General features: G+C 62.7%; 199 protein-coding genes, 5 tRNA genes, 2 pseudogenes and 1 riboswitch (1 of these 207 cut by a window edge). Of the genes and pseudogenes, 110 read left to right on the top strand and 96 right to left on the bottom strand.

The window, feature by feature from the left end; all coding sequences use genetic code 11:
- The 11 genes from era to S4A8_RS09570 form a co-directional block, all read left to right on the top strand.
- Positions 1–243, top strand: the end of a protein-coding gene (era, locus tag S4A8_RS09620) for a GTPase Era (RefSeq protein WP_353179968.1). The gene continues 651 nt to the left of window position 1, outside the view; only the last 243 of its 894 coding nucleotides appear in the window; its start codon lies off the left edge, out of view; the stop codon is at positions 241–243.
- Positions 244–1,027: 784 nt separating this feature from the next.
- Positions 1,028–1,795: a DNA repair protein RecO gene (gene recO, locus S4A8_RS09615; RefSeq protein ID WP_353219973.1), complete on the top strand. Its 768-nt coding sequence runs from the start codon at positions 1,028–1,030 to the stop codon at positions 1,793–1,795.
- Positions 1,792–2,553: a pyridoxine 5'-phosphate synthase gene (gene pdxJ / locus S4A8_RS09610; protein WP_353219972.1), complete on the top strand. Its 762-nt coding sequence runs from the start codon at positions 1,792–1,794 to the stop codon at positions 2,551–2,553. Before recO ends, pdxJ begins: the two co-directional genes overlap by 4 nt.
- Before the next feature lie 109 nt (positions 2,554–2,662).
- The gene (gene cysM, locus S4A8_RS09605) at positions 2,663–3,580 is read left to right on the top strand and encodes a cysteine synthase CysM (RefSeq protein ID WP_353219971.1); all 918 of its coding nucleotides are present in this window, start codon (positions 2,663–2,665) and stop codon (positions 3,578–3,580) included.
- A 58-nt stretch (positions 3,581–3,638) separates the two neighbouring features.
- Positions 3,639–4,979 (top strand): 23S rRNA (uracil(1939)-C(5))-methyltransferase RlmD, encoded by a 1,341-nt coding sequence (rlmD, locus tag S4A8_RS09600; protein WP_353219970.1) that lies wholly within the window; start codon positions 3,639–3,641, stop codon positions 4,977–4,979.
- 41 nt (positions 4,980–5,020) lie between these two features.
- A complete protein-coding gene (locus tag S4A8_RS09595) occupies positions 5,021–5,494 on the top strand; it encodes a CYTH domain-containing protein (RefSeq protein ID WP_353219969.1) in 474 nt (157 codons plus the stop codon).
- Entirely contained in the window at positions 5,494–5,991 is a 498-nt protein-coding gene (locus S4A8_RS09590) for a L,D-transpeptidase family protein (protein ID WP_353219968.1), read from the top strand. Before S4A8_RS09595 ends, S4A8_RS09590 begins: the two co-directional genes overlap by 1 nt.
- Positions 5,984–7,039: a beta-N-acetylhexosaminidase gene (gene nagZ / locus S4A8_RS09585; protein ID WP_353219967.1), complete on the top strand. Its 1,056-nt coding sequence runs from the start codon at positions 5,984–5,986 to the stop codon at positions 7,037–7,039. The genes S4A8_RS09590 and nagZ overlap by 8 nt, the downstream gene beginning before the upstream one ends.
- A gap of 3 nt (positions 7,040–7,042) precedes the next feature.
- Entirely contained in the window at positions 7,043–8,296 is a 1,254-nt protein-coding gene (locus tag S4A8_RS09580; RefSeq protein ID WP_353219966.1) for a mechanosensitive ion channel family protein, read from the top strand.
- Positions 8,293–8,880 (top strand): hypoxanthine-guanine phosphoribosyltransferase, encoded by a 588-nt coding sequence (locus tag S4A8_RS09575; RefSeq protein ID WP_293625218.1) that lies wholly within the window; start codon positions 8,293–8,295, stop codon positions 8,878–8,880. The genes S4A8_RS09580 and S4A8_RS09575 overlap by 4 nt, the downstream gene beginning before the upstream one ends.
- A 72-nt stretch (positions 8,881–8,952) precedes the next feature.
- A complete protein-coding gene (locus S4A8_RS09570) occupies positions 8,953–9,708 on the top strand; it encodes an S-methyl-5'-thioinosine phosphorylase (protein ID WP_502950729.1) in 756 nt (251 codons plus the stop codon).
- A 376-nt stretch (positions 9,709–10,084) separates the two neighbouring features.
- Here the strand turns inward: S4A8_RS09570 and S4A8_RS09565 are convergent, their stop codons facing one another.
- A complete protein-coding gene (locus S4A8_RS09565; protein ID WP_353219964.1) occupies positions 10,085–10,819 on the bottom strand; it encodes an SDR family NAD(P)-dependent oxidoreductase in 735 nt (244 codons plus the stop codon).
- Between the two features lie 153 nt (positions 10,820–10,972).
- Positions 10,973–12,547 carry a BCCT family transporter gene (locus tag S4A8_RS09560; protein WP_353219963.1) on the bottom strand — a complete coding sequence of 525 codons (1,575 nt, stop codon included), beginning with the start codon at positions 12,545–12,547 and terminating at the stop codon, positions 10,973–10,975.
- A gap of 384 nt (positions 12,548–12,931) precedes the next feature.
- On the opposite strand from S4A8_RS09560, the gene S4A8_RS09555 reads away from it, so the two are divergent.
- The gene (locus S4A8_RS09555) at positions 12,932–13,807 is read left to right on the top strand and encodes a LysR substrate-binding domain-containing protein (RefSeq protein ID WP_353219962.1); all 876 of its coding nucleotides are present in this window, start codon (positions 12,932–12,934) and stop codon (positions 13,805–13,807) included.
- 179 nt (positions 13,808–13,986) lie between these two features.
- Here S4A8_RS09555 and mfd read toward each other — a convergent pair whose 3' ends face one another.
- The 4 genes from mfd to S4A8_RS09535 all read right to left on the bottom strand — a co-directional run bounded on the left by mfd (position 13,987) and on the right by S4A8_RS09535 (position 20,222).
- Positions 13,987–17,481 carry a transcription-repair coupling factor gene (mfd, locus tag S4A8_RS09550; protein ID WP_353219961.1) on the bottom strand — a complete coding sequence of 1,165 codons (3,495 nt, stop codon included), beginning with the start codon at positions 17,479–17,481 and terminating at the stop codon, positions 13,987–13,989.
- 415 nt (positions 17,482–17,896) lie between these two features.
- Positions 17,897–18,781 (bottom strand): carbon-nitrogen hydrolase, encoded by an 885-nt coding sequence (locus tag S4A8_RS09545; RefSeq protein WP_353219960.1) that lies wholly within the window; start codon positions 18,779–18,781, stop codon positions 17,897–17,899.
- Positions 18,778–19,812: an agmatine deiminase family protein gene (locus S4A8_RS09540; protein ID WP_353219959.1), complete on the bottom strand. Its 1,035-nt coding sequence runs from the start codon at positions 19,810–19,812 to the stop codon at positions 18,778–18,780. Before S4A8_RS09540 ends, S4A8_RS09545 begins: the two co-directional genes overlap by 4 nt.
- A complete protein-coding gene (locus tag S4A8_RS09535; protein WP_353219958.1) occupies positions 19,812–20,222 on the bottom strand; it encodes a hypothetical protein in 411 nt (136 codons plus the stop codon). Before S4A8_RS09535 ends, S4A8_RS09540 begins: the two co-directional genes overlap by 1 nt.
- 83 nt (positions 20,223–20,305) lie before the next feature.
- Here S4A8_RS09535 and S4A8_RS09530 point away from each other — a divergent pair, with 83 nt between their 5' ends.
- The 9 genes from S4A8_RS09530 to S4A8_RS09490 all read left to right on the top strand — a co-directional run bounded on the left by S4A8_RS09530 (position 20,306) and on the right by S4A8_RS09490 (position 29,948).
- Positions 20,306–21,556 carry a lipoprotein-releasing ABC transporter permease subunit gene (locus S4A8_RS09530; protein WP_353219957.1) on the top strand — a complete coding sequence of 417 codons (1,251 nt, stop codon included), beginning with the start codon at positions 20,306–20,308 and terminating at the stop codon, positions 21,554–21,556.
- On the top strand, positions 21,549–22,265 hold the full coding sequence (lolD, locus tag S4A8_RS09525) for a lipoprotein-releasing ABC transporter ATP-binding protein LolD (RefSeq protein WP_353180018.1): 717 nt from the start codon (positions 21,549–21,551) through the stop codon (positions 22,263–22,265). The genes S4A8_RS09530 and lolD overlap by 8 nt, the downstream gene beginning before the upstream one ends.
- Before the next feature lie 273 nt (positions 22,266–22,538).
- Positions 22,539–24,698, top strand: a complete 2,160-nt coding sequence (locus S4A8_RS09520; protein WP_353219956.1) for a DNA internalization-related competence protein ComEC/Rec2 — start codon at positions 22,539–22,541, stop codon at positions 24,696–24,698.
- Between the two features lie 85 nt (positions 24,699–24,783).
- Positions 24,784–25,395: a MotA/TolQ/ExbB proton channel family protein gene (locus S4A8_RS09515; protein WP_353219955.1), complete on the top strand. Its 612-nt coding sequence runs from the start codon at positions 24,784–24,786 to the stop codon at positions 25,393–25,395.
- Positions 25,392–25,802 carry an ExbD/TolR family protein gene (locus S4A8_RS09510; protein WP_353219954.1) on the top strand — a complete coding sequence of 137 codons (411 nt, stop codon included), beginning with the start codon at positions 25,392–25,394 and terminating at the stop codon, positions 25,800–25,802. The genes S4A8_RS09515 and S4A8_RS09510 overlap by 4 nt, the downstream gene beginning before the upstream one ends.
- A 59-nt stretch (positions 25,803–25,861) precedes the next feature.
- Positions 25,862–27,625, top strand: coding sequence for a lipid A export permease/ATP-binding protein MsbA (gene msbA, locus S4A8_RS09505; protein ID WP_353219953.1), 1,764 nt, complete (start codon positions 25,862–25,864; stop codon positions 27,623–27,625).
- A 57-nt stretch (positions 27,626–27,682) separates the two neighbouring features.
- On the top strand, positions 27,683–28,675 hold the full coding sequence (gene lpxK / locus S4A8_RS09500) for a tetraacyldisaccharide 4'-kinase (protein ID WP_353219952.1): 993 nt from the start codon (positions 27,683–27,685) through the stop codon (positions 28,673–28,675).
- An 8-nt stretch (positions 28,676–28,683) separates the two neighbouring features.
- Positions 28,684–29,451, top strand: a complete 768-nt coding sequence (gene kdsB, locus S4A8_RS09495; RefSeq protein WP_353219951.1) for a 3-deoxy-manno-octulosonate cytidylyltransferase — start codon at positions 28,684–28,686, stop codon at positions 29,449–29,451.
- A complete protein-coding gene (locus tag S4A8_RS09490; RefSeq protein ID WP_353219950.1) occupies positions 29,448–29,948 on the top strand; it encodes a low molecular weight protein-tyrosine-phosphatase in 501 nt (166 codons plus the stop codon). Before kdsB ends, S4A8_RS09490 begins: the two co-directional genes overlap by 4 nt.
- A gap of 159 nt (positions 29,949–30,107) precedes the next feature.
- Here the strand turns inward: S4A8_RS09490 and S4A8_RS09485 are convergent, their stop codons facing one another.
- Positions 30,108–33,662: an Rne/Rng family ribonuclease gene (locus S4A8_RS09485; protein WP_353219949.1), complete on the bottom strand. Its 3,555-nt coding sequence runs from the start codon at positions 33,660–33,662 to the stop codon at positions 30,108–30,110.
- Positions 33,663–34,035: 373 nt separating this feature from the next.
- Here S4A8_RS09485 and S4A8_RS09480 point away from each other — a divergent pair, with 373 nt between their 5' ends.
- Positions 34,036–34,920: an RluA family pseudouridine synthase gene (locus S4A8_RS09480; protein WP_353219948.1), complete on the top strand. Its 885-nt coding sequence runs from the start codon at positions 34,036–34,038 to the stop codon at positions 34,918–34,920.
- Positions 34,920–35,582: an HAD-IA family hydrolase gene (locus S4A8_RS09475; protein ID WP_353219947.1), complete on the top strand. Its 663-nt coding sequence runs from the start codon at positions 34,920–34,922 to the stop codon at positions 35,580–35,582. The genes S4A8_RS09480 and S4A8_RS09475 overlap by 1 nt, the downstream gene beginning before the upstream one ends.
- Before the next feature lie 273 nt (positions 35,583–35,855).
- Here the strand turns inward: S4A8_RS09475 and S4A8_RS09470 are convergent, their stop codons facing one another.
- Positions 35,856–36,449 (bottom strand): Maf family protein, encoded by a 594-nt coding sequence (locus S4A8_RS09470; RefSeq protein ID WP_353180034.1) that lies wholly within the window; start codon positions 36,447–36,449, stop codon positions 35,856–35,858.
- A gap of 136 nt (positions 36,450–36,585) precedes the next feature.
- Between S4A8_RS09470 and S4A8_RS09465 the strand changes: the two genes are divergently transcribed.
- The 5 genes from S4A8_RS09465 (at position 36,586) to clpA (ending at position 41,231) form a co-directional block, all read left to right on the top strand.
- Complete coding sequence (locus S4A8_RS09465; protein ID WP_353219946.1) at positions 36,586–37,119, top strand: YceD family protein; 534 nt, start codon at positions 36,586–36,588, stop codon at positions 37,117–37,119.
- Between the two features lie 34 nt (positions 37,120–37,153).
- Positions 37,154–37,339: a 50S ribosomal protein L32 gene (gene rpmF / locus S4A8_RS09460; RefSeq protein ID WP_353180036.1), complete on the top strand. Its 186-nt coding sequence runs from the start codon at positions 37,154–37,156 to the stop codon at positions 37,337–37,339.
- A 44-nt stretch (positions 37,340–37,383) separates the two neighbouring features.
- Positions 37,384–38,394 (top strand): phosphate acyltransferase PlsX, encoded by a 1,011-nt coding sequence (plsX, locus tag S4A8_RS09455; RefSeq protein ID WP_353180037.1) that lies wholly within the window; start codon positions 37,384–37,386, stop codon positions 38,392–38,394.
- Between the two features lie 181 nt (positions 38,395–38,575).
- Positions 38,576–38,908, top strand: coding sequence for an ATP-dependent Clp protease adapter ClpS (clpS, locus tag S4A8_RS09450; RefSeq protein ID WP_353219945.1), 333 nt, complete (start codon positions 38,576–38,578; stop codon positions 38,906–38,908).
- A gap of 61 nt (positions 38,909–38,969) precedes the next feature.
- Positions 38,970–41,231 (top strand): ATP-dependent Clp protease ATP-binding subunit ClpA, encoded by a 2,262-nt coding sequence (gene clpA / locus S4A8_RS09445; RefSeq protein WP_353219944.1) that lies wholly within the window; start codon positions 38,970–38,972, stop codon positions 41,229–41,231.
- Positions 41,232–41,705: 474 nt separating this feature from the next.
- On the opposite strand, the gene S4A8_RS09440 is transcribed toward clpA, so the two are convergent.
- The 4 genes from S4A8_RS09440 to S4A8_RS09425 form a co-directional block, all read right to left on the bottom strand.
- Positions 41,706–44,804 carry an error-prone DNA polymerase gene (locus tag S4A8_RS09440; RefSeq protein WP_353219943.1) on the bottom strand — a complete coding sequence of 1,033 codons (3,099 nt, stop codon included), beginning with the start codon at positions 44,802–44,804 and terminating at the stop codon, positions 41,706–41,708.
- Complete coding sequence (locus S4A8_RS09435; protein WP_353219942.1) at positions 44,801–46,231, bottom strand: Y-family DNA polymerase; 1,431 nt, start codon at positions 46,229–46,231, stop codon at positions 44,801–44,803. Before S4A8_RS09435 ends, S4A8_RS09440 begins: the two co-directional genes overlap by 4 nt.
- A complete protein-coding gene (imuA, locus tag S4A8_RS09430) occupies positions 46,191–46,982 on the bottom strand; it encodes a translesion DNA synthesis-associated protein ImuA (RefSeq protein WP_353219941.1) in 792 nt (263 codons plus the stop codon). The genes S4A8_RS09435 and imuA overlap by 41 nt, the downstream gene beginning before the upstream one ends.
- A 585-nt stretch (positions 46,983–47,567) precedes the next feature.
- Positions 47,568–47,993 (bottom strand): META domain-containing protein, encoded by a 426-nt coding sequence (locus S4A8_RS09425; protein WP_353219940.1) that lies wholly within the window; start codon positions 47,991–47,993, stop codon positions 47,568–47,570.
- A gap of 121 nt (positions 47,994–48,114) precedes the next feature.
- Here S4A8_RS09425 and S4A8_RS09420 point away from each other — a divergent pair, with 121 nt between their 5' ends.
- From S4A8_RS09420 to S4A8_RS09375, 10 genes are all read left to right on the top strand, one after another.
- Positions 48,115–49,488 carry an MATE family efflux transporter gene (locus S4A8_RS09420; protein ID WP_353219939.1) on the top strand — a complete coding sequence of 458 codons (1,374 nt, stop codon included), beginning with the start codon at positions 48,115–48,117 and terminating at the stop codon, positions 49,486–49,488.
- A gap of 196 nt (positions 49,489–49,684) precedes the next feature.
- A complete protein-coding gene (locus S4A8_RS09415; RefSeq protein WP_353219938.1) occupies positions 49,685–49,975 on the top strand; it encodes a hypothetical protein in 291 nt (96 codons plus the stop codon).
- 152 nt (positions 49,976–50,127) lie between these two features.
- Positions 50,128–50,469, top strand: coding sequence for a hypothetical protein (locus S4A8_RS09410; RefSeq protein ID WP_353219937.1), 342 nt, complete (start codon positions 50,128–50,130; stop codon positions 50,467–50,469).
- 84 nt (positions 50,470–50,553) lie between these two features.
- A complete protein-coding gene (locus S4A8_RS09405) occupies positions 50,554–51,282 on the top strand; it encodes a hypothetical protein (protein WP_353219936.1) in 729 nt (242 codons plus the stop codon).
- Between the two features lie 57 nt (positions 51,283–51,339).
- Positions 51,340–51,924: a YqaA family protein gene (locus S4A8_RS09400; RefSeq protein WP_353219935.1), complete on the top strand. Its 585-nt coding sequence runs from the start codon at positions 51,340–51,342 to the stop codon at positions 51,922–51,924.
- A gap of 151 nt (positions 51,925–52,075) precedes the next feature.
- Positions 52,076–52,675: a LemA family protein gene (locus S4A8_RS09395; protein ID WP_502950728.1), complete on the top strand. Its 600-nt coding sequence runs from the start codon at positions 52,076–52,078 to the stop codon at positions 52,673–52,675.
- Complete coding sequence (locus tag S4A8_RS09390) at positions 52,675–53,448, top strand: TPM domain-containing protein (RefSeq protein ID WP_353219934.1); 774 nt, start codon at positions 52,675–52,677, stop codon at positions 53,446–53,448. The genes S4A8_RS09395 and S4A8_RS09390 overlap by 1 nt, the downstream gene beginning before the upstream one ends.
- A gap of 9 nt (positions 53,449–53,457) precedes the next feature.
- The gene (locus S4A8_RS09385; protein WP_353219933.1) at positions 53,458–54,075 is read left to right on the top strand and encodes a TPM domain-containing protein; all 618 of its coding nucleotides are present in this window, start codon (positions 53,458–53,460) and stop codon (positions 54,073–54,075) included.
- Between the two features lie 81 nt (positions 54,076–54,156).
- A complete protein-coding gene (gene purE / locus S4A8_RS09380; protein ID WP_353219932.1) occupies positions 54,157–54,651 on the top strand; it encodes a 5-(carboxyamino)imidazole ribonucleotide mutase in 495 nt (164 codons plus the stop codon).
- The gene (locus tag S4A8_RS09375) at positions 54,648–55,790 is read left to right on the top strand and encodes a 5-(carboxyamino)imidazole ribonucleotide synthase (protein WP_353219931.1); all 1,143 of its coding nucleotides are present in this window, start codon (positions 54,648–54,650) and stop codon (positions 55,788–55,790) included. The genes purE and S4A8_RS09375 overlap by 4 nt, the downstream gene beginning before the upstream one ends.
- 107 nt (positions 55,791–55,897) lie before the next feature.
- Here S4A8_RS09375 and S4A8_RS09370 read toward each other — a convergent pair whose 3' ends face one another.
- The 4 genes from S4A8_RS09370 to S4A8_RS09355 all read right to left on the bottom strand — a co-directional run bounded on the left by S4A8_RS09370 (position 55,898) and on the right by S4A8_RS09355 (position 61,490).
- Positions 55,898–58,813 carry a parallel beta-helix domain-containing protein gene (locus tag S4A8_RS09370; protein WP_353219930.1) on the bottom strand — a complete coding sequence of 972 codons (2,916 nt, stop codon included), beginning with the start codon at positions 58,811–58,813 and terminating at the stop codon, positions 55,898–55,900.
- 150 nt (positions 58,814–58,963) lie between these two features.
- Positions 58,964–59,917, bottom strand: coding sequence for a helix-turn-helix transcriptional regulator (locus S4A8_RS09365; RefSeq protein ID WP_353219929.1), 954 nt, complete (start codon positions 59,915–59,917; stop codon positions 58,964–58,966).
- A gap of 311 nt (positions 59,918–60,228) precedes the next feature.
- Complete coding sequence (locus tag S4A8_RS09360) at positions 60,229–61,086, bottom strand: N-acetylmuramoyl-L-alanine amidase (RefSeq protein WP_353219928.1); 858 nt, start codon at positions 61,084–61,086, stop codon at positions 60,229–60,231.
- Positions 61,083–61,490 carry an acyl-CoA thioesterase gene (locus S4A8_RS09355; protein ID WP_353180066.1) on the bottom strand — a complete coding sequence of 136 codons (408 nt, stop codon included), beginning with the start codon at positions 61,488–61,490 and terminating at the stop codon, positions 61,083–61,085. The genes S4A8_RS09360 and S4A8_RS09355 overlap by 4 nt, the downstream gene beginning before the upstream one ends.
- A gap of 98 nt (positions 61,491–61,588) precedes the next feature.
- On the opposite strand from S4A8_RS09355, the gene hrpA reads away from it, so the two are divergent.
- Positions 61,589–65,509 (top strand): ATP-dependent RNA helicase HrpA, encoded by a 3,921-nt coding sequence (gene hrpA / locus S4A8_RS09350; protein ID WP_353219927.1) that lies wholly within the window; start codon positions 61,589–61,591, stop codon positions 65,507–65,509.
- A 28-nt stretch (positions 65,510–65,537) separates the two neighbouring features.
- Here hrpA and S4A8_RS09345 read toward each other — a convergent pair whose 3' ends face one another.
- On the bottom strand, positions 65,538–66,083 hold the full coding sequence (locus S4A8_RS09345) for a YdcF family protein (protein ID WP_353219926.1): 546 nt from the start codon (positions 66,081–66,083) through the stop codon (positions 65,538–65,540).
- 148 nt (positions 66,084–66,231) lie between these two features.
- On the opposite strand from S4A8_RS09345, the gene S4A8_RS09340 reads away from it, so the two are divergent.
- Both S4A8_RS09340 and S4A8_RS09335 read left to right on the top strand, forming a co-directional pair.
- A complete protein-coding gene (locus S4A8_RS09340) occupies positions 66,232–66,738 on the top strand; it encodes an invasion associated locus B family protein (protein WP_353178440.1) in 507 nt (168 codons plus the stop codon).
- Positions 66,739–66,784: 46 nt separating this feature from the next.
- On the top strand, positions 66,785–67,387 hold the full coding sequence (locus tag S4A8_RS09335) for an ATP-binding protein (RefSeq protein ID WP_353219925.1): 603 nt from the start codon (positions 66,785–66,787) through the stop codon (positions 67,385–67,387).
- 10 nt (positions 67,388–67,397) lie between these two features.
- Here S4A8_RS09335 and S4A8_RS09330 read toward each other — a convergent pair whose 3' ends face one another.
- A complete protein-coding gene (locus S4A8_RS09330; RefSeq protein ID WP_353219924.1) occupies positions 67,398–67,988 on the bottom strand; it encodes an acyl carrier protein phosphodiesterase in 591 nt (196 codons plus the stop codon).
- A 138-nt stretch (positions 67,989–68,126) separates the two neighbouring features.
- Here S4A8_RS09330 and S4A8_RS09325 point away from each other — a divergent pair, with 138 nt between their 5' ends.
- The gene (locus S4A8_RS09325) at positions 68,127–69,257 is read left to right on the top strand and encodes an aminotransferase class V-fold PLP-dependent enzyme (RefSeq protein ID WP_353219923.1); all 1,131 of its coding nucleotides are present in this window, start codon (positions 68,127–68,129) and stop codon (positions 69,255–69,257) included.
- A 58-nt stretch (positions 69,258–69,315) separates the two neighbouring features.
- On the opposite strand, the gene S4A8_RS09320 is transcribed toward S4A8_RS09325, so the two are convergent.
- On the bottom strand, positions 69,316–69,942 hold the full coding sequence (locus S4A8_RS09320) for a carbonic anhydrase (RefSeq protein ID WP_353178434.1): 627 nt from the start codon (positions 69,940–69,942) through the stop codon (positions 69,316–69,318).
- Positions 69,943–70,435: 493 nt separating this feature from the next.
- Between S4A8_RS09320 and S4A8_RS09315 the strand changes: the two genes are divergently transcribed.
- The gene (locus S4A8_RS09315; protein ID WP_353178433.1) at positions 70,436–71,467 is read left to right on the top strand and encodes a GGDEF domain-containing protein; all 1,032 of its coding nucleotides are present in this window, start codon (positions 70,436–70,438) and stop codon (positions 71,465–71,467) included.
- Between the two features lie 21 nt (positions 71,468–71,488).
- Here S4A8_RS09315 and S4A8_RS09310 read toward each other — a convergent pair whose 3' ends face one another.
- The gene (locus S4A8_RS09310; protein WP_353219922.1) at positions 71,489–71,857 is read right to left on the bottom strand and encodes a cupin domain-containing protein; all 369 of its coding nucleotides are present in this window, start codon (positions 71,855–71,857) and stop codon (positions 71,489–71,491) included.
- 101 nt (positions 71,858–71,958) lie between these two features.
- A riboswitch (glycine riboswitch) is annotated at positions 71,959–72,048 on the top strand.
- 160 nt (positions 72,049–72,208) lie between these two features.
- Here S4A8_RS09310 and S4A8_RS09305 point away from each other — a divergent pair.
- The 6 genes from S4A8_RS09305 to eat all read left to right on the top strand — a co-directional run bounded on the left by S4A8_RS09305 (position 72,209) and on the right by eat (position 79,936).
- Positions 72,209–73,471 (top strand): D-amino acid dehydrogenase, encoded by a 1,263-nt coding sequence (locus tag S4A8_RS09305; protein WP_353219921.1) that lies wholly within the window; start codon positions 72,209–72,211, stop codon positions 73,469–73,471.
- Between the two features lie 73 nt (positions 73,472–73,544).
- Entirely contained in the window at positions 73,545–75,356 is a 1,812-nt protein-coding gene (locus S4A8_RS09300) for a DEAD/DEAH box helicase (protein WP_353219920.1), read from the top strand.
- A 76-nt stretch (positions 75,357–75,432) separates the two neighbouring features.
- Complete coding sequence (locus tag S4A8_RS09295) at positions 75,433–75,720, top strand: hypothetical protein (protein ID WP_353178426.1); 288 nt, start codon at positions 75,433–75,435, stop codon at positions 75,718–75,720.
- A 503-nt stretch (positions 75,721–76,223) separates the two neighbouring features.
- Positions 76,224–77,630, top strand: coding sequence for an ethanolamine ammonia-lyase subunit EutB (locus tag S4A8_RS09290; protein WP_353219919.1), 1,407 nt, complete (start codon positions 76,224–76,226; stop codon positions 77,628–77,630).
- The gene (gene eutC / locus S4A8_RS09285; RefSeq protein WP_353219918.1) at positions 77,627–78,490 is read left to right on the top strand and encodes an ethanolamine ammonia-lyase subunit EutC; all 864 of its coding nucleotides are present in this window, start codon (positions 77,627–77,629) and stop codon (positions 78,488–78,490) included. Before S4A8_RS09290 ends, eutC begins: the two co-directional genes overlap by 4 nt.
- A gap of 27 nt (positions 78,491–78,517) precedes the next feature.
- Complete coding sequence (gene eat / locus S4A8_RS09280; protein ID WP_353219917.1) at positions 78,518–79,936, top strand: ethanolamine permease; 1,419 nt, start codon at positions 78,518–78,520, stop codon at positions 79,934–79,936.
- Between the two features lie 15 nt (positions 79,937–79,951).
- Here the strand turns inward: eat and S4A8_RS09275 are convergent, their stop codons facing one another.
- Positions 79,952–80,407: a YaiI/YqxD family protein gene (locus S4A8_RS09275; RefSeq protein WP_353219916.1), complete on the bottom strand. Its 456-nt coding sequence runs from the start codon at positions 80,405–80,407 to the stop codon at positions 79,952–79,954.
- A 259-nt stretch (positions 80,408–80,666) separates the two neighbouring features.
- The gene (locus S4A8_RS09270) at positions 80,667–80,873 is read right to left on the bottom strand and encodes a cold-shock protein (RefSeq protein WP_006912776.1); all 207 of its coding nucleotides are present in this window, start codon (positions 80,871–80,873) and stop codon (positions 80,667–80,669) included.
- Positions 80,874–81,280: 407 nt separating this feature from the next.
- Here S4A8_RS09270 and S4A8_RS09265 point away from each other — a divergent pair, with 407 nt between their 5' ends.
- Positions 81,281–82,063, top strand: a complete 783-nt coding sequence (locus tag S4A8_RS09265; RefSeq protein WP_353219915.1) for a flagellar brake protein — start codon at positions 81,281–81,283, stop codon at positions 82,061–82,063.
- Between the two features lie 275 nt (positions 82,064–82,338).
- Here S4A8_RS09265 and acnA read toward each other — a convergent pair whose 3' ends face one another.
- The 4 genes from acnA to S4A8_RS09245 form a co-directional block, all read right to left on the bottom strand.
- Positions 82,339–85,086, bottom strand: coding sequence for an aconitate hydratase AcnA (gene acnA / locus S4A8_RS09260; RefSeq protein ID WP_353219914.1), 2,748 nt, complete (start codon positions 85,084–85,086; stop codon positions 82,339–82,341).
- A 164-nt stretch (positions 85,087–85,250) separates the two neighbouring features.
- Positions 85,251–85,880: a DUF489 family protein gene (locus tag S4A8_RS09255; protein WP_353219913.1), complete on the bottom strand. Its 630-nt coding sequence runs from the start codon at positions 85,878–85,880 to the stop codon at positions 85,251–85,253.
- A complete protein-coding gene (mnmA, locus tag S4A8_RS09250; RefSeq protein WP_353219912.1) occupies positions 85,877–87,025 on the bottom strand; it encodes a tRNA 2-thiouridine(34) synthase MnmA in 1,149 nt (382 codons plus the stop codon). Before mnmA ends, S4A8_RS09255 begins: the two co-directional genes overlap by 4 nt.
- A gap of 1 nt (position 87,026) precedes the next feature.
- A complete protein-coding gene (locus S4A8_RS09245; protein ID WP_353219911.1) occupies positions 87,027–87,470 on the bottom strand; it encodes an NUDIX hydrolase in 444 nt (147 codons plus the stop codon).
- A gap of 120 nt (positions 87,471–87,590) precedes the next feature.
- Between S4A8_RS09245 and fabD the strand changes: the two genes are divergently transcribed.
- From fabD to S4A8_RS09195, 10 genes are all read left to right on the top strand, one after another.
- Entirely contained in the window at positions 87,591–88,547 is a 957-nt protein-coding gene (gene fabD, locus S4A8_RS09240; RefSeq protein WP_353219910.1) for an ACP S-malonyltransferase, read from the top strand.
- A 28-nt stretch (positions 88,548–88,575) separates the two neighbouring features.
- Positions 88,576–89,331, top strand: a complete 756-nt coding sequence (fabG, locus tag S4A8_RS09235) for a 3-oxoacyl-ACP reductase FabG (protein ID WP_353178406.1) — start codon at positions 88,576–88,578, stop codon at positions 89,329–89,331.
- Between the two features lie 126 nt (positions 89,332–89,457).
- Positions 89,458–89,697, top strand: coding sequence for an acyl carrier protein (gene acpP, locus S4A8_RS09230; protein WP_006912784.1), 240 nt, complete (start codon positions 89,458–89,460; stop codon positions 89,695–89,697).
- 98 nt (positions 89,698–89,795) lie between these two features.
- Positions 89,796–91,037 carry a beta-ketoacyl-ACP synthase II gene (gene fabF / locus S4A8_RS09225; protein ID WP_353219909.1) on the top strand — a complete coding sequence of 414 codons (1,242 nt, stop codon included), beginning with the start codon at positions 89,796–89,798 and terminating at the stop codon, positions 91,035–91,037.
- Between the two features lie 64 nt (positions 91,038–91,101).
- Entirely contained in the window at positions 91,102–92,466 is a 1,365-nt protein-coding gene (locus S4A8_RS09220) for an aminodeoxychorismate synthase component I (protein ID WP_353219908.1), read from the top strand.
- Positions 92,459–93,310, top strand: coding sequence for an aminodeoxychorismate lyase (pabC, locus tag S4A8_RS09215; protein ID WP_353219907.1), 852 nt, complete (start codon positions 92,459–92,461; stop codon positions 93,308–93,310). Before S4A8_RS09220 ends, pabC begins: the two co-directional genes overlap by 8 nt.
- Positions 93,311–93,323: 13 nt before the next feature.
- Complete coding sequence (gene mltG / locus S4A8_RS09210; protein ID WP_353178399.1) at positions 93,324–94,325, top strand: endolytic transglycosylase MltG; 1,002 nt, start codon at positions 93,324–93,326, stop codon at positions 94,323–94,325.
- The gene (tmk, locus tag S4A8_RS09205; protein WP_353219906.1) at positions 94,322–94,957 is read left to right on the top strand and encodes a dTMP kinase; all 636 of its coding nucleotides are present in this window, start codon (positions 94,322–94,324) and stop codon (positions 94,955–94,957) included. The genes mltG and tmk overlap by 4 nt, the downstream gene beginning before the upstream one ends.
- Entirely contained in the window at positions 94,957–95,967 is a 1,011-nt protein-coding gene (holB, locus tag S4A8_RS09200) for a DNA polymerase III subunit delta' (RefSeq protein ID WP_353219905.1), read from the top strand. Before tmk ends, holB begins: the two co-directional genes overlap by 1 nt.
- A 4-nt stretch (positions 95,968–95,971) precedes the next feature.
- Positions 95,972–96,340 carry a PilZ domain-containing protein gene (locus S4A8_RS09195; protein ID WP_353178394.1) on the top strand — a complete coding sequence of 123 codons (369 nt, stop codon included), beginning with the start codon at positions 95,972–95,974 and terminating at the stop codon, positions 96,338–96,340.
- A 41-nt stretch (positions 96,341–96,381) separates the two neighbouring features.
- Here S4A8_RS09195 and S4A8_RS09190 read toward each other — a convergent pair whose 3' ends face one another.
- The gene (locus tag S4A8_RS09190) at positions 96,382–97,083 is read right to left on the bottom strand and encodes a TetR/AcrR family transcriptional regulator (RefSeq protein WP_353219904.1); all 702 of its coding nucleotides are present in this window, start codon (positions 97,081–97,083) and stop codon (positions 96,382–96,384) included.
- 273 nt (positions 97,084–97,356) lie between these two features.
- On the opposite strand from S4A8_RS09190, the gene S4A8_RS09185 reads away from it, so the two are divergent.
- The 3 genes from S4A8_RS09185 to recQ all read left to right on the top strand — a co-directional run bounded on the left by S4A8_RS09185 (position 97,357) and on the right by recQ (position 102,339).
- Positions 97,357–99,609 carry an acyl-CoA dehydrogenase gene (locus S4A8_RS09185; RefSeq protein WP_353219903.1) on the top strand — a complete coding sequence of 751 codons (2,253 nt, stop codon included), beginning with the start codon at positions 97,357–97,359 and terminating at the stop codon, positions 99,607–99,609.
- Positions 99,610–99,673: 64 nt separating this feature from the next.
- Positions 99,674–100,522: a PAQR family membrane homeostasis protein TrhA gene (gene trhA, locus S4A8_RS09180; protein WP_353219902.1), complete on the top strand. Its 849-nt coding sequence runs from the start codon at positions 99,674–99,676 to the stop codon at positions 100,520–100,522.
- A gap of 2 nt (positions 100,523–100,524) precedes the next feature.
- The gene (recQ, locus tag S4A8_RS09175; protein WP_353219901.1) at positions 100,525–102,339 is read left to right on the top strand and encodes a DNA helicase RecQ; all 1,815 of its coding nucleotides are present in this window, start codon (positions 100,525–100,527) and stop codon (positions 102,337–102,339) included.
- Between the two features lie 34 nt (positions 102,340–102,373).
- On the opposite strand, the gene S4A8_RS09170 is transcribed toward recQ, so the two are convergent.
- The 3 genes from S4A8_RS09170 to S4A8_RS09160 form a co-directional block, all read right to left on the bottom strand.
- On the bottom strand, positions 102,374–103,084 hold the full coding sequence (locus S4A8_RS09170; protein ID WP_353219900.1) for a M15 family metallopeptidase: 711 nt from the start codon (positions 103,082–103,084) through the stop codon (positions 102,374–102,376).
- The gene (locus S4A8_RS09165) at positions 103,081–104,517 is read right to left on the bottom strand and encodes an APC family permease (RefSeq protein WP_353219899.1); all 1,437 of its coding nucleotides are present in this window, start codon (positions 104,515–104,517) and stop codon (positions 103,081–103,083) included. The genes S4A8_RS09170 and S4A8_RS09165 overlap by 4 nt, the downstream gene beginning before the upstream one ends.
- A gap of 212 nt (positions 104,518–104,729) precedes the next feature.
- Entirely contained in the window at positions 104,730–106,748 is a 2,019-nt protein-coding gene (locus tag S4A8_RS09160) for an oxidoreductase (RefSeq protein WP_353220070.1), read from the bottom strand.
- A 158-nt stretch (positions 106,749–106,906) separates the two neighbouring features.
- Here S4A8_RS09160 and S4A8_RS09155 point away from each other — a divergent pair, with 158 nt between their 5' ends.
- The 9 genes from S4A8_RS09155 (at position 106,907) to S4A8_RS09115 (ending at position 118,282) form a co-directional block, all read left to right on the top strand.
- Positions 106,907–108,772 carry a sigma-54-dependent Fis family transcriptional regulator gene (locus S4A8_RS09155; RefSeq protein ID WP_353219898.1) on the top strand — a complete coding sequence of 622 codons (1,866 nt, stop codon included), beginning with the start codon at positions 106,907–106,909 and terminating at the stop codon, positions 108,770–108,772.
- A gap of 209 nt (positions 108,773–108,981) precedes the next feature.
- A complete protein-coding gene (locus tag S4A8_RS09150) occupies positions 108,982–109,758 on the top strand; it encodes an SDR family NAD(P)-dependent oxidoreductase (RefSeq protein WP_353219897.1) in 777 nt (258 codons plus the stop codon).
- A 67-nt stretch (positions 109,759–109,825) separates the two neighbouring features.
- Positions 109,826–111,631 (top strand): NAD(P)/FAD-dependent oxidoreductase, encoded by a 1,806-nt coding sequence (locus tag S4A8_RS09145; RefSeq protein WP_353219896.1) that lies wholly within the window; start codon positions 109,826–109,828, stop codon positions 111,629–111,631.
- 214 nt (positions 111,632–111,845) lie between these two features.
- On the top strand, positions 111,846–112,514 hold the full coding sequence (locus S4A8_RS09140; RefSeq protein ID WP_353178378.1) for a DNA-3-methyladenine glycosylase I: 669 nt from the start codon (positions 111,846–111,848) through the stop codon (positions 112,512–112,514).
- A 12-nt stretch (positions 112,515–112,526) separates the two neighbouring features.
- Entirely contained in the window at positions 112,527–113,318 is a 792-nt protein-coding gene (locus tag S4A8_RS09135; RefSeq protein WP_353219895.1) for a YbaY family lipoprotein, read from the top strand.
- A gap of 261 nt (positions 113,319–113,579) precedes the next feature.
- Positions 113,580–114,707 carry an efflux RND transporter periplasmic adaptor subunit gene (locus tag S4A8_RS09130; RefSeq protein ID WP_353219894.1) on the top strand — a complete coding sequence of 376 codons (1,128 nt, stop codon included), beginning with the start codon at positions 113,580–113,582 and terminating at the stop codon, positions 114,705–114,707.
- Positions 114,708–114,764: 57 nt separating this feature from the next.
- Positions 114,765–115,163, top strand: coding sequence for an efflux RND transporter permease subunit (locus tag S4A8_RS09125; RefSeq protein ID WP_353220069.1), 399 nt, complete (start codon positions 114,765–114,767; stop codon positions 115,161–115,163).
- 10 nt (positions 115,164–115,173) lie between these two features.
- The gene (locus tag S4A8_RS09120) at positions 115,174–117,849 is read left to right on the top strand and encodes an efflux RND transporter permease subunit (protein ID WP_353219893.1); all 2,676 of its coding nucleotides are present in this window, start codon (positions 115,174–115,176) and stop codon (positions 117,847–117,849) included.
- Positions 117,850–117,979: 130 nt separating this feature from the next.
- Positions 117,980–118,282: a metal-sensing transcriptional repressor gene (locus S4A8_RS09115; RefSeq protein WP_353219892.1), complete on the top strand. Its 303-nt coding sequence runs from the start codon at positions 117,980–117,982 to the stop codon at positions 118,280–118,282.
- Between the two features lie 19 nt (positions 118,283–118,301).
- On the opposite strand, the gene S4A8_RS09110 is transcribed toward S4A8_RS09115, so the two are convergent.
- Both S4A8_RS09110 and S4A8_RS09105 read right to left on the bottom strand, forming a co-directional pair.
- Entirely contained in the window at positions 118,302–118,709 is a 408-nt protein-coding gene (locus tag S4A8_RS09110) for a DUF6691 family protein (protein WP_353219891.1), read from the bottom strand.
- 4 nt (positions 118,710–118,713) lie between these two features.
- Entirely contained in the window at positions 118,714–119,151 is a 438-nt protein-coding gene (locus S4A8_RS09105) for a YeeE/YedE family protein (protein ID WP_502950727.1), read from the bottom strand.
- Between the two features lie 215 nt (positions 119,152–119,366).
- Between S4A8_RS09105 and S4A8_RS09100 the strand changes: the two genes are divergently transcribed.
- From S4A8_RS09100 to S4A8_RS09090, 3 genes are all read left to right on the top strand, one after another.
- Positions 119,367–120,233, top strand: coding sequence for an MBL fold metallo-hydrolase (locus S4A8_RS09100; RefSeq protein WP_353178370.1), 867 nt, complete (start codon positions 119,367–119,369; stop codon positions 120,231–120,233).
- Between the two features lie 228 nt (positions 120,234–120,461).
- Positions 120,462–120,869, top strand: a complete 408-nt coding sequence (locus tag S4A8_RS09095; protein WP_353178368.1) for a hypothetical protein — start codon at positions 120,462–120,464, stop codon at positions 120,867–120,869.
- Positions 120,870–121,555: 686 nt separating this feature from the next.
- On the top strand, positions 121,556–121,750 hold the full coding sequence (locus S4A8_RS09090; RefSeq protein ID WP_021031954.1) for a hypothetical protein: 195 nt from the start codon (positions 121,556–121,558) through the stop codon (positions 121,748–121,750).
- Positions 121,751–121,849: 99 nt separating this feature from the next.
- On the opposite strand, the gene S4A8_RS09085 is transcribed toward S4A8_RS09090, so the two are convergent.
- From S4A8_RS09085 to S4A8_RS09035, 11 genes and pseudogenes are all read right to left on the bottom strand, one after another.
- A complete protein-coding gene (locus S4A8_RS09085) occupies positions 121,850–122,110 on the bottom strand; it encodes a hypothetical protein (RefSeq protein WP_006912605.1) in 261 nt (86 codons plus the stop codon).
- 172 nt (positions 122,111–122,282) lie between these two features.
- Positions 122,283–122,879, bottom strand: a pseudogene (locus tag S4A8_RS09080) (efflux RND transporter permease subunit); the annotation flags it as partial.
- 56 nt (positions 122,880–122,935) lie between these two features.
- On the bottom strand, positions 122,936–123,652 hold the full coding sequence (locus S4A8_RS09075; protein ID WP_353219890.1) for a tetratricopeptide repeat protein: 717 nt from the start codon (positions 123,650–123,652) through the stop codon (positions 122,936–122,938).
- 41 nt (positions 123,653–123,693) lie between these two features.
- Positions 123,694–123,837 (bottom strand): annotated as a pseudogene (locus S4A8_RS09070) (hypothetical protein); the annotation flags it as partial.
- A gap of 103 nt (positions 123,838–123,940) precedes the next feature.
- A complete protein-coding gene (locus S4A8_RS09065; RefSeq protein ID WP_353219889.1) occupies positions 123,941–124,867 on the bottom strand; it encodes a cation diffusion facilitator family transporter in 927 nt (308 codons plus the stop codon).
- On the bottom strand, positions 124,860–125,213 hold the full coding sequence (locus S4A8_RS09060) for a P-II family nitrogen regulator (RefSeq protein ID WP_209059978.1): 354 nt from the start codon (positions 125,211–125,213) through the stop codon (positions 124,860–124,862). Before S4A8_RS09060 ends, S4A8_RS09065 begins: the two co-directional genes overlap by 8 nt.
- A 96-nt stretch (positions 125,214–125,309) precedes the next feature.
- Positions 125,310–126,662, bottom strand: a complete 1,353-nt coding sequence (gene nhaA / locus S4A8_RS09055; RefSeq protein ID WP_353219888.1) for a Na+/H+ antiporter NhaA — start codon at positions 126,660–126,662, stop codon at positions 125,310–125,312.
- Between the two features lie 21 nt (positions 126,663–126,683).
- Positions 126,684–128,348: a phosphoethanolamine transferase gene (locus S4A8_RS09050; RefSeq protein ID WP_353178364.1), complete on the bottom strand. Its 1,665-nt coding sequence runs from the start codon at positions 128,346–128,348 to the stop codon at positions 126,684–126,686.
- Between the two features lie 321 nt (positions 128,349–128,669).
- The gene (locus tag S4A8_RS09045; RefSeq protein WP_353178362.1) at positions 128,670–131,774 is read right to left on the bottom strand and encodes an efflux RND transporter permease subunit; all 3,105 of its coding nucleotides are present in this window, start codon (positions 131,772–131,774) and stop codon (positions 128,670–128,672) included.
- A gap of 9 nt (positions 131,775–131,783) precedes the next feature.
- A complete protein-coding gene (locus S4A8_RS09040; protein WP_353219887.1) occupies positions 131,784–133,136 on the bottom strand; it encodes an efflux RND transporter periplasmic adaptor subunit in 1,353 nt (450 codons plus the stop codon).
- The gene (locus S4A8_RS09035; protein WP_353163095.1) at positions 133,133–134,431 is read right to left on the bottom strand and encodes a TolC family protein; all 1,299 of its coding nucleotides are present in this window, start codon (positions 134,429–134,431) and stop codon (positions 133,133–133,135) included. The genes S4A8_RS09040 and S4A8_RS09035 overlap by 4 nt, the downstream gene beginning before the upstream one ends.
- A 583-nt stretch (positions 134,432–135,014) precedes the next feature.
- On the opposite strand from S4A8_RS09035, the gene S4A8_RS09030 reads away from it, so the two are divergent.
- Positions 135,015–135,686: a class I SAM-dependent methyltransferase gene (locus S4A8_RS09030; RefSeq protein WP_006914630.1), complete on the top strand. Its 672-nt coding sequence runs from the start codon at positions 135,015–135,017 to the stop codon at positions 135,684–135,686.
- A gap of 105 nt (positions 135,687–135,791) precedes the next feature.
- Here S4A8_RS09030 and S4A8_RS09025 read toward each other — a convergent pair whose 3' ends face one another.
- Positions 135,792–136,118: a hypothetical protein gene (locus S4A8_RS09025; RefSeq protein WP_006914631.1), complete on the bottom strand. Its 327-nt coding sequence runs from the start codon at positions 136,116–136,118 to the stop codon at positions 135,792–135,794.
- Between the two features lie 149 nt (positions 136,119–136,267).
- Here S4A8_RS09025 and tkt point away from each other — a divergent pair, with 149 nt between their 5' ends.
- The 3 genes from tkt (at position 136,268) to S4A8_RS09010 (ending at position 140,343) form a co-directional block, all read left to right on the top strand.
- Positions 136,268–138,337 (top strand): transketolase, encoded by a 2,070-nt coding sequence (gene tkt / locus S4A8_RS09020; RefSeq protein WP_006914632.1) that lies wholly within the window; start codon positions 136,268–136,270, stop codon positions 138,335–138,337.
- Between the two features lie 30 nt (positions 138,338–138,367).
- Positions 138,368–139,396, top strand: coding sequence for a class I fructose-bisphosphate aldolase (locus tag S4A8_RS09015; RefSeq protein ID WP_006914633.1), 1,029 nt, complete (start codon positions 138,368–138,370; stop codon positions 139,394–139,396).
- Positions 139,397–139,461: 65 nt separating this feature from the next.
- Positions 139,462–140,343 (top strand): phosphoribulokinase, encoded by an 882-nt coding sequence (locus S4A8_RS09010; RefSeq protein WP_006914634.1) that lies wholly within the window; start codon positions 139,462–139,464, stop codon positions 140,341–140,343.
- A gap of 3 nt (positions 140,344–140,346) precedes the next feature.
- Here the strand turns inward: S4A8_RS09010 and S4A8_RS09005 are convergent, their stop codons facing one another.
- The gene (locus S4A8_RS09005; protein WP_040608095.1) at positions 140,347–141,288 is read right to left on the bottom strand and encodes a LysR family transcriptional regulator; all 942 of its coding nucleotides are present in this window, start codon (positions 141,286–141,288) and stop codon (positions 140,347–140,349) included.
- A 166-nt stretch (positions 141,289–141,454) separates the two neighbouring features.
- Between S4A8_RS09005 and S4A8_RS09000 the strand changes: the two genes are divergently transcribed.
- From S4A8_RS09000 to S4A8_RS08920, 17 genes are all read left to right on the top strand, one after another.
- Positions 141,455–142,906 (top strand): ribulose-bisphosphate carboxylase large subunit, encoded by a 1,452-nt coding sequence (locus S4A8_RS09000; RefSeq protein ID WP_502950722.1) that lies wholly within the window; start codon positions 141,455–141,457, stop codon positions 142,904–142,906.
- 63 nt (positions 142,907–142,969) lie between these two features.
- Entirely contained in the window at positions 142,970–143,392 is a 423-nt protein-coding gene (locus S4A8_RS08995; RefSeq protein ID WP_006914637.1) for a ribulose bisphosphate carboxylase small subunit, read from the top strand.
- Positions 143,393–143,472: 80 nt separating this feature from the next.
- Positions 143,473–144,414: a CbbX protein gene (gene cbbX / locus S4A8_RS08990; RefSeq protein ID WP_006914638.1), complete on the top strand. Its 942-nt coding sequence runs from the start codon at positions 143,473–143,475 to the stop codon at positions 144,412–144,414.
- 150 nt (positions 144,415–144,564) lie between these two features.
- Positions 144,565–145,593 carry an XdhC family protein gene (locus tag S4A8_RS08985; RefSeq protein WP_152522808.1) on the top strand — a complete coding sequence of 343 codons (1,029 nt, stop codon included), beginning with the start codon at positions 144,565–144,567 and terminating at the stop codon, positions 145,591–145,593.
- Positions 145,590–146,243: a nucleotidyltransferase family protein gene (locus tag S4A8_RS08980; RefSeq protein WP_006914640.1), complete on the top strand. Its 654-nt coding sequence runs from the start codon at positions 145,590–145,592 to the stop codon at positions 146,241–146,243. Before S4A8_RS08985 ends, S4A8_RS08980 begins: the two co-directional genes overlap by 4 nt.
- Positions 146,244–146,334: 91 nt before the next feature.
- Complete coding sequence (locus S4A8_RS08975) at positions 146,335–146,994, top strand: (2Fe-2S)-binding protein (protein ID WP_006914641.1); 660 nt, start codon at positions 146,335–146,337, stop codon at positions 146,992–146,994.
- Between the two features lie 11 nt (positions 146,995–147,005).
- Positions 147,006–147,989 carry an FAD binding domain-containing protein gene (locus S4A8_RS08970; protein WP_353178357.1) on the top strand — a complete coding sequence of 328 codons (984 nt, stop codon included), beginning with the start codon at positions 147,006–147,008 and terminating at the stop codon, positions 147,987–147,989.
- 31 nt (positions 147,990–148,020) lie between these two features.
- A complete protein-coding gene (locus S4A8_RS08965) occupies positions 148,021–150,231 on the top strand; it encodes a xanthine dehydrogenase family protein molybdopterin-binding subunit (RefSeq protein WP_353220068.1) in 2,211 nt (736 codons plus the stop codon).
- A 164-nt stretch (positions 150,232–150,395) separates the two neighbouring features.
- Positions 150,396–151,064, top strand: a complete 669-nt coding sequence (locus tag S4A8_RS08960) for a response regulator transcription factor (protein WP_353178355.1) — start codon at positions 150,396–150,398, stop codon at positions 151,062–151,064.
- Between the two features lie 299 nt (positions 151,065–151,363).
- On the top strand, positions 151,364–151,735 hold the full coding sequence (locus S4A8_RS08955; protein WP_353178353.1) for a hypothetical protein: 372 nt from the start codon (positions 151,364–151,366) through the stop codon (positions 151,733–151,735).
- A gap of 508 nt (positions 151,736–152,243) precedes the next feature.
- Entirely contained in the window at positions 152,244–154,103 is a 1,860-nt protein-coding gene (locus S4A8_RS08950) for a methanol/ethanol family PQQ-dependent dehydrogenase (RefSeq protein WP_353178444.1), read from the top strand.
- A gap of 125 nt (positions 154,104–154,228) precedes the next feature.
- The gene (locus tag S4A8_RS08945; protein WP_353178351.1) at positions 154,229–154,831 is read left to right on the top strand and encodes a c-type cytochrome; all 603 of its coding nucleotides are present in this window, start codon (positions 154,229–154,231) and stop codon (positions 154,829–154,831) included.
- Positions 154,832–154,879: 48 nt separating this feature from the next.
- The gene (locus S4A8_RS08940; protein ID WP_353219886.1) at positions 154,880–155,779 is read left to right on the top strand and encodes a quinoprotein relay system zinc metallohydrolase 2; all 900 of its coding nucleotides are present in this window, start codon (positions 154,880–154,882) and stop codon (positions 155,777–155,779) included.
- Positions 155,780–155,859: 80 nt separating this feature from the next.
- Positions 155,860–156,657, top strand: coding sequence for a quinoprotein dehydrogenase-associated SoxYZ-like carrier (locus tag S4A8_RS08935; RefSeq protein ID WP_353219885.1), 798 nt, complete (start codon positions 155,860–155,862; stop codon positions 156,655–156,657).
- The gene (locus tag S4A8_RS08930) at positions 156,654–157,565 is read left to right on the top strand and encodes a quinoprotein dehydrogenase-associated putative ABC transporter substrate-binding protein (protein WP_353219884.1); all 912 of its coding nucleotides are present in this window, start codon (positions 156,654–156,656) and stop codon (positions 157,563–157,565) included. Before S4A8_RS08935 ends, S4A8_RS08930 begins: the two co-directional genes overlap by 4 nt.
- Entirely contained in the window at positions 157,558–158,298 is a 741-nt protein-coding gene (locus S4A8_RS08925) for a hypothetical protein (RefSeq protein WP_353219883.1), read from the top strand. The genes S4A8_RS08930 and S4A8_RS08925 overlap by 8 nt, the downstream gene beginning before the upstream one ends.
- A complete protein-coding gene (locus S4A8_RS08920; protein WP_353219882.1) occupies positions 158,295–158,894 on the top strand; it encodes a DUF3280 domain-containing protein in 600 nt (199 codons plus the stop codon). Before S4A8_RS08925 ends, S4A8_RS08920 begins: the two co-directional genes overlap by 4 nt.
- A 5-nt stretch (positions 158,895–158,899) precedes the next feature.
- Here the strand turns inward: S4A8_RS08920 and S4A8_RS08915 are convergent, their stop codons facing one another.
- The 5 genes from S4A8_RS08915 to S4A8_RS08895 all read right to left on the bottom strand — a co-directional run bounded on the left by S4A8_RS08915 (position 158,900) and on the right by S4A8_RS08895 (position 164,374).
- Positions 158,900–159,394: a DUF302 domain-containing protein gene (locus tag S4A8_RS08915; protein WP_353178339.1), complete on the bottom strand. Its 495-nt coding sequence runs from the start codon at positions 159,392–159,394 to the stop codon at positions 158,900–158,902.
- A 26-nt stretch (positions 159,395–159,420) separates the two neighbouring features.
- Positions 159,421–159,507 (bottom strand) — tRNA-Leu (locus S4A8_RS08910).
- 41 nt (positions 159,508–159,548) lie between these two features.
- Positions 159,549–162,116, bottom strand: a complete 2,568-nt coding sequence (locus S4A8_RS08905) for a sensor domain-containing phosphodiesterase (RefSeq protein WP_353219881.1) — start codon at positions 162,114–162,116, stop codon at positions 159,549–159,551.
- A gap of 29 nt (positions 162,117–162,145) precedes the next feature.
- Complete coding sequence (locus S4A8_RS08900) at positions 162,146–163,792, bottom strand: acetolactate synthase large subunit (RefSeq protein ID WP_353219880.1); 1,647 nt, start codon at positions 163,790–163,792, stop codon at positions 162,146–162,148.
- 147 nt (positions 163,793–163,939) lie between these two features.
- Positions 163,940–164,374, bottom strand: a complete 435-nt coding sequence (locus S4A8_RS08895) for a hotdog fold thioesterase (protein ID WP_353219879.1) — start codon at positions 164,372–164,374, stop codon at positions 163,940–163,942.
- A gap of 81 nt (positions 164,375–164,455) precedes the next feature.
- Here S4A8_RS08895 and gloA point away from each other — a divergent pair, with 81 nt between their 5' ends.
- On the top strand, positions 164,456–164,968 hold the full coding sequence (gene gloA, locus S4A8_RS08890) for a lactoylglutathione lyase (RefSeq protein WP_353219878.1): 513 nt from the start codon (positions 164,456–164,458) through the stop codon (positions 164,966–164,968).
- Positions 164,969–165,129: 161 nt separating this feature from the next.
- Here the strand turns inward: gloA and S4A8_RS08885 are convergent.
- The 29 genes from S4A8_RS08885 to S4A8_RS08745 all read right to left on the bottom strand — a co-directional run bounded on the left by S4A8_RS08885 (position 165,130) and on the right by S4A8_RS08745 (position 191,195).
- Positions 165,130–165,205, bottom strand: a tRNA-Lys gene (locus S4A8_RS08885).
- 25 nt (positions 165,206–165,230) lie between these two features.
- Positions 165,231–165,941, bottom strand: coding sequence for a 7-cyano-7-deazaguanine synthase QueC (gene queC / locus S4A8_RS08880; protein WP_353219877.1), 711 nt, complete (start codon positions 165,939–165,941; stop codon positions 165,231–165,233).
- Between the two features lie 175 nt (positions 165,942–166,116).
- Entirely contained in the window at positions 166,117–166,893 is a 777-nt protein-coding gene (gene ybgF, locus S4A8_RS08875; protein ID WP_353178328.1) for a tol-pal system protein YbgF, read from the bottom strand.
- Positions 166,894–166,902: 9 nt separating this feature from the next.
- Positions 166,903–167,487, bottom strand: coding sequence for a peptidoglycan-associated lipoprotein Pal (gene pal, locus S4A8_RS08870; RefSeq protein WP_353219876.1), 585 nt, complete (start codon positions 167,485–167,487; stop codon positions 166,903–166,905).
- 74 nt (positions 167,488–167,561) lie between these two features.
- Positions 167,562–168,872, bottom strand: a complete 1,311-nt coding sequence (gene tolB / locus S4A8_RS08865) for a Tol-Pal system beta propeller repeat protein TolB (protein ID WP_353219875.1) — start codon at positions 168,870–168,872, stop codon at positions 167,562–167,564.
- Positions 168,869–169,984, bottom strand: coding sequence for a cell envelope integrity protein TolA (tolA, locus tag S4A8_RS08860; RefSeq protein WP_353178322.1), 1,116 nt, complete (start codon positions 169,982–169,984; stop codon positions 168,869–168,871). Before tolA ends, tolB begins: the two co-directional genes overlap by 4 nt.
- Before the next feature lie 2 nt (positions 169,985–169,986).
- Positions 169,987–170,424 (bottom strand): protein TolR, encoded by a 438-nt coding sequence (tolR, locus tag S4A8_RS08855; protein ID WP_353178320.1) that lies wholly within the window; start codon positions 170,422–170,424, stop codon positions 169,987–169,989.
- A 31-nt stretch (positions 170,425–170,455) separates the two neighbouring features.
- Positions 170,456–171,211, bottom strand: coding sequence for a protein TolQ (gene tolQ / locus S4A8_RS08850; RefSeq protein WP_353178319.1), 756 nt, complete (start codon positions 171,209–171,211; stop codon positions 170,456–170,458).
- On the bottom strand, positions 171,208–171,624 hold the full coding sequence (gene ybgC / locus S4A8_RS08845) for a tol-pal system-associated acyl-CoA thioesterase (RefSeq protein WP_353178317.1): 417 nt from the start codon (positions 171,622–171,624) through the stop codon (positions 171,208–171,210). Before ybgC ends, tolQ begins: the two co-directional genes overlap by 4 nt.
- Positions 171,617–172,672, bottom strand: coding sequence for a Holliday junction branch migration DNA helicase RuvB (ruvB, locus tag S4A8_RS08840; protein ID WP_353178315.1), 1,056 nt, complete (start codon positions 172,670–172,672; stop codon positions 171,617–171,619). The genes ybgC and ruvB overlap by 8 nt, the downstream gene beginning before the upstream one ends.
- 1 nt (position 172,673) lies before the next feature.
- On the bottom strand, positions 172,674–173,297 hold the full coding sequence (ruvA, locus tag S4A8_RS08835; protein WP_353178313.1) for a Holliday junction branch migration protein RuvA: 624 nt from the start codon (positions 173,295–173,297) through the stop codon (positions 172,674–172,676).
- Positions 173,294–173,806: a crossover junction endodeoxyribonuclease RuvC gene (gene ruvC / locus S4A8_RS08830; RefSeq protein ID WP_353178312.1), complete on the bottom strand. Its 513-nt coding sequence runs from the start codon at positions 173,804–173,806 to the stop codon at positions 173,294–173,296. The genes ruvA and ruvC overlap by 4 nt, the downstream gene beginning before the upstream one ends.
- An 8-nt stretch (positions 173,807–173,814) precedes the next feature.
- Positions 173,815–174,564 carry a YebC/PmpR family DNA-binding transcriptional regulator gene (locus S4A8_RS08825; protein WP_353178310.1) on the bottom strand — a complete coding sequence of 250 codons (750 nt, stop codon included), beginning with the start codon at positions 174,562–174,564 and terminating at the stop codon, positions 173,815–173,817.
- Positions 174,565–174,662: 98 nt separating this feature from the next.
- Positions 174,663–176,660 (bottom strand): potassium transporter Kup, encoded by a 1,998-nt coding sequence (locus S4A8_RS08820; RefSeq protein ID WP_353219874.1) that lies wholly within the window; start codon positions 176,658–176,660, stop codon positions 174,663–174,665.
- Between the two features lie 7 nt (positions 176,661–176,667).
- A complete protein-coding gene (gene lpdA / locus S4A8_RS08815; RefSeq protein WP_353178307.1) occupies positions 176,668–178,104 on the bottom strand; it encodes a dihydrolipoyl dehydrogenase in 1,437 nt (478 codons plus the stop codon).
- Between the two features lie 41 nt (positions 178,105–178,145).
- The gene (odhB, locus tag S4A8_RS08810; protein ID WP_353219873.1) at positions 178,146–179,477 is read right to left on the bottom strand and encodes a 2-oxoglutarate dehydrogenase complex dihydrolipoyllysine-residue succinyltransferase; all 1,332 of its coding nucleotides are present in this window, start codon (positions 179,475–179,477) and stop codon (positions 178,146–178,148) included.
- Between the two features lie 64 nt (positions 179,478–179,541).
- Complete coding sequence (locus S4A8_RS08805; RefSeq protein WP_353178303.1) at positions 179,542–182,439, bottom strand: 2-oxoglutarate dehydrogenase E1 component; 2,898 nt, start codon at positions 182,437–182,439, stop codon at positions 179,542–179,544.
- A gap of 137 nt (positions 182,440–182,576) precedes the next feature.
- The gene (galU, locus tag S4A8_RS08800; protein WP_353219872.1) at positions 182,577–183,482 is read right to left on the bottom strand and encodes a UTP--glucose-1-phosphate uridylyltransferase GalU; all 906 of its coding nucleotides are present in this window, start codon (positions 183,480–183,482) and stop codon (positions 182,577–182,579) included.
- Between the two features lie 18 nt (positions 183,483–183,500).
- Positions 183,501–184,397, bottom strand: coding sequence for a MaoC/PaaZ C-terminal domain-containing protein (locus tag S4A8_RS08795; RefSeq protein ID WP_353219871.1), 897 nt, complete (start codon positions 184,395–184,397; stop codon positions 183,501–183,503).
- 64 nt (positions 184,398–184,461) lie between these two features.
- Positions 184,462–185,289 carry a c-type cytochrome biogenesis protein CcmI gene (ccmI, locus tag S4A8_RS08790; RefSeq protein WP_353219870.1) on the bottom strand — a complete coding sequence of 276 codons (828 nt, stop codon included), beginning with the start codon at positions 185,287–185,289 and terminating at the stop codon, positions 184,462–184,464.
- Positions 185,286–185,759 (bottom strand): cytochrome c-type biogenesis protein, encoded by a 474-nt coding sequence (locus S4A8_RS08785; protein ID WP_353220067.1) that lies wholly within the window; start codon positions 185,757–185,759, stop codon positions 185,286–185,288. Before S4A8_RS08785 ends, ccmI begins: the two co-directional genes overlap by 4 nt.
- On the bottom strand, positions 185,759–186,298 hold the full coding sequence (locus S4A8_RS08780; protein ID WP_353219869.1) for a DsbE family thiol:disulfide interchange protein: 540 nt from the start codon (positions 186,296–186,298) through the stop codon (positions 185,759–185,761). The genes S4A8_RS08785 and S4A8_RS08780 overlap by 1 nt, the downstream gene beginning before the upstream one ends.
- A complete protein-coding gene (locus tag S4A8_RS08775) occupies positions 186,295–188,265 on the bottom strand; it encodes a heme lyase CcmF/NrfE family subunit (protein ID WP_353178294.1) in 1,971 nt (656 codons plus the stop codon). The genes S4A8_RS08780 and S4A8_RS08775 overlap by 4 nt, the downstream gene beginning before the upstream one ends.
- Positions 188,262–188,726: a cytochrome c maturation protein CcmE gene (ccmE, locus tag S4A8_RS08770; protein WP_353178292.1), complete on the bottom strand. Its 465-nt coding sequence runs from the start codon at positions 188,724–188,726 to the stop codon at positions 188,262–188,264. Before ccmE ends, S4A8_RS08775 begins: the two co-directional genes overlap by 4 nt.
- The gene (ccmD, locus tag S4A8_RS08765; RefSeq protein ID WP_353178291.1) at positions 188,719–188,883 is read right to left on the bottom strand and encodes a heme exporter protein CcmD; all 165 of its coding nucleotides are present in this window, start codon (positions 188,881–188,883) and stop codon (positions 188,719–188,721) included. The genes ccmE and ccmD overlap by 8 nt, the downstream gene beginning before the upstream one ends.
- Positions 188,876–189,610 (bottom strand): heme ABC transporter permease, encoded by a 735-nt coding sequence (locus tag S4A8_RS08760; RefSeq protein ID WP_353178290.1) that lies wholly within the window; start codon positions 189,608–189,610, stop codon positions 188,876–188,878. The genes ccmD and S4A8_RS08760 overlap by 8 nt, the downstream gene beginning before the upstream one ends.
- A gap of 156 nt (positions 189,611–189,766) precedes the next feature.
- Entirely contained in the window at positions 189,767–190,432 is a 666-nt protein-coding gene (gene ccmB / locus S4A8_RS08755; protein WP_502950726.1) for a heme exporter protein CcmB, read from the bottom strand.
- The gene (gene ccmA / locus S4A8_RS08750; protein WP_353178287.1) at positions 190,429–191,067 is read right to left on the bottom strand and encodes a cytochrome c biogenesis heme-transporting ATPase CcmA; all 639 of its coding nucleotides are present in this window, start codon (positions 191,065–191,067) and stop codon (positions 190,429–190,431) included. Before ccmA ends, ccmB begins: the two co-directional genes overlap by 4 nt.
- 41 nt (positions 191,068–191,108) lie before the next feature.
- Positions 191,109–191,195 (bottom strand) — tRNA-Leu (locus S4A8_RS08745).
- Positions 191,196–191,640: 445 nt separating this feature from the next.
- Here S4A8_RS08745 and S4A8_RS08740 point away from each other — a divergent pair.
- From S4A8_RS08740 to S4A8_RS08695, 10 genes are read left to right on the top strand one after another with little or no spacing between them, the layout of a single operon-like run.
- On the top strand, positions 191,641–192,405 hold the full coding sequence (locus S4A8_RS08740) for an SLBB domain-containing protein (protein ID WP_353219867.1): 765 nt from the start codon (positions 191,641–191,643) through the stop codon (positions 192,403–192,405).
- Positions 192,402–193,817, top strand: coding sequence for a GumC family protein (locus tag S4A8_RS08735; protein WP_353178283.1), 1,416 nt, complete (start codon positions 192,402–192,404; stop codon positions 193,815–193,817). Before S4A8_RS08740 ends, S4A8_RS08735 begins: the two co-directional genes overlap by 4 nt.
- Positions 193,814–194,431, top strand: coding sequence for a P-loop NTPase family protein (locus S4A8_RS08730; RefSeq protein ID WP_353178282.1), 618 nt, complete (start codon positions 193,814–193,816; stop codon positions 194,429–194,431). The genes S4A8_RS08735 and S4A8_RS08730 overlap by 4 nt, the downstream gene beginning before the upstream one ends.
- A 7-nt stretch (positions 194,432–194,438) precedes the next feature.
- The gene (locus tag S4A8_RS08725) at positions 194,439–195,728 is read left to right on the top strand and encodes an O-antigen ligase family protein (protein WP_353219866.1); all 1,290 of its coding nucleotides are present in this window, start codon (positions 194,439–194,441) and stop codon (positions 195,726–195,728) included.
- 35 nt (positions 195,729–195,763) lie between these two features.
- Positions 195,764–197,170, top strand: coding sequence for a BNR-4 repeat-containing protein (locus tag S4A8_RS08720; protein WP_353219865.1), 1,407 nt, complete (start codon positions 195,764–195,766; stop codon positions 197,168–197,170).
- Positions 197,171–197,177: 7 nt separating this feature from the next.
- Entirely contained in the window at positions 197,178–198,284 is a 1,107-nt protein-coding gene (locus tag S4A8_RS08715) for a glycosyltransferase family 4 protein (RefSeq protein ID WP_353219864.1), read from the top strand.
- A 55-nt stretch (positions 198,285–198,339) separates the two neighbouring features.
- The gene (locus tag S4A8_RS08710) at positions 198,340–199,554 is read left to right on the top strand and encodes a glycosyltransferase family 4 protein (protein ID WP_353219863.1); all 1,215 of its coding nucleotides are present in this window, start codon (positions 198,340–198,342) and stop codon (positions 199,552–199,554) included.
- Positions 199,551–200,510, top strand: a complete 960-nt coding sequence (locus tag S4A8_RS08705) for a glycosyltransferase family 2 protein (RefSeq protein ID WP_353219862.1) — start codon at positions 199,551–199,553, stop codon at positions 200,508–200,510. The genes S4A8_RS08710 and S4A8_RS08705 overlap by 4 nt, the downstream gene beginning before the upstream one ends.
- On the top strand, positions 200,507–201,898 hold the full coding sequence (locus S4A8_RS08700; protein WP_353219861.1) for an undecaprenyl-phosphate glucose phosphotransferase: 1,392 nt from the start codon (positions 200,507–200,509) through the stop codon (positions 201,896–201,898). The genes S4A8_RS08705 and S4A8_RS08700 overlap by 4 nt, the downstream gene beginning before the upstream one ends.
- On the top strand, positions 201,885–203,060 hold the full coding sequence (locus S4A8_RS08695) for an outer membrane beta-barrel protein (RefSeq protein ID WP_353219860.1): 1,176 nt from the start codon (positions 201,885–201,887) through the stop codon (positions 203,058–203,060). Before S4A8_RS08700 ends, S4A8_RS08695 begins: the two co-directional genes overlap by 14 nt.
- Positions 203,061–203,106: 46 nt before the next feature.
- Here the strand turns inward: S4A8_RS08695 and S4A8_RS08690 are convergent, their stop codons facing one another.
- Positions 203,107–204,555, bottom strand: coding sequence for an oligosaccharide flippase family protein (locus S4A8_RS08690; RefSeq protein ID WP_353219859.1), 1,449 nt, complete (start codon positions 204,553–204,555; stop codon positions 203,107–203,109).
- A 17-nt stretch (positions 204,556–204,572) separates the two neighbouring features.
- On the opposite strand from S4A8_RS08690, the gene S4A8_RS08685 reads away from it, so the two are divergent.
- Positions 204,573–205,259 (top strand): 4'-phosphopantetheinyl transferase superfamily protein, encoded by a 687-nt coding sequence (locus S4A8_RS08685; protein ID WP_353219858.1) that lies wholly within the window; start codon positions 204,573–204,575, stop codon positions 205,257–205,259.
- Here the strand turns inward: S4A8_RS08685 and S4A8_RS08680 are convergent.
- The 10 genes from S4A8_RS08680 to S4A8_RS08635 all read right to left on the bottom strand — a co-directional run bounded on the left by S4A8_RS08680 (position 205,232) and on the right by S4A8_RS08635 (position 223,675).
- A complete protein-coding gene (locus S4A8_RS08680) occupies positions 205,232–206,065 on the bottom strand; it encodes an alpha/beta hydrolase family protein (protein WP_353219857.1) in 834 nt (277 codons plus the stop codon). The two genes, S4A8_RS08685 and S4A8_RS08680, sit on opposite strands and share 28 nt — an antisense overlap.
- Before the next feature lies 1 nt (position 206,066).
- The gene (locus S4A8_RS08675; protein ID WP_353219856.1) at positions 206,067–206,852 is read right to left on the bottom strand and encodes a serine aminopeptidase domain-containing protein; all 786 of its coding nucleotides are present in this window, start codon (positions 206,850–206,852) and stop codon (positions 206,067–206,069) included.
- Between the two features lie 7 nt (positions 206,853–206,859).
- On the bottom strand, positions 206,860–218,181 hold the full coding sequence (locus tag S4A8_RS08670; RefSeq protein ID WP_353219855.1) for a non-ribosomal peptide synthetase/type I polyketide synthase: 11,322 nt from the start codon (positions 218,179–218,181) through the stop codon (positions 206,860–206,862).
- A gap of 606 nt (positions 218,182–218,787) precedes the next feature.
- A tRNA-Cys gene (locus S4A8_RS08665) sits at positions 218,788–218,861 on the bottom strand.
- 78 nt (positions 218,862–218,939) lie between these two features.
- Positions 218,940–219,014, bottom strand: a tRNA-Gly gene (locus tag S4A8_RS08660).
- 187 nt (positions 219,015–219,201) lie between these two features.
- Positions 219,202–219,753, bottom strand: a complete 552-nt coding sequence (pgsA, locus tag S4A8_RS08655) for a CDP-diacylglycerol--glycerol-3-phosphate 3-phosphatidyltransferase (RefSeq protein WP_353219854.1) — start codon at positions 219,751–219,753, stop codon at positions 219,202–219,204.
- Between the two features lie 42 nt (positions 219,754–219,795).
- Positions 219,796–221,655, bottom strand: a complete 1,860-nt coding sequence (gene uvrC / locus S4A8_RS08650) for an excinuclease ABC subunit UvrC (protein WP_353219853.1) — start codon at positions 221,653–221,655, stop codon at positions 219,796–219,798.
- 25 nt (positions 221,656–221,680) lie between these two features.
- Positions 221,681–222,316 carry a uracil-DNA glycosylase gene (locus S4A8_RS08645; RefSeq protein ID WP_353219852.1) on the bottom strand — a complete coding sequence of 212 codons (636 nt, stop codon included), beginning with the start codon at positions 222,314–222,316 and terminating at the stop codon, positions 221,681–221,683.
- Between the two features lie 121 nt (positions 222,317–222,437).
- Positions 222,438–222,920 (bottom strand): ribonuclease E activity regulator RraA, encoded by a 483-nt coding sequence (gene rraA / locus S4A8_RS08640; RefSeq protein WP_353178257.1) that lies wholly within the window; start codon positions 222,918–222,920, stop codon positions 222,438–222,440.
- A gap of 251 nt (positions 222,921–223,171) precedes the next feature.
- Positions 223,172–223,675: a disulfide bond formation protein B gene (locus tag S4A8_RS08635; RefSeq protein WP_353219851.1), complete on the bottom strand. Its 504-nt coding sequence runs from the start codon at positions 223,673–223,675 to the stop codon at positions 223,172–223,174.
- 162 nt (positions 223,676–223,837) lie between these two features.
- Here S4A8_RS08635 and S4A8_RS08630 point away from each other — a divergent pair, with 162 nt between their 5' ends.
- The gene (locus S4A8_RS08630) at positions 223,838–225,499 is read left to right on the top strand and encodes a methyl-accepting chemotaxis protein (protein WP_353219850.1); all 1,662 of its coding nucleotides are present in this window, start codon (positions 223,838–223,840) and stop codon (positions 225,497–225,499) included.
- Positions 225,500–225,618: 119 nt separating this feature from the next.
- On the opposite strand, the gene S4A8_RS08625 is transcribed toward S4A8_RS08630, so the two are convergent.
- Positions 225,619–226,641, bottom strand: a complete 1,023-nt coding sequence (locus S4A8_RS08625) for a DNA topoisomerase IB (protein WP_353178252.1) — start codon at positions 226,639–226,641, stop codon at positions 225,619–225,621.
- 204 nt (positions 226,642–226,845) lie between these two features.
- On the opposite strand from S4A8_RS08625, the gene mltF reads away from it, so the two are divergent.
- Complete coding sequence (gene mltF, locus S4A8_RS08620) at positions 226,846–228,213, top strand: membrane-bound lytic murein transglycosylase MltF (protein ID WP_353178250.1); 1,368 nt, start codon at positions 226,846–226,848, stop codon at positions 228,211–228,213.
- A gap of 38 nt (positions 228,214–228,251) precedes the next feature.
- On the opposite strand, the gene S4A8_RS08615 is transcribed toward mltF, so the two are convergent.
- The 5 genes from S4A8_RS08615 to S4A8_RS08595 form a co-directional block, all read right to left on the bottom strand.
- Positions 228,252–228,554 carry a hypothetical protein gene (locus S4A8_RS08615; protein ID WP_353219849.1) on the bottom strand — a complete coding sequence of 101 codons (303 nt, stop codon included), beginning with the start codon at positions 228,552–228,554 and terminating at the stop codon, positions 228,252–228,254.
- A 9-nt stretch (positions 228,555–228,563) separates the two neighbouring features.
- Entirely contained in the window at positions 228,564–228,896 is a 333-nt protein-coding gene (locus S4A8_RS08610; protein ID WP_353178247.1) for an AzlD domain-containing protein, read from the bottom strand.
- Positions 228,889–229,617, bottom strand: a complete 729-nt coding sequence (locus tag S4A8_RS08605; RefSeq protein WP_353178245.1) for an AzlC family ABC transporter permease — start codon at positions 229,615–229,617, stop codon at positions 228,889–228,891. The genes S4A8_RS08610 and S4A8_RS08605 overlap by 8 nt, the downstream gene beginning before the upstream one ends.
- A gap of 91 nt (positions 229,618–229,708) precedes the next feature.
- The gene (locus tag S4A8_RS08600) at positions 229,709–230,095 is read right to left on the bottom strand and encodes a DoxX-like family protein (RefSeq protein ID WP_353178244.1); all 387 of its coding nucleotides are present in this window, start codon (positions 230,093–230,095) and stop codon (positions 229,709–229,711) included.
- Positions 230,088–230,531 carry a thiol-disulfide oxidoreductase DCC family protein gene (locus S4A8_RS08595; protein ID WP_353178242.1) on the bottom strand — a complete coding sequence of 148 codons (444 nt, stop codon included), beginning with the start codon at positions 230,529–230,531 and terminating at the stop codon, positions 230,088–230,090. Before S4A8_RS08595 ends, S4A8_RS08600 begins: the two co-directional genes overlap by 8 nt.
- Between the last annotated feature and the right edge of the window lie 155 nt (positions 230,532–230,686).

Here is a 230,686-nt window from a genome sequence, read left to right as displayed (position 1 = left end):
GAAATCGAGCGCTTCGAGCAGGGCGGCGAACAGATCGAAATCCATGCCTGTATCTGGGTATCGCGCGAAAACCACAAGGCCATGGTGATCGGCAAGGGCGGGGCCATGCTCAAAAAAATCGGCCGTGCCGCCCGCCTGGATCTGGTCGATCGCCTGCAGCACCGCGTGGATCTGCGCCTGTGGGTCAAGGTGCGCGAAAACTGGATCGACAGCGAAGCCAGCGTACGCGATCTGGGCCACTGACCATCGCCTCATCGGTGGTCCGCGAATGAACGCCAATACACGCGAATAAGCCAAGCGCCGTGCGAGCGTGCCACTGGTCAGTTGGGCGGGCAGGATGACCCGCGGTGGTCACGCGTGGCCGTCCATAATCTGAATTCTGTTTGCGTTTACCCGCGGAATGACGCCAAGTGGTAATTATCGCGACAAGCGAGATGAGGCGGCACGGTATTTTGGTTTTTTGACGAAGTATTGGTCCGCAAATAAACGCGAATGAACGCGAATAAGACAAGGGCAATACGAGCGCGTCATTGGCGAGCCCGGCGGGTAGGGTAGGCGCGATGGTTACCCGCGGCGTTGTGCCTATCCGGATTCGATTTGCGCTTATTCTCGTTCATTTGCAAAAAAGCTGTTTGAGTCGCACCCGAAGCGGCGATTACCGCCGCAAGTCCGTTCCGCGGCACGGTGTGTTTCGGGTTCGAAAGAAGTTGTGGTCCGCAAATGAACGCCAATGAACGCGAATAAGCCAAGAGCAATACGAAGGCGTCATTGTCGAGCCCGGCGGGTAGCGGAGGCGCGACGGTTACCTGCGGCGTTCCACTAATCCGAATTCGATTTGCGTTTATTCGCGTTCATTCGCGGACAAAATTTCTTTAGCGTAATCGGCTGATCCGCTCATATATCAGTGAAGTTAATTTGCGGCTAATGGGCGGGTACTCGCCGATAAAGCAGCGGTATACGACTCGACGGATTGATCTGGCTTATATTGGCGGCGATTCGCCGGCAGCGGTGCGTTCTGTGTTCGATTATGCGTATTGAGTTAACCCCTGCGATCGTGCTGCATCGTCGTGCATGGCGTGACACGAGTTTCATCGTCGAGGCGTTCTCGCGTGAGCATGGGCGTATTGGCGTGGTGGCCAAGGGCGCGCGGCGGCCCAAGTCGCGTTGGCGCGGACTGCTGGAACCCCTGGCCGCGTTGCAGTTGTCCTGGTCCGGGCGCGGCGAGCTGTATACGTTGACCGATGTGGAAACCACGCGCCGGCATACGCTGGCCGGCAACGCGTTGATGGCAGGATTCTATGCCAGTGAACTGGTCATGCGCCTGACCGCCCGCGACGATCCGCATGCCGCGATTCACGACAGCCTGGCCGCACTGCTGGTCGCGCTCGACGACGGGGCGCCGGCGGTGGTGGCGCTGCGGTTTTTCGAGCGTGACCTGCTCGACGAACTGGGTTACGGCGTGCCTCTGGATATCACCAGCGATACCGGCGAACCGGTCGACGCCACACTCGAATACGTCTACGCGCCTGAACTGGGCCTGCGGCGGCGGGTCGGCCGTGTCGATGACGATGAAGTCGCCATCGCGGGCAGTGCGCTGCAGGGACTGGTCAGCGGACGCTTTGGCGGGCGGGCCGACGTGCACGCTGCGCGCGTGCTCATGCAACGGGCGATCGCACCGCATCTTGGACCGCAACCCTTGAAATCCGTGGAAACGCTCAAAGCAATGCAGGCATTCAAGGCGTCGCAGGTGACGCCGACCAAGCCCGATCATCCGTCTTCCGGAGAGCAACAATGACCGAAACCCGTACCGGCCATGCACCCCTGCGTCTGGGTGTGAATGTGGATCACGTGGCCACACTGCGCCAGGCGCGTGGCACCCACTATCCGGACGTGGCCGAAGCCGCGCGCGCGGCCATGGCGGCCGGGGCCGACAGTATTACCGTGCACCTGCGTGAAGACCGGCGGCATATTCAGGATGCCGATGTCGAAGCGCTCACCGCCGCCGGTGACGTGCCCGTGAACCTGGAGATGGCGCTCACTGATGAGATGCTGACGATCGCTGAGCGGCTCAAGCCGCGCGATGCCTGCCTCGTTCCTGAAAAGCGCGAGGAACTCACGACCGAAGGCGGCCTCGATGTCGCTGGCCAGATCGAGGCGGTACGCAGTGCGCTGCAACGGCTCCAGGGCGCCGGGATTCAGGCGTCGTTGTTTATCGACCCCGAGCACGATCAGATCGCGGCGGCGGCCGAGGCCGGCGCGGGTTTCATCGAACTGCACACCGGTGCCTATGCCGATGCCACCGACGACGGCGAGCGTGATCGCCAGCTCGAACGGATCGTGACGGCCGCCGCGCAGGCGCGACAACTGGGCATTCAGGTCCATGCCGGCCATGGGCTGACCCGCGACAACGTGGGCGCCATTGCGGCGATCGAGGCGATCGAGGAGCTCAATATCGGCCATGCCCTGATTGCCGATGCGGTGTTCGTCGGCCTGGCCGAAGCGGTGCGCGAGATGCGTGCAGCCATGGATGCCGGGCGGCGCGCGTTGCGCTAGCCGGGCGCGCCGCGTTCTCTTTTTTCTCGGTCATTCCCGCGCCGTGGCCGGCATTGCCAGCGCTTGGCACGGGGTCGCATGAAACGGCAACAAGCCCTAAACTTCGCCAATGAATAGCAAGAACAGTTATCCGACGCTCGATCATTTTGTCGGCCAGAGCGCGCTGACCCGACTGCAACGCCTGCCGGAAAGCTACGCCGCGCATGCGTCCAATACGCTGCTGGCCAAGCTCGAAGGCGACAACCCGGCCGGCTCGGTCAAGGATCGCCCGGCCTACAGCATGATCCGGCGCGCCGCCGAACGTGGCGATATCAAGCCGGGCGATACGCTCATCGAGGCAACCTCCGGCAATACCGGCATCGCCCTGGCCATGGTTGCGGCCATGCAGGGCTATCGCATGGTGCTGATCATGCCGGAGAACATGAGCGAGGAACGGCGTGCCTCGATGCGCGCGTATGGCGCCGAGATCATATCCGTGTCCGAGGCCGATGGCATGGAAGGCGCACGCGATCTGGCCGCCGAAATGCAGCGCGAGGGCAAGGGCCTGGTGCTCGACCAGTTCGCCAACCCGGACAACCCGCGGGCCCACTACGAAACCACCGGCCCCGAACTGTGGCAGGCCACGAATGGTCAGATCACCCATTTCGTGGCGACCATGGGCACGACCGGCACCATCATGGGCTGCTCGCGCTACCTCAAGGAACAGAATCCCGATATCCAGATCATTGGCGTGCAGCCGGCGGGCGAATCCAAGATTCCGGGTATCCGCCGTTGGCCCGAGGAATATCTGCCCAAGATATTCGAACCCGAACGCGTGGATCGCGTCATCGACGTGGAACAGGCCGACGCGGAAACCGCCATGAAACGCCTGGCCCGCGAAGAGGGCATCTTCGCCGGCCCGTCGTCGGGCGGCAGCGTGTTCGCCGCACTGAGCATCGCCCGCGAGGTGGAAAACGCCACCATCGCCATGATCATCTGCGATCGCGGCGATCGCTATCTGTCGACCGGCGTCTACGACAAACCGTGAGTGGGGTGTCGTATCGATTGCTGGGCGCCGCGTCGCGCTGCGTCAGGCATGTAACCCGATGAGTCGTCGCCAACGCCGGCGCAAGCCGGCCGATCGGGGCCTCGTGGATATCGTGGACCTGGCCAGTAACGCCCGCGGCGTCGGTCATGTCGACGGCAAGGCGATATTCGTCGCGGACACCTTGCCGGGTGAACAGGCGCTCTACCGGCCCACCAAGCAGAAGAAGCAGTACGAGGAAGCGGCGCTGGAAACCCTGTTTTCCGCATCGGACAAACGGGTCACTCCGCGTTGTGCGCATTTCGGCCTGTGTGGCGGTTGCGCGCTTCAGCACGCAGGCGAGGACGCCCAGCTCGAATTCAAGCAGGGCCAGCTCCTGGCTGCGCTCGAGCGTGTCGGCAAGGTGGCGCCCGATACCGTGCTCGCACCGCTGGTGGACACTCGCTGGGGCTATCGCCGGCGCGCCCGCCTGGGCGTGAAATACGTGGAAAAGAAAGGCGGCACGCTGGTGGGCTTTCGTGAGCGCGGTGCGCCGTTCATTGCACTACTCAAGCGTTGTGAAGTGCTGGTCGCGCCGGTCGGCAATCGCCTGACCGATCTGGCCGCGCTTATCGACGGTCTGTCGATACGCGAGCGCCTGCCGCAGATCGAGGTCGCCGCGGGCGATAACGCCATTGCACTCGTGTTTCGGGTGCTCGATGAGCCGACCGAGGCCGATCGGGCGCGCATGCGCGAATTCGGCGAGCGCTTCGATTTTTCTATCTATCTGCAGCCGGGCAACGAAGACACCATCGCGCCGCTCGACGGCCATGCGCCGGCGCTGTATTACGAGTTGCCGGCCTGGGATGCGCGGCTGTATTTCAAACCCAACGATTTCGTGCAGATTCATGCCGGCATCAATGCCCGCATGATCGACCAGGCGCTGGAACTGCTGGATGTCGACGCGTCGCACGACGTACTCGAACTGTTCTCGGGCCTGGGCAATTTCTCCGTGCCGCTGGCGCGCAAGGCCCGACGCGTGATCACCGTGGAAGGCGAGGCCGGCCTGGTTGAGCGTGCGCGCGACAATGCACGCCGCAATGGCGCGGATAACATCGAAACGCATGTCGCCAATCTGTTCGAACCACCGGAAGACGCCGCCTGGCGTCAACAGAAGGTCGATCGCGTGCTCATCGACCCGCCGCGTTCGGGGGCAGCTGAAATGCTGGAATCGATTGCTGCGACCGGCGCCGAGCGTATCGTCTACTGTTCCTGTCATCCGGCCACGCTCGCGCGGGATGCCGGCGAGCTCGTGCATCGGTATGGCTACCGATTGACCCATGCGGGCGTAATGGACATGTTTCCGCATACCGCCCATGTCGAGTCGATGGCGGTTTTCGTCAAGCAGGGTACGCACGGGTGACGTAGCGGCCCACGCTGCGTTTTTTCGTGACAGGAACAGCCATGGCCACAGAAATCGAACACAAGTTTGTTGTTCGCAACAACGACTGGCGCGCGCATGCCCATGCCAGTCGGGATTTTGAGCAGGGCTATCTCTGCGGTGACGGCCCGGCGTCGGTTCGTGTGCGTATCGAGGGCGAGCAGGCCAATCTCAATATCAAGGCCGCGCGCGTGGGTACGACCCGTGCGGAATACGAATACGAAATCCCGCTGGTCGACGCGCGCGAAATGCTGGCCACGCTGTGTGTGGCGCCACCCGTGGTCAAGACACGCTACTGGGTCGCCCACGGCGCGCATACCTGGGAAGTCGATGTGTTCGGCGGCGAAAACGCGCCGCTGGTGGTGGCCGAAATCGAACTCACGCGCGCCGACGAAGACTTCGAGTGCCCGGACTGGGTGGGCGCAGAAGTCACCCACGACAAGCGCTATTACAACCACGCGCTGGCGTTCGCGCCGTATTCGCAATGGGGGGCGTGATGGAAACGCCTGCAAACGTGCATATCGATATCGACCTGAATGCGCAAACGCTGACCCTGCTCGACGAACGCGACCACGAAATCAAGCAATACGACGTGTCCACGGCCACGAAGGGCGGCGGCGAGTTCGAAGGCAGCCATCAGACGCCACGCGGCAAGCATCGTATTCGCGCCAAGATTGGTGCGGGCGCGCCGCCGGGCACCGTCTTCAAGGCGCGCCGGCCGACCGGCGAAATCTATTCGCTGGAACTGGCACAGTCCGCCCCGCGTGAAGACTGGATTCTGTCGCGCATTCTCTGGCTGTGTGGCGAAGAGATCGGACGCAACCGTCTGGGCGCGATGGACAGTATGCGCCGTTTCATCTATATCCACGGTGCGGCGGATACGGCCGTGATGGGCAAGCCCGGCTCGATGGGCTGTATTCGCATGTCCAACAGCGATGTAATCGATCTGTTCGAGCGTGTCGATGTCGGCACAAAGGTTCTGATACATGAGTGAAACGCTTCAACGGCCCGGGCCGTTGATGGTCGATGTGGCGGGTACCGCGCTCAGCCACGAGGATGAACAGCTGCTGGCCCATCCGGCCGTGGGCAGCGCAATCATTTTCACCCGCAACTACGAAGATCCGGCCCAGCTTGCCGAGCTGACCGCCGCCATGCGCCGCGCGCGCCCGAACCTGCTCATAGTGGCCGATCAGGAGGGCGGGCGCGTACAGCGCTTTCGCGATCATTTCACCCGCGTGGTGCCCATGCGGGCGATCGGCGCGCTGGCCGCGCGCGACCAGGCGGCGGGCCTGGACGCCGCCCGCGAAATCGGCTGGCTGCTGGCCACGGAGCTTGCGCAGGTCGGCGTGGACATGCCGCTCGCGCCGGTGGTCGATCTCGACTATGGCGCGTCAACGGTCATTGGCGATCGTGCCTTCTCTGGCGACGCGGCAACGGTGGGCGCGCTGGCGCAGGCGCTGGGGGAAGGGCTGCGCGATGCCGGTAGTGCCAGTACCGCCAAGCATTTCCCCGGCCACGGTTATGTGGTCGCCGACTCGCATGCCGAGCTGCCGGTGGACGAACGCGACCGCACCGGTCTGGCCGAAGACATGGCGCCCTACGGTGCGCTCATCAAGCAGGGGCTGGATTCGGTGATGATGGCGCATGTGCGTTATCCGGCGGTCGACGATCTGCCGGCGAGTCTTTCGCCGCGCTGGATCAACGAGATTCTGCGCGGCGAGTACGGCTTTGATGGCTGCGTGTTCTGCGACGATCTGACTATGGGCGGTGCGGCGGCGATCGGCGATTTCGCCGAACGTGCCCGCCGTGCCCAGCAGGCCGGCTGCGATTACCTGCCGATCTGTAACGATCGGTCGGCCGCGCTGGACTTGCTCGATGTCGTGCGTATCGATGACGATACCTCGGCTGCGCGCCGCCAGGCCCTGCATACGCGTTGTGGCAGGCTGGAGCAGCCGGCCCGGCCGCTAGCGGAAAACGCGCGCTGGCAGAACGCGGTGGCGCTGAACGCGCAGCTGGCAGAAGAATACAACGACGGACGCTGACCTATGCCGGATTGGGGATGGCTACAGACGCTGATTAGCGAGTACCAGCGTCTGCACGAACAATGGGGCGTGGCGCTCGATGTGTTCGGCATCGTGCTGATCACGGGCCTGGCCGATCTACTCACGCGCTGGTTGCTGGGTTGTTTGCGCCGGCGTGTGGAAAAAAGCCCCAATATCTGGGACGACGCGATCTACTACAGCGTCAACGGCCCGGTTCAGGGGCTGATCTGGGTCATCGGGCTGTCGATGGCGATCCGCATCTCACGCCCCGAAGACGGGCTGGCCTGGCTGGAATATGTGCCGGAAGGGCGCGGCGTAATTCTGGTCGCGCTGTTCACCTGGTTCGTGTTCCGCATGATCCGCTCGGTCGGCGCCAATGCGCTGGCGCGCGCGGCCGGGCGCGAGAATGCCATCGATGCCACCACCGCGGATGCCATCGGTAAGCTGCTGCGTATCGCGACCCTGATCACCGCCGCGTTGATGATCATGCAGGTCTTCGGCGTATCGCCCTCGGCGTTACTCGCTTTTTCCGGCATCGGCGGTATCGCCCTGGGTTTTGCCGCCCGCGACGTGCTGGCCAATATCTTTGGTGGCTTGACCATCTATCTCAACCGACCGTTTTCGGTGGGCGACTGGATACGCTCGCCGGATCGGGATATCGAAGGTACGGTCGAGGCGATCGGCTGGCGCGCGACCACCGTGCGGCGTTTCGATATGCGCCCGTTGTATGTGCCCAATGCGGTGTTCTCCAACGTAGCGCTGGAAAACCCGTCGCGCATGAGTCATCGGCGCATCATGGAAACGGTGGCCGTGCGCTACGACGACGCCGCGGCGATACCCGATATCGTCGAAGCGGTGCGCAAGATGCTCGATGAAGACGAGGCGATCGACAGCGATCAGGTGATTCTCACCTATCTCGACAGCCTCGGCGAAAGTGCGCTCAACCTGCTGGTGTATTGCTATACCTACACCACGGACTGGGCCGAATTCCTGGCCATCAAGCAAAGCGTATTGCAGCGTGTGCAGGATGTCGTACGTGATCATGGGGCGGCGATTGCCTATCCGACGACCACCATGCACGTGCCTGAGGCCGTACACTTCGCACGCGCCGAGCGCGATGAAGATGACGATCGGGAAGAAGAGATCGACACCGAGAAGGTACAATCCGAGCGCGATCGAGCGATCACGCGTGAAAAGACACGTGGCTATACCTCCACCCAGGGCCCGGATAGCCCGACCGAAGAAGGCGAAGCATGAGCGGTTTTGATTCAGAACGTTACGACGAGGCCCGCGCGGTACGCGCAAATGCCGACTGTTTGATCGACGCAGCCGAGCTGGATGCCTGCTACGACCGCATGGCCGAGCAGATCACCGCACAGCTGGCCGACAAGGCGCCGATCATGATGTGCGTGATGTTCGGCGGCATGCACCCGACGGCCGAAATCACCAAGCGGCTGGACTTCGCCTTCGAGCTGGATTACCTGCACGCCACGCGTTATCGCGGCGAAACCAGCGGCGGCGAACTGGTGTGGAAGGTCAGCCCCGGGCTGCGCCTGGACGGCCGCCATGTCTGCATCATCGACGACATCCTCGACGAAGGGCATACGCTGGAAGCCATCATCAACGCCATCGAAGCCCAGGGCGCGGCCTCGGTGACCACGGCCATGCTGCTACGCAAGAACCACGACCGCTGCACGCCCGGCGTGCATGCCGATATCGTCGGAGCCGAGATCGAGGACCGCTACGTCTTCGGTGCCGGCATGGACTACAAGGGCTATTTCCGCCAGCTACCGGCCGTCTATGCCGTCGAGGGCGACACCCATCCCAAGCACGGCGGCTGAAGCCGTCGATCGCGCCCGGCGCGGTGTGCGCCGGGCGGCCTGCTGGTATCGAACGAGTCGTATATGAGCGAAATCGACACCGCGCCCATCGGCATCATCGGCGGCACCGCGCTGGCTGATCTGGCCGCACTGGAGGCCGGGGAAACACACACCGATATCGACACGCCCTGGGGTGTACCCTCCGGCCCGCTGGTATGCGGCCATCTCGCGGGCCGTTCGGTGTGTTTCGTCATGCGCCACGGCCCGGGCCATAAGCTCGCCCCGCACCGTATCAACTACCGCGCCAATATCCAGGCGCTTGCCGATGCCGGCTGCAAGCAGGTGATCGCCATCGCCGCGGTCGGCGGCATCACCGAGCCCATGCGCTCCGGGCGCATCGTCATTCCCGATCAGATTATCGATTACAGCTGGGGCAGGGCGCACAGCTTCTACGACGCCCCCGAAGGCGGGCTGCTCGACCATATCGACTTCACCGAGCCCTACGACGCCACGCTGTCGAAAGCGCTGGTGAGCGCCGCCACCGAACTGAATCTCGATCCGGCCGCGGGCGGCGTACACGGCGTCACCCAGGGCCCACGTCTCGAAACCGCGGCCGAAATCGACCGCATGGCCCGCGACGGCTGCGACGTCGTCGGCATGACCGGCATGCCCGAAGCCGCGCTCGCCCGCGAAGCCGGCCTCGACTATGCCTGCTGCGCAGTCGTGGTCAATAAAGCGGCCGGCCGAAGCGGTGGCACCGCCATTCATGCCGAAATCGAGGCCACGCTCGCCCAGGGGATGGCGGATATCGAGCGGCTTCTGGTCGCGGTTCTGCTGCAGCTCGGTTGACCGGCTCGCTGGACTTGGTTGCGCTTGGCTAAATGGCGTAACACGCCGCCTGAACGGCTTTCAGACGACCATCCGTACCGGTTAGGCGCGCGGCCTGCGCCGTCGGCGGCGTGGCATTATTGGCAACACGTGGCGCGACCCTGAAAGCCGTCAAGGCAAAAGCGACCAATGGGCGGCGTAAACATAGATCGTCGAGTCTTGAGGCCGCGTTTACGGTTTGCGAGAGAACGATCGCCTCTTGCTACTCCACTTGATGAACAGCAAGCATCGCCGGATTCGAGCGCTTTCGGTAGGAATCCGGTAGTGAGCCCTAAAGTGTGTCCGATGAGCAAGGGCGCTGCTTCGCCGGGTTCCCTGCGCGCCGATGCAGTGTTGCTTACGGCGCGCTGAGCTGGGCGCTACGACCGCCGTCCACGCGATATATTTCACCGCTGACGAACGCCGCGTCGTCCGAGGCCAGAAAGGCCACGAGCGCGGCCACTTCTTCCGGGCGACCGGCACGCCGTAGCGGGTGAATTCGGGCCAGATCCCGCTGGAACGCATCGGCGTCCACGGCATTGGCTACCAATTGGGCGTTCAGGTCGGTGTCGATCCAGCCGGGGGCGACTGCATTGCAGCGAATATTCTCGTGCCCGTGATCCACGGCGACCGCCCGGGTAAGCCCGTGCAGTCCGGCCTTGGTTGCGCAGTAGGCAGCGTGATTGGGGTTGGCGGCCAGGCCTTCCAGCGAACCCACGTTCACGATGTTGCCGTGGGTGCTGCGCAGGTAAGGCAGGGCAGCACGGATAAGCAGGAACGGCGCACTCAGGTTGAGCGCGATATTGCGCTGCCAGGCCTCGAACGTCGTCTGCTCGATGGGCGCCTCCTGCATCATGCCGGCACTGTTCACCAGTACGTCCAACTGCCCGTATCGTGCGATCACCTCGTCGATGATTCGAGCGGGCGCGTTCGAATCGCAGAAGTCCGCACTGATGGAATCGAACGCCGTGTCCGTGCCGCGTTGTGCCGTGATGACAGTTGCACCTTCGCTTTGCAGGCGACGAGCGATTGCATGTCCGATACCGGCACGGCCGCCCGTGACCAAGGCTACTTTCGTTTCGAAGCGATTCATTGAAGTCGGTCTCCCCAGCAGGGCAAATGGTCGTGCAGAGGCTATAGGCCTCGCTGACAGCACCGGAAAACCTCTCCGCGCCGAAGCTGCATGCCGTTTCGGCTCGCCGACAGCCTTGCCGGCTGTCGGCGATAGACCGACTGCACGCGGCTGTCAGGCTGCGTTGCTTAATTTACGTGCAAACGACGCCGTTCCCTGTTCGAGCTCTTGCGACATTGCGCGAAACAGGGTGTAACACATGGTGAGCAGCACAAAGCAGAAAGGCAGCCCGGAGGTGACCGACGCCGTCTGAATTGCGCTCAGCGGATCGCCGCCCCCAAGCGTGCCGGCGACCAGCAGAACCGCCGCGATAACGCCTTCAAGAATCGCCCAGAACAGACGCTGTTCCCAGATCGGATGCGGATCGCCGCCATTGGTGAGAATGTCGACGACCAGCGAACCGGAATCCGACGAGGTCGCGAAGAAAAGGGTGACCACGACGATTTGCAGCATGGCCGCGACAGCGGCCAGCGTACCCGCCACCGGCAGGGCATCGAGGACCACGAAGATCATGTGCGATGCGTCCGCATCCAGCAGGGCCTGATTACCACCGCCTTCGAGCAGGCCGTGGAGCGCGGTACGCCCGAAAATAACGAACCATGCAATGGATGCACCACTGGGCACCAGCAGTGTGCCCAGAATGAACTGGCGAATGGTGTAGCCATGCGATATGCGTGCGATGAACATGCCGACGAACGGCGACCAGGAAATGAACCAGCCCCAGTCGAAGATCGTCCACGCGGTCTGGAATGCTTCGCCCTGTTCGTCGGTGAACAGGCGCAGACTCGTCAGCGGCAGATTCTGAATGTAGTAGCCGAGATCGGTGCCCAGATAACTGAGGATATACAGCGTTGGTCCGGCAATGAACACGAACAGGGCCAGTAACCCTGCCAGCGCCGCGTTGAATAGCGATAGCCGACGAATACCGGCACTGATGCCCATCATCACGCTGCCGATGGCGATCAGTTCGACCACCAGAATGATTGCCAGCTGTGTGCCGAGCCCGCTGCTGACCGGCAGCATGCCGCTCAATCCCGCGGCGATCTGGCTCGCACCCAGGCCAATCGAGGTGGCCAGGCCGAACAGGGTGCCGAACACCGCGAGAATATCGATCGTGTGCCCGATCGGGCCATAGATGCGATCGCCTATGAGCGGATAGAACGCGGAGGCCGGTTTGAGTGGCAGTCCTCGCCGATAGGAGAAATAGCCCAGCGCCAGGCCGAGCACAATATAGGCACCCCAGGGGTGCAGCCCCCAGTGGTAGAAGGTGTAGTTCATGGCGGTCTGGGCAGCGGCCGCGGTCTGACCCTCGCCGAACGGCGGGTTCTGGTAAAGCATGACCGGTTCGGCGACGCCGTAATAAACGAGCCCGACACCCATCCCGCAGGTGAACATCATCGACAGCCATGAAAAGGTGCTGAACTCGGGCCGCGAATCATCCGGGCCGAGCCGCAAGCGGCCGGCACGACTGAATGCCACGCCGACCACGAACACCAGAAACGCGGCCATGCTGAACACGTACAGCCAGTCGAAATAGGTGCTGATGAAGTCGTTTACCTGATTGGCGACACGCGAGAACGGCGCCGGCGCGAGCGACGCCCACGCGACCATGACCAGCATAATCCCGCCGGATATGAGAAACACCGGCGGGTTGGTGTGGGTTTGAATGTAATTTTTCAGTCGAGACAAAACGTTATTCCTGTTGAAGCTGAACGGGTCACGGTGCGCAGGCCGCCGCCGCGCTGGCAGAGCGGTGCTTCGTACCGCTGCGATGGTGTGCGTGGCGTTCGCTGCCGCAGCGCCCGCCGCGGAGCGCCAAGCACCAGATTGAGGCGCGGCCTATCGCCTTAGTTCAGGCGCGCGGCAGGTCGTTGCCAACAACGTTCATGCCGGCCCGAAGTGGCCATGTCTGCGCGGGCGTCACACATGGGCGCCGGGCAAGCGCCGGCAAACGTGTTTACTCGCCACCCACTAATAGGATGGCCGCCTCCCAGAGACGCGCGAATATGGACCCGGCAGCCCTATCTGTGAAACGCTAATTATTGAAAGAAGCATCAATAAAGTTGATAGGTAATGCGTACGCCCGTGGTCGACCTGAAAGCCATGCAGAGTTTTGTTGCCATCGTCGAGAGCGGCAGCTTTACCGCGGCGGCCGAGCAGATGAACTACTCGCAGTCGGCGATCAGCATGCAGCTGCAACGCCTGGAAGCGTCGCTTGGCGTGGCGCTGGTCGCGCGCACATCGCGTCAGCTCAAGCCCACGCGTGCCGGGCGTGAAGCGCTCGGTTATGCACGCGAGATGCTGCGGCTCAGTTCCGAGTTGCGAGAACGTGTTGCGGGCGACGAAGTTGCCGGCGAGGTCCGTTTGGGCCTGCCTGCCGACTTTGCCCTGTACATGCCGGAGACGCTGGCGCTGTTCGCAGAGCGCCATCCGCAGGTCGAGATGGAAGTGCGTTCGGAACTTAGTGTCACCCTCGTCGAACAAGTCGAGGCGGGCGATATCGACATGGCGATCGTCACCCGCCAAGCTGGCCTGGCGGGCGGCCAGCAGCTGCGCAGGGAACCGCTGGTGTGGGCCGTCGCGCCAGGCGCTGCTGCACACCTGTGCCGGCCGCTACCGCTGGCGCTGTGGCCGCAAGGCATCTGTGCGTTTCGTGCCGCGGCCACCGAGGCGCTCGATCGTGCCGGACTGCCGTGGCGCTCGGCCTACGAAAGCCAGGCCTTCGGCGCGCTGCGCGTGGCCGTGGTTGCCGGCCTGGCCGTCACCGTTGCCATTCCGAGCATGGTCGATTCCGAACTGGAGATTCTCGACCCTCGCCAGGCGGGCCTGCCCGAACTCCCTTCGATCGACATACGGCTATTTCGCCGCGAAGGCCGCGCCAACCGTGCCGCGTCGTCGCTTGCCGAGCTGATCGTAGACCGCGTTAGAAAGCAGCGTCACTTCCGCTAGAGCACTGAACGCCAGGAGTCAGAACACATCGGTGAGCATGCCCAACGCTGCGATCGCCATGATGACGGCCGCGGTTTTGAAGATCGCCTTTTTGCGATGCCGCCGTCGATGTCGATATCGGACGGCCGACGCGCGCTTGCAGGCGGCATGATTAGTTGCTTGTCGAGCGGTTGGCCTGGCTAGCTTTTCTCGACGGCGGCCTCGGCTTCATTCGGTGCCGGGGCGCCGAGTTTTTCCAGCAACGTTTGGATATGTTCGACTCGGGTTTCGACGTCCGGCATGTCGCGGAAAAACACTAGGCGGGCATCGCCTTCCAGGCGGTAGCGTTTTGCATCCGACTGCACCAGCGCTATCAGGCGGGCCGGGTCGATACGGCTGTTGCGGGCGAAGTTGAGTCGGCCCACGTCGGGGCCGGCCTCGATCTTGGCGATGGCCAGCGGGCTGGCCATGAGCTTGAGCGCGGTGGCGGCGAACAGGGTTTCCGTGGCTTCGGGCAGCAGGCCGAAGCGGTCGATCAGCTCGACCTTGAGCGCGCGCAGGGCGGCTTCGTCCTTGGCCGAACTGATGCGTTTATAGAGCACCAGCCGGATATGCACGTCCGGGATGTATTCCTCGGGCAGAAGCGCCGGCGCGCCCAGTTCGACTTCGGTGGCCGACATCAGTTCGTCGGCATCGGCCTCGGGCACTTCGCCGCGCTTGAACGCACCCACGGCGCGGTCGAGCATCTGCCGGTATAAATCGAAGCCGATTTCCTGAATCTGGCCGGACTGGCCTTCGCCAAGCAGCTCGCCCGCGCCACGGATTTCCAGATCGTGGGTGGCCAGGGCAAAACCGGCCCCCAGATCGCCGAGCGAGGCGAGGGCGTCGAGGCGCTTTTCCGCGTCCGGCGTCATCGATTCCCGGGGCGGGGTGAGCAGATAAGCATAGGCACGATGGTGCGACCGGCCCACGCGCCCACGCAGCTGGTGCAGCTGGGCGAGGCCGAAGGTATCGGCCCGGTCGATGATGATGGTGTTCGCACTCGGCACGTCGATGCCGGATTCAACAATCGTGGTGCAGAGCAGGATATCGAAGCGCCGATGATAGAAATCGAGCATGGCGGCTTCGAGTTCGCGCTCGTGCATCTGGCCGTGGGCCACCCGAATACGGGCTTCCGGCAGGATCGCGCCCAGATCGCGGGCGACGCGCTCGATGTCCTTGACCTTGTTATGCAGGTAGTAGACCTGCCCGCCGCGACGCATTTCACGGCGCACGGCTTCCTGAATGAGCGCGGTGTCCTGGCGCGACACGAACGTCTGAATGGCCAGGCGCGATTCCGGCGGCGTGGCGATGATCGATAGATCGCGCAGGCCGGACAGGCTCATGTTGAGCGTGCGCGGAATCGGCGTGGCGGTGAGCGTGAGCAGATCGACCTGGGCACGCAGGCTCTTGATGCGTTCCTTGTGACGCACGCCGAAGCGGTGTTCTTCGTCGACGATGAGCACGCCGAGCTTCTTGAAGCGAATATCTTTTTGCAGCAGCCGATGGGTGCCGATAACGATATCCAGCTTGCCGTTTTGCATATCGTCCAGCAGTTCGTCGCGCTGCTTGCCGGTGCGCAGCCGCGACAGGGCCGCGACCTTGACCGGCCAGTCGGCAAAGCGGTCGGCGAAGTTCTGATAATGCTGCTGGGCGAGCAGGGTGGTGGGCACCAGCACACAGACCTGATAGCCGGCCGATATGGCGGCAAAGGCTGCACGCAGGGCGACCTCGGTCTTGCCGAAGCCCACGTCGCCACAGACCACGCGATCCATGGGCGTGGCCTTGGCCAGATCGGCCAGCACTTCGTCGATGGCGCGCTGCTGGTCCGGCGTTTCCTCGAAGGCGAAGCCGGCGGCAAAACGGGCATAGTCGTCGGCGTCGGGCACCATCGCCACGCCTTCGCGAGCGGCGCGTCGAGCCTGGATTTCGAGCAGCTCGGCGGCGACGTCGCGGGCACGTTTGGCTGCCTTCTTGCGGGCCTTGGCCCAGCGGTCGTTGCCCAGCCGGTGCAAGGGCGCGGTTTCGGCGTCCGCGCCGGTGAAGCGATGCACCAGATGCAGCGAGGCGACCGGCACATAGAGCAGATCGCCGCCGGCGTATTCGATGGTGACGAATTCGTTTTCCACCCCGCCGGCGGAGAGCTTTTGCAGGCCCTTGTAGCGGCCCACGCCATTATCCTGATGCACGACCGGCGCGCCGGGGGCCAGGTCGGTGAGCTCGCGAATCGCCGTTTCCGGGTCGCGGGTGACACGGCGGCGCTTCTTGGCGGGCGGGCGACTGCCGGTGAGCTGGCTTTCGGCAATGATGGCGATGCCATCGCCGGCGAGCACCGCACCGGCTTCCAGCGGCGCGCTGGTCACGGCGATATGCTTGTTGTGGTCGATGAAGTCGGACCAGCCCTCGGCACGGGCCGGGGCCAGGCCCAGCGAGGTGAGCCAGTCGCGCATCGCTTCGCGGCGGCCGGCCGAGTCGCCGGTAATGAGGATTCGACCCTCGAACTCGTCGAAGAAGCTGCGCAGCGCGCGCCCGGTGGCCGCGATATCGGCGCCGGACATTGGCGGCACCGGCGCCACGTCGAATACCGCGTCGGCCGAGATCGCCTCGTCGACGATACGGGCGGCGGTGAGCCCGTCCAGTCCGCTGCGCAGGCGATCGGGCGTGACGAAGGCCTCTGCCGGGGCGAGCAGCGGGCGCTCCGGGTCGACACTGCGCTGTTCGTGGCGGGATTCGATCGAGCGCCAGGCGGTGGCCAGCGCCTCGTCGACATCGCCGAGTTCCACGATCGCCGTGTCGGCGGGCAGATAATCGAACAGGGCCGCGGTCTCGTCGAAGAACAGGCTCAGATACGACTCGATGCCGCCCGGCGGAATGCCGCGCGAGACATCGCGATAGATCACGCTCGCGCCCGGATCGCCCTCGAAGCGCTGGCGATAGCGCGAGCGAAATGCCTTGATGGCGTCGTCGTCGAGCGGAAACTCGCGCGCCGGCAGCAGTCGGATCGACTCCAGCTTGTCCGTGGAGCGTTGGGAGTCGGCATCGAAGGCGCGGATGGTGTCGATTTCATCGTCGAACAGATCCAGCCGATAGGGCGTGTTCGAGCCCATCGGGTAGAGATCCATCACCGCGCCGCGAATGGCATATTCGCCGTGGGTGCGCACCTCGGAAACGGCCGCATAGCCGGCGGCTTCCAGGCGTTCACGCAGGGCATGGAAATCGAGCGTGTCGCCGACCTTGAAGACCATTGCCCGTGCGTCCACGAAGGTGGTCGGCGGCAGCGGCTGGACCAGCGTATCGGCAGCGATAATGAGAATACCGCGCCCCATGCCCGGCAGGCTGTGCAACAGGGCCAGCCGCTCGGAGATGATATCCGCATGCGGCGAAAATACGTCGTAGGGCAGGGTTTCCCAGTCCGGGAAATGACGCACGGCGAGGTTTTCGTCGGAAAAGAAGCGTAGTTCCTCTTCCAGACGATAGGCGCGGTGCTCGTCGGCCACCACGGCCACGGTCAGCCCATCGCGGGCCTGGGCGGCACGCGCCAGCGCGATCGACGTGGCACAGCCGTGCAGACCCTGCCAGGCATCGTGTGCACCCGCGCGCAGCGCCGGCGGCGCCAGGGCACGGGTGTTTGCGTTGTTTTCGGTTACGACAGCCATGAGAAGCGGCGGATTATTGCATAGTCGAGGCCCGAGGCGGGCATGGAATGGCCGAGCTCAGTTGCGGTAGGGCTTTGCCTATCGACGCCTTATTCTTCGCCCATTCGTGGCGGCCCCTAAAAACGGAAGGAGCCGAAGCACCCAGGGCGGCACGAAGCCTCGCAGGGCGACGTATGACGACCAGATTGCCATGACCAACGCGCCGAAAAGAAATGACCAGCCTTCAACGGGTGCGACCGCGTAACGGTAGGTTTCGTAAGCCAGCGATAGCACGACCAACCAGCTGATAAGCGCTAAGCCGAACGCCAAAACCCGCATAACGGGTCTGGCTTCATTCGCGGCGAGTTTAGGCTTTTCAAAATCCATAGCGGCTGCCGCCCCAATAGCCGATGTCGAAAACGCGCTCGTGTCGTGATCAGTCGCGATAACGCCGGGTGATATCGTCGAAGGCATCGATACGGCGATCGCGAAGGAACGGCCAGATACGGCGTACCGACTCGGTGCGATGCAGATCGACGTCGGCAACCAGCAGTTCGCTGCTTTCGCCGGCTTCGGCGAGTGTTTCGCCCTGCGGGCCGAATACGAAGCTGTGCCCCCAGAAACGGATTTCGGTGGTGTTGTCGCCCTCGATGCCCACCCGGTTGGAGGTGACCACGGCGAGGCCGTTGGCGATGGCATGGCCGCGTTGAACGCCTTGCCAGGCGTCGAGTTGGCGCTGCTGTTCGGGCGCGTCGTCGGTGGCATCGTCCCAGCCGATCGCCGAGGGATAGACCAGCAGTTCGGCGCCGGCCAGGGCCATGAGGCGGGCAGCTTCCGGATACCACTGATCCCAGCACACGAGCACACCGAGCCGGCCGATGGAGGTATCGATCGGCGTGAAGCCGAGATCGCCCGGGGTGAAATAGTATTTTTCGTAGTATTCCGGATCGTCCGGAATATGCATCTTGCGATAGCGCCCGGCCAGCGTTCCGTCGGCATCCAGTACCACTGCGGTGTTGTGATACAGCCCGGCCGCACGGCGTTCGAACAGCGAGGCGACCACCACCACGCCGGCATCACGGGCGGCCGCGGCCAGGCGTTCGGTGGACGGACCGGGGATCGGTTCGGCCAGATCGAACAGCGCCGGGTCTTCGCGCTGGCAGAAGTAGGGCGTGTTGTGCAGCTCGGGCAGCAGCACGAGCTTTGCGCCGGCGGCGCCGGCCTGTTCGATATGCGCGACCGCGGTATCCAGATTGGTGGCGGGGTCGGGCGTGCAGGCATATTGCGCCACGGCAACGCGCAGCGGGGCGGAATCGTTCATCGAGGCAACTCGGCAGGAATTTGCATGGCCGCACAATGGAGGCCGCCGTGCTGGCGAATCAAGGCACGGCTGTCGACGCGGCGAATATCGCGATCCGGGAACAGCCCGGCGATGATCTCGTGGGCGTCGTCGTCGGCCGGATCGTCGAAGGCGGGGATGACCACACAGCCGTTGGCGATAAGAAAGTTGGCATAGCCGGCCGGCAGGCGATGACCGTCTTCCGGATCGTGCACCGGCGCGGGCAGCGGCAGTTCGACCAGTCGATAGGGCTGGCCCTGGGCATCGCGCAGGGCGGCCAGTTCTTCGGCCATGGCGTCAAGCGCGTCGTGGTGCGCGTCCTGTGGGTCGCGACAGCCCTGGTAGGCGATGGTATCGGTGGCGACGAAACGGGCCAAGGTGTCGATATGGCCATCGGTATCGTCGCCGATGAGATCGCCCCGGGTGAGCCAGTGGACGGTGTCGGCACCCAGGGCGTCGGCCAGCGCGGCGACGGCGCGATCCCGATCGAAGCCGGCGTTGCGCCGGCCCTGCAGCAGGCAGCGCTCGGTGGTGAGCACCGCGCCCGCGCCGTTGGATTCGATGCTGCCGCCTTCAAGCGTGATCTCGTGGCGCTCGATCGGGCTGTCGCCCAATACGCCGGTGGCATGCAGGGCGGCGGTGAAGGCATCGTCGCGGCTGGCTTCGAACTGGCCGCCCCAGCCGTCGAAACGAAAATCCAGAAAACGTCGTGCGCCGTCGTCGAATACCGTGATCGGGCCGGTATCCCGGGCCCAGATATCATCGTTGGCCACGTCAACCACGGTCAGTGATGCAAGATCGGCAAGCAGCCGATGCGCGGCGATGCTGGCGCGACATTCGGCGTCGGCGGCGGCCAGAATCACGGGTTGATAGTCGCAGAGCACGGCGGCGAACTCGGCGATGGCATCGCGGGCGGCGTCGAGGCCATCGCCCCAGTCGCCGCCGCTGCGCGGCCAGACGAGAACGGTGGCTTGTTGGGCCGCCCATTCCGGCGGCAATACACGTTCGGTCATCAATTGGCAGGCTGAAGTTCGTCGCTATGGGTGACGGGTTCGAAATGATCGGGCACGACCGCGTGCAGCACATGGTCATACTCGAAATACAGCCGATACTCGGGATAGTCCCAGCGGGTGATCGGCGGCTGGCCCACCGGCTGGCTCTTGCTCAGCGGCGCACCGTATCGCGCCTCCACGCGCGCCTTGGTCATGCCACGCGGCGGGGTGTCCGGGCGCGGCGTGGCCGCACCCTGTACCGTGTTTTCGCCGGCGGGCATATCGAGTACCGTGCCGCGCGTTTGTGTCTGGCTAGTGCCGGAATCGGAAGTACTGTCGTCAGCGTAACCGCTGTTCGACTGAGCGCAGGCCGCGCCACTGATCAAAAACAGTCCCGAAATCTGAACTAAAACAAGCAGAGACGTTCTCATGCGCATGACTCAAATCCCCGACGATGGTTTTCGGCGTCAGACCCCCTGCGCCGATCGCAACCATTATGCTTTAATGCGCGCCAATGTTTAGACCCCTCGAACTCTACGCCGGCCTGAAATACACGCGGGCCAAGCGGCGCAACCATTTCATCTCGTTCATTTCGTCCATCTCGATGGGCGGAATTGCGCTCGCGGTGATGCTGCTGATTACCGTGCTGTCGGTCATGAACGGTTTCGAGGCGGAACTGCGCGACCGCATTCTCGGCATGGCCTCGCATGTGGAGATCTCGGCCGGGCGCGGGGCATTGCAGAACTGGCAGAACGTGGAAAACCAGGTCGATACGCGGCTGGCCGATGTGACCGGATCGGCGCCCTATATCAGCGGCGAAGGCATGGTCCGCAGCGGGCGCAACATGGCCGGCACGATGATTCGCGGCGTGTTGCCCGACAAGGAACGCAAGGTGTCGGATGTGGCCGACCACATGGTCGCCGGCCAGTTCGACTCGCTCGAGAAAGGCAAGTACCGCATCGTCATCGGCGCGGAACTGGCGGCGATTCTGGGCGTGGGCGTAGGCGACAAGGTCGACCTGATGATTCCCGAGGCCAATATCACCCCGGCCGGCATCGTGCCGCGGTTCCGGCGCTTTACCGTCGGCGGGATATTCCAGGTCGGCATGTACGAATACGACCGCGGTATGGTCATGATCCATATGGGCGATGCCGCCACGCTTTACAACATGGGCGACGGCGTGACCGGTGTACGGCTGCATCTCAAGGACATGTTCGATGCGCCCGATGTCAGCCGACAGCTGGAGGTCATGCTCGACCCCGGCAAGCGCATGTCCGACTGGACCCGCCAGCACGCCAACTTCTTTCACGCCATCGCCACCGAAAAGACGGTGATGTTCATCATCCTGAGCCTGATTATCGCGGTGGCGGCATTCAATATCGTGTCGATGCTGGTGATGGTGGTCACCGACAAGCAGGGCGATATCGCCATTTTGCGCACGCTGGGCATGTCGCCGAAGTCGGTGATGGCGATCTTCATGGTCCAGGGCTCGCTGATCGGCGTGATCGGCACGGTCGTGGGCGTGGTGCTGGGTGTGTTGCTGTCGATCAATATCGAACACATCGTGCCCATGCTCGAAAGTCTGTTGAACACCGATCTGCTGTCGGCCGACGTGTACTACATCAGCCAGCTCAAGGCCGAGCTGCACGAAACCGACGTGGTGCGCATTGCGCTGCTGTCGCTGGTGCTGTCGTTCCTGTCGACGCTCTATCCCGCGTGGCGAGCCGCCCGCGTGCAACCGGCCGAGGCGCTGCGTTATGAGTAATTCCAGCGACGCGACCACGAGCGTGCTTGGCTGCACGCATCTGTCCAAGACGTTCACGGAAGTCCGCGAGCCGATCACCGTGCTCGACGATATCAACCTGAATGTCGCGCCCGGGGCCAAGATCGCGGTGATCGGCGCCTCCGGGTCGGGCAAGTCGACACTGCTGCATCTGCTGGGCGGGCTCGATGTGCCCACCCAGGGCGAGATTCATATCGCCGGTCGCAACATGACCACGCTGTCGAACGCCGCCCGCGGCAAGCTGCGTAACGAAAAGCTGGGTTTCATCTACCAGTTTCATCATCTGCTGCCGGAGTTCACCACGGTCGAGAACGTGGCCATGCCGCTTTTGATTCGGCGTGGACCGCCGAAAAAGGCACTGGACGCGGCCCGCGATCTATTGCGCCAGGTGGGCCTGGGCGCGCGCCTGGATCACAAGCCCACGGAACTGTCCGGCGGCGAACGCCAGCGCGCAGCGGTGGCACGGGCACTGGTTACGCGCCCGGCCTGTATTCTGGCGGATGAGCCGACCGGCAACCTCGATCATCGCACCGCGTCGAGCGTGTTCGACATGATGCTCGAGCTCAATGCGTCGATGAATACCAGCCTGGTGATGGTCACCCACGACCGCGAACTGGCCCAGCGCATGGATCAGGTCTGGAGCCTGGCCGATGGGCGCCTGTCGGCGGCCCAGGACAGCGCCTTCGCCTGATCTGTCCGCGTCGCGGCGCTGCAAGTGAAGTCCGGCAGCGCCGTTTTACCGCCGGTGAATAAGCGCTAGGCTGACCCCCACAACCCAAAAGCGTGTTCATAAAACGCCGGGACGGGGATGACGGGGCAGTGGGGTGCGATCGCTGGCAGGCAGGCGGGATGGCTACGCGCGTGTGCCTGGGCCCTGCGTGTGGCCGAGCGTGATCCGCGCTGGCTGGCTGTTTGTCTTGTGGCGGCGGTCGGTACCACCTATCTTCAGCCGACGCCGGTTCCCTTGTGGTTGCCGGTTGTCGCGTTACTGCTGTGTTTATGGCGCTGGCCCGGTCGTGGGCTGTTGGTCGTGGCGGCGTGTGCGACCGCCTGGACGAGTTTCGGCATACAACAGCAACTCGCCGCACGCTGGCCGCTGGAACGCAGCGGCGAAACGGTGACCATGACCGGGCATGTCGCCGGCGTCGTCGCCCATGAAGCGTATCGCACGCGCTTCGTGCTCGTGCGCGATACAGCGCCTTATCGTCTGCGCCTGTCCTGGTACGACCATGGCGACGATCTGTTGCCCGGCGATTGTTTGACCGGCGCGTTCAAACTGGAGACGCCGCACGGCTCGGCCAACCCTGGCACGTTCGACTATGAAGCCTGGCTCTGGCGCGAGCGCATCGATGCCACCGGCTATATCCGCCACGCCACCCACTGCGACGGCCGCGCGACGTGGTCTATCGACCGCCTGCGCGCGTTGGCCGTGCAGCGGATCGCGCCGTATCTCGAGGCCAGCGCCATGCGCGGCATTATCGAGGCGCTCACGCTGGGGATTCGCGATCGCATCAGCGATGCGCAATGGGAGGTACTGCGGGCGACCGGCACATCGCATCTTGTGGCCATCTCCGGACTGCATATCGGCCTCATCGCGTTCTGGCTGTTCGCATTTGCGCGCTGGCTGGTACTGCGTATCGCACCGCGCGCGCCGGCGTCGCTACTGGCCGGCGGCGTGGCGTTTGCGGGCGCGCTGAGCTATGCCTTGCTGGCTGGTTTCGCACTGCCCACCCAGCGCGCACTGGTGATGGTCGCCGGTGGCTTGTTCGCCGTGGTGACGATGCGCCGTATCGCGGTGTCGCGCATTCTGGCGATTGCCGCGATCGTCGTGGTGGTCTGGGCGCCGGTATCGGTGATCACGCCGGGTTTCTGGCTATCGTTTGGCGCAGTCGCGTGGCTGGTTTATCTGGCGCGCATGGCAACGCGCCGGCGCGTGCTCGGCTTCATTGGGTTACAGCTGGGACTGGTGGCCGGGCTCGCACCGCTTGGCGCCTGGTTTTTCGGGCAGACCTCCTTGATCGCGCCGCTGGTCAATGCGGTGTTGATTCCCACGGCTGTCGGGTTGGTGCCGCTGTTGCTGCTGGTGACCATTGCCGCGTTGGTCGTGCCGACCCTGGGCGGGCCGGTGCTGGCGTTGGTCGCCACCGTGCTGGGCGCAGCGTGGCCCGGCCTGGCCGCGCTGGCAGCCTGGCCGTGGTCCACGGTGCAACCAGTGGTGCCCGGGGCCATCGCGCTGGTGCTGGCGGTGACGGGTATCGCGTTGCTGGCAATGCCGCGCGGTCTGCCGGGGCGCTGGTTGGCGCCGGTGTTTTTGTTGCCGACGTTGCTGGGCTGGCGCCCCGCGATCGATGACATTCCGGCGGGCGGGCTGCGCGTGACTGTGCTGGATGTCGGGCAGGGGTTGGCTGTGGTGGTGCGCACGCGTGCGCATACGCTGGTGTATGACGCGGGACCGGCCTATCGCACCGGTTTCAATGCGGGAAGCGCGTTCGTGGTGCCGTATCTGCGCCATGTCGGCCGTGCAAGCGTCGATCGCCTGATGATCAGCCATAGCGATATCGACCATATGGGCGGCGCGCAGGCGATCGTGGATCAACTAAAGGTCGTGCGTCGTCTGGGGGCCGGTAGCGCACAGCCCTGCCGCAGCGGTCAGCACTGGCGTTGGGACGGCGTGGATTTTTCCGTGATCTATCCGCGCGACAGCGATATCGCCTCTGGCATGACCGATAACGCGCGTTCCTGCCTGCTGCGTATCGACGCGCCGGCCGGACACATACTATTGCCGGGCGATATCGAGGCCGCGACAGAGGCCCAGCTCGTAGAGCGCGATGCGAATGCGCTGGCCGCGGATGTACTCGTCGTGGCCCACCACGGCAGTGCCAGTTCCAGCTCGAACGCATTTGTCGAGGCGGTATCGCCCAGCCTGGCTCTCATCTCGGCCGGCTGGCACAACCGCTGGGGTTTTCCCAATGCCGCGGTGGTGGGCCGGCTCGGGGCAGCGGGGGCAGATGTCATCAATACGGCCACGTCGGGCGCGATCGAACTCGATATGGCGCCCGATGCACCGGCGATCAGCGTGACACGCTGGCGCGAGCGCGCGCCGCGGGTGTGGCATACGCCCTGAGGGCGTGGGCCTGCCGGCAGTATGGGTGGCCGGCAACGATTCAGGCGCTTATCATGCCGTCTTGCCTGACATTCAAGGAAAAGGCATGGCAGAAATGCTGGCGGCCGGTGGCTGGCTGATGCTACCGATCGCGATCTGTTCCGTGCTCGGCCTCGCCATCGTGATCGAGCGCGCCTGGGCATTGCATATCCAGCGTGTTGCGCCCCCGCGGCTGCTCGAACAGCGTGCCCAGTTGGCACGCTCGCCCGCGCTGTCGAACGCGGATCGACAATCGCTGGAGGCGCACAGTCCGCTCGGCCGTGTCTGGGCCGCGGTGATGGCGACGCGCGGTGAAGGCACGGACATTCGCCGCGAACGGATCGAGGAGGCCGGCCGTCAGGCCGCCCACGACATGTCGCGCTATCTGAATACGCTGGGCACCATCGCCGCGATTACGCCGTTGCTGGGTCTGCTCGGCACGGTGGCGGGCATGATCCAGATCTTCGCGACGATGACCGAAGCCGGGCTGGGCGATGCCCAGGCGCTGGCGGGTGGTATCGGCCAGGCGCTGGTGACCACGGCGGCCGGGTTGTGCGTGGCGATCCCGGCGCTGGTGGCCTATCGCTATTTCAACGGCCTGGTGGAAAAACGCGGCCTGCTGCTCGAGCAATGGGCGGTGCGTCTGATTGAAGACCAGCGCGACGCGCCAAGCACATGAAATTCGTACGCCGCGTCGCCGATCAGGAGCCATCGGTCAATCTCACCCCGTTGATCGACGTGGTGTTTCTGCTGCTGATCTTTTTCATGGTTTCGAGCCGCTTCATCGACGAAAAGCAGCTCGAACTGGAGTTGCCCGGCGCGGCCAGTGCCCAGGCGGTGGCCAGCGAACAGGCGGTGATCGTGGAGATTAATGCCGATGGCGGCTATCGCGTCGACGGCCGTGGGCTCGCCGCGAATGCGTTGGTCGCATCGCTGCTATCACTACGGGCACAATATCCGGATCGGCCGCTGCGTTTACGCGCAGATGGTGCGGCCAGCCATGCGGCCGTGGTGCGGGCCATGGACGCGGCCGCACAGGCCGAATTCGACCGTGTGGAGATCGCAACCGGTGGCGATGCCCGCTGACCGTCGGGCCCGGCGCACGACGCGTCGGGTTGTTCACTTTTACGTATAGGCCTTTCATTTTGGCGCGAGAGAAATTCGAAACGAACATGCCGATCGGCGAGATCTATCCTCGCCTGCTGCGTTATACCTGGCGCCACAAGAAATGGCTGGGTATCGCCGCGATCGGCATGGCGGGTTACGCGGCGGCCGATACGGCTCTCATCTATATCCTCAAGCCGTTGCTCGACGGCAGCATCGTCGACCGCGACCCGTGGATGATCCGCTGGATCCCGGCGTTCATGCTGGTGCTGTTCCTGTTTCGTGGCGCTTTTGGGTTTTGTTCGAGCTACGGCATGTCGTGGGTCGCCAATCGCGTGATCTACAACGTGCGCAGCGATATCTTTTCCCAGTTCCTGCGTCTGCCGTCCAGCTTTTTCGATGCCAATTCGACCGGCAAGACCACGGCCAAGCTGACCTATTACACCGGCCAGATCTCGGGCGCTGCCACCAGCGCGATCACGATCATGATCCAGGACTCGCTGCGGGTCGTGGGTTTTACCTTTCTGATGTTCTGGATCAACTGGTCGCTGGCGCTGATTACGCTGGTGGTCGGGCCGATTATCGCGGTCATCGTCAGCCATGTCTCGAAGCGCTTTCGGCGTTACAGCATGAGCATTCAGCAGTCGATGAGCGATATCACCCACGTCAGCGAGGAAGTTCTCACCGGTCAGCGGGTGGTCAAGGTCTTCGGCGGTGAAGAACGCGAGCGCCGCAGTTTCGACAAGATCAACGAGCGCAACCGTCGCATGTCGATGCGCAAGGCCACCACCAGTGCGGCGAGTGTGCCCGTGATTCAGCTGATCGCCGCATTCGCCGTGGCCTTCGTGGTGTCGGTTGCGGTACGCGATACCGGCGGCGGGGTAATGTCACCGGGCGATCTGGCCGCCTTCTTCGGCGCCATGATGGCCATGATGGGCCCGATCAAGCGCCTGACCAGCGTGAACGCGACCATTCAGGCGGGCATGGCCGCGGCCGGCGCGATTTTCGAGTTGATCGACGAGCCGACCGAGAACGACCACGGCACCCTGGCCATCGATCGCGCCGAAGGCCATATCGAAGTGCGCGATCTGTGGTTTCGTTACCCCCGAACCGAAACCGATGTCCTGCGCGATATCGGCTTCGAAGTGAAACCGGGCCAGACGGTCGCGTTTGTGGGCCGCTCGGGCAGCGGTAAATCCACGCTGCTGTCATTGTTGCCGCGGTTCTACGATTATGATCGCGGCAGCATACTGCTCGACGGTCATGACCTGGCCGAGTATCGGCTCACCGATCTGCGCCGCCAGATCAGCCTGGTCGACCAGAACGTGATTCTGTTCAACGATACCGTCGCCGGCAATATCGCGTACGGGGTGCTGGGCAATGCCGATCGCGAGACGGTAATCGATGCCGCCAAACGGGCATATGCGGATGAATTCATCCAGTCGCTGCCCAAGGGCTATGACACCCTGGTAGGCCAGAACGGCATCATGCTGTCGGGTGGCCAGCGTCAGCGTATCGCCATTGCCCGCGCGCTGCTCAAGGATTCGCCGATTCTGATTCTGGACGAGGCGACCTCGGCACTCGATACCGAATCCGAAAAAGCGATCCAGAAAGGTCTGGATGTGCTCATGCAGAATCGCACCACGCTGGTGATCGCTCATCGGTTGTCGACCATTCAGGATGCCGATCTGATCGTGGTCATGCACGACGGCGAACTGGTGGAAAAAGGCACGCACAGCGAGCTGATGCAGATCGGTGGTCATTATCGCGGTCTGCACGATATCCAGTTCGCGCGCCCGGACTGAACGCATAGGCATGGACGCTGTGTCGGTACAGCCCATGCCGTATTGTCGGACTGATTGATGCGTGAAGCGCTCGAACGCAGCTGGTACGACCCGAACGGGGCCTGGTCGCTGCTCAAACCGCTGGCCTGGGTATTCGGGGGCGTGGTGGCGCTACGCCGTGGCGGTTATCGGCGCGGCTGGCTCGCCAGCGAACGCGTCGATGTCCCCGTGCTGGTGGTCGGCAATATTACTGTGGGCGGCAGCGGCAAGACGCCGCTCACGCTCGCCCTGATCGACAAGCTGCGCGCACGCGGTCTACGCGTCGGCGTGGTATCGCGTGGCTATGGCGGCAAATCGGATCGCTATCCGCTCGATGTCGACGCCGATACGCCGGCCGCGCTTGCCGGCGACGAGCCAGCGATGATCGCACGCCAATCCGGTGCGCTCGTAGTGGTGGATCCGCGCCGGCCGCGCGGCGCGCGCCGGCTGGTCGCGCAGGGCGCGGATATCGTGATCGCCGACGACGGTCTGCAGCACTATGCACTGGCCCGAGACGCCGAGATCGCGGTCACCGATGCGCGCCGCGGGCTGGGCAATGCGCGGCTGTTGCCGGCCGGGCCGCTGCGCGAAGCGCCGGCACGCCTGGATACGGTGGATCTATCGCTGGTGCACGGGCAGGGCGCAGACTTCTGGCTCGCGCCGGGCGCGGCCTATCCGGTCGCCGGGGCCGGCGCGACGCGCGAACTCACGGCCTTTAAAGGCGCGCCGGTGCATGCAATTGCCGGTATCGGCGATCCGCGCCGTTTTTTCGACATGCTGCGCGGACAGGGCCTCGAGGTGATCGAACACCCCATGCCGGATCATCATCGTTATGAGCCGGCCGATCTCGACTTCGCGGACGATTACCCGGTGCTCATGACCTGCAAGGACGCGGTCAAGTGTGGCGCATTCGATAACGCCGGCCGCTGCTGGCAGGTGCCGGTTCGCGTATCGTTCAGTCAGGCATGCGAGGCGCGTATCGAGGCGCTGCTCGATCGCTTGACCGAGCGCGTGCACATGCATCGAGGATAGAAGAACGTATGGATTTCGTTGTCATCATTCCGGCCCGGCTGGCGAGCACACGTCTGCCCAACAAGGTGCTGCGTACGATTGCCGGCGAGCCGATGCTCGCCCATGTCTGCCGTGCCGCCCGGGCCAGCGGCGCGGCCGAAGTGATCGTGGCCACCGATAGCGAGGCGGTGGCCGAGGCCGCGCGGGTGGCCGGCGTGAGCGCGTGCATGACCCGTGCCGATCACAGCTGCGGTACCGATCGTATCGCCGAAGTAGCGGCGCAAAATAGCTGGCCCGATGAGGCGATCGTGGTCAATGTTCAGGCCGACGAACCGTTGATGCCGCCGGCGTTGATCGATCAGGTCGCCGCGGCGCTGGCAAACGACACCGACGCCGCGATCGCCACCGCTTATACGCCGATTGGCGATGCCGAGACGTTTCATAACCCCAATGTGGTCAAGGTGGTCGCCTCGGCCGCCGGGCGTGCCGTGTATTTCAGCCGCGCGCCGATTCCGTTTCATCGCGATAGCGGCAATACCGATTTTGCCCGGTCGGCACGCCGTCATCTGGGTATCTATGCCTATCGCGCAGGTGCGCTCAAACGCTTTTCGGCAGCGGCACCCGGCGCGCTGGAGCGTATCGAATCGCTCGAGCAACTGCGGGCTTATGAACTGAATATGCCAATCGCGCTGGTCGAGGCGGTCGAAGTGCCTGGCCCGGGCGTGGATACCGTCGAGGATATCGCCCTGGTGGAAGCGCTGATGGCCTCCCGGCCGGCCTCGGAGTCCGCATCATGAATCGATCGCCCACCCGTGTCATGTTTGTCTGCCTGGGCAATATCTGCCGCTCGCCGACCGCGCATGGCGTTTTCCGCCAGAAGGTCGCGCAGGCGGGTCTGGCCGACCGGATCGAAATTGCGTCCTCGGGCACGGGCGACTGGCATATCGGCAAGCCGCCGGATGCACGCGCGGCCCGCGCGGCGCGGGCGCGTCGTGTCGATATCGACGATCTGCGTGCCCAGCAGGTCACGGCGCAGGATCTAGCGGATTTCGATTACGTGCTGGCGATGGATGCCGACAATCTGGCGTCGTTACAGACCCTGTATCGGGCTACGCCGCAAGCGCGGGCTGAAGTCGACCTGTTCATGCGTTTCAGCAACGACTATCGCAATCAGAGCGTGCCGGACCCGTATTTCGGCGGCGACCGTGGTTTCGAGCTCGTCCTCGACATGATCGAGGATGCCTCGGCCGGGCTGTTGGCCGATATCCGCAAACGCTGGGCCGGTATCGATTAAACGCTGGCGGCGGCGGTTTGGCGGGCTTGCCGGCTATCGTCCTGATGTCGTGCGAGCGATACGCCCGGCGTCACCGGTAATCTGACGCAGACATAAAGCAGACATAAGAAAGGCCCGGCCCATCGTGGGCCGAGCCTTTACACAGCGGTGCGCCTCAGGCTACTGGCCGCCGGTATTGGCCGGCTTTTGCTTAGATTCCGCGTCGTCCGCCTGCGCATCGGCATCGACCTGCGTTTCCACCTGCTCGAGCCGGCTTTCCTCGCTATCGGCTGGCGTGTCGGCTTTGCCGACAACCTCATCGAGGCTGGCCCGCGGTTGTGCCTGGGGCACATCCGCCGCTGCCGGTGCTGTGTCGTCGCTGCTCTCCGCCGCTTCGGTTTCGGGTGGAGCTTCGGCATCCGCCTTGGCGCTGTCGTCGATATCGGCCTGCTGGGTCGGCTCACCGGCTTGGGTTTCGACCTGTTGCAGCGTGCTGGACTCGTCGCCCGCTGTGGCGGCCTTGGCCGGCGTGGCCTTTTTCTTGGCCGGGCGCTTGCGCTTGGGTTTGGGCGCCGGCTCGTCGCCCTCGGCCGATCCGGTATCGGATTTTTCGGCAGCGGCTGTCGGGCGCGCCGGATTGTCCGTCGCTTCGGCCGCGTCTTCAGCGCCGGTGCTGGCCGCGGCGTCGTCTGCCGGTTCGGCCGGTTTCGCGGGTTCTTCCTGCTCGGTTTCGGTCGGGGTCTCGTCGACCGCGGGCGCGCTTGCGGGTTTGGGCTCGGGCTTCGGCTTGGCGGTATCACCGCTTTCGCCTTCGTCGGCACGGGCGCTGGCCGCCTGCTCACTGGTTTCGACCGTACCGAGTTCGGATTCGGCCTGGGCCGGCTTGTGCCCGGACGCTGCCTTGGCGTTCTCGCTGGCGGTCACCGCCGACCAGGGCTGATCGTCCTCGGGCGCGGGCGCCTGTAACGGTTTGGAGGCCTCGGCCTGTTTTTCCGCGCTCGGCTCGGCAGCCGGGGCGTTCTCGTGGCTGCTCGTCTGCGTTTGGCCCTGAGTCTCCGCCTCGTTACTTTGCGCTTCGGCCTTCGCGTTATCGGCTGGCTTGTCCGCGTTCAGCGAGGCGTCGTCGGCCGGTGTGGGCGTCGCCGATGCGTTGTCGCTGTCGCCCGGTCTGGCCTGCGCCGCGGCCTGGCTGTCATCAGCTGTGCTCGTGGCGCCATCCGATTGCCCCTGTGCGCTACCGGCCTGGTTGGCCTCATCTTCGCCATCGGCGTTCTGGGACTCGCCGTTCTGCGAATCGCTGGCGCTCTTGTTGCGATTGCGCCCACCACGACGCCCGCGTCCGCCGCGCCGACGACGGCGACGGCCGCCGCCTTCGTTATTGCTGTCGGTGCTCGTGTTGTCGGCGTTGTCGCTGGTGTTTTCGGCCGCGCTCTCGGTGGCCGCTTCGGCCGTCGTATCGTTGGTCGCCGCCTGCTGGGTGGCGTCCTCCGGCTTCGGCTCGTTATTGGCCGCCGCCTTGGGCTTCGACTGCTTGGCGTCGTCTGCGTTTTTCGTCGGCGCGGACTTTTCTTTCTTTTGTTCGTCCTTCGGGGTGTCGTCGCCCTTGGCGTCGTTCGCCTTGTTCTGCGCGGGCTTTTTATCCTTGGGCTTATTGTTGCCGCCGTCGCTGCGCTTGTTGGCGTTATCCTCGTTCTTGCGCGTGTTGTTCGACTTGTTCTGGTTGTTCTGGTTGTTCTGGGCGTTTTCGTTGTCGCTATTGTCGTTATCGCCTCGGTTGTTACGCCGATTGCGTCCGCCGCGGCGCGAACGCTTGTTGGCGTTGTTGCCGCTATTGTTGTCGCTGTTGCTCTGGTTGTCGTTCGAGCGATTGCCGCGCCGTGGCTTGGTCTTGCGCGCGCCCTCGTTGCGATCGCCGCTATCGTCGCGCTTGTCGGCGCTGCTATCGCGCGCCTGTGACTGGCTGCTGTCGGTGCTGGCCGCGGTCGTCGTGGTGGCGGGGCGGGCGTCGCCGGCGAAGATACGCCGCAGTGCATCCCAGAGTTGTTGCCAGGGCGTCATGACGGCCGTAGGCGGCGCAGCCGGTGCCTCGGCGGCGGGCGCCTTGCGTTCGATGACCGGGGCGTCGGGACGGGCGACCCGCTTGACCGCCGGTTCTTCGCGGGCGGTCGCGGCGGCGCTGTGATCCGGCTCGACCGGTTTTTCGATCTCGACGTGGGTGTCCAGACGATAGCTGGTGGCGTCGTTGGCGTCTTCGGAAAGCTGGTCGCCGCGCACACGCTTGATTTCGTAGTGCGGGGTTTCCAGGGTGTGGTTCGGCACCAGGGTGACCTGGGTGCCGGAGCGTTTTTCCACGCCGGCGATATCGTCGCGTTTTTCGTTGAGCAGAAAGCTGGCGACCGCGATCGGCAACTGTACGATCACGCGGCCCGTGGCCGGCTTCATTGCTTCTTCCTCGAGCAGGCGCAGAATCGACAGCGACAGCGACTCCACGCTGCGAATCGAACCGCGGCCCAGGCAGCGCGGGCAGGCCTGCGAGGAATATTCCGACAGCGACGGCTTGAGGCGCTGGCGCGACATCTCGAGCAGGCCGAAGCGCGAGATACGCCCGATCTGAACCCGCGCGCGGTCGGCCTTGGCCGCCTGCTTGAGGCGGTTTTCCACCTCGCGCTGGTTCTTGTTGTTCTCCATGTCGATGAAGTCGATGACCACCAGTCCGCCGAGATCGCGGATACGCAGCTGGCGGGCGACCTCATCAGCCGCTTCGAGATTGGTGTTGAAGGCGGTTTCCTCGATGCCGCCGCCCTTGGTGGCGCGCGCCGAGTTGATATCCACCGAGGTCATCGCCTCCGTGTGGTCGATGACGATCGAGCCGCCGGAGGGCAGGGTGACCTCCCGTTCGAAGGCGCTCTCGATCTGGGATTCGACCTGGAAACGCGAGAACAGCGGCGTTTCGTCGGTGTAGTGCTTGAGCTTGTTGAGGGCATGCGGCATGACCTGCTGCATGAACTCGCGCCCGGTTTCGTAGATATCGGCCTGGTCGATGAGCACTTCGCCGATATCGTCGCGCAGGTAGTCACGCAGCGCGCGGATGATGACGTTGGATTCCTGGTAGACCAGAAACGGCGCCTTGCGCGCTTCGGCCGCGTCGTTGATCGCTTTCCAGACCTGGACCAGATAATCCAGATCCCATTGCAGCTCTTCGGCGCAGCGGCCGACGCCCGCGGTGCGCACGATCACGCCCATGCCGTTGGGGACCTGAACTTCGTTGAGCGCTTCGCGCAGCTCGTTGCGATCCTCGCCCTCGATACGCCGTGACACGCCGCCGGCACGCGGGTTGTTGGGCATGAGCACCAGATAGCGCCCGGCGAGGCTCACGAAGGTGGTGAGGGCGGCACCCTTGTTGCCACGCTCCTCTTTTTCCACCTGGACGATGATCTCCTGACCTTCGGACAGCGCATGCTTGATGCTGTCCTTGCCGTTACCACCGTTGTTGTTCTTGTTGAAGTAGTCCTTGGCCACTTCCTTGAGCGGCAGAAAACCGTGCCGATTGCCGCCGTAATCGATGAAGGCGGCTTCGAGGCTCGGCTCGACACGCGTCACGCGGCCCTTGTAGACGTTGGCCTTGCGCTGTTCGCGGCTGCCGACTTCGATATCTAGATCATGGAGTTTCTGGCCATCGACGATCGCCACGCGCAGCTCTTCGGGCTGCGTGGCGTTGATCAAAATGCGTTTCATTCGAATGGATCTCGACTGGCGCTCGACTGCCCGAGAGTGTGAGCGGCGCGCGCAAACAGGCGCCGGCCGCCGGCGTACCCGTGTTGTCGCAGCCGGTTATGGCGTTAGCGATCACGTGGTGCACAGCAGCAATCAGACAGGAGCACATGGATAAATAAATGACTCTTAGCGGAAACACGCTGGTCGCCGGGGCGCATGCTAGGCTTGCCCTGCTTTATTTTCAGCGTGTGACAAATGACTGTCAGTCGGTGATTGCGTACCCGCGCGGGAAAGGCGTCGGCGGACAGGTCAATCAACCCGACCTTGGGAGTGTAATCTGACTACGGCACCCGCTCAAGTTCGCTATGTCCGTGTCGATCATAACGACGCCGACATGCGACTCGACAATTTTCTGTTGCGTACCTTTCGCAACGTTCCGAAATCGAAGGTCTATCGCATCATTCGCAGCGGCGAGGTGCGGGTCAACCGCGGCCGAGCGAAACCGGGGACGCGCCTGAACGAAGGCGACGAGATCCGGCTGCCGCCCGTGCGTCAAAAAGAAAAGCCGGGCCCCGGGCGCCCGCCCGACGCACTCATCGCCAAAACACGTGCGGCGTTGATGCTCGAACGCGACGATCTGCTGGCGTTCAACAAGCCGGCGGGCCTGGCGGTGCATGCCGGCAGCGGCCTGCGCTTCGGTCTGATCGAGGTACTGCGCGTGGCGCGCCCCGGCGAGTATGTAGAACTCGTACACCGGCTCGATCGCGCCACCAGCGGTTGTCTGCTGGTGGCCCGCTCGCGCGTGGCCCTGGATGCGCTGCGTGCCGGCCTCAACGATGCCAGCGCGACCAAACGCTATCTGGCGCTGGTCGACGGCCACTGGAAAGCCGGCGCGGTGGAAGTGGATGCGCCGCTGTCGCGCGATGTGGAGCGGGGCGGCGAACGCATGGTCACGGTGGACCCGAGTGGCGGCAAGGTGAGCGTGTCGCGTTTCGAACCGATCGCCTTTTATGAGGATGCCACTTTAATGTCTGTGCGCATCAAGACCGGACGCACCCATCAGATTCGCGTGCACGCCGCGCATTGCGGGCATCCAGTGGCCGCCGATGACAAGTATGGGTCCAATCAGCGCGCGCGGCTGTGGCAGGAGCGCGGGTTAAAGCGCATGTTCTTGCATGCCGAACATATCGACATGCCATACGACAACGACACACTGCAGCTCGACGCGCCGCTGGCGAATGACTTGCAACAGATACTGGATCGGCTGGATAAGGCGTAATGAAGCGATACGAACTGCTGGTATTCGATTGGGACGGCACGCTCATGGACTCGGCCGGCGAGATCGTGGCCGCGATGCAGAACGCGATTCAGGAGATCGGCCTGCCGGAGCGCTCGCCGGACCGCATGCGTGAACTCATTGGCCTGGGTCTGGACGATGTGCTGGCCCGGCTGTTTCCCGAACTCGACACCCAACGCGTACGCGCGCGCCTGCACGCCTATCGCGTGCGCTATGGCATGAAGCGCAGCGCCGCCGAGCTGTTTCCGCCCGTGCGTGGGGCGCTGGATACACTCAAGGCCCGCGGTTTCACCATGGCGGTGGCGACGGGCAAGAGCCGGCGCGGGCTCGATTCGGCCCTGCGTTCGACCGGTACCGAAGGGTATTTCCGCTGGACCCGCTGTGCGGACGAATCCACGCCCAAACCGGCACCGGACATGCTCGAAGAAATTCTGCTGTGGTCGGCGACCGTGCCCGAAAATGCGCTGATGATCGGCGATACCGAATACGATGTCGCCATGGCTCGCGCCGCGGGCGTGGATGCGATCGGTGTCGGCTGTGGCGTGCACGATGCCCAGCGCCTGCGCCGCGCCGGGGCGATCGAGGTGCTGGACAGTGTCGAGACGCTACCCGAGTGGCTGGCGTGCGAACGGCGTAGCGCGTAGGGAAGCACTGCACAACCTGTCGTGGTCGCGCCGGCGTGCTTTGCGCGCGATTGACAAGGAAGTGAGAGCGTAGCGTGCTCGTTGCGCGGTAGCGAACACTGACGCCGATCAAGCGCGCGCAAAGCCCCGGCCCGCAAGGGGTTCGGCCTCAAATGCGCCGCGACGGCGTTGCCGAGCTTGACCTGCCAATGAGGCAGGCGCTGCGCTCGGACGCCTTGTCGCAACGCATTTGAGGACTCGAACGCGAGCCGCGAGACGTTATGCAGAGCTTCCCTAGGGAATCTCGACGCCGGCCTGTTCGAGCATTCGGCACAGCGCGATCAGCGGCAGGCCGACCAGGGTCGACGGGTCTTTCGTTTCGATCGACTCGACCAGACTGATGCCCAGGCCCTCGGACTTGATACTGCCGGCGGTGGCGGTCACGTCTTCGGCGGCTACATAGCGCGCGATCTGGGCATCGCTGAGTTCGCGAAAGCGTGTGGTGACCGTTTCTACCTGGGCGCGCGGCGTCTCGAAGTTGGGAGCGCATACGCACAGCCCGGTATGGAAATAAACGGTCTTGCCGGATTGTCGGCGCAGTTGCGCGCGCGCTTTTTCCGGGGTGCCCGGCTTGCCGAGAATGTCACCCTCGACATCGGCGACCTGATCGGAGCCGATCACGATGGCCTCCGGCCAGTCGTCGAAAATGGTGCGCGCCTTGGCGATGGCCAGGCGCTCGGCCAGCGCGGCCGGGGCCTCGCCAGCGCGCGGGGTTTCGTCGATATCCGGCGACGTGGCTTCGAAGCGAATACCCAGTTGTCTGAGCAGCTGGCGGCGCCAGGGCGAGCTGGAGGCGAGGATGATCGGTGCAGGGCGGTGCGAGGCCATGACATATCCTTGGTCGGCGAAGCGCGAAGGATAAACGATCGACACGGCTTCACGCTTTACTCTGACGAGCGCCAACGGGCGTGCGGGCGCCGAAATGCTTTGACTTGGCGGCCCTTCGCCCCTATTATCGCGCGCCATGAACACGCCCCGAGCGCTGGTATCACGCGTCGATTACCGTCGACTTGCCACACAGCAGGGGCGTATCGAAGGTTGTCTCGATCTGGTTCGTCTGGATCGGGTCGCGGCCGAGACGATCGATGCCGGCAGCGAGCCGGTGGTGGTCGAGCTCGTGTTTCGGGAGGATGCGCAAAGACGTGTCCATGTCGAGGGCGATATCAGCACGACGCTGCGGCTGGAATGCCAGCGTTGTCTGAATGCTTTCGATCAGCCGATGAACGTGGACGTGGCCGGCGTGGTGGTCGGCGACGATAGCGCTGCTGCAAACGTGCCGCGCGAATACGAACCGGTGCTGGCCGATGGCGATATGCTGGATGTGCATGCGCTGGTGGCCGACGAGCTGCTGTTGGCGCTGCCGAGCGTAGCCCGCTGTAGCCGGCCGGAATGCACGGCGCAGTATGTCGATCACGACATGCCGCGCAGTGACGAACAAGACGATGAACGACGCAACAATCCGTTCGCGGTGCTGAGTCAGCTCAAACGCGACGATTGACGATTTTCGACAACGCTGGAAGACATAGAACGCCATGGCCGTCCAAAAGAACCGCAAATCCCGTTCGAAGCGCGATAAACGTCGCAACACGCACGCCAGCATGAACCCGCCGACGCTGTCGATCGACCAGACGACGGGCGAGACGCATCTGCGTCATCACGTCACGCGCGATGGTTTCTATCGTGGTCGCCGGGTCGTCAATACCGGCGACGACATTTAAAGATCGAATGATGTCCGGGGCTTGATCGCCCCGGATTTCGACTGATGACGCGTATCGCAGTCGACGCCATGAGCGGCGACCACGGCGCCCCTGTGGCCGTGGACGCTGCCGTGGCGAGCTTGCATGCCCACCCCGATCTGGAAATCGTTCTGGTCGGGGATACCGAGATGCTCAATCGCCAGATTGCGCGTCAGAAGAATGCCGACTTCGGCAGTCGTCTGGCCGTGCGTCATGCCGGCGAAGTGGTGGGCATGTCGGAGTCGCCTGCGCGCTCTCTGCGCCAGAAAAAAGACTCCTCCATGCGCGTGGCCATCAATCTGGTCCAGGCCGGCGACGCGCAGGCCTGCGTATCTGCCGGCAATACCGGCGCGTTGATGGCGACCGCCCGTTTCGTGCTCAAGACACTGGCTGGCATCGACCGGCCGGCGATCGTGTCGCCGATTCCTTCGCGGCGCGGGCATACATTGATGCTCGATCTGGGCGCGAACGCCGAATCCACGCCCGAACAGCTTTTTCAGTTCGCGGTAATGGGCGCGGTGCTTGCCGAGGCGGTGCACGGCGTGGAAGAACCGCGCGTGGGGCTGCTCAATATCGGTGCCGAGGAAATCAAGGGTAATACCCAGATTCAGCAGGCCGGCAAGCTACTCGGCGACAGCGAGCTCAACTATATCGGCTTCGTCGAAGGCGACGATATCTATATCGGCGATGTCGACGTGGTGGTCTGCGACGGCTTCGTGGGTAATGTCGCCCTCAAGACCAGCGAAGGGCTGGGCAAGCTCATCGCCCAGTTCCTGCGCGAGGAATTCTCGCGCAATGCACTCACCCGCAGCGCGGCATTCTTTGCCATGCCGGTGCTCAAGGCGTTTCGGCGCCGCGTCGATCCGCGCCAGTACAACGGCGCCACCTTCATCGGCCTGCAGGGGACGGTCATCAAGTCGCACGGCGATGCCGATGCGGTGGCCTTTGCCAGCGCGATTAATGTCGCACGCGTGGAAGTCGAACAGCAGGTTCCGGAGCGTATCCGCACGCTGCTCGCCCACAACCTCGGCGAATAAGTCCTGAATTTATCGACCGTCGCTGGCGCGCAGGCCGCGCCGGCATGGTCCGTGTGCGAATCGATTGCGTGTGATCGATTGATTTGCTGCCCCCGTATCCTTATATCCTGCGTATAGAAAATGGATCCGATGCCGATCAAGTCTCTAGAGGGACGCGCCGGCAAGCCGAGGTAGGGGCCCAATGAGTCAGTCCGACAAACCCAAGCCGACGGTGGAAGACGAAGGCGAGGCCGTTGTCGAAACCAGTCGGCCCAAAACCAAGCAGCCGCCGCTGTACAAGGTGGTCATGCACAACGACGATTTCACGCCGATGGAATTCGTCGTTGAAGTCTTGATGACGTTTTTCAGTCTCAACCGCGAGCAATCGGTACAGATCATGCTGACCGTTCATACGCGGGGCAAGGCGGTGGCTGGTACGTTTACGGCTCAGATAGCCGAGACCAAGGTGGCGATGGTCAACGATCACGCACGCGCCCACCAGCACCCGCTGTTGTGTACTATGGAAAAAGCCTGATTTTCGAACCACTCACAGGACACGATCAGGCCTCAATCGAACCAAGGTTCGGGGACGCAAAATGCTGAGCCAGGAACTTCAAACCGCTCTGGACGCTGCCTTCATGGTGGCGCGACGCCAGCACCACGAAATGCTGACCGTCGAACATCTGCTGATGTCGCTGCTGGACAACCCGGCGGTGGCCGAGGTGCTGGAAGCGGTCAGCGCGGATATTTCGCGCCTGGAACGCGAACTGAAAAGCTATATCGATACCCACGTGCCGGTCGTGCCCGCCGGCGAAGATCACGAAGTCCAGCCCACGCTGGGTTTTCAGCGCGTGCTTCAGCGTGCGGTCTATCACGTGCAGTCGTCGGGCAAGAAAGAGGTGACCGCGGTCAATGTGCTGATCGCGATCTTCTCCGAACAGGAATCCCATGCCGTCTATTTGCTCAATGAGCAGGATGTGACCCGGCTGGACGTGGTCAATTACGTCTCCCATGGCGTGTCGAAATCCGGTAGCGAAGGCGAGCAGGCCGGCCCGAGCACGGAAAAGGCCGCCGAAGAAGGCGGCGAAGCCGGCAAATCCCCGCTCGAACAGTATGCGACCAATCTCAATCGCAAGGCGGCCGAAGGCGATGTCGACCCGCTGATCGGTCGCGATCACGAAATCGAACGCGTGGTCCAGACGCTGTGCCGGCGGCGCAAGAACAATCCGTTGCTGGTCGGCGAAGCCGGCGTGGGCAAGACCGCGATTGCGGAAGGCCTGGCGCGCATGATCGTCGATGGCGAAGTGCCCGACGTACTGGGCAAGAGCGTGATCTATGCGCTCGATCTGGGCGCATTGATCGCCGGCACCAAATACCGCGGCGATTTCGAAAAGCGCCTCAAGGGCGTGCTCGCCGAACTGGAAAAACAGGATGGCGCGGTACTGTTCATCGACGAGATTCACACCATCATCGGGGCGGGCGCGGCCTCGGGCGGCGTGATGGACGCCTCGAATCTGCTCAAGCCGAAACTGGCATCCGGCGAGTTGCGCTGCATGGGCGCGACCACCTACCAGGAATTCCGCGGCGTGTTCGAAAAGGATCGTGCGCTTGCGCGCCGCTTCCAGAAGATCGACGTGCCCGAGCCGAGCGTGGCCGATACCGTGCAGATTCTGCGTGGACTCAAGAATCGCTTCGAGGAACACCATCAGGTGCGCTATACCCAGCCGGCGCTGGAAGCTGCGGCCGAACTGTCGGCACGCCATATCAATGATCGGCATCTGCCGGACAAGGCCATCGACGTAATCGACGAAGCCGGTGCCCGGCTACGCCTGCGGCCCTCGGGCAAGAAGCGCAAGACCGTCCAGGTGCGCGATATCGAGGATATGGTCTCGCGGATCGCCCGGATTCCGTCCAAGACCGTGTCGCGCGATGATCGCGATGTGCTCAAGACGCTCGAACGCGATCTCAAGCTCGTGATCTTCGGCCAGGACGAAGCGGTCACCTCGCTTGCCAGTGCGATCAAGATGTCGCGCTCGGGGCTGGATAACCGCGACAAGCCGATCGGTTCGTTCCTGTTTGCCGGCCCGACCGGCGTGGGCAAGACCGAGGTCACCCGTCAGCTGGCCCTGCATCTGGGCGTGGAGCTGGTGCGCTTCGACATGTCCGAATACATGGAACGCCATACCGTGTCGCGTCTGATCGGCGCGCCGCCGGGCTATGTCGGCTATGACCAGGGCGGTCTGCTCACCGAGGCGGTCAACAAGCAGCCGCATTCAGTGGTGCTGCTCGACGAAATCGAGAAAGCCCATCCGGATATCTTCAACCTGTTGCTGCAGGTGATGGATCACGGCAAGCTTACCGACAACAACGGACGCGAGGCGGATTTCCGCAACGTGATTCTGGTAATGACGACCAACGCGGGCGCCGAGGCCATGGCCAGCCGCGGCATCGGGTTCAATCCGAGCGACAGCAGCTCGGACGGCATGGAAGCGATCCGCCGTGGCTTTACACCCGAGTTTCGCAACCGGCTGGACTCGATCATCCAGTTCCAGCCGTTACAGGGCGAAGTCATCGAGCGGGTGGTCGACAAGTTCATCCTCCAGCTCGAGGCCCAGCTCGAAGCACGCGGCGTCGGCCTGACGGTCGAAGCCGAGGCACGGAGCTGGCTGGCCGAGCGCGGCTACGATGTGAAAATGGGCGCACGGCCAATGGCCCGCGTCATCCAGGATCACATCAAGAAGCCGTTGGCCGAAGAGCTGCTGTTCGGCCGGTTGGCCAACGGCGGCCAGGTCGTGGTTCGCGTCAACGACGATGCGATCGAACTCGATATCTCGTCGCGGGAAACGGCCGAGGCCTGATTCCAGCGCGCGAACGAACCTTAATAAAGTGTTGTAAGGCCCGGTTCTACCGGGCCTTTTTTGTTTTTATAGTATGGGCGATCGCTCGGGAAGAGCATACTTGTCCGCGAATGAACGCGAATTAACGCAGATAAGTTGGTTAAGAGGGCATTGACTTGACTGTTTCGGCGCGCTTCTCAAGGCGATACTTATCGCCGTATGTAGCGGTTCATCTTTCCAAATTCGCGTTTATTGGCGTTCATTTGAGGACTGATTCGACTTGATATGCGCTCGCGACCCGCTGCCAGAACCAATGATGGTAATCCGGTTGTTCGGCTTAGGATAAATAGATATTACAGTCGCTTAGGATCCGATCATGATGTGTCGCTTCATGTAGAAGCGTTTTCCCATTCCATGAATGACCGTGATCCATAAAGACAATGCTTGCGTTTTAAGCTATAAAAATTGCCAAATACATTCAATAAGGCAATGGTTTCAATGGAAATCGCGGGATCGCGTGGTGAGTTTTCCGAGCCGGGCGCTGTCGTCGACGATATGCCGGGCCACGCAATGGGTCACCGGGCCCTGGCGCTGCATGATGCCGTTGACGCGTAGCAACCGGGCACTGGTGACGGCCACGCGATAGCGGGCCAGCAGATCGCGATGTACGACCACGTTCACGCAGCCGGTTTCGTCTTCGAGGGTGACGAAAGTCGTGCCCTTGGCGCTGCCGGGACGCTGGCGAATGGTGACCAGACCGGCGACATGGGCGGGTCGGCTGTCGGCCAGGTCGTTGAAATCGCGGGCCGTCAGCACGCCCTGACGGGTCAGCGCGGCACGCAACAACGCCAGTGGATGACGACGCAGGGTCAGGGCCGTACTGGCATAGTCGGCCACGATTTCGTGGCCTTCTTGGGGTTCGGGCAGTACGACGTCGGGTTCGCTGGGTTCGATGCCGGCAAACAGATCGCCATGGGCACGGGTGCCTGCGATTTGCCATTGCGCCTGATGACGATGGCCGGCCAGCGCGCGTAGCGCATCGGCACGGGCCAGGGCGTCGCGCGCGCGACGATCCAGGTTGGCGCGCTCCACCAGATCCGGAACCTGGCTGAACGCGCGTGCCTGACGTGCGGCCACGATTCGTGCGCCGGCCTCGGGGGACAAACCCTTGACCAGGCGTAGGCCGAGCCGTAGTGCAATACGGCCCGTGGGCTCGTTTTCGAGCGTGCAATCCCAGTTCGAGTGACAGACATCGACCGCACGTACGTCCACACCGTGGCGTTTGAGGTCGGCCACGATCTGGGCCGGGGCATAGAAGCCCATGGGCTGGCTGTTGATCAACGCGGCCGCAAAGGCCGCGGGATAGTGGCATTTGATATACGACGATACGTAGACCAGCAGGGCAAAACTCACGGCATGGGATTCGGGAAAACCATAGCTGCCGAAGCCTTTGATCTGTTCGAAGATGCGATCGGCGAATTCCTCGGCATAGCCGTTGGCGCGCATGCCGCTTTTCAAGCGTTCGCGCCAGGGTTCGAGCCCGCCTTTTCTCTTCCAGGCAGCCATCGAGCGCCGCAGGCCGTCGGCTTCGCCGGCACTGAAATCGGCCGCGACCATGGCGATCTTCATCACCTGTTCCTGGAAGATCGGTACGCCGTGGGTGCGTTCGAGCACGCTGCGCAAGGCTTCGCTGGGGTAGTGAATCTCGTCGGGTTTTTTCTCGCGATTGAGCAGATAGGGATGAACCATGCCGCCCTGGATGGGGCCCGGGCGTACGATCGCGACCTCGACCACGAGATCGAAAAACCGTTGCGGACGCAGCCGCGGCAGCATGGTCATCTGCGCACGGGATTCGATCTGGAATACGCCGATGGTGTCGGCCGCCGAGATCATGTCGTAGGTGGGCTTGTCCTTGCCGGGGATGGTGGCCATGGTCAACCGGCGGCCGTAATGGCGTTCGATGAAGGCGAAGCAACGGCGCAGACAACTGAGCATACCGAGCGCGAGCACGTCGATTTTCATCAGTCCGACCGCTTCCAGATCGTCCTTGTCCCACTGGATGATGGTGCGATCGGGCATGGCCGCTTTTTCGACCGGTACCAGTTGTTCCAGCGGTACGTCGGAGAGCACGAAACCGCCAACATGCTGAGATAGATGACGCGGAAAGCCGATGAGCGTATCCACCAGTATCAGGATGCGTTCCAGATCGTGGTTGTCGATATCCATACCGCGTTCGTCGAGCTGGGCGGCCAGGCTGCCGTCGTCGCTGCGCCGTGACAGCGCGCCGGCGAGGGTATCGATTTGGTCGACGCTCAGACCCATGGCGCGGCCGACATCGCGCATGGCGCTGCGCGGCCGGTAATGGATGACGGTGGCCGCAAGCGCGGCCCGCTGGCGGCCGTATTTGCGATAGATGTACTGGATGATCTCTTCGCGGCGTTCGTGCTCGAAGTCGACATCGATATCCGGTGGTTCGTTGCGTTCGTGCGAGATGAAGCGCTCGAAGAGCATGTCGTGGCGCAGCGGGTCCACTTCGGTGATGCCCAGACAGAAACACACCACCGAATTGGCGGCTGAACCGCGCCCCTGGCAGAGAATGCCGCGTCGGTTGGCCTCTTCGACGATGTCGTGCACGGTCAGAAAATAATGCGGATAGTTCTTTTGCTCGATCAGCGCGAGTTCGTGCGCGATCTGTTTGCGTATGGCGGTATTCGGGCCTTCGGGCCAGCGTCTGCGACAGCCTTTATCCACGAGCGCGCGCAGATGATCGAGTGCGGTCCGGCCCTGGGGCACCACTTCGGATGGATAGTCGTAGCGGATCTCGCGCAGGGAAAAACGGCAATCGGCGGCGATACGCAATGTCGCAGCCAGCGTGTGTTCGGGATAGAGCGCGGCCAGCGTCGAGCGCGGGCGCAGATAGCGTTCGCCGTTGGCGAACAGGGCCTGGCCGGCGTTGTGTACGGTTGTGCCCAGGCGCAGGGCGGTAAATACATCCTGTAGCGCCCGCCGGGCACGCCGGTGCATATGCACATCGCCGACCGCGACCAGCGCCAGTCCGTAGTGAGCCCGCAATTCATCGAGACGCCGGTAGTGGGAGCGATCGCCGGCGCGCCGGTGCAGGGCCAGGGCAATATGCGTTTTGCGCGGGTAGGTGGTAGCCAGCCAGCCCAGCAGCGCATGCAGCGCAGGTGTGGGCGAACAGTCGTAATCGGGCAATACGAGTATCCGGCAGTCGGAGAGCGTAGCCGCCTGCAGATCGGCCAGACCGATACGGTAATGGCCCTTGGCCACGCGCTGGCGGGCATCGGTGATCAGGCGACACAGGCGTGTATAACCGTTGCGATTGCGTACCAGCAGGATCACGGTCACGCCCTCGTCGAGGGTGAAACGGCTGCCCAGAATCAGATCGATGCCACAGGCTTCGGCGCTTTGCAGGGCGCGTACCGCGCCGGCCAGGCTGCATTCATCGGTGAGCGCAATCGCCTGGTAACCGAGTTCGGCGGCATGGACGACCAGTTCCTCGGGCGTGGAGGCGCCGCGCTGGAACGAAAACGCACTCACGCAACACAGCTCGGCATAGCCGAGCGCGCTCATCCGAACAGCCCGTGCAGGTAATAAACGGGGGCATCGCCGTGCTGGGCATGGGCGAGATCGCGATAAACCCAGAGCAGGCGCCCCTGGCCATCGCGGGCGCGAAAATAATCGCGCCGGATACTGTGCTGCCACCAGCCGGTTTCGATACGTTCCGGGCCGGCGATCAGGGTTAGATCGGCCGGGGCGCGTTCGGGCGCGTCGAGCAGCCACATCGGGCGTGGGGCCGTGGTCGGCGTATGGGCCGGCGCCGGTCGGTCGTGGCGCGCGCTGGCCTGTTCGGGGCGATGATCGTCTAGCGCATGCAGCCAGCCGACCGCGTCGTGACCCAGCCGCGCCCGCAACCGATCGAGCACAGCCGGCCATTGTTCGATGCCGGCGGCGTCGGTATCGCGCCAGAGGCTGTTCTGGTCGTATTCGAAACGCCGCAGCCGGTCGCTGGCGACCGCGATTTCGAGCACCGGCGCGGCCAACGTGACCCGAGCCAGGCGTTCGTTGGCCACGCGCTCGAGATGGGCGGCGTCACGCGCGGGGGCGGCCAGACGTAGCAGCAGGCGCGTGGGCGGCAGATCGTCGTGAATGAGCTTGAGTTGCAGGGTCTGGATCGTGGCATCCGCGCCCTGCAGAAAGGCAGCCAGTTCGGCGAATACACGCCGCAGCACGAAGACCAGCCCCTGGGTGGTTTCGACCGCGCCGGTGAGTTCGTGGCGCGTACCGTAACGCTGCGGCAGGGTATAGAAATCCAGACCATGCGGGCGGCGCCCGCGTAGACATTCCAGCGCTTCCAGCGTGGGCTTGCCATAGCGACGCACCAGTGTGGATGGCGGCAGGGCCAGCAGTTCGCCGGCCTGGCGCAGCCCGCTGGCCTTGAGCGATAGCGTGGTCTGGCCATCAAGATCCAGACAGGCCAGCGGCAGCCCGGCCAGACCTTGTTTGCGATGTTCCTGTGATGGCGCCCGCGCGAAGGCCAGGGCGGCATGCGGGCTGTCGCCCACGCCCAGGGTATAGCGATAGCCCATGCGATCGAGATCGGCACGCACGCGTTCGAGCAGGCATCGGCGCCCGCCGAACAGACGCAGGCTGGCGCCAATTTCGAATACCACCCGCGCGCATTCGATCCGCTCGCTGGCCCGGGCAATATGCACCTGACTGCTGTAATGCCAGGCCCAGCCGCCCAGGCGTTCGAGCGCGGCGACTTCGCCGGCGATATGGCGTGTCAGCACACGCGCATCGGGCAGGCGCATACGTGCATCGGCCAGCAGCATGCCGCGCTGAATGCCCTGTTCGAGCGCTGCCGTGCCGGCGGCCACGACATGGCGTTTGCCGCGCTGTTCAGCCACCACCAGCGTCGGGCTTGTGCCCGGCTGGCCATCGGTGGCCTCGGCGCGGCTATCGAGCGCCCAGTGGGGGAAACGAAGCGCGAGCCACATGGCGTCCATGCTCGGGGTCGGGAATATCGTTGTCGGCCGCGGCACGCAGCGCTGCCAGATCGGCGTGCGTGTCGGCGAATCGCCATACGGTTTCGCTATCGGGTTGCAGGCCGGTCAGACGCGCGCCCGCCGGGCCACGGCATTTGAGTATCTCGATACGCTGGCCGTCGCGCCCGGCAGTAATTGCCAGACGCAGGGCCGCCGGCGAGCGTTCGGCCGCTGCCCGGATCGGGCGATAGACAAAAACCGGGCAGACTGCTTTTTCGGCGGCCAGCTGCAGACGGCGCAGGGCCGTGGTATCGAAACGATCGCCCCAGACGACGAAGCCGGTAAAAGCATGGGCATGGGCCATCTGTTCCACACACCAGACTTTTTCGCTCTCATCGCGACAGCGCACGAGGGGCAGGCGTGCACAGTCGATACCGGCCTGGGCCAGTGCGGGGGCATGCAGCGTGGCCGGCGGGGCGATGAAGGCGAGCTGACGTTTGGGTTGTTCGGCCATGCGGCGGGCCAGGGCCTGTAACAGCAGACTCAGTTCACCCAGCCCGGCGTTCTGACATAGCAGTTCGGTGACCGCGCCGATCGGGTAACCGCTGCCAGGCAGTTGCGCATCGAGTGCCGGCCAGCCGGTCGACAGCGCTGGCAGTTCGGCCTGGCGTGTGGCGCGGTGAACGCCAAAACGCTGCCAGTAGGCTTCATGTTCGGCCAGGCGCTGGGCGCGTGGGTCGGTCGAGGTGTGTTGTGTGTTCATAACTGTATTTATATACAGTTAATGCCGTGATGACTACCCCTGCCGAATGCCCGGATCGGCAATCCCGCCTACACACAGGCATTTCGCCGTGGCACAAGAAATCGGTATGTCGCCCAATGCCCACGTGGATGCGCCCACCCGGCGATGCCGAGGGTGGCTGTACAGCGAGCAGGTTGTCCGTAAATAAACGCGAAGACACGCGAACAGGGCGAAAGACAGATTGCTCGAAGGCGGGGTAGCCTGCTTTTTAAGCCGCCTACTCAACGGTTTATATAACCAAGCACTGCCTTGTATTCGCGGCTATTGGTATGGGGTCGCGGACCGTTTTCCTTGTTTTGAAGACACAAACCGCAGATGGCGCAGTGTGTGGAACAGGCGACGCCGCGCCGGGTCGACGACCCAAAGACCCACGCTGATTCGTCATGCAATCGAGCAGGCAGCCCGGTCTGCCAATGAATGCGAACAAGCGTCCACAAGGCTGAAGGCCACGCGCTCGAAACGCGCGTGGGCTGCTGTTCACGCCGTATGCGGCACTGCGTGCCTAACAACAGATCCGTTAGGCAGCCCTTGCCCTGGCAGCCTGCGCTATCGTGTGCCGTCGCGGGTCAGCGTGGCCAGGGTATGGCCCTGGGCATCGATCAGCACCAGGGTATCGCCGTGGATTTCGGCGTGCTGGGTGCGTTCGAGGGCGTGCGTGAAGGCGTTTTCCATATCCATGCGCTGGTCGCAGTAGCGTCGGGTGCTGGCCAGCGAATCGAAGCGCAGGGTGTCGTCGCTGCCGCTGTAGCGGCCATTGACCCGATTGCAGCCGGTAAAACCCTCGAGCCGCTGGTTGGCGTGCATCAACAGATAGGGCGTACGCGCCATGTCCTGGGTATCAACGGGTTGCCCGTCGAGTTGGGCAAGCTGCCACTTCGTATCGGCCAGTTGCACGAAGGTCGGTGTGCCCGCGCAGCCGGTGAGCACGGTGACGATGAGCAAACCCAGAACATGAAAACGGATAGCGCGCATAGAACCTCGTGATGCAGTGGTAGTGCACCTGGGTATTGTACGTTCGCCCGGACGCGCCCGCATCGCGACATTGTGGCATGGCGTAGAATTGCGCGGCATTCTCGCACCCGCGGATTCTTTGGTGAGCGATCTTTCTTCTACTCGCGCCAGCAGTGGCGCGCTGCGCCGCCAGCTGTTCGCCCAGACCTGGCCGATGGCGATCGGCGTGATGTCGCTGCTGGGCTTTCAGCTGGTCGACTCGGCTTTCGTCGCGCGTCTGGGCACGGTGGCGCTGGCGGCGCAGTCGTTTACGTTTCCGATCACGTTTTTGATGATTGGTGTTCAGGTCGGTCTGGGCATCGCTATCGCTGCGCTCATTTCACGGGCGATCGGGGCCGGCGAGCACGAGCGCGCCCGCCGTCTGGGCAGCCTGGTGGTGCTGGGCGGGGCGACGGTCATCGGTATTCTGGCGATCGCGCTCTGGCTGTTTCATGTACCGATTTTCCGGCAGCTCGGCGCTGAAGGCGAAGCGCTCGAACACATCGGTCATTACTGGCCGGTGCAGCTACTGGCCAACTGGTTCTCCGCGCTGCTGTATTTCGGCTATACGCTGTTTCGCGCGCATAACAATACCCGCCTGCCGGGGCTGTTGATGGTGACCACCAGCGGGCTGAACCTGGTGTTCGATCCATTGCTGATCTTCGGTATCGGTGGCTGGGGCGGGCTGGGCCTGCCGGGCGCGGCCTGGGCTACGGCCGCTGCGTTTGCGATCGGGCTGTTGTTGCTGGGCTGGCGTTTGTCACGACAGAACTGGCTCAGCGCCACCGATCTGGCGGGTGAGACACGCCGCTCCATTGGCCCGTTTTCGGTCATCGCGGGCCCGGCCATGCTCAGCCAGCTCATGCCGGCGCTATCGGCGATGGCGGCGACCGCGCTGATCGCCTCACTGGGTGAGCAGGCGGTGGCCGCCTGGGGGCTGGCCAGTCGGCTGGAAACCGTATCGCTGATGCTGGTGCTGGGCCTGACCATGTCGCTGCCGCCCTGGCTGGGGCATTGCTACGGCGCTGGCAACTGGCCGCGTATTCGGGCGTTGATGTCGATCGCTTTCCAGACGGTGATCGTCTGGCAACTGGTGCTGGGCAGCGTCATGGCCCTGGCCGCGCCCTGGGTCGCCGGCGCCTTGTCCAGCGACGCGGTGGTGCGCGATGCGCTGACCTGGCTGATTCGCCTCATGCTGCCCAGTTATGCCCTGCTGGGGCTGTGCATGCTGGTGGTTTCCGCATCCAACGCGCTCGGCTGGCCGCTGCGCGCGATGATGATTTCGTTCGCCCGCCTGTTCGTGTGCTATCTGCCCTGTATTGCGCTGGGGGTGTGGCTCGGCGGGCAAATGCCCTATGTCGGGCTGGGTGCGGCGCTGGGTAACGCCTTGGCTGGCAGCATGGCCTGGCTGGTGTTCAGACAAAGCATGCAGGGCATGCCCCAGCAAGTACGCACAATCCCGGCACAACCCTCATAGACAGTGGCGATGGGCCTATAGGCCGCTGCGATTGAAATGCCCAAAAATGCCGTGAAAAGCGCTTGGAAAGCGCCGAAATATCGACAATCGGGTGCGATCGGAAAAATGTTGCACTGCAGCGATTGAAAACGGGGCAAGTGCGTCAATCGTCTTTCTCAACAGATTTCGTTTTGTCATTCATCCTTGAGGAAGACCCATGTCCAAGAACCGTCGTAACCAACGTCGTAACGCCTTCGTTGCCGGTTTGCTCACGCTGGCCGGTTTCGCCGTGCCCGCGGCAGCCGCCGAGCAGCCACGCCCGCCTCAGGACAACATCACGCCGATGTCGGCCTCGCAAAATGCGATTTTGCGTCACGGCGAAGCCGATAACGAGTCCCAGGCAAGCGCTACGGCCTCGCAGCAAAGTGTGCCGGCCAGTCGCAGCCAGATCGAAGTGCTTGATCTCAACCATGTCCACCACCCGCGCGTGACGCTGGCAAGTCAGTAGTCACTAGGTTGTGTAGAGATGCCCTGGCCATGCGCCAGCGATACGATTCAAGCCCGGCCACGGCCGGGCTTTTTCGTGCGGGTATAAAACGCTTGAAGCCGTCGATTGATTGCGCGACATTTGCTAGGGCATTAAAAAATCAAGGAGGAGAGATGTCGAACTCGATTCATGGGCTGGCCCGTGCCAGCGTAGGCCTGGCTCTGATGAGCGCTGCCCTGGTGCTGCCGGCGTTCGCTGCCGAGCAGGGCACGGCCGACGACACAACCATGCCGGCCACCGAACATCAGGCCGATAGCGTACGCAGCCTGCCAAAGGACGCCGCGGGAACGCGTACCGGCGAGCAGGTGCCGCAGGCGGGTGGCATGCCGGCTACCAAGGCGCAAAAGGAAGAGCTCAAGGAAAACGACGCTATGTCGCACGACAAGGCCATGCAAGCGGATACGCAAGACGGTGCGACCGATAGCGATACGTCCGAAGGCGCGACCGATCAGTAGTCGCTGTCTATAATCGGCGTTTTCATGCCCGGCTTTCGGCCGGGCTTTTTGTTGAACATTCGCACAATCCCGTTTTATCGCCCGATGAGCGCGCCTGCCAGACACAATCCCGAACCGCACGATCGCCCGGGCGTGCTGGCGCGGCGCCATGCCACGCGCCTGCGTCACTACTGGCGCAGTCACGGCTGGGCCTGCCACGACAATATCGATCTCGATCTGCTGCGCTGGGGGCTGATCGAAGAAGCCGCCTACAGCACGCAGGCGAGCTGTTTTCTGGTCACCGATGCCGGGCGTGCGGCACTGGGCGATACGGTCGTGCGCAACCGCAGGGCACGCAGCCACCATGCACAGGTCGTCGACGGCGTCGCCCGCCATCTGGCCGGGCTCGGGCGGCTCGTATTCACGGAATTGTCGGTCCATACCGCCGAGACGGATACCGACAGCACGCGCTGGGCACCCTGCAAGCCGGACGTATTTTCGCTCACCCGTAGCCTGCGCCCCGATCATCTCGCGCCGCAGGTGCATGAAATCAAGGTTCACCGCAGCGATCTGCTCGGCGAACTGCGTTCGGCCAAGATCGCGCGCTATCGCGAACTGGCTGCCGAGGTGTATTTCGTCATCGCCGAAGGCATTGCCACGGCCGCAGAAATACCCTGTGAATACGGCGTGGTGGTCTGGCGCGAGGCGGGCGGTTTTACGCTCGAGCGTGCCGCGCATCGCCACGACTACCGGCTGGAAACCCGCCACTGGATGGCCATGGCGAGAGCGCGCCCCTTCATCGCCGATGACGACACAGTCCAGCTGTCGTTCTGATCAGCCGATGATTCGATCGATGACGATAGAACCCGTCGCAACACGGCTTGCGTGGACATGAACCGGGCCTCGGCCTGGACCCAACGGCTGCTGGATTCACCCTATGGGCTGGTCTGGCTCGGGCTGCTGTCCGCGGCCGAAACCACGGTCCTGCCGATTCCGATCGAACTGATCATGGTGCCGTATATGCTCGCCCGTCCGCGGCGGCTATGGTGGATCGCCGCGGTGACGCTGGGCGGTTGTATTGCAGGTTCGCTGATCGGTTATGCCGTAGGCTTTTTCCTGTTCGATACGATCGGCCAGACGGTGCTTGGCTGGCTCGACGCCGAGCAGGCCTATGCCAGTTTCGAGCAGAGCTTTTCCAACAACGGTTTTCTGGCCATTCTCACCATCGGCGTCACCCCGGTGCCGTTTCAGGTCGCCTTGCTGGCTGCCGGTATTGCCGGATATTCGTTGCCGTTGTTCGTCGTCGCGGTAGGGCTGGCGCGCGGCCTGCGTTATTTCGGCCTGGCCGTGCTGGTCTGGTGGTTGGGCGAGCGCGCACTGCGGCTATGGCGGCGCCATGCGCTGGCAACCGGCATGTTCGCGTTTGTCGTGATTGCCGCGATTTTCCTTGCCATGCGGTGGCTGGGCGGTCGATAGCGCCTGCATGGCGCGCTAGCTCGTGCGCAATCAGATGGCCCGCCAGCTTTATGACCGGCAGGTCATCGTGTCGTACGCCCGCGGTTTGTCGTACAGTGCGTTTTTTAGCTGTACTGCGTTCACGGAGTTCGTATTCATGCTGGCCCTGCCCATGATTTCCTACAAGCGTTTGCCCGGTGTCTTGCTGCTCATCGTGCTGCTGGCATCGTTGACCGGCTGTGGCATCAACAACATTCCGACCTACGACGAACAGGTCAAGGCGGCCTGGGCACAGGTAGAAAACCAGTATCAGCGGCGTGCCGATCTGGTGCCGAATCTGGTCGAAACGGTGAAAGGGTTCGCCCGCCAGGAGCGCGAAACGTTGACGGCCGTCACCGAGGCCAGGGCGAAGGCGACCTCGATCCAGGTCGACGAGGATATTCTCAACAATCCGCAGAAGCTCGAACAGTTCCAACAGGCCCAGGGCGAACTCAGCAGTGCGTTGAGCCGGCTGATGGCCGTTTCCGAACGCTATCCCGATCTGAAATCCAACCAGAACTTCCTGGCCCTGCAATCGCAGCTGGAAGGCACGGAAAACCGGATTGCCGTGGCGCGGCGTGATTTCATTCAGGCAGTACAGCGCTACAACACCGAATTGCGGACCTTCCCGGGCCGTATCTGGCATTCGCTGTTGTATAGCGACATGCAGCCGCATGCCAACTTCGAGGCCACGGCCGAAAACGCAGACCAGGCGCCCCAGGTCCAGTTCTGATGCGCACCGTGCTGGTCGAGCCGCGCCGTGCGTTATTGCTGGCTGTCGTGCTCTGGTTATGGGCGAGCCTGGCCTGGGCCGCGCCGTCGTTTCCCGAGTTGACCGGGCGGGTCGTCGATAACGCGGACATGATCGACGCGGGCGACCAGCAACAACTCACCGACATGCTCGCTGCCCACGAACAGGCCACCGGCGAACAGCTGGTGGTGGTGACGCTGCCGGATCTCGGCGGCGAGACCATCGACGACTACGGTTACCAGCTCGGTCGGCACTGGGGCATTGGTCAGGCGGGTGAGGATAACGGCGCGCTGCTGCTTGTCGCCAAGGCCGAGCGCCGGATTCGTATTGATGTCGGTTACGGCCTCGAAGGCCGACTCACTGACGCGCAGTCGTCGGTGATCATCAACAACATCATCACCCCGGCCTTTAAACAGGGGAATTTCAGCCAGGGCATCGTCGCCGGTGCCCAGGGCATCATCCGCGTGCTGGGCGGCGACCCGTTTGCCGAGCCCGAGCAGCGTTCGCGCAGCGAACAGGGGCGTCCGTCGTTGCTACGCAGCCTTGGGTTTTTCGTGTTGCTGGTGGTCATCATCGTGCTGTTCGGCAGTGGCGGCGGTGGTGGGCGCGGTGGTCGTCGCCGACGCGGCGGCCTGGGCGTGCCGATTCTCATGGGCGGCGGCTTTGGGGGTGGCAGCAGCGGCGGTTTCGGCGGTGGTGGATTTTCCGGCGGGGGCGGCAGCTTCGGTGGCGGCGGCGCCTCGGGCGGCTGGTAAGGGATTGTCATGACGTTGCTCAATGATCAAGAACGCAATCAGGTCGCCGAGGCCATCACGGCGGTCGAACGCAATACCGATGCCGAACTCGTGACCGTGCTCGCCGAGCGCGCCGACGACTACGCCTATATCCCGTTGCTGTGGGCCGGATTGCTGGCGCTGATTCTGCCGGGCGCACTGTTGTTCTTTACTGTGGCGATCGATGCCAGCCTTTTGCTATTGCTGCAATGGGGTGTATTCGTGGTGCTGGCGCTGCTGTTTCGTCTTCCCGGGGTGACGACGCGCCTGATTCCGCGCCATATCCGCCATTGGCGGGCAGCCAATCTGGCCCGGCGCCAGTTCCTGGAGCAGAATCTGCACCACACCGACGATGCCACGGGCATGCTCATTTTCGTATCCGAAGCCGAGCGTTATGTGGAAATCATCGTCGATCGCGGCATCTCGGCGCATGTGCCGGACGAGCAATGGCAGGCCATTGTCGAGGCTTTTACCGCGCGTGTTCGTATCGGCGAAACGCTGACCGGTTTCACCGAGTGCATTGCCGCCTGCGGCGAAAAACTGGCGCTGGCCGTGCCCGCCACGCACGAGCGCAACGAGTTGCCCAATCATCTGATCGTGCTCGAATGACGTCCGACGCATTCATGCGAGCCGTTGTCGGACTTAGTTGGTAGACTAGAGCGCTTTTCTGCGACTCGGGCAGGGGGCGACATGACGAACGACAAGCCGTGCGTCGGCGTGATCATGGGCAGTACGTCGGATTGGGAGACCATGAAGGCGGCCCATGCGGTACTCGACGACTTCGGCGTAGCCCATGAATGCAAGGTGGTTTCGGCGCATCGTACGCCGGACGTGATGCGCGACTATGCGCATTCGGCCGAACAGCGCGGGCTGGAAATCATCATCGCTGGTGCGGGCGGTGCTGCCCATCTGCCGGGCATGGTCGCCGCCCAGACGCTGTTGCCCGTACTCGGCGTGCCGGTGAAAAGCCGCGCGCTCAACGGCCTGGATTCGTTGCTTTCGATCGTGCAGATGCCCGGCGGCGTGCCCACCGCGACCTTTGCCATCGGCACATCAGGCGCGCGCAACGCCGGCCTGTTCGCAGTGGCGATGCTGGCCAATACGCGGCCCGAATTGCGTACCGCGCTCGCAGAATTTCGCCAGCAACAGGCCGACAAGGTCGCAAACGACGAGCTGCCCCTATGAGCCGACCGATTCTTCCCGGTGCCACGGTGGGTGTTCTGGGCAGTGGTCAGCTCGGGCGCATGTTCGCGCTGGCCGCGCGCCGTATGGGCTATCGCGTGCATACCTTTTCGCCCGGTGACGATACGCCCATGGGCCAGGTGGCCGATCGGGAAGCGGTTGGCGACTATGCCGATCTCGACGCCGTGGCCGAGTTCGCCAGCCGGGTCGATGTCGTGACCTTCGAGTTCGAGAACGTGCCGTTCGAGGCGGCGCGGACGGCCAGCGAACATGTGCCGGTGCGCCCGCGCGGCGAAGTGCTGCATACCGCCCAGCATCGCCAGCGCGAGAAGGATTTTCTCCATGGCGCGGGCTTTCCAACCGCACCGTTCGAGCATGTGCCCGATCGCGCCACGCTCGACGCTGCCCTCGAACGTCTGGGTACGCCGGCCGTGCTCAAGACCGCCGGCTTTGGCTACGACGGCAAGGGCCAGGCCGTGATTCATGCGCCGGAACAGGCCGAAGAGGCCTGGCAGAGTATCGGCGCGGGTGAGGCGGTGCTGGAAGGCTTCGTCGAGTTCGAGCGCGAGATCTCGGTGGTCGCCGCACGGGGTTGCGACGGCGAATTCGCCCATTACGGGGTGACCGAAAATCGCCATCGCGATCATATTCTCGATGTCTCGATTCCGGATCCGGATATCGATCCGAAGATTACGGCCAACGCGGTCGAGATTGCCCGTGGCGTGCTCGAAGCCCTCGATGTGGTGGGCGTGCTCTGTGTGGAGTTTTTCCTGACCCACGACGGCGAGCTGGTGGTCAACGAACTGGCGCCCAGGCCGCATAACTCCGGCCATTTCAGCTTCGATGCCTGTGTGACCAGTCAGTTCGAACAGCAGCTGCGTGCCGTGTGTGCACTGCCGCTGGGCGATACGCGCCGCCTGCGCCCCTCGGCAATGGTCAACCTGCTGGGCGATCTGTGGGAGAATGGCATGCCGGACTGGCGTGCCGCGCTGGCCGATCCGTCGCTCAAGCTGCATCTCTATGGCAAGGCCGACGCCCGGCCCGGCCGCAAGATGGGCCATATGACGGCCTTTGGCGATGACGGCGAGGATGCCGCGCGCCGGGTGATCGCGGCGCGCGAGGCGCTTACTCGCCGGCCATAGCCCCCGCCAAGCTTAACGAGCAGCTTGAATCGCCAGCCGGGAGATTACCCGGCTGGCTTTTACGCGGCCGTTGATGCCGTGGTGTGGTGGCGTCGAGCTCGGGCCTGCTATCGCATCGCGGTCGGACTATTCACGGCGGTCGCGCAGCTGCCGTCCTCGTAATCGCTGTCGACCACGTTTTCGATCCATTCGTCGAGTAGTTCGAGCGCTTCTTCGTGGACAACGCTGCGTGCGATCGGCGGCATCCGGGCTTCGACATCGTTCGATCCGACCCTGAACGGCATGATCGACTCATCCGTGCTGCCCGGCTGGATATCGTGCGGGCGCCCGTCCGAGCCCGCGCCGGCGGCCGTCGGCGTCTTGCAGATGCCGTAGGACGAATTTACCGGCCGGAAGTAGTCGAGATACAGACCCGTATTCGAGGCCGCGCCGCCTTCGTTATGGCAGTGGGCACAGTTGACCTCGAGATAGCCGCGAATGCGTTGCTCGATATCGGCATCGGAATTGGCCGTTTCACCGCCGTCGCCGGGCACATTGAAGTAGGGAATACGCTCGATCTGGGTCGCGATCATCGTATTCACATCCACGCCCAGATCGGACGGCGCACCGGTGAGCAGATTGTGGTCCACCCAGTAGGCGATCTGGTTGACGTTGCCGGCTCCCTCGTAGGCATAAGGCTTGTTGAGGTTGCGGGGTTTCGGCCCGATCGGTGCGGCGCCGGCGTCGTTATAGGTGTTGGCGTGGCAGGTCACGCACTGGGACGCATTGGGAATACGATAGCTGTCGGTACTGCCCTGAAGCAGCTCGCCGCTGTGCGCGTCGTTGTAGTTCCAGGACACCGCGGCCGTGCCGCCGCCCTTGGAAAGCCGGGCGATGCGCTTGCCGCTGCCATCGGTTTCCCAGATATAGGGCAGGCCGACCCAGGCAACGCCCTTGTCGTCCTCGCGCTTGATCAGCAGCCGGGTTTCGACGTGACGGGTATTGCCGCCGTCGATGAAGGAAAACGTTTTGGAAATGACCGTGCCGACCGGGAAGTCGTAGGTGGCGTTCACGTCTTCGCTGCCGTTGTGATAGACCGCGGCCGTGCCCTCGGGCATGAACACGAACCGGTATTTGACCGCGTAATCCGAAAACAGGCGTGTATTCAAATCATAGGGCGTGCCGCCGTTACTGTCGGTGCTCGGATCCTGGGGATCGTTGAACAGGTGGTAGCTGGCCAGATCCGGGCAATCGACTTCGGCCAGGGCCTGCCAGTTAATGGCGCCATCGGTTTCACGCCCGCATAGCGCGGCGATCTGTTCCTCGCTCGGCCGGCCGCTGCCACCCTCGGGCAACGTATAGGTAGCCAGTTGCACGGCCGGCATGCCGGGCAGGGTTTCGCCGAATTCACTCTGGCACTGATGCGGTGTGGCATCGTTATCGGCCAGAAAGTCGGGAATACCGGCGATGACGCCGGGCAGATAATTCGGATCGCCGAGTTGCTCCGGGTCGAGCACGGCATTGAGCGCCTCCAGCCCGGCCAAACCGTGGATATTGGCGAATTCCGGCGCGAGGGGACTGCCGGTATAGCTATTGTTTTCGATACAGATCCACATCGACGGCTTTTTACGCGCATCGCTGTCGTCGAATTTGTAGGCGTTGTAACGGTCGGCGATGCCGTTTTCGTCCGCGTCGCCGCAGTTGGCCGGTTTCACGTCGGTACCCTCGAACTGCGGTTTGCCGCGGTCGTTGGTGGGCACGTCAGGCTTTGGGCATTCGTTGGGTCCGTCGTAGACGCCGTCCCAGATGATGTCCGCGCCCTGGCCGCCGTTCTTCAGGGCAATGATGGTCGGCAGCGCACTGGAGAGATCGCCCTCGGCCAGGGCCGCCAGATCCGGCGGCGGCATGGCATAGCCCGAATTGTCGAAGCTATTGTCGTGGATCGATAGCGCTTCGGTATAGATATCCTGGCGCAGGTCGCCGTCGTCGCCGATCAGTTCGTAGCTGGTAATAAGGATGGCGCCGGTCTGGTGATCGGAGAATTCGTTGTGGTCGACTTCGACCTGATCGTAGGCCAGCGTGATCAGGCCGCTGCCCTTGGGCACCTGCGACACGATCCCGCCGGCGGCGAAGTTCTCGAAATTGTTGTTGCGCGCCACGTTGTGATGCATGCGCGCCTGATAGCCGTATTGGGTGAGATACGGCAGGTCGTAGATGATATAGCCGACCGTGTTGCACTCGGCGATATTGTCGAACATCTCGGCGCGCTGGGTGTTTTCGAATTCGTAACCGGCGACGTTGTACAGCGCGCGGCTGTTCTTGATGATCACATCGTCGCTCTGGCCGACATAAATGCCGGCATCCGAGGCGCCGAGCGACTCCACGTTGTCGAGCAGTACGTTGCTGGCCTGTACCGGATAGATGCCATAGCGGCCATTGCCCGAGTCCGGCTGATAGGGCGCGGGGTTGGCCACACCGATCGGCTCGGCCGGGCATTCGTAATGGATCGCACTCTGATAATTGTCGGCGCCCACCGGCGTATCGGCGCTCGACCACATGGTACGTACATTGCGATAGGTCACGATATCGGAGCTTTTGATCTTGATACCGTCGCCCGGCGTGTCAGTTACGGTGAGATCGGATACCACCACACCCCGTACGTTGCTGATCAGAAAGCCCTCGGCGGTATCGCTGTTTTCAAACGACAGCACGGTCTCGTCCATGCCTGCGCCCTTGACCGTTACGCCTTCGGTGTTCTGCATCACCAGGCCGGTATTGAATTCGAAAAAGCCGGGCTCGAATTCGATGGTGTCGCCAGGGGCCGCCTCGAAGAAGGCCGCCACGGCATCGGCGGTGGCGTTATCGCCCGGGGCGATGCTGAACAGTCTCGGCGGCGCGGTTTGTCCGCCATTACCCGTATCGGGCGTGTTGCCCGTGGGCGTGAACGAGACGTTCTCGTCATCGTCGTTGCACGCACTCAGTAGCGCGCTCGCGACCAGTAGCAAGGTCGCGATCCGGCAAAGACGGGCTCGAGTGTTCATCATCGCGGTTCCCCCAAGAACGGCTGCCGCGGCACAAACGCCGCCGCTGTATACATTGATAGCCGAGCATGGCTGGCAGGTACAGCCGAAGGGGCAGGTAAATTTATACCGGCTGGCCGCCAGCGATGCCGAAGGGCCGTGCGCGTGTGCGCGTCAGTAGCGCGACGAACGATGGATCAGGCGAACCAGTGAGCTGCGACTGGTGACCCCGAGTTTTCGGTACACGCGATACAGGCGATTGGACACGGTCGAAGGCGCCAGATGCAGCTCCCGGCCGATATCCTTGAAGGTCATGCCGCGGCAGATGGCCGCCACGATCTCGCGGTCACGGCTTTGCAGGGCGTCGAGCGGGTTCGCGCGACGGACGACGATACAGAACAGATCGCCCAGCGGTTCGTTTTCGATATGCAGATCGTTACATAGGCAGGATTCGCCGGGCGGCGGCAGCGCGAATGGCAAATGGGGCTGCTGCCAGGGGCCGAATGCTTCTTCCACCAGATCGATAAAGCCCGGTTGGGCCTGGTATAGCAGGCCGTGATCGTCGCATACGGCGGCCTGGACCCGGGTATGGGGCAGACGATCGCGCAGTGCGACATGAAAGAAGAACGCGTGGCTTTCTGCTGCGATCAGATGATAGGCGATACGCTCGAATATCTGACGTTCGTCTTCGCTGAACGCGCGCTCGGCATCGAAGCGATACAGGCTCAGCAATGTATAGACATGGCTGCGCGCGTCGTAGGCGATGTAACTGAGAATGCGCTCGACCCCGTAACCCGAGAAGCACTCGCGATAGATACGGCTGTCGCGAAACGCGGCGTCGTCGATGACCGAGCGCATATCGACGGCATGGCCGACGTTGTTCATCAGCGCCGGCAGGATCGGATTAATGCCCTGGGTCTGTTCCAGCGCGCGTGGGTAGTCTGGCTCGAGGCCGATGGTCACCACGCTATGAAATACGCTCGATGTGTAGTTGCCGGAACCCCATAGTGCGGCATCGAAATCGAGCACATTCGCCAGCAGCTGAAGTGCGGTTTCGCGAAAGCTGTCAGTGCGACAGTGTTCGATCGATTGGTAGAGGTTGGCGATGAAAACGTCGACTCGATCCATTCGTGCCCCTTCGTTGGCGACGCAGATGCGTCAACTCGGGTTTTTGTTCTTGATCGATGGAGCGAGTATTAGCGGCTCGAACGCAGCCTGTAAAATCGTGATGCGATACGGAATACGACACATCTGCGTAGAAAACCGAAATTTTCGCAATCTGTCAGCGGCTTAGCTGACAAGCGCTGCTGCGGGCGAGTGATACGAAACGCCTGACTCGGCTTGCAGCCAACCGCTGACTGCGCAGGGTGCGCGATGTGCCTTACCGCGTTGCCAAACCGACCAGCCGCCGTTGGCCAGCAACGCCGGGCGCCAGGCGCCTAGCGATATTTGTCGTTGAGCGCCCAGAGCCGCGCCACCGTTTCCAGATCCGGGATGCCATCGTAGCGCTGCGGGCGAAAATGCATCTGAAACGATACGATCACCGCGTGGGTCGGCTGGTCGAGCACGCCGGTCACGTCGAGTTCGTAGCCATAGCGTGACAAGGCCGATTGAATCGCCGCGATACCGGGCATGTCGTAGCGAAAGCGATCACGATAGGCGTTCACCGTGGCGGCATCCGGCCAGGCGCCGATACCCTGACGATAGAGTTGCTCCCAGGGAAAAGCCGGGCCCGGATCGATCTTGCGCCCGGGCGAAACATCGGCGTGGCCGAGCACGTTTTCCGGCGCGATGTCGTAGCGGGCGATGATATCGCGGGCCAGCGCGATGACCGCCGCAAGCTGTTCGCCCGAAAAACCGCGCCAGACCTTGCCGCTGGGCGTGTCGACCGGACCGGGATTGACGATTTCGATACCGGTCGAACTGTCGTTGAGATGCCGGCGCCCGGCCCAGGCGCTTCTGCCGGCATGCCAGGCGCGCGCGTTTTCGTCGACGAGTTGATAGACCACGGGCGCGCCGCCACGGCGAGGCGGCGCATCGGACACCACGTAATGCGAACTCACGTTGGGTCCGGTCAGTACCTGGATCGCCCGGGCCTCATTGCCGCCGGTATAGTGCAGCACGAGAAAGCGCACACGATGATTGTAGGCCTGTGCCTGCTGGGCCTGATCGGCCCAGTAGCCGTTGCGTTGCTTGAGCGTGGCCGGGGTGCAGCCGGCAATCGCGACCACGAGGGCGAGCAACAGCACAAGGCGCGGGCCGCGGACACCGCGCAGCGTGAAGATGGGCCCTGTCATTCGTTGTCTTCTTCGCCCTCGGCGAAACGATCCTTGATATAGGTCACCTCGGTCTTGCCATGCGGTTTCGGGCGCCCGTCATCGCCCATGCTCACGAACACGATTTCGTCGATGCGCAGGATGCTGCGCCGCGTGATCTTGTTGCGTACCTCGCAACGCATGGTCAGCGAGGTGGTGCCAAAACGCGTGGCCGCGATGCCCAGTTCGATGATGTCGCCCTGGCGCGCACTGGACACGAAATTGATTTCGGACATGTACTTGGTGACGATATGGTGATGATCGAGTTGAATGATCGCGTAGATCGCGGCTTCTTCATCGATCCAGCGCAGCAGGCTGCCGCCGAACAGGGTGCCGTTGGGGTTGAGGTCTTCGGGCTTGATCCACTTGCGCGTATGGAAATTCATGTCTTGCCGGCCAGTGCGTTGATACGCGCAGGCTAACCGATGCATCAGTGCGCGGCTATCCATGGTTCGCGTCATGACCGTCGCTTCGAGGAACAACATTGACCGCAAACGCTTACACCGACGCCGTGCTGGCCGACGTGCAAACACGCGATCGCCATCGGCTCACCCGGGGCTGGCGGCAGGCGCGCGACGCCGAGGCCAAGGCGCGTATGGCCGAGCGGATCGAAACGAGCGCAGCCGTGACGCACACGCGGGCCCAGGAGCGCGGCGAGGTGGCGTTGGTCGAGGGGCTGCCAGTGACCGCCCGCGCCGACGAGATCCGCGCCGCGCTCGAACGCCACCAGGTGGTGGTGGTCTGCGGTGAAACCGGCTCCGGCAAGACCACCCAGCTGCCCAAGATCCTCATGCAGGCCGGTTTCGGCGCGCGCGGGCTGATCGGCCATACCCAGCCCCGGCGTCTTGCTGCACGCAGCGTGGGCCAGCGGATTGCCGAAGAGCTGACGACGCCGTTCGGCGAGCTGGTGGGCTTTCAGACGCGCTTCGAGAAGAAGCTCTCGGAATCGACCCAGATCAAGCTGATGACCGACGGCATCCTGTTGGCCGAAACCGCACGCGATCGCTTTCTCAATGCCTATGAAGCCATCGTCATCGACGAGGCCCACGAGCGCACCCTCAACGTCGATTTTCTGCTCGGCTATCTCAAACAGCTGCTGCCCAAACGTCCCGATCTGAAGGTGGTGGTCACCTCGGCCACGATCGACCCGGACCGTTTCGCCCGGTTTTTCGACGACGCGCCGGTCATTAACGTGGAAGGGCGTGGCTACCCGGTGACGGTGCGTTATCGCCCGCCCGAGGAAAACGACGACGATCTGCCACAGGCGGTGGAGGCCGGCATACGCGAGCTCTGGCGGCCGGGCGAGGGCACAGGGGCGGGCGATATTCTGGTGTTTCTACCCGGCGAGCGCGATATCCGCGACTGCGAGCGTCATCTGTCCAAAGCGCTGGCGGGTGACAAGTTCAGCGCCGAAATCGTGCCGTTGTATGCGCGGCTCACGCGCAGTGCGCAGAACCGAATCTTTTCGGCCAGCAACGGCCGCCGCGTGGTGTTGTCGACCAACGTGGCTGAAACCTCGCTGACGGTGCCCGGTATTCGTTACGTGATCGACAGCGGGCTGGCCCGTATCAGCCGTTATTCCACCTCGGCCAAGGTCCAACGCCTGCCTATCGAGCCGGTCTCCCAGGCCAGCTGCAACCAGCGCGCGGGGCGTTGTGGTCGTGTCGCGCCGGGTATCTGTATCCGCCTTTTCGACGAAGACGACTACGAAAACCGGCCAGCCTTCACCGACCCGGAAATCCGGCGTACCAATCTGGCCAGCGTGCTGCTGACCATGGCCGATCTCAAGCTCGGCGAGATCGAGAACTTTCCTTTCATCGATCCGCCCGAGCGACGCTACATCAACGATGGCCGCAACCTGCTCACCCAGCTGCAGGCCATGGACAACAAGCGCATCACCGCCCTCGGGCGCCAGCTTGCGCGCCTGCCGCTGGACCCGCGTATCGGGCGCATGCTCATCGCCGGCCAGGCCATGGGCGTGGCCACCGCCATGCGCGTGCTCGCTGCCGGGCTGACCATTCAGGACCCGCGCGAACGCCCGCCGGCCATGCGCGAGGCCGCCGATCAGGCCCAGCGCGAGTTCGCCGACGTACGCTCGGATTTCGTCAGTCTGTTGAAGCTCTGGGACGCGTTTGCCCAGGCGCGGCGCGAACACAGCGGCAATCAGCTGCGCAAATGGTGTCGCGAGCGTTTCATCAACTTCATGCGCATGCGCGAATGGGAGGATCTGGCCCGCCAGCTGCGGCGTATCGGCGCGGATCTGGGCATCAGCAACGATCCCGCTCAGGGGCGCCTAGCCGAGGTGGATTTCGTCGGGCTGCACCAGGCGCTGTTGCCGGGGCTGCTCGACCATGTCGGCCAGCTCGAAGAGAAGGGCGAATACCAGGGCACCCGCGGGCGCAAGTTCCGCATATTTCCCGGCTCCGGGCTGGCCAAGAAGAACCCCAAATGGATGGTCGCCGGCGAGCTGATCGAAACCAGTCGTTTGTTCGCGCATACCGTGGCGGGCGTCGATCCGAAATGGATCGAAAAAGCCGCCGACCATCTGGTGACGCGGGAACACTACGAGCCGCACTGGGAAAAACGCCGTGGCCAGGTGGCCGCCCGCGAGCGGGTGAAGCTGTTCGGACTCACGCTGGCGGACGGGCGCAAGGTCGATTTCGGCCGCATGGACCCGGTGGTGGCCCGCGAGATTTTCATCCGCGATGGCCTGGTGGCGTTCGCGGTGACCGATTCGCGCGGGCGTATGCCCGAATTTCTGCAGTACAACCAGCTGATTGTCGACGATATCGCCGCCCAGGAAGCGCGTTTTCGCCGGCGCGATCTGCTCGTGGACGAAACCACCCAGGAACGCTTCTATGACGAACGCCTGCCGGCGGACGTTCGTGATCGCAAGAGCCTGCAGAAATGGCTCAAACAGAACGACGACAGCGTCCTGCGCTTCGACGAAGACCAGCTGCTACGCCATGCCGGGGTGGACCTGCCCGCCGATGCCTACCCGCAAAGCATGCGCCTGGGCGATCTGCCGGTTGCCCTCGACTATGCCTTCGAACCGGGCACGGACAAGGACGGCGTGACCGCGCGCGTGCCGCTGGCCGCGCTCAAGCAGATGCCGCCCGAGCGGGCAGAATGGCTGGTGCCGGGCCTGCTGGAAGAAAAATATCGCGAATATCTCAAGGCCTTGCCCAAACGCCTGCGTCGTGCGGTCGTGCCGGTGCCGGATTTCGCCCGTGCTGCCGCCGAGCGTGCCGAATTTGGCAAGGGCGACCCGCTGGATGCGCTGCGTGAGGCCATTCATGCCATGACCGGGCTGCAGATACCCGCCGATGCCTGGGACGACTTCACCCCGAGTCCGCACCTCAAGCTGCGCTTCGAAGTCGTCGACGACGACGGCGAGGTCGTGGCCACCGGCCGGGATCTGGAAAAACTCAGCCGTGATCTGGGCGACCGGGCCCGCGCTGCGGTGGCCCAGGCCAGCGACGACGCGCTGCGCGAAACCGGCCTTACCGCGTGGCCGGAACAGGATCTGGCCGATAGCGTCGAGCTCAAGCATGCCGGCGTGCGTGTTCAGGCCACGCCCACGCTGGTCGATCGTGGCGATTCGGTGGACCTCGAATTGCTCGACGACCCGCAGGCGGCGGGCGTTGCGCATCGTTACGGTGTGATTCGACTCGCCCGGCTGGCCACGGCCAAACAAGGTCGGCTGATCAAACGGGATCTGGATCAGTTCAAGCGTTTCGCGGTCATGGATCTGCCCGCAGCGCCGGTCACCGCGCTCGCCGATCGCGAACGCCAGCGCGTGATCGAACAGGATAACGAACCGGCCTTGCTCGCCGATCTGCTGACTGCGCTCATCGAGGCGCATATCGACACGCCGGTGCGCGACGCGGCTGGCTTCGACGCACTCGTATCCACACTGCGCGGCCAGTTGATGGCGGATGCGGTCGCGCTCTGGAACGATCTGAAACCCGCGCTAACGCGGCTGGGTCACGTCAATAAGCGGCTCTCCAAGAATATCGGTCTCGACTGGATGGCAGCGATCGAGGATATCCGCGATCAGCTGGCGCATCTGGTCTATGCCGGGTTTGTCGGCGAGCATGCCTATTCGCCCACGCTGGCACGCAATCTGGACCGTTACCTGACGGCCATTGAACAACGCCTGGACAAGCTGGCCCGCGACGGCGCGGCGGCCGATAAACAGCGCATGCGTGAAATCTTGCCGTACTGGCAGGCTTACAAGCAGCGCGCCGAGCGTGCGGTGAATAAAGCGCAGCGCCCGGACGGCCTGCACGAACTACGCTGGATGGTCGAAGAATATCGGGTGCAGGTTTATGCCCAGCCGCTGGGCACGGCCATGAAAGTTTCGGCCAAGCGCCTCGATGCCGTGCTTGCCGAGCTGCGCTAGGCCCGCCTAACGCGGTCGTCGCTGGCTGTCACCACCAGGCGGCGCGGCCGAGCAGCTGATAGGCGAACAGTTTCATCGCTTCGCTGCGCCGGCGTTGCGCAGTCAGCGGCACGGGTGCGGCGGCCGAGCAGATCTCGGGCTGGGCGCATTGGGCGCGGGCGGTCAGATAGGCGCGATAACTATGGTGCTGGTCGGTCACGATCGCCAGCCGCCGGGCATCGCGCACAGCCGCCAGGGCACAGCTGTTGGCCAGGTTTTCATAGGTCGAACGCGCCGCGCGCTCCACGAGGATGCGGTTTTGCGGCACGCCAAGTCGCGCCGCTTCGCGGGCCAGACGGACCGCCGAATCACCCCCGTGCCCAGCGCCCGAGAACACGATGCGATCCACCTGTCCGGCCTTGAACAGGCCCACCGCGCGGCGAGTGCGGCGATAGTCCGGCCCGCCGCTAAGCACAATCGCCGTGGTCGCGGGCGTTTTCACGCGCTCGCAGGGCGCCGGCACGCTGCCGATCCAGACATAGTCCAGTGTCGCGCGGGTAAGCAGCACGATAACGAGCGCCAGCGCGAGTGCCATGCCCAGGTGTCGAGGTCGCAGAATGCCGATTGCTCTGTCTCTTTAGCCAGCTAAATGAAAGCGCTTGTGCCACCGAATCACGGTGGCATGTCACGGTCGCTGTATTGTCTAGTAAAGTACCGATAAATACATGCCCCGGGGCCTATCTATGTCGTCACGTTTGCTTATGCCCATGCGCGCCGTTGTGTTGGCGCTCGTGCTGTCGTTCATCGCCACCGCGGCTTTCGCCCAGGATTCGGGCAAGGTGGAGACCTTCCAGGATTGGGAAGTGCGCTGTCCGGAGCAGGGCGACGGGGCCTGTGAAATGACCCAGCTGGTGAACAGCCCGGACAATGGCAAACCGATTCTGCGGGTCGTGATGGGCTATCCGCCGGAAGTCGATACGGCGGCGATGGTGTTCATTCTGCCGCTGGGTACGCGTCTGGCGCCCGGCGTACAGTTCCAGGTCGATGGCGATCAGCCCCGGCGTTTTCCGTTCCAGATCTGTCTGGAGCAGGGCTGCCGGGCCGACTTTCCTGTAGACGACGCGCTACGCAACAAACTGCGTAGCGGCAGCAAGGCCACCGTGAGCCTGATCGGCCCGCGCGGCGACCGGATCGATCTGAAGGTGTCACTACAGGGCTTTACCAACGCGGACAACCGTATTCGCAAGTAGTCTGACCCGTTTCGCGCCTAACCAAAAACAACAAGAAGGTCTCGATATGGCGGAGCATTCGAATTCCAGCGCGCAAACACGCGAGGACTATTCCTACGAAGCCTTCGGGCGAGACTTCTTTGAACATGCGGTCACGGTCGAACGCGTCGAACAGGCGTTGTCGAATCTGACCGGCAACGCCGTGGATTTCGGCCCGCGCAGCGTGGGCCCGGGCGGGCTGGCGCGTATCCAGGCTGAGGGGAATATCGGCGAACCGTCGGTGATGCGACGCGAGGGCGAACTCATCGAGTTCACCTTGATGATTCCGATCGATCTCGATCTGACGGTACGCCTGGCCGGCCACGATCACCGCTTCGAAACCGAGCTGCGCGCGCATCTCAAGCTTACGGCCCGTGCCCAGGCGCCGCTGCATATCTTCATCGATATCCCCGCGCCCGGCGAGAAGGATATCGATGTCGAACTCAACGCCCGTGGCCTGCGGGCATCCGTGCTGGATGTGGTGGCCGACGTCGAAGGTGAGCTCAAGCGTTATGTGGCGCGCTATGTGGCCAAGCAGATCGACAAACCCGAAATCCGGCGTATGCGCGAGATCGACGTACGTCGGCGCCTGGAAAAGAACGCGCCGGAAAAACAGATCGAAGACGTTTAAGCGGCGCCTGTTACGCGTCGGCCCGCGGCGTGCGGTCGATACAGCTGATCACATCGTAAAGATCGCGCATGATTAGCGCGATTTCCTGGTCAAAGGCTGCCTTCTGAGCTTCTAATGCCGGCAGTGCCGCAGCCACGGGATTGTCACGACGCAGCCGGTGGGCGACCGAGTCGAGCGCGCGTTGAATGCCCTGCGGTGCGCGATAGCCCACCAGGATCGTCTCCAGGCCCTGGAGACGAGTCGCCGCGAATGGCGCCTGGCTCGGCCATTCATCGATCACGCGGCGCTGCGCATAGCGGGCGAATGCCTCGAGGGGACGGTCGTGGAATTGCGGCCAGGCACGGGCGAGTGCGTGATCGAGGCCGATATCCACCAGAATACCGGCATAGCGGCGCAGGGGCGCATCGAAGCGATTGCGTAGCCGTCGATGCGCGCTGTGCGCATCGCTGTGGCCGTCGATCGCGCGATGCAGCCGAATGCCATGGCGGATGGTCGGGGCAAAGCGATCGTCCAGTCGGCCCTTGATCTCGTCGCCGAGAATCTGGCCGGCAAAAGAGGTATCCGTATGTTCGGCGATCAGCAGATGAGCCAGCAGGTTCACAAAGATATCCAGCGCGCATGCCGCAGCACATGCGTTCGGCAAATGAGTGTGCCTAGAATACCCTTCGATCGGCCGGTTTTTGCGCTTCGTTTTATGCGACAGTAGCGGCCACAAGGCAGTAAAAACAGGATATTCGCCATGACGCAGGCGCGCTCAACCGTCGACCCCGATGGCTTGCTGGAATATTCGGTCGTGTATACCGATCGTGCCCTCAATCATATGTCGGCGCGCTTCAAGCAGGTGCTCACCGGCGTGTCCGGGGTGCTCAAGCAGGTGTACAACGCCCATTCGGCGGTGATCGTGCCTGGCAGCGGTACTTTCGGTATGGAGGCCGTTGCACGCCAGTTCGCCCAGGGCGCGCACTGTCTGGTCATCCGCAACGGCTGGTTCAGCTATCGCTGGAGCCAGATCCTGGATATGGGCGCGATTCCCGAATCCACGACCGTGCTCACCGCGGTACGGGAATACGACGCGCCGCAGGCGCCGTTTGCCCCCGCGGCGATCGCCGACGTGGTGGCGACCATCGAGGCCGAGCGTCCGGCCGTGGTCTTCGCGCCCCATGTCGAAACCTCGGCGGGCATGCTGTTGCCCGACGATTATCTGCAGGCCGTAGCCGAGGCCGTGCATGCCTACGGCGGGCTGTTCGTGCTCGATTGTATTGCCTCGGGTACGCACTGGGTCGATATGCAGGCCTGCGGCATCGATATTCTCATCAGCGCACCGCAAAAAGGCTGGAGCGCCTCGCCATGCTGCGCCATGGTCATGCTCAGTGAACATGCCCGCGAACGGATCGAAAACACGACCAGCAGCAGCTATGCCTGCGATTTGCGCAAGTGGCTGCAGATCATGGAAACCTACGAGGGCGGCGGTCATGCTTATCATGCAACCATGCCAACGGACGGTCTCACGCGTTTGTTAGCGATGATGGAAGAAACGCGGGCGCTGGGTTTCGAAACCGCGCGCGAGCGCCAGTTCGCGCTCGGCCGTGGCATACGCGATGCCTTGCAGACACATGGCTTCGACAGCGTCGCCGCGCCGGGTTTTCAGGCCTCCGGCGTCGTGGTGAGCTATACCCGCGATGCCCGGATCCAGTCCGGGGCGCGCTTCGCCGAAGCGGGCGTACAGATCGCGGCTGGGGTGCCGTTGATGTGCGGCGAGGGCGAGGATTTCCAGTCGTTTCGGATCGGCCTGTTCGGCCTCGACAAGCTCTACGACGTCGATGCCTGTGTTTCGCGCTTCGTAGCCGCGCTGGAAACGTTGAACGACTGATCGCTTGAGTGGCCCGCTCGTGGTCAGGCGCATCGCCGGCGCGGCGCCGTATGCCGCGCTAGGGCGACTCGACATCCTCCAGGAATCGAACTTCGCCGGTTTCGACGGCATATTCGGCGCCGACGATTTCCAGGCGCCTGTCCGCAATGAGTTGTTCGAGAATGTCCGAGCCATGCGACAGACGCTTAACCGAGCGCGCGACATTGGCCCGCACAGCCGCATGAATGAGCGCATGTCGGTCCTCGGCGAGCTCGCTGTCGAGCAGTTTTGCCACCGATGGCCGCACGCGATCGACGATCGAACGCAGGTTGCGCGACTGGTTTTCGGTGGGCCGCTGCAGTTCGTCGAGCGTGGCGGTGATCGCGCCGCACTGGGTGTGGCCGAGCACCACCACGAGCGGCGTGCCGAACTTTCCGGCCGCGAATTCGATACTGCCGATCTGTGAGGGCGCCACGATATTGCCGGCCACGCGAATCACGAACAGATCGCCCAGGCCCTGGTTGAACACGATCTCGGCCGGCACACGCGCATCCGAACAGCCGAGCACGATCGCAAACGGGCTTTGCCTGAGCACGAGTTCGGCCGGCCGGGCGTGTCGGCTCAAGGTGTCCGAATTCTGGATGTTGTCGACGAATTGCCGGTTACCCAGTTTCAGTCGTTCACGGGCTTCGGCGGCGCTAATCATTAAGAGGACGAGGTCGTGCCTGGGCCGCTCACTGTACACCGTGCGGCGGGCGCCGGTGCCGCTACGCGCGCCTGGGCCGTGTCGATACCGTCGTTGGGCGGCCCGCCATCGGTGAGCGCGTATTCGGTCTTGGGGCCCGGGCATGGCGAATATGACGCGCTATGCGTGTTCGGGATTGGCACTAGGCGATTGCAGATATATTTGCGTGCGCCGATAGCCACCCCGAAAGGCCGTTCGAGACTTGCGCCGGGTCATCGACACGCGCCGGTTTTCAATTTATAACGAGAGCGGGCGGTTGATACGAAACGCGCACGATCGCGAAAGATCAAACACCGGAAATTTCCAAGCGAAGGGGCGTGCGCACATGCGGTGCGCGTAATTTCGTAGCGCCGCACGGCGGCTGGGTACACGACAAGCGTATGAATAACGGGTTCTCGGGGGAAGGCGCGCTGGCGGATGTCGGGTTGGCCATAGCGGGGCCGCGGCACATTCCATGAAAAGTCTTTTTCCCAAGCGCGATCATTTTCCCGATGTTCGCCCGTATCAGCAGACGGTGTTGACGGCGCTGCTGTGGTTTACCTGCACGGCGGTATTCGGCTATGCCTTGCTGCACTTCTATCTGGATGCGCGCTGGTTGGCCGTGGCCGAACTGTGCCTGGTGGCCTATGCCGCGTTGCTGCTTTATGTGATCCACGAAACCGGCCGCGCACCGATCAACAACCTGATCTTCGTGGTGCCGTTTTTCTTTGTCATGATGCTTTCGCTGCTGGCCAAGCAGAACGGCATCGCGGTTTTCGTATGGGTTTTTCTGGTACCGCTGCTGTCGCATCTGCTGTTGGGCCGATGGCAGGGGCTCTGGGTGGCGTTGCTGTTTATCAGCTGCGCCGGGGGAATCTTTGTCTATCGTTACGGCTTGTGGGATGGCTGGCCGGGTTATCTGAGCGTCGTCAATATCGTGCTGTGTACCGCCTCCACGCTCGGGTTTTCGTATATCTACGAGGCCAGTCGCGAAAAGACGGAGTCCGAACTGCGTGCATTGGCGCTGGCCGATCCTTTGACCGGGCTGGCTAACCGCTCGCGGTTCCGGGATGTGTTCGCGCGCGAGCGCCAGCGCTATCTGCGCCAGAAAATACCGCTGGCGATGCTCGTCGTCGATCTCGACCATTTCAAGCGCGTCAACGACGACTACGGCCACGACGCGGGTGATATGGCGCTATGTTTCGTGGCCGAGCTGCTTGCCAGCCGTATTCGCCAGACCGATATCGCGGGCCGTCTTGGCGGCGAGGAATTCGGCATCCTGTTATCGGGGGCGGATATCGCGCACGCCCGACAGATCGCCCAGGACCTGTGCGATCTGGTTCATGACCGGCCGTTTCGCTATCGCGGCAAGGATATTCCGTTATCAGCCAGTATCGGCATTGCCGAACTCGGGCGCGATGGCATGGACTTCAGAAGCCTGTTCGCAAAGGCCGATCGGCGCCTCTATCAAGCCAAGGCCGAAGGCCGCAATCGGGTGGTCGGCTGAATCAATACTTACGCGGCAGCGCTAGAGTGCTTCGTAGCAGTCTGGCGTAAAACGCGGCGTACAGATGGCATAGAAGATCAGATCGCAATCGCCGTTGTTGTGAATCCGCTGGGCGGTGTCCGGCGCGATAGACACCACGTCGCCGGCCGCCACGGTTTCGCGCAGGCCCTCGCCGACTTCCACCACGCCCTGGCCGGAAACGATCAGATAGCGTTCGGCGGTGTCTCGCAGGCGATGCCAGGCCGTGGTCACGCCGGGTGCCACCCGGGCCCGGGCGATGGAGACGGCCGGATCGTCCGGCGTATTGGAGATCTCGCGTATCGCGCAGCGCTCGGCGGTTTCGAATTCGACCGTATCGCGGGCGCGGCGCAGGGTCGACGGTATTGGCATGGCGATTGCTCATGGTATCTTGGACAAAACATCGGCATCGATCACGCACAGAGGCTGGGCGTTGGCGTGCCGATACCGGATTCGACACCTATTCATACATTCACGCAATAGCGGGAGAGACCGGCGTAAAGCCGGCGCCGAAGGAGCAACCGCCCCGGAAACTCTCAGGCATCAGGGACCGTTATCGCGCCCATATCCGAAGAGTCGCGCAGCCGTAACCGGCCGGCGTGCACCGAAGGAGCAAGCCCGCGGGCCATCGACGCGCGGGTGAATCTCTCAGGTTCAGTGACGGAAGGGGCGGCGCCTGCCACGCGGCAGGTTTTCACGCACGACGCTATCGGATAGACGCTCATGAATCATATTGCAATTATCGGCGGGGGCATCACCGGGGTCACCACGGCCTACGCACTCGTTCAGCGCGGTTACGAGGTCACGCTGTTCGACCGCAATCGCTATGCGGCGATGGAGACCTCCTTCGCCAATGGCGGTCAGCTTTCTGCTTCCAACGCCGAGGTCTGGAACCACTGGCCCATGGTCTTCAAGGGCATGAAGTGGATGTTTCGCAACGATGCCCCGTTGCTGGTCAACCCGAAACCGTCCTGGCACAAATTGTCGTGGTTTCTGGAGTTCATCGCCGCGATCCCGCAGTACGGTCGCAACACCACCGAAACCGCGCGCATGGCGATCGAGGCGCGTGAGTTTCTGTTTTCCTGGGCCAAGCGCGAGAACATCGATTTCGACGTCAAGCGCAAGGGCATTCTGCATATCTATCGCAATCGCGCCGGCTATCGCCATGCCGAGAAGGTGTCGCGCCTGCTCGCCGAAGGCGGCCTGGAGCGCCAGCCGGTCACCCCGGAAGAAATGCGGGCAATCGAACCCGCGCTGGCGGGCGAGTATTACGGTGGCTTCTTTACCGAAAGCGATTCCAGCGGCGATATTCACAAATTCACCCAGGGCCTGGCGCGGGCCGCACAGGCACAGGGCGTACGCTTTCACTACAACCACAGTGTCGAAAGCGTTCAATCCGATGGGCAGCAGGTCACCATCGCGGCCTGCGACAACGACACGCCCGAGGACCGGGTCGCGCTCGAGTTCGACGGCGTGGTGGTGTGTGCGGGTACCGGCAGTCGCGACATTGCTGCGCAGCTGGGCGATCGCGTGAACGTGTATCCGGTCAAGGGCTATTCGATTACCGTCGATCTGGAAGACGAGGCCTCGCAACAGGCCGCGCCCGAAGTCAGTCTGCTCGACGATGAAACCAAGCTCGTGTGTGCGCGCCTGGGCGCAGATCGTCTGCGCGTGGCCGGCACCGCCGAGTTCAACGGGTTCAATCGCGATATCCGGGCGGACCGGATCGAGCCGCTGGTGGATTGGGTCAAGCAGTGCTTTCCCGACGTGAAAACGCGCCAGGTCATCCCCTGGGCCGGTCTGCGCCCGATGATGCCGAACATGATGCCGCGCGTTGGCGGCGGAAAGGCGCCGAACGTGTTCTACAACACCGGGCACGGCCATTTGGGGTGGACGCTGTCGGCGCTGACCGCGGACTCCGTTGCCGCCATCATCGACGATACCGCGTCGGAAAAACGGGGACCGACAACTGTGAATAACGGGTAGAATGAGCGTCCGCGCCATTCCGGCGCAGTGTTTTTTCGGGCGCAGCTGAGCGCCCGTGCCTGCCAGGCTGTGCATGTCCACCCCTAATGAAAACGAATCCGCCCAGGTCGCCTTCAGCGATCTGGCGCTCTCCGATGCCGTCATGGCGGCCCTCGCCGATGTCGGCTACGAGACGCCGTCGCCCATTCAGGCGGCGACCATTCCGCCGTTGCTGGCCGGCAAGGACGTGCTGGGCCAGGCCCAGACCGGCACCGGCAAGACGGCGGCCTTCGCGCTGCCCATTCTCTCCGGGCTGACCGGGCGGGCCGGCAAGGCACCGCAGGCGCTGGTACTCACGCCCACGCGTGAGCTCACCATCCAGGTGGCCGAGGCCTTTCAGCGCTATGCCGCGCATATCCCGGGTTTTCATGTGCTGCCGATCTATGGTGGCCAGGGCTATGGCCCACAGCTGGCTGCGCTCAAGCGCGGCGTGCATGTGGTGGTAGGCACGCCGGGTCGGGTGATGGATCATCTCAAGCGCGGTACGCTCAAGCTCGACGCGCTCGACTGGATGGTGCTCGACGAAGCCGATGAAATGCTGCGCATGGGCTTTATCGAAGACGTGGAATGGATCTTCGAACAGACCCCGGCCGAGCGCCAGGTCGCACTATTTTCGGCCACCATGCCGAGTGCGATCCGGCGTATCGCCAAGACGCACCTGCGCGAGCCGCAGGAAATCACCATCCAGGCCAAGACCACGACGGCGGTCAACATCCGCCAGCGTTACTGGATCGTGGGTGGCGGCACCAGCAAACTCGACGCACTCACGCGTCTGCTCGAAGCCGAGCCCTTCGACGCGATGATCGTATTCGCGCGTACCAAGAAATCCACCGATGAGCTCGCCGAGCGGCTGTCGGCCCGCGGTTATGCCTGCGCGGCGCTCAACGGCGATATCGCCCAGAACCAGCGCGAGCGCACGGTCGCCAAGCTCAAGAACGGCCAGCTGGATATCATCGTAGCCACGGACGTGGCCGCGCGCGGTCTGGATGTGGAACGCATCAGCCATGTGATCAATTTCGATATTCCGCACGATACCGAGGCCTATGTGCATCGTATCGGGCGCACGGGCCGGGCCGGGCGCGAAGGTGATGCCATCCTGTTCGTGACCATGCGCGAAAAACGCCTGTTCAAGGCGATTGAGCGAGCCACGCGTCAGGCCATCGAGCCGATGGACCTGCCCAGCATCGCCGAGGTCAACGAACAACGCATCGCCCGTTTCAAGCAACGTATTTCGGTCACGCTGGCCGAAGGCAACCTGGCGCCGTTTCGCGAACTGCTCGACGAATACCGCGCCGAGCACAATGTCGACCCCGAAGAACTGGCCGCCGCGCTGGCGTATCTCGCCCAGGGCGACGAGCCGCTCATGCTCAAGCCCGGTAAGCCCGATCGTGGTGCAGGCCCGCGCGATATGGGAGCGCAGACCCCCAAGAGTGCGAACAAGGGTGCGTCGCGCCAGCAATCCTTCGGCGATGGCGATCTGGAAACCTTTCGTATCGAGGTCGGCCGCAGCCACGGCGTGGAGCCGCGCAATATCGTCGGCGCGATCGCCAACGAGGCCGGTGTGGATAGCGCCCATATCGGGCGTATCGATATCCGCGACGACTTCAGCCTGGTCGATCTGCCCAAGGGCATGCCCGAGGATATCTTCGCCCATCTCAAGACGGTGTGGGTCGCCGGGCGCCAGCTGGCGATCACGCGTGCGCACGACGCGCCGCCGGCCCCGCCCGCCGGGCGGCGCAAACCCAAACCCAAATCCAAACCCAGGGCGAAGAAAGCGGGCAAGACCAAAGCCAAGGCGGCCAAGGCAAAACCGGGCAAGCGTCGCGCCAAGCCGACAGGCGACTGACATAGCGGCGCGCTTGAAAGATTCGACATAGCCCGCAGGGTGATTCGCAGTTGCGGCGACCCGAGGGCACAGACTCATGAGTTCGAATACCCCCACGCATATCGATATCGGCGGTATCGCACTGCCGCGCGAGGAACTCGTGCAGGTGTTGCCCGATATCGAGCGCTTTGAACGACACCTGCCGGATGCACTGGCCGTCGACCGCGATATGAAAGCCAGTGGCGGCGCCGTGCCGGACTACGTGCGGCAATGGCCGCAGGCGCGCATCGACGCCGTTGTGCGCACCCTCAAGGAAGTGGGCAGCCTGCGCGAGCAGGCCAGCGAACAGATGCAAAGCGCCGGCGCCGGTCGTAGCCGCCACTGACGACAGACGCGCGCTGTGCCGCGGTCACCGCACGATTACAGTGCGTTGATTGAAGGCGATGTTCGCTTAAGCAAGCGCTGAATAACCGCTCGCGGATCGCGTTCGCGGCCTTACATGCGTGTGCGCCAAAGCAGCCAAGTGCGGCGCCTGCCTTGCTGGCAGGTCAGGCTAGGCAGCGCGGTCGCGGCGTCTGTGAGGCCGAACCGCTGAACGGCCGGGCTTCGCGCGCGCTTGATCAGCGTCGGTGTTCGCGACCGTGCGGCCTGTTATCGGCCTGGGCACGCGACGCGCTCACTTGCCTGTCAATCGGGCGCAAAGCACTCGGCGCGGCCGCGAGAGGTTGTGCAGAGCTTGCCTCAAAGCTGGAATGCATCTTGCTGTGCACGGGCCATGGCCTGTGTCATATTCAAATCGCGAGCCCGAGCCCGGTACGGGCTGATACATGCTGAGCGCCGTCGGCAACCGCATGGCGTCGCTTACGCGACGACGGAGGTGCGAGCGAGATGAGTGGCAACTATCGCTATACCCTGGGCGAGCGAACCTATCGCTTCGACAGTCTGGCCGAGCTCATGGCCAAGGCAACACCGGCGCGATCGGGCGATCGGCTGGCGGGTGTTATCGCGGAATCGGCCGAACAGCGGGTCGTCGCCCAGATGGCGCTGGCCGAACTGCCGTTGGCGACGTTTCTCGAAGACCTGCTGGTGCCCTACGAGGAGGACGAAATCACGCGGTTGATCGTTGATCGCCACGATCGTCAGGCGTTCGAAACGATTTCGAGCTTTACGGTAGGCGATTTTCGCAACTGGCTGCTCAGCGACGAGGCCACGCCCGAGGTGCTCGACGCCCTACGACCGGGGATTACGCCGGAAATGGCGGCGGCCGTGAGCAAGATCATGCGCAACCAGGACTTGATTCTGGTCGCACGCAAGTGCCGGGTGCGCAGTGCGTTTCGCAACACCATCGGCCTGGCGGGGCATTTGTCGACTCGCCTGCAGCCGAATCATCCCACCGATGATCTGACCGGGATCGCGGCCAGTATTTTCGATGGGCTGCTCTATGGCAACGGCGATGCCGTGATTGGTATCAACCCGGCCACGGATAACGTCGCCCAGTCGGTCAAGCTGTTGCACATGCTCGATGCGGTGATCCGCAAATACGAAATTCCCACCCAGTCGTGCGTGCTCACCCATGTCACGAACACGCTGGAAGCGATCGAGCAGGGCGCGCCGGTGGATCTGGTATTTCAGTCGATCGGTGGCACCGAAGCCACCAATCGCGGCTTTGGTTTCGGCTTGGCCGAACTGGCCGAGGCGCGCGACGCGGCGCTGTCGCTCAAGCGCGGCACCGTGGGCGATAACGTCATGTATTTCGAAACCGGGCAGGGCAGTTCGCTGTCGGCGGATGCCCACCACGGCCTCGACCAGCAGACCTGCGAGGCCCGTGCCTATGCAGTGGCGCGCGAGTTCAAGCCGTTACTGGTCAATACCGTGGTCGGTTTCATCGGTCCGGAATACTTGTTCGACGGCAAGGAAATCATCCGCGCGGGCCTGGAAGATCATTTCTGTGGCAAGTTGCTGGGCGTGCCGATGGGCTGCGACGTGTGCTACACCAACCATGCCGAAGCCGACCAGAACGATATGGACAACCTGCTCACGCTGCTGGGCGTGGCCGGCTGCAATTTCGTGATGGGTATTCCCGGCTCCGACGACATCATGCTCAATTATCAGACCACCTCGTTTCACGATGCGCTCTATGTACGCCGCGCGCTCGGCCTCAAACCCGCGCCCGAGTTCGAGGCCTGGCTCAAACACATGGAAATCGTGCGCGACGACGATTCGCATCGCCTGTCCGAGCGCTTGCCGCAGTCGTTCGCGCGTTCGCTGGAGCGGCTGCCGGAGACCGGCTCATGAGCGATCGCAAGCCGTCGACACCGGCCGACAGGTCAGCCGCGGCAGGCGACGACATCGGCGTGGTCGACAACCCCTGGCAGGGGCTACGTGCATTCACCGATGCCCGTATCGGTCTCGGGCGCGCCGGCATCAGCCTGCCCACTCAGCGCATGCTCGAATTCCAGCTCGCCCATGCGCAGGCCAAGGACGCCGTCCATTGGCCGCTGGATGTGGCCGCGCTTAGCGAGCAGCTTACCGACACGCTCGAAATCGACGCGCCGCTTCGGCTACACAGCCAGGCCAGCGATCGCACCGAGTATCTGCAACGCCCGGATCTGGGCCGGCGGCTGGATGAGGACTCGCGCAAGCGGCTCGACGACACGGCCGACGCCGAAGATTCCCCCTTCGACCTCGCGCTGGTGATCGTCGATGGCCTGTCGGCGCGTGCGATCGAGGCCCATGCCGTGAATTTCCTCGCGGCACTCACCCGCGAGCTGGATGCCGACGATAACGATTGGCGGCAGGCGCCGCTGACCGTAGTCGAGCAGGGCCGGGTCGCCATCGGCGATGAAGTAGGCGAAGCACTCAACGCCAATGCGGTGCTGGTGTTGATTGGCGAGCGTCCGGGCCTGAGTTCGCCCGACAGTCTGGGCTTGTATCTGACCTGGGCGCCCAAGCGGGGTGTCTCCGACGCCCAGCGCAACTGTATTTCCAACGTGCGTCCCGAAGGGCTGAAAATCGATGCCGCTGCGGCGCGTGCGCGTTATTTGCTGAATGAGGCCCGGCGGCTCGAGCTCTCCGGGGTGAAGCTCAAGGACCGTAGCGAAGACGACGTCATCGATCACGACAAGAACGAGACGGGCAATTTCCTGACTTCCTGATTTTTTTCTCACCTTGGGGGTGACGTCATGGCAGGCTCGACGGTAAACGAGGACTATCTGGCCAAGCGCCAGCTCAAACGTGGTACGGCCGGCTGGTTGTTGTTGGCTGGTCTGGGTGTTTCCTACGTCATCTCCGGCGATTTTGCCGGCTGGAACTTCGGGATTGCCGAGGCCGGCTGGGGCGGATTCGCAATCGCTGCGATATTGATGGCGATCATGTATTTCACGCTGGTGCTCGCCCTCGCCGAGATGTCGGCAGCGATCCCGGCCGCCGGTGGCGGCTATAGCTTCGCGCGCCAGGCCATGGGGCCTGCCGGCGGTTATCTCACCGGTCTGGCGGTACTCATCGAATACGCGCTGGCGCCGGCGGCGATCGTGATATTCATCGGCGCGGCGGTCGAAGAACTGCTCGGCTTCAACGGCCCGATCGTCTATGCCGTGTTTTATGCGCTGTTCATCGGCATTCATCTCGCCGGGGTGGGCGAAGCGCTGAAGGTGATGATGGTAATCAGCGGCTTGGCGGTGTTTGCGATCCTGGCGACCGCGGTGGCGTTGATTGGTGATTTCGACGCCGCCAACCTGTTCGATATCGAGCCCACGGACGCGCTGGGCGCATCCACGTTCCTGCCGTTGGGGTTCTACGGTATCTGGGCCGCGTTGCCGTTCGGGATGTGGCTGTTTCTAGCCGTCGAAGGCGTGCCCCTGGCGGCCGAGGAAGCCAAAAACCCGGCCCGCGACGTGCCCAAGGGCATTATCGGGGCGATGATCTTTCTGCTGGGTACGGCGGTGCTGGTGGTGGTTCTGCTCGCGGGTGCGGCCGGCGCGAAGGCGATTGGCGATAGCGGTGTGCCACTGGTGACCGCGCTCAAGGATACCGACAGCCAGACGCTGGCCACCGTGGTGAACGTGCTTGGTCTGGCCGGGCTCATCGCCTCGTTCTTTTCGATTATCTACGGCTATAGCCGACTCGTCTTTGCGCTCTCGCGCGCTGGCTATCTGCCCAAGTTCATGTCGCTGACCAGCCGTCGCAAGGCGCCAACCTGGGCGCTCGTGGTGCCGGGCGTGCTCGGCTTCATCGTTTCCTTGAGTGGCGCGGGTGATCTGATCCTCGGCATGGCGGTGGTGGGCGCGACACTGTCGTACGCCCTCATGGCGCTGAGCCACATCCTATTGCGGGTCAAGCAGCCGGATCTGGAGCGTCCTTACCGTACCCCGGGTGGCATGGTGACCTCGGGCATTGCGTTGGTCCTGTCGCTGATTGCGCTCACCGGTGTCTATGCCTTCGATCCGCGGGCCTTCGGTTACACGATCGTGCTGTTCGTGCTCGGCGCGGCGTACTTCTTCGTATTCAGCCGGCATCATCTGGTCGCACGCACGGCTGAAGAGGAGTTCGCATTACTGGCCCAGGCCGAGTCCGATCTGGACGAACACGAGTCGGGCGGCTGAGTAATACGCCTCGTTTTAATAGCGTTTGCGCTCGCGCGCGAGCAGGCGATCGAGCTGCTTGGCGAACGCGTGGCGGTCGTTCTGGCTAAAGGGCGGCGGGCCGCCGGTATCGACACCGGCGCCGCGTAGACCGTCCATGAAGTCACGTACGGTCAAGCGCGCACGAATATTGTCACGCGTATACAGTTCGCCACGCGGATCGAGTGAGATCGCCTGTTTTTCGATGACCTCGGCGGCCAGGGGTATGTCCGCGGTGATCACCAGATCGCGCGGCGCGACCCGTTTGACGATTTCGTTATCGGCAACGTCGAAGCCGGCGCCCACTTGCAAGGTCGCAATGGTCGGAGATCGCGGCACGCGGATGGGCTGGTTGGCCACCAGCGTCACCATGACACCTGTACGCCGGCTGGCGCGAAACAGCATGTCCTTGATCACGACCGGACAGGCATCTGCATCGACCCATATATTCATTGACATAGGCGACGGGCTGTTGGCAGGGCAGTGCACACGGGCAGAGGAATATCGCTGTAAGTGCCAAGCCCTAAACGACAAATCGGACAGCCTCCACGCAAAAACCGATGATTCGGTATCGACGTAGTGGCTATCCGATATGACGGTTTCGGTCCAAAAGGACCGATCCGGCGCTGTATCGGTTCAGTTCGCCTTTGACCTCGTCCGCCGCTAAGCAGCTTGGGTCGAGGCTAGCTGATCCGTACAGGATGCCGTATTTTTAGACCGCGACCACCTTGTTGGCGCACGGTCCTTTCTTGCCTTCACCCACTTCGAATTCGACGGCCTGGCCGTCTTCGAGGGTGGCAAAGCCGCCGCCGTTCTTGATCTCGGAGTGGTGCACGAAAAGGTCCTTGCTGCCATCTTCAGGGGCGATGAAGCCGTAACCCTTTTCGGAACTGAACCACTTAACGGTGCCTTTGGCCATAATTTTCTCTTACTTGATCTAAACTAATTTAATGCAGCCACGCTGCAGCGCCAGTGTAACCCTTCAGCAGCGAAATGATATGGGTTGGCAAAAATATTCTTGGCAAATGGTGGGTCTATCGTTTTGAAAAACGGAAAAATCCTTTAAGTCGGGTTGACTTTGAAATAGGATAAGTGCGTCTTTTTGAAAAGATAGTCGCTTATACCGAAACTCCGTTACAGGGTCGTGGTTCGGTTGCGTATTTTATTTCGTCGGCACGCGCCCGCGGGCAGCGAACGACGCGCTACCATGCCAATATGCGCCAACGACGCGCCCATTGGACGGGCCGGGCGCCATTTCAAGCGTGCTCGGCTTCAGCCGATAGATAGGCCACGGCGTGGCCAGCCATTTTCAGGACAATCGAATCCATGACCGAAAGCCCCCGTTATGCCGAAATCGATACCCCCGAGGGGGTCGCGGATACGTTCGTGGAGCTGACCTGGGATACCCACGATGTCACGGTTCGATTCGACGGGGCGATGATTCAGTATCCAGTGAGTGTTGTCTCGGTGGACCGTACACTCGGGCGTTGTGTGCTGGATATGACGGGCACGGCGGACCTGGAACAGCTGGTCAGGACGAAACAGCGTTTCACCGTGCATGCACGCCGTCATTCGGCGGCGCTACAAAGCGAAACCTTGCAGTGCATTGGCGTATCGCAAAGTGGTGCGCGCTTGAGTGTCTGTGCGTCGTTGCCGGATAGCGTCGCCCTGCTCAAGCGGCGGGGTCAGTTCCGGGCCGCGTTGAGCGATAGCATGGCGGTGATGGTGCTGCTGTCCTCGCCCAAGGGCCGCGAATGGCATGCCACGCTGCGTGACCTGTCGGCCGGTGGCTGTCTGCTGAGTCTGCCCGAAGACGAGGCCGAGGGGATCGAAGTCGGCATCGACGACTATCGCATCGAGGCATTTTTTCCCAACGGCGAAACCTTCGCAGTGAATGGCCAGGTCAGCCACCGCTATCGCAACGCCGAAACCGACCTGTGCTACCTGGGCATGGCCTTCGATATTCGTGCAGAAAAAGCCGCCCGTGAAGTCTGGCGCTATGTGCGCGAGGTCGAGCGCGAAGTCGCGCGGCAAACATCGCCGCGTTCGGAAATGCGCCCATTGGCACCGTCGCCGCTTTTCAGCGCCCCCGGCAAGACGGCGAAATAGCCCCGGCGCGCAACTCGCGCATGCGCCGCAATACGGATTAAAAGGCTGCGACGATCAGCCCACGCAGGTGCGCGTGCGGCAGGGCCCCACAGGCCTGGCCGGTTCCACTATTACTCCGGCCCCGAAGGCAGCTGGCCCGGTCACCTGTGTTCTACGCGGCTGCGCGCGCGCATACCGCGCAGCCGCGCGGCTGGCCATCGAATGGCCATAAAAAAGCCCCGCCGAAGCGGGGCTTTTTTTGCATGACCTATGGCGGGCCGCTGGCCCGCACAGGTTTATGCGGCCTGGGCGAGCTGACGCAGCACGTAATGCAGGATGCCGCCGTTCTGGTAGTAGTCCCATTCCTTGGGCGTATCGATCCGCACCTTGGCGGTGAACTCGCTGGTTTCGCCGTTTTCCTTGGTCGCCTTGACGGTGACTTCGGAGGCGCCGGACTCAAGGCCTTCGATATCGAAGGTCTCGGTGCCGTCCAGGCCCAGCGAATCGGCGTTCTCGCCTTCCTTGAACTGCAGCGGCAGTACGCCCATGCCGACCAGATTCGAACGATGAATACGCTCGAAGGACTGGGCGATCACGGTCTTCACGCCGAGCAAAAGGGTGCCCTTGGCGGCCCAGTCACGCGAGGAGCCGGTGCCGTATTCCTTGCCGGCCAGCACCACCAGCGGCGTGTTGTCTTCGGCGTACTTCATGGCCGCGTCGTAGATGAACATCTCGTCGCCGGAGGGCTGATAACGCGTCCAGCCGCCTTCGGTGCCCGGGGCCAGCAAGTTACGCAGGCGCACATTTGCAAAGGTGCCGCGCATCATGACTTCGTGGTTGCCGCGACGCGAGCCGTAGCTGTTGAAGTCCGACGGCGAGACGCCTTTTTCCTGCAGGTACTGACCTGCGGGCGAGTCCTTGGTGATGGCACCGGCCGGCGAAATATGGTCGGTGGTGATCGAGTCGCCCAGCAGGGCCAGACAGCGCGCGCCCTGGATGGTCGGGATATCGTCGACATCGACCGACATGCCTTCGAAGTAGGGCGGGTTCTGCACGTAGGTGCTGGTTTCGTCCCAATCGAAGATCTCGCCTTCGGGCACGTCCAGGCCCTTCCAGCGGGAATCGCCGGCGAATACGTCGCCGTAGCTGTCCTTGAACATCTCGGAGTTCAACGAGCTGCCGATGGTGTCGTAGATTTCCTTCTGCGACGGCCAGATATCACGCAGGTAGACATCGTTGCCGTCGGCGTCCTGGCCGAGCGGGTCCTTGTTCATGTCCAGATCGATGGTGCCGGACAGCGCATAGGCCACGACCAGCGGCGGGCTGGCGAGAAAGTTCATGCGCACATCGCCGTGCACACGGCCTTCGAAGTTACGGTTGCCCGACAGCACGGAGGCCACGTTGAGATTGTGCTCGCGTACCGCGTTGCCGATCGGCTCGGGCAGCGGCCCGGAGTTGCCGATACAGGTGGTGCAGCCGTAGCCGACCAGCTGGAAGCCGAGCTTGTCGAGATCGTCGTCCAGACCGGCCTTTTCCAGATACTCGGTGACGACCTTGGAGCCGGGGGCCAGCGAGGTCTTGACCCAGGGCTTGACCTGCAGGCCTTTTTCGATGGCGTTACGCGCCAGCAGGCCGGCGCCGATCATCACGGCCGGGTTCGACGTGTTGGTGCAGGAGGTAATGGCGGCGATTACCACGGAGCCGTCGTGCAGATCGAAGTCCTGGTCCTTGTAGTTGACCGGGGCATGGATTGCGCCTTCGACGCTATCGGAGGCCAGACCCGCTTCGCTCTGCTGCTTGGCCTCGGCCATGCTCTTGTCTTCGGGGTCGGATTTCTCGGCGCGTGCCTTGATGAAGGGCTCGACTTCGCGGCGATAGGTCTTTTGCATGTCGGCCAGCAGCACGCGGTCCTGCGGGCGTTTCGGGCCGGCCAGCGACGGCTGCACGGTGGACATGTCCAGTTCGAGCACGTCGGTGTAGTCGGCATCGGGCTCGCCTTCCTCACGCCACAGGCCCTGGGCCTTGGCATAGGCTTCGACCAGTTCCAGCTGTTCAGTGGGACGGCCGGTGAGCTCCATGTAGCGAATGGTTTCGCCGTCGACCGGGAAGATGCCGCAGGTCGCGCCGTATTCGGGCGCCATGTTGGCGATGGTCGCGCGATCGGCCAGCGGCAGATCGGCCAGGCCGTCGCCGAAGAATTCCACGAACTTGCCGACCACGCCCTTGGCGCGCAGCATTTCCGTGACCGTGAGTACCAGATCGGTGGCGGTGCAGCCTTCGGCGAGCTTGCCGGTGAGCTTGAAGCCCACGACCTGCGGGATAAGCATGGTGATCGGCTGGCCGAGCATCGCCGCTTCGGCTTCGATACCGCCCACGCCCCAGCCGAGTACGCCCACGCCGTTGATCATGGTGGTGTGCGAGTCGGTGCCGACCAGCGTGTCCGGGTAGGCCAGGTTGGTGTCTTCATTACCGAAGACCACGCGGGCCAGATATTCCAGGTTGACCTGATGCACGATGCCGGTATCCGGCGGCACGACCTTGAAGTTGTCGAATGCGCCCTGACCCCAGCGCAGGAACGCATAACGCTCCTTGTTGCGGTTGAATTCGAGCTTGGCGTTCAGATCGAAGGCCTTGTCGGTGCCGTATTCGTCGACCATGACCGAGTGGTCGATGACCAGTTCGGCCGGCGACAGCGGGTTGATCTTGTCCGGGCTGCCGCCGAGGTTGGCCATGGCATCGCGCATGGCGGCCAGGTCGACCACCGCGGGCACGCCGGTGAAGTCCTGCAGGACCACGCGCGCCGGGGTGAAGGCAATTTCGGTATCCGGCTCGGCCTTGGCATCCCAGTTGGCCAGAGCCTTGATATCGTCGGCATCGACGTTGGAACCGTCCTCATGGCGGAGCAGGTTCTCGAGCAGGATCTTCTGCGCGTAAGGCAGCTTCGCAATACCCGGGAACTGCTCCTGGAGTTTGGGCAGACTGAAGTAGTCGAAGCTGCGATCACCGGCAGTGAACTGCGCGCGTGTATTGAAACTGTCCGTCATAGGTTTTGTTCTCCAAAGACACTCGGTGGTTCTTCGATCCGGGAATAACCCGGACACTTGAAAAGCGCCGCGTAGTATAGCTTTTTCGCGGCCAGGGCTGCAGGTTTGATCACTTGCGGCGCTAGGCCGGTCGTTCATTCAACCCGTTAACGACAGGCGTTGCGTTAGCGCACGGGCGCCCGCGGGCCGATGTTTTCCAGCGATTTCAGCAAGGCCTTGCGGCGTAGAAACAGGGATATGAAACCACCGCCACATTGCCGCCACATGATCGCGCAGCGCACCGCGGCCATCAGTTGAGTGCGCGCGCGCGCCTGAATGGCCTCGTTCTGCAGATAGCTCGGATGGCCATGCAGCATGATGCGCGGCTTGGCCGGGCTGATGCTGTCACGATAGGCATCGTCGAGAATGGTGGGTACATCGGCCGGTTCGGCCAAACGCGCGCGATCGATTGCACCGCGCAGGCGCTTGAGCGCGGCATCGTCTTTGCGCAGTGCGCCGGAAAGGCGCAGCAGCTGGCCGATATAGCGCGCGATCAGGGCGGATTTCTGGTCCGGTTTTTCGCCGGCGAGCTGGCGCTTGAGGTAGGCGATGCCGTCGCCCACGCTGGGCAGGTCGCCATAGACCTCGATCACACTGTCCGGATCGGTACAGAAGATCGCGTGCTTGGCGATTTCCAGACGCTGCGGCGTATCCCGCCCGTCCGCGGCAAGTTCATGCGCATAGAGTGCGAACTGGGCGACGCCGGCCAGGGACAGCGCCTGGTCGCGCAGGGTGTGCGTGGTTTGATCGCTCATGCGCTGGCAGAAATCTCGAGTTCGGAATGGCCGGCTGCCAGGATCTCGGCGCTGCCGAGGCACTGGTCGCCATCATAGAAGACCGCGTACTGGCCGGGCGCGATCGCCCGCGGCGGTTGGTCGAAGTGTACCGTCAAGCCGCCGTCGGTGCCGGCTTCGATACGACAATTGATCGCGCGCTGGCGATAACGTACCTGGGCGCTGCAGCGCAGCGGCAATCGCGGGGGCGCAATCAGCCAATGCGGTGCAGCGGTAGTCAACGATGTCCGGGCAAGCTCGGGATGATCGTGATCCTGGGTGACCCAGAGGGTATCGGTATCCAGATCCTTGGCGGCGACATACCAGGGCGCCTGCGAGGCGCCGGCCACGCCGCCAAGCCCGAGCCCGCGGCGCTGGCCGATGGTGTAGTAGATCAGCCCGGCATGTTCGCCGATCGTGCGCCCGTCCAAGGGCCCGCCACTCACGCGCACCGGCCCGGCGCGCCCGGACAGATACTGCCGCAGAAAACCTTCGAAGTCGCGTTCGCCGATAAAGCACACGCCCGTGCTGTCGGGTTTGTCGTGAACCGGCAGTCCGGCCTTGCGCGCGATCGCGCGTACATCGGTCTTGTAGGTCTCGCCGAGCGGAAACAGGGTACGCTCGAGTGCGGCCATGGGTACGGCGGCCAGAAAATACGACTGATCCTTGCCCGGGTCGCGCCCGCGTAACAGGCGCGTGCCGTGCGCATCGTGGGCCAGGCGCGCGTAATGCCCGGTCGCGATCGCATCCGCGCCGAGGCGTTCGGCGTGATGCAAAAAGGTGTCGAACTTGATCTCGCGATTGCACAGCACATCCGGATTGGGTGTACGCCCGGCGGCATAGCTGTCGAGAACATAGCGAAACACCCGCGCCTTGTATTCGCGCGAGAAATCGGCCCGGTGCAGCGGAATATCGAGGGCTTCGCAGACCGCCGCGGCGTCGTCGAAATCGTCGGCGGCCTGGCAGCGCCCGGCCTCGTCCTCACTCCAGTTGAACATGAACAGGCCTTCGACCTGATAGCCGGCCTCGACCAGCTGGAGCGCGGTCACCGATGAATCCACGCCGCCGGACAGGCCGACGATCACGCGGGTGTCGCCAGGAGCACGTTGCCAGAAGAGCACAGACATATCAGCGGGCCCGGATATGGCGTACGCGTTCGAGCGCCAAGGCGTCGAAGTCGTTGAAGTCGGCGATCGACTGCAATACCAGTGGGCTGCGCAGATCGTCGCGCGCGCGCAGCTGCTCGGCGCTGAGCCAGTGGGCGGCGATGATGCCGTCGTCGAGCGGCTGTTCGGGCGCATGCGCATCAACGGTGCCGCAGAACGCGAAGCGCAGGGTGGTGCGCCCGTCCTCGTGCGGCCAGTGATACATGCCGACCAGGCCGGTGGGCGTGAAACGCCAGGCGGTTTCCTCGAAGGTTTCGCGAACGACCGCGTCGAGCAGCGTTTCGCCGGACTCTACATGGCCGGCCGGCTGGTTGATCACGCGTTTGCCGTGGGCGAATTCCTCGACGACCAGGTAGCAGTCGTCGACACATACAACCGCGGCCACGGTGAGTTCTGCGTGGACCAAGACAGCCTCCGCGTGATGATCTGGATCCAAACAATGGATTCTAGCAAACGGGCTTTTCACGTGGCCAAGCAGAATTCGGGTGGGTATGATGCCGGTCATCGTTTGATCACGACCGTTTCTATGTCGCGTTTGGGGATGATTTTTCCCGGCCAGGGTGCGCAGTCCGTGGGAATGCTCGCCGCGCTGGCCGAACGCTATCCGGTAGTCGCCGACACGTATGCCGAAGCCAGCGATGCGCTTGGCTACGATATGGCCGCCCTTATCAATGAAGGCCCGGCCGACAAGCTCGACCAGACCGAATTCACGCAGCCTGCGCTGGTCACCGCCGGCATCGCGGTATGGCGTGTCTGGCAAAGCCGTAACGGCCGCATGCCGGAGTTTCTGGCCGGCCACAGCCTGGGCGAATACACCGCACTGGTCGCTGCCGAAGCACTGGATTTCGGCGACGCGCTGCGTCTGACCCAGATGCGCGGCAAGGCCATGCAGAATGCGGTCGCCCCCGGTGAAGGCGCGATGGCAGCCGTGATCGGCCTCGAGGACGACGCGGTGCGCGAAGTCTGTGCCGCGGCCGAGCAAAGCCATGCCGAGCAGGGGCTGGTGGTATCGGCGGCAAACTTCAATGCACCCTTGCAGGTCGTCATCGCCGGTCATGCCGAGGCGGTGGCCACCGCCAGCCGGCTGGCCAAGGAAAAAGGCGCGAAGTTGGTCAAGCCATTGGCCGTGAGTGTTCCGTCGCATTGCGCGCTGATGCAGCCGGCCGCCGAACGCCTGCAATCGCATCTGCTGGAAATCCCTCTGCGCCAGCCCCGGCTGACCGTGCTGCATAATGTCGATGCCCAGCCGCGCGAAGATATCGACGGCATTCGCAAGGCGCTGGTACGCCAGCTCGCGCAATCGGTGCTCTGGGCGGATACGATTCGTGCCATGCGCGCTGCGAACTGCGGCACGCTGCTGGAGTGCGGTCCGGGCAAGGTGCTCACCGGGCTCAATAAGCGTATCGACAAGAGCGCGACAGCGCTGGCGTTGTCGGATGTCGACAACCTGCGCCAGGCGCTGGATGCGACTGAACAAGAATAGCGCGCCTCGCGCGTAACAGGGGAGAGTCATGAGCAATGCCAATCTTGACGGCCGCATCGCGCTGGTCACGGGGGCTTCGCGTGGTATCGGTGCGGCGATTGCCGATCGACTGGCTGCCGACGGCGCGATCGTCATCGGCACCGCGACCACCGACGAGGGCGCGCAGCGTATCGACGCCCGCCTTGCTGACGCAGCTACCGCCGGTGCCGGGCGGCGCCTGGACGTGACCGACGAAGACGACGTGGCGGCCGTACTCAAGGAGGTCACCCAGACCTTTGGTGCGCCGACGATCGTGGTCAACAACGCCGCGATCACGCGCGATACGTTACTGATGCGCATGAAGGAATCGGATTGGCAAGGTGTGATCGATGCCGATCTGACCGGTGTTTTCCGGGTCACCAAGGCCGCGCTGCGCGGCATGATGAAGGCGCGCGGCGGGCGTATCGTCAACGTGGCGTCCGTGGTCGGGCTGATGGGCAATGCCGGTCAGACGAACTACAGCGCCGCCAAGGCAGGACTGCTCGGTTTCACCCGCTCGCTTGCACGCGAGGTCGGTTCGCGTCAGATTACGGTCAATGCCATCGCACCTGGCTTCATCGAAACTGACATGACCCGCGACCTGGACGACAAAACACGTGAAACGATGCTCGCGCAGATTCCGCTGCAGCGGCTGGGTAATGTCGACGACATCGCAGCGAGTGTCGCGTTCCTCGTGTCAGATGCTGCGGCGTACATCACCGGCGAGACGCTCAGCGTCAACGGCGGTTTATACATGGGAGCGTGAGCAACCTCCGATGGGTCTTGCGAAAATCTGGCGAGGCCCACCCTTTTTCCATAGAATGGCGCGCGGTTCGCGAAGGCGAATGCGTGCGCTAGACGCGTAAACCATAGTCAATCAGGAGAGAGTCCGATGAGTAGCGTTGAAGAACGAGTACAGAAGATCATTGCCGAACAGCTTTCGGTCAGCGAAGACCAGGTGACCTCGGAAGCGTCGTTTGTCGACGATCTGGGTGCGGACTCGCTGGATACGGTCGAGCTGGTCATGGCGCTCGAAGAGGAATTCGAGATCGATATCCCCGACGAGGAAGCCGAGAAGATCGTGAACGTCAAGGATGCCGTGGACTACATCAAGTCCCACGCCGAGGGCTGATCGCATTCCACGTGATCGACGGTGCGCGCGCCATAACGCCCGTCGAAACGACTGAATCCGCCGCCTTGAGCGGCGTCATGAGCAACTAGGGGGCTGTGTTGAGACAGCGTCGCGTAGTAGTCACTGGCCTGGGATTGATTTCCCCGGTCGGTCTGGATGTCGCATCGAGTTGGGCCGCGATCGTTGCCGGTCGCAGCGGTATCTCGACCATCGACAGTTTCGATGTGTCGGACTACCCGACGCGTTTCGGCGGCCCCATCCGCGACTTCGACGTGAGCGAGTACATGTCGAAGAAAGAAGCCAAGCGCTACGATCCGTTCGTGCACTATGGCGTCGCGGCTTCGGTGCAGGCCTTCAACGACAGTGGTCTCGAACTCGACGACGAGTACAACGACCGTGTCGGCGTGGCCGTGGGTTCGGGTATCGGCGGTATCGGCACGATTCTCAAGACCTGTGTCGGGTTCCATGAATCCGGCTACAGCGCGAAGAAGGTGTCGCCGTTCTTCATCCCCAGCAGTATTGCCAATATGGCGGCCGGCCAGGTCTCCATTCAGCTGAATCTGCATGGACCCAATATCGCTGCCGTGTCGGCCTGTACGACCGGGGTGCATAACATCGGCCTGGCGGCCCGCCTGATCGCGGCGGGCGATGCCGATGCCATGCTGGCCGGCGGTTGCGAAATGGCGGTCAATCCGATCGGACTGGCGGGGTTCTGTGCGGCACGGGCATTGTCCAGCCGCAACGATGACCCGCAGGCGGCAAGCCGCCCGTGGGATGCCGATCGTGATGGCTTCGTGCTGTCTGATGGCGCGGGTGTCGTCATGCTCGAAGAGTACGAGCAGGCGAAAAAGCGCGGCGCCACGATTTATGGGGAGGTTGCCGGTTTCGGCATGAGTGGCGATGCCTATCACATCACCCAGCCCAGCGGCCGCGGGGCACGCCAGTGCATGGCCAATGCGTTGCACGATGCCGAGATGAATCCGGACGAACTGCAATACATCAACGCCCACGGCACCTCCACCAGTGTGGGCGACGTGGCAGAAAGCCAGTCGATCGAAGCCGTGCTGGGCGATGCCGCGAAGCGGGTCGCCGTGAGTTCGACCAAGTCGATGACCGGGCATATGCTCGGCGCGGCCGGCTCCGCGGAGGCGATTTTCACGTTGCTGGCCATACGCGACCAGGTCGCGCCGCCGACCATCAATCTGGATAACCCGGCCGAAGGCTGCGATCTCGATTATGTTCCGCACGAGGCGCGTTCGATGCGTATCGACGCGGCGCTATCGAATTCCTTCGGCTTTGGTGGCACCAACGGTTCGCTGATCTTCAAGCGCGTCGACTAGCGAAGCGCTGATTCATTCATACACGCGCGCGCTGGCATCGGCTGTGCGCGGCTGCGGTCGAGTCATGCGCGAGTACGTAGACGACGATCTGCATATCGTCGAAATTCCGGTCGAACAACCGCCGGATCTGGCCTGTCTGGCAGCACTCGAACCGGCGCGCTATCCGTTTCTGCTGGAAAGCAGTGCGGGCGCAACAGCCCAGAGCCGTTTCGATCTGTTGCTCGCTTTTCCAGGCGAGACGCGGATCGTGACTGCTTCCGATCTCACCCCCGATTTCTTTGCCGAACTCGACCGCATGGCAGCCGCCGCGCAGCGCGCCAGCGTGCCCGGGCTGCCCTTCGTGGGCGGCTGGTTCATCTATCTGGGCTACGAGATGGCGGCGCGTATCGAGCCCAGCCTGGCACTGCCGCAGATGCACGCGGGTGGTCTGCCGGATGCGATGGCCGTGCGTTGCCCGGCAGCTTTCATTCATGACAGGGCGACGCGCACGCTGTTTCTGGTTGCAGAACACCGTCACGCCGACGCGCTCGAGATCATGCGTGCCGATCTGGAACGAAGTCGCGGCGAACGGTTGGGCGGGGCAGCGCTGGTCCCCGACTGGCAGGAGCAGACGCCGCAGGCCTATCTGGATCAGGTTCGGCATGCGCGCGAGTTCATTCACGCCGGCGATGTGTTCCAGGCCAATCTGTCGCGTGCCTGGCACGGCTGCCTCGCGCAGGACACTGCGCCCGCACGCATTTATGGTGCGCTGCGCGCGGCCAATCCGGCCCCGTTTTCGGGGCTGGTGCAATACGGCGATACAGCGTTGATCTGTTCCTCGCCGGAACGCCTGGTTTCGATCGAGGCCGGGATTGCCCAGACGCGCCCGATCGCCGGTACGCGTATGCGCAGCGCGGGCACCGATGCCGGCATGACCCGCGAGCTGATCAGCCACCCCAAGGAGCGCGCGGAACACGTGATGCTCATCGACCTGGAGCGCAACGATCTCGGGCGTGTATGCCGCCGCGGTACGATCGCGGTGGACGAGCTCATGTGTATCGAATCCTATGCGCATGTGCATCACATCGTGTCCAATATTCGCGGCGAGCTGGCGCCGGGCATCGGCCCGGGCGCCACCCTGGCCGCGGTATTTCCCGGCGGCACGATCACGGGATGCCCGAAGGTGCGCTGCATGCAGATCATCGCCGAGCTGGAAAACGAAGCCCGTGGCGCCTATACCGGCAGCATCGGCTATCTCAGCCGTTGTGGCCGGCTGGACAGCAATATCGTGATTCGCTCGCTTACCCAGTCCGGGCGCGATCTGACCCTGCGTGCCGGCGCCGGTATCGTGGCCGATTCGATTGCCGACAAGGAACTCGAAGAAACACGAGTCAAGGCACGCGGCGTATTGCGCAGCTTCGTCGATTCGACCGGTCGAGCGCATGGCTGAACACATACGGATCGACGGGCGCCACGCGGCCGAGCTACCCGCAGACGATCGTGGGCTGGCCTATGGCGACGGCGTTTTCCGGACCCTGCGTATCGAATCCGGCCAACCGATCGGCTGGGACGAACATTGGCGACGTCTTCAACACGACTGCGCCGCGTTGGATATCGCCACGCCGGGCGAAGCCGAGATACGGGCCGATATCCGGGCGCTGTTCGCAACGCGTAGCGACGGCGTATGCAAGGTCATGGTCACCCGCGGTAGTGGCGGGCGCGGCTATATGCCGCCCGTGCCCGCAGCACCACGGCGTATTGTCGTCGCCCATGCGCTGCCTGCGCATGCGAATGCCGAGCCTTTGGCGCTGGCGCGCTCGTCGATCGAATTGGCGGTACAGCCACGCCTGGCCGGTATCAAGCATCTGAACCGGCTCGAACAGGTACTCGCGCGTAGCGAATGTGATGCGCGCGGCGTGGCCGATACCTGGATGGCTGACAGTCAGGGCTTCATAATCGCCACGACCATGCGCAATCTGTTCTTCGTGGATGCCAATGGGTGCTGGTTGACCCCACGGCTGACGCGGGCAGGTATCATCGGGGCCACGCGCCAGCGTTTGTGGCGCGCGCTGGCCCAGGCAGGCCGCCCGGTGCGCGAAAACGATATACGCCTGTCGGCGTTGATTGATTGTCGCGCGGCGATCGCCTGCAACAGCGTCGGCGGTGCAGTGGCCGTGTCCCATTTCGAGGGCCGGGCGTTGCCGGACAGCCATGCCCAGGCGCAATACGCACAGCAATTGTTGCGTCAGCCCTCGGCGGGCAATACGGGTAGCGACGATCGCAAGTACAGATAAAAGGCAGGTAGCGGTGATTAAACGCGTTCTCTGGATTCTGATTGGCCTCGGGGTGCTGGCCTGTGCGGCGCTGGCCATCGATGCGACGCGGTTTTTCAACTCGCCGCTGCAGAACAGCGCGGGCAAACTGCTTACCGTGGATAGTGGCATGAGTTTCAATGCGATTGCCCGGCGGCTGGTCGCCCAGGACATCATCAAACGCCCGCGCGATGCGAAATACCTGTCGCTGTATGCGCGCTACGAGGGTGTAGCGGGCGATATCAAGGCCGGCGAATACGTGGTGCCGGCCCGACAGACGCCGGCGCATCTGCTCGAACTGTTGGTCTCCGGCAAGACACGCCAGTACCGGCTCACGCTGGTCGAAGGCTGGCGCTTTTCCGAGTTCCGCGAACGCATGGAAGCCAACGATGCGCTCGATCACAAGCTCACCGGCCTGAGCGATGCCGAGCTGATGGCCGCGATCGGCCATCCGGACGAGAATCCCGAAGGCCGGTTCATGCCGGATACCTATCTGTTTCCGCGCGGCATGACCGATATCGCCTTTCTCAAACGTGCCTACGATGCGATGCAGCGCTATCTCGATGCGCAGTGGGAAAAACGTGCTGACGATATCGCGGTCGACACCCCGTATGAGGCCTTGATCCTGGCCTCGATCGTGGAAAAGGAAACCGCGGTGCCCGAAGAACGGACACGCATTGCCGGCGTGTTCACCCGACGCCTGAAAAAAGGCATGCGCCTGCAGACCGACCCGACCGTCATCTACGGCATCGAGGATTACGACGGCAATATCCGCCGTGCCGATCTGCGCCGCGATACGCCGTACAACACCTACACCCGCGCGGGATTGCCGCCTACGCCGATTGCCATGCCCTCGCGGGCCGCCATCAAGGCGGCATTGCATCCCGCTGCGGGCAGCGCGCTGTATTTCGTCTCGCGTGGCGATGGCAGCCATGTGTTTTCGGATACGCTGGCCGAGCATAACCGCGCGGTCGACGAGTACCAGCGCGGCTCATGAGTGACGAGGCCACAACGACAAGCGGGCGTTTCATCACCTTCGAAGGCGGTGAGGGCGCCGGCAAGAGCACTCAGATCGGCGTTGTTGCCGACCGACTGCGCACGACCGGCCACGAGGTGGTCTGCACACGCGAGCCCGGCGGCACCGCGCTGGGCGAGGCGATACGTGGCGTGTTGATGGGCGAATACGACACGCCCATGCCGCCAATGAGCGAATTGCTGCTGGTGTTCGCTGCCCGTGCCGCCCACCTGGCCGAAGTCATCGAACCGGCGCTTGCCCGCGGTGCCTGGGTACTCAGCGATCGTTTCACCGATGCCAGTTATGCCTATCAGGGCGCGGCCCGGGGCCTGGGCGATCATGCCGTGGCCACACTGGAAGCCCTGGTCCAGGGCGAACGCCGCCCGGATCGCGTGCTGCTGTTCGATTTGCCTGTCGCCCAGGGTCTCGCGCGTGCCGGCAAACGCGGGCAGGGCAACCGTTTCGATCGCGAAACGCTGGTATTTCACGAGCGCGTTCGCGGTGCCTATCTCGCGCGGGCGCGCACCCACCCCCAGCGTTATCGGGTGATCGATGCCGATGCCAGTCGCGATGTGGTTCAGGCCCGCATCGAACAGGCGTTGGCCGACCTGTGATGAGCACAGTCGATACCACGGCGCTGGATATGCCGCCCTGGCATACACCCGCGTGGGCGCATATGGCCCATGCGATCGCTGCCGATCGGGTCGCGCACGGCCTGCTGGTATGCGGGCCGCCGGGTATTGGCAAGCGTGTGTTCGCCGACCGAATCGTGGCCGCCTTGCTTTGTCGTGAGCGCGACGCGAAGGGCGACGCCTGTGGCCGCTGTCCCGCATGCCGGCAACGGATCGCGGGCACGCATCCCGATATCTCCCGGCTGATGCCCGAAGAGCCGGGCAAGCTGATCAAGGTCGATCAGGTACGCGCGTTCTCGCAGCGGCTGCATCTGACGCCGCAGTACGACAGCGGCCGAATTGGCTGGATCGACCCGGCCGAGGATCTTTCGCCCAGCGCCGCGAACAGCCTGCTCAAAACCCTTGAGGAGCCGCCGCCGGCCTGTCATATCGTGCTGGTGACCGATCGGGTATCGGCTTTGATGCCCACGGTACGCAGTCGTTGCCAGCTCTGGCGACTGACGCCGCCCACGCCGACACAAGCGACCGAATGGCTGACGGCCAACGGCATGGACCCCGCAGGGCTCGATGCCGACAGTTTGCGTACGCCATTCGCCGCGCTCGCCCGCGACAGCCAGGATTATTCGGCGCTCGTGGACGGCTGGGATCGCACGCTCTCGGATGTCATTCGCAATCGCGAAGATGCGGCAAGCGCGGCCGAACGACTCGCTCGTGAGCCGGCAGACTTGCTGACCGACTGGCTATATCGCCGCGCGAGCGCCTTGCTGGCACAGTCATTGGCAGCTGCGGATGAGCCACAGGGCGAGGCGGGCAGCGTATTGCCAGCGCATCTGGCACGGGTGGCTACACGCATGGACCCCTACGCCTTCGAGCCGTGGTGCGCGGGCGTGGTCGAATCAGCCCGGCTGGCACGCAGCAACGCCGACTGGCAACTGGTGTTAGAGTCGTTGTTGCTGGATCTCAAACGCTGTCTCAAGCGCAAGCCGAGTTAATTCAATGCCCGAGCAGAATCTCGCCACCCAGTCCGGAATCGTGCGGTTGGATATCACTGATCGCGCCGAGCTGTGCGCGGCGTATATGCCGTTCATCACCAATGGCGGGCTGTTCGTCAAACAGCAGTATCTGACCAACGCCTATTACGATATGGGCGCCGATGTGTTCTTGCTCATGCATCTGGTCGAGCAGAACGAGCGCCTGCCGGTCGCCGGCAAGGTGGTGTGGGTGACGCCGCGAAACAGCGGTACCGGACGCCCGGCGGGCATTGGTGTGCAGTTCGCGGCCCAGGACAACGGCGCGACGCAACAACGCCTGGAAACGCTGCTGGCCGGCATGCTCGAAAACCGGCGGACCAGCTATACCATGTAAGGCGCGTGGCGCCCGACCAGCGGTCGGCCGGGCGAAGCGGGTCAGCCAGCGACGCTGGCTTTTTCGCGGGGTTGCGCGCTCTGCGCGTAGCGTTCGCTGAGCTGCTCGGCCAGCACGGCTTCGCTGGCGATCGCGCGCCAGACCATGTTGAACATGGCCGGTGCCTTTTCGGCGAGCGGCTTCTTGCGACCACGCAAAAGCCACATCGCGACCATGCGATTGGCCACCCCCCAGATGAAATCCGAAATCTCGATCTCGTCGACTTCATTGGTGAGCACGCCGCGTTCGCGACCGTCGTTGATCACCCCCAGGAAAACCGACATCAGCGCGGGCTGGCGGAACGTGTCGTCGTCGCGCCATGTGCTCAGGTACACCGAACTGAGAATGATCTGGGCGACTTTGGGATTACGTTCGAAATAGTCGAACAGCACCCAGAAGACCTTGCGTAGCCGGTCCTCGAAGTTCTCGATGCCCTGCAGATGATCGATCATGCGGGTGGCGAGGTCGCCCAGCCAGGTGTCCAGGCTGGCAAAGAGTACCGCCTCCTTGCTGCCGTAATACTTGTACAGCGTCTGCAGGCTGATACGGGCTTCGCGGGCGATGTTGATGAGCTTGACCCGATGAAACTCGCGCTCTGAGAACAGGTCGAGCGCGGCCGCCTCGATACGTGTGCGGGTCGCCGGATCCAGGCGGGCCAGGGTGCGTTCTCGCTCGTGGGTGGTTCGCGGATATCGATCGATCACGGTAATGGGTGTTACACGTCAGGTGAACAGCGACTGTAGCAAGCTCTTTGAATGCGCCCAAGTTTGGACAAGTGCCTGAAATAATTGCGGACAATTGAAATTGTTGGCCAGTAATTCGGGATTTCGGGTATTTCCTGAAAACCGAAAGGTAATAGAAATTGTCTTTGTGCGCCGCAGCGACCGGGGGTATAGTCGTTTCAATACCGCGCGGCGAGTGCTCGTCGACGAGCGCCCAGCGTGTTGCCATTCAATGCATCGAGCCACGGAGATGCCATGTTTGCCACACTTCTTAAAAAGATCAACGACGCCAAACTGCTACCGAAAATTTCGGATACCGAGCGGCACGCGCTCGAAGCCGGATCGGTCTGGATCGACGGGGAGTTCTTTAGCGGTAATCCGGATTTCCAGGCGATCATGAAGGAAGCCTACCCCGGCTTGTCCGAGGAAGAGCAGGCGTTTCTGGACGGCCCGGTCGAAGAACTGCTGCACCGCGTCGATGGCTGGAAGCTGCGTGAGACGCGCCGTATTCCCGACGATATCTGGCAGTTCCTGCGCGACAAGGGCTTTTTCGGAATGATCATTCCGAAGGAGTACGGCGGCTCAGGGTTCTCCGTACTCGCCCGTAGCGCGGTCATGACCAAGACCTCGGGGCTGGGCCCGGTCGGTACGCTGATTGTCATTCCCAACACCCTGGGCGCGGCCGAGCTGCTGCTCGAGTACGGCACCCAGGAACAAAAGGATAAATACCTGCCCGGGCTGGCCAGCGGCGAGTACGTGCCGTGTTTCGGCCTGACCGAGCCCACGGCCGGCTCCGATGCCGCCTCGATCAAGGCCGAGGGCGTGGTCTTCAAGGACGACGACGGTCAGAACAAGATTCGACTGAATTTCTCCAAGCGCTATATCACCCTGGCGCCGATCGCCAATATCGTCAGCCTGGCCTGTTCGTTGCACGATCCGGACAACCTGCTAGGCAAGGGCGAGTTTCCGGGGATTACCGTGGTCATGCTCGAAAAAGGCATGCCGGGACTGGAGCTGGGCGATCACCATCTGCCGATTGGTGCCTTCGACAATGGCCCAATCTACGGCACCGACGTGGTCGCGCCGGTAGAAAACATCATTGGTGGTGTCGACGGTGCGGGCCAGGGCTGGCGCATGCTCATGGAACAGCTCGGCGGCGGGCGCGCGGTATCGCTGCCGGCCAGCGGCGTGGCTCTGGCCAAGAGCAGCGCAGCCGCGGTCGGCCCCTATAGCATCGTGCGCGAGCAGTTCGGTATTCCGATCGGCCTCATGGAAGGCGTGGAAGCCAAGATCGCGCGTATCGCAGCGCTCACCTATACGCTGGAATCGGCGCGTGTGTATGTATGCGCGGGCGTCGACAACGGTAACCACCCGCCGGTGATTTCGGCCATTCTCAAGCAACAGACCACCGAGATCGGCCAGCAGCTGGTAACCGACGGCATGGACGTCATGGCCGGCGCGGGGGTCATGCAGGGCCCGAATAATATTCTCGGTGGCGGCTATACCAGTGCCCCGGTGAGTATCACCGTCGAAGGTGCGAATATTCTCACCCGTACGCTCATGATCTTCGGCCAGGGTGCGGTGCGCTGCCATCCCTTCGCCCTGGATACGCTCAATGCGGTACAGGCCGACGACGTACCCGCATTCCGCAAGGCGATCCTCGGCTGGACGGGCCATTCGGTTAAGAATTTCTTCCGCGGTATCGTGCGCGGCATCACCCGTGGCTGGACCGTACGCACGCCAGTCAACGACGAAACCGCGCAGTACTTCCGCAAGCTGGGCTGGGCGTCGAGCCGGTTCGCTTTCCTGACCGATCTGGCGATGTTTTTGATCGGCGGCAAACTCAAGCAGCGCGGCAAGATTTCCGGGCGCTTCTCCGATGCGCTGTCGTGGATGCTGTTTGGCGTGACCACGCTGCGTCGCTTCCAGGCCGAGGGCAGCCGCAAGGAAGATCTGCCGATCGTGCACTGGGCGCTGCGTTACAGCCTGCAGCAGGTGCAGCTGGCCTTCGAAGGCATCTACGCCAATTTCGATGTGCCGGTACTGGGCTGGATTCTGCGCTACCCGGGCCGCTTCTGGCTCAAGATCAACCCGCTGTCGACCGGCCCGCGCGACTCGATGGACAGGGCCGTGGCCGCCAGTATCCAGGCGCCGGGCGAGCAGTACCAGCGCGTGGCCGGCGGTATGGGCACGCCGCGCGACGACGAACCCGGCATGGGGCGTCTGCTCAATGCGTGGCGTCTGGTCAGTGCCGCACAGCAGCCCACGATGAAGGTTCGTAAGGCCCTGCATAAAAAGCAGATCAAGGCCGCGGATCTGGCCGAGGCCATCGATCCGGCTGTCGAGGCCGGTGTGATCACACAGGACGAGGCGGCCCAGATTCGCAAGGCCGAGGCCGCGCGCTACGAAGCCATCCAGGTGGATACGTTCTCGGCCGAGGACTATTACAAGGATGAAGTCTCGGACAATATCGAGCAGCCGCCGATGGCACGCGCGGCCAATCAGTAATCCGCGACCCCCATTCCTGGCCGCGGGCGATGAAAAAGGCGCCTTCGGGCGCCTTTTTTTGTGTATGGCCGTGTGGCTATCTCGCGTTTGGAGCGTTTTACCCTGGGCGACCGCGATTACCGCCGGGCGTTCCAGCAGGCCGCTGCCGGGCGCGAGCATGTTTTGGGTGCGGCAAATCGCATACGGGCGTGGCAGAATGCGCGCCATGAACACGACCATCGATTCCCCGATTCCTCGTCGGGTCAATAGTGCCGGCTATACGCTCGGCGAAGAAATAGCCAACGCCATCACATCCGGCATCGGCACGGCGCTATCCATCGCCGGGCTGGTGGTGCTCGTCGTGTATGCGGCGCTTGAGGGGGACGTCTGGCACGTCGTCAGCGTGACCATCTTCGGCGTTGCGCTGATTCTTAGTCATCTGTCGTCGACGCTGTATCACGCCGTCCATCCGCCGCGCGCGAAAAATGTGCTCAAGGTGTTCGATCACCTGGCCATTTATATTCTCATTGCGGGCACCTATACGCCGTTCACATTGGTGAACCTGCGCGGGCTCTGGGGTTGGACGCTGTTCTTTTTGATCTGGTCGCTGGCGATCGGCGGGGTGGTGATCAAGCTCACGCGGCTGAACGACGTGAAATATCTGTCCACCGCCTTTTATGTGGCGATGGGCTGGACGGTGGTACTGGTCATCGGCCCGGTGATCGAGAACGTGGCCATGGGTGGGGTCTGGCTGCTGCTCGCCGGCGGTATTTCCTATACGGTTGGCGTGCTGTTCTATGCGTGGGATCGGATGCCGTACAACCACGCAATCTGGCATCTGTTCGTGATTGGCGGCAGCGTATTTCACTTTTTCGCGGTGCTGTTCTACGTGGTTCCGCTCGCGCCGTCGGCCGCCGCACTGCTGATGCGTTAACCGTGGGCGCCCGCGAGGCAACACCGCAGGGCGTACTGCAGTCGGTTTTCGGTTACGACGGCTTTCGCGGTCGTCAGGCCGAGATCATCGACGCGGTCTGCAAGGGCGAGGATGCGCTCGTACTCATGCCCACCGGCGGCGGCAAGTCGTTGTGCTATCAGATACCGGCATTGGTGCGCGATGGCGTGGCGATCGTCGTATCGCCGCTGATCGCGCTCATGGCCGATCAGGTTGCTGCCCTCGAACAACTGGGCGTACGCGCGGCCTATTTGAATTCCACCCTGGAGTTTGCCGAGCAGCAGGCCATCGAACGGGCCATGCGCGCAAACACCATCGATCTGGTCTATGTCGCACCCGAGCGGCTCATGCAACCGCGCATGCTCGATCTCGTGGCCGAATGCCGGATCTCGCTGTTGGCGATCGACGAGGCCCATTGCGTATCCCAATGGGGCCATGATTTTCGCCCCGAGTATCGGCAGCTGGCCGCGCTCGCGGACCGGTTTCCCGCGATACCGCGGATCGCGTTGACCGCCACCGCCGATCTGCCCACCCGTGCTGAAATCATCGAACGGCTGCGCCTTGAGCATGCGCAGGTTTTCCTGCACAGCTTCGACCGGCCCAATATCCAGTACCGCGTCGCCGAACGCGGCAGCGCCAAACAGCAACTGCTGGATTTCATCGAACGCGAGCATGACGGCGAGGCTGGCATTGTCTATTGCCTGTCGCGGCGCAAGACCGAAGAAACCGCGGAATGGCTCAATGGCCGGGGCAAGACCGCGCTGGCCTATCATGCCGGCCTGCCGGCCCAGCTTCGCCAGACCCATCAGGCCCGGTTTCTGCGCGAAGAGGGCGTGATCGTGTGCGCCACGGTGGCGTTTGGCATGGGCATCGACAAGCCCGACGTGCGCTTTGTCGCGCATATCGATCTGCCGGCCAGCGTGGAAGCCTATTACCAGGAAACCGGGCGTGCCGGACGCGACGGCGCGCCGGCCACGGCCTGGATGCTCTACGGCCTCAACGATACGGTGCAGCGCTCGCGCATGATCGAGCAGGGCAATGCGCCGGAAGAACGCAAGCGGGTCGAGCGGGCCAAGCTCGATGCCATGCTTGCCTACTGTGAACTCGCCAGTTGCCGACGGGTGAACCTGCTCGGCTATTTCGGCGAACAGCGCGACCAACCCTGCGGCAACTGCGATACCTGCCTGAACCCGCCGCAGACCTACGATGCCACCCGCCTGGCACGCATGGCGCTATCGGCGATCTATCGCACCGGTCAGCGCTTTGGCACCGGGTATGTGATCGATCATCTGCGCGGCGCGGTCAGCGATCGCGCGGTCGAACTTGGCCACGACAAGCTGTCGACCTTTGGCGTGGGCGCGGAAGTCGAAACCAAGCAGTGGCGTTCGATCATTCGGCAACTCATCGCCCTCGGCCATGTACGCGTCGATCCGGCCTATGGCGGACTCGGCCTGGGGCGCGATTGCAAACCGCTACTCAAGGGCGAAGAAACGCTCGAGCTGCGTGTCGATCGTAGCGGCAAACGCAGCCGGACGCGCAGCCGCCTGAAAAAGGAGCTGCCGCCGATCGAGCTGGAAGACGAGCCGCTCTGGGAAGCCCTGCGTGAACTGCGCCTGCGTCTGGCCAAGGAGCAGGACGTACCGCCCTACGTGATTTTCCACGACGCGACGCTGCGCGAGATGCTGGCACGGCGGCCGACGACCACCGCCGAGCTCGAGAATGTCCCCGGTATCGGGGAGAAGAAACGCGATGCCTACGGCCTTGAATTCGTGGATGTCATCGCCGAATACACGCGCTGAATCACCGCCAGCCTTGGCGCTGTATAACCTCGGGTCAGGGCAGCTCGCCCCAGCGAAATGCCGGCTCGGTTGCGCCATAGATCGCATGCGGCTGGCCCTGCAAGGCAGCCCATAGCTGATCGCCGTAATCGTAGTGCCACCATTCGCTGGGGATGTTGACGAAACCGGCACCGAGCATTGCGTGATAAAGCATCCGGCGATTGTCGCGCCAGCGCGCGGCATGCTCGTCGTCGACTGAGGCCTGTTCGAACCAGGCCGTATGTGAGGCATCGGTCATGGCATCGAAATCGCTGCCCATATCCAGCAGACGCCCGTTTGGATCGGCAATCGACAGATCGACCGCGCCGCCGGTCAGGTGATACGGCGGGCTGTGTTCGAGATCGGGCATCGGCCGCGAGACGAACTCATCGATATGCTCGAGCTCGCCGCCTTGTTCGAGTTCACAGGCAAAGTGTTCGAACAACCAGCGTTGCAGCGCAAGCGGACGCCATGCGTCGAAGAGCACCAGCCGGTAGCCGTGCGGCAAATTCGCGGCCGCGCTGAGCAATCGCTCAAGCACGCTTTCACGAACGAAGCATTCGGGCATCGCACCCGGCAGCCCTTCGAGGTGATAGCGCGGGCGAACGAGCACCCGCTCCGGCGCAAGGCTGGCGGGCACCAATACCTCGCCATTGTCGACGATCGGCAGATGGCGAACATGGTCGGTATCGATCGCTTCGGTAATCGGAATCGGGCGTTGAATCATCGGCTGCGCGCTTTGTCGGTTTCGCGTGAATTTCCAGCGGGTGGCATCTCGCCGACCAACGCATGCAGGGCATCTTCATGGCGCATGGCACGGGGTGCGAGTCGATAGATGAGCCCGCCCAGAACAAGCCAGGCAAGGAGAATGAGATACTCGTGAGGCCATACCAGCGACATACCGGTGCCCGGCAGTAAGGTCGCAATGATGATTGCTGTAGCGGCCAGCGCACCGATCGCCGGCAGGAACAGCCAGCGCACGCGATAAGGGACTTTCGCATGCGGCGTCTGGGCACGGATGCGATAGAGGCTCGCCACGGCGAGCAGCCAGGCCAGGCCGATATAAATGCCGCCGGTATCGAGAAACCAGGTCAGGGCCGCTTCGCCCAGCCAGCCGAGCGCCAGTACGAGTACCAGCGTAAACAGCAGCGCCGCGTCGGGCGTGCCGCGTTTCGAGTCGACCCGGGCAAAGACACGCGGGAAGATACCGGCACGGGCGAGGGCCAGCATCACCCGCGAACTGGCGACGAACAGGGCGATAAAGCTTGTCAGCAACCCGAGCAGTGCGATGGCATAGGCGCCCCAGGACAGAAGCGGAAATCCGGCCATACGATAGGCGTCGATCGTGCCCTGTTCGAGCGTCGCCGTGCGCTGCCAGGGAATGATCCACGCCGAGGCGGTCAGCACCACGACATAGAAAGCGCCGGCAAGCACGACCGTGGTGACTACGGCAACGCCGATACGTCGTGGTGACAGATGGGCGTCTTCAGCGAGCATGCCGATCAGAGAGAATCCGGTCAGAAACGTCAGTGCCGGTAATACGAAGCGCAGCGTATCCGCGATCGGCGCACCGTCGGCGGCATAGACCGGCCAGAAATTCTCGACCTGCCCGTGGCCGAAACCAGCGACCGTCAAGCCAAGGCCGATCAACAGCATGGCCACGAACAACAGAATCTGCACGCTGCTAACCAATCGCAAACCGGCACGATTGATTGCATATACGGCGACGGCGAGTGCCGCACCGATGGCGAGAACCGGGGCGTATATCGTTTCACCGGCCAGCGCGTAGAGCGCACCGGTTTCGATAGCGGGCAAGACCCGTGCGAGCAAACCGCCGGCGGCGGCGACGTAAAAGGCCAGCGAGCTGATATAGGCGCCAATCAACAACCAGCCGGCGACGAACGCCGTCGGCCGACCAAACGCGACGAAGGCATAGACAATCTCGCCGCCAGCGCGCGGGTAGCGCGAAGCCAGTTCGGCGTAGGCCGAGGCGACACAGGCGGCCAGCACCGCGCCGATGATCAGCCCGAATATCTCGCCGCCCGCGCCGTAGGCAGCAAAGAACTCGCCGTTGGTGTAAATCCAGCTCGTGCCGAGCACGCCGGCTGCGCCCATGGCGATCAGTCCGAACATGCCCAGACTCTTGTTCAATTCATTCATCACGCCTGTCCGTAAGGGGTTACGCCGCGAGCTTGGCAACGCACCGTGCGCTCGTTCGACAGCCTACGCCGTAGAACACGTGCAGGCGCGACACGCGGACCGGGCGCGGTGCAGTCCAAACAGCATCAAGCGTGCCAAAGCGGGCTGACGCGGCCGCATCACCCGCTTTGACGCCGCCTTCACGCCGCTATGGCGCGGCGCTTAGCGCGAGGTCAGAGTCCCGCAGCCAGCTCGGCGGCTTCGCGTATGGCACGCTTGGCATCGAGTTCAGCGGCGAGCTTCGCGCCGCCGATGACGTGCGTCTTGATGCCACGTGCGCCCAGCGTATCGGCCAGTTCGCGCCGGGTTTGCTGGCCGGCACAGATCGCGATGGTGTCGACCGCGAGTACCTGGGTCTGCTCGTTCACGCGAATATGCAGGCCGGCGTCGTCGATGCGTTCGTAGCTCACGCCGCCCATCATATGAACGCCCTTGTGCTTGAGCGAGGCGCGATGGGCCCAGCCGCTGGTCTTGCCCAGCCCCTTGCCGGGTTTGGCATCGGTGCGCTGAAGCAACCACACTTCGCGCGGCGACGGCTCGGGGTGGGGCTCGGTCAGCCCGGCTTCATGGCTCAAGGTGGTGTCCACGCCCCATTCGTCGAAGAACTTCTGTGCATCTTCGGCCGGCGAGGGCCGGGTGTGGGTGAGAAATTCGCTCACGTCGAAGCCGATACCGCCCGCGCCGATGACGGCCACACGGCGCCCGGCCTCCACGCGGCCGTTAATGATGTCGATATACGACGCCACGCTGGGGTGGTCGATTCCTTCGATTGCCGGGGTGCGTGGGTTGACGCCTGTGGCGATCACGATGTCGTCGAAACCCATCGCGACCAGATCGTCGGCGTCCACGAGCGTGTTCAGCCGCACATCCACGTCGAGCAATTCCAGCTTGCGCGCGTAGTAGCGCAGGGTTTCGTGGAATTCTTCCTTGCCCGGGATACGTTTGGCCATATTGAACTGGCCGCCGATTTCGCTGGCGCTATCGAACAGCGTCACGCGATGGCCACGTTCCGATAGCCGAGTTGCCGCTTCCAGGCCGGCAGGCCCGGCGCCGATCACGGCGATATCGCGCGATTTTTTCGCCGGCGGAAAATTGAGCTTGGTTTCGTGCCCGGCACGCGGATTGACCAGACAACTCGCACGCTTCCACTGGAACGTATGATCGAGACAGGCCTGGTTGCAGGCGATACAGGTATTGATTTCGTCGACGCGTGCGCTGGCCGCCTTGTTGACGAATTCCGGGTCGGCCAGGAACGGGCGGGCCATCGACACCATGTCCGCCGTGCCGTCGGCCAGCAGCGATTCGGCCACGTCCGGCATGTTGATGCGGTTGGTCGTACACAGGGGCAGTGCGACTTCGCCCTTGAGTTCTTTCGTCACCCAGGCGAAGGCCGCCCGCGGTACACGCGTGACGATGGTGGGAATACGGGCTTCGTGCCAGCCAATGCCGGTATTGATGATCGTCGCCCCTGCGGCTTCCACTGCCTTGGCCAGCCGCACGATTTCCTCCCAACGCTGGCCATTTTCGACCAGATCCAGCATGGACAGACGATAGATCAGGATGAAATCCGGGCCGACGGCCTTGCGAATACCCTCGACGATTTCCACCGCGATCCGTTGACGATTCTCGACGCTGCCGCCGTATTCGTCATCGCGATCGTTCACACGTTCCACGAGAAACTGGTTTATCAGATAGCCTTCAGAGCCCATGACCTCGACGCCGTCATAACCCGCCTCGCGCGCAAGCTCGGCACAACGAATATAGTCGCGGATGGTGTTTTTCACGCCCTGGGTGGTCAGGCGCCGCGGTTTGTAGGGCGTGATCGGCGATTTGCGATCGGACGCCGATACGATGAAGGGGTGATAGCCATACCGGCCGGCATGCAGAATCTGCATGCAGATCTTGCCGCCTTCGGCATGGACGGCGCGTGTGATCTTGCGGTGCGGCCACACGTGCAGGCGATGCGACATCTGCCCGGCCATCGGCGATACCCAGCCCGCCACGTTCGGGGCGATACCGCCGGTGACAATCAAGCCCACGCCACCGGCCGCGCGTTCGGCGAAATAGGCGGCCAATTCGTCGTAATGCCAGAAGAAATCTTCCATGCCGGTATGCATGGAGCCCATCAGCACACGATTCTCGAGCTGGGTGAAGCCCAGATCCAGTGGCTCGAACAGGCGCGGGTAATCCATATTATTCACCGAGTTGATCGATACGACATCGCTGCCCGATTATAGCCACCCTGTTTCGGTAACCGGGATCACCATGGCGAACGCCGTCCTTGCGCCGTTTGGACGATTGTCCGCCGCCGAGCGCTGTGTCACGGTCGCAGGCAACAGGAGAGTGCGGCATGATTTCAACAGAATCGCACGTCAAGGAGATCGAACGCGTCGCTGCCGGCGAACATAGCGGGCGCGACACGTCGGTGGTGCAATCCTGGCTGCGCTGCGTGAACGATTACAAGCTCGATCCCGCCGCGGCCCAGGACGCTTATATCGTGCCGCAGGCCATACTGCGCGAGCACCAGGAACAGGCCGAGTCGCTGATCCGTATCAGCCGCGCCGGCCTGGCCGCGCTCTACGATCAGATCGCGGCCGACGACTACGTGCTGTTGTTGTCCGATGCACGCGGCGTCGCCGTCGATTATCTGGGCAACCCGCGCCTCGACGACGAGTTGCGTCAGGCCGGGCTCTATCTCGGCGCCGAATGGTCGGAATCCCGCGCCGGCACCTGTGCGGTGGGCGCCTGTCTGGTCAGCCGTGAACCCGTGGTCATCCATCAGGGCGATCATTTCGACAGTACGCATACGCGCCTGACCTGCACCGCGGCGCCGATTTTCGATACGCATGGCGGGCTGGCCGCGGTACTGGACATGTCGCAGTTGAGTTCGCCGGTGGCCAAGACCAGCCAACGCCTGGCCCTGCATCTGGCCAAGGCCACCGCACGCCGTATCGAGATGGCGAATCTGGTCGCGCGTACCGGCGACGATTGGGTGTTGCGCCTGGCCCGTACGCCGGATTTTCTCGATACCGCGCCCGATGCCGCGTTGTCGCTCGACGGCGCGGGGCGCATTACCGGATTGACGCCGAGCGGGCTGGACGCATTGGCGCGTTCGCTCGGATTTGCCATCGATACGCCGCAGGCACTCATCGGCATGCCGATTTCCCGGCTGTTCGATATCGAGATCGACGATCTGCCCGCCTTCATGCGAGGCCAGCCGGCGGGTGAACGTCTGCTGCATGCCAACGGTGAGCCCTTGTTATTCGCCAGTGCGATATCACCCGCCCGACGCCCGGCGCCGAAAACGCTCGCGCCCCGTTCGACATCGCCCAACGCATTGGCAGCGATGCATCGTGGTGATCCGGCCATGCAAACACTCGCCCGCAGTGCGGCCAAGCTGGCGGCGCGGGGCATTCCCATGCTCATTCAGGGCGAAACCGGCAGTGGCAAGGAAATACTGGCGCGGGCCATTCATGACGAATACAACGACGGCGGTCGGTTTGTGGCGGTCAACTGTGCGGCCATTCCGGAACACCTGATCGAGTCCGAGCTATTCGGCTATGTCGCCAACGCTTTTACCGGCGCCGCGCGCAAGGGTCGTACCGGGCTGATCGAATCCGCCCAGGGTGGCACGCTGTTTCTGGATGAAATCGGCGATATGCCGCTGGCCCTGCAAACCCGGCTGCTGCGCGTGCTGTCGGAAAACGAGGTCGTACCGGTGGGCGGCGTCGAGCCGCGCCCAGTCAAGCTGCGTGTGGTTTCGGCCACCCATCAGAGCCTGCGCGCTCTGGTCGAGGCGGGGCGCTTTCGCGAGGATCTGTATTACCGCTTGAATGCGGCAACGTTGTCATTACCGGCACTGCGAGAGCGCCAGGATTTCGATGCCTTGCTCGCCCACATGCTCGGCGAGATCGGTACGCGCTACGGCGAGTGCTATCGGCTGACGCCCGATGCGGCGCGGCGGCTGGCGCGCTATGACTGGCCGGGCAACCTGCGCGAACTGCGCAATGCGCTCGAGGTGGCATCGGCGCTCACCGACGATGGGGTGATTGCGACACGCCATCTGCCCGAAGCGATTATCCGGCCCGGCGCTACGCCGGATATCCAGGCCCAGCTTGCCGAGTGCGACGGCAACGTATCCGAGTTGGCCCGGCGTCTGGGTGTCGATCGTTCGACCGTGCATCGCCGCCTCAAGCGCTCGCGCGCGGCGCGCTAGCGCCGGCACAAACCGGCCTCGCTCGGCCGCACACCGCCGCATTGCCACACCTGTGGCGCCAAGCGTTGCATGGACTGTGTCACCGCCCTGCGGAAATCCGGCATAAGCCCGTTGAAACAACGGCTTGCGTAACCGGCACAGGTTTTGCTCCCCGACCGTGTTGAAGCCGTCCTACGAACGGCGATAACCACAACGCGAAAGGAGAACACATGCAGTTTGAAAACCGTGTCGCCCTGATCACGGGCGGCGGGCGTGGCATTGGCCAGGCCGTGGCACTGGCATTCGCCCGGGCCGGGGCGGATGTTGCCGTCGCCGATGTCGATGTCGCAATCGCCCAGGAGACTGCCGATCTGGTAAAGCGCGTCGGACGGCGTAGCACCGCGATCGGCGTGGATGTACGCGATGTCGACTCGGTGGGTGCGATGGTCGCTGCGGCCGAACAGGCGCTCGGCGATATCGACATCGCGGTCAACAACGCCGGCGTGATCAGCATCAAGGGCATCGCCGAGCTCGATGTCGAAGACTGGGATCAGATCATGGCTGTCAACGCCCGGGGCGTGTTTCTGTCGACCCAGGCCGAATTGGCCGTCATGCGCCCGCGCCGCTTCGGACGCATCATCAATATGGCCTCTATCGCCGGCAAGGTCGGGTTTCCCGATCTGTCTCATTATTCGGCATCCAAATTCGCGGTGATCGGGTTCACGAACGCGGTGGCCAAGGAGGTCGCCGCCGAGGGCATCACCGTGAATGCCCTGTGTCCCGGCATTGTCGGTACCGGCATGTGGCGCGGCGAAGAGGGGCTGTCCGGGCGCTGGCGCCAGCCCGGTGAAAGCGAAGAGCAGTCCTGGGAGCGCCACCAGAAAACCCTGCTGCCACAGGGCGTGGCACAAACGCCCGAAGACATGGGGCAAATGGCCGTCTATCTGGCCAGCGCCGAACACGTAACCGGTCAGGCGATCGCTGTGGATGGCGGTTTTTCGCTCTAGCCAGGCGACAAAAAATCACAACAAGGGCACGACAGCCCATATATCGCGATAGATAAGGAGGAGCTATATGCTCGATACCACCGTGGCCGCCGAGGCCAATACCGTACTCAATCGTCTTGACGAAGCGCTCACCCAGCACGATATCGACGCCGTGCTGGCGTTGTTCGCCAGCGAATGCTACTGGCGCGACATGCTTACGTTTACCTGGAATATCAAGACGGCCGAGGGCAAGTCCGGCATTCGAGACATGCTCGAAAGCTGTCTGGACCAGGCCCAGCCGCACGACTGGTCGCTCGATGAACGCGAAGTCGTGACCCAGACCGACGACGGCGTGATCGAAGCGTGGATCGTATTCGAAACGGCCGTTGCCCGCGGCTCCGGGTTCATGCGCATCAAGGACGGGCATATCTGGACGTTGCTGACCACCATGACCGAACTCAAAGGCTACGAGGAGCCGATGGGCGACAGCCGCCCACTCGGAGCCAAGCATGGCGATGACCAGGGCAAACCCACCTGGAAGGAAGAGCGCGAGCAGGAGTTGGCATCGCTGGGCATCGATACGCAGCCCTACGTGCTAATCATCGGCGGCGGGCAGGGTGGCATCGCCCTGGGCGCGCGTTTGCGCCAACTCGGCGTGCCCGCACTGATTATCGAGAAGAACGAACGCCCCGGGGATTCATGGCGCAAGCGCTACAAGTCGCTGTGTCTGCATGATCCGGTCTGGTACGACCATCTGCCCTACATCAAATTCCCACGCAACTGGCCGGTGTTCGCGCCGAAGGACAAGATCGGCGACTGGCTGGAAATGTATGCCAAGGTCATGGAGCTGAACTACTGGGGGGCGACCGAGGCGCGCCAGGCCAGCTACGACGAATCCACCGGCCGCTGGACCGTCGTGGTCGATCGCAACGGCGAACAGATCACCCTCGAACCGCACCAGTTGGTGCTGGCCACCGGGATGTCGGCCAAGCCCAATGTGCCCACGATCGAAGGGCAGGAGCGCTTCGAAGGCATTCAGCAGCATTCATCCGAGCATCCCGGCCCGGACGGCATGGAGGGTAAGAAAGTCGCGGTGATCGGCTCGAACAACTCTGCCCACGACATCTGTGCCGCGCTGGCGGAAAACGGTGTCGACGTGACCATGATCCAGCGTTCGTCGACCCATATTTCCCGGTCCGAATCGCTGATGAAATATGCCCTGGGGCCGCTGTATTCGGAGGAGGCGCTCGTCAACGGCATTACCACCGAAAAAGCGGACATGCTGTTTGCCTCCATTCCCTACGCGCTGCTGGCGGACTTCCAGAAACCGCTCTTCGACGAGATCCGCCGGGTGGATGCCGATTTCTATGCAAAACTCGAAAAGGCCGGTTTCATGCTCGATTTCGGCCCTGACGACTCGGGCCTGTTCATGAAATACCTGCGTCGAGCCTCGGGTTACTACATTGACGTGGGCGCATCGCAAATGATCATCGACGGCCGTATCAAGCTCGAAAGCGGGGCCGAAGTGGCCCGCCTGACCAAAAACAGTGTCCAACTCGAAGATGGGCGCGACATTCCCGCCGACGTCGTCATCTATGCCACCGGCTACGGGTCGATGAACGGCTGGGCCGCCGATCTGATCTCCCAGTCGGTTGCCGACAAGGTCGGCAAGGTCTGGGGGCTGGGTTCGGATACGCCCAAGGACCCGGGCCCGTGGGAAGGCGAACAACGCAACATGTGGAAGCCAACCCAGCAAGAAGCACTATGGTTTCATGGGGGTAACCTAGCCCAGTCAAGGTTTTATTCGCACTTTCTCGCCTTGCAGCTCAAGGCGCGCATGGAAGGGCTGAATACGCCGGTGTACGGGCAGCAGCCGGTACACCATCGCAGCTAGAAATCACTTCAAGTTGAATCGACGGGGGCTGCTGGCCCCCGTTTTTTTCGCGCAGCGAAGATCTACCGCCCGACGCGCGCCGTGCCGGCCCGTACTTATACGACGCGGCTAAGCCCTCGAATCGCCAGTGCGAAATCTTTCAATACCGAAGGTTAGCGTGATTACGCTGCGTCTGGGTTAAACTTGGCCGAATTATCGACCTGATTGTATTCCCATGACCGAATTCTCGGTTATAGAGCAACGAGCCCGCGAACGCGTGGGTGGCGCCGATGCACTCGAATCGCGCCTGATTCGCCCCGAGCCGCCGGAATCGCTGGCCATGATCGGCGATGATCGCTATCTGTCCGTAATGAACCGCCGTATTTTTCGTGCCGGTTTGACGCATCGGCTCGTAGATGCGCGCTGGCCAGCGTTCGAGATCGCATTCGACGATTTCGACCCCGCCCGCGTTGCGGCGATGGACGATACCCAATTGCAGCGGTTAACCCGCGATGAAACCCTCATTCGTCATCGCAAGAAGATCTTCGCGGTCCGCGATAACGCGATCGCCATGCAAAAGATCATCGACGAATTCGGCAGTTTCGGCGTGTGGTTGGCGGACTGGGACGAAGACGAAACCGTGGAACTGTGGCAAACGCTACGTCAGCGGTTCACTCAACTCGGCGGCAATTCGGCACCCGCATTCCTGCGTATGTGCGGCAAGGATACCTTTCTGCTCACCGACTGGGTCCTGCGTGCGTTGGCGTATTGGGACGCCTATACCGGCCGTGCGACCAGCCGTGCTGCGCTTAGCGAAATTCAGACAGTCTTTGATCGCTGGCAACAGGCGTCGGAACGCCCGTTATGCCAAGTGAGTCAAATTCTCGCGTTATCAATCGATTGAGAAGAGAACCTAATGTTGCATAGATACTTTGGCCAGGCGTGGGCCCGGTGTTGCCTGGGCATGCTGGCGATTCTGCTGGTCGCCGGCTGCGGCACTGATGAACCCGAGGTTGTCACCGTGGCGGGCACGGTCGAGCTCGCCGGTAGCCAGGCGCTGCCGGGCGATGCCAGCGCGCGCATCAGCATGGTCGAGCAGGGCGAGGACGGCGCGAGCAAACGTATCGTGGCCGAGCGCACGTTGCACGATCTGGACCGAAAATCGATTGCCTTTAATGTGGAGATCGAGCGCGATCTGATCGATCCCGACGGCGATTACGGCCTGCGCGGTGAGATTCTCGCGGCCGACGGTAACGTGCTTTGGAAGTCGGAAAAACCACGACCGATCAATCCGCTGAAAAACGAATCTGAAGTTCGGCTCGAACTCGTGCCCAGTGCGACGGATGCCGAGCTGAGCTTCGAACAGTATCGCTGTGACGATGGTTTTCATCTGGCCGCGGCGTTTGAGCCAAAGCGGGCGGTCGTACGCCTGGGGAACCGGCGCCTGGTCATGCCGGCCGCTGGTCGCAAGGACAAGTTCGTAGGCGAGCACGGTAATCGACTCAGCCGCGATGGCGATCGGCTGACGGTGGAGGTCGACGACAGCGTGCATGAAAACTGTACGGCAGTGGCCAGTCAGACGCCGCCCGAGACTGGCCCGTCGGGCGGGGAAGACGCCGACGCGCAGGCGGCCGACGCCACGAACGAAAAGCCGAAGGGCAGCGGCGAGAACGGGGAGAAAGAAGCGCCACCGCAGACGAACGACTAGCGCGCGATCGACCACACGCTGGCGGCTGGAGTCGTGAAAAGATGGCTTTCTGAATTATAGTTTGCGCGCAAGATGCCAGTAGCTTTGGTCTGCGTTGTATTCGCGATTGCGCAATAGCCGGCCTGTGGCTTGCACAAAACAACGACAACACATCGAGGGGAAAGGATGTCGGCGCACAGGCTTAGGGGGTGTTTCGGTTCTGCCGCCGAGCAGGGCAGACCACGCGAAAACACGGTCGCCGGCGGCGCCAACAGAACCGTCATGAGTCGGCCGCGTCGAACGCGTTGGCGGGGTGTGCTGATCGCGCTTGGCGCCTGCGTTTCGCTATCTGCCTGCACCAGCGAACAGCCACCGCAACCCACACCGCCCAAGCCGATTGCCTGGGCCGTGGCCCAGGTGGCCAGCTCCGGCCAAACGCGCTCGATTGCCGGCGTACTGCAGACGCCCGAGCGCGCGCCGGTGGGCTTCGATGTGCCGGGGCGTGTCGCGCGAATCAATGTGGACACGGGCGATGTATTCGCGCGCGGCGATGTGCTGGCCACACTCGACGATCGTAGCTATGCGTTGACACTCGAGCAGCGCAAGGCAGAGCTTGCCGAGGCACGCGCTGCCCGCGAGTTGTCGTCGACACGCTTCGCGCGTTCCAAGTCGTTGCGTAAGGCCGATGCCATTTCGCAAGCCGAGTACGATAACGATGCGGCCACGCTTGCCAGCGATCGCAGCCGGGTCGATACGGCCCGGGCCCGGGTCAATATTGCCGCCAAGGACCTCGCTGACACACGCCTGATTGCCCCCTATGACGGCAGCGTAGCGCGCCGGCTTGTGGAGCCGGCCCAGCGCGTACAGGCAGGAGAAACGGTACTCGAAATCCAGAGCCGCGACGATGGCATGGAAGTGGTCGTATCGGCGCCGGAAACGCTGGTCGGCGTGCTCGATCGCGATGCGATGCATACGGTCACACTCGCAGCTGCGCCGAACGCGCCGATGATGGCGCGTATCAGCGAGGTGGCCACCGATGCGGGTGATCGCAATGCGTATCCGGTGACCCTGGTGATCGCCAAGCCGGTCGACGCGGCCCGTGCGGGCATGACTGCCGAGGTCACGCTGCGCCTGAGCAATGGCGAGTTGGCGCAGCCGGCGCGTATCGAAATACCGGTCACCGCATTCGCGCAGGGCGCTGATGACGACACCTTCGTCTATGTATTCGACCCCGACAGCGACCGCCTGGTCCAACGCAGCGTCGAGGTGGCCGACATTAGCGGTGACAAGGCATTGATTAGCGCTGGGCTGGATCCCGGCGAGATCGTCGCCAGCCAGGGATTGGCTTTTTTGCACGATGGCCAGTCGGTGACCCGGATCGGCGTCGGCCCCCGCCAGTTCAACGAATAACCGGGTGGCCGGATGAATATCAGCCAGCTTGCGTTTCGGTATTGGCCTGTCGTGATCATGATGGTCGTCGTGGCCAATATTGCGGGCGTGCTTTGCTATTTTTCGCTGCCCACCCGCGAAGACCCGGAAATCACGATCCGTGAGGCGGTGGTTACGACCCACTTCGAGGGGCTGTCGGCCGAGCGGGTCGAATTGCTGATCACGAAAACGCTGGAAGAGGCGATTCGTCAGGTTCCCGAGGTCGAGCAGATTCGTAGTACGTCCATGCCGGGGACCTCGATCATTCATGTCGAGATTCAGGACAAGTATTTCAACCTGGACCAGATTTGGGACGAAATGCGCCACAAGATCGACGGCGTACGCGACGATTTGCCTGAGGGCGCGAGCACGCCCTATGTCAACGACGATTTCGGCGATGTCGCCGTGGTCACCGCCGCGCTGACCGCTGACCGCTGACGACTTTTCCATGTCGCAGATGTACGACATGGCCCAGCATATTCGCGACCAGCTTTATACGGTCAAGCACACCAAACGGGTCGAAATTCTCGGCGTACAGCCCGAGCGTGTCTACGTCGAGACCACCAATGCACGGCTGGCCGAAATGGGCCTGAGCCCGCAACAACTGATTGCCACGCTCGCCGACCAGAATATTATCCGCCCCGGGGGCGCCGTGGATACGGCGGGGCGGCGCTTCACCATCGAACCGACCGGTAATTTCGAAGATCTCGACGCCATTCGCGAGGCGTTAATTCCCTTGCCCAACAGCGACCGCGTGGTGCCGCTGCAGGATATTGCCGCCATCAAGCGCGGCTATCTGGAGCCGCCCGAGCGCAAGGCCTACTACAACGGCAAGCCGGCGCTGATGTTTTCGGTGGCGATGCTCTCCGGCAACAGCGTGCTCGACTACGGCGCCCAGGTGAAGGCCAAGATCGCCGAGCTGCAGCGTGCCTTGCCGGCGGGCTACCAGTTGGATATTGCCACCTATCAGGCCGAGCAGGTGGCCAAGACCGTCTACGGCGTGACCATCAACGTGCTGCAGACACTGGCCATCGTGCTCGCCGTGGTGATCCTGTTTCTGGGACTGCGCACCGGGCTGATCGTGGGCTCGATCGTGCCTGCGGTAATGCTCGCAAGCCTTGCGGTCATGGGTTTTTTCGACATGACGCTGCAGCGCATGAGCCTGGCTACGCTGGTGATCGCGCTGGGCCTGCTGGTCGATAACGGCATTGTGATCGCCGAGGATTTCAAGCGCCGGCTGGAAGAGGGGGCGACTCGCGACGCGGCCTTGAAACAGACCGGCGACCAGATGGCCTTTCCGCTGCTGTCGTCGACATTGACCACCATCCTGGTCTTTTTGCCACTGATGCTGGCCGAACACGTGGCCGGCGAATATACGCGCTCCATCTCGCTGGTCATTCTGATCACGCTGCTGACCTCCTGGCTACTCGCCATGGGCCTCACGCCGCTGCTGTGCTATCGATTCATCCGGGTCGACCACGTCGGTGACGGTGGGAACGAAACGCCGGATGGCCCGGCGTTTTCGCAGCGCTTGTTTGAGCGCATGAACGGCGTGTACGAACGGTTATTGCGCCAGGTGATGGCGCGGCCGGTTCTGTTTCTTATCGGCATGTTCGCGCTTCTCGTGCTCGCGGTCGTGGGCCTGGCCAACGCGCCGGCCAAATTCTTTCCCGATTCCGATCGGGCCCAGATTCTGGTGTATGTCGATCGGCCGGCGGGTTCGCCGAGTACCGCGACCGACGAATCGATCCAGCAAATGATGACCATCGTCGCCGATGCACAACGCTTTCCGTATGTGCAGGATTTTGCGGCCTATGTCGGTTTTGGCGGGCCGCGATTCGTGTTGTCGCTCACGCCGGTCGATCCGGCGCCGTTTCGCGGTTTCATGGTCCTGAATATCGACGATGCGCAGCATATGGACCGCGCCGAGCGCGAAATACGCGCCGCCTTGAATGCCGAAGTACCGGCGGCCCGGGCCCGGGTCAAGCGCATGTTTCTCGGGCCCAGTGACTCCAGCCAGCTGGAGATTCAGATCAAGGGCCCGGACGCGGACTATATCTATGCGCAGGCCGCACAGATCGAGCGGCTGATGCAGACCGTGCCGGACACCATCGATGTCCGAAACAATTGGGAAAACCGCGTCGACGCCATTCGCGTGGATGTGGATCAGACCCGCGCACGCCGTGCCGGGGTCACCTCGGCCGATGTGGCGCGGTCGATGCGTCAGTTCTTCGACGGCCGAACGATTACCGAATTTCGCGATGGCGACGATATCTTTCCCATCGTGCTGCGCGCGGCCGATGCCGAGCGCCACGATCTGGACCGGGTGAAATCGCTATCGGTGTTTTCGCAGTCGCAGGGCCATAGCGTACCGCTGATCCAGATCGCCGACTTCTCGCTGGTGCCACGCTTTGGCGTGATCGCGCGCGAAGACATGGCCCGCACGGTCAGCGTGGAGGCACGCAACACGCGGTTGTCTGCCGAAGACATGCTGCCGCAAATTCAGCAACGGCTGGATGCGTTCGGCGCCCAGCTGGCACCGCAGCATCATATTGAGATCGATGGTGTGGTCGAGGAGTCCGCCGAAGGTCAGGCCGCCTTGTCGGCCAACTTCCCGTTGTGTGTGGGCGCGACGCTGTTGCTGCTGGTCATTCAGTTCAATGGCTATCGCCGGCCGTTGATTATCGTGGCCACGCTGCCGCTGCTGATTATTGGCGCCGTACTGGGTCTTTATGTGATGCAGGCGGATTTCGGTTTCATGGAGATTCTCGGGCTCTATGCGCTGGCCGGGATCCTGCTCAATAACGGCATCGTGCTGCTCGATCAGATCGAAATCGAGCGTGCGGGCGATATGCCCGCCTACGAGGCGGTCATCGTGGCCTGTGTGCGCCGCCTGCGCCCGATCGTGATGACAACGATCACCACCATCCTGGGGCTGATGCCGTTGATCGTGTTCCACGATACGTTGTTTTATGGCATGGCCAGCGTCGTGGGATTCGGTCTGGCTATTGGCACATTACTTACCCTCGGCGTGGTGCCGGTGTTCTACTGCCTCGTTTTCCGGGTACGAAAAGACGACGATACGGCGTCGACCGAGCGCGCGAATACGCGCAGCGAGCACTAAGGCGATCGTTTGTTGGTGGTTGCGCGCGAGTGGTCGGGCCGGGTCTTGGCCGATAATACCGCCGAGGGCCCGGGCTGCGGATTCACTGCATGTAGAATTTCGATTCATGTCTATCAACACATCGCCTGCCATGTCCGAAGACACCGAAATAGACGCCGTCGACCCGGAATGGGAAGCCAGCAAGAGCGCACTCATTCAACGCCTCAAGCGTGTGGAAGGGCAGGTGCGCGGTCTGCAGGCCATGATCGAGCGCGATGCCGAATGCGAAGACGTGGCGGTCCAGATGTCGGCTGCGCGCAAGGCGTTGGATCGTACCTTCTACAACATGCTCTCCTGCGTGATTGAACGTGAATTGTCCTGTAGCCATCTCGACGGCGATGACGCACGCGCACGCCTGAAATACGCGACCGAACTGCTGTCGCGCTACGGCTAAAGGCCGGTTGAATGCGCGCTTACGCGCGATAGCGTCCGGCCAGCCAACCGCCGAGTAGCACCGCAGGCAGGAACACGACCGCCTCGTGAGCGTTGTACACCAGCGCCGCCAGCCCCGGGCCCGGACAATAGCCCGCCATGCCCCAGCCGATCCCGAACAGCGCCGCGCCGATAAGCAGAGGCCGATCGATGCCAAGGCGCGCCGGTTCATGGAAGCGCTCGGCGCAAAGCGGTCGAGCCCGGGTCCGTGCGATTGCGTGCGCTGCAGCGAACACGCTCAAGGCGGAAGCCATCACCACAGCCAGCGTCGGATCCCAGGGCCCGAGCGGGTCGAGGAATGCCAGCACCTTGGTCGGATCGACCATGCCGGAGAGCGTAAGCCCCACGCCGAACAACACGCCGCTGGCCAGTGTAATGACGTGACGCATCCTGTTAACCCAGCATACGGCGACAGATCACCGCCGTGATGACGCCGAACACGAAGAATACGACCGTGGCGGCCAGCGAGCGGGGCGACCCGCGGCCGATGCCGCACACACCGTGACCACTCGTACACCCCGAACCGAGTCGCGTGCCGAAGCCCACCAGCAGCCCGGCGAAGGCGAGTCGCACAGGCGAAAAGCCTTCGCGCACGGGCACGATAGCCGGCGCGAAAATGCCAACCAGCAGTGCGCCGGCGATTAGACCGCCGAGCCATAGCAGGGCGCGTCCGCGACGCTCGGGTGCAGCGATGAGTCCGTGAAGATGGCCGGATACGCCCGCGATCCGGCCGACGCCCAGCCATAGCAGCGCGGCAGCAAGGCCGATAAGCGCGCCACCGATCGCGCCGCTAAGCGGTGTGAAATTGGCCATCGTGAACATGCTATCAATCCACGCCGGCCGGCGGGCAGGGGGGCGATACGCAGTACAACACGTCGCCCGTCATGTCGCGTCGGCTGTTCAGAACACGGTGCCGGCTGCGAGACCGATTCATGAATACCTCTGACTTGTTTTGGATACCCCCTAGGGTAGAATAAAACTTGCTGATATGTGCAAATAACCAAAAGTTTGGCGCAAAGCGCACGATCCTGGATAAGAGGTGAAACATGGCTACAAACAGCCCGGAAGTGGTCGGTTTTTTCGATCCGAATACGTTCAGCGTCCAGTATGTCTGTATCGATAACGACAGCGCTCGCTGTGCGATCATCGATCCGGTGCTGGATTACGATCCGCAGTCGGCACGCACGAACACGACGCAGGCCGATGAAATCGCAGCCTTCGTACGCAAGCGCGGTCTGACCGTGGATTGGATTCTGGATACCCACCCACACGCCGACCATCTGTCAGCCGCGATCTATCTGCAGGAGATATTCGATGCGCCGCGGGCGATCGGCGAGCATGTCGTAGCGGTGCAAAAGCTCTGGAAAGACATTTACAACTTCGGCGACGACTTCCATACCGATGGCCGCCAGTGGGATCGTCTGTTCGCCGACGGCGATACCTTCAAACTGGGCAACCTCGACGCACGCGTCATGCATTCGCCTGGGCACACGCTTGCCTCGATTACCTATGTGATCGGAGATGCCGCCTTCGTGCACGACACGCTGTTTCAGCCCGACTTCGGTACCGCACGGGCCGATTTTCCCGGCGGTGATGCGGCCACGCTTTATCGTTCGATTCAGGCGATACTCGATCTACCCGACGACACGCGTTTGTTCACCGGCCACGACTATATGCCCGATGGCCGCGAGCCGTGCTGGGAGTCGACCGTCGCCGAACAGCGCGCGAACAATCCGCACCTGAAGAATATCGACGAAGCGAGCTATATCGAACTGCGCAACAAGCGCGATGCACAACTGCCGCTACCCACGCTCATACTTGCGGCGTTACAGATCAACACCCGCGGTGGCCGCATGCCGGAACCGGAAGCCAACGGCACGGCCTACCTCAAGATTCCGCTCAACGTCTTCTGAACCAGCCGCGGCAACGGGCGCACAGCGGTACAAGTGCGCGGGCCAGGGCGCCGATCGCGATCAACACGCGGGCAATCCGCACCGGTGCGGCCGGGGCCAAAACCGCGTTTGCCGGGTCACCGTCGCGTACGTGGTCAAACGGCATTAAAGCGGGGCCCGCGTGTTTAAGCACGCCTGTGGCGAGCCGATACTCTCCGTATGCATGGCGAAACCAACTATCTCAAGCTCATGCTGGCCATCGCCGGCGGTGTGGTCATCGGTGGCATCGCGCTCTGGGTTGCGCGTCTTCTGCTGGGCATCGGGTTGATGAGTGCCGTAGCCTCCGGCCTGAATGTTACGGTTGGCGATCCGCCGGGTTCCTCTGTTACGGCGGGCGCCGCATACAAACGCCAGCTCGCCAAAGAACGAGGCCAGCAAATTGAATCTCGGCGCGTACCGCCAATCGACGACGCGCTTCGCCGAAAACGCGAGCAATCCGAACGCGGCCGCCAGTACTGGACGCAATGCGAGGAATGGTCTCGCAACTACAAGATGACGCCAACCGAAACCACGCGCTTGAACGGCAAATTCTATTGCGAGCGCTACGGCACCTATATCGAAACCGGCCGCACGTCGAACGACAAACCGCCGTTCTAATCAATCCGAGCAGCGACTGGTCGTAGCCATCATGGCCGACGCGCGGGCATGGCATATCAACAAGCGGTGACTGAATCGGCCAAAACACAGTGGACAGCACGTGGGCGGTCGATAACCATTAGCGCGAATAGACAGATCTGCAAGAACGTGGCGCTCGGATTGCAAGGCACGCTAGAGGGCGTCTCTGTCGCTCAGCGCCGAACACAGCCATAAATAATACTGTGCATAATGTATATTATGTTAAATATTATATTACGCCGGCCGCCTCATCGCATCGCTGCCCACCCCTCAGCCAGTGTGTAACGTTGCCCAAGGCCTAGGCTCAAACACTTCTATACGGTCCTGGCGTTGGCAACGCCTGCCCGCGCGCGATGCTATCCAAGTTCGGCTGTTGATGGGACGCGCCGTCGAGACCTGCGGCCGTTCTAAATGGATTCCATCTGTTAGCCGATACTCGGCGAATGCGCACTTACGTAGTACGCAGCTCGGGCTGCTAAACGCGCCTGGAAAAACGGGTCCGCGGACTTCAGCAACGACGCACGCCGCCGAAATAAATGCCGCTGGCAGCGACTTGCTCTCTGAACATGAGGCCTCAACGTCTGTCCGGTTGGCGGCCGAAGCGAGCCTTTACACGCGCCCGCATCGACCTCTTGGATTCGATCTGTCTATCGTTTGGAGGTTTTCCAATGTTGCTCACTATTCGGCAACTGCGCCTGGCTTCCTGGATACTCACGCTTGTAGCTGTTTGCCTGGCGCTGGGCGGTATCGCGCTCGGTCTTGCCGGTGAAGGCTTCGGCTGGTCTGCCATGGCAATGGCCACGACAATCATTGGTCTTCAGCGATTGAATACCCGTTCCCGACGCGTCTTGGCTTCCGGTTAAATCAACACACATTCCCGTAATGCAGCTATGGCCTTCGCGAAGGAGCTGCATGCGTTTCGGGTTTTATGTTGATAGAACGAGCCATTCACCTCGTTACATTCAGTAACCGCGACGCTTGAGTTGCTTGATCGTGAGCACGATCGCCGCTGGCGTATGCACGGCGCCCATACCGGCGACGAACAGGCTCCAGCGTGCCAGCGTGCTGTCGGCCGCATACCGCATACAGATAGCGCCAAAGCCCAGACCGACCAGGATCAGCAGACCGCGCGTAACTATTTCATAGCGCGTATGGGCCGCGATGAGGTGATGGCTCCAGCCTATGGGAACGAGCGCGATAATGGCGGTAAGTAATTCGAACATGGCGAGTTTTTAACCCATCGTGTCGGCTACGGCAACGCCAGTCGCTTCATTTGGCTATGTATATCCATACAAGGCCAAGCGCGACCGCCCTCTTTCCTGCCGGTTTTGAAGGCTTCATATCGTCCTCGTGGCCGCGGCTTGATCTGGCAAGCCGCGGCCACGCGGGTTTCGGTTACAGATGAACCGGCGTATCCGGTTCGGCGAACCAGCGATAGACGCTGGGCAGCACGAGCAGCGTGAGCAGCGTGGACGTGAGCAGGCCGCCGATGACGACGGCTGCGAGCGGTCGTTGCACGTTCGAGCGTATGCCGTTGGCCAGTAGTAGCGGTATCAGGCCGAGCACGGCGGTCAGCGCCGTCATCAACACAGGTCGCAATCGATGTTCGGCGCCAATACGCACGGCATCGGTCATGCTCGTGCCCTGCTCTCGCAGCTGGTTGATATACGACACCATCACTACGCCGTTCTGTACGGCCACGCCGAATACGGCAATGAAGCCCACCGCGGTCGGTACCGAAAGATAAAGCCCGGAAAGCCAGAGCGTGAATATCCCGCCGATGATCGCGAACGGGACGTTGAGAAAGATCAGCGCGGCATAGCGCAGGCTCGAAAAGGCGCTGTAGAGCAGCAGGAAGATCAGCGCCATCGTGACCGGCACGACCAGATAGAGCCGTTGCATGGCCCGCTGCTGGTTTTCGAACTGGCCGCCGAAATCGACGAAATAGACGGAGGGCATGTCGATCTCGCGCTCGATACCTAGACGCAGGTCCGCGTCCATAGCGTTTGGAGAGACGCTCGTGTCAGACGTTTTGTTAATTGGCCTTCTTATTGCGCGCTCCTAGGCAAAACTCTTTCTAATCCAGATATCGGTTCGCTTATTTCTATTCCATTCTTACTCCGGATTATGCGGTCGGCCCGCGTATTTTGAGAAAATAGCTCGTCGCGCTTTCTAAGCAAGGCCCGAGCGTGTTTTCTTTCACTTGGCTCCAGTAAACCCTGAACCATTTTTCGTTCCTCTACCGCCGCGGTGAAGCCCTGTTGCGCAGCCAATGACGTCCAAACATAGGCTTCCACAAAATTTGCTTTCTGCCCTGAGTTGGACGCGTAAAGCTTGCCTAGCTCATATTGTGCCAGAGCGGAGTTTTGTTGCGCTGCCCTAGCCAACCACCGACGAGCCTGCACAACATCTTTCCCAATACCGCGCCCGTCGATATATTTGAGCGCTAGATTTATCTGAGCGTCCACCTGTCCCTGTTCAGCAGCTTTCAGGTACCACGATGCCGCTTTTAAACTATTTTGCCGCACGCCAAAACCTGTATCGTAGGCCCATCCGAGGTAGAATTGCGCCGGGGAGTAATCCTGTGCGGCGGCTAGGGCATAGTACAAAACAGCTTGTTCACGGCGTTTTTTGTGCTCTATGCGGCCTTCGCGATAAAGTTCAGCCAAACGAAACTGCGCCTGCAGAACTCCTTGGTCGGCGGACCGGCGTAGCCAAATCGCGGACGTTGTCGAGTCGCCAGAAAGATTCGGTTCTTTTGCCAACAGGAAAAAAGATTGTATTGAGCCGAAGCGTGGCCTTGCTCTGCCGCTTTTTTAAACCATTGATAAGCGGCTTTCGTGTTTTTTTCTACACCGTCCCCGGTAGCGAGTGCGCCGCCGATAGAGTTTTGCGCGTTGGCATCACCTTCTTTAGCACGGAGGAATGTAGCGGCAAGTGGAGTCGAGATTGTCCCGGCCTCAGACTTAACCTCAAGAGTCTTGGCATCAAGTAATAGCGGTACTAGGAGGCTTGTCAGAAGTAAAAGAGTTGGCTGTTTTTAACCGCTCTCTTTAACATGACGAAACCTGGCCGGTCCTTCGGCTATTAACCGCGTGCGATCGCGTCAGCCGTTTAAGCTCTGGCTGCAACGTGCTGTGCTGTATGCTGAAACGACTCCTTGAAATATCTAAAAGGTGGGCTAGTATTTCTTCCCACTCATCTAAATCATGAAGTTCAATTTGCGCCGATAGCGCGTGGCGGCTCGATGAAAGTGACCACACATGTAGGTGGCGGACCCCGACAACGCCCTCCACGTTAGCCATAGCGCGCTCTAGTTCATCGATGTCAATATGGGCAGGCGCGCCCTCCATTAGAACGCGCAGCACATCGCGAAGAACATTAACGCTAGCGATACCAATCAGCAGAGTGATCAAAAGGGATAAAAGTGGGTCGATCGGAAGCCAATCAGTGAAATAGATGACCAGCCCGGCAAGAAGGGCCGCGACAGAACCCGCCAAATCACCCATCACATGCAGCAATGCGGCCCGCACGTTCATGTTTTTTTCGCCCCGGAACAAAATCCACGCGACGACGATATTTACTAGTAGGCCGATAAAAGCGACGACCATAACGGTCGGTCCTCCAACTTCCTGCGGATTCGCGAGTCGTTCGAATGCGGCAAAAACAATCCACACCACAATACCCAGCATAAAAAGAACGTTGACGAGCGCGCCTATAACCTCAGCGCGCGCAAATCCATACGTATGCGTTTTTGAAGCGCGACGCTGACTTAGCCATGCTGCAAAAGCGCCGATTCCGAGAGATAAGGAGTCGGTGATCATATGGCCCGCATCGGCAATCAGGGCCAGTGAGTTGGCCCAAATACCACCGACTACCTCGACGCCAGCGTATGCAGTCGTAAATATCAGCGATATGATAAGCAGTTTCGTGCTACCTGCATTGCCATGGCTATGACCGCCGTGCTCATGCTTACTCATCTGGGCCTCCCGATTTCGACGAAATTTGCACCGCCCCTTCGTTACGTTGCCCGTCGCTTATACGAATGGCCTCCCGCAAATCGGATATGAAGACTTTTCCATCACCGGGGTGGCCGTCGCCTGTACGTGCGCTTGCCAATATCGCGTCTACGACGGTCGTCGCAAGCGACTCCGGCACATCAATTTCGAGCTTGGCCATTTTGACCCGCCTCAAGCTGCCGTCCTGGACGTGGCCATATTCACGCAGATGCACCACCGCGATTCCGGGTATATCGTCAATATCAGCCAGCGCCGAAATCACCTGTTCGAGCATGACTTCACGTACGTAAGCCTTGATTTCCTTCATCGTCTGTCTCCTTTTGGTAACTTTAGTTCACAGAGGTCAGCCGTCGTCGCGAATAGTGACCGTAATTGCTCTGTCATTCGGTCATCACGTTCCAGCTCACGCGACGTCTTCGCTCTGCGCTACCCAATTTTCATCATTCTTGTGTAAAACCAACCAAAGTAATCCCAGCCCCGCCAATGCGGCGATTAAGGAGCCAGCCAAAATGCCAACGCGTGCGGCCGATACGATCGCCGGATCTGTAAACGCAAGGCTGGTCAAGAATAAAGCGATAGTGAAACCAACGCCGGCGAGAAGCCCCAGACCGGTCAGAGCTGACCAAGAGAGACCATCCGGAAGTTTTGTTCGGCACAAGAGGGTGGCCAGACGTACGGCCGTTACAATGCCAAGAGGCTTGCCAACCACCAGACCGACACCGCTCCCGACTAGAACCCAAAGGCTGGCATTATCAGCGAGACTAATTTCGCTCAGATCAACCCCTGCATTGGCGAGCGCGAACGCCGGCATGATCAGGAATAACACCCACGGCTCTAGGCGATGTTGCAGGATATTCAGCGGCGATAATGCGCCTCGCCTAACGCGTTCCAGTTCTTCTAGGAGCCGACGTTTTGAGGACGAGGCTTCGCGCAATAGGTGTGGAATGCGTTCAGCGGCCTGTTCATTGTATGAATGCGTATGGCGTGGCGCGGAAAGCGGCGTCAAGAACCCGAGTAAGACGCCCGCAACGGTCGGATGAACGCCGGATTTCTCCATCGCCAGCCAGATGGCAGCGCCAACCAACCAATAAACTAAAAATGCGTGGACCCCGGCACGGCGCATCGCGTAAACGAGAGCTAGCCCGAAAGCTACCACGAGCAATGGAATAATGGTGATCTTCGCCGAATAGAACAGGGCTATCACGGCAACCGTGCCGACGTCATCGATAACCGCAAGTGCCAGTAGGAATGCCCGCCAGCTCGGGGGCACCCGTTTGCCTAGTAGGGTGAGAAGCGCAATAGCAAAGGCGACATCTGTCGCCATTGGTACGGCCCATCCCCCGGGATCCCCCGCCGGTAGGTTAAGAATCAGAAAAACTGCGACTGGCGCTAGCATGCCGCCTAGCGCTGCTACCACTGGCAGGACCGCTTTGTCTCGGGTGGACAGCGCACCGCGAAGAAATTCGTACTTTACCTCGAGACTGACGTGAAAGAAGAACAGCGCCATCAATGCCTCATCAATCCATTCGTGGAGCGAAAGTGACAGCTCTACATCGCCCAGACGAAGAGAAAGCTCGGTGTTCCAAAAGTCTGCGTAGCCTGGTAATAACGATCCCGCAGAGTTGGCCCATAGCAGCGCGAGCGCAGTAGCAATAACCAAAACAATGCCGCTGGATGGCCCATACGCCGCGAAGCGGCGTATGGGCCGTAACAGCCGCTCGGCCAAGGGATGCTGATCTGAAGTTACATCAGACATGGGTGGCCTCTCCTAACAAACCTACCGACCTGTCAAGGCGATGGCGCGACATGCAGCAAAAATGTCCTGCCCGGGCCGGTAGACCTGTGTCTGTACCGCGAACAGACCTAGAACCGTGTCGAACAAATTATCCTGGCTATACTCGTCGTCACTCATCTGCCTCATGCACTTGCGCTCGAGTCCCCGCCCCTTCCTAAAATCAGACGAGGTCCAAACCATCAGCGGCACATGGGTTTGTTCATGCGGCGCTATTAAGTACGGTAGGCCGTGAAGGTAAATGCCGCTCTCGCCAAGCGACTCGCCATGGTCGGACATATAAATCATCGCGCTCGCATAGCGATCGGAGTTCCTTTTTAGAAACTTCACAACCCTAGAGAGCACGAAGTCGGTATATAAAATGGCGTTGTCGTAGGCGTTTATCAGCTCTTGGCGGCTACAATCCTGCGGGCGATTGCTACGGCATTCAGGCTGGAATTTGCGAAACTCAGGCGGGTACCGTTTGTAGTATTCAGGCCCGTGGTTGCCCTGTTGATGAAGCACAATGAAAGTGTCTCTCGAGGGCTCGTTTAGCGATTCATCCAGCCGATACAATAAAATTTCGTCAAAACAGCCATCTTCATTGCAATAATTAGGCACGTCCATCTGAGCTGTGTTTTGTGTTTTTACCCTGGCGCAAACGCCCTTGCAGCCGGAGTTGTTTTCACGCCATAGCACACGTACCCCGGCGTGTTTCAGGACATCTAATAAATTCTCGCTGTTATCCGACACGAACTCGTCATAACTGCTGCGGTTTTGGCGCGAGAACATACAGGGCAGAGACACTGCAGTAGCAGTGCCGCAGGAATATACGCTGTCAAACTTGACAATCTCTTCTTGGGCCATGAGCGGCATGGTCCTCCGCTCATAACCTTCCAAGGTAGCGTTATGAGCACGCACCGTTTCCCCTAGAACGAAAACCACTAGCCTTGGCTTGCCGCCGGGTGAGCTATGCTGTCGTTGGTAGGCGTCGCGGCCCAATGGCCGAAGTGCCGCCTCACCGGCACTTAACTCGGCAGCCAGCAACTTTCCAGCCGAGTAAATGGAATAACTCGGATTAATCAAATAACGTAAATTTCGATTTTCGCGCCCTACTAGTGAAAATTCTTTGTAATGGCTATAAAGTGCCGCCCCGGCTACTGCTAAAGCTAGCGCCATCGTCAATATTTGCCGACCCAATTGTCTAGGAAAAGTCGCATAGCGCACGGGAACCCACCACACAACCAACGCCGGCAAAACTCCGGCCCATAACACATGCCAAAACAAAACCGGGCTCAATAAACCGTCAACCTCCCTAGGGTCGGTTTGTATGGTGTTGCGCAGCATTCCGTCATCAATCACAACACCGTAGGTATCCATGAAATAGCTATTAACAGATGCCAGGACGAGTAACACGGAAATAAACGGCTTAAAAAGAAAACGTAAGCCAAATGGTGCGATAGCCAACGTGAAAGCGGCGACAAGAAATACGAAGATTGCGGCGAAAAACCCAAAGTTCCCCCGCCAGGAAATATCTGCCGCACTTGCCGCCGCACTCCAAAATGAGTTATTGGCAGTAGTCACTAGAAACAGCGCCACGGCCAATGCGAGCACGGAGGTCGTCACACGCAGGCGCGAAACCCGATGGTCGAAGGATTTGGCCGCTACCATCGCGACCACCTCCAAACGTTTGCGACTTCGTTTTGTGGCTCACCCGCAAACTCTGGGTGCCTGCAGCGTGGAACACCCTGACTAACAAGTGACCTATACCCAATGGCCCCTATGATATTGGGCTTATATTTAGTTAGCGCATAGATCGCTAAACTATGCCTGTAGCTCCAAACGAGACCACCATTCACTCGGCCGATGTATTCGTGAGAATTCTTCGCAGTACTCCGCTGCGAATCAATCGAGGGCGCTTGCCCTGAAATCACCTGGTCGAGCGGGACTTGCGCCATATGGGTGGGTGTTACCTCCATGATCAGCCCCTCCTCACAGCTCGACTTCGCGCCGTGGTTCGGCGAACCAGTGGTACACGGCAGGCAATACCAATAACGTCAGGAGCGTTGAAGTCACGAGGCCGCCGATTACGACTGCGGCCAACGGCCGTTGCACGTTCGATCCGATACCGTTAGCCATGAGCAGCGGGATTAGTCCCAGGATCGCTGTCAGCGCGGTCATGAGTACGGGGCGCAGCCGATGTTCTGCGCCGGTGCTTACCGCCTCATCGAGCTCCATACCGTGATCACGCAACTGATTGATGTAGGAAACCAGCACGACCCCGTTTTGAACGGCTACGCCGAACACCGCGATAAAGCCAACAGCAGCGGGCACGGATAGATACAGTCCCGACAACCAGAGCGTGAAGATACCGCCGATGATTGCGAACGGAACGTTCAAAAAGATCAGCGCCGCATAGCGCAGACTCGAGAATGCGCTGTAGAGCAACAAAAAGATCAGCGCCATCGTGACGGGTACGACGAGATAAAGGCGCTTCATGGCCCTTTGTTGGTTCTCGAACTGGCCGCCGAAGTCAACGAAATAACCGGGCGGCATATCGATGTCGCGATCGATACCGGCACGCAGATCGTTTACGACGCCGCCCATGTCCCGCCCGCGAACGTTCATCTGCACATACAGACGTCGACTGGCGTTCGATCGTGATATCTGCTTGGGACCGGTATAGACGTCCACGTTCGCCACTCGTGACAGCGGAATCAACGCGCCGCCAGGTGTCCGAAGATTCAGGTCTCGAATCGCATCGATCCGCTCACGTTGGTTCGCCTGCAGCCGCAGGAAAATATCGAACCGCCGCACGCCGTCGAAGACCTGGCCGACGGAAGCTCCCCCGACCCCTACGGACACGGTGTTCAAAACGTCGTCCACGCTAATTCCATAACGCGACAAGGCTTCGCGGTCTGGCTTTATGACGATCTGCTGTTTGCCGCCCTGCTGCTGGACACGCACATCCACAGCACCGGTGGTATTACGCGCGAGTTCGGCGACCTGCTGGCCGACCTCAGCTAACTTGTCGAGGTCGTCTCCGAAGATACTTACGACGAGCTGTGCTTGAACGCCTGAGAGCAGCTCGTCGGTTCTAAGCTGGATCGGCTGGGAAAAGTTGTTCGCCAACCCGGGAACACGCGCTGCGAGCCGCTCGGACATCGCGTTCTGAAGACCCTCGTACGAGCGTCCGCTTTGCCAGGCATCGAGCGGTTTCAAGTTGATGGTGGTTGCGACCACGTTGACCGATTCGGGATCACCGCCGACTTCGGCACGACCGACGCGTGAATAGGCGCCGGTGACTTCGTCGAATTCGCCGACGGTATCCTGTATGCGCTTGCCGTATGCAATCGCGGAATCCAGGCTCGCCCCGGGCGGCAGCGTGGAGCGAACCATGAATGTGCCTTCCCGTAGGGTCGGAATGAACTCAGTACCCAATTGCGGAAAAACAGCGAGACTCGCAATGAATAAGATTAGCGCTGTCCCTACTACAACGATCGGTGCTTTTAGCGCGGCGTCGCGCATCGGGCGGTAACCGGCCTTCATCCACGACACAAACCGCGGCTCCCGCATCGTGGTAACACGTCGGAATGCCAGTATTGCCAGCACGGGTACGAGTGTGAGGGATAGCAACAGAGCTGCGGCCAACGCGAAGCTAATCGTGTAAGCCATGGGCGAGAAGAGTTTTCCCTCGACGCCCTGCAGGGTGAACAACGGAAGGAAGACAATGATCACGATGGCGACCGCGAAAACGATCGGTCGCCCAACTTCTCGAGCCGCGGCACCAATCAAATCCGCCATGCTCGCGGTCTTGAGGTCCTGTTCCTCAAAATGCCGGAAGATGTTTTCGATCATGACGACCGAGCCGTCGACCATCATCCCAATGCCGATTGCCAACCCGCCGAGGCTCATCAAGTTCGCCGACAAGCCGGACACGCGCATAGCAATGAATGCTACAAGTAGCGACAGCGGTACGCTCGACACGACAATGAGTGTCGATCTCAAGTTGCCCAGGAACAAGTACAGCAATATCAGGACTAGTACGGCGCCAATTAAAAGCGCTTCGACGACCGTATTGATCGCCTTGTCTACTAGCTCGGCCTGAGAGTAGTAGACTTTGGCGACCATACCGTTAGGCAACGACTTATTGATTTCCTCGAGCTTTGCATTCGTATCCTCGAGGACGCGCTGGGTATCCGTTCCGATCAGCTTGAGAACGTAACCGCCAACAGATTCTTCGCCGTTGGCGAGTTCTGCACCACGTCGAATCGCTCGCCCGTAGCTGACTTCGGCGATATCTCGGATATAAACCGGCTGATCATTGCGCGTGTCTACTCGGGTGTTGCGCAGATCAGACAAACCCTGCTCGCCCGAAGAGACCCAACCATACCCGCGGATAATGTATTCCTCGCCGCCGCGCTCGATGAATGAAGCGCCGACGTTTCGGTTGTTGCGCTGTAGCGCTTCGCGAACGTCGGCCGGCGTCAAGCCGCGGGCCGTCATCGCACTCATGTCCAGGCGGACTTGATACTGCTTTTCGTAACCACCGATCGAGAGCACGCCAGTCACACCATCGACCGTACGCAGCTGTGGTTTGATCAGCCAGTCTTGGGCTGTACGTCTTTCTGTAAGCGAATAGTCCGCGCCTCCCTCATTCTCGACTGTATACATGAGAATCCGACCAAGTCCTGTCGTGATAGGACCGAGTTGTGGCTCACCTAGGCCACTTGGGATGTTGCGACGGGCTTCCGAAAGCCGCTCGTTCACGAGCCGTCGGGCAAAGTAGATATCCGTGCCGTCCTCGAAATAGACATCGACACGCGACAGTCCGAAAATCGAGGTGGACTGTACTTTTTCGAGGCCCGGCAGCCCGTACATGCTGATCTCGATCGGATAGGAGACCAGCGTTTCAATGTCCACCGGCGACAGGCCCTCGCTCGCGGTATATACCTGTACGAGGGCCGGCGTCGCGTCCGGAAATGCATCAACGGGTAGTGCACGCAGCGAAAAATAGCCGCCGATAGCTAGCGCGAAGACTGCGACGAGCACCATGAGCCGGTTCGCCATCGCCAGGCGAATAATTGCGTTAATCATAGCGCCCTCCTAGTGGCCGTGTGCGGCGCTACGGCCACCGGCGGTGAGTGCAGCTTTAAGATCGAATGCGCCCCGCACGACCAGGGTGTCACCAGCTCGAATCCCTTCCCGGATTTCTACCTGGCCTTGGTTTTCTGCGCCGGTACTTACCGGTTGAAACGTGTAAGCACCCTCGGGTCCAGCTGGCAGAAACACCCCTTCACGCTCACCGATTTGTTGCACTGCATCCACGGGAACAAGCGCTATACGTGAGCGCTTACCGCTAGACGCCCCGGCGTCGATGTCGGCATCGGCAAACATGCCGGCTCTAAGCAAACCATCAGGGTTTTCGACGACGGCACGCACACGCACCGTTCTGGCCTGTTCGTCGAGCTGGGGCGAGATCCAGTCGATCACCCCTATAAAGCTTTCATCCGGCAATGGTCGTACCGTGAAACTCACTTTCTGACCTTTTTTTAAGTACGGCAGCGCTTGCTCCGCAGCATCGATCATCAACCACATCCGTGTGTTATCGACGACATGGATCGGTGTTTCGTTAGCACCAAGTGTTTGGCCAGCAACCAGATCGCGTTTCGCGATAACGCCGTCGCGGGGCGCAACCAACTCAAGTCGCGACAAAGGCTCGTCCCCACCACTGCGAATTGCATCGACCGCCGCATTGTCGAGGCCGTAAAGCTTGAGTTCGGCACGCTTCGCACGTCGCTCCGCCTTTGCTTGTTCGTATGCGGCACGAGACTCAGCGAGATCCGAATCGCTCACGATCTGATCCGCAGCCAATTTGCGGTCTCTCGCGTAGGCGGCCTGGCGCGTGTTAAAGCGCGCGGCCGCTGTTAGATATGCCGCCTTTTCCTTGCCTAAGGCGACACTATCGAGTACTGCAAGTGTTTCACCACGCGATACTGCTTCACCAAGGTCCGCCGTTACTTTGACTACCTTGGCTTGCAGTCGCGGCCCCACACGAGCGACGCGGTCGGCGTCGAAATGTAGCGTCGCTGGCGCTTGGATCGACGCACTCGCTGTACCGCTTTCGGCCTGGCCAATTGCGATGTCGAGTTGCTGAAACTGCTCCGCGCTGAGCTTAACGCTGTCCGGATTTTCTTCCCCGTGCCCGTCATGGCCACTTTCGCCTTCAGCGTGGTCAGACCCAAGTTCGCCTTTTTCGACGCCATCGTGTTCATCACTGGCATGCCCGGCTTCGTCATGGCCGTTATGTTCGCCGCGTTCTGCTGGCTGTCTGGACGTTTCGCTGGTTCGTGAATTGTCGGCTCCGGCACTGAAGGAATCACAGCCCGTCAGCAAGAGCGCGGCAAAGAGCAGTAGTGTGGGAATCCGGAAATAACTCATGAGTTCATGTCTGTTCATTGCGATGCTCCGCGGCTGTCCATCACGAGCAAACCACCCGTTGCGCGCTCGAGATCGGTACCGGCCGTAACCAGCGCTCCAAGCGCGTCGAGATAATCGCGACGCACGTCAAATAGGTTGTTCTGGGCAGACGTGATCGCGGTTGCCCCGACCTTGCCGGCTGCGAATGAGCGCCGGGTAAGTTCGAGAGAACTCTCCGCGGCCTCCAAAACCGCATCACTCAACGCATCTGCTCGTTCTCGTCCGGCGTCATATGCGCTGATGGCCGAAAGCACTTGAAGTCGAACCTCGCGCTGAAGGTTGTCCTGATCGAGCTGGGCCTGCGCTAGCTCCGCAGTCGCAATCTGGCGCTCGCCTTCATAGCGATCCAGCAGCGGCAGCTCGAAACCGATACCGCCGCCAGTAATATCCGAGCCGCCTTTGTCACGACCACCCGCTTCTTCGCGGTAAAAACCGAACACGGTGAGGTTCGGTATGATTTCGCGATTGGCTAGTGACAATTCTTTCCGTGCGGCAATCACGCGCGACGCAGCGGCCTGCAAGTCCGTGCGCCGCTCGACGGCGCGCACCAACAAGCGATCACGATTTGGCATATCGAGCAGCGCAAAACTTAGATCTCCCTTAATGGCGAGCCGGCGCGTGGGATCGATCGCAAGCAGGTCCTTGAGTTCAAGTCGAGTTTGGTTCGCCGCATCCCGGGCCTCTGCGGCGAACGCACGTGCTCGCTGCAACCCAAGACGTGCCGCATTGGATTCGATTCGGGTACCCGCGCCTGCGTTAAGACGCTTCTTGGCATAAGTCTCGAGCTGCTCGTTGGTATCAACGACGCGCTCGGCGGTGTTTACTGCCTGCTCCGCGACCAAGACAGAAAGGAAGGCGGCACGCACGCGTGCCGTCGTCGTGGCTGCCAGGAAATCGTAATCAGCTCGAGCGGCGCCCAACCTACTTGTCGCAGCGTCTGCGCGTAGACCGCCTTGGCCGGCTATCCAGAATTCTTGGCTGAGTTGGATACCGATGTCGGTGCTTGAGCCGTTCGGCTGATCGCGCTGGCCTGCTTCCAGTTCCAAGCGCGGATTAGATGGCACAGGGACATCCGCGTGAATAGCCTCGCCACCGAGGCGTTGAATACGCAGACGAGCCGAACGCAGCGTCGGATTATATTCGCTCGCCCAATTCAGGGCCGCGTTGAGTGTCAGAGGTTGAGGTATCTGCGTGACCGCGGAGGCGGACAGCGAAACCCATAGCATGCAAAGTCCACAGGCAGCTTTGCCCGGGAGAAAACGGGGGAAATACATTGTGAATCCTCATCGCAATAGAAGAGGCGCCTGCAATGAAGCAGCGCCCGGCGAAGAAGATTCAGGCTATGGGTGGATCGATTAAGGGGGTGTGGGCCAAGCTGCGATAGAGATCGCGATGACGCCCGTTACGCGACGACATTCCACGAAGCCCCATGTCCGGCGCGTCACTTTGTATCCCAACTAAATGAGCGGACGCATGGCTACAGTGGTCATTATGGTCCGCGCTAACGCCAGTATCGGCATTATCTACGGCGGTTGATTCTACGTGCGAGTACGTCTCACCGTCGAACGCCGGCCAATCTACATGGCTCGCCCACGCTTGGGCGCTTAAAGCCACAATGACTGTGAGCACTATCGCCACAAGTCGCTGTAGATTGGCATAGGATAACGGCATAAGTTTTTATCGTACCACAGAACTGATAATGCGAGCAAACATCTACCGTTGTAATACGCCCTTCGACACGTGTGCTGCGTTCCGCGGGCCGTTTAGCTGGATTGCTAGCTGCGACGAATACCCTAGGCGGACTAAGTTACTGCGGCTTTATGAACCACACTACGTATCAGAAGGAGGCGCATTACAATGGCTCTTAATAAAGAAGAATTTCGACAACGCTATGCTCGCTTGGCACCTTTCTATGACGGTGGACTGTGGTTCTATCGCGCGTTCGGTCTTCGAATCGACCATTACCGTAGACAGGCTGTATCCCGCCTCCACTTACTAGCCGGCGAGACAGTGGTGGATCTAGGGTGTGGTACGGGTCTAAATTTCAAGCACCTTCAGGAAAAGGTGGGTCCCCGCGGGCGTATCATTGGCGTAGACCTGACGCCTGAAATGCTAAGCGTCGCCAGACGGCGAGTCGAACGAGCGGGCTGGCTAAATGTTGAGCTTGTCGCGGCCGACATGACGACCTACCGGATCCATGACGCAGACGCGGTATTGGCTACGCTCGCGCTCTCAACGGTCGCCAGCTACGAAACCCTGATCGAGTGTATAGCTACCGGGCTCCCGGCGCATGGACGTATTGCTAACTTCGAACTGCAATGGCCCGATCGGTGGCCGAAATGGCTCGGGCAACTGGGTGTTTTCTTCAATCGTCCGGCGGGCGTAACCTCCGATATTGTTCACCGGCGACCCGCTGAGGCGATCAAGCGACACTTTACGCAATTCGAATGCGAAAGCCTCTACTGGGGGGCGGCCTATGTCTGTTCCGGCTGGCAACCGAAGCCTAGGCACATATCTAGCGCCAGCTAGGCAGGGTTGGTGCGCGCGTTGGCACACGATCATCTGCGCACCTAAATATTCGTAGCGAGTAACGGCAGCCCCGTTAAACGATTGCTGATGCCAGCATTACAAAATTTACCCCAACCCACGATCCAACGTTCCCGACTGAGATGCGTACCTTAGAGGGTCATTTAGAGCAACCGGCATCACCATTGGCGAGGCGTCGTCGTCGAAGGCCGAGAACTCGACATGGGCATGATCGCCCTCACCCGGCACCGGCCAGTCGACATGGCTCGCCCACGCCTGGGCACTCACGGCCACGAGCGTTACGAGCAGCACGGCAATCAGCCGCTGCAATCGGCGGTTTCGAACGATCATGGCGCAAAGCCTAGCACAGGCCGGATCGAACCTAGCAGACACGCGGACCTGTACGTCTTTGCTGGCGCTGCCGGCCGCGGCCATTAGATTGGCTTATTCGAAAGCCAATAAAGATTTATTTTTACTTATTTCGGGCCTGTCTCATATTGGCGCTGAAAAAGAGCGCCCGAAGAAGACGCTCGTGTTTGCGATGCGCGCCGTGCCTGCCGCCGGCCCAGCAGGAGGGTTAATCCATGGACTCAAGCGATCCGCTTGCCAACGCCGTGCCCGCCGCGACCGATCGCGATCGGCCCGACCGGCGCACGCTCGCCAACGCGATTCGTATTCTCGCCATGGACGCGGTGCAACAGGCTAATTCCGGCCACCCCGGCATGCCGATGGGCATGGCCGACATCGCCGAGGTGCTGGCCAACGATTTCATGCGGTGCAACCCGTCCAATCCCGGCTGGCCGGATCGTGACCGGCTGGTCGTTTCCAACGGTCATGGCTGTATGCTGCAATATGCCCTGCTCCATCTGACCGGCTACGACCTGCCGCTCGAACAGCTGCGCCAGTTCCGTCAGCTGCATTCCCGGACGCCGGGACACCCGGAATACAGGCTCACGCCGGGTGTCGAAACCACTACCGGGCCGCTCGGCCAGGGGCTTGCGAATGCGGTGGGCATGGCGCTGGCCGAAGCGACGCTCGCCGCCGAGTTCAATCGCGACGGCGAGAACATCGTCGACCACTGGACCTGGTGTCTGGCCGGCGATGGCTGCCTGATGGAAGGCATCTCCCACGAGGCCTGTTCGCTGGCCGGTCATCTGGGCCTGGGCAAGCTCGTGGTCTTCTACGACGACAACGGTATCTCGATCGACGGCGAAGTCGCCGGCTGGTTCAGCGACGACACCGCCCAGCGCTTCGAAGCCTACGGCTGGCAGGTCGTGCCCGACATCGACGGCCACAACGCCGAGGCCATTGCGCAGGCAATAGCCACCGCCCGCGAAGACCGCCAGCGCCCCACCCTGATCTGCTGCAAGACGATCATCGGTTGGGGCGCGCCGAACAAACAAGGCACCGAGGGCGTACACGGCGCGGCCCTGGGTGACGAGGAAATCGCGGCCACGCGCGCCCAGATCGGCTGGGCCGATACCACGCCATTCGCGATTCCCGATAATGTCTATGCGGCCTGGGATAAACGCGCCGCGGGTGCTGCGTTGGAGGGCGAATGGCAGCAGCGCTACGAGCGTTATGCCGCCGCTCATCCCGAACTGGCCGCGGAGTTCATGCGCCGCCAGGCCGGCGACCTGCCCGCCGACTGGTCCAAGCACATGATGCGGCATCTGCACCACGTGCAGACCGAAGGCAGCGATACCGCGACGCGCAAATCGTCGAAGGCGATGATCGAATTCTTCGCGCCGCGCCTGCCGGAACTGTTCGGCGGCTCGGCCGATCTGTCCGGCTCGAACGGTACCGACTGGAACGGCCATACGGCCGTCGGCAAGCCCGCCTATCGCGGCAACTATCTGCATTACGGCGTGCGCGAGTTCGGCATGACCGCAATCGCCAACGGTCTGGCTCTGCACGGCGGCTATATCCCGTTCACCGCGACGTTTCTGACGTTTTCGGACTATGCCCGCAACGCGGTACGCATGGCTGCACTCATGGGCACGCGCCAGATACTGGTCTATACCCACGACTCGATCGGGCTGGGCGAAGACGGCCCGACCCATCAATCGGTCGAGCATCTATCCAGCCTGCGGCTGATTCCGAACCTGCATGTCTGGCGCCCCGCCGACGATGTGGAAACCGTCGCGGCCTGGATGGCGGCGATCGAGCGCGCCGAGGGGCCGAGCGCATTGGCGCTGTCGCGCCAGGATCTGCCCCATCTGGAGCGCGACGTGCCCGGCGTCGAGAACATACGCCGTGGCGGCTATGTGTTGCACGAACCGCCGCAGACACCGGAGGCGTTGATTATCGCGACCGGCTCGGAAGTGGCGATTGCAGTAGCCACCGCCAAGACGCTGGCGGCCGAAGGCCGGGCGATCCGCGTGGTCTCGATGCCCTGTCTCGATCTGTTCGAAACCCAGGATGCGGCCTATCGCGAATCCGTACTGCCGGCGCATATCGAGGCGCGCGTGGCGATCGAGGCCGGGGTAAGCGCGCTGTGGCGTTATTACGTCGGCCCGCGGGGGCGCGTGCTCGGCGTGGATCGTTTCGGCGAGTCCGCGCCGGCGGCCGATGTCTACCGCCATTTCGGTCTCACCGAAGCGCATCTGGCCAATGCCCTGCTCGAACTCATCGGCGAGCCCGAAACCGCCTGACACGAACACGACGAACGCGAGGACACGATCATGGACACAGCCACACTCGAGGACATCGCCCAGCGCATGCTTGCCAACGGCAAGGGCCTGCTCGCGATCGACGAAAGCACGCCCACCTGCGGCAAGCGATTCGCCGATTACGGCATCGAGAACAGCGAGGACAATCGCCGGGACTACCGGGCCCTGCTGCTCTCGGCCCCGGGCCTGGGCGAGAACATCAGCGGCGCGATTCTCTATGACGAGACGCTGCGTATGAAAATGGCCGACGGCATGCCGTTCCCGCAGATGATGAACGATAACGGCATCCTGCCCGGCATCAAGGTGGATACCGGGGCCAAGGACCTGGCCGGCCATCCCGGCGAGAAAGTCACGGAAGGCCTCGACGGGCTGCGTGAGCGCCTGGCCGAATATCATGCAATGGGTGCGCGCTTTGCCAAGTGGCGGGCCGTGATCACCATCGGCGACGGCATTCCGAGCCGTGCCTGCTATCGCGCCAATGCCCATGCCCTGGCGCGCTATGCCGCGCTTTGCCAGGAAGCCGCAATCGTGCCGGTCGTCGAACCGGAGGTCTTGCTCGACGGCGATCACACGATCGATCGCTGCTACGAAGTCACCGAGGAAACACTCACCCGGCTGTTCGCCGAACTGCGCGACCAGAACGTGCATCTTCCGGGCCTGATCCTGAAATCCAGCATGGTGCTACCGGGCAAGAACGCTGCCCGCCAGGCCGACGTGGGCGAAGTCGCGGCAGCCACCCTGCGCTGTCTGTATGCGAGCGTGCCGGCCGCCGTGCCGGGCATCGCGTTTCTCTCCGGTGGCCAGAGCAACGAAGACGCGACTGCGCATCTAGACGCGATGAACAAACAGGATGCCGGCGCCGCCCCTTGGCGGCTGACCTTTTCCTATGCCCGGGCATTGCAGCAGCCCGCGCTGGATACCTGGCGTGGCGATAACGCCAATACCGGCCCAGCCCAGCAGGCGCTGCTGCACCGGGCCCGCTGCAATCGCGCCGCGGCACAGGGGGAGTACGATCCGTCTCAGGAACGACAGGTCGCCTGAACCGCCCCGCCGCCACAAAAAGCAACAACAAGCGATAGTGCGATTGCCCCAACGGGAGGAGCCCCATGTCGATCAAGCATCCCGTATTCGCCGTCACCGGATCGTCGGGTGCCGGCACCTCGACCGTGCGCGAAGCCATGGAACATATTTTTCGGCGCGACGGCTTTCGGGCCGCGACTGTGGAAGGCGACTGCTTTCACAAATTCGAACGCACCGAGATGAAGCGCCAGGTGCAGCTCGCCGAGGAGGCGCGTCGCCCGTTCAGCCATTTCGGGCCGGAGGCGAACCATTTCGACAAGCTCGAGGAGCTGTTTCGGGTACATGGTGAAACCGGCGGCGGCCAGCGGCGTCATTATCTGCACAACGAAGAGGAAGCCGAGCCCTGGGGCCAGGAACCCGGCACCTTCACGCCCTGGGAAGAGGTGCCCGAAGGCTGTGACCTGCTCTTCTACGAAGGACTGCACGGCGGTGTGACCACCGAGGAGGTCGACGTGGCGAAGCATGTGGATCTGCTGGTCGGCGTGGTGCCGATCATCAACCTGGAATGGATCCAGAAACTGCACCGCGACAAGCTGGCTCGCGGCTACAGTACCGAAGCAGTAATGGATACCATCCTGCGCCGCATGCACGATTATGTGCACTACATCACGCCGCAGTTCTCGCGCACGCATATCAACTTTCAGCGCGTGCCCACCGTGGACACCTCGAACCCGTTCATCAGCCGCTATATTCCGGCGCTGGATGAAAGCCTGATCGTGATCCGTTTTCGCGATCCGAAGAAGATCAACGTGGATTTCCAGTATCTGCTGTCGATGATCCACGATTCCTTCATGTCCCGGCGCAATACGCTGGTGGTGCCGGGCGGCAAGATGGCGTTCGCCATAGAGATCATCATGCAGCCGCTGATCGAGTCGATGGTCACCACCGGCGTGGTCCGCTACCGCTAGCGTTCAGCCGCTCGCGCCCGTGATCGCGCCTGCGGCCTTGGTAGCCGTCGGCCAGACCGTGTCCGCATTGTCGATCAGGAACTGCTTGAACGCCTGCGCGGCCGGCGACAGCCGCTTGCCTTCACGATTGACGACATACCATTCCCGGGTGATCGGGAAATGCGCGACGTCGAGAATCTGCAGCCGTTCGGCATAGAGATCCAGTTCCAGGGTATGGGCCGACACCAGCCCCAGCCCGAGACCGGCGCTAACCGCCTGCTTGATCGCCTCGTTGCTGGTCATGACCATCGCCGGCGTGATCGCGATCTGGTGCCTGCGCGCGAAACGCGTCATGGCCGCACGCGTGCCGGAGCCCTCCTCGCGCACGACGAACGGTTCCTTGGCGATCGTTTTCAAGGGAATGCGCCGGCGTGACGAGAGCGGATGGCCCGGCGCGGCGATCACCACCAGCGGGTTTTCCATGAACGCCGTGCCGGCCAGCCCCTGCTCGGCCGGCGGTTCGCCCATCACCACCATATCGATACGGTTTTCGGCCAACTGCTTGAGCAGCGCCTGACGGTTGGTGACCGACAGATTGATCGCGACTTCCGGAAACTCGCGATGAAACGCGGCCAGCAGATGGGTGATGAAATAGTTCGCGGTCGTGGCAACGGCCAGATGCAGGCTGCCGCGCGACACGCCTTTCAGGCGCGCGACGACATCGCCGATCTCGTCGATCTGGGCCGCGATCCCGCGGCTGTAGCGCAGGATCTCCTCGCCTGCCGTGGTCAGATAGATCTGCTTGCCGAACTGCTCGAACAGCGCCAGCCCCAGCACCTCTTCGAGGCTTTTCACCTGGATCGAGACTGCCGGCTGGGTGAGGTGTAGTTCCTCTGCCGCCCGGGTATAGCTCGCATGCCGGGCCACGGCCTCGAAAACCTTGAGTTGACGCAGGGTTATGTTCATTCGCCGCACCGTTTTCGCGCCGTCTTCGCGGCCGTTCCAGAGCATCGTCCAGACGCTATATTTTCTTATCCAAACAATAATAACTATTTACTTTTATTTATCAATGCCGAGACCTAGTCTGGCCCTGTCGCGAGAACACCGTCAGATGCCAACGCGGAGAATCGACATGGCAGACACAATCCAGCACAACAAGCGCTACGAAGCCGGCGTGATTCCCTACAAGAAAATGGGTTACTGGGAGCCGGACTATCAGCCCATCGATACCGACATCATCGCCCTGTTCCGGATCACGCCGCAGCCGGGCGTGGACCCGGAAGAAGCCGCGGCCGCAGTGGCCGGCGAGTCTTCGACCGCCACCTGGACCGTGGTCTGGACCGACCGGCTGACCGCCTGCGAGAAATACCGCGCCAAGGCCTACCGGGTGGACCCAGTGCCCGGCAGCGAAGATCAGTATTTCGCCTTCATCGCCTACGATCTGCAGCTGTTCGAGCCGGGCTCGATCGCCAACCTCACGGCCTCGATCATCGGCAACGTGTTCGGCTTCAAGGCGGTCAAGGCGCTACGCCTCGAGGACATGCGCATTCCCACGGCCTATATGACCACCTTCAAGGGCCCGCCGACCGGGATCGTGGTGGAGCGCGAACGCCTGGGCAAGTTCGGGCGCCCCCTGCTCGGCGCCACCACCAAGCCCAAGCTCGGGCTATCCGGGCGCAACTACGGCCGCGTGGTCTATGAAGCGCTCAAGGGCGGGCTGGATTTCGTCAAGGACGACGAGAACATCAACTCCCAGCCGTTCATGCACTGGCGCGATCGTTTTCTCTATGTGATGGAAGCGGTGAACAAGGCCAGCGCGGCTACCGGCGAGGTCAAGGGTCACTACATGAACGTGACCGCCGCGACCATGGAGGATATGTACGAACGCGCCGAGTTCGCCAAGGACCTGGGTTCGTCGATCGTGATGATCGACCTGGTGATCGGCTATACCGCGATCCAATCGATGTCCAACTGGGCGCGCAAGAACGACATGATCCTGCACCTGCATCGCGCCGGGCATTCCACCTACACACGGCAGAAGATGCACGGCGTGTCCTTCCGCGTGATCTCGAAATGGATGCGCATGGCCGGCGTCGACCATATCCATGCCGGCACGGTGGTCGGCAAGCTCGAGGGCGACCCGAACCAGATCGCGGGTTTCTACGACGTGCTGCGCCAGCCCTACAACGAACAGAACCTGGAGCACGGCATCTTCTTCGACCAGGACTGGGCGGGCCTGAACAAGTGCATGCCAGTGGCCTCCGGCGGCATCCATGCCGGCCAGATGCACCAGCTGCTGCACTACCTCGGCGAGGACTGCGTGCTGCAGTTCGGCGGCGGCACCATCGGCCACCCGGACGGCATCCAGGCCGGCGCGACCGCCAATCGCGTGGCGCTGGAGGCAATGATCATGGCCCGCAACGAAGGCCGCGACTATCTCGCCGAAGGGCCGGACATCCTCAACAAGGCGGCGAAGGACTGCAAACCGCTGCAGCACGCCCTGGATACCTGGAAGGACATCACCTTCGACTACACCTCGACCGACACCCCAGACTTCGTGCCAACCGCCACCGCCTCTGCCTGACCGCGCATCGCGCGACAGAACAAGTGCTTTCCGGCAGCCCGACCCGAATCAGGAGATATCGCCATGCGACTCACTCAAGGCACGTTTTCTTTCCTGCCCGATCTCACCGACGAACAGATCAAGAAACAGGTCAAATACTGTCTCGACAACGGCTGGGCGGTGAACCTCGAATACACCGACGATCCGCACCCGCGCAACACCTACTGGGAGATGTACGGCCAGCCCATGTTCGACCTGAAAGACCCGGCCGGGCTGATGATGGACCTGGAAGAAGCCCGCAAGACATTCCCCAACCACTACATCCGGCTCACTGCCTTCGACAGCACCCATCAATGGGAAACGCCGCGGCTGTCGTTCATCGTCAATCGGCCGCCGGAAGAGCCCGGCTTCCAGGTCACGCGCCAGGAATGGGAAGGCCGCAAAGTCCGCTACACCATTCACAGCTACGCCACCGATCGCCCGGCGGGACAGCGATACCAGCGTTAGTCGAACCGGCGCGCGTCCGATCTGCCAGCGCAGGACGGGCGCGCGCCTATCCCGATCGCCAGACGTAGCAGGAGGCGGCCATGAGTAGCGCAGAAGACACCACCGATCGCAACAAGACCGAGCCGCTGGCCGACGACGCGCGCGTGGATCTCGACGCGGTGTTCGAAGAATCCCAGATCCAGGAAGTCTTCGACCAGTTGGATCGCGACCTGGTGGGCCTGACCCCGGTGAAGACGCGGATTCGCGAGATCGCCGCCCTACTGCTGGTCGATCATGTGCGCCGCCAGTTCGATCTCGCCTCGGACACGCCGACCCTGCATATGTGCTTCACCGGCAATCCCGGCACCGGCAAGACCACGGTCGCCGAACGCATGGCCCAGATCCTGCACAAGCTCGAGTATGTGCGCGAAGGCCATCTGGTGTCGGTGACGCGTGACGATCTGGTGGGCCAGTACATCGGCCATACCGCGCCCAAGACCAAGGAAGTCATCAAGCGCGCGATGGGCGGCGTGCTGTTCATCGACGAGGCCTATTATTTGTATCGGCCCGAAAACGAGCGCGACTACGGCCAGGAATCGATCGAAATACTGCTACAAGTCATGGAAAACCAGCGCGATGATCTGGTTGTGATTCTTGCCGGCTACAAGGATCGAATGGACCGGTTCTTTGAATCCAATCCGGGGTTTCGCTCAAGGATCGCCCATCACGTCGACTTTCCGGACTACGACGTGGGTGAGCTCTGCTCAATCAGCGAGCTAATGCTTGCAGAGCAGCATTACGTGTTCAGCGACGATGCACAGATGGCGTTCGAGGACTATATCGATCGGCGCATGCGCCAGCCGTACTTTGCCAATGCCCGGTCGATTCGCAACGCACTCGATCGATTGCGCTTACGCCAGGCAGCGCGGTTGTTCAAAGCCGGCGGCGCGGTCACCAAAAAACAGCTGATGACGATCGAGGCCGAGGATGTCCTTGCCAGCCGGGTATTCGGCCTCCCGGTCGAAAGCCGAAGCAGCGATTAATCGCTACCGTTCTCGTCTTGTATTGTGTTGTGTGCGACCTTATTTCGATAAATATTTCCCGGCTTCGGATCCAGGTCAAACACTGCCAATGTGGCGTGCACGCGCGGCTGTGGTGGCGGGCATCGGTCGAAGCCGCTAATGTCGGTGCACATGACAGATACGCTTACTTCGTTTACCGATCGCCGGCGGAATAAGAATTCGGCGCCGCCACCGCGCGCGGAATGGCCCGCCTGGCCGATCTATGGCCTGGTCGATGATCTCTATCCCGTCGTTGCGGCGTGGCATGCAAACGGCCATCGCGTTGCACTCGCTACGCTGGTAAGCATCGTCGGCTCGTCACCGCGCCCGCTCGGCAGCGAAATGGCGATCAACGAACACGGTGAAGTCGCGGGCTATGTATCCGGCGGCTGCGTGGAAGGCGCGGTCGCGGCTCAGGCGCTCGAGGTATTGAAAACAGGCACGCCGGCCATGCTCGACTATGGCGCGGGTAGCCCGGTGCTGGACGTGCAGCTGACCTGTGGCGGGCGTATTGGCATCTTCGTTCGCGCGATCGACGATGTGGGCGAGTATGTCGCGCACTGGGGCGAAGCGCGTGAGCGGCGTCAGCCTCTCGATGTGGCGATCGATCTCGAAAGCGGCACGCATCGCTATGGCCCGGCACACAACGAGGCCAGCCATCGCATATTCCATCAACGTTACCTGCCGACGCCGCGACTGGTTATTGCCGGCGGCGACCCGGTCACGCTCGCATTGGCACAGCTTGCGCCGACTTTCGGTTATGACGTCTTGTTGCTGCGGCCGTACGGCCCGCCTGCCCCGCCGCCGAATTCCACACTTGCGCATTACGATACGCGGCCGCTCGCACGCGCACTGGAGGCGCTTACATTAGACGCCTACACTGCGCTTTACACGCTGACGCATGACATCGACGACGACCATTCAGCGCTTGCGAAAGGTTTGGCGTCACCCGCATTCGCGGTCGGCGCTTTGGGAAGCCGCAGCAAGGCAGCGGACCGAATTGAACGCCTTCGTGCCGCGGGTTTTTCTGTTGAAGCGTTGCAGCGACTGCATACGCCGGCCGGGCTGTCGATCAACGCTCGCGAGCCGCGCGAAATTGCGCTATCGGTGCTTGCAGAGCTTGTCGCTCTGCGTGCCCGCGTGAGCGCAGCCACGGCGTGATCGGCGCGATCGTGCTGGCCGGCGGTGCGTCGACGCGCTATGGCCATGACTCCAAACTGCTGGCGTGGCTGGCCGGCCGAACCGTTATCGCACGCAGCGTGGCTGTGCTCGATGACCAACCGGTCCGGCCTGTCATTGTCGTTACCGGGCGAGAACGCCAACGCGTACGTCGGGCGGTGCAGGCGCAAGCAACCGGATCTCGCCGGTATCGCTGGGTTCATAATCCGAACTACCGCAGCGGTATGGCAGAAAGCCTGCGCTGCGGGCTGGGCGCGTTGCCGACACGCTGCGATGCCGCTCTGATCATGCTGGGCGATATGCCCGGTATCGAAAAACGCACGATTTCAAGACTCTGTCGTCTTTGGCGGCCGGGTCTGGACTACGTTCGACCGGTGTGTGCTGGCCGACCCGGCCACCCCGTGATCGTTTCGCGACGGTTGTTCCCCGATCTCGCCCGCCTCGACGGCGATCGCGGCGCCAAAGCCATTCTCGACCAGGTACCCGCGACGCGTTTTCGTGTACTTGACGCCCCCGCGGGCTGTTTGCGCGATGTCGATACCCCGGCCGCGGCTCGTCGTGCCGAACGTTCTTTCAATCGCGGTCATAGCCAAAACCAAACCGGCACCATTTCGTCATCGTTTATGGTGTAAGAGTATCGGTATTACCGTTCAGTCCAGACAATAAAACAAAAGCATTCCACCGAGCGACGCGCCGAGCGTTGCCCAAAAAACGGAGAAATCCATGAACAACCGTGACACCCGCGGTGCCGCCAGCAACGCTGGCGAACCCAAACATTCGGCATCGCGCCGTCGCTTCATGAAGACGGTCGGTATGTCCAGCATAGCCGCGGCAACGTCCGGCGCGGGCATTGGCCAGGCGTTTGCCGACGAAGGCGACGCCCCCACGCCGACAACTGCCGATGCGCCCGCCGCCGGCAAGACGCGTGTATCGTTCACGATCAACGGCCAGATGAAGCAGATCGACGTCGCCCCCAATGTGATTCTTCTCGATGCGATCCGCGACGAACTACAGCTCACAGGCACCAAGAAAGGCTGTGACCACGGCCAATGCGGCGCCTGCAACGTGCATGTCAACGGCACCGTCGTCAATTCCTGTCTGAGCCTGGCCGTGATGCACGACGGCGACGAGATCACGACCGTCGAAGGGCTGTCCAAAGACGGCGAGCTGCACCCGATCCAGCAGGCTTTCCTCGATGAAGATGCCTACCAGTGCGGTTACTGCACGGCGGGCCAGATGATGACCGCAACCTATGTGCTGGGCAGTTCGCATATTGGCGACAGCGATGATGCCGTACGTGAAGCCATGAGCGGCAATATCTGCCGCTGCGGTGCGTACAAGAACATCCTTTCGGCGGTTCAATCCACGCGCGGCAAGGTCTAGGAGACGTTTCGATGCGAAATTTCGAATATCAGAAAGCCGATAGCGTGAATGCTGCAGTGTCGGCCCACGCGGGCCAGCCGTCGTCGTTCGTTGCCGGCGGTACCACCCTGCTCGACCTGGTTAAGATCGACATCATGCAGCCCGAGCGCGTCGTCGACGTAAACGGGCTGCCGCTCTACGACGTCGAAGAACTCGACGACGGCCGGCTCAAGATCGGCGCGATGGTGTCCAATACCGATCTCGCCTACCACCCCAAGGTCGTCGACCAGTACGCGGTGCTTTCCGAAGCATTGCTATCTGGCGCTTCGACATCGCTTCGCAATAAGGCGACAACTGGCGGCAACGTCATGCAGCGAGTGCGTTGTCCGTATTTTCGCGACGGCGTATCGGCCTGCAACAAACGTGAACCCGGTTCGGGCTGTGCGGCGATCGGCGGGCACAACCGCAGCGTGCACGCCGTGCTGGGCACCAGCGACAAGTGCATTGCCAGCCATCCGTCCGATATGTGCGTGGCCATGGCGGCCATCGGTGCGAAAGTGCTCGTGACCGGGCCGGACGGCGAACGCGAAATCGATTTTCTCGACTTCCATCTGCTGCCGGGCGATTCGCCAGAAAAGGAGCATGCGCTGGAAGCCGACGAATTGATTACTCACGTGGTGCTGGATGCGCCGATCAAGGGTAGCCGCTCGACCTATCTCAAACTGCGCGACCGCGCGTCCTACCAGTTCGCCCTGGCCTCCAGCGGCGTGATTATCGCGACCGATGGCAACACCATTCGTGATGCCCGGATCGCCATGGGCGGTGTCGGCACCAAGCCCTGGCGCGCACGCGAGGCCGAGCAGGCGCTCATCGGCCAGCCCGCGACCGAGGCAAGCTTCAAGAAAGCCGCCGAGATCGCTTTCAAGGGCGCTACGCCCTACGAACACAACGCGTTCAAGATTCCGCTCGGGCAGCAGGCTGTCGTACGCAGTCTTAGCAACGTAACCGCGGCCTGAGCGCAGAGGACAAGCAACCATGACCGACAAGATTCAAGCCAAGATCATCGGTGCGTCCAAGCCACGTATCGATGGGCCTAAAAAACTCAGCGGCCAGGCGATGTACGCGGCCGACCACCACCTGCCGAACATGGCGTATGCCTACGGCGTTTTCAGTACCGTGGCCAGCGGTACGATCGACAATATCGATCTGTCCAAGGCCAAGCAGATGCCGGGCGTGATCGATATCTTCCATCACGATCATTTCCCCAACCTGTATCGCACGCCCAGCAGCTTTGCGCAGGAAAACAAAGTTGATGAAACACGCCTGCCGTTCGAGGATGGCAAGGTGTATTATCCGGGCCAGTTCGTTGCACTGGTCGTTGCCGATACCTTCGCGAATGCCCGGGCAGCCGCTTACGCAGTTAAGGTCGACTACAGCGCCGATGCCGAGCCCATCGCTACCCTGAGTCAGGCGCTCGAACGCGGCGACAAGCCGAAGACCGCGGATTCCAGCGGCCATAGCCGCGGCAACCCCGATAGCGCGTTCGAGTCCTCGGCAAACCAGATCGACGTGACCTATGTCACGCCGATGGAAACCCATAACCCGATGGAAATGCACGCGAGCGTGGCCAATTGGGAGAACGGCGATCTCGTGCTTTACGAGTCGTCGCAGGGCGTGATCTTCGCGCGCAATGTGATGGCCAAGGTCTTTGGTTTGCCACCGGAGCGGGTCGAAGTCCGCTCGCCGTTCATCGGCTCCGGCTTCGGCAGCAAGCTCTGGCTGTGGCCGCATGCGATTGCCGCAGCTGCTGCGGCACGCGAAGTCGGCCGCCCGGTCCAACTGGTGGTGCCACGCCAGCAGATGTTCACGACCACGGGCCACCGCCCGCCGACCCAGCAACAGATTCGTATTGGCGCAGACGACAACGGCAAGCTCACAGCGTTAACCCACGATTCGGTCAATACCACCTCGATGGTCGATACCTACGTCGAAACCACAGGCAGCTGTACGAAAAGCCTGTACGACTGTGAAAACCTGCGCGTGAGCCATGCGACCATCGGTGCCAATCACGGCACGCCGACCTCCATGCGTGCGCCGGGCGCTGCACCGGGGCTTTTCGCGCTCGAATCGGCCATGGATGAAATGGCCGAAAAGCTGAACATGGATCCGCTCGAGTTCCGCAAGGCCAACTACACCGAGCGCGACCAGAGCATGGATCTGCCCTTCTCCAGCATCCATCTCATGGAAGCCTTCGACAAAGGTGCTGAAAAGTTCGGCTGGTCGAAGCGCAATGCCGAGATCGGCTCGATGCGCGATGGCGACGAGATTCTCGGCTGGGGCATGGCAGCCTGTAACTGGGAAGCGCTGAAGATGAACTGCGACGCCCGGGTTTCGCTCCGTGCCGACGGCACGGCGTACGCCTCCTGTGCAACCCAGGACATCGGTACCGGCACGTATACGATCGTGGCCCAGGCTGTCTCGGCGATTACTGGCATACCGCTGGACAAGATCGAGGTGGAGCTGGGCGACTCCAGCTATCCGAGCGGACCGGTTTCCGGCGGGTCCTGGGCAACGGCGACAACGCTGCCGGCAATCGCAGAGGCCACGCGATCGGCGATTGACGCACTGAAAAGCTACGCCATCAGCGACGGCGGTGCCTTTGCGGGGGCGAAGTCGGACGACCTGAGCTTCGACGACGGCAAGCTCGTCGATGGTGACGGCAAATCGGTCGCCTACACCGATGTGCTCAGCCAGCTCAAACTGGCCAATGCCGATGGCGAAGCCCATACGCCGGGCGCCCCCCAGGGCGAATATTCCTTTCGCTCCTTCGGCGCGCATTTCGTCGAAGTACGCTGGGACCCGGGTATCTCCCGCCTGCGGGTATCCCGTGTGGTGAGCGCCATCGACGTGGGCCAGATCATCAACGAAAAGACGTCGGCAAATCAGGTCGAAGGCGCGATCGCCATGGGTATCGGCATGGCCCAGTTCGAAGCGACCGAGTACGACGAACGCTCGGGCTTGCCGGTCAACAACAACTATGCGGAATACTTGGTGCCGGTGCATGCCGACCAGCCCGATTCCGTTGACGTGATCCTGCTCGATCATCCGGACTATGCCTTCAACGAGTTCGGCGCCCGCGGTATCGGCGAAATCGGTATTACCGGCATGGCCGCGGCCGTGGCCAATGCGGTGCATCACGCCACCGGCAAGCGCATACGCGAACTGCCGATTCGGCTGGAAGAACTGATGAGCGCCTAGCCGCTTGCGCGAATGATCGGGGGCGGCTGTGGGCCGCCCCTTTTTCGTTTTTAAGCGCGCTTTAGCCCGGCCGCGATATTTATTCGTACGTTGCGTTAAACCTTTGTGCTGCAACGATGTCTCACCGACATCGCTGCAGGGTATGAACAAGGCACAACGCGACGATGGACGTACTGATCATCGAATCCGACGATCGCCGGGCGATCGATATCGGCGACTACCTCAGCCGTCAGGGCGACGACCCGGACTTCGCTTCCGATGGCGCACTGGCTATTCGATTATGTGATGCACACCGCTACGACGCGGTGATCCTCGATCCGGATCCACCCCGGGTCGATGGCGACGGCCTGTGTACGCGCCTACGCGCGGGGCTGGGTGCCGGTCCGCCGATCATCGTGCTCACCGGCAAGGATGGGCGTGTGCCGTGCGAGCGTATCGCCCGCATAGAAAACTGTGTGCTCGCCTCCAACGAGTTGCCGGATCTATACGCACGGCTGGAATCCGCGGTTCATTACAAGCGCCGCCGGGTGAAATCGATCGGCAGTGCCGCACTGCAACTCGATCCCGAGCGCAGTGCGGCCCACTGTGCCGGGGAAACCGTGCCGCTCGCCCCTACCAGTTACCGAATTCTCGAACTGCTGGTTCAGGCGCATCCGGATATCGTCCTACGCGAGACCATAGAAAACGCTGTCTGGCCGGAATCGCGCCCGGCCTCGGAGGCAGCCCTGCGCGGCCACGTACATCGTCTGCGCCAACTGCTGGCCGAAGTCGGTGGGGAATCGCTCATCCATACCGTTCGTGGTGTGGGCTATCGCTTGAGTGACGCCGTCTAAACCATCCCGGGGCGCCTGATACAGGCGTGGGCGCAGCGTGGATTTGCGATCCGCTGCACTCGCGTTGCAGTGTAAGCTGGTCATTGAATCGGCACCGGTAGGCCTTATCGACCCGACATCGATTGGGTCTGGGGTTGAACGCCGGCCTGTAAAACCAGGCTCGCCGCAGCCGGTAGCGCGACACCATGGAAGATAAACGGCGGCCATGTGTCGGCGTGTATTTTTCGATGGCGTTGAAGACGGCTGACCCGGTCAGCCGTTTTGCTGCCGGATTAATAACAATACGAAGGAGGAGCGTGATGAAATATTCTCTGGGGCTGCTGGTCTTGGCCGGCCTGAGCGTGCCCGCGGTCGCATTCGCGGCCAAAACGCCTGCGCACAACTACCCTACGCAGGCACGGGTCGAATACGTTTACGAATGCATGAACCAGTTGGGCGCCGAGAACTACGACACGCTCTATAAATGCTCGTGCAGCATCGACTATATTGCCGATCAACTGCCCTACGACGACTACGTCACGCTCGACACCTATCAGCGCGGTCAGCACGCAGCCGGCGAACGCCCCGAAGTACTGCGCGAAGGCTCGATCGCCCGCGAAAGTCGCAGCCAGCTGGCCAAGCTCAAGGCCCAGGCTGCGGATCAGTGCCTGATCGAAAGCCCAACTCGGTAAACACGCAGGTCCAGTCGCTGCCCGCGCCGGGCCCACGCGCATCGGTCTGAAACCTCTTTTTTTGCTGCGTCGCAGCGCGCTAAATGGCCATTCCGGTGGGTGAATATCCCGGCGTGGCCGGGAACTTGACCTAGCTATTGGTCGAACTTCATGCAGGGCACATGCAACCGCGTGCGATCGACACCGGTTTCATCCGAGCTTGCCATGCGGGCGTTCAACGACCTTGGGACATTTTCCCGCTCTTGGGGACCGGGAAGATCGGCATTGCAAAAATGTGCGCAAGTCGCTCTAAGCCGTTGACGCTGGGGGCGGCGCATGCTATCGAAAACATCAGGGGATGACCGGACGCAGCGTTCGTAGCGCCCCCATCCGGCGCGGCTATCCCGACAAAAAACAGGGGCCGACGCCCTATAAATTAATTACGTGACGGAGGAGAAACGTCGTGAAATTAACACCCGCCAAGGGGGCTCTTCGCTTGGCGACGGCTGCCATAGCCGTTTCCTCGCTGATGGGGTCCGGTATCGTTCTTGCCCAGAACGATAATGCACAGAGTAAGGACAGCGATTCTTCATCCACCGATCTGGTGCAGATGCAAAAGGATCCGAGCAACTGGATCATGTGGAGCGGCCAGTACAACGGCCAGCGCTACAGCGAACTCGATCAGATCAACAGTGAAAACGCCAGTCAGCTTTCGCCGGCCTGGACCTTTTCTACCGGCGTATTACGCGGCCACGAAGGCGGACCGCTGGTCAAGGGCGACACGATGTATATATCGACGCCCTTCCCCAACAAGGTCTTCGCCCTGGATCTCGAGACCCACGCCATCAAGTGGAAATACGAGCCCACCCAGAATCCGCAGGTCATTCCGGTCATGTGCTGTGACACGGTCAACCGCGGCCTGGCCTATGGCGACGGCAAGATCTTCTTGCAGCAGGCCGACACCACGCTCGTCGCGCTCGACGCCGATAGCGGCAAGGTAGTCTGGAAGAGCGTCAACGGGGACCCGAGCAAGGGCCAGACGGCGACCAATGCGCCATTGGTGGTCAAGGACAAGGTCATTACCGGCATTTCCGGCGGCGAGTTCGGCGTACGCGGTTATCTGACCGCCTACAACATCGATGACGGCAAGCTGGCCTGGCGCGCCTACAGCACCGGGCCGGACGACACCATGCTCATCGACCCGGACAAGACCATCAATGCCATCACCCAGAAACCGGTCGGCAAGGACACCAGCCTCAAGAGCTGGGAAGGCGATCAGTGGAAGATCGGTGGCGGTACGACCTGGGGCTGGTTCACCTACGATCCGGATCTCGATCTGCTCTATTACGGCACCGGCAATCCGGGCACCTGGAACCCGACCCAGCGTCCGGGCGATAACAAATACTCGATGACCATCTTCGCCCGCGATCCGGATACCGGCGAGGCGAAATGGCTGTACCAGATGACGCCGCACGATGAATGGGATTACGACGGCGTCAACGAAAAGATCCTCGTCGATCAGAAGATCGACGGCAAGATGCGCAAGCTCGTCGTGCACTTCGACCGCAACGGCTTTGCCTATACCCAGGACCGCACCAACGGCGAACTGTTGGTCGCCAAGAAGTACGACCCGGCGGTGAACTGGGCCAGCAAGGTGGATATGAAGACCGGCCGCCCGCAGGTGGTTTCCGAGTATTCCACCGATGGCAAGGTCGATCAGAACGTCACCGGCATCTGTCCGGCCGCGCTCGGTTCCAAGGACCAGCAGCCGGCGTCGTACTCGCCCAAGACGGGCTTGTTCTACGTGCCGACCAACCATGTCTGCATGGACTATGAGCCCTCCAAGGTGGATTACACGGCCGGCCAGCCCTATGTCGGCTCGACGGTCGCCATGTATCCCGGTCCGAACGACATCACCAACCCGGTGAAGAAGTTCGAGGGCAAGCGCATGGGGACATTCATCGCGTTCGATGCAACCACCGGCGAGATCAAGTGGTCGGTACCCGAACGCTTCTCGGTATGGAGTGGCGCGCTGGCGACCGCGGGCGACGTGGTGTTCTACGGCACCCTCGAAGGCTATCTCAAAGCCATCGACGCCAAGACCGGCAAGGAGCTGTACAGCTTCAAGACACCGTCGGGCATCATCGGCAACGTCAATACCTGGAAATACGACGGCAAGCAGTATGTCGGCGTGCTCTCGGGTATCGGCGGTTGGGCTGGCATCGGCATGGCTGCGGGTCTGACCGACCCCAACGCCGGTCTGGGTGCGGTCGGGGGCTACAAGGATCTCAAGAACTATACCCAGCTGGGTGGTGTTCTGACGGTCTTCACCCTGCCCGATTCCGTAGCGAAAAAAGCGGATAGCAGCGAAAAAGTCGCGTCCAAGTAACGCGTATTGCTATGACGTAATCGAGCCCGTATTCGTTGTGCACTGTGCTCGACGGATACGGGCTTTTTCTTGGCTGCGCACGCGGCCAACCATAAAACACAAAACGTGCAACCGAGGAGATTTTCATGGCCCCCAACCGCCCAACGATAGCCCGCACGCTGGCCGTACTGGCTGTATTGTCGTTGTCCGCCACCACTGCCCTTGCCGCCGATGATGGACCGATCGTCAACGATTACAGCAACATGGGCGCGGAATACAATCCCTCCGGCGACAGCAGCAGCAAGGACAGCCAGGACAACGAGCGCAGTACGGATTCAAGCAGCAGCCAGCAAAGCGCAAGCAAAACGGCAGACACGAACAGCGACGGCAAACCCTATAAGGTGGATTGCAGCGATAACGAATGCCGGGTCAGCGACGATGTCATGGTCGGCTACGAGAAATTCGGCAGTCACTGTTCGCAATGCCATGCCCAGAACGCCGAAGGCAGCACGTTCGCGCCGAGTCTCGTGCAACGCCTGAAAGGTATGAACCAGGGCCGGTTTACGGCCGCAGTTGCCGGCGGCGTGACCCGTCTGGACTCCACCACCGGGCAGTACAGCGTCATGCCCTCCTGGGCCAACAACGAAGACGTGATGAACCATGTCCAGCAGATCTGGGCATTTCTCAAGGCCCGTTCCGACGGGGTGCTGCCGGCCGGTCGGCCGAAGCCGATGGACGCCGACGGCTGATTGCCAGCAATGCGACTCGCGCAATCCGGTCGCTGCGCGGTGCTGGTTATGCTTTACGCGGTCACGGGCGTCGCCGCTACGCCAGCCGAGCGGCTGGATGTAGCGCAAATCGCCGATGGCGTGTTCGTTCATGGAGGCGCCCAGGCCGAAGCCGACGACACCAACCAGGGGGATATTGCCAATCTCGCTTTCGTGATCGGGCGCGACTGTGTGGCGGTCATCGATACCGGCGGCAGTCCGGCAGTGGGCCAAGCCCTGCGGCGCAGCATCGAGGCAGTGACCGCGACGCCGGTCTGCTATGTCATCAACACCCATATGCACCCGGACCACGTACTCGGCAATCGCGCCTTTGTCGAGGCCGAGACCCGTTTTATTGCCGCGGCCGGTTTCCAACGCGCGCTGGCGGCACGCGGTACGACCTACCTGGATCGAGCCGAAGACACGATGGGCATGACAGTGGATCGCGACTGGCTGGTCATGCCCGATCAGGTGGTCGAAGACCACACCGAACTGGATCTGGGTGGGCGACGCCTGGAACTGACGGCCTGGCCAAGCGCCCACACCAACAACGATCTGAGCGTGTTCGACTCGGCCAGTCGCACGCTGTTTACCGGCGATCTGCTATTCGTCGACCGGGTACCGGCCATCGATGCCAGCCTGACGGGGTGGCTTGCGGTAATGGATACCCTCGCCGCAAAGCCTGAGCGGATCGCGCATGTGGTTCCCGGGCATGGGCCGATCGGCACCGATCTGGCGAGCATGCTGGCATCCCAGCGACGCTATCTGAGCGCGATCCGCGATGACGTAAGCCGCGCGATCGCTGCCGGTTACGACCTGAACCATGCGCTCGATCATACCGCCCTGGGCGAGCGCGACCGCTGGCTGTTGTTCGACGACTATCACAAGCGCAATGTGACCGTCGCCTATACGGAGCTGGAATGGCAATGAACAGGCAATGCATATCACGGCTCCATCACCGCGGGTTATGGCAAAGCATGGTCGCCGCGCTCGTGCTGGTGGCGTGCTGCATGCACACGGCCAACGCGGACGTTCAACGTCGCGATCAGGACGAAGCGGCCTGGAAACAGCTACGTGCCGAGCATTTCGGTGAGCGCACGATCGCCGATGGCCAGGGGGTACTCGCGCTCGATGCGCCCTATCGTGCCGAGGACCCGGCCGTGGTGCCGATTACCATCACCGATGAACGCGCCGGTACCGACCAGCCACCGATTCGCAAGCTATGGCTGGTCATCGACAACAACCCGGTGCCCATGTCGGCCGAATTCGAATTCGGCCCGGCTGCCCGGTCGGCCACCATCGCGATGCGGGTCCGGGTGAATTCCTATACCTACATGCGGGCGCTGGCCGAAACCGCCGACGGCCAGCTGTACATGGTCAAGCGCTACGTAAAAGCCAGCGGCGGCTGCTCGGCGCCGATCGGCCGCGATCTGGACGCCGCGCGCGAGAACATGGGGCAGATGCGCCTGCGCCGGGTACGTGTCGACGATGGCGATGCCATGCGGACCCAGCTCATGATCCGTCACCCCAATATCACCGGGCTGCAAATGGACCAGCTCACGCGTCTGGTCGAACCGGCCCATTTCGTCGATGCGATCACGATCCGCAAGGGCGACACGCTGGTTTTCGATTCGCGCATGACCTTTTCACTGAGCGCCAACCCGAGCCTGCAATTCAATGTGGCCGGTACGACCGAGGGCGAACTCAAGGCCCACGTACACGACAACAAGGGCAACGAATTCGAACAGGCCTGGTCGGCCGTTGCGCCCGCGCCGCGCACCACCACAGACGATGGAACGACTTCATGATGACGAGTACTGCATTTGCCCGCCGGGTTGGGGGCTTCGCGCTTTTTTCGATTCTTGCGCTGGCGGGCGTGAGCATGACCGCTGCAGCCGACGATCGCAGCGTTGAAAACCCCGCGGCCGAGGCGCTACGCGTGTGCGCCGACCCTAGCAACATGCCGTTTTCCAACGACAAGCGGGAAGGCTTCGAAAACCGTATTGCCGCCCTGTTCGGCGAAAAACTTGGCGTGCCTGTTGAATACACCTGGATGCCCGAGCAGATGGGTTTCGGGCGCAATACCCTCAAGCGCTGGCTGCCGGAAAAGCATCGCTATGCCTGCGATTTGATCATCAGCGTGGGCAGCGCCTTCGAAGTGGGCAAGACGACCCTGCCCTATTATCGATCGACCTACACGCTGGCCTATGTCAAAGGCCATGGGCTGGATTCGATCGAAAAGCCCGCCGATCTACTCGATCTGCCGGCCGCGAAGAAACAGGATCTGCGTATCGGTGTATTCACCGGCTCGCCGGCCGGGGACTGGATCATCCAGCACGGCATGATCGGTCAGATCGTCAGCTATCGCGCCCAATCCGGCGGCTATGACTCCGATCCGGCCGACATGGTGTCTCAGGATCTGGTCAATGGCGATATCGATATCGCCGTCGTCTGGGGGCCGATCGCCGGCTACTACGCAAAACAGATCCACAGCGTCGATATCGCCGTTGTGCCGTTTTCGCGCGAAGACGGGCCCCTATTCGATTTCCCCGTGTCCATGGGGGTGCGTTATGGCAACGATGCATGGCTGAATACGGTCCAGCAGCTCATCGACGACAACCGCGATGAAATCGTCGCCATCCTTGACGACTACGGCGTGCCGCGGGTACCGCTGCGCGAGGTCGACCGCCACGTACAAGAAGACGACGATGATTGAATTGCCCTGCTCCCGTCTGTTGCAGCGCGGCGCTGTGGCGCTCCTGCTCATGTTCGGCGCCAGCGCGCTGGCTGCACAATCTGGCGCCGGCTCCGGCAACGAAAACGACGCCACGTTTTCGAAAGCGAACCGTCTGTTGTTCATGACCGATCATCTACAGGGTCTGAACACGCCCGCCCGGCTTGAATACAAGTTCGTCCACCAAGATGGCGACACGGCAGACGACGACACGGACTATACCGACCACGTCGATCTGCAGATCGACGAGGGCGAACAAAACGGCAAGCACGTCCGTGTGGATTTTCTCAGCGGCGATCGGCATCGCTATATGCCCGATATCGACAACGCCCGTGGCAATCCTGTGATCATGATGTTTCTGCAAAACGACGTCACCGAGCTGGCCCGGCGTACCGGCGGGAGCTGGCGCTATTTCCAGCGCCGCGTGAAGTTCGCGCTCGAGGACGCTGCAACGGTTAGCCGAGCGCGCGCCACGTACGACGGCGAACCCATCGATGTCGAACGTATCGAACTCACGCCGTACGCTGGCGAACAGGATCACCGCGATGACGTGGCACAAGCGCTGGCACGGCGTTATATCTTTCTGTTATCCGACGCGGTGCCCGGTGGCGTGCTCGAGCTACGCGCGCAAACACCCGCGGCCGACGGCCGACCCGCCGTATCCGATCGCCTGACCCTCGATGCCACGGCTACGCGTACGGGTGTGGCGCAATGAGAAAACTCCGCCGGTGGCTGTGGATACCGGCGGCGATCCTGATTGGCTGGTGCGCGCTTGCCAGTGCGACTGAACGACCGTCGGGCCCTGCGAGGACATTGCTGGTACTGCCCTTCGACATGGTCGATACCAGCCTTCAAGGGGATATGAACCACGGCCCGCTCGCTGCCGATGTCGCCCGCCTACGGCGCACCGAGGCGATCGTGCATCGCGCGCTGGCCGCACAAGCCGATTTCACGCTCGTCGATGCGCAAGGCATCGAAAGCGCGATCGCCGACGCCCAGCAAAGTTATCGCTATCTGTATGCCTGTAACGGCTGCGAGATCGATCTGGGGCGTGCGGCTGGCGCCGATCTGGTAATGACCGGCTGGGTGCAAAAAGTCAGCAACCTCATCATCAATATCAACGCCACGCTCTACGACGTACAACGCGGCGAGGCGGTCGGTGGTGCGTCGGTCGACATGCGCGGCAATACCGACCCTACCTGGCGTGCGGCTGCCCTCTATCTCGTCAATCACAGCCTGCCGGCGAACTATCATTCCCGCCAGGCGGCCCAGGCAAAACAGCCGGATCGGCAGGCAACCGCGGCTGAGTGAAGCCGCTAATCCTGCGGTGGGTTCGCGGGCGCGACAATCGGCACGACGGCCGCATCCACAATGGCGCGGATATGCGTGTTGATTTCGCCGGCGAGCGCATTGAACTGCGCCTCGTGCGTGTCGGTCGGCAATAACCAGCTCGCGACATGCACGCGAGTGCCCTTGTCGAACACCGCGATGCGACAGGGCATGTAAAGAATAAGATCGGGATCGATCGCAATCACGCGCCGGGCATATTCGAGATTGCAGAAATGCACGATCGTGGCATCGCCAAAGTCCGCATGGCCGCGCTGGCGAATGGCCTGGCCGATTTCATTACGCGCGGTAATGGCGAAATTGTGTTGGCCGATCGCCTGTTCCAGATCCAGCACCACATCGACGAAGGCCTTGTCGGCTGGCGCCGCGCGATCGTAGTGGCCGCGCGGCCCCGCAGTAGCCGTTGCCAGCACGGCCAGCACGAAGAACAGGGTAATACCGATTCCGGCCTGGCGTGCACGCATGCGACAGCCTGTAAGTGCGCGAGCGATGGTGCCGTCGGAGGGACTTGAACCCCCACAGCCTCTCGGCTACTAGGACCTAAACCTAGCGTGTCTACCAATTCCACCACGACGGCGTGGCCGCTATGCTAACCGATCATGGCGCCATGCGCAGCCCCTAGAGCGCAGGCGGCACGCCGGTTTCCAATAGTGCCGCTATGGGCATCGGCCGGGCCAGATAATAACCTTGTACGAACTCGACACTGTGTTCGGCCAGCCAGCGATACTGGCGCCGTGTTTCCACGCCTTCGGCGACCACGTGCAGGCCCAGATCGTGGCCGAGGCGGATGATCGCCTGAATGGTGCGTTCGTCGCGGTTGTCGGTGCCGATCCCGTTAATGAAGTCACGGTCGATCTTGAGCACATCGACCGGCAGATACTTGAGATACGCCAGCGACGAATACCCGGTGCCGAAATCGTCGAGGGCGATGAACACACCGAGCGCGTGCAACTGCTCGAGCACCGCCGCGGCATGCACGCGATCGCGCATGACCGCTGTTTCGGTAACCTCGATACACAAGCGATCCGGGCGCAGTCCGGACTGTTCGAGTACCTCATGGACCATATCCACGACACGGGGATCCATGAGCGTGAGCGCGGACATGTTCACTGACACGCGCACCGGCCCGATCGTGTCCCGCCAATCGACCGCGGCCTGGCAACCCTCGCTGAGCGCGCGCCGGTCGAGATCGACCACCAGCCCGCTTTCTTCGGCCAGGGCAATGAAGTCATCCGGCGCGATCGCACCCAACTGCGGATGTTGCCAGCGCATGAGCGCTTCGACCGCACTCCAGGCGTCATTGCGTACGACAGCCCGAATCGGTTGGTAGCACAGCGAGAGTTCGCTGCTGGTCAGCGCCTTGCGCAAATCGTCCTCGAGCAGGCGGTCGTCTTTTATTCGGCTCGAATGGGCGAGTTCGTAACGGCAATGGCGCGTACTGGCGCGACCCGCTCGGCGCAGAGCCAGCCCCGCGCAACGTGACAGGTCCTTGAAGTTGACCGCATCGCGTGGTGCCTGGGCGCTACCGCTACGCACACTCAGCTGAATACGATCCTGATCGGCACAGAAGGTGCGGTGGAAGGCCGCGTTGGCGCTCGCGATCACGTGCTCGAGCGATTCGGCTTTCTGGTCGAATAACAGGCCGATTTCGAGACCGTTAAGTACCCGCGCGAGCAACACATCGCGGTGTTTGAATGCCGCGGTCAGGCGTTGCCCGATTTCACGGATGATGCCTTCGGCTACGTGATAGCCATGACTATCGAGAATGCGTTCCCAGCGCTCGACTTTCAGCAGTACGAACGACAGTTGTCGATCGGCCTGTACGCTGTCCACGAGCATGCGCTCGGCGCTATCGCGCAGCAGATTGCTGTTCGCAAGGCCCGTGAGCGGGTCGTAATACGCCAGCCGTTCCATTTCATCGCGCTGGGCGACCAGTTCGCTGATATCGCGCAGGCGCACGGTAATGGCCTCGTGACCGCCCTCGCCGGCCCGAACCATCGACAACTGGACGTTCACCCAATGGCCATTTGCATGTTTGAGCCGGCGCTCGCCACATAGGTGGTGGCCGGTCTGCCGTGTCAGCATCAGATCGTATTCGATACCGGCTGCGGCATGCCTTTCGCTCAAGTCCTGCAGGGTCAACAGCGCGTGCTGGTCGTGCGTATACCCCAACATCCGGCGAAAGCCTTCATCGGTATCGAGAATACGACCGCGCGCATCGACATGAAACAGGCTCTCGCCCGTGCTGGCGAAGGTGGTTTCGTAACGGCTGCGCACTTCGGCGATCTGGCGCCCGAGCTCTAGCTGGTGGGCGAAATCGCCGATATGCCAGATCAGATACGGTTCGTGTCGACTGTCGCCGCCATGCATTTGCACGTTGACGGCAACGTCCAGCGACTGCCCGTCGACGCCCGGCAGCGCGAGTGTGCCGCTCCATACGCCGACCCGCCCCAAATCGGCGAATACGCGCTCACGCAAGCGTGCTTGGCCGCTCGCAGCGAGCAGATCTTGCATCGCGCGTTTGCCAAGCGGTTCGTCGGGTGCCAGGCCCAGGGCGTGACGTGCGGCGGGGTTCAGATATTCGAGCGTGCCCTTGGGCGTGGACAGCGCGATCGCGTCCTGGGCGGCATCGACCACCTGGCGAAAACGCCGATCGTCGCTTTGTGTAGCACGCTCGCGCGCGCGCTCGATCGTGGTTGCGATGATCGCGGCGAAACGCCGGGCCCAAGTATTTTCAAAACCGCGCCACTGGCGCACGCGGTGATGTTCGTGACACAGCACGCCCACGAGCTGGCCGCGTACAACGATCGCCGCGTCCAGCATGGCCATGATCGAACGCTCTTCGAGATAGTCGGCAAACAGATCCCGCGACGCCGGCGACAGCGCGGCCGCATCGGTCATGGAGAACGTGCCGGTTCGATCGAGTGAGGCGATGTAATCGTGTTGCGGCGATACGTCCAGTACGAGACGCCCCGCGCTCTCGCGCCGATGCGGATGAACATGGATCTGATTCAGACGCCGCAGATCACGTCCGAACAGCCAGACCGATACACGGGCGACATCGAGTAGCTCGGCTGCCGCACGGCAGAGCTCGGGTAATAGCGTGGCGAGATCATCGAACGACCGGGCCTCGATCGCGCGCAGTGCGCCCGGCCGTGACGAGGGCTGATCGTCAGCGTGCATCATGCCCACGCGCTCACGATGGCCCGTCCCGTTCAGCCGTCGAGCACAGCGCGATCGACATGATGCTCCACATCGAGCTCGCTGTTCACGCTGTAGTCGATCGGACAGTCCACGAGCACCACGCCGCCGTGTTCATACGCCCGCGTGAGCACATCGCCTAAACGGTCACCTGACTCGACGCGCATGCCGCGCGCGCCATAGGCCTCGGCATAGGCCACGAAGTCGGGGTTACCAAACCCCATGCCGAAGTTTTCGAACCCGGCGCCGGCCTGTTTCCAGCGAATGAAGCCGTAGCCGTCGTCGCGTACGAGCAGGACCACCAGATCCAGACCCAGCCGGACCGCGGTTTCCATATCCTGGCTGTTCATCATGAACCCGCCGTCGCCACAAATCGCCAGTACGCGGCGGTCACCGTGCACCATCTTGGCCGCCATCGCTGCCGCAAGTCCGGCACCCATGCTCGCCAGCGCGTTGTCCAGCAGCACGGTATTGTGCTCGAAGGCCGGGTACGCACGTGCGAACCAGATCTTGTAGATGCCGTTATCGAGACTGATGATGTCACGCCGGCCCATGACCTCGCGTACCTCGCGCACGATGCGCTGCGGGGTGGGCGGATAGCTGTCGGCCGGCTCGCTTTCATGCAGCAGCGTATTGACGCGGTCGCGCAAACGGCCCAGGCGCGTGGTATCGAAGTGCGTACCGTCGAGTCGTGCGCGCAGGCTCTTGAGCGTATTGGAAATATCGCCGATAACTTCGTGCGCGGGACTGTAGTACTCGTCCGGATCGGCGGGCACGAAATCGATATGCAGAATCGCCTTGCTCTTGTCCGAATTCCACACCGCGGGCGGGTATTCGACCACGTCGTAGCCCAGCGTAATGACCAGATCCGCCTCGTCGATCGCACTATGCACATAGTCGTGCTTGTGAATGCCCATGCAGAACAGGCTCTGCGGGTGATCGTCGGCCAGCACGCCCTTGCCCATCTGGGTGCCGATCGCGAACAGACCGGTCGCCTCGACGAAGGCCTGCAGCTGTTCGGTAATACGTTTGCGGTTGGCGCCCGCGGAATAGACGATGATTGGCTGGCGCGCGGCGCGAATCATGTCCGCGGCCTGCTCGGTGGCCTGGTCGTCGGCATTGGGTCGGCGTAGCGTCACCCGTTGCTGGGCAACGCTGGGTTCGATCTGTTCGCCGGCGATATCTTCGGGCAGTTCCAGATGCACCGCACCCGGGCGTTCGCTTTCGGCCACCTTGAAGGCATGGCGTACACAGCGCGGGATCACACCGCTATCGGTGACCGAGTAATTCCATTTGGTCAATGGCTTGAAGGTGTCCACCACATCGATGAGCTGAAACTTGCCCTGGCGATTGTCGCGCAACGCTTTCTGACCGGTGATGGCAAACAAGGGCATGCCGCCCAGCTGGGCATAGGCGATGCCGGTCAGCAGATTGGTCGCACCCGGGCCCAGCGTCGACAGGCAAACGCCCGCTCGCCCGGTCAGGCGTCCGTAGGTGGCCGCCATGAAGGCCGCGTGTTGCTCATGTCGGGTCACTACCAGGTCGATATCGCTGTTTCTGAGCGATTCGAGCAGATCGAGATTTTCCTCGCCCGGTACGCCAAACACGTATTCGACGCCTTCTTCCTCGAGGCAGCGAACGAAAAGATCGGATGCTTTCAAACTACTTCCCCCTAGTGTTCTATCCCGACTATAGCCTATTGCGATCGATCGCGGTGGTTGCGCCAGACCTTTATGGCACAAGGCCTGCCGCCCGACACCCACACCTCGCGTAGTGCGGGCGCGCCGGGACTCGGTTCAGCTGCTACGTCAGCTATCCGGCGCGGCGACCACGGCCACGGTCAGACGCGATACACACAGATGTCGGTCCTGGTCGTCGAACAGGTCGGTCTGCCAGACATGGGTGCTACGGCCGACGCGAATGGGCGTGCACCGTGCCCGCACGAGGCCCGACGAGGCGCCGCGCAGATGGCTGGCATTGATCTCGATACCCACGCATACGAACTTCTCGCGGTCCACACACATGTTGGCCGCGACGCTGCCCATGGATTCCGACACCGCACAGGACACGCCACCATGCAACAGTCCGAAGGGCTGACGGGTTCGCTCGTCGATTTCGAAGCGGGCTTCGATCATGTCGTCGGTGACATCCGTATACACCAGACCCAGCCGCGAGATCATGTCGCGCTCGTTGACCGCATTCAGACGATCCAGCGTCATCGGCCTGTACCAGTACTTCGACATCGGCAATCTCCTGTTTCATGTCATCGGGTGGCTCGTGCATAGTACAGGCCACGCATTCCCTTCAAAGGCAAGACCCAGACAATGACATTCAATACGCAAGACGCCCCCGGCGTGCACACCGAGGTGCCCAGCGAAACCGAAGGCTTCATCTTCAACCACACGATGGTGCGCATCGTCGATCCCGAAGCCTCCCTGGCCTTCTATACCAAGGTCTTCGGTATGCGCCTGCTACGCACGGTCGACATGCCCGAAGGCGAGTTCACGCTCTACTTCCTGGCCTGTACCGGCAGCGATGACGTACCGCAGGACAAGGATGCCCGTGCCCAATACGTCAGTGGCCGTGAAGGCGTGCTCGAACTCACCCATAACTGGGGTACCGAGAAAGATCCGAACGCGCGCTATCACAACGGTAACGACGAACCGCAGGGCTATGGCCATATCTGCTTTACGGTGCCGGACCTGCAGGCCGCCTGCGAATGGATGGACGCCAATGGCGTGACCTTCAAGAAACGCCCCGAGGATGGGCGCATGAGCCATATCGCGTTCGTTCTGGACCCAGACGGCTACTGGATCGAACTGGTCGGGCGCAAATAGGCGAGCAGCCACGGCGGTCGTCACCTCCGACCGCCGTGCGCCTTGCACGCGCGACGCAATGCACGTTGATCATGATCAGGTGCTTGGGCACGCTAGCGTTTTCGCAGGCCCTGCGCGCCTGGGCCAGACACAAAAAAACCCGCTGTCGAAGCGGGTTGAATTGGTGGGCCGTGCAGGATTCGAACCTGCGACCAATTGATTAAAAGTCAACTGCTCTACCAACTGAGCTAACGGCCCGTATTGGGCGCGCATCATACCCGATTCATTCCGGAAAATCAGCGCCCGATTGATAAATTGTCGGATCGGGCACCTGTGCCTGGGCAAAACCGGCCTGACGAAGTCGGCAGGCGTCGCAACGACCGCAGGCCCGGCCCTGTGCATCGGCCTGATAACAGGACACGGTACGCGCGTAGTCGACACCCAGCGCGTGGCCTTTCAGAATGATCTCGGCCTTGCTGAGATCGATCAATGGCGTTTCGATCGCAATGCGTTGCCCGTCCTGTACGCTAGCTTTCGTGGCCAGCTGGGCCATGCGCTCGAATGCGGCGATGAATTCCGGCCGGCAGTCCGGATAGCCGGAATAGTCGACCGCGTTCACGCCGATATAAATCGCCTCGGCACCGAGTACCTCCGCCCAGCCCACCGCAATCGATAGAAACACCGTATTGCGTGCCGGCACATAAGTGGCAGGAATCGTATCGCTCGGCGCTTCGGGAACCGCGATCGTGTCATCGGTGAGCGCCGAACCACCCATGCCATCGAAATCCAGGCGTACGCACTTGTGATCGGCGATCCAGGGGTGTGTCTGCACATAGGCGCGGGCTGCTGCCAGTTCGGCCGTATGGCGCTGGCCATAGTCGAAGCTCAACGCATAGCAATCGTAGCCGTCGGCCCTCGCCTGGGACAGACAGGTGGTCGAATCCAGACCGCCGGAAAACAGTACGACGGCCCGCGGGGATGCGGACTGGGTCATGGGCGCTATCCGCACGCGCGGCGCGGTCGTTGTTCGAATGGAAATGGCCCGCCAGGCGACATGGCGCCGCCGCCACACTCGACCCAAACGGCGAGGTGGCGATGATCACATGGCCTGCACGCGCCGACGAGGGCTGGCGATTTCAGCCAGCCCGCAGCAATTACGCGAGGGCGCGTTAGTCGTCGATTTGTTCGAGACGTTTGCGCGCCATATCGGCGACGTTGCTGTTCGGATACTGATCGACCACGCGCTTGAGCGTCCCGTAGGCGTTATCGGTTTCGCCGCGTTCGTCCTGGATCACGCCAATCTTGTAGAGCGAGCCGGGCACCTTGTCGCTCGCGCGAAAGCGATTGACGACGGTCTGGAATGCCTCCAGCGATGCATCGTAATTACGCTTGACGTAATTCGCTTCACCCAGCCAGTACCAGGCGTTGTCGCTATAGCTGCTTTCCGGGTTCTGCTGGAGAAACCCCTTGAACGCACCGATCGCGGCATCGTAGTCGCCCGCCTTGAGCTTGTCGAAAGCCGCGGTATAGGCTTTTTCGACCGCGGGATCCTGGCTGACCGTGCCGTAGTCGGCCGCGTTGTCGCTCGCGCCGTTACTACTGCTACCGGTATCGCCCGTGGCAGCACCGGTAGCGCCGCCACCTTCAAGCGCGCTCAGGCGTTTGTCGAGGTTTTCGTAGAGATCGCGTTGGCCCTGCTCGTTCTGGCGTAGCTGATACTTGAGCGTGTCGACCTGGCCCTGCAGATCGCGAACTTCGGACTGCAGTCGCTGAATATCCTGAAACAGGGAAAACAGATTGGGCCCGCCGTTGTTGCCGGCCTGCGCGAGCATGATGGACTGTTGCTGCGCGGCGTCCGCCGACCCGGCCAACGCCGGCCGGGAGGTCATCCCGGCCGACGTGGCTACGGCAAACGTCACCAGCGCTATCGGTAGTGCGTGACGCATGATGGCTACTTACTTGGTGTAGATGAACTCGACACGACGGTTCTTCGAATAGGCTGACTCGGTCGAGCCGAGCTCGGCCGGGCGTTCTTCGCCGAAGGACAGCGTCGACAGCTGGCTTGCGCTCGCGCCCGACAGTTCCAGGGCCTGCTGCACCGATTCGGCACGCCGTTCGCCCAGCGCCACGTTGTACTCGCGGGTACCACGTTCGTCGGTATGGCCTTCCAGGCGCAGCTTCACATTGGGATGCTGGCTCAGGTAACGGCCATGGGCCTGAATGGCCTGAGAAAACCGCGACGGAATGGTGCTCTGGTCGAGATCGAAATAGATGATGCGCGTGGACAACGGGTTGTTCGGGTCCATGAACATCGAGCGATCGGCCGGGTCGATACCTTCCAGCCCGCGCACGTCGATATCGCGGCCCGAATTCATGCCCATGCCGCGATCGCCGCTGTCACCCATGCCGCCGGCAGCCGGCAGGTCGTCGCCATCGCGCAGATTCTTGTTACCGCCACAGGCAGCCAGCACGAGCATGGCGGCCATGAGTAGCGCGATCAGCGAAAATCGCTGCCCCATCTTGTTGGTCATGTTATTCATTTTCTAAAAAGCTCCTTGTGGACTGGTTGGCCCGAGGTATTCGAGCCCTTTGTCTGGTCAATCGAACCGGTGATCTAGTAGCCGAGCGGACCCCAGGCCGGCTCACGCACTTCGCCGCTTTGCGAAAGACGCGAGCGGGTCTGGCCGTCGGTGGATACGGTCGCCAATTCGTTGTTGCGGCCCTGGCGGGCATAGATGATGGCTTGGCCGTTCGGCGCGAAATCCGGGCCGTCGTCGAGCGGGCCGTCGCTTACGATACGGATATTATTATTCTGCAGGTCCATAACTGCAATACGGAATCCGTTGCCGCTTTTCTGAACCATCGCCATCTGATTGCCATCCGGCGAATAGGTGGCGCGCTGGTTGCTGTCGCCTTCGAAAGTCAGCCGCTGAACCTGGCTGCCGTCACTGCGCATCTGGTAGACCTGCGGCTTGCCGCCACGATCGGAGGTAAACGCGATATGACGCCCGTCGGCCGACCAGGCAGCCTCGGTATCGATGGCGCCATTATTGGTCAGCTGGGTGAGCTGATTGGTGCTCAGATCGTAGCTGTAAATATCCGGATTGCCCCGGTAGGACAGCGTCATGGCCAGATGCCGACCATCGGGCGACCACGCTGGCGCACCGTTGATGCCCTCGCGCGAGGAGATCTCGCGAATATTGCCCGTGGCCAGATCCTGCACACGCAGACTGCTGCGGCCACGATTGATATCGAAGGCCACGTAGGCCAGCTTGGTGCCATCCGGCGACCAGGCCGGCGACATGATCGGGTCGCGCGAGGAATAAACGGTGGCCGGGTTCTTGCCGTCGTAATCCGACACGATCAGGCGATAGCGCAGCGCGCCGTTCTCCTTTGCCATGGTGATATAGGCGATCCGGGACAGGAAATAGCCTTTTTCGCCGACGAATTTCTCATAGATCAGGTTGGCCACGGTATGGGCTGCGTCGCGCAGTTCGTTGCGCCCGGCGTTGATCTGGAAACTGGCAATCGACTTGCCCTGATAGACATCCAGCAGATCGAAGGTGATGCGATAGCCACCCTGCCCGTTCGCGGCGGCCGAGCCCACCACCAGGTTATCGACCGACGAACTGCGCCAGGTCTGGTAGTTGACCTCGTTCGGGTTGGTCGGCGTTTCGGCCATATTGCGTCGTTCGGTCACATCGAACAGGCCGGTGGACTCGAGATCATCGCTGGCCACCTGGGCCACATCCACCGGTAGCGCACCGCCGCTGCTGCCGAACGGCGCGATCGCGATCGGAATCGCGCTTTGCGAGCTGTCGGTAATATCGACTTGCAGTGCAGCCTGTGCAGGGGCGACCGCGGCGAGCGTGAGCGCAATCAGCGCGGCAACGGCCGCATGGGTTCTAGCAAGCATGTGTTTCATTGGTCCGGCTCGAAATTGAACTCGATTTCAGAAGAAAAGACGCTGTCCGAGGGCGCACGCGGTAGCGGGTCGGATTTGCGAATCGCCTGTTCGACCGAGCGATCGACCGCTGCATTGCCGCAGGAGCCCAGCAGTCGAAAGCCCGTAATCTGGCCGCCCGGCAACTGTTTAACCCGTACTTTACAGGAAATATTGCGCACACCCGGCGGACGTAGCCAGTTTGATTCGACGCGATCCTTGATCGCCTGAATATAGGCGCCCAGCGCCTGGGAGTTCGCCGCGTTGCGCCGCCCCGCGGCTTCCTGTTGCATCGCCTCGCGCATCGCGGCTTCGCGCGCGGCCTGTTCCGCCGCCGCGCGCCGCTGTGCCTCGGCGCGTGCCTTGCGTGCTGCCTCTTCGCGCGCCTGTTTTTCGGCTGCGGCCTTGCGGGCCGCGGCTTCGCGCGCCTTGCGCTCGGCTTCGGCCTTGGCCTGGCGTGCCGCTTCGGCTTTGGCCTGCTTTTCGGCCTCGGCTTTCTTGCGAGCCGCCTCTGCCTCGGCCTTGCGTTTGGCCTCCGCTTTGGCCTGGGCGGCCGCTTCGGCTTGACGTTTGGCTTCAGCCTCGGCTTTGGCTTTGCGTTCGGCTTCTGCCTTGGCCTTGCGTTCGGCTTCGGCTTTGCGGGCCGCCTCGGCTTTCGCCTTGCGCTGTGCTTCAGCTTTGCGTGCGGCTTCAGCCTCGGCCTCGCGTTTTGCTTCGGCTTTTTCTTGCGCCGCCTTTTCCTCTGCCGCTTTCTGCTGGGCGGCCTGCGCTTTTTCCGCCGCAGCTTTTTCCGCAGCAGCCTTCTCGGCGGCGGCCTTTTCTGCGGCTTCCTGCTCGGCTTTTTCTGCCGCCTGATCCTGTTCGGGTTCCGGCTCGGGCTCCGGTTCGGCCGCCGGTGATACCGGCTCGGGCATATCGGTATTTACCGCGTCCGGGTTGACCACGGTCGCATTGACGATTTTCTGGCCGTGATTACCACGCGAAGACGCATCGGTGACGAAGTTCACGCCCACGATCAGCAACAGGGCGATCAATACATGCAGGCCAATCGCAAGGAGCACCGCACGCCAGTTCTGCGTGAATGTCTGCCACATCGTCAGCGGTCGCTCGCGCTATCGTCGATGTTGTCGGTCAGCAGCCCAACCTGCTCGGCACCCGCGCGCTGCAGCAACACCATGCCGCGCACGACGTTGCCATAGCTACCCGAACCGTCGCCCTTGACCGCCACCGGTGCATCGGGGCGCTCGCGAATGACGCGCGCGGCGATATCGGTGACCTCGTCGCTGGAGAGCGGCTCGTCCGGATTGGCGCCCACGTTGAGATACAACTCGCCGTCGCGCGTGACCGACAACACGATCGGGTCGTTGTCCTCTGTATCCAGCGCTTGCGCCGCCGCGTCCGGCAAATCGACCTCGACGCCAGTGGTCAGCAACGGCGCGGTGACCATGAAGATGATGAGCAGCACCAGCATCACGTCGATATAAGGCACGACGTTGATCTCGCTGGCCAGGCGACGTTTTCCTCGAATAGACATAGTCAGTGGTTCCGAAGACAGGCGGCGCTATTCAAAGCTCGGGCGGCGTACGCGTGGGCTCGGGGGCCGGGCGCGGCTTTTCCGCAGCAGCGCGGGGCGCCGGCGAGGCCGCGTTCATGCCGCGTTCGACGATGCCGGCCATTTCTTCCATGAACGTCTGGAAACGATTTTCGATGAAATCGACCTTGTTGCTGAAGAAGTTGTACGCCACAACCGCGGGAATGGCAGCAAACAGACCCATGGCGGTGGCGATCAACGCCTCGGCGATACCCGGCGCGACCATGGACAGGCTCGCCTGCTTGACGTTGCCGAGTGCGATAAAGGCACTCATGATGCCCCAGACCGTGCCGAACAAGCCGACATAGGGGCTGATCGAACCAATCGTGGCCAGCATGGCCAGCCCGCGTTCGAGGCGCTCGAGCTCGCGCGACAGTGCGACCCGCATGGCGCGCTGTACCGAGGGCACGATTTCGTGTGGTGCGGCCTGGCCGGCATTGCGCTGGCGGCGCAGTTCGTCGTAGCCGTTCTTGAATAGCGAGGGCATTCCGCGACTGGTATCGGCCTGGGCCTGGGTCTCGGCGTAGATGTCCTTGAGATTGCCCCCCGACCAGAAGCGATCCTCGAACCATTCCATGTCGTTCTGGGTCTGGGCCAGCAGGCGCCGCTTGCTGAATATCACGATCCAGGAGGCAATGGACGCCAACAACAAAGCCAGCATGACGAGTTTGACGAGCAGGCTTGCCTGCATGACCAGCCCCCACAGGGACATGTCCGTCGCAACGTTCATTGCATCTCCTTTTGCAATAAATCCGGCAGCGCGCAAGGCCGGAAATCGGGAATTCTGACACAGGCTACGGTGAATCGTGCCTTAATAAGCAAGGTATTTTCGCGCTCGATGGTCTGCTCGAAAATGATTCGGGCCCGCCGGCGCTCGGCCACGCGGGTGACCACTTCGATTTCGTCATCCAGACGTGCCGGCGACTTGAACTGCAGATTGGCGTCGGCCAGCGTAAAGGCAATACCGTGGCGCTCGGCGAGCACGCGATGGCTGTGCCCCTGCGCCTCCAGCCAGCAGGTGCGCGCACGTTCCAGATACTTCAGATAATTGGCGTGATAGACCACGCCGCTGGCGTCGGTGTCTTCGTAGAACACGCGTACGCGATAGCGCAGCGCATCGTTGGCGGCAGCGGTTTCAGACATCGTTTGGCGTATCGTTGAACAGATCCGGTGCGTCGGTCGCGCGTGGCGCGGGCTGCGGCAAGCCGAAATGACGATAGCTGGCCTGGGTGGCCTGGCGACCGCGCGGGGTGCGCATCATGAACCCCTGTTGAATCAGATAGGGTTCGATGACGTCTTCGATGGTTTCACGGGCTTCGCCGATGGCCGCGGCGAGGCTTTCCACGCCCACCGGGCCGCCATCGAATTTTTCCAGCAGCGCGCCCAGCAGCTTGCGATCCATGAGATCGAAGCCGTTGTCGTCGACCTTGAGCATGTCCATGGCGGCACGGGCGACCGCGTGGCTGATCCGGCCGTCGGCGCGCACCTCGGCATAGTCGCGCACCCGGCGCAACAGCCGGTTGGCCACACGCGGCGTGCCCCGCGCCCGACGTGCGATTTCAGCCGCGCCCTCGCTATCGATCGATACATCGAGAATGCTCGCCGAGCGCTCGACGATATGGGCCAGGTCGCTGTGCGAATAGAATTCCAGGCGCTGGGCGATGCCGAAGCGATCGCGCAGCGGCGAAGTCAGCGCGCCCGCGCGCGTGGTGGCCCCGACCAGCGTGAACGCCGGCAGATCGAGCTTGATCGAACGCGCCGCTGGGCCTTCGCCGATGACGATATCGATCTGGTAATCCTCGAGCGCGGGATAGAGTACTTCCTCGACCACCGGCGACAGCCGATGGATTTCGTCGATGAACAGTACGTCGTTGGGTTCGAGATTGGTCAGCAAGGCCGCCAGATCGCCCGGGCGTTCGAGCACCGGGCCCGACGTCTGACGAAATCCCACCTGCATTTCGTTGGCGATGACATGGGCGAGCGTGGTCTTGCCCAGACCGGGCGGGCCGAAGATCAATACATGATCGAGCGCTTCGCCGCGGGCACGCGCTGCACTGACGAAAATTTCCATCTGCTCGCGCACGCTGGCCTGGCCGATGTATTCGGCCAGCCCGCGTGGGCGCAGCGCCCGGTCGAAACGGCCTTCGTCGCCCTGGGTACTGGCACCGATCAGGCGTTCCGACTCCTGCATATCAGCGCACCGCCCGGCGCAGGGCTTCGCGAATCAGTGCCTCACTATCCAGACCCTCGGCATCGATACCCTTGAGCAGGCGATCCGATTCGGCCGGTTTGTAGCCCAGCGAGGTCAGCGCCTGGCGTGCGACCGACTGGGCATCACCTGCCCCGCCGGCGCTCGTCGACGCCGGGGCTAGTGCCGGGGCGATCGCACTACCGGAGAGCTTGTCGCGCATTTCCACGATCAGGCGCGCGGCGGTCTTCTTGCCGACCCCGGGCAGCCCGGTCAGACGCGCGGTATCGTCGGCTTCGATCGTGGCCACGAAATCGGCCACGCTCATGCCGGAAAGTACGGTCAAGGCGAGTTTTGCACCCACGCCGGAAACCTTGATCAGCTCGCGAAACAGGCTGCGCTCCTCGGCGGTGGCAAACCCGTAGAGCAGCATGGCGTCTTCACGCACGACCATCTGCGTAAGCAGGGTGACTTCGCCCTCCCCCGCGCCACTGTTCGGGCGCCGGCCTTCACCCAGGGTAAAGAAGGTCGACAGCGGCGCTTCGACCTCGTAACCGACACCGCCCACATCGATGACCAGACGCGGCGGCTGTTTTTCGATGATGCGTCCGCGCAGCTGTCCGATCATGCCCGGCGTCCTGTCGTATTGGCCGCGATCTGCATGCGCGCGGCACTGCGGCTGTGGTGGATATGGCATACCGCCACGCCGGCAGCGTCCGCGGCATCGGCCTGTAGCAATGTATTCACGCCCAGCAGTACGCGCACCATATGCTGAATCTGTTGTTTGTCGGCATGGCCGCGCCCGACGATGGCCTGCTTGATCTGAGTCGGCGTGTACTCGGCGATGGGCAGGCCGCGCGCGGCACCGGCACAGATCGCAGCGCCCCGGGCCTGGCCCAGCTTGAGCGCGCTCGCTGCATTGCGCGAGACAAACACGTCTTCGATAGCCATTTCATCCGGGCGGTATTCGTCGATCACCGCGCTCAGGCGTTCGAATATCAGCCCCAGACGCACGGCAAAAGCCGCACGGGGCAGGCGAATACAGTCGATCACGATCGAGCGCGGCTGGGCGCCGCCGTCCACCACCGCAAACCCGGTGACTGTCGACCCCGGATCGATACCCAGAACCCGTGCCATAGCGTGCGTCAGGCGGGCGCGCCGGAGAGCGTCTGTTCGTCGAGTTCGGCGTTGCTGTAGACGTTCTGTACGTCGTCGAGATCCTCCAGCGCATCGAGCAGCTTGAGACAACTCTCGGCATCCTCGCCCTGCAGTTCGACCGTGGTCGCCGGGCGCATGGTCACGTCCGCGGCATCGGGCGCGAAGCCGGCGGCCTCGACCGCGGCCTTGACCGTGTTGTAATCGTCCGGTGCCGTGAGCACGTCGAAAGAGCCGTCTTCGTATTCGACCAGATCCTCCGCGCCGGCCTCCAGCGCCGGGGCGAGTACGTCTTCGTCGTCGTTGTCCGGCCCGTAGGTCAGTACGCCCTTGCGGTCGAACAGATAGGCCACCGAGCCGTCGGCACCCAGATTGCCGCCATTGCGGTTGAAGGTGTAGCGCACTTCCGAAACGGTACGGTTCTTGTTGTCGGTCATGCAGTCGACCATGATCGCCACACCGTTCGGGCCATAGCCTTCGTAACGAATTTCTTCGTAGTTATCGCCCTGGCCATCGCCGGTGCCGCGTTTGACCGCCCGCTCGATATTATCCTTGGGCATGTTCGCGGCCAGGGCCTTGTCCCAGGCCAGCCGCAGGCGCGGATTATCGTTGGGATCGCCCCCGCCCATACGGGCCGCGACGGTGATCTCGCGAATGATCTTGGTAAAAATCTTACCGCGTTTTTTATCCTGGGCGTTCTTGCGGTGCTGAATATTCGCCCATTTACTATGGCCTGCCATAATGCCTCGTCGTTGCGCTGCAAACCGTGCGGGGATTCTACCAGCCGCGACGCCGACCCGGCGGTCTGTCGCCGTGTCCAGGCCGCCGCCACTGTAGCTCAGATTTCGATCTGAATACCGAGTTCGACCACGCGTTCAGGGGGAATTCGATAATAAGAGGTCGCGCGCGTCGCATTGAGCGACATGAAAGCGAACATATGCTCGCGCCACACCATCATGCCCGGCACTTCACTGGTCGGGATGAGCGATTCGCGACCGACATAGAAGGTGGTCTGATCCAGATCCACATCGAGGCCGAATTCACCGGCGAAGCGCAGCGCCACGGGCACGTTGCTTGCCTGCATGAAGCCGTAGTAGACCTGCACGCGATAGACCCCGTGCCCCAGATCGTCGATCTTCAGGCGTTCGGCCGCGGGCACCCGCGGCACGTCCAGTATATTGACCGTGAGCAGGATGACCTGTTCATGGAGCACGCGGTTATGACGCAGATGATGCAGCAGCATCGGTGGCGTCTTGGTCGTGGCCTCGGTCATGAACACGGCCGTGCCGTCGATGCGCATGGGCAGTTCGTCGAGCGACTCGATGAACTCTTCGAGCGGCTCGGTATCCTCCTGGAGCTGCTGGCCGACCAGCTCGCGCCCGCGCCGCCAGGTACCCATGATGAAAAAGATCACACCGGCCACGAGCAGCGGATACCAGCCGCCATCGGGCACCTTGAACAGGTTCGCGCCCAGAAAGGCGAGATCGACCACAAGCAACGCTGCGGCGATCGCGCCAGCCACGCGCGGGAACCAGCCCCAGCGATAGGCCACGAAAAACGCCAGGATGGTGGTGATCACCATATCCATGGACACCGCCACGCCGTAGGCGGCGGCCAGATTGCTCGACGACTGAAACCCCAGTACCAGACCGATGGTCGCCACCATCAGAATCCAGTTCATGAACGGGATATACACCTGGCCGTAGGACTCGTGCGAAGTCTGAACGATATTCAGTCGCGGAAGCTGGCCCAGTTGTACCGCCTGGCGGGTAAGCGAAAACACGCCGGATATCACCGCCTGGGAGGCAATGACGGTCGCCAGCGTGGCGATGCCGACCACCGGGTACAGCGCCCAGTCGGGCGCCATCTGATAAAACGGCTGGGTGATGTCGGCGTTTTCGAGCATCATCGCGCCCTGGCCGAAATAATTCATCAACAAGGCCGGCAGCACGAGAAAGAACCAGGCCAGCCGGATGGGCGCCAGGCCGAAATGACCCATATCCGCATAGAGCGCCTCGCCGCCGGTGACCACCAGAAATACCGTGCCCAGCACGAGAAAACCGGCCAGGCCATTGTCGGCGAAGAAGTGGATCGCATAGAGCGGATTGATCGCGGCGAACACACCCGGATGCTGCACGATGCCATTGATGCCGAGCAGCCCCAGCACGACGAACCAGGTCATCATGACCGGCCCGAATAACGAACCCACCGACGCCGTACCGCGCTTCTGGATAAGAAACAGCCCGATCAGAATGGCGATGGTGATAGGCACGATATAGGGCTTGAAGGCCGGTGTGGCCACTTCCAGCCCCTCGATCGCGCTCAATACGGAAATGGCCGGCGTGATGGTGCCGTCGCCATACAATAGTGCCGCGCCGAACAGGCCCAGCAGCATCAGGATATAACGACGGCTCTTTTTTTCCGTCTTCCAGGGATTGAGCAGCGCCACGAGCGCGATGATGCCGCCCTCGCCGTTGTTGCTTGCCCGCATGACCACGGCCAGGTACTTGATCGAGATCACGATGATCAACGACCAGAACAGCAGCGATAGCACCCCGAAGATATTAGCCGGCACGACGGAAATGCCGTCGTGCGAGTAGAACGCCTCGCGCAGTGCATAGATCGGACTGGTACCGATATCGCCATAGACGATACCGAGTGCGGCCAGGCACAGAAACGGCAACGACTGCTTATTCTTGCCGTTACCGTTTCCGTTTCCGTCGCCGTGCCCGTCGGCACTGTCGCGCGAACCGTTGCCGCCCGAGGTGTTGGACTCCTTGCCCGCTGCGTTCTTGCTGCCTGTGGCGAGCGAGCGGTCTTCTTCCTCGGCGGTCATTCGGCGATTACTTCTTGCGTTTCGGCGGGAAGTGAATCGGTCGCCCGTCCACCGCGAGCGCGGTTTCGTGAACCGTTTCACCAAGCGTCGGATGGCCGTGAATGATACGCGCGATATCTTCGCTGGAGGCCTTGTACTCCATGGCCACGACCATTTCCTGGACCAGCTCGGACACGTAGGGCCCGATCATGTGCACGCCGAGAATCTCGTCGGTTTTGGCATCGGCGATCATCTTGACGAAACCGCCCTGCTGGCCCAGCGCCTTGGCGCGACCATTGGCGCTGAACGGCACCTGACCCACACGATATTCGGTGCCGGCGGCTTTGACCTGCGCTTCACTCTTGCCGACCCACGCCATTTCGGGATGCGTGTAGACCACCGACGGGATGACATCGTAGTTCAGGTGCGGCTTCTGACCGGCCAGAATCTCGGCCACGGCCACGCCCTCTTCCATCCCCTTGTGGGCAAGCATCGGGTTACCGATGACATCGCCGACGGCATACACGCCCGGCAGGCTGGTACGGAAGTTGTCGTTGACGTCGACGAAGCCTTTGTCGTCGAGTTCCACGCGCGCGCCCTTGGCACACAGATCCTTCGTATGCGGGCGTCGACCCACCGCCACGATCAGGCGATCGAAGGTCACGCTATGCGATTCATCGCCCTGCGTGTACTTGACGTCGACGCCCTTTTTGCCAGCCTTGGCCTCGGTCACGCGTGCGCCGAGCTGAATATCCAGGCCCTGCTTCTTGAACGACTTCAGCCCTTCCTTGGCCACATCGCGATCGGCGATCGGCATGAATTCGTCGACCGCTTCCAGCAGCGTCACATCACTGCCCAGCCGCGACCAGACACTGCCCAGTTCCACGCCGATATAACCGGCGCCGATCACGCCCAGCTTTTTCGGCACCTCATCGAACTCGAGCGCGCCCCACGAATCGACGATGTGCTCGCCGTCGAAGGGGGCGATATCCAGCTCCACCGGCTCGGAGCCGGCGGCAATGATGATGTTCTTGGCGGTGAAGGTTTCTTCCTTGCCGTCATGGCTGACGAACAGGACCTCGCCGGAGTCCACCACCTGGCCACTGCCGGCAAACGACTTCACGCCGTTGGCCTTGAACAGCCCGGAGATGCCGCCGGTCAGCTGTGACACCACGCCGGCCTTGCGCTTTTGCATCTGGGCAAGATCGAGTTCGACCTTGCTTGTCTTGATGCCGTGATCGGCAAACTCGTGGTTGGCGCGATCGTAGAGTTCACTGGACTCCAGCAATGCCTTGGACGGGATACACCCGGCGTTCAGACAGGTTCCACCCAGCGACGGCTTGTCGTTGAGGTCCAGCCATTTGTCGATACATGCGACGTCCATCCCCAACTGGGCTGCACGAATGGCAGCCACATAGCCAGCGGGGCCTGCGCCGATGACGACGACATCGAATTCCTTGCTCATGCTTTTCCTTGCAATAACGTGTAGCGGTTACGAATACGGCGCTATACCTGCAGCAGTAACCGGGCCGGATCTTCGATGAGTTCCTTGATCGTACGCAGGAACAGCACCGCGTCGCGGCCATCAATCAGACGGTGGTCATAGGACAGCGCAAGCTGCATCACCGGCCGGACCACGATCTCACCATCAACCACCACCGGCTTTTCGTTGGTGGCATGCATGCCGAGAATCGCGGCCTGCGGCGGATTGATGATCGGCGTGGACAACAGCGAGCCGAACACGCCACCGTTGGTGATAGTGAAGGTGCCGCCACTCATTTCATCCATGGTGACCTTGCCCTGCTGCGCGCGCTGGCCCAGATCACGAATCGTGGACTCGATCTGTGCATACGACTGCTGGTCGGCGTCGCGCAGCACCGGCACGAGCAGCCCGCGCGGCGAGGAGACCGCCACGCCAATATCGTAGAAGCCGTGATAGACGATATCGCCTTCGTCGATCGAGGCATTGACGATCGGGAAGCGCTTGAGCGCTTCGACCGCGGCCTTGACGAAGAACGACATGAAGCCAAGACGGACTTCGTGGTCCTTCTCGAACTTCTCCTTGTACTGATTACGCAGCTCCATGACCGCTTTCATGTCGACCTCGTTGAAGGTCGTGAGCATGGCGGTGTTCTGGCTGGCATCGAGCAGGCGCTCGGCGATGCGCTGGCGAATACGCGTCATCGGCACGCGCTGTTCCGTGCGCTCGCTGGGCGCATCGGCCAGGGCCTGACGATCGGCCTGTTCCGATACCGCCTGTTCTTCGCGCTCGGAACCGGAGTCGTTGCGGGCCGCGGGTTTGTCTTCGCGCTTTTCACCTTGGTTGTCGATCGCCTTCTGGACGTCGGCCTTGGTGATCCGGCCATCCTTACCGGTGCCGTCGACATCGCGCGCAGCGACATCGTTTTCGTCCATCAGCTTCTTGGCAGCAGGACTGGCCACGGGTTCGTCGCCGCTATCGGACTTATCGGCCTTGTCGTCTTCGGCGGACTTGTCCTCGTCCTGATCTTTGTCCTTGTCCTTGGCGTCGTCGTTGGTGTCGGCCTTGGACTCGTCGGCGTCATCGTCACCGTCGTCGTCATCGCCGGCATCGGCGCCATCGCCTTCCTCGACGATTGCCAGCACGTCGCCGGCCTTGACCGTATCGCCGGCCGAAACCTTGATTTCAGCGAGCACACCGGCAGAGGTGGAAGGCACTTCGAGAACGACCTTGTCGGTTTCGAGGTCGACGAGATTCTCGTCGCGGCCGACCTTGTCGCCCTTGTTTTTCTGCCATTCACCCACGGTGGCTTCACTGACGGATTCCGGAAGCTCCGGGACTTTGACTTCTGTGGCCATGCTTGTCGTTTCCTAACTTGTCGAGATCGTTGGCGTGAGTCCGCGTACTAGCCCGCGGCCGAAATCACTTCTTCTTGGATCGGGATTTGCGAGTCTGTGCCTTGCCCTTGTCCACCAGGCGTTCACCGCCGGTCAGGCCGGCGTCGACCACCGCTTCCTGCTGTTTGACATGCAGCTTGTGATAACCCGCTGCCGTGGTCGCCGCACCCGGGCGTGTGGCATAGAGCAATTCGTGGCGTTCGGCCAGCGGCACCTGCAAGCGATGCTTAATCTGATACCAGGCGCCCTGGTTTTCCGGCTCTTCCTGACACCAGACCACTTCGTCGGCGTTCTTGTAGCGCTCGAGCACCGCGGCATAGTCGTTGGCCGGGAACGGATAGAGCTGTTCGATACGCACCAGCGCGACGTTGTCGAGTTCGCGTTCTTCGCGGGCCTGATAGAGGTCGTAGTAGACCTTGCCGCTACAGAACACCACCCGCTCGATGGCGTCGTCGTCGATGCTGTCGGGCTCGTCGATGACGAAATTGAACTGGCCTTCGGCGAGGTCCTCCAGTGTGGAGGTAGACAGACGATGGCGCAGCAGGCTCTTGGGCGTGAGCACCACCAGCGGCATGCGCAGATCGCGCACCATCTGCTGGCGCAACAGATGGAACCACTGCGCCGGCGTGGAGGGTACGCACACGATCATGTGCCGCTCGGCACACAACTGCAGAAAGCGCTCCAGGCGTGCCGAGGAATGCTCCGGGCCCTGGCCTTCGTAACCGTGCGGCAGGAACATGACCAGACCACACAGACGGCCCCACTTGGCCTGGCCGCTGGAAATGAACTGGTCGATGATCACCTGGGCGCCGTTAACGAAATCGCCGAACTGGGCTTCCCAGATCGTCAGCGTCGACGGATCGGCCGTGGCATAGCCGTACTCGAAGCCGAGCACTCCGGCTTCGGAGAGCAGCGTGTCGTTGACGGTGAAGGCCGCGCTATCGCGCCCAACGTGCTTCAACGGCGTGAATTCGTGGCCGTCCTTCTGGTTGTAGAGCACCGCATGCCGGTGAAAGAACGTACCGCGCCCGGAATCCTGGCCGGACAGCCGCACGTTAAAGCCGTCATCGAGCAGGCTGGCATAGGCCATATGCTCGGCAAAGCCCCAGTCGATACGCGAGGCTCCGGCCGCCATCTTGGCGCGATCGTCGATGATGCGCTGGGCACGCTTGTGCAGCTCGAAGCTGTCGGGCAGTTCGCGCAGGCGCGCGGCCAGGCGTTGCAGGGTTTCGACCGGCACCGATGTATCCACGATGTCGGACCAGCGCTGGCGGCTGTAACGCGCCCAGTCCACGGTATGCTCGTTACCGACCAGACCGAGCGTGGTACGGGAGATGTTCTTGCCTTCGTCGAGGCCGTCGCGATAGGCGTCGGCGAACTGCTGGGCCTCGTCCTTGTCGATCAGGCCTTCGGATTCCAGCTTGCCCGCATACAGCTTGCGGGTGGTCTCCATCTGCTTGACCTTCTGGTACATCAACGGCTGGGTGACCGCCGGCTCGTCCGCCTCGTTATGGCCGTGGCGGCGATAGCAGATCATGTCGACGATCACGTCCTTGCCGAAGGTCTCGCGATAATCCATCGCCAGCCGGGTTACGAAGACCACGGCTTCCGGGTCATCACCATTGACGTGAAACACCGGCGCTTCGAGCATTTTCGCGATATCGGTACAGTACTGCGAGGTACGCGAATATTCGCCGAGCTTGGCGGTGATCGGGTTCTGCATGGTGAAACCGAGCTGGTTGTTCACCACCAGATGCACGGTACCGCCCGTGGCATAGCCGTGCGCCTGCGACAGCTGCAGGGTTTCCATGACGATGCCCTGGCCGGCGAACGACGCGTCGCCGTGGATGAGCACCGGCAGAATGGTTTCGCCTTCATCGTCGTGGCGACGTTCCTGGCGCGCCTTCACCGAGCCCTGCACGACCGGGTTCACGGCCTCCAGATGCGACGGGTTGAACGCCAGCACCAGATGTACGCGTTCGTTCTCGATCTCGATATCGGTCGAAAAGCCCATGTGGTACTTGACGTCGCCCGACATCTCGAGCTCGTCGAGGTCGTAGTCGCCCTCGAACTCGGCGAACAGTTCCTTCGGCGACTTGCCAAGAATGTTCACCAACACGTTCAAACGGCCGCGATGGGCCATGCCGATGACGATCTCGTCCACATGGCTACGCGCGGCCGAGCGCACGACTTCATCCAGCGCCGGAATCATGCTGTCGGCACCTTCCAGCGAAAAACGCTTCTGGCCAACGTATTTGGTATGCAGGTAGCGCTCGATGCCTTCGGCGGCGGTGAGCTGGCGCAACACTTCGCGCTTTTCTTTTTCGTTTAGGCGCGGCTTGTCGACACTCGCCTCGAGGCGGCGCTGGATCCAGCGCTTCTGGCGGGTGTCGGTGATGTACATGTATTCGGTGCCGATGGTGCCCGTATACACGCGTTTGCAGATATCGATGATATCGCGCAACGGCAGCTCATCGGCCTCGGTGAACAAGGAGCCGGTGTTGAACACCGTATCCATATCCGCCTCGCCCAGACCGTGAAATGCCGGATCGAGATCCGGCACATTCGGGCGCTCGTACAGACCGAGCGGGTCGAGATCGGCAGCCTGATGGCCGCGCATGCGGTAGTAGTTGATCAGGCGCAGCACGCCGGCCTGCTTCTGGGCCGCGCGTTGCGACATGCTTGCCCGCGGCCGTGCGCCCTGCCCGGCCGAGGCCTGGGTATCCACGAACGAGTCGCGAATCGGCCCGTGCGCGATGTCCTGCGCGCCGTCGCCGTTGAGGCTCTTGAAATAGTCGCGCCAGCTTTGCTCGACTGAATCCGGGTCCTTCAGGTACTGCTCGTAGTAGGACTCGACATAGGCGGCATTGCCGCCGAACAAGGGGGAATTTTCGATGAACTTGTCGTTAAGTTCGCTTTTCATAAAGTAAGGCCCATGGCCGTTTCGAGACGCCGGGATCGTCTCGTTCAAACCGTGCCGAAACGGCGCCTGCCGGCGGACGCCGCGATGGCAACGTATGATAACAAACCGTATCGTCGACCGTGACGCACGGTACGACGTCAGCCGGTTTGGCTAGTGTCCTGCTCATCGCCCCAATCGGCAGTGAGATTCTTGAGATAGCTGCGAAACTCCTCGCCAATTTCGTGGTGCTGCAAGCCCATTTCGACGTTAGCCTTGAGATACCCGAACTTGCTGCCGCAGTCGTAGCGCGTACCTTCGAACTCGTAGGCGAGCACTGTCTGTTCGCCCATCAGCGCTTCGATGGCGTCGGTGAGCTGGATTTCACCACCCGCGCCCGGCTTGGTCTTGTCGAGCAGGCGGAAGATACGGGGGGTGAGGATATAGCGGCCCACCACGGCCAGATTCGACGGCGCCTTGTCCGGGTCCGGCTTCTCGACGATACCGCGAATCTCGGACAGCCCGGGGCCGATCGGCTCGACCTCGACGATGCCGTATTTGTAGGTTTCTTCCCAGGGCACGCGTTGTACGGCCAGCACGCTGGTGCCGTATTCCTGATACACCCGCTGCATCTGCGCCATGCAGGGCTGGAACGAGCCGGCAATCAGGTCATCGGCCAGAATGACAGCGAAATCCTGATCGCCCACGGCCGGCAGCGCACAATTGATGGCGTGGCCGAGGCCCATCTGCTCAGGCTGGCGGATATACACACAGCTGATGCCCGGCGGCAGCACATCCTTGACCGCCTGCAGCAGTTCTTCCTTGCCCTTGGCTTCGAGCGTTGCCTCCAGCTCATAGTCCCGATCGAAGTGATCCATGATCGAGTTCTTGGTATGGCTGGTGATGAACACCATTTCCTCGGCGCCGGCGGCGATCGCTTCCTTGACCGCATACTGAATCAGCGGCTTGTCCACCACCGGGAGGATTTCCTTGGCACTGGCCTTGGTTGCCGGCAGGAAACGCGTTCCCAGCCCTGCGACCGGGAATACCGCCTTACGAATACGCATAGTCGATCCTTTGGCTTTTCAGCCCTGCGAATTGGAATCTAGATAGCGGATATCGCCCAGCAGATGGACGATGTCGCCTTTCGGATTGGTGAGTGCAAAATCCGCGCCCTTTTCGTGCATGCGGTAGGAAAAACAGGCCTTGCTGGGCAGAAACACCGGTTTCTTGAAGCCGAGTGTCAGGGTATAGGCCGGCTTTTCAAGCTTGGGCTCAAGTTCCGCGGCGGCCCGGGCCTTGGTCCACATGCCTGTGGCGATCGCGCGCGGAAAGCCGAACAGCTTGGCACTCCACGGACTGAGATGGATGGGATTGTAATCGCCCGCGGCGCTGGCATAGCGCCGGCCGATGTTTTCCGGTACTTCCCAGGTGACCTGGTCGTCGGCCTCGAAGCCCAGGCCGTCGTCGTGTTTCTTTTTCTTCGACTTGGGCACGTTGGTCTTCTGGCGTGAAAGCATGACGCTGTTCTCCTGCCAGATCAGCTCGCCGGCGCGATCACGCACGCGGGTGACCAGGTCGAATTCCACCCCTTTTTCCACTTCGCGGTGGCCGCCCACGCTGACTTCCAGATGCAGCTTTTCCGCGGTTTCGATACCGCGATACTGGGTAATCTCGTTGCGCAGATGAATCAGGCCCAGCAGTTTGAGCGGAAAGTCCTTGTGCGTGAGTACGGCCATGTGCATGGGAAACGCCAGCACATGCGGATAGGTCACCGGCAGATACGGTGAATGCTGAAAACCGCAGACCTTGCGATATTTCGCCAATTCCTCGGCGCGAACTTCCAGGTCGGGCAGTTCGGCGATGATCGTCGGTATCGTCTCGTCGCCCGACAACCCGCCCGACAAGGTCGTCGCGGCGCGTAGATAGGACGGTGCTACCGAAGGAAGAGAATCGTATTCGAGCCGGGTTTCGTTCGCCATCGCCTGTTGTGTCGGAGTGCTTTAGAAAGGACGTTAACCCCTTTGCAGGGGTGAAACAACACGCTCAGTCGCCGGATAACGTCGGTTTCTCGCCTGCCAGCTCCGCACGCCGGTTGGCCACCATGCTGGCGAACTCCTCCGGCAGATCCTGGGCAAGCAGCCGGTCCCAATAGTCGATCGCCTGCGCGTCGTCACCACGTTCGGCCGCAGCAAGGCCCAGATACCACAACGCTTCACGGCTTTGCGGATCGAGTTCGAGCAGTTGCTGGTAGAGGGTTTTCGCGCGGCCCTGCAAATCGTCGGTCGCCGCGAGCGTCGCCTGGGCTTCCGCGGCGATAATGGGCGGCCGCGGTGCCGGCATGGCGTCGTTGAGCACGCGATAACCCTTCGCGGCGGCTGCATAGTCGCCGATCGCCTCGTATGCGCGCGCGAGCATCGCCTGGGCGCGTAGATCGTCCGGATGCTCGGCCACGCGCTGTTCGAGCTCGCCGATCATGGTTTGCAGGTTCGGCATCTGGCTTTCGCCAAGCGCCTGGTAGTCCCCCAGATGCCAGTAGACGGCGCTCGAGCCACCCACGACGACCAGCAGCACGAACAGCGTGGCCAGCCAGGGCCGGCGTGGCGCCCGTGCGCCGGGCGCGATGGCCGGGGTATGGTCGATATCGGCGAGCAGGCGTGCGCCGAGTTCGTCTTTTTCGGTTTCTGCCTCGCGCCGACTCAAACGTCCGGCGGCTACCTCGCGTTCGATCTCGGCGTAACGCTGGTGATAGATGGTGATGTTGGCTGCGCGCCGCTTATCGGCCGCGGGCGTGCCGGCACGCCATAGCGGTACGAGCACGAATACCAGACTGGCGGCGACGAGAATCGCCGCGAAAACGAGAAATTCGGTCATGAACGCTCTTGAGAAGAGTCGGAGTCGGAATCGCGTGCCTGTTCTTCGAGTACGCGCGTAAGGCGCTCGCGGTCGAGCTGCGGCGTGTGGGCGGGGGCTTCGCGGCGGCGCCGCATCATCCAGAACACGACGAACAGGCCGATGGCCAACAGCACGAATGGGCCCGCCCACAGAATGACCGTGGCTGAATCCAGCGGCGGATCGTAGAGCACCCACTTGCCATAGCGGTCGACCAGATACTGCTTGATCTGGGCATCGCTGCGGCCCTGTGCGATCTGGCGCTCGACGATAGCGCGCAGATCCTTGGCCAGCGGCGCATCGGACTCGGCGATACTGCGGTTCTGACAGATCAGACAACGCAATTGCGCATTGAGCGCGTGATAGCGCGCCAGCTGCTCGCCCTCCAGATCCACCGCCTGCGCGCTGGTGGCCACGGCCAGCAGCACACACAGCGCGATCAGCATGCGCATCATGACGCGTTCGCCTTGAGCTGTTGGAGCTTGGGAATGAGCGTGTCGTTCATTTCCTCGCGCGTGATCGGGCCCACCACCTTGTAGCGGATAATGCCCTCGGCGTCGACGACGAAGGTCTCCGGTACCGCCGATACACCCCAGTCGATGCCGGTCGCGCCGCTGGGGTCGAAGGCGACCACGGCGAACGGATTACCGTAGCGGCCCAGCCAACGCAACGCGGCCTCCTTGCTGTCCTTGTAGTTGAGCCCAACCACCGGCACACCGGTACGTCGCGAGACCGCCGTGATCAGCTCGTGTTCGGCGCGACAGGCCACACACCAGCTCGCCCAGACGTTGACCAGCGTGACCCGCCCCTTGAGATCGGCCACGCTGATACGTTCGCGATCGGAGGCCAGCGTGGGCAGATCGAACGCCGGCGCGGGCTTGCCGATGAAGGCCGACGGCAGCACATCCGGGCGGCGCGTGAGCCCATAGCCGAGCAAGACGATCAACGCCAACACGACGACAACAGGTACAACCAGGCGCCAACGCATCATGCATGCACCGGGTCGAGGCCACGATCGGCCGCAACGGCCTTGTCCTGGCGTGCGCGACGGCGATAGTAGCGCTTGTCAGTCAGGGCAATCAGCCCGCCGAGCGCGGCGATGAAGCCGCCCGCCCAGATCCAGCGCACGAACGGCCGATGATAGATACGTACGCTCCAAGCATCGCCGGATAACGGCTCGCCCAGCGACACATACAGATCCCGTGTGACGCCCACGTCGAGACCGGCCTCGGTCATGGTCTGACCGCCGGCGTTGTAGCGTCGCTTCGCCGGGAACAGTTCGGCGATTTGGTCACCATCTTCGCGCACGATGAAATCGCCGATTTCGGCGGTGAAGTTCGGCCCGTCGACATGCCGTGTGCCGACGAACTCGAACTCGTAGCCCACCATCTCGGTACTCTGGCCCGGGGCAAGACGAACATCGTGCTCGCCGCCGAAACCACTGACCAGACTCACGCCGATCACGAAAATACCCACGCCCGCATGAGCCAGCGCCATGCCTACGACATTGCGGGGCAGCATCATACGCCGGCCGCGGCTGCGCCGAACAAGATCCTCGAAGGCGGTCGCAATCGCCCAGCAGCCGAGCACACAACCGGCCACGGCGGCCACCGCGCCGGTACCCACCGTCAGCAACGGCAAGGCCACACCGGCAACAATCGCGATCACAAGCGGCGCCCACAGGCGTGAACGCAACACATCGGCCCGGGTACGCTTCCAGGCCATTACCGCGGCCCCGCCGATCAGCACGACCAGCGGCACGGTTAGCGGAATGAAGACCTTGTTGAAATACGGCGGGCCCACCGAAATCCGCCCCATGCCCAGCGAGTCGGCCAGAATCGGATAGAGCGTACCCAGCAATACGCCGGCGGCGGCGACCACCAGAAAGATATTGTTGAGCAGCAACAGCCCTTCGCGCGACAAGGCGGCGACCGGTTCACGCCCGGCCTCGAACTGCGCCGCGCGCAATGCATACAGGATCAGCGAACCGCCGACGACCACCGCGAAAAACGTCAGGATATAGATGCCGCGGGTTGGATCGGTCGCAAAGGCGTGCACCGAAATGAGCACGCCCGAGCGCACCAGAAACGTGCCCAGCAACGACAGCGCGAAGGCGGTAATCGCCAGCAGCACGGTCCAGCTTTTGAAGATGCCGCGTTTTTCGGTCACCGCCAGCGAATGGATCAAGGCGGTACCTACCAGCCACGGCATGAACGAAGCGTTCTCGACCGGATCCCAGAACCACCAGCCGCCCCAGCCGAGTTCCTTGTAGGCCCACCAGCTGCCCAGGGTCACGCCAATGGTCAGAAACATCCAGGCCGCCGTTGTCCACGGCCGCGTCCAGCGCGTCCACGCGCTATCCACGCGCCCGGTAATCAAGGCGGTAATGGCGAACGCGAAGGCTACGGCAAAGCCGACATAGCCCATATAGAGCATCGGCGGGTGTACGACCAGGCCCGGGTCCTGCAACAGGGGGTTGAGATCGCGCCCTTCCATCGGTGCCGGGAACTGGCGCTCGAAAGGATTGGACGTAAACAGGGTGAACAGCAGAAAACCCACGCTCACCGCCCCCATCACCGCCAGCACGCAACTGGCCACATCACGCGGCAACGTACGACTGGCCAGGGCCACAGCGAGGCTCCAGCAGGCCAGCAACATCATCCAAAGCAGCAACGAACCCTCGTGTGCGCCCCAGATGGCGGCGATACGGTAGAACCACGGCAAGTGCGTGTTCGAATTCGCGGCGACATAGGCCACCGAGAAATCGTTGGCATAAAAGGCAAAGCCCAGCGCAACAAAGGCAATGCCCAGCATCACGAACTGGCCGATCGCCGCCGGCGCGGCCACAGCCAGGCAATCCGCCCGGGAACGCAGAATCCCGTACATCGGCAACACGGTCTGCACGGTGGCCAGGCCGAGTGCGAGCACCAGTGCGAAATGCCCGATTTCGGGAATCATCGCTTGGCCTGCATGTTGGTCGGCATACAGCTTTGCCCCGTTTCGTCCTTCATCGCATCCGCCACATCGGGCGACATGTAGTTTTCATCATGTTTGGCCAGCACTTCGTCGGCCACGAACTGGCCCGATTCGTCGAGCTCGCCATAGGCCACAATGCCCTGGCCTTCACGAAACAGGTCCGGCAGCGTGCCGCGAAACTGCACCGGCACGCTGGCCTGACAGTCGGCCAGGGTAAAACGCACCAGCAGATCGTCGTTGTTACGCTCGACCGAGCCGTTCTCGACCAGCCCGCCGATTCGAAAACGCGTATGCGCAGGCACTTCGCCAGCCGCGATTTCGCTGGGCTGATAGAAGTAGAGGATATTTTCGCTGAAAGCAGTCAGTGCCAGGCCGGTGGCCGCTGCCAGGCCAACGAACAGGCCACCGACCAGCATCAGACGGCGACGTCGTGTCCTAGTCATCGAATTCCTCATTCTCGATACGCCGCGCGATCTGACGATGGCGAATCAGCGGCGCGATGATATTGCCGACAATTACGACCGCAGCAATGGCGTAACTACTCCATACATACGGCGCATAACCGCCCATATGCCAGAACGCCTGCCAGGATTCATGCATCGCGAAACACCTTCTTGACCCAGCGACTACGCCGTTCGCGCCAGAGCAGTTGCGCGCGCATGTTCCAGAGCGTCAGCCAGCCGAACATCAGGGTAAAACCGAGTGCGGCACACAGCAGCGGCCAGAGCATATCCATTTCCATGGCCGGGCGACCGAAACGCGTCACGGTCGGGCCCTGGTGCAACGTGTTCCACCACTCGACCGAATAATGGATGATCGGCACATTGATCACGCCCACCACCGCCAGCAAGGCACAGGCACGCGCGGCGGTCCGCGGCGACTCGATCGCGTTATGCAGCGCGATTATGCCCAGATAGAGAAACAACAGGATCAGCTCGGAGGTCAGGCGCGCGTCCCACACCCACCAGGTGCCCCACATCGGCTCGCCCCAGATCGCGCCGGTCACCAGCGCCAGAAAGGTAAAGCTCGCCCCGACCGGGGCCGCGGCGACGATGAAGATCTCGGCAAGCTTGAGCCGCCACACCAGTGCGACCACACCGGCTATGGCCATGCTCGTATAACCGAACAGCGACAGCCAGGCGCTGGGCACATGGATATAGAGAATACGAAAGGCATCGCCCTGCTGATAATCGACCGGCGCGGTCACCAGTCCACCATAAATGCCGTAGCCGGCGAGCAGCACGCCGGGCACGGCGAGCGCGAGCGCGATCGGCCGGCTCACCCGATAGAAATACGGCAGCGATCCGAAACGGTGCAGCCAGAGCATGAACGCGGACTTGGCCAAAACGTTTAGACCACTGTGTGGCGAATGAATTGTGGATTGCATTGACGCATAGTTTCTCTCGGCCATGCACAGAATGTATTGATCTGGCGCAATAATCCGGATAACCGGTCATTGTCCGCGCCAGCAGATCTGGCGCTGTTATTCGAGACTGATTTTCAACGCCGCCGCAATCGCGAACGGCGCGGTGGTGATACCCAGCACGAGCAAAGCTGCCAGCAGGTAGAGCGCGCCCGCCGCGGGAAGGCCTTCGATCGCCGCCCGCATCGCCCCGGCGCCAAAAATCAGCACGGGCACGTACAGCGGAAAAATCAGCAGACTCAACAACAGCCCGGCGCGTGGCAGGCTCAGCGTCAAGGCCGTGCCAATGGCGCCGACCAGGCCCAGCGTCGGTGTACCCAGCAACAGGCTGGCCATGATAACGGGTACGGCGGCGGCTGGCACGCCAAGCAGCAGCACCAGCAACGGCGACGTGAGCACGAAAATCAGCCCGCTGGCCAGCCAGTACGCCAACACCTTGGCCAGCGCGATCACGGCCAGCGGTTCCGGCGAGAGCACATATTGCTCCAAGGTGCCGTCTTCGTAATCGGGCTTGAACAGGCGCTGCAACGACAACAGCGCCGCCAGCAGCACCGCCATCCAGATCAGCGCCGGCGATACGGTGACCAGAATCGCGGCGTTGGCCCCCGTACCCAGCGGAAACAGCGCCACTACCAGCACGAAGAACAGCAAGTGATGCACGAGCACACCGCGCTGGCGAAAGGCCAGCAGCAGATCGCGGCGCAATACCGCCCAGAAAACACTCAGCACGGCGTCAACTCGATCGAGCGCACCGGCACGTCGGGCAGGCTCAAGGCTTCATGGGTGGTGAACACCGCCATACCCCCCGCCGCGACATGGGCCGCGATTCGGGCGCACAGTACCGCACGGGCCTCGACGTCGAGCGCCGACGCCGGCTCGTCGAGCAACCATAGCGGCGCCTCGGTCAACCATAACCGTGCCAGCGACACGCGCCGCTTCTGACCCGCGGACAAGCGCTCACAGGGGCGATGCGCGATACGCTTGAGCCCCAACTCGGCCAGCACGGCGCGAATACGCTTTTGCGAAACCGGCCGCGCGCACAGGCGCATAAGCACATCCAGATTTTCCACCGGCGTGAGCGCGCCGTTGAGCGCATTGTCGTGGCCGACAAAACACAACGCGTCCTTGAGCAACAGCGGATCATCGGCGGCGCCCTCGCCGGTTGGTTCCCAGACGATTTCGCCGGCCGCCGGTAGCTGCAGGCCCGCGAGGGTGCGCAACAAGGTGGTCTTGCCCGCCCCGTTTTCGCCGAGAATACGCGCCGCTTCGCCGCCGACCAGGGCCACGTCCAGTCCAGCAAAGAGCGCGCGCTCGCCACGGGCGCAACTCAGGTTATGCATGCCGAGGCGCGGGCGCGTCATCGTGGGTCATCGAACCTAACGAGCGGCAAAAGCCGATTAACTGGTGCCCGGAGCCGGACTCGAACCGGCACGTCCCGAAGGACAAGGGATTTTAAGTCCCATGCGTCTACCAATTTCGCCATCCGGGCGCGAGCGCGGAATTCTAGGCGCTGTTGACGCCGTAGTCGAGGTAGCCATCGGCGCTAAGTTGCTGAAGTTAACGCGCGCACACGACTACACCGCAAAAAAATCGCCTGGGCAGCCACCGCTTTCGGGTCGCGTCGCCACGCGCGGGGCATACGTGCCGATTCACCCGGCGCGTAGGTCGCGCGGCACGCAGAATTTATCTTCCCGGCATTCAGACCCCCTCTAAATCGGCCGTTAACGCTGGCACTGGTATATGCACTAAACTAGCGGGCTATGGGGTTTAAAAGGGGGATGGCCGCCGTGCTGACTGATTTGCGACTATTTTTGACCATGGCGGTCCTGGCCGTGCTGCTTGCCGGCTGCGCGAGTGAGCCGCTTCCGCCACCGCAAATCGCCACCACACCGTCCCCCGCTGCCACGCCGTCCGGCGGCGACACGGCGCCCCCGTTGGCCGCGGCATACGCCCAACCCGAGGCCGAGCCACAGGCCGAGCCGTCAGAAGGCGTATTGCTCGGCGCTGGCGATATCGTGGAAATGCGCATGTTCGGCCAGCCGGACATGAATACCCAGGGTTTTATTTCCGACAACGGCGAAATATCGCTGCCACTACTGGGCGTGGTCGATATCGGCGGGATGACCCCGAACGCCGCCCAGAGTCAGATTGAATCGGCCTATCGTGAAGGCGGCTACTTCCGTGACCCCCAGATCAGCCTGACCCTGGTCGAACACCGCAGCCAGCAGGTCGCGGTGCTCGGTGCGGTCAATCAGCCCGGCCGTTTCTCGTTGACCAGCCGCACCACCCTGCTCGACGTGCTTGCCGAGGCCGGCGGTATTACCCCCCGCGGTGCACGCTCGGTGGTACTCATTCGCGGTGACGACACGCGCGAGCGTATCGATATCGACGCGCTGGTTACCGGCGACGGCGGCTCGCCGGATAATGTCCTTCACGCCGGCGATACCGTGTACGTGCCCCAGGCGCCGGTGTTCTATATCTATGGCGAAGTGCAACGCCCCGACGCCTATGCCATTCAGCCGGGCATGACCGTCATGCAGGCGATTTCCACCGGCGGTGGCCTGACCGAACGCGGTTCTAATTCGCGTTTCGTGCTGCATCGCAAAGCCGCCGACGGCTCGGTACAGACCGTCGACGCGTCGCCCACCACCCGGGTGCAGGCCGACGACGTGATCTTCGTCAAGGAGCGCTTCTTTTGAACGCAGCGATCGATCGCCCGCTGATTCCGGGCATGCGGGCCACGCCCACGGTGGGCCAGATAGTGCGCGCCGTGCGTGCCCATTGGCGTACGGTGGCGGTGACCGTGGCGGTGTTCTTCGTGCTGGCGATCATCGCGGCGCTGATGATGCGCAGCTACGAGGCACGCGCATCCCTGGTCATCGAATTTCCGACGCTGGACCCGCTGACCGGCCAGGCCCGCTCCAGCGCGCTGGCCGAGAGTTATCGCGCCACCCAGATCGATTTGATGACCAGCCAGAACGTCATGCTCGGCGTGGTCGACCAGCTCGGCCTTGCCGATGACCCGGCCGTACGCGACGAGTTCGATGCAGACGGCGACGGCGAAGGCACGCTGCGCCAGCGCCTGGCATCGGCGCTGGGCGAGAAGGTGGAAGTGCGTGCCGGCGAGGTAAGCCAGCTGCTGGTGGTCTCCTATCGCGGCGATGACCCGAAGCGCAGTGCCGCGATCGTCAACGCGGTGATCGACCAGTACATGAAGGCCAGTGAAAACATGGCCACCGACCCGGCGCGCCAGCGGCTGGGCCAGTATTCGAATTTTCTCGACGGTCTGCGCAAGAAGGTGGACGAAGCACAGGACGCGCTGACCAACGCGCGGCAGCGTTTCGACGTCATCGATTCGGCGGCTGCCGAAGGCGTGGATACAAGCCGGCTCAACGACCTCGGCACCCGTTTGAACGCGGCCCAGGCGCGTCTGCAGGCCGCGCAGGCCGAAGTCGATCAGATCAACGGCGCGCGTGCCAGCGGCCAGCCGATGACCGCCCAGGCCGATATTCTCGACAGCAACGTGGTGCAGGATCTCAAGAATCGGCTGGTCGGGTTTCAGGCCGAGCGCGCCGAGATCGCCGAATCGCTCGGGCCCAACCATCCGCGTCTTCGGGCGATCGATGGCCAGATCGCCACCGTGCGTAGCCGCCTGCGCGACGAGATCGATGCCTCGCTCGCGGCGGCCCGTCAGAGCGTCAAGGCAGCACGTGGCGAAGTCAATGCACTACAACAGAACTACGATGCCGCACGCGCTGACGTAATGGACAAGCAGACCAAGCGCGGCCAGCTCGACAGCTACCGACGGCGTCTGGAAAGCGCGACCCAGGTCTACGAAGCCGCGCTGTCAAATTACGACCAGGTGCTCGGTGGCAGCGAACTCAGTGCACAGAACGTCTCGGTGGTCACCCGGGCGATCGCGCCGACCAAGACCGCCGGTCTCAGTGGCAAGCGTAAACTCGCCGTGGCCCTGGTATTCGGACTGGTGGTCGGCGTCATGCTGGCCCTGCTCCAGGAACTGCTCGACCGGCGCGTGCGCGCCCCCGAAGATATCGAACGCGAACTGGAACTGCCGGTTCTGGGCGTACTCGGCCACGGAGCACTGCGATGACCGGCCATAGCCAGCCCGCGACCCCGCGGATTCACGACAATGTATTCGCCTACCACGCGCCGCATGGCCAGGCGGCGGATACCCTGCGCGCAGCGCTGGCCCGCATCGCACTCAGCGACAGCCATGCACGCTGTCTGGCCGTGGTCGGCTGTTCGACCGGCCTCGCGCGTAGCCGCGTGGCCGCGAATCTGGCGGTGCTGCTCGCCCGCTCCGGCCAGCGCACGGCGTTAATCGATGCCGCACGCCAGCACCCGCAACAGGGTCTGTTGTTCGGGCTCGACAGTCATACCGGCATGGCCGATATCGCGGTAATACCCGGGCTAAGCGTGATTCGCGCGACCGACACGCACCCGTCGCTGGGCGATACCCTCGTCGAGGCACCGAGCCAGTTCGCCGCCCTCGTTACCCGCCTGCGTGGCGATTACCAATACATCGTGATCGACGCGGCCGAACATACCGGCGATCTCGACGCGATTTCGGCCGCCGGTGTGAGCGACGGCGCGCTGTTGGTGGTCGAACGCGGTATCACGCCGTTGGCGCGGTTGCGCCAGTTGACCGACGGTCTGCATGAAAGCGGCGCAAACATTCTGGGCACCCTGCTCACCGACGGCTGATACACCCATGCGGTTGCCGGCTGCTCAAGATCGACGCTTCTACTGGCTGCTCATCGCCGTATTCTGGGCCACGCTGGCATTTGCCCTGCTGCCCGACGGGCTGGACTGGGCTCAGGATACGGTCGCGGAAAATGCCCAGCAGGGCTCGCTGATCCGTCGTCTGCAGTGGATGTCGCCGTTTCTGATCTGCGCGCTTGTCATCTGGCTGCGGCGTAGCGTGGCGTGGCGCGTAGCGCGCCAGATCGATCCCTGGCTCTGGCTTTTTCTGGGCTGGGCAATTCTCAGCGTTGGCTGGTCGGACTATCCGGCGGTGACCGTACGCAAGCTGGTATTGCTGATCGGCACGGTCGTTATCGCCCTTTCATTCCAGGTGGCAGCATGGCAGCCCGATCGGCTGCGCCGGCATACCCGGGCCTGTCTGAGCGCCCTGGTCGTGGCATCGATCGTGGCGGTGTTCGTCATTCCCGATATCGCCCATGTCGCCGGCTACGAGAACGCCTGGACCGGTATTACCCGCAGCAAGAATCATCTCGGCATGGCCGCCGGTTTGATGATGGTGCTATGGATGCACGGCCTAGCGATTGGCGAGACGGGCGTGCTCGAGTCGCTGGGTTGGACGCTGGTCGCGGGCATTACGTTGATCATGGCCCGTAATGCGACCGCGCTGCTGTGCATGCTCGCTGTCTTGCCGCCGCTATGGCTGACATTTCGGCCCATGCTCTCCCTGCGTGGCTTGGTATTCAGCAGCGTGCTGGTGGTCGGCGCGCTGCTTTTGAGCCTGACCTTCGGCGTACTGGTTACGCATGGTGTGCCCGGCTGGCGCGAGATCGTGGCCCCGGTCGCCAATGCGGTCGGCCGCGATGTCACCTTTACCGGGCGTCTGGAAATCTGGCGGCTGGTCTATGCCGAGGTCGTGAAGCATCCCTGGCTCGGCACCGGTTTCCAGGCATTCTGGCTCGGTGCCGGCGGGCCGGCGCCGTGGGTGACCCAGAACCTCTACGGGATTCTCTGGCAGGCGCACAACGGCTATCTGGATCTGGCCAACGAGCTGGGTGTGCCGGGACTGATCCTGGGCGTCGGTTTTCTGATCAACACCATTCGCCGCGGTGTCGCGCTGTTGCCAGGCTGGCGCGCGGAAGCCGCCTGGATCGTCGCCTTCATGGCGTTTCTCGCGATTGCCAATATCGCCGAATCCAGCCTCTTCCGGCCCATTCATTTCATGTTCCTGTTATCGATTCACGCAAGCCTCGCGCTGGCGCGTCTGCGTGCGGTCGATCCGGCGGAGACACCGCAATGACGATAATCCGTAGGCGACGGCCCGGCTCGGCCAGGGTGTGGCAAATCGCGGCCGCCGGCGCACTGCTACTGCTGGCAAATGCCGCGTCCGCGGCCGTAAGCGCCGAGGTGATACTCGCCCCGATCGACGTGGCCGAAGCCAATGCGAGCGTGTTCGCGACCCCGCTGGCGGTGCGCGACGCCACGGTATACACGGTAAACGTCGAACCGGGCCCGCGACCGGTCAAGCTGCACGATTTCGGCTTTCATACCGTGGTACGCAAGGGCGAGCGCAGCCCCGACGGGCACTGGTCGTGGCGATCGCATCTGCTCGATGCCGATACCGCCAACGATCCCTACCATACCGCCGCTTCGATTGGTCTGGATCGCGACGGCTTCGTGCATGTGGCTTACGATATGCACAACCTGCCCTGGCAATACTCGGTTTCGGCGCAACCCGAGTCGATCGACCACTTCGTCTTTCGTGGCCAGCGCGTCTCGGCCAAGGCCCGCTGGGGCAGCCAGCATCGGCGCGTGGACTTTCCCGCGCCCGGAACCGCGGCCATTCCCGGCACGCAGATCACCTATCCGTCGTTCTTCAACGACCGCGACGGGCGTTTGTATGTGACCTATCGCTATGCCGTGCGCCCGGCACGTACGTGGTCCGAGCGCCTGTTCTCGGGCGGTCTGGCCCGCTACGAGGAATCCAACCGCAGCTGGCATGCCATCGGCGGCGATGTGACCGTTGGTACCGATGATATCCGCCTGCCGCCCGGACGCAGTGAATACGTCAGCCGCCCGTTCATCAGCGAACCGGGCTGGTGGGTCTATCAGATGCGCCTGGCATTCGACAGCGAAAACGGCATGCATGTGGCCTGGCTGTGGCGGCGCGGCGATTCCGGGGTCGACCAGAATTTCGCCAGCTATGCGTATCTGCCGCCAGCACGCGACGCAGCCTACGACGCGACGGGCAAGCGTTACCAGTTGCCGATCGATCTGGCTGCGGCCAGCCGGGTAGCGCCCGAGCGTATGGCCGAACTCGCCCCGGACGGTCTGTACAGCCCGGCCCGGATCAGCGTCAGCGAAGATGGCCATCCGGTGGTGGCCCTGCAGTCGGTTCACGGCCCGCGTTATCGCAGCCGCCTCGCCGACGGCCACTGGTCGGACCCCGAGCCGGTGCCCAACCAGGCGTTCGAACAACATTACGACGACCAGGGTCGCGAATGGGCTTTCGCGACGGGATTGACCGTGCTGCGCCGAAACGTCGACCCTAGCGGTCGACCGACCAGCGACTGGCGCACCGTCTACAAGGGCAACGCTCGCGACGGCACCGCGCTGTGTCATACGCGTGCGGTCGCCGCGCCCGCGGACAGCGCGACCGCGTTCTACCTGCACGCGAACGTGCTCGTCGACGGCCAGTGCCGCGATGATCGCGTTACGCTCGTGCGGCTGAGCGAGGAATAGCGTTTTCATGCGCGTTGTCATGCACGCCCCCTGGCCGGCCGAATATGTTGCCGAACTCGCGCGGGCGCTGAGCGCGCGCGCCGACATCACACGCCTGTGTCTTGTCGTACGCTCGGATTTTGCTTATGCCGAGGCCGTTGGCTGTCCCGTGGCGCGCTGTTACCCGGCCGCACGGGTCACGCGCGGACGCTGGCAACGTCTGGCCGCCCATGCGAAGGCGCTGGTGCGCACGGCCGCCTGTATATGGCGCGAACGCCCCGATATCTTTCATGTGCAGGCCTTGCATCAGCCCCTGCTCGACTGGCCGTTGCTGGTGATCGCGCGACTGCGGGGCGCGCGCCTGGTATGGACCGCCCATAATAGCCTTCCGCACGAGAGCGCCCGTTTCGATCGCGCGCTGTTTCGGCGGATCTACCGGCATGTCGATGCGGTTATCGTCCATACCCGCTTCACCGCCGATACGCTGGTACGGCAGATGGGCACGCGCAGCGATCATATCCATGTCATCGCCCATGGCCCGCTCACCCTCGGCGCCGCCGAAGCGCTTCCGCGCCCCGACGCGCGCCAGGCACTCGGGGTGGCTGACGATACGTTCCTGTTGTTGCTGTTCGGCCGGCTACGCCCGTACAAGGGGCTCGATCTGCTGCTGGAGGCGCTCGATCACCTCGCCGACCCGGCGATACATCTGATCGTGGCCGGCGAAGATGCCCTCGGCGATGCCGCCGGCCAGCTCGCCGACCGGCGCGATGTCACTGCCGACCTACGCCGGGTCGATGCCGAAACCACGGCACGCTATTTCGCCGCGGCGGATCTGGTGGTGCTGCCCTATCGGCGTATCGATCAGTCCGGCGTACTGATGTTGGCGCTGACCTACGGCTGTGCCGTACTGGCCAGCGACATCGGCGGCCTCGGCGAGGTCATCGACGACGAACGCTCCGGCTTTCTGCTCAAGCCCGTCGACGCCGAAACCCTGGCCACGCGTGTTGCCGCGATCAAGGCCCGGCCCGACGTCGTCGATCGCGTGCGTGCGCATGTTGCCGCCGAGGCCCACGGCGAGCGCGGCTGGCCGCAGCTGGCCGAACTCACCGCAGGCGTTTATCACGGTGTTGCCTAGCATGCATCGTCGCGCCGTACCCCCGAATCAAGAACAGGATCAGGACAATGACGACATGAGTGCGCACGCCCCGCGCAACGATGCAGACCCGCGCGCCCATGTGCTGATCATCGTCGAAAATCTGCCACTGCCCTTCGATCGCCGCGTTTGGCAGCAGGCCTGCGCATTGCGCGATGCAGGCTATGCGGTTTCGATCGTATGTCCGACCGCCGAAGGCTATCGCGAACGATATGTCGATCTCGACGGCATCGCCATTTACCGACATCCGCTGCCGAATGTGCCGAATACGGCCTGGGCCTATCCGCTGGAATATGCCACGGCCCTGTTCTGGCAGCTCAGGCTCAGCGCGCGTATCGGCCGTCGCCGGCGTATCGACGTCATTCATGCCTGCAATCCGCCGGATACGATCTTTCTGGTGGCTGCCCTCGCGCGCCCGTTCGGGGTGCGGTTTCTGTTCGACCACCATGACCTGTGCCCGGAACTGTTCGTGGCCAAGTTCGGCCGCAACGGCGTCATGTACCGGCTGATGCGCGTACTCGAGCGCGCCACGTTCTCGCTCGCGAAAGTCTCCATCGCGACCAACGACTCGTTCAAGCGCATCGCCTGCAGTCGGGGCGGCATGGCCGAGGAAGACGTGTTCGTGGTGCGCAGCGGCCCCAATCTCGAGCGCATCCACGCGGTGGCGCCCGACCCGTCGCTACGCCGCGGGCGCGCCCATCTGGTGGGCTATGTGGGGGTCATGGGCGAACAGGAAGGCTTGGAGGATCTGTTGTACATGATCGCGGATATCGTGCACGAGCGTGGCCGCGCGGATATCCAGTTCTGTCTGGTCGGTTTCGGCCCGTCGCTTGAGGGATTACGCAGCCTCGCCGTGGAGCTGAACATCGACGACTACGTGGATTTCCCGGGCCGGCTGGACGGCGAAGACCTGATGCGGGTGCTCTCATCGGCCGATATATGTGTAAGTCCGGACCCGAAAAACGAGATGAACGATCAGTCGACGATGAACAAGATCCTGGAATACATGGCGCTCGGCAAGGCGCTGGTCCAGTACGACCTCACCGAGGGTCGCGCCTCGGCGGGCGACGCCGCGCTCTATGCGCAACCGGGCGATCGCCGCGATTTCGCCGACAAGATCCTCACCCTGATCGACGACATCGAACTGCGCCAGCGGCTGGGCGAAATCGGGCGTGAGCGTATCGAGCAACGCCTGGCCTGGCACCATGAAGTGCCCAAGCTGCTGGCTGCTTACGAACGCGTGCTGTCGTGAACGAACAGGCCCCGCATACTCCTTCCCAGGCGGCCCGCAGCGAGCCGAGAATTCTGGTCATTTCGCCGGTACGCGACGAAGCGCGCTTCATCGATGCCGCGATCGACAGCATGTGCGCACAGACCGTACGCCCGGCCGCCTGGGTGATCGTCAACGACGGATCCAGTGACGATACCTCGGCTATTGCCAAGGCCCGCGCACGCGAAACCGATTTCATCCATGTCGTCGACAAGCCCGACCGCGGCCGGCGTCAGGTCGGCTCGGGGGTGATCGAGGCCTTCAACTACGGGCTTGCAGCCGCGCCGATCAGCGACTGGAACTATATCGTCAAGCTGGATGCGGATATTACCTACGGGCCACGTTATATCGAGCGCATGCTCGCGGAATTCGCCAGCGACGATCGACTGGCGGCGGTCTCCGGTCGGGTGTTTCGGCCCGAACCCGGCGGCGATGTCGAAGAACGCAAAAGCCCGGACATGGTCTGCGGGCCGTTCAAGTTCTACCGTCGAGCCGCCTTCGAGGCGATCGGCGGCTTCGAGCAGACCTTGCAGTGGGACGGTATCGATATCCACCGGGCCCGCATGACCGGCTGGCGTACGCGCAATATCCCCGATGCGGAGGCGCGCATTCACCATCATCGCCTGATGGGGTCCTCTGAGGTGAGTATCGTCCACGGACGCCTGCGCTGGGGCCGCGGTATCCATTTCATGGGCTATCACCCGGCCTATGCCGTGGTGTCCGGCGTCTACCGCATGCGCGACTGGCCCTATGTCGTGGGCGGGCTGCTGATCATCACCGGTTATTTCTCGGCCGCCGCACGCGGCGCCGAGCGCTATCCCGACCCGACCTTTCGCGCAAATCTGCGCGCCTGGCAACGCCAGCAGCTGGCTGCGCTGCCACGGACCTTGTTTAACGCCGTACGTCGTCGCCTGGGCAAAGGGCCCGCGCAGCCATGAGACTGGCGAGCCGTACATTTTCCGCGCCGCTTTTTCACGGGCTGATCTATGGCGGTCTGAGCACCGGTCTGTTGCTGTTCATTGCCGCGCTGTCGGACCAGGGCATTAGCGAAAAGGATCGTCAGCTTGCCGCCCTGGCCTTCGTGACGGTGGCGATCGTGTTCAGTCGTTATAACCTGATCTGGAAATGGCATGTCGGGCGAGCCGGCTCGATCGGTACCGGCGTGTTGTTCAGCTGGTTTCTATGCGCCACGGGGCTGATTTTTCTCGGCTTTCTGACCCGTCGCTCCGGCGAGTACGAACGCCGCGTGATCCTGCTGTGGCTCGCGCTCACGCCGTTGCTGTTCGTGCTGGCCCATCACCTGATTCGCTATCTGTTCTTCCGGTTTTTTCCGGCATCGATGAAGTCGCGCACCGCGGTCATCGTATTCGTGAGCGAAGACGCCCAGCGGTTGGCCCATATTCTCGCCGCGCTGGATGTACCGAAATTCCGCCTGCTGGGTTTTTTCGAGGACCGCGGCCCCGAGCGCGTCGGGCATACCAGCTCCGACCGCCCGGTGCTCGGGCGGACCGACGAGGTGGTCGACTATGTCAATAAGCACAGCGTGAATGTCGTGTTCGTGGTATTGCCGCTGGAAGGCGCCGATCGGGCAACCGATATCGTACGCCGGCTCGGCGATACCACTGCCTCGATCTATTTCATGCCCACATCGCCCCTGTTTCGAAGCGATCAGCTGCAGTTCGCCAATATCGGCGGCGTGCCCGTGTTTTCGTTCAGCGAAAGCCCTTTCTTCGGCGCCGACGGCGTACTCAAGCGCTTGATGGATATCCTGTTCTCGGCGGGCGTGCTGATATTGCTGTCGCCGCTATTGCTGATTATTGCCGCGCTGATCTGGGCGACTGACGGGCGGCCCGTGTTTTTTACCCAGCAGCGCTACGGGCTGGATGGCAAGCGTATTCGCGTGCACAAGTTTCGCACTATGCGCGTGGCCCCGGCCGATACCGACGTGCGCCAGGCCACACGCGACGACCCGCGGGTCACACCAATCGGCCGCGTGCTACGGCGCACTTCGATCGACGAATTGCCGCAGTTCTGGGATGTATTGCGCGGTGCCATGAGCGTGGTCGGCCCACGGCCGCATGCCATCGAGCATAATGAGACCTATCGGGGGCTTATCGAGCGCTATATGCTGCGACACAAGGTACGGCCGGGCCTGACCGGGCTCGCTCAGATCAACGGCCTGCGTGGCGAAATCCAGATGTTGGAAAACATGGAACGCCGGGTCGAGTACGACCTGCGCTATATCCGTACCTGGTCGCCAGGTCTCGATGTCTACATCATTCTGCGCACCGTTGCGCTGATCTTTCGCGATCGTGCGGCTTATTGAGCCTCGCTACATTCTGGCCTTCACGATCGCGGCCCTGCCCTGGTACGCGCGTGGCGCCGAGTTGCGTCTGTCGCCCTATGTCGAAACCGGTATCAGTCGCGACAGCAATCTGTATGCCGCGCCCGAGGCCGAACGCGAGGCCGATACGCTGCACCGTGCCACGATCGGCGCGGATGCCCGCTGGGGCATGTCGCGCCAGGACCTGTCGCTACATATCGACCTGAGCCGGCTGAACTACGTCAAGAACGAGCGCCTCGACCACAACGCCTATCACGGCAATTTCGTCTGGAATTACGAAGTCGGCCACGCCCTGCGCGGCCGGCTTTACTACAACCGTTCACGCGAACTCACCGGCTTCGAAAATCGCGGCGGTCGCGAGTCCGATTTCATTCGCATGAGCAATCCGGGTATCGAGACCACCCTCGTCATCAGTCCGCACTGGCAGGTGATCGGTGGCGTCGATTACCGGATACGCCGACATACCCTCGACGACGAACGCCGCTACAACCGCAACGAGGTCGAATCGAGCCTGTCCTTGCGCTATATCGGCGCGCCCGGCGCGAGCCTCACCGCGGGCGTGGAACGTATCGACGGGCGTTATCCCGAACGCAACCCCGACGATCCGCTGGCCCGGCGTTTCGTCCAGCACGAGCCCTTCGGCCGGCTCGACTGGCGCTTTTCCGGTCGCTCGCGGGTACAGCTGCGGGCCGGCTATGCCCATCGTGAAAACCGCGGCGGCCAATCCGAGGATTATGGCGCCCCGACCGCGCGCCTGACCTATATCCGAGATATTTCTGCCAAGACGCAGCTGCGCTTCACGCTGTCGCAGGATATCTACTCGGCCGACAACGTGGACGCCAATGCGCTGCGCAACCGCGGCGCACGCGTGGAACTTGGCTGGGAATACAATCCGGCGATCAATCTCGCGGCCCATGCGGCCTGGGACCGACGCGACTATCAACGCACGTCCACGGCGGTGGACGCGCGTTCCGACGAGGTTCGCGATTACGGCCTCGACCTGACCTGGCAACCGCGGCGCCAGATCGCCGTCATTCTCAGTGGTCAGCGTATCGAGCGAGATTCGAACCTGCCCGGCTTTGCCTACGACGAATGGGTCGGCGGGCTTGCCCTGCGCGTCACACTCGATCCGCTGGCGCAATGAGCCCAGCGACAAGCGGGCAGGCAGCGCGGCGTTTCGTCTATTTGTTCTAGCCCGGCACGCCCGCCTTGCGGCCACGTAGAGCGTTGAGCACGGACGCGAACAACGTACGCTGAAACACCAGCGCGAGACTCGTATAGATCAGCACACCGGCGCCCACCTGTACGATCAGACACACCGCCGGCGATTGCGCCAGGCCGTCGACACGGCCGATCGCGACCACGGCCGCTGCCATGATCGACGCATTGATCAGGCTCGGCACGATCGATGCGATAAAGGCCAGCCGGTCGATGCCGAATACCGGCCGCGCCACGCGCAGATAAAAGCCGGCCAGCACCGTGGTCGACAGCACACGCGCAATGCCGATCGCAATCAGCCCCAGCGGCGAGAGCATGACGAGCGCTACGGCCACGGCGACCACTTCCAGTGTCAGCGCCAGGCAACACAGCCGCGCCTCGCCCCGCGCGGCCAGCGCCGTCATCAGAAAATGCGTGGTCGCGCCGATCGCGCTGGCCAGCGCCAGGCCGGAGGCGATCGGTCCGGCCGCCGCCCAGCGTTCGCCGCCCAACAGGGCGATGACTGTCGGCGCGCTGGCCGCGAGCCCCAGAAAGACCGGTAACAATACGATCGACGTATGCGACACCGTGCTTGCTACCGCTGCGCGCAACCGTGCCGGCGCGTCCTGGGCGCGTACGAAAAACGACATCGCGATGTTATGACTCACCGACGCCGTCGGCCCGCGTACCGGTTCGATGATGCGCAGCGCCATGTTCAGATAGCCCGCGCCGTCGAGACCGAACAGGCGTGCAACGATACCCTGAAAGATCGCATCGCCTGCCTTGTCGACACAACGCGCGGCAAAAAACCAGCCCGCGACGCCGGACAGCTCGCCCAACCCCCGCGGCGACCAGGCCGGGCGCAGACGCACCGGCGCATCCACCATCAGCCAGATCAGGGTTACGAAACGCGACACCAGCCGCACCGCCAGCAGCGACCAGACGCCCACACCGGAAAACACCAGTGCCAGACCGGCGCCGACGCCCACGGCATCGCCGGCCAGGCCCGACCAGGCGATACGCGCGAATGCGCGATGCCGGCGCGCGAGCGCGGTAAAGATCGCGACCCCGGCATGAGCGAGCAGAATCGGGCTGAAGCCGGCCACCAGCCAGGCCAGTGTCACCAGCTCGCTGTCTGACGGATAAAACCGGGCAATGACGGCGGCCGCCACGAACGTCGCTGCAATCAGCGCGATCGAACCGGCCATGACAACGCCCAGCGCGGTGGCGAAATGCACCCGCGCGATACGTCGTCGTTGTACCAGCGATTCCTCGAACGGCGCGGTCACCACGATCGCCAGCAGACTCACGATGACGATCGTCAACGACGCACGCCCGAATACCGCCGGCGACAGCCAGTAGGCGAATACGACCGTGGTGACCAGCTTGAGCAGGATACGACCGAAGGCATCGGCCAGCGACGAAGACAACCACTTCAGCACGGGCGCACCTGCCCTTCGTGGCCGATGCGCGCGACAATGCCTGCATGATCCGCGATTACGAACTCGAAGCGGCGATCGCTGCCCTGCTGCCGGCGTCCGTGGTGGTACGCGCCGGGCCGATCGGCGACGACGGCCCGCCCCTGCCCGCGATCGAGGCGGCGTTGATCACGCGCGCCCTGGCCGCGCGCCGGGCCGAATTCGCCAGTGGCCGCCAACTGGCGCGGGCGGCCCTGGCCGCCCTCGGGCGCCCGTTGGTAGCACTCGGCGCGACCCGCGATACAGGCCCGGCCTGGCCGGATGGCGTGGTCGGCAGCATTACCCACGCCGACGGCGTGGCGGCAGCCGTGGTTGCCGGACGGGACACGACGCTCGGCCTCGGCATCGATATCGAAGGACCGCGTGAACTCGCCCCACGCGCGTGGGAAAGCGTATTCACGCCCGGCGAACAACACATGTTGTCCGACGCACAGGCCGGCGCGCGATTGTTTTCGGCCAAGGAAGCCGCCTTCAAGTGTCTCGTTACACTCGGCCCGGCGCCCACCGATTTTCGTGATTTCGAATTGCAGGCAGTGGCCGACGGCTATCGCGTGTGTATGCCGCCCACCTGCGCGCCGCGCGCGGATGTCATCGTTCGCCGCCGCGTGCACGGTCGACGCGTGATCTGTGCCGCCTTTTCTCATGGGTCTGGACCGAAGCCCGCTTGAAGCCAGGCAATGACCGCCTCGATCAGGCGCATGCGCTCGGCGTTGCGCGAGAAGGTGTGATCGGCCGACGGCAGGAATCGTTCGCTCAGATGATCGCCGGTCTCTACATCCGCCAGCGCATTGCGCAGCTGCCCGGCATGGTTGTAATAGCTGTGGGTCGCGCCCGAATAGGCATAGAACAGCCGTACGTCACGCGCGATGAGCGTGGCCACCTCGCGGGCGAGCGTGTCGCGGTCGGGCATTTCGAAGAAGTCGACGCCTTCGATGACGGCATGATCGGCATCGGTCGCCGGGCCGAACTTGCGTTCGAACCAGTTCTGCCAGCGTCGCGGCGACACCAGCCGCTGGGTCACGTAGCGCCATTTGAAGCCGGCGGTGATCGCGGCATGGCCGTCGATCTGGATCATGCCGACGACGGCGTCGTTGGCCAGCGCCACGCGATGGGCATCGTCGGCGCCGCTGCACAGTCCGAACAGCACCACACCGCGACAGCCGGCCTGCTTCTCGAGCAGATCCGCCGCGCAGGCGCATTCAATCTGCAGTTCTTCAGCCCGGTCGGCAGCTAGCGGTCGTTGCGGCTTGCGGCTTTCGCCCATACCGGCATAGTCGAAACGCAGGCTTGCAAAACCGGCGTCCGCCAGTGCCCGCGCCACCGCGACCGACAAACCGCGCGGGCCCACGCGGTGCTCGAGCCCGGCGTTGAGAAACAACACACCCGGTCGCGGCCCAGCGACCGGCGTATCCGGTTCGCACAGAATTCCCACCAGATGCGATTCATGGCCGAAGACAAGCGGTGTTTCGTGCATATCAGCCCAGCACCCGATCCAGCATGGCATCCGTCGAGCGCGCCAGCGCCACGCGCCGGTATTGGGCACGGATATCGAACCAATCCATGTTTTCGGCCATTTCGAGTACTTGCCCGTTGCGCTCGGTCACGCTCTGTTCCAGTGGGCGCACGCGCTCGCCCTGGCTCAGGGCCAGCTGCCAGTCGTCGACCCGTTCGGCGGCATAGTCCATGAGATTGGCGCGTGCGAGGCCGTCGACCACGGCGTCGGGCCAGTGAAAACCCAGGTATTCGTCGGCGCCGCGTTCGGCGTGGTGATGTCGGCGCGGCCGATAGCGGTTCATGTTGCGGGTCTGGCTTTCATGCATATCGGCGATCGCGCGCAGATAGGCCTGACCGTCGACGACCGGGTCCCAGAACACCAGGCGGCGGCGTTCGCTGTCGCGAGCGCTCGCCGCAGCCGCGATCAACGCGCCCACGCGCACACCCAGAATACGGATATGCGACAGCGCCGTGGTTTCGCGCAGCCAGGCGATCGCCGTGCCGGTATTGGCGATCCATTCCTGCCAGCTGGCATCGTGCTGACGGCCGTGGCTGTCGCCGGTGCCACGATAATCGAACCGCAGCACATGGGCATTGCGCGCGGCGGCCGCCTGGGCGATCTGCCAGCAGGCACGATAGCTACGCATGTATTCGTAGCCGATCCCCTGGCAGATCAGCAGCGCGGTCTCCGGGGCACGACTGTCTGGCGCCGGCGGGTGATAGGCGCCGTAGAGCGCGTCCTGCGCACCGAAAAAGAACGGAACCATGGCCACCTCAGGACGACCGCGACAGGCCCAGTTTTGCCATCAGTCCGCTCCGGCGTTCGCTGCTGTCGCTGGCCTCGGCGGTCTGTGCCGGATTGTCCTCGGCCACGTCGCTAGCGGGCGGCGTGGTCGGCGCTTGCGGACTCTGCTCGGCCGCAACCTGCGCGGGCTGTCGGGGCGCCTGAAGGCGCATGGCGAGCTGGCCGAGGCTGTCGAGCATCATCGCGCGGACGGGAATTTCCACCGCATGCTGCTCGCGCGCGTTGGCCACCGCACGTACCGCGAGCAACGAATGCCCGCCCATGTCGATGAACGTATCTTCAGCACTCGGCGTGATCTCGTGGCCCAGCGCCTGCGCCCACAGTGCGGTGATTTCGCCCATGGCGGTGGCATCCACCGCGGGGCCGGCGTCATCCGCGCTGTCGTCTTTGAACGGATCGACGAGCGCCTTGCGGTCGATCTTGCCGTTGGCCAGGCGCGGCCAGCGATCCTGCGTCACGAACTGCTGAACGACCATGTACAGCGGCAGATGTTCACGCAGATAGCGCCTTAGCGCGGCAGGCGTGACGTCCTCGCGGCCGGCGGCCGGCTGCCACCAGGCCACCAGCTGATCGTCGCCCGCCCCGGCGCTACGTACGGCCACCACGGCCTGTTCAACCGCGGGATGCCGGGTGAGCACGGTTTCGATTTCGCCGAGTTCGATACGAAAACCGCGCAGCTTCACCTGGGTGTCGGCACGACCGATGAATTCGATCTGGCCATCGCTGCGCCAGCGACACATGTCGCCGGTGCGATAACGACGTGCGCCGGGCGCACCGTCCGGGTCGGCCACGAAGCGCTCGGCATTGAGTTCGGGCCGACCAAGATAGCCCGCCGTCACGCCGGCGCCGCCGATGAGCAGCTCGCCGACTTCACCAACCGGCAGCGGCCGATCCTGGGCGTCGACGATCTGTGCGCGCCAGCCCGCGATCGGCGCGCCGATGGTTTCGGGGCCGTCCGGGTAACGGTCGCCGGCGGTGGCAAACACGGTGGTTTCGGTCGGGCCATAGCATTCGAGCACGCGCGTGACGCCGGGTTGCGCGGCCAGCCGGGCCACCAGATCCCGTCGTAGCGGCTCGCCCGCGGACACCACGGTTCGTACCGATGTCGGCAACTCCACATGGCGCAACAGTTCCGACAGCGCCGAGGGCACGCCGCCGACGATCGTGGGCGCGGTCTCAAGCGGGGAGACCAGCGCCAGCAGGTCGTCTACCAGCACCACGGTCTTGCCCCGAGATAACGGCACGAACAGCTCGAATACCGATACATCGAAACAGATCGAGGTGGACAGCAGCATGCGCTCGATTTCGTCGTCGGCAAGCGCCTGCTTGGCCCATGCCAGCAACGCCATGACGTTTCGATGGCGTACCGACACGCCCTTCGGCCGGCCGGTGGAACCCGAGGTATAAATGACATAGGCCTCGCGCTCGCCATCAACGCCCACATCCGGCACCGCGCCCTGCCCGGCCATCGCCGTGGCCAGCGTCAATGTTGGCGTGTCGCCGAGCGGCCGCTGGGCGTCGTCGATCAACGTCAGCGCTACACCGCTGTCTTCGGCAGTAAAGACGAGCCGCTCCAACGGATAGGCCGGATCCATGGGCAGATAGGCCGCCCCGGCCTTGAGAATGCCGATCATCGCGGCGATCAGTTCCGGCGTACGCGCCACACACAGGCCGACACGGCTACCCACGCCCACACCGCGCTCGGCCAGACTGGCCGCGATACGATCCGACGCGGCCTCGAGGCGGGCATAGTCCCAGTCGCCCGTGGCATGGGCTACGGCAATGGACTGCGGCGTGGCCGCTGCAGCGCGACGCAAGGCCACGACCAGATCGATATCGGGATCGAGTGCCAGCGGCGCCGGGTTGAAGGCCTTACCCGGGTCGTCGCGCTGCACAGCGCGCAACGGCAAGTCATCGATTGCGATATCGATGTTCTCGGCGACCGCCGCCAGCACCTGTTCGTAGTCGTTCAGCCAGCCGGTGATCATGTCGGCATCGAACAGCGCGGTGGCATAGTCGCAGTCGATCCACCAGCCGTCGGCGCCGATTTCCAGATCGAAATGCAGGTCGAACTGGCTCGCCGTCTTGGGCGGCTCGTCGGTCGCACTTTGCAGACCCGGCAGCGCGGGCGGACCATCATCCGGCGCGCAATTGAACATGATTTCCGCCAGCGGCAGACGCGACGGATCGCGCGGTCCGGCCACCTCGCGCACGATCTGGCCATAGGTCGCACCGGCATGGTCGCTGGCGGCACCAATCATGCGTCGGGCACTGGCCAGCAGATCGGCAAACGATGCATCCGGGGACGCGCTCACGCGCACCGGCAGCGTTTGTACGCAATGACCGAACAGCTCGGTTTCGCCTTCCAGCACCTGGCCGGCCACCGGCATCGCCACCACCACGTCGCGCTGGCCGGACAGACGCATGACCAGGGCCGCGAACGCCGCGAAGGTCAACGCATAGCGCGTGGTCGAGCGGGCCGTGGCCGCCGCGGTAATACGCTCCGCCAGCGCCTGCGGCAGCTGGTGGCGCAGGGTATGGCCGGCGGCCTGACGCTGGGCCGGGCGCGCGCCGCGCGTGGGTAGCGTCAATTCGGGCGGTGCGCTGGCATACAATTCGCGCCACCATGCCAGATCGGGGCCGGCATCACGGGCCAGCTGCCGGGCGACATGCTGCGAAAACGGCACCGGCGCCGGCAGCGCGGCGGGCTCACCGCTGAGATTGGCCGCATACAGCGCGGCCAGATCGCGGAAAAACAGCATCGTCGACCAGCCATCGCAGACCAGGTGATGCATGAGCACGCCGACCGCATAGCGTGTATCGGCAATACGGTGCACGCTCACCGCGAACAAGGCCGTCGCGGCATCGGTGATATCCAGAATGTCCTGGCTCATCGCCTCGATCGCGGCATCGGCTTCGGCCTGCGGCTGGGCGCTATCGCGATGATCGACCCATTCCAGGCGCACGAGGCGCGCATCGGCCGCGCGGTGCTGGGTTTCGCCGTCGGCAGAAAACCGCAGCGCCAACGCCTCGTGCCGGGCCGCCGCCGCTTCGACCGCAGCCGCGAACGCTGGCTCGTCGAGTGGGCCGTCCAGGCGCAGGCGTGAAACCTGGTTGTAGGCCGGCGCGACGTCCGGATCGACCTGCTGGGCGAGCCAGATTTCGCGCTGGGCCTCGATCAAGGGCATGGACTCGCCCACCGCAAGGCCCATTGCCGACGCGGTATCGGCTGTGGGTACGGCGTCGGCGTGTGCAGCCGGCTCGCCCGGCAAGGCCCCCGCCTGCACCAGCGCATCGATACCAGCGAGAATCGTTCGTTCGACGGTGTCGATCTCCTGTGCGCCATGGGCGATCGAGAAGAAGCAATTCTGGGCCGGGTCGCGTACATAGACGCCGTGGGCGATCAGCCAGGGCGCCAATAGCGCGGCCAGCGGCTGATCCGGCGGCGTGTCGAAACGGAACCACGACGAGAAATAGCGGATGCGCAGCGGCACGCCGCGTTCTTCCATCGCGCGGTTGATACGCCCGGCAAACGCGGCCGTGGCGGCCTCCAGCGCCCGTTGCGAAGCGCCCGCATCGTTCTCGATCCATTCGAGTACGACATCCGCGGCGGCAATGGCCAGCGGATGGCGGACATGGGTGCCGGCAAAGAAGGTCATGGGCGATTCGGGTACGGAATCGTCGTCGAAACGCCAGTGCCCGCCGTCGATCGCATCCAGCCAGCGTGTGCCGCCGGCCAGCGCGCCGATCGGCAGACCGCCGCCCAGGATCTTGCCGTAGGTGCACATGTCGGCACCGATATGCCAGCGCTGGTTGATGCCACCCGGCGCACAACGAAAACCCGTGATCATCTCGTCGAGAATCAGTGCCGCGCCGGCTTGGGCAGTGATATCGCGCAGCTGGCGAACGAAGGCCTCGGGCTGACGATCGGGATGCCGGCTCTGAACCGGTTCGACCAGTACGGCCGCGATGCGATGGGCCTGCTCGCGCACGATCGCCAGCGAATCCGGCGAGTCGTAGTCGAGCACGATGACGTCATCGACACCGTGGGGCGCCAGTCCCGGCGCGCCGGGCCGGGTCGAAAGCTCGCCATCGGCCACATAGGCGCGGCCGAGCACTTCATCGAAAGTGCCGTGATAATCGCCGCTGAAATAGACGATGGTATTGCGCCCGGTGACGGTGCGTGCACAGCGCAGCGCAGCCATGACCGCTTCCGAACCGGTGGTGGTGAACGTCGCACGTTCGTGACCGGTCAACCGGCACAACCGTTCGGCCACACGCGCGGCGGCCTGCACCTGCGGGCCAAGTTCCATACCGCGATCGAGCTGCGCATGTACGGCATTGCGCACGAACTCGGGGCCGTGGCCCAGAAAGGCCACGCCGAGGCTCATGGTCAGATCGATATAGTCGTTGCCATCGATATCGGTCAGCCGTGCACCGTGGCTGGTCTGCATGGCGATCTGATAGCTCAAGCCCTTCCAGTCGCGATGAAAACCCACCACATGGCGCGGATCGGCCAGGTATTGGCGCCCGCTTTCGGCCAGCGCACGGGATTGCGGCGTACGTTCGGTCAACTGTGCAGTCAGCCGGTCGATAAAGGCTCGCTGCTGGGCGTTGAGCGTTGTATGGGCAGCGCCCGCCAACGGTTTGTACGGCCCGAACCGGCCGCCGGTCTGGATCTGCCCGCCCTGGGCGCGGCCATTCAATGCAACCCGGCTGGCAGTGCCTGCGCTTGCAGCCGGCGCCGCGGCTGGCGCGGGCGAAGACGTCGTGTGCGACGTCGGCCCCTGGGGCGCAGGCGCCGGGGGCGGCGTGCCGGGCGATGGCGCCGGCGCGCTGGCCAGCAGCGCCAGCTGTTGCTGCATCAGCGCGAGCTGTTGTTCGACGATGCGATGCGTTTCGCTGCTCGCGGGCGCGTAACCCGCCGCTGGCGGCGGCGCGGGCGTATAAGCAGACGCGGTCGGCGCAGGCTGTTGTGGCGGCGGCGTGGCGCCAGCCTGGGTCTGCGGGGACTGGGCCTGCGGGGACTGGGCCTGCGGGGCCTGGGGTGCAGGCGCAGCCTGGGGCGCGGGTGCGGCCGGCTCGGGCGCCGGCGCTGGCATCTCGTTGTCCAGGTGGGCGGCGAGCGCGTCGATGGTTTCGGTGCGTTCGAGCAGATCGCGAAAACGCACGCTCACACCGAAGCTGCGCGAAATCTCGGCGGCGACCTGAGTCAACAGCATCGAATCCATACCCAGCGCGGCGAAGCTGCGTTGGGCCACATCGTCGACGATGTCGATACCGGTCAGGTCGTGAAAGATCGTGCGCAGGCGCTCGCGCAGCTCGGGCACGCGATCGGGTTGGGACATGACGGGCTCGCTGGGCATGGCGGCCGGCGCCGGCGTCGGGCCGGCCTCGGCGGTTGTCGGCGCATCGGTGCGCCGAGGGGGATCGATCCAGTAACGTTTACGCTCGAAGGGATAGGTCGGCAGATGTAGGCGCTGGCGCGGTGCTTCGTCACAGCCGAACACCGCGTGCCAGTCCGGCGTCACACCGGCCTGCCAGAGCGCGCCCAGCGCGTTGAGCATGGCCACATCGGCGGGCGTGTCGTCGCGCGGGCCGGGCTGACTGGCGATCGTGACCGGCGGCGCATCGCCGGCGTCCTGCTGGCTGATCGCGGTACTCAGCTGGCCGCCCGGGCCGCATTCGAGAAATACCGGGCGCATGCTCTGCTGCACGGTTTCGATGGCCGCGGCGAACTGGACGGCGTTGCGCATCTGGCGCGACCAATAGTCCGGCGCCTGCATGGCATCGTTTTCCAGCAACGCGCCGGTGAGCGTCGACACGATCGGCCGCTGGGCCGGCGCGCGGGTGATGGCCTTGACTGCCTGTTCCAGCGGCGCCATGGCATCAGCCATCGCCCGGCTGTGAAAGGCATGCGAGGTCGCCAGGCGTGTCGTACGGATATCGGCGTTCTGCAGCCGTGTGGCCAGCGCGTCGATGGCGCCGTGTTCGCCGGACACGACACACAGCTGGGGCGCGTTGACAGCGCTGATTTCCGCTGTTTCGTCGAGATACGGCTCGACCTGCGACACGCCGGCATGAACGGCCAGCATGGCGCCCGGCGGCTGATCAGCCATGAGTCGTGCGCGCGTGGCGATCAGCGTACAGGCATCTGCCTCGCTGAATACACCGGCCAGTACGGCCGCCGCGAACTCGCCCACGCTGTGGCCGACGAGCATTTCCGCCTCGATACCCCAGGCATGCCATTGGTAGGCCAGCGCCAGTTCCAGCACGAAGATCGCCGGTTGGGTAATCGCCGTATCGGCGAGCTTGTCGGCCGCGCTGTCCTGCTCGCCGCCCTCGGGCAGGATCAGACGGCGAATATCCAGGCCAAGCGGTGCTTCGAGATAGCCCGCCAGGCGGTCGACCGTATCCTGAAAAACGCCGGGTACGGCGTAGAGCGCACGGCCCATGCCCGGATATTGCGCCCCCTGGCCGGGGAATACCGCCACCACCGGCGGCGCATCGGCAACCAAAGCGGGCTGATTCGCAGCCCGGCGGCTCGCGCGCCTGAGCGCCTCGGCCGCCTGTTCGGGATCGCTGGCCACCACCGACAAGCGATAACTCATCTCGGCTCGGCCGACCGCGAGCGTCCAGGCCACGTCCGCCAGCACGGCCTGGGGATGCGCAATCAGCCAGTCGGCCAGCGCATTGCAGCGCGCGGCCAACGCGGTCGGCGTCTTCGCCGACAGCACCAGCAGCTGGGCGGCACGCGGTGGCGGATGGCTGGGCGCACGTTCCGGCGCCTCGGTCACGATGACATGCGCGTTGGTGCCGCCCACCCCGAACGACGACACCCCGGCAATGCGCGGGCGTTCGGGTTCGGATGGCCAGGGCGTGAGCTTGTCGACCACCTTGAACGGCGTCGAGGCGAAATCGATACGCGGGTTGGGCCGTGTGTAGTGCAACGTGGCTGGCAACTGGCCGTCGCGCAGCGCATGGATAACCTTCACCATGCCAGCCACGCCCGCAGCCGAATCCAGATGGCCGACATTGGGTTTGACCGCGCCCAGCCAGACCGGCGTGCCGGTGGCCGCACCGCTGCGCCAGGCCATTGCCAGGCCTTCGACCTCGATCGGATCACCCAGCGGGGTACCGGTGCCGTGGGTTTCGATATAACCGATATCGTCGGGGGAAACGCCCGCGGCCTGCTGGGCACGCCGAATCACCGCCGCCTGACCGGCCGGACTGGGGGCGGTGAAGCTCATCTTGGCGGCGCCGTCGTTATTGATGGCGCTGCCCCGGATCACCGCCAGTATCTCGTCACCATCGGCGAGCGCATCGTCGTAGCATTTGAGCACGAACGCGCCCAGACCGCTGGAAAACACCGTCCCGCAGGCGCGTTCGTCGAAACTGCGTACGCGTCCGTCCTGCGAGGCCATGCCGCCTTCCTGGGCGAAATAGCCCTGCTCCTGCGGCAGCCCGATGGAAACGCCGCCGGCGAGCGCGACCCGCGATTCGCCGGTGAGCAGACTCATGCAGGCCTGGTGCACGGCGACCAGACCGGTCGAACAGGCCGTCTGGACGTTGATCGCCGGCCCGGTCAGGCCGAATTTGTAGGCCGTGCGCGTGGGCAGGTAGTCCTTGTCGTTGGACACCATCGCGGTAAAACTTTCCACGCCGCGAATACGGATCTGATCCTCGATCGCCGCGCGGTCGTGGAGGATGTTATAGAGCAGATACGGTTCCAGATAGCCGGCGCCGGCGAATACGCCGACATCGGCACCGCTACGCGCGGGGTCCACCCCGGCCTGTTCGAGCGCGGCCCAGGCCACTTCCAGCCAGAGCCGCTGTTGTGGATCGATGAGCGCGGCCTCGCGGGGGGTGATACCGAAAAACGGGGCATCGAAATATTCGATATCGTCGAGCACCCCGCGTGCAGCCACGAATGCCGGATGGGCCATGAGGCGGTCGATATCCGGCTCGTGCGGGCGTAGGGCCTCGGCATCGAAACGGGTGATGGATTCGATCCCGGCCACCAGGTTGGCCCAGAACGTATCGGTATCGCGCGCGCCGGGGAAACGGCCAGCCATGCCAATGATGGCGATGCGTCGATCGCGTGCCAATGCCCCGTCGCTGCGGCGACCAGGCTGTGCGGTGGCGTTCAACTCGGCACGGCCGCGGGTCAGGCGTTCGGCCAGCTTGCGAATGGTGGCGTACTGGAACAATTCCGCGATCGAAGGAGCTTCGCCGAATTTCTCCGCGATCTGCCCGCGAGCGACCACCAGCGACAGCGAATCGCCACCGATGTCGAAGAAGCTGTCGTCGATGCCGGGATTCGTTGCGCCAGCGACATCCCGCCAGATGGCGGCAATCGTCTTCTCCGCCTCGTTACGCGGCGCGATATAGCTGCGCGCGCTTGCCGTTTCGCTCACCGGTTCCGGGATCGGCAGACTGCGCCGGTCCACCTTGCCGTTCGCGGTCAGCGGGAAGTGCTCCATCGGCATATAGACGTTCGGGCACATCACCGATGGCAGGCGCGCACTGACATGCGCACGCAGCGCGTCTTCATCGAAAGTGGTGTTCAAACGCACATAGGCGACCAGTCGCGGCGGCTGGTCGCCGACCAGACGCACTACGGCCTGTTCGACGCTGGCATGGGCGGTCAGCGCGGTTTCGATTTCGCCCGGCTCGATTCGGTGGCCGCGGATCTTGATCTGATCGTCACGCCGGCCCAGACATTTAAGCCGGCCGTTGCCGTGGGCATCTACCTGCCAACGGGCGAGATCGCCGGTGCGATAGGTCGACTCCGGCTCGACACCGTAGCCCGGCGTCCAGTCGATGAAAGCGGCCGCAGTGCGCTCGGCATCGTTGAGATAGCCCGCTGCGACACCCGTGCCGCCGATATAGAGTTCGCCGACGACCCCCGGTGCGACGATGGAGCCGTCCGGTGCGACCACATGGCAATGGGTGTTGGCGATCGGCGTGCCGATACCGATATCCCGGCTATCGACGATACGTTCGCAGGTCGACCACACCGTGGTTTCGGTCGGCCCGTACATATTCCACAGCGCGAAGCCCGGCGCGGCGCAGCTGAGCAGATCGCGCGCCAGCGCCGCGTCCAGCGGCTCGCCACCAATCATGGCCGTGAAGCCTGCCGGCGGTGTCCATTCGGCCAGGCGCAGCAGCCGCCAGGTCGAGGGCGTGGCCTGGAGCCGGTTGATGCCGTGGGTTTCGATCAGGCGGGCCAGACGCAGGCCGTCGAAGACGTCCGGATCCTCGGCGATGATCACCCGCGCGCCCACCAGCAGCGGCCCGAACAGTTCGAGTACCGCGATATCGAACGACAACGTGGTCACGGCCAGCAGGCAATCCTCCCGGCCGATGCCCGGCTCGTCGATCATCGACTGCAGGAAGTTCATGACATTGGCATGCGTAAGGACCACGCCCTTCGGCAACCCGCTGGAGCCGGAGGTGAAAATCACATAGGCGGTGTCATCCGGAGCGACCGCCGCGGGCGCTACGGCATCGGTTGCGGTGCTGTCGTCGTAGTCGGCATCGAGTTCGATGATGGCCGGCGTGTTCTCCGGCAGCGCGGCGGCGACCGAGCGCTGGGTGATCACACAAACCGGCTGGGCGACATCGAACACACGCGCGAGCCGCGAGCCCGGATGGGTGGGGTCGCAGGGCACATATCCCGCCCCCAGACGCTGCACCGCCAGCGCCGCGATAATCATGAATTCGGATCGTGGCAGGAAGATGGCCACATGATCGTGGGCACGCACGCCATGCGCGGCCAGACGCGCAGCCAGTGTATCGATAGCCGTATCGAGCGCGGCATAGCTGAGCTCGCGTGTTTCGCAGACCACCGCGATGGCATCGGGCTGGCGCCGCGCCTGGGCGGCAACCGCTTCGTCGATGCGCCCGTACTCGGGCGCCGGTGTGGGCCGCGGCTGCCATTGCTCGATCAGGCGTTGCCGATCGAGCGCGGCCAACCAGTCGAGCGAGTGCAGCGGGGCATCGCCACCCTGCTCGCTCGCGGACTCGGCCAGCCGTAGCAACCGGTCGACGAGCAGATCGGCGCTGGCCGCCTCGAAACGTTGGGGGTCATAGCTCAACTCCAGCTTGAGCTCATCGCCGCCGTAGGCAAACAGGGTCAAGGGATAGCCGGTATGGCCACGCAGGTCGAAATGCCAGTCGTGGCCGCGCTTGCAGTCGGCCAGTGCGGCATCGATGCTCAGGTGATCGTAGATGACGATCGAATTAAGCAGGCCGCTGCCCGTGCCCGAGGCACGCTGGATACCCAGCAGGCCCAGATGCTGATGCGGATGGGTACGCCGCTGGTCCTGGCGTCGTTCGCGCAGGAAGGCACGCAGCGACATGTCCGGGTCCACGGCCGCGCGCGAGGGCGTGGTATTGATGAACAACGCAGCCACGCGTTCGGCATCGCGCAGACCGCCCAGGCGGCCCGACCGCGTCACCCCGAAGATGAGATCGGTCGCGCCGGTATGCCGCCACAGCAGCATGGCCCAGAGTCCTTCCACCAGCGCCGACCAGCCAATCCCACGTTCGTTGACCAGCGTACGCAATTTGGCCGTGCTCTCGGCGTCCAGATGACGGATGGTGCGCGCCGAGCGCGGTACGGCAGTAAAATCGGGGGCCCGGTCGCGGTAAAGCGCGCTCAGCAGTGGCGCGCTGGGCACGTCGCGCAGATAGTCGCGCCAGAATTGCCGATCCGGCTCGGCATCGCGGTTGGCGTGCCAGTCGAACAGTGCCTGCGGCGATGGCGGCACGGCCAGCGCCGGCGGCTCATCGCCCTGGCAGAAGGCATCGTAATACTGGAAGAACTCGTTGAAGGTGAGTACCGAGCCGCGCCCATCCATGAGCACATGATGAAACGACCAGAGCAGACACCATTCGTCGTCGCCCAGATCGAGCCCGGTGAAACGAAACAGCGGCGGGGTCGACAGATCGATCGGGGTCTGGAAATCCGCCTCGATGAAGGCATCGATCTGCGCGGGCGACCAATCGCGCGCGTCATGCCATCGCACCCGTAATTGAACATGATCTTGCACGATACGACGTGCCGTGCCATCAGCCTGCCCGCAATAGCGCGTGCGCAGCCCTTCATGGCGTTCGGTCAGGGCACGCCAGGCCCGTTCAAAGGCTTGCGGCTGGAAGCGTTCGGTAAAACGAACAACGAACTGTTCGACATTGATGGGCGAATCCGGTGCGGCAATGGCCTGCAGAATCATGCCCTGCTGGGTCGGGGTGGGTACGGATTCGGCGATATCGCGGGGCGTACTCATGGACGGTAGGCCGCCCGTGCCGCCGTCGCCGGGCGCCGCTCATATGCGAGCAGCGCGTCGTATGCACCGTACTTAATGGTCATGCCCCCGTTCTCCCATAGCCCGGCACGGGTGTGTCACCGGCCGATATGCACAATTGCAGGTATCACGCAGCTTTGCCTAAAGGCTATCGACTCCAATACCCAAGACTGAAGCCCTGATCGACACCTGAAAGGCACGATATCCGCCAAGATCCGGCGCTGGGCACAGCGCTTTCGTCGGTTTCGACACAAACGAGAATAATACGGGATCGGGTCAATGCCGCGTATGAACAATTCAGCCCCCGCCCGCGGCCCTTCGACTCGCGCAATACGAGCGAATAAAGGCGCGCAGGCGTAGCGTCATCCGCCCCGGGCAGCGCGTTAATCAGGGGTTGGCAACGCCAACGCCACCCGCACCCGATGCCGGCGCCGGGTTATCGTTGACGACCGGTGGCCGCGCCGGGCAGTGCGAAAGCAGACCGCGCTCTTGCCGCGTATTGGTGCCAAGCAAACGCCGGGCACAAAAAAGCCCGTCAATACGGGCCGATCAAGACTTGCTGGGGGAATTGGGTGGGCGACAACGAGATGGAGGCCAGGCCCGGAATCGAACCGAGGTACGCGGCTTTGCAGGCCGCTGCATCACCACTCTGCCACCTGGCCGGTCGCATACATCCGAAAACCCGGATGCTGATAAAGAAAAACCTCGACCGGCGGGCCGAGGTTTCGGCAATGTCTATTTGGAGCGGGAAACGAGATTCGAACTCGCGACCCCAACCTTGGCAAGGTTGTGCTCTACCACTGAGCTATTCCCGCGCCGTTGAGAGTGCGTATTCTAGGCGTAAACGATCGGGTGTCAACCCTTATCGACAAACGATTTTCTGTCGACCTGATGGTGGCCCGAATCGCCGCTGTTGCAAAGGCCCGCCCAGCCGCGTCACGAAGCGATTTTGCGTTGCATATGTCACGACCGCGAGCCGCGTCGATTTAAAGCGTTGGCTGGTTAGCGTTCCATGCTCAAACGCGGCCAGGCCTGGCGCAGATAGACCACCATCGACCAGAGCGTGAGCGCGGCCGCAATCACGAGCAGCACGACGCCGAACAGATAGATCCCGCTGCGCTGGACCAGATCGAAAAGCATGCAGAAGATGGCCGCCATCTGGATCGCCGTCTTGTACTTGCCCAGCGACCCGACTGCCACCACGCCGCGCTCGCCGAGCTCGGCCATCCATTCGCGCAACGCCGAAACGGTAAGCTCGCGGCCGACGATGATCGTGGCCGATAGCGCGATGTAATAGTGCGGATCGCGATAGACGAGCATGACCAGCACCGCGCACACGATGAGCTTGTCGGCCACCGGGTCGAGAAACGCGCCGAAGGCGGAGGTCTGATTCCAGCGCCTTGCCAGATGGCCATCCAGCCAGTCGGTGGCCAGCGCGATGCCGAACAGGATCGCAGCGACAATATTGGCCGTGGGCAGTGGCACGAACATCAGTCCCACCACGAACGGAATGAGGATCAGGCGAAACAGGGTCAGCCAGATGGGCAGGTTCAAGCGGGTCTCCTCGCCGGCCGTGTCGCTGTATCAACCGCGACGTCAGGCCGTATTGTGGAAATAATCGTAGATTCGTTGTGCCATGGTCGCACTGATGCCTTCCACCCGTGCAAGCTCGGATACGCCGGCACGGGCCACCTGCTTGGGCCCACCGAAGGTCTGCAACAGCTTCTTGCGCCGCTTGGGCCCCAGCCCGTCGACGCCGTCGAGCATCGATCCCTGCCGCGCCTTGCCGCGCTGGCCGCGGTGCCCGGCAATGGCAAAGCGATGCGCTTCGTCGCGAATCTGCTGGATCAGATGCAGACCCGGTGAGTCTGCCGGCAGTATAAGAGGCGATTTCGCGCCCGGCAAAAAGATCTGCTCGAGGCCCGGCTTGCGGGTCGAACCTTTGGCCACGCCGATGACGTTCACCCCCGTCACCTCGAGTTCCGCAAGGGCCTCCACCGCCACGGCGAGCTGGCCCTTGCCACCATCGATGAGCAACAGGTCGGGCATGTTGTCCTCGCCGTTCTTGACGCGCTTGAAACGCCGGGTCAGCGCCTGGCGCATGGCAGCATAATCGTCGCCGGGTTCGATACCGTCGATATTGAAACGCCGATACTTGGATTTGTTGGCCACGCCCGCTTCGAATACCACACAGGAGGCGACAGTGCGTTCGCCGCGCGTGTGGCTGATATCGAAACAGGCCATATGCATGGGCGGCGCATCGAGACGCAGCCCCTGAGCGAGCGATGACAGCCGTTTTTCCACACCGGCACGGCTGGCCAGCTGGGCGGACAGGGTCTGGGCAAGCGTGGCCCGCGTATTGTCGAGCCAGCGTTTGCGCTCGGCACGTACGCTCGTTTTGAAGGCCACCTTGCGTTGGGCCCGACGGGCCAGGCTTTCGGCCAGCCATTTGTCGTCGGTCGGGAGTGGGTCGACGAGCAATTCCGGCGGTGGGCGTCGCTCAAGGTAATACTGGCTCATGAACGCGGCGGCCAGATCGGCGACATCGGTGCCGGCAGGCGCATGCGGAAAGAAACTGCGATGGCCCAGATTAATGCCGCCGCGCACGGTCACCACCACCACCGCGCCAACACCACCGTCGATCGCGGCACACAGAATGTCGAAGTCGCCCTGGCCGCCGACCTTCTGACTTTGCGATTGCAGCCGCCGCAGGGCGGCGATCTTTTCACGCAGGCGCGCGGCGGTTTCGAAGTCCAGCGCCTTGGCGGCGGCTTCCATTTCGCCCACGAGCCGGTCGATGAGTTTTTCGTTGCGCCCTTCCAGCAGCTCTACCGCGTCGTGCACGTCGCGGGCGTAGTCATCCTTGCTGATATAGCCCACACACGGCGCGGTACAGCGTTTAATCTGATATTGCAGACAGGGTCGCGAACGGTTCTCGAAAAAACTGTCACGGCAGTTGCGCAGCTTGAACAGTCGCATGAGCGTGTCCTGGGTCTGCTTGACCGCGCCCGAACTGGGAAACGGGCCGAAATAATGGCCCTTACGCTTCTGCGCGCCGCGATGATAGACCACGCGGGGATAGTCGTTATCGCCCGTGATCATCAGATAGGGATAGCTTTTGTCGTCGCGCAGATAGACGTTATAGCGCGGCCGATGCTTCTTGATGAGCGTGGACTCGAGCAGCAGCGCTTCGTCTTCGGTATGCGTGATCGTGACCTGTATATCGGCGACCTGATCGAGCATCGCCTCGGTCTTGGCATTGCCCGACGCCCGTAGAAAATAGCTCGACACCCGTTTTTTCAGGTTCTTCGCCTTGCCGACATAGAGCACGTCGCCCTTGATGTCGTACATGCGATAGACACCGGGCGCCTGGGTCAGCTGGCGCAGATAACTACGCGGGTCGAAACCGGTATCGGTCGTCGCCGTACTTTGTTGTTCGGTCGTATCGTCGCTCATCTCATCATCATGGCGGCGCAGTGTTTTAAGGCAAGGTCGATCGCTCGATACAGGCGCGGGCACGGGCGAAGATATCCGCAAACATGGCCTCGGTCAGGCGCTTCGTGTTCAGGTTATAGCGGCTGCAATGATAGGAATCGAGCAGCACGCGAGAGCCGCCGAGCCCATGTTCGCGCCCGTGCGCGAAGACGAACGCGCGCTGGCGTGCCCCCAGCGCACGCACGATCGCCTTGTGGGCGACCACGCTGAGCGCAAGCACTACCCGCGCTGTGGCCAGTTCGCTGGCCAGAAATGGATTACAGGCATTCACCTCGGCGGCCACCGGCTTGTTCTGCGGCGGCAGACATTTGACCACATTGGTAATACGACAGTCCTGGAGCACAAGCCCATCGCCCGGCCCCGTCGACACCGGCTGGTTGGCAAAGCCGTGCGCGTGCAGCGCGCGATAGATCAACGCCCCGGACCCATCGCCGCTAAAGGGTCGGCCGCTGGCGTTGGCACCGTGTAACGCTGGCGCGAGGCCGACCACAAGCAGCCGTGCCGTGGCCGGGCCAAACGCACGAACGGGTGCCGCATGGTAATGCGGAAACGCCGCGCGTACCTGTTCACGCAGTGCGACCAGTCTCGGGCAGCGGCCACAGTCGACCGGCGGGTCGATCATTTCCTAATGCCAGTTCCAGGATGAGAAATAATTCGTACGCGACTGATTTTACAAACCAAAGTGCCCCGCCGCATACGCGCCGGGGCACTAACGCCGCTTACCTGCAGCGGGCGGGTTGAACTCAGGACAGCGACAGTTCCGAGGCACTCACGACCACGCCATCAAGATCGGCATAAATCCAGTCGCCCGGCATGAACGATACGCCGGCAAAACGCACCGGCACATCGCGCTCGCCCTGATTCTTCTTGTTGGATTTCTTCGGATGGGTGTTGAGCGCCTTGACGGCCACGCCCATCTGCGAGATGTCGGCCGAATCGCGGATGCAGCCATAGACCAGAATGCCGGCCCAGTCGTTATCGATAGCCAGCTGGGCGAGATTGTCGCCGAGCAGCGCACAGCGATCCGAGGCGCCGCCATCGACCACCAGGACACGGCCTTCGCCAGGCTCTTCCAGCGCGGCGCGTACCAGCGAGTTGTCCTCGAAGCACTTTACGGTGCTGATCGGGCCGGCAAAATCGAGCGTGCCGCCGAAGTCGGTGAAAATCGGTTCGGCGATCTGCAGCTTGTCGCTGAATTCGTCGCAGAGATCGGTTACAGGCGTCATACGAGGTCCTCTTTACGAAAAAATGGCTGGAAAGTGAGTCGCGATCAAGGCAGCGCTTGCTTATGTATGAAACTCAGTTGGCTGGACCAAGGCAAGCGCGTTGTCCGCAAACACACGCGAATTAATGCAGAAGCCCGATCGCTCGAACGCCGGGTGGTCTCATGTTCACGCGGCATGCCGAAGTTTGTACATGATTTTCAACAGGCTGCTGCCGCGAGGCCGGCATGCAGCAGGCCCCTGCGTGCGCCACCTCAAAGACGCGGACGCGGGCGCGCGCCAAAACCGAGGACGCCGGCGAGCGCGCCGAAGGCGAGCAGCACGAAATACACGCCCGTCCAGGCCGGCAGACTGACACCCAGAAACGCACCCTTGACCTCGGCACAGCTGGCATCGCCGCGCAATACCGTGGCCAGCACCTCGGTCAACGGCATGATATCAATCAGATAATCCAGCCCGGGGCCACAGGCCGGCACCTGATCGGGCGGCAGATTCATCAGCCAGACGTGGCGGGCGGCAATACCGGCGCCTGCCAGCGCTGAAAGCCCGGCCAACGCCGCGTAGACCCGGTGAGCCACGCCGTGCGCGCCGTGCGCCCAACCGATCAGACAGAAAAGCGCGACACCGGCCATCGCGACACGCTGAAAGATACACAGCGGACACGGATCCAGCCCCTGGAAATATTGCAGGTAATAGGCGAACACCAGGCCGCCCGCAGCGGCCAGAAAACCGGCGAGGAAATAGATACGCGTGCTCATGCGGCGATGATTTCATACCCCCCGGCCGGCCGCAATTGCCGTTGTGGGCCGCACACGCGGGCCCAAACGCCAATCAGGCAAGCTCAAGCGCGGTGGCGCCCGGCCGATAGCCCATCGGATCGTGCATCGGGTCGGCGATCCACGCCACACAAGGGGATAACAATGCTCAAGCGCCTCAATCAGATCAATGTCAAATATGCGATCGCGTTCATAACGGTCGCGGTCGCGATGTTTGCGGTGGTGGTCGTCGATCTCATGCTCGTACATACGCTCAAGGAGCGCATGCGCGAATTCGGCGGGCCATTTCTGAATTCGACCGCCGCCGTGCTCAATGCCGACCGCGATCTGTATCAGGCCCATGTGGCCACGCTCGAGTACATGCGTCTGGACCCGGCCAGCCCCCTTGGCCAGCAACAACTGGCCATCTTCGAGGAAAACGCCGAGCAGGCGAATACGCGGCTCCAGAAGTTCGTCAATGACCTTGCCGCCTACCCGGAAGTCGTCGCTTCGGTCAACGATTTCGGCGCGCTCTACGAGCGTTGGCTGAAGACGTCCAACGAGGTGCTGGAACGGCGCAGTAACGGCGACTACGCGGGCGCGCTGGCCCTGATCGACGGGCAGCTCGAACACCAGTTTGCCGAATTGCGCGAAGTCTACGACCGCGCCAGCATCGCTGCAGAGGACAAGATCCATGCCCTGGAGACAGCCGCGCTCTCCCGCGCCACCATGCAGGAGTATGCGGTGATCGGCTTTGCCGTGGTCATCGGCCTGCTGACACTCGTAGTGGCACTGGTCGGGCCGCTGATGATGTCGCGCGCGATCAAGGCCGTCACGCAGCGTATCAAGGAAATCACCGAAGGCGACGGCGATCTGACTGCACGTATCGATACCCGGCGCACCGATGAGTTGGGCGATCTCGCCGTCAACTTCAACGCCTTCATCGGCCGTATGGACGGCACGCTGCAAAGCGTACGCAGCTCTACGCAGAGCGTGCACGGCGCCGCCAACGAGATCGCCCAGGGCAGCCAGGCCCTGGCCAGCCGTACCGAACAGTCCGCGGCGAGTCTCGAGCAGACGTCGGCGTCCATGGAGGAAATCACCGCCACGGTGGGCAATACCGCCGAAGCCGCCGACCAGGCCAGCGAATTGACCCATTCCACCGTCGACGCGGCACACGAAGGTCAGCGCGCCATGCGCGAGATGGCCACCACGATGGAAGACATCGCCCAATCCGCCGGCGAAATCAGCGCGGTGACCACGCTGATGGACGGCATCGCTTTCCAGACCAATCTGCTGGCCTTGAACGCCTCGGTCGAGGCCGCACGCGCCGGCGAGCACGGCCGCGGTTTCTCGGTAGTGGCCCAGGAGGTCCGCAATCTGGCCAGTCGGGCGGCGGATGCGTCGCGCCAGATCCGCGCACTCAGCGATACCTCCGTAACCCATACCGAGTCCGGCACGCGGCTGGTGCGTGAAACCGGCGAAACCATGCAGGACATTGTCAGCCGTATCGAACGGGTGACCGAAGTCGTCGGCCAGATCCGCAACGGCGCCCGCGAACAAAGCCAGGGTGTCAGTCAGATCAACGTCGCGGTCACGGAACTCGACAGCGCAACCCAGCACAATGCGGCCATGGTGGAGCAAACCAGTGCAGCAGCGCTGCATATGCGCGAACAGGCGGATCAGCTCCAGGCGCTGCTGGCCTCGTTCCGCTTGAGTTCGGATATCCAGTCGCCCGCGGCCAGCGAGCCGGAACTCACAGGGTCTGTCGAGCGCCACGCGACAACCTGCCCGTCCGGGCACAGGGCAAGTCAGGCCGCCGCGTAGCCCAGAGCGCGGTCAGGCGGGACGAACACAGCGGGCCCAGCCGGCTGTGTTGCGCACTGTCGAACGAAGAACGCCGGCCCATGTCCGGCGTTCTTTTTTGATGTGGGTAGTCGACAAGCTCAAGCTGTCGCCGACGCGCGCCGCACCCGGCTTTCGAGCATTTTCATCACCGCCCGTTCTTCCGGACCGGTGAGATCGCCCTCTTCCAGCTCGGCCTCGATGAGCGCGCGGAAATGGCTGAGCGTGCGGCCATCCAGATAGGTTTCGATCACCCGTGGGTCGATATAACTCGAGCGCGCGATGCTCGGCGTATTGCCCAGACGCTTGGCGACCCGCTCAACCGCGTCACGCACATTCTTCTCGCTGATCTTTTCATCGTCGCCGGGACCGATTTCATCGAGCGCCAGCGCGGCAAGCGACGTGCCCGCCCAGGTACGAAAATCCTTGGCGCTGTACTGTTCGCCCATCACCTCGTGGATGTAGTCGTTCAGATCGGCGCTGTCGACATACACCTTCTCGCCGCTGTCGTCGTAGTACTTGAAGATCTCGTAGCCGGGTTGTTCATCCAGTTCGGCCACGATTCGAGCCAGGCGTTCGTCCTCCACCACCCGATGCTGGCGCTGCCCGCTCTTGCCGTCGTAGTCGAAGATCAGCTCGTCGCCGTCGATGGTCAGATGTTTCGAGCGCATGGTCGTCAGCCCGTACGACGCGTTTTCGCGCGCGTAGCTTTCGCTGCCGGGCCGAAAATAGGCGCTGTCGATCAGACGCACCATGCAGGCGAGTACTTTTTCCCGATTCATGCCTGGCTGCGCCAGATGTTGGCCGGTGGCCCGACGCATCGTCGACAGTTGCTCGGCAAACGCCAGAATCCGGTCGAATTTGGCCTGATCGCGGCGCTCGCGCCATGCGTCATTGTAGATGTACTGCTTGCGCCCGGCTGCGTCGCGCCCGGTCGCATGCACGCGCGCTTTTTCATCCAGGCTGATTTCCACGCTCTGCCAGGCCGGCGGCACGGCCAGCGATTCGATCCAGCGACGCCGGCGTTTATCGCGCAGCGTTCGGCCATTGGCATAGCGATAGGTAAAGCCCTTGCCGCAGCGATGCCGGGTCACGAGGTCGGGGCTATTGTTCTGCGGGCTCATCGCGTACCGGTCGAAAGTGTCGTGCCAAGCGTTATATGTCCACGCTTACGCCGGGCATTGCCCGAACGATGCGCATGCACGGTGCATAGCATTGGCCAAACGACCGCGCAAAGGCTATCCGGGTTTATTCGTAACGCTGTGTCGCGCCCGGTCTTCGCGCGGGTTGTTGTTAGGCTGTGGCTTGTACTTGTCACGGGGGACTGCATGAATCGCGTCGTTACGCTTGCCGTATGTCTGGCGGCTATCTGGCTGTTATCGGCCTGTTCCGAACATGCAGGCGACAATGCCGACGCCGGTCGGCTCGATCGCATCCGTGAGCACGGCGTGCTACGTGTGGTCACCCGTAATGCGCCCACCAGCTATTACCTGAACCGCCACAAACAAGCCGCCGGCCCGGAATACGCGCTCACCTCAGCATTCGCAGCGCATCTGGGGGTGAAAGTCGAATACACGGTCAAGGATTCCATTCATAGCGTGCTCGATACGCTTGCCCGCGGCAAGGCTGACCTGGCGGCGGCGGGGCTGAGCATCACCCCGGCACGGCGCGAGCGGTTTCGTTTTACGCACGCCTACCAGACCGTGCGCCCGCAGGTGGTCTGCAATGGCCAAAGTGCGCGCCCCCGGGACATCCCGCAACTGGCGAACGTTTCGCTCACGGTCATTGCCGACAGCAGCTATGCCGAACGCCTGAGCGAGCTCAAGCAATCCCACCCCGAGCTGCACTGGAAGGAAAACACGCGGGTGGGCACCGAACAGCTGCTCTATCGCGTATGGAAAAACGAACTCGACTGCACCGTGGCCGACTCCAACATCGTGGATATCAACCGCCGCTACTATCCACAGCTTCAGGTGATGTTCGACCTGCGCGAGTCCGACGCATTGGCCTGGGCCGTGCCACGCCACGCCAACGCCCTGGCGCAAACCGCCAGCGACTGGCTGAAAAGCGCCGCCGGGCAACAGGCGCGAACTGCGATGAAGAACCGGTACTACACCTATTTGCCGGAATTCGACTTCGTCGACCGGCGCGCGCTGGTCGAGCGTATCGATACGCGTCTGCCGCGCTACGACCGTCTGTTCGAGCGCGCGGGCGAACGCCATGCCCTGCCGCCGCTGCTGCTCGCCGCCCAGGCCTATCAGGAATCGAAATGGGACCCGCGGGCAAAAAGCCCCACGGGCGTACGCGGCTTGATGATGCTGACTGGGCGCACCGCCAGGGCGATGGACGTGGACAATCGGCTCGACCCGGCTCAAAGCATCGCCGGCGGTGCGCGCTATCTGGCGCGTATGCGCGAACGTATCGACGCGGCTGTGCCCTCGCCCGATCGCCTGCTTATGGCCCTGGCGGCCTACAACATCGGGCTTGCCCATTTACGCGATGCCCAACGTCTGGCCGAACGGCTGGGCAAAGATTCGCATCGCTGGCGCGATCTCAAGCAGGTACTGCCGCTACTGGCGGACAAGCGCTACTACCCGTCGTTGAAATACGGTTATGCACGCGGCCACGAACCGGTGCGCTATATCCACCGCATTCGCGACTACGAGGACGTCATTCGGCGCCACGTCGACCCGTGAACGCACGTCGCGGGCGCCCGACGCCGGCGGCAGGTCAATCAATCGTTGCTGCGCTGTTTGAGCCACTTCAGCGCGCCCGCCGGCATACCGCGAAACTTGGGATGGCCCGCCAGCGGTGCAGCCATCAGCGCCTGGGGTGCCGTAAGATCACGCACCGCGTGATACACCTCGGAACGCGTCATCGACGAATACACGATATACAGATCGTCGCGCAGGCACAGCGCATCAAAGTTTGCCTGTAGCGCCTGTGAATCGGCGGCTTCGGCCAAGACGAGATAAAAGCGCGGGCTATCGGTGTCGTTCATCGCAGGACTTGGCTTCATTGACGGGCAGGCGCTCATAGGCCGCTATCAAAGCGTGCTGCGCACGGCTTCCAGCGCCCAGAGTACGAGCATGCCTGCCGCGATGGTGTAGAAGATATTACGCGTGCGCCAGGCCACGATCGCCGCCGCAATGCCCGCGAACAGGCGCAGATTGTTCACCGACAACGCTACATGCCCTTCTTCGACCACCACCGCCGGCACAATGATCGCCGCCAGCACGGCCGCCGGTACGAACCGCAGCGCGTTTTGCACCGTAGCCGGCATGGTCAGCGAATCCGCCAGTGCGATGAACGACCAGCGCAGCACGAACGTCAGCACACCGACGCAGATGACCGTGATCCAGACGCTGGCATCAGTCATCGTCGACCGCCCGCGCGCTCGTGAACGCTGCCACCACCACACCGGTCGCGATGCCGGCCACCGCGCCCAGTATCAGCCCCAGATTCCAGGCCAGCCCGTGCCCGGCCACAGCCACCACACCGCCCACAATCGCCGCGGCCACACTTGCCCGGTCGCGAATCGCGGGCACGATCATCGCCATGAACACCAACGGAATCGCGAACTCCAGATGCCAGGCATCCGGCAGCCGCGCACCGGCGAGCGCGCCCACGATGGTGCCAATCTGCCAACAGCTCCATAACGGCAGGGCCACGCCGAGATAGAACGCAATTCGCTGCGACAGCCGGTCGCGCTCGGCAAAACCGTAGATGCCGAATACATACGGCTGGTCGGTCAGAAAATAGCTCACCAGCGCGCGCGTACCCGCGCCGGCACCACGAAAATACGGCGCAATCGACGCGCTATACATCATGAAGCGCAGATTGATGAACAAGACCGTAACGAGAATGATCAGCAACGGCGCGCCGTCGTAAAGCAACTGTAGCGTGGCCAACTGTGCAGCCCCGGCAAACACGAACACCGACAAGGCACTCGCCACCCACGGCGACAGGCCCAGACGCACCGCGACCATGCCCGCGATCAACGCAAACGGCACGATACCGATCAGCACCGGCAGCACGGTTTGTGCCCCGGCCGCAAAATCCCGACGCAGGAGCTGCTTGTAAGTTATTTCGCTTTGCAAACCTCGCCCCCGACCGAAAGACCGCGATGATGCCGTAGGAACATGTTGCGGCGAAAGCGCGCCTGCACTTCGCGCATGCGGTAGCGGGTGTTCAGCCAGCCGCCAATGCGCGATGGCTGGTCTGTATCACCGCGCACAGCGCGAGCGCGGCGATATTGATGGTCACCGGATTGAATGCGGCGACCAGTGTGGCCGGCGCAAACAGGGCAGCATCCGCCAACAGCAAGATCAACAAAGCGGCAGCGATATAAACCGGCACGAGCGCGCTGCGCAGCAACGCGACCGACAAACCAATCAAAATCTCGACACTACCCGCCAGCCCCGCGAACACGGCCGCCGATATCGGAATGTGATGGCCGGCAACCCACGCCGTTTCCATCGGATCGAGCCAGAGCAGCTTGGGCACCAGGCCGTGATAGATGAACACGAATGCCAACGCATAGCGTGCATAGCGCTTGATGCGCGCCAGCTCAGCCATTCGCGTCGAGAAAGCGCCCCGCATGATCCGGACTGGGCAAAACGCAGGCATCGTAACGCCCGAAAATCTTGTACCGGTTGCGCGCGATGCGATCGTAAACGAAATCGCGCACACCCCGCGGGCATACGCGCAGCACGGCAAACAGTCGCCACGCCCCGCCCAGTTGTACGACGACCCGCAAAAACGCGTCCGAGCGTTCATAGGCGTTGCGACCCTCGACGTACAGCATCGTGTCGAAACGATCGGTCGGTAGACCGAAATGAGCCAGAATCGCCTGCCCTTCGGCAGACTGCACCGAGGCCAGCTTGAAACGCCGCTGTGTGTCGTATTTCAGGATGAACCGACACCAGGCATTACACAGCCGGCAGACGCCGTCGAACAGAATCACGCGGTCGTCGGTCTGGATATAGGGCGGTAGCGAGTGCGTGCGGACCATGCGGTTGATCGTACGCGAGCCGATACGCGATTTCGATGGCCTGCTTGGCACGCACGTCGTGCGCTCCACGACACGCGCTCGGCCTGAGCGAACTAGATGTGTAAACCCACCAGGTTGTTCACGTCCAAGCGGAGTCGGCTAATGGGTGTTTTGTA

Origin of the sequence: Salinisphaera sp. S4-8 (genome assembly GCF_040361235.1) — a bacterium.
GTDB lineage: Bacteria > Pseudomonadota > Gammaproteobacteria > Nevskiales > Salinisphaeraceae > Salinisphaera.
The sequence above is the reverse complement of the archived record's forward strand: the minus strand, read 5'-3'. Positions and strand labels throughout refer to the sequence as shown.

Coding starts and splice junctions, on each gene's coding strand:
- recO (WP_353219973.1), top strand. CDS start 1,028: ATGCGTATTGAGTTAACCCCTGCGATCGTGCTGCATCGTCGTGCATGG.
- pdxJ (WP_353219972.1), top strand. CDS start 1,792: ATGACCGAAACCCGTACCGGCCATGCACCCCTGCGTCTGGGTGTGAAT.
- cysM (WP_353219971.1), top strand. CDS start 2,663: ATGAATAGCAAGAACAGTTATCCGACGCTCGATCATTTTGTCGGCCAG.
- rlmD (WP_353219970.1), top strand. CDS start 3,639: ATGAGTCGTCGCCAACGCCGGCGCAAGCCGGCCGATCGGGGCCTCGTG.
- S4A8_RS09595 (WP_353219969.1), top strand. CDS start 5,021: ATGGCCACAGAAATCGAACACAAGTTTGTTGTTCGCAACAACGACTGG.
- S4A8_RS09590 (WP_353219968.1), top strand. CDS start 5,494: ATGGAAACGCCTGCAAACGTGCATATCGATATCGACCTGAATGCGCAA.
- nagZ (WP_353219967.1), top strand. CDS start 5,984: ATGAGTGAAACGCTTCAACGGCCCGGGCCGTTGATGGTCGATGTGGCG.
- S4A8_RS09580 (WP_353219966.1), top strand. CDS start 7,043: ATGCCGGATTGGGGATGGCTACAGACGCTGATTAGCGAGTACCAGCGT.
- S4A8_RS09575 (WP_293625218.1), top strand. CDS start 8,293: ATGAGCGGTTTTGATTCAGAACGTTACGACGAGGCCCGCGCGGTACGC.
- S4A8_RS09565 (WP_353219964.1), bottom strand. CDS start 10,819: ATGAATCGCTTCGAAACGAAAGTAGCCTTGGTCACGGGCGGCCGTGCC.
- S4A8_RS09555 (WP_353219962.1), top strand. CDS start 12,932: ATGCGTACGCCCGTGGTCGACCTGAAAGCCATGCAGAGTTTTGTTGCC.
- mfd (WP_353219961.1), bottom strand. CDS start 17,481: ATGGCTGTCGTAACCGAAAACAACGCAAACACCCGTGCCCTGGCGCCG.
- S4A8_RS09545 (WP_353219960.1), bottom strand. CDS start 18,781: ATGAACGATTCCGCCCCGCTGCGCGTTGCCGTGGCGCAATATGCCTGC.
- S4A8_RS09540 (WP_353219959.1), bottom strand. CDS start 19,812: ATGACCGAACGTGTATTGCCGCCGGAATGGGCGGCCCAACAAGCCACC.
- S4A8_RS09535 (WP_353219958.1), bottom strand. CDS start 20,222: ATGAGAACGTCTCTGCTTGTTTTAGTTCAGATTTCGGGACTGTTTTTG.
- S4A8_RS09530 (WP_353219957.1), top strand. CDS start 20,306: ATGTTTAGACCCCTCGAACTCTACGCCGGCCTGAAATACACGCGGGCC.
- lolD (WP_353180018.1), top strand. CDS start 21,549: ATGAGTAATTCCAGCGACGCGACCACGAGCGTGCTTGGCTGCACGCAT.
- S4A8_RS09515 (WP_353219955.1), top strand. CDS start 24,784: ATGGCAGAAATGCTGGCGGCCGGTGGCTGGCTGATGCTACCGATCGCG.
- S4A8_RS09510 (WP_353219954.1), top strand. CDS start 25,392: ATGAAATTCGTACGCCGCGTCGCCGATCAGGAGCCATCGGTCAATCTC.
- lpxK (WP_353219952.1), top strand. CDS start 27,683: ATGCGTGAAGCGCTCGAACGCAGCTGGTACGACCCGAACGGGGCCTGG.
- kdsB (WP_353219951.1), top strand. CDS start 28,684: ATGGATTTCGTTGTCATCATTCCGGCCCGGCTGGCGAGCACACGTCTG.
- S4A8_RS09490 (WP_353219950.1), top strand. CDS start 29,448: ATGAATCGATCGCCCACCCGTGTCATGTTTGTCTGCCTGGGCAATATC.
- S4A8_RS09485 (WP_353219949.1), bottom strand. CDS start 33,662: ATGAAACGCATTTTGATCAACGCCACGCAGCCCGAAGAGCTGCGCGTG.
- S4A8_RS09480 (WP_353219948.1), top strand. CDS start 34,036: ATGCGACTCGACAATTTTCTGTTGCGTACCTTTCGCAACGTTCCGAAA.
- S4A8_RS09475 (WP_353219947.1), top strand. CDS start 34,920: ATGAAGCGATACGAACTGCTGGTATTCGATTGGGACGGCACGCTCATG.
- S4A8_RS09470 (WP_353180034.1), bottom strand. CDS start 36,449: ATGGCCTCGCACCGCCCTGCACCGATCATCCTCGCCTCCAGCTCGCCC.
- S4A8_RS09465 (WP_353219946.1), top strand. CDS start 36,586: ATGAACACGCCCCGAGCGCTGGTATCACGCGTCGATTACCGTCGACTT.
- rpmF (WP_353180036.1), top strand. CDS start 37,154: ATGGCCGTCCAAAAGAACCGCAAATCCCGTTCGAAGCGCGATAAACGT.
- plsX (WP_353180037.1), top strand. CDS start 37,384: ATGACGCGTATCGCAGTCGACGCCATGAGCGGCGACCACGGCGCCCCT.
- clpS (WP_353219945.1), top strand. CDS start 38,576: ATGAGTCAGTCCGACAAACCCAAGCCGACGGTGGAAGACGAAGGCGAG.
- clpA (WP_353219944.1), top strand. CDS start 38,970: ATGCTGAGCCAGGAACTTCAAACCGCTCTGGACGCTGCCTTCATGGTG.
- S4A8_RS09440 (WP_353219943.1), bottom strand. CDS start 44,804: ATGAGCGCGCTCGGCTATGCCGAGCTGTGTTGCGTGAGTGCGTTTTCG.
- S4A8_RS09435 (WP_353219942.1), bottom strand. CDS start 46,231: ATGTGGCTCGCGCTTCGTTTCCCCCACTGGGCGCTCGATAGCCGCGCC.
- imuA (WP_353219941.1), bottom strand. CDS start 46,982: ATGAACACACAACACACCTCGACCGACCCACGCGCCCAGCGCCTGGCC.
- S4A8_RS09425 (WP_353219940.1), bottom strand. CDS start 47,993: ATGCGCGCTATCCGTTTTCATGTTCTGGGTTTGCTCATCGTCACCGTG.
- S4A8_RS09415 (WP_353219938.1), top strand. CDS start 49,685: ATGTCCAAGAACCGTCGTAACCAACGTCGTAACGCCTTCGTTGCCGGT.
- S4A8_RS09410 (WP_353219937.1), top strand. CDS start 50,128: ATGTCGAACTCGATTCATGGGCTGGCCCGTGCCAGCGTAGGCCTGGCT.
- S4A8_RS09405 (WP_353219936.1), top strand. CDS start 50,554: ATGAGCGCGCCTGCCAGACACAATCCCGAACCGCACGATCGCCCGGGC.
- S4A8_RS09400 (WP_353219935.1), top strand. CDS start 51,340: ATGAACCGGGCCTCGGCCTGGACCCAACGGCTGCTGGATTCACCCTAT.
- S4A8_RS09395 (WP_502950728.1), top strand. CDS start 52,076: ATGATTTCCTACAAGCGTTTGCCCGGTGTCTTGCTGCTCATCGTGCTG.
- S4A8_RS09390 (WP_353219934.1), top strand. CDS start 52,675: ATGCGCACCGTGCTGGTCGAGCCGCGCCGTGCGTTATTGCTGGCTGTC.
- S4A8_RS09385 (WP_353219933.1), top strand. CDS start 53,458: ATGACGTTGCTCAATGATCAAGAACGCAATCAGGTCGCCGAGGCCATC.
- purE (WP_353219932.1), top strand. CDS start 54,157: ATGACGAACGACAAGCCGTGCGTCGGCGTGATCATGGGCAGTACGTCG.
- S4A8_RS09375 (WP_353219931.1), top strand. CDS start 54,648: ATGAGCCGACCGATTCTTCCCGGTGCCACGGTGGGTGTTCTGGGCAGT.
- S4A8_RS09370 (WP_353219930.1), bottom strand. CDS start 58,813: ATGATGAACACTCGAGCCCGTCTTTGCCGGATCGCGACCTTGCTACTG.
- S4A8_RS09365 (WP_353219929.1), bottom strand. CDS start 59,917: ATGGATCGAGTCGACGTTTTCATCGCCAACCTCTACCAATCGATCGAA.
- S4A8_RS09360 (WP_353219928.1), bottom strand. CDS start 61,086: ATGACAGGGCCCATCTTCACGCTGCGCGGTGTCCGCGGCCCGCGCCTT.
- S4A8_RS09355 (WP_353180066.1), bottom strand. CDS start 61,490: ATGAATTTCCATACGCGCAAGTGGATCAAGCCCGAAGACCTCAACCCC.
- S4A8_RS09345 (WP_353219926.1), bottom strand. CDS start 66,083: ATGGCACTCGCGCTGGCGCTCGTTATCGTGCTGCTTACCCGCGCGACA.
- S4A8_RS09340 (WP_353178440.1), top strand. CDS start 66,232: ATGTCGTCACGTTTGCTTATGCCCATGCGCGCCGTTGTGTTGGCGCTC.
- S4A8_RS09335 (WP_353219925.1), top strand. CDS start 66,785: ATGGCGGAGCATTCGAATTCCAGCGCGCAAACACGCGAGGACTATTCC.
- S4A8_RS09325 (WP_353219923.1), top strand. CDS start 68,127: ATGACGCAGGCGCGCTCAACCGTCGACCCCGATGGCTTGCTGGAATAT.
- S4A8_RS09320 (WP_353178434.1), bottom strand. CDS start 69,942: ATGATTAGCGCCGCCGAAGCCCGTGAACGACTGAAACTGGGTAACCGG.
- S4A8_RS09315 (WP_353178433.1), top strand. CDS start 70,436: ATGAAAAGTCTTTTTCCCAAGCGCGATCATTTTCCCGATGTTCGCCCG.
- S4A8_RS09310 (WP_353219922.1), bottom strand. CDS start 71,857: ATGCCAATACCGTCGACCCTGCGCCGCGCCCGCGATACGGTCGAATTC.
- S4A8_RS09305 (WP_353219921.1), top strand. CDS start 72,209: ATGAATCATATTGCAATTATCGGCGGGGGCATCACCGGGGTCACCACG.
- S4A8_RS09300 (WP_353219920.1), top strand. CDS start 73,545: ATGTCCACCCCTAATGAAAACGAATCCGCCCAGGTCGCCTTCAGCGAT.
- S4A8_RS09295 (WP_353178426.1), top strand. CDS start 75,433: ATGAGTTCGAATACCCCCACGCATATCGATATCGGCGGTATCGCACTG.
- S4A8_RS09290 (WP_353219919.1), top strand. CDS start 76,224: ATGAGTGGCAACTATCGCTATACCCTGGGCGAGCGAACCTATCGCTTC.
- eutC (WP_353219918.1), top strand. CDS start 77,627: ATGAGCGATCGCAAGCCGTCGACACCGGCCGACAGGTCAGCCGCGGCA.
- eat (WP_353219917.1), top strand. CDS start 78,518: ATGGCAGGCTCGACGGTAAACGAGGACTATCTGGCCAAGCGCCAGCTC.
- S4A8_RS09275 (WP_353219916.1), bottom strand. CDS start 80,407: ATGAATATATGGGTCGATGCAGATGCCTGTCCGGTCGTGATCAAGGAC.
- S4A8_RS09270 (WP_006912776.1), bottom strand. CDS start 80,873: ATGGCCAAAGGCACCGTTAAGTGGTTCAGTTCCGAAAAGGGTTACGGC.
- S4A8_RS09265 (WP_353219915.1), top strand. CDS start 81,281: ATGACCGAAAGCCCCCGTTATGCCGAAATCGATACCCCCGAGGGGGTC.
- acnA (WP_353219914.1), bottom strand. CDS start 85,086: ATGACGGACAGTTTCAATACACGCGCGCAGTTCACTGCCGGTGATCGC.
- S4A8_RS09255 (WP_353219913.1), bottom strand. CDS start 85,880: ATGAGCGATCAAACCACGCACACCCTGCGCGACCAGGCGCTGTCCCTG.
- mnmA (WP_353219912.1), bottom strand. CDS start 87,025: ATGTCTGTGCTCTTCTGGCAACGTGCTCCTGGCGACACCCGCGTGATC.
- fabD (WP_353219910.1), top strand. CDS start 87,591: ATGTCGCGTTTGGGGATGATTTTTCCCGGCCAGGGTGCGCAGTCCGTG.
- fabG (WP_353178406.1), top strand. CDS start 88,576: ATGAGCAATGCCAATCTTGACGGCCGCATCGCGCTGGTCACGGGGGCT.
- acpP (WP_006912784.1), top strand. CDS start 89,458: ATGAGTAGCGTTGAAGAACGAGTACAGAAGATCATTGCCGAACAGCTT.
- S4A8_RS09220 (WP_353219908.1), top strand. CDS start 91,102: ATGCGCGAGTACGTAGACGACGATCTGCATATCGTCGAAATTCCGGTC.
- pabC (WP_353219907.1), top strand. CDS start 92,459: ATGGCTGAACACATACGGATCGACGGGCGCCACGCGGCCGAGCTACCC.
- tmk (WP_353219906.1), top strand. CDS start 94,322: ATGAGTGACGAGGCCACAACGACAAGCGGGCGTTTCATCACCTTCGAA.
- holB (WP_353219905.1), top strand. CDS start 94,957: ATGAGCACAGTCGATACCACGGCGCTGGATATGCCGCCCTGGCATACA.
- S4A8_RS09195 (WP_353178394.1), top strand. CDS start 95,972: ATGCCCGAGCAGAATCTCGCCACCCAGTCCGGAATCGTGCGGTTGGAT.
- S4A8_RS09185 (WP_353219903.1), top strand. CDS start 97,357: ATGTTTGCCACACTTCTTAAAAAGATCAACGACGCCAAACTGCTACCG.
- trhA (WP_353219902.1), top strand. CDS start 99,674: ATGGCCGTGTGGCTATCTCGCGTTTGGAGCGTTTTACCCTGGGCGACC.
- S4A8_RS09170 (WP_353219900.1), bottom strand. CDS start 103,084: ATGATTCAACGCCCGATTCCGATTACCGAAGCGATCGATACCGACCAT.
- S4A8_RS09165 (WP_353219899.1), bottom strand. CDS start 104,517: ATGAATGAATTGAACAAGAGTCTGGGCATGTTCGGACTGATCGCCATG.
- S4A8_RS09160 (WP_353220070.1), bottom strand. CDS start 106,748: ATGGATTACCCGCGCCTGTTCGAGCCACTGGATCTGGGCTTCACCCAG.
- S4A8_RS09155 (WP_353219898.1), top strand. CDS start 106,907: ATGATTTCAACAGAATCGCACGTCAAGGAGATCGAACGCGTCGCTGCC.
- S4A8_RS09150 (WP_353219897.1), top strand. CDS start 108,982: ATGCAGTTTGAAAACCGTGTCGCCCTGATCACGGGCGGCGGGCGTGGC.
- S4A8_RS09145 (WP_353219896.1), top strand. CDS start 109,826: ATGCTCGATACCACCGTGGCCGCCGAGGCCAATACCGTACTCAATCGT.
- S4A8_RS09140 (WP_353178378.1), top strand. CDS start 111,846: ATGACCGAATTCTCGGTTATAGAGCAACGAGCCCGCGAACGCGTGGGT.
- S4A8_RS09135 (WP_353219895.1), top strand. CDS start 112,527: ATGTTGCATAGATACTTTGGCCAGGCGTGGGCCCGGTGTTGCCTGGGC.
- S4A8_RS09130 (WP_353219894.1), top strand. CDS start 113,580: ATGAGTCGGCCGCGTCGAACGCGTTGGCGGGGTGTGCTGATCGCGCTT.
- S4A8_RS09125 (WP_353220069.1), top strand. CDS start 114,765: ATGATGGTCGTCGTGGCCAATATTGCGGGCGTGCTTTGCTATTTTTCG.
- S4A8_RS09120 (WP_353219893.1), top strand. CDS start 115,174: ATGTCGCAGATGTACGACATGGCCCAGCATATTCGCGACCAGCTTTAT.
- S4A8_RS09115 (WP_353219892.1), top strand. CDS start 117,980: ATGTCCGAAGACACCGAAATAGACGCCGTCGACCCGGAATGGGAAGCC.
- S4A8_RS09110 (WP_353219891.1), bottom strand. CDS start 118,709: ATGCGTCACGTCATTACACTGGCCAGCGGCGTGTTGTTCGGCGTGGGG.
- S4A8_RS09100 (WP_353178370.1), top strand. CDS start 119,367: ATGGCTACAAACAGCCCGGAAGTGGTCGGTTTTTTCGATCCGAATACG.
- S4A8_RS09095 (WP_353178368.1), top strand. CDS start 120,462: ATGCTGGCCATCGCCGGCGGTGTGGTCATCGGTGGCATCGCGCTCTGG.
- S4A8_RS09090 (WP_021031954.1), top strand. CDS start 121,556: ATGTTGCTCACTATTCGGCAACTGCGCCTGGCTTCCTGGATACTCACG.
- S4A8_RS09085 (WP_006912605.1), bottom strand. CDS start 122,110: ATGTTCGAATTACTTACCGCCATTATCGCGCTCGTTCCCATAGGCTGG.
- S4A8_RS09065 (WP_353219889.1), bottom strand. CDS start 124,867: ATGAGTAAGCATGAGCACGGCGGTCATAGCCATGGCAATGCAGGTAGC.
- S4A8_RS09060 (WP_209059978.1), bottom strand. CDS start 125,213: ATGAAGGAAATCAAGGCTTACGTACGTGAAGTCATGCTCGAACAGGTG.
- nhaA (WP_353219888.1), bottom strand. CDS start 126,662: ATGTCTGATGTAACTTCAGATCAGCATCCCTTGGCCGAGCGGCTGTTA.
- S4A8_RS09050 (WP_353178364.1), bottom strand. CDS start 128,348: ATGGTAGCGGCCAAATCCTTCGACCATCGGGTTTCGCGCCTGCGTGTG.
- S4A8_RS09045 (WP_353178362.1), bottom strand. CDS start 131,774: ATGATTAACGCAATTATTCGCCTGGCGATGGCGAACCGGCTCATGGTG.
- S4A8_RS09040 (WP_353219887.1), bottom strand. CDS start 133,136: ATGAACAGACATGAACTCATGAGTTATTTCCGGATTCCCACACTACTG.
- S4A8_RS09035 (WP_353163095.1), bottom strand. CDS start 134,431: ATGTATTTCCCCCGTTTTCTCCCGGGCAAAGCTGCCTGTGGACTTTGC.
- S4A8_RS09030 (WP_006914630.1), top strand. CDS start 135,015: ATGGCTCTTAATAAAGAAGAATTTCGACAACGCTATGCTCGCTTGGCA.
- S4A8_RS09025 (WP_006914631.1), bottom strand. CDS start 136,118: ATGGCCGCGGCCGGCAGCGCCAGCAAAGACGTACAGGTCCGCGTGTCT.
- tkt (WP_006914632.1), top strand. CDS start 136,268: ATGGACTCAAGCGATCCGCTTGCCAACGCCGTGCCCGCCGCGACCGAT.
- S4A8_RS09015 (WP_006914633.1), top strand. CDS start 138,368: ATGGACACAGCCACACTCGAGGACATCGCCCAGCGCATGCTTGCCAAC.
- S4A8_RS09010 (WP_006914634.1), top strand. CDS start 139,462: ATGTCGATCAAGCATCCCGTATTCGCCGTCACCGGATCGTCGGGTGCC.
- S4A8_RS09005 (WP_040608095.1), bottom strand. CDS start 141,288: ATGAACATAACCCTGCGTCAACTCAAGGTTTTCGAGGCCGTGGCCCGG.
- S4A8_RS09000 (WP_502950722.1), top strand. CDS start 141,455: ATGGCAGACACAATCCAGCACAACAAGCGCTACGAAGCCGGCGTGATT.
- S4A8_RS08995 (WP_006914637.1), top strand. CDS start 142,970: ATGCGACTCACTCAAGGCACGTTTTCTTTCCTGCCCGATCTCACCGAC.
- cbbX (WP_006914638.1), top strand. CDS start 143,473: ATGAGTAGCGCAGAAGACACCACCGATCGCAACAAGACCGAGCCGCTG.
- S4A8_RS08985 (WP_152522808.1), top strand. CDS start 144,565: ATGACAGATACGCTTACTTCGTTTACCGATCGCCGGCGGAATAAGAAT.
- S4A8_RS08975 (WP_006914641.1), top strand. CDS start 146,335: ATGAACAACCGTGACACCCGCGGTGCCGCCAGCAACGCTGGCGAACCC.
- S4A8_RS08970 (WP_353178357.1), top strand. CDS start 147,006: ATGCGAAATTTCGAATATCAGAAAGCCGATAGCGTGAATGCTGCAGTG.
- S4A8_RS08960 (WP_353178355.1), top strand. CDS start 150,396: ATGGACGTACTGATCATCGAATCCGACGATCGCCGGGCGATCGATATC.
- S4A8_RS08955 (WP_353178353.1), top strand. CDS start 151,364: ATGAAATATTCTCTGGGGCTGCTGGTCTTGGCCGGCCTGAGCGTGCCC.
- S4A8_RS08950 (WP_353178444.1), top strand. CDS start 152,244: ATGGGGTCCGGTATCGTTCTTGCCCAGAACGATAATGCACAGAGTAAG.
- S4A8_RS08945 (WP_353178351.1), top strand. CDS start 154,229: ATGGCCCCCAACCGCCCAACGATAGCCCGCACGCTGGCCGTACTGGCT.
- S4A8_RS08940 (WP_353219886.1), top strand. CDS start 154,880: ATGCTTTACGCGGTCACGGGCGTCGCCGCTACGCCAGCCGAGCGGCTG.
- S4A8_RS08935 (WP_353219885.1), top strand. CDS start 155,860: ATGCACACGGCCAACGCGGACGTTCAACGTCGCGATCAGGACGAAGCG.
- S4A8_RS08930 (WP_353219884.1), top strand. CDS start 156,654: ATGATGACGAGTACTGCATTTGCCCGCCGGGTTGGGGGCTTCGCGCTT.
- S4A8_RS08925 (WP_353219883.1), top strand. CDS start 157,558: ATGATTGAATTGCCCTGCTCCCGTCTGTTGCAGCGCGGCGCTGTGGCG.
- S4A8_RS08920 (WP_353219882.1), top strand. CDS start 158,295: ATGAGAAAACTCCGCCGGTGGCTGTGGATACCGGCGGCGATCCTGATT.
- S4A8_RS08915 (WP_353178339.1), bottom strand. CDS start 159,394: ATGCGTGCACGCCAGGCCGGAATCGGTATTACCCTGTTCTTCGTGCTG.
- S4A8_RS08905 (WP_353219881.1), bottom strand. CDS start 162,116: ATGATGCACGCTGACGATCAGCCCTCGTCACGGCCGGGCGCACTGCGC.
- S4A8_RS08895 (WP_353219879.1), bottom strand. CDS start 164,374: ATGTCGAAGTACTGGTACAGGCCGATGACGCTGGATCGTCTGAATGCG.
- gloA (WP_353219878.1), top strand. CDS start 164,456: ATGACATTCAATACGCAAGACGCCCCCGGCGTGCACACCGAGGTGCCC.
- queC (WP_353219877.1), bottom strand. CDS start 165,941: ATGACCCAGTCCGCATCCCCGCGGGCCGTCGTACTGTTTTCCGGCGGT.
- ybgF (WP_353178328.1), bottom strand. CDS start 166,893: ATGCGTCACGCACTACCGATAGCGCTGGTGACGTTTGCCGTAGCCACG.
- pal (WP_353219876.1), bottom strand. CDS start 167,487: ATGAATAACATGACCAACAAGATGGGGCAGCGATTTTCGCTGATCGCG.
- tolB (WP_353219875.1), bottom strand. CDS start 168,872: ATGAAACACATGCTTGCTAGAACCCATGCGGCCGTTGCCGCGCTGATT.
- tolA (WP_353178322.1), bottom strand. CDS start 169,984: ATGTGGCAGACATTCACGCAGAACTGGCGTGCGGTGCTCCTTGCGATT.
- tolR (WP_353178320.1), bottom strand. CDS start 170,424: ATGTCTATTCGAGGAAAACGTCGCCTGGCCAGCGAGATCAACGTCGTG.
- tolQ (WP_353178319.1), bottom strand. CDS start 171,211: ATGAACGTTGCGACGGACATGTCCCTGTGGGGGCTGGTCATGCAGGCA.
- ybgC (WP_353178317.1), bottom strand. CDS start 171,624: ATGTCTGAAACCGCTGCCGCCAACGATGCGCTGCGCTATCGCGTACGC.
- ruvB (WP_353178315.1), bottom strand. CDS start 172,672: ATGCAGGAGTCGGAACGCCTGATCGGTGCCAGTACCCAGGGCGACGAA.
- ruvA (WP_353178313.1), bottom strand. CDS start 173,297: ATGATCGGACAGCTGCGCGGACGCATCATCGAAAAACAGCCGCCGCGT.
- ruvC (WP_353178312.1), bottom strand. CDS start 173,806: ATGGCACGGGTTCTGGGTATCGATCCGGGGTCGACAGTCACCGGGTTT.
- S4A8_RS08825 (WP_353178310.1), bottom strand. CDS start 174,564: ATGGCAGGCCATAGTAAATGGGCGAATATTCAGCACCGCAAGAACGCC.
- S4A8_RS08820 (WP_353219874.1), bottom strand. CDS start 176,660: ATGACCGCCGAGGAAGAAGACCGCTCGCTCGCCACAGGCAGCAAGAAC.
- lpdA (WP_353178307.1), bottom strand. CDS start 178,104: ATGAGCAAGGAATTCGATGTCGTCGTCATCGGCGCAGGCCCCGCTGGC.
- odhB (WP_353219873.1), bottom strand. CDS start 179,477: ATGGCCACAGAAGTCAAAGTCCCGGAGCTTCCGGAATCCGTCAGTGAA.
- S4A8_RS08805 (WP_353178303.1), bottom strand. CDS start 182,439: ATGAAAAGCGAACTTAACGACAAGTTCATCGAAAATTCCCCCTTGTTC.
- galU (WP_353219872.1), bottom strand. CDS start 183,482: ATGCGTATTCGTAAGGCGGTATTCCCGGTCGCAGGGCTGGGAACGCGT.
- S4A8_RS08795 (WP_353219871.1), bottom strand. CDS start 184,397: ATGGCGAACGAAACCCGGCTCGAATACGATTCTCTTCCTTCGGTAGCA.
- ccmI (WP_353219870.1), bottom strand. CDS start 185,289: ATGACCGAATTTCTCGTTTTCGCGGCGATTCTCGTCGCCGCCAGTCTG.
- S4A8_RS08785 (WP_353220067.1), bottom strand. CDS start 185,759: ATGCGCATGCTGATCGCGCTGTGTGTGCTGCTGGCCGTGGCCACCAGC.
- S4A8_RS08780 (WP_353219869.1), bottom strand. CDS start 186,298: ATGATGCGTTGGCGCCTGGTTGTACCTGTTGTCGTCGTGTTGGCGTTG.
- S4A8_RS08775 (WP_353178294.1), bottom strand. CDS start 188,265: ATGATTCCCGAAATCGGGCATTTCGCACTGGTGCTCGCACTCGGCCTG.
- ccmE (WP_353178292.1), bottom strand. CDS start 188,726: ATGACTAGGACACGACGTCGCCGTCTGATGCTGGTCGGTGGCCTGTTC.
- ccmD (WP_353178291.1), bottom strand. CDS start 188,883: ATGCATGAATCCTGGCAGGCGTTCTGGCATATGGGCGGTTATGCGCCG.
- S4A8_RS08760 (WP_353178290.1), bottom strand. CDS start 189,610: ATGCTCTGGCTGCACCGTTTCGGATCGCTGCCGTATTTCTATCGGGTG.
- ccmA (WP_353178287.1), bottom strand. CDS start 191,067: ATGACGCGCCCGCGCCTCGGCATGCATAACCTGAGTTGCGCCCGTGGC.
- S4A8_RS08730 (WP_353178282.1), top strand. CDS start 193,814: ATGACCGGCCATAGCCAGCCCGCGACCCCGCGGATTCACGACAATGTA.
- S4A8_RS08725 (WP_353219866.1), top strand. CDS start 194,439: ATGCGGTTGCCGGCTGCTCAAGATCGACGCTTCTACTGGCTGCTCATC.
- S4A8_RS08715 (WP_353219864.1), top strand. CDS start 197,178: ATGCGCGTTGTCATGCACGCCCCCTGGCCGGCCGAATATGTTGCCGAA.
- S4A8_RS08710 (WP_353219863.1), top strand. CDS start 198,340: ATGAGTGCGCACGCCCCGCGCAACGATGCAGACCCGCGCGCCCATGTG.
- S4A8_RS08700 (WP_353219861.1), top strand. CDS start 200,507: ATGAGACTGGCGAGCCGTACATTTTCCGCGCCGCTTTTTCACGGGCTG.
- S4A8_RS08680 (WP_353219857.1), bottom strand. CDS start 206,065: ATGCACGAAACACCGCTTGTCTTCGGCCATGAATCGCATCTGGTGGGA.
- S4A8_RS08675 (WP_353219856.1), bottom strand. CDS start 206,852: ATGGTTCCGTTCTTTTTCGGTGCGCAGGACGCGCTCTACGGCGCCTAT.
- S4A8_RS08670 (WP_353219855.1), bottom strand. CDS start 218,181: ATGAGTACGCCCCGCGATATCGCCGAATCCGTACCCACCCCGACCCAG.
- uvrC (WP_353219853.1), bottom strand. CDS start 221,655: ATGAGCGACGATACGACCGAACAACAAAGTACGGCGACGACCGATACC.
- S4A8_RS08645 (WP_353219852.1), bottom strand. CDS start 222,316: ATGATCGACCCGCCGGTCGACTGTGGCCGCTGCCCGAGACTGGTCGCA.
- rraA (WP_353178257.1), bottom strand. CDS start 222,920: ATGACGCCTGTAACCGATCTCTGCGACGAATTCAGCGACAAGCTGCAG.
- S4A8_RS08635 (WP_353219851.1), bottom strand. CDS start 223,675: ATGAGCACGCGTATCTATTTCCTCGCCGGTTTTCTGGCCGCTGCGGGC.
- S4A8_RS08630 (WP_353219850.1), top strand. CDS start 223,838: ATGCTCAAGCGCCTCAATCAGATCAATGTCAAATATGCGATCGCGTTC.
- S4A8_RS08625 (WP_353178252.1), bottom strand. CDS start 226,641: ATGAGCCCGCAGAACAATAGCCCCGACCTCGTGACCCGGCATCGCTGC.
- mltF (WP_353178250.1), top strand. CDS start 226,846: ATGAATCGCGTCGTTACGCTTGCCGTATGTCTGGCGGCTATCTGGCTG.
- S4A8_RS08615 (WP_353219849.1), bottom strand. CDS start 228,554: ATGAGCGCCTGCCCGTCAATGAAGCCAAGTCCTGCGATGAACGACACC.
- S4A8_RS08610 (WP_353178247.1), bottom strand. CDS start 228,896: ATGACTGATGCCAGCGTCTGGATCACGGTCATCTGCGTCGGTGTGCTG.
- S4A8_RS08600 (WP_353178244.1), bottom strand. CDS start 230,095: ATGGCTGAGCTGGCGCGCATCAAGCGCTATGCACGCTATGCGTTGGCA.
- S4A8_RS08595 (WP_353178242.1), bottom strand. CDS start 230,531: ATGGTCCGCACGCACTCGCTACCGCCCTATATCCAGACCGACGACCGC.